The 228,261-nt window shown below is 62.7% G+C and carries 224 protein-coding genes, 2 tRNA genes, 1 other RNA gene and 1 riboswitch (1 of these 228 cut by a window edge); of the genes, 114 read left to right on the plus strand and 113 right to left on the minus strand.

Annotated features, from left to right (window positions below):
• From AC4CS3_RS01100 to AC4CS3_RS01120, 5 genes are all read left to right on the plus strand, one after another.
• On the plus strand, positions 1 to 594 hold the 3' portion of the coding sequence (locus tag AC4CS3_RS01100; protein WP_490781838.1) for a CocE/NonD family hydrolase. The gene continues 1,158 nt to the left of window position 1, outside the view; 594 of the gene's 1,752 nt are visible here — the last part of the coding sequence; the start codon falls outside the window, past its left edge; it ends in the stop codon at positions 592 to 594.
• The gene (locus tag AC4CS3_RS01105; protein WP_490781839.1) at positions 591 to 1,064 is read left to right on the plus strand and encodes a DUF3237 domain-containing protein; all 474 of its coding nucleotides are present in this window, start codon (positions 591 to 593) and stop codon (positions 1,062 to 1,064) included. The genes AC4CS3_RS01100 and AC4CS3_RS01105 overlap by 4 nt, the downstream gene beginning before the upstream one ends.
• An 893-nt stretch (positions 1,065 to 1,957) precedes the next feature.
• Positions 1,958 to 3,016: a permease gene (locus tag AC4CS3_RS01110; RefSeq protein ID WP_490781840.1), complete on the plus strand. Its 1,059-nt coding sequence runs from the start codon at positions 1,958 to 1,960 to the stop codon at positions 3,014 to 3,016.
• Positions 3,006 to 3,761, plus strand: coding sequence for a TIGR03943 family putative permease subunit (locus AC4CS3_RS01115; RefSeq protein ID WP_490781841.1), 756 nt, complete (start codon positions 3,006 to 3,008; stop codon positions 3,759 to 3,761). Before AC4CS3_RS01110 ends, AC4CS3_RS01115 begins: the two co-directional genes overlap by 11 nt.
• Positions 3,751 to 5,004, plus strand: coding sequence for a hypothetical protein (locus AC4CS3_RS01120; RefSeq protein ID WP_490781842.1), 1,254 nt, complete (start codon positions 3,751 to 3,753; stop codon positions 5,002 to 5,004). The genes AC4CS3_RS01115 and AC4CS3_RS01120 overlap by 11 nt, the downstream gene beginning before the upstream one ends.
• A gap of 425 nt (positions 5,005 to 5,429) precedes the next feature.
• Here AC4CS3_RS01120 and AC4CS3_RS01125 read toward each other — a convergent pair whose 3' ends face one another.
• A complete protein-coding gene (locus AC4CS3_RS01125; RefSeq protein ID WP_490781843.1) occupies positions 5,430 to 5,837 on the minus strand; it encodes a hypothetical protein in 408 nt (135 codons plus the stop codon).
• Positions 5,838 to 6,299: 462 nt separating this feature from the next.
• Positions 6,300 to 6,542, minus strand: a complete 243-nt coding sequence (locus AC4CS3_RS01130) for a helix-turn-helix domain-containing protein (protein ID WP_490781844.1) — start codon at positions 6,540 to 6,542, stop codon at positions 6,300 to 6,302.
• Between the two features lie 139 nt (positions 6,543 to 6,681).
• On the opposite strand from AC4CS3_RS01130, the gene AC4CS3_RS01135 reads away from it, so the two are divergent.
• From AC4CS3_RS01135 to AC4CS3_RS01190, 12 genes are all read left to right on the plus strand, one after another.
• Positions 6,682 to 6,936 carry a helix-turn-helix domain-containing protein gene (locus AC4CS3_RS01135; RefSeq protein WP_490781845.1) on the plus strand — a complete coding sequence of 85 codons (255 nt, stop codon included), beginning with the start codon at positions 6,682 to 6,684 and terminating at the stop codon, positions 6,934 to 6,936.
• Positions 6,937 to 6,986: 50 nt separating this feature from the next.
• On the plus strand, positions 6,987 to 7,163 hold the full coding sequence (locus tag AC4CS3_RS01140; RefSeq protein WP_490781846.1) for a hypothetical protein: 177 nt from the start codon (positions 6,987 to 6,989) through the stop codon (positions 7,161 to 7,163).
• Between the two features lie 97 nt (positions 7,164 to 7,260).
• The gene (locus AC4CS3_RS01145; RefSeq protein ID WP_490781847.1) at positions 7,261 to 7,512 is read left to right on the plus strand and encodes a hypothetical protein; all 252 of its coding nucleotides are present in this window, start codon (positions 7,261 to 7,263) and stop codon (positions 7,510 to 7,512) included.
• A gap of 61 nt (positions 7,513 to 7,573) precedes the next feature.
• On the plus strand, positions 7,574 to 7,993 hold the full coding sequence (locus tag AC4CS3_RS01150; protein ID WP_490781848.1) for a DUF6884 domain-containing protein: 420 nt from the start codon (positions 7,574 to 7,576) through the stop codon (positions 7,991 to 7,993).
• Positions 7,994 to 8,165: 172 nt separating this feature from the next.
• Complete coding sequence (locus AC4CS3_RS01155) at positions 8,166 to 8,441, plus strand: hypothetical protein (RefSeq protein ID WP_490781849.1); 276 nt, start codon at positions 8,166 to 8,168, stop codon at positions 8,439 to 8,441.
• Positions 8,438 to 8,626: a hypothetical protein gene (locus AC4CS3_RS01160; protein WP_284763420.1), complete on the plus strand. Its 189-nt coding sequence runs from the start codon at positions 8,438 to 8,440 to the stop codon at positions 8,624 to 8,626. The genes AC4CS3_RS01155 and AC4CS3_RS01160 overlap by 4 nt, the downstream gene beginning before the upstream one ends.
• A 106-nt stretch (positions 8,627 to 8,732) precedes the next feature.
• Complete coding sequence (locus tag AC4CS3_RS01165; protein WP_490781850.1) at positions 8,733 to 9,026, plus strand: hypothetical protein; 294 nt, start codon at positions 8,733 to 8,735, stop codon at positions 9,024 to 9,026.
• Positions 9,027 to 9,690: 664 nt separating this feature from the next.
• A complete protein-coding gene (locus AC4CS3_RS01170) occupies positions 9,691 to 10,293 on the plus strand; it encodes a hypothetical protein (protein ID WP_490781851.1) in 603 nt (200 codons plus the stop codon).
• Between the two features lie 67 nt (positions 10,294 to 10,360).
• Entirely contained in the window at positions 10,361 to 11,170 is an 810-nt protein-coding gene (locus tag AC4CS3_RS01175) for a PD-(D/E)XK nuclease-like domain-containing protein (protein ID WP_490781852.1), read from the plus strand.
• Positions 11,163 to 11,993, plus strand: coding sequence for a phage recombination protein Bet (gene bet / locus AC4CS3_RS01180; RefSeq protein WP_490781853.1), 831 nt, complete (start codon positions 11,163 to 11,165; stop codon positions 11,991 to 11,993). Before AC4CS3_RS01175 ends, bet begins: the two co-directional genes overlap by 8 nt.
• A 3-nt stretch (positions 11,994 to 11,996) precedes the next feature.
• A complete protein-coding gene (locus tag AC4CS3_RS01185; protein ID WP_490781854.1) occupies positions 11,997 to 13,214 on the plus strand; it encodes an AAA family ATPase in 1,218 nt (405 codons plus the stop codon).
• 102 nt (positions 13,215 to 13,316) lie between these two features.
• A complete protein-coding gene (locus tag AC4CS3_RS01190; protein WP_490781855.1) occupies positions 13,317 to 13,610 on the plus strand; it encodes a glutaredoxin family protein in 294 nt (97 codons plus the stop codon).
• A gap of 12 nt (positions 13,611 to 13,622) precedes the next feature.
• Here AC4CS3_RS01190 and AC4CS3_RS01195 read toward each other — a convergent pair whose 3' ends face one another.
• A complete protein-coding gene (locus tag AC4CS3_RS01195) occupies positions 13,623 to 14,096 on the minus strand; it encodes a hypothetical protein (protein WP_490781856.1) in 474 nt (157 codons plus the stop codon).
• A 295-nt stretch (positions 14,097 to 14,391) separates the two neighbouring features.
• Between AC4CS3_RS01195 and dnaN the strand changes: the two genes are divergently transcribed.
• The 3 genes from dnaN (at position 14,392) to AC4CS3_RS01210 (ending at position 17,688) form a co-directional block, all read left to right on the plus strand.
• Positions 14,392 to 15,525, plus strand: coding sequence for a DNA polymerase III subunit beta (gene dnaN, locus AC4CS3_RS01200; protein ID WP_490781857.1), 1,134 nt, complete (start codon positions 14,392 to 14,394; stop codon positions 15,523 to 15,525).
• Entirely contained in the window at positions 15,522 to 15,815 is a 294-nt protein-coding gene (locus AC4CS3_RS01205) for a hypothetical protein (RefSeq protein ID WP_490781858.1), read from the plus strand. The genes dnaN and AC4CS3_RS01205 overlap by 4 nt, the downstream gene beginning before the upstream one ends.
• Positions 15,816 to 15,939: 124 nt before the next feature.
• On the plus strand, positions 15,940 to 17,688 hold the full coding sequence (locus tag AC4CS3_RS01210; protein ID WP_490781859.1) for a DNA cytosine methyltransferase: 1,749 nt from the start codon (positions 15,940 to 15,942) through the stop codon (positions 17,686 to 17,688).
• A gap of 5 nt (positions 17,689 to 17,693) precedes the next feature.
• Here AC4CS3_RS01210 and AC4CS3_RS01215 read toward each other — a convergent pair whose 3' ends face one another.
• Complete coding sequence (locus AC4CS3_RS01215; protein WP_490781860.1) at positions 17,694 to 18,029, minus strand: hypothetical protein; 336 nt, start codon at positions 18,027 to 18,029, stop codon at positions 17,694 to 17,696.
• A 112-nt stretch (positions 18,030 to 18,141) separates the two neighbouring features.
• Positions 18,142 to 18,507: a hypothetical protein gene (locus AC4CS3_RS01220; protein ID WP_490781861.1), complete on the minus strand. Its 366-nt coding sequence runs from the start codon at positions 18,505 to 18,507 to the stop codon at positions 18,142 to 18,144.
• Positions 18,508 to 18,779: 272 nt separating this feature from the next.
• Between AC4CS3_RS01220 and AC4CS3_RS01225 the strand changes: the two genes are divergently transcribed.
• The 39 genes from AC4CS3_RS01225 (at position 18,780) to AC4CS3_RS01415 (ending at position 45,071) form a co-directional block, all read left to right on the plus strand.
• A complete protein-coding gene (locus AC4CS3_RS01225; protein ID WP_490781862.1) occupies positions 18,780 to 19,103 on the plus strand; it encodes an HNH endonuclease in 324 nt (107 codons plus the stop codon).
• Positions 19,104 to 19,448, plus strand: a complete 345-nt coding sequence (locus tag AC4CS3_RS01230; protein WP_490781863.1) for a hypothetical protein — start codon at positions 19,104 to 19,106, stop codon at positions 19,446 to 19,448.
• A gap of 211 nt (positions 19,449 to 19,659) precedes the next feature.
• The gene (locus AC4CS3_RS01235; protein WP_490781864.1) at positions 19,660 to 20,052 is read left to right on the plus strand and encodes a hypothetical protein; all 393 of its coding nucleotides are present in this window, start codon (positions 19,660 to 19,662) and stop codon (positions 20,050 to 20,052) included.
• A complete protein-coding gene (locus AC4CS3_RS01240) occupies positions 20,049 to 20,330 on the plus strand; it encodes a hypothetical protein (RefSeq protein WP_490781865.1) in 282 nt (93 codons plus the stop codon). Before AC4CS3_RS01235 ends, AC4CS3_RS01240 begins: the two co-directional genes overlap by 4 nt.
• Positions 20,327 to 20,707: a hypothetical protein gene (locus AC4CS3_RS01245; protein WP_490781866.1), complete on the plus strand. Its 381-nt coding sequence runs from the start codon at positions 20,327 to 20,329 to the stop codon at positions 20,705 to 20,707. Before AC4CS3_RS01240 ends, AC4CS3_RS01245 begins: the two co-directional genes overlap by 4 nt.
• Complete coding sequence (locus AC4CS3_RS01250; RefSeq protein WP_490781867.1) at positions 20,704 to 21,114, plus strand: RusA family crossover junction endodeoxyribonuclease; 411 nt, start codon at positions 20,704 to 20,706, stop codon at positions 21,112 to 21,114. The genes AC4CS3_RS01245 and AC4CS3_RS01250 overlap by 4 nt, the downstream gene beginning before the upstream one ends.
• Positions 21,111 to 21,290: a hypothetical protein gene (locus tag AC4CS3_RS01255; RefSeq protein WP_269997322.1), complete on the plus strand. Its 180-nt coding sequence runs from the start codon at positions 21,111 to 21,113 to the stop codon at positions 21,288 to 21,290. The genes AC4CS3_RS01250 and AC4CS3_RS01255 overlap by 4 nt, the downstream gene beginning before the upstream one ends.
• Complete coding sequence (locus AC4CS3_RS01260; RefSeq protein WP_490781868.1) at positions 21,287 to 21,517, plus strand: hypothetical protein; 231 nt, start codon at positions 21,287 to 21,289, stop codon at positions 21,515 to 21,517. Before AC4CS3_RS01255 ends, AC4CS3_RS01260 begins: the two co-directional genes overlap by 4 nt.
• Complete coding sequence (locus AC4CS3_RS01265) at positions 21,514 to 21,768, plus strand: hypothetical protein (RefSeq protein WP_269997324.1); 255 nt, start codon at positions 21,514 to 21,516, stop codon at positions 21,766 to 21,768. Before AC4CS3_RS01260 ends, AC4CS3_RS01265 begins: the two co-directional genes overlap by 4 nt.
• On the plus strand, positions 21,765 to 22,376 hold the full coding sequence (locus tag AC4CS3_RS01270) for a hypothetical protein (RefSeq protein WP_269997326.1): 612 nt from the start codon (positions 21,765 to 21,767) through the stop codon (positions 22,374 to 22,376). Before AC4CS3_RS01265 ends, AC4CS3_RS01270 begins: the two co-directional genes overlap by 4 nt.
• Positions 22,377 to 23,435: 1,059 nt before the next feature.
• Entirely contained in the window at positions 23,436 to 23,636 is a 201-nt protein-coding gene (locus AC4CS3_RS01275) for an HNH endonuclease (RefSeq protein WP_490781869.1), read from the plus strand.
• A gap of 414 nt (positions 23,637 to 24,050) precedes the next feature.
• On the plus strand, positions 24,051 to 24,440 hold the full coding sequence (locus AC4CS3_RS01280) for a hypothetical protein (protein ID WP_490781870.1): 390 nt from the start codon (positions 24,051 to 24,053) through the stop codon (positions 24,438 to 24,440).
• Between the two features lie 211 nt (positions 24,441 to 24,651).
• Positions 24,652 to 25,962 carry a hypothetical protein gene (locus AC4CS3_RS01285; protein ID WP_490781871.1) on the plus strand — a complete coding sequence of 437 codons (1,311 nt, stop codon included), beginning with the start codon at positions 24,652 to 24,654 and terminating at the stop codon, positions 25,960 to 25,962.
• Positions 25,963 to 25,973: 11 nt separating this feature from the next.
• Positions 25,974 to 27,572, plus strand: a complete 1,599-nt coding sequence (locus AC4CS3_RS01290; protein ID WP_490781872.1) for a hypothetical protein — start codon at positions 25,974 to 25,976, stop codon at positions 27,570 to 27,572.
• A gap of 2 nt (positions 27,573 to 27,574) precedes the next feature.
• On the plus strand, positions 27,575 to 28,306 hold the full coding sequence (locus AC4CS3_RS01295; protein ID WP_490781873.1) for a VG15 protein: 732 nt from the start codon (positions 27,575 to 27,577) through the stop codon (positions 28,304 to 28,306).
• A gap of 86 nt (positions 28,307 to 28,392) precedes the next feature.
• Positions 28,393 to 29,031 carry a hypothetical protein gene (locus AC4CS3_RS01300; RefSeq protein WP_490781874.1) on the plus strand — a complete coding sequence of 213 codons (639 nt, stop codon included), beginning with the start codon at positions 28,393 to 28,395 and terminating at the stop codon, positions 29,029 to 29,031.
• A 12-nt stretch (positions 29,032 to 29,043) separates the two neighbouring features.
• The gene (locus tag AC4CS3_RS01305; protein ID WP_490781875.1) at positions 29,044 to 29,430 is read left to right on the plus strand and encodes a hypothetical protein; all 387 of its coding nucleotides are present in this window, start codon (positions 29,044 to 29,046) and stop codon (positions 29,428 to 29,430) included.
• Positions 29,431 to 29,447: 17 nt separating this feature from the next.
• Entirely contained in the window at positions 29,448 to 30,464 is a 1,017-nt protein-coding gene (locus AC4CS3_RS01310; RefSeq protein ID WP_490781876.1) for a major capsid protein, read from the plus strand.
• A 115-nt stretch (positions 30,465 to 30,579) separates the two neighbouring features.
• Positions 30,580 to 30,885: a hypothetical protein gene (locus tag AC4CS3_RS01315; RefSeq protein ID WP_490781877.1), complete on the plus strand. Its 306-nt coding sequence runs from the start codon at positions 30,580 to 30,582 to the stop codon at positions 30,883 to 30,885.
• A gap of 2 nt (positions 30,886 to 30,887) precedes the next feature.
• A complete protein-coding gene (locus tag AC4CS3_RS01320; protein WP_490781878.1) occupies positions 30,888 to 31,280 on the plus strand; it encodes a hypothetical protein in 393 nt (130 codons plus the stop codon).
• 10 nt (positions 31,281 to 31,290) lie between these two features.
• Positions 31,291 to 31,611, plus strand: a complete 321-nt coding sequence (locus AC4CS3_RS01325; protein ID WP_490781879.1) for a hypothetical protein — start codon at positions 31,291 to 31,293, stop codon at positions 31,609 to 31,611.
• Positions 31,611 to 31,910, plus strand: coding sequence for a hypothetical protein (locus AC4CS3_RS01330; protein WP_490781880.1), 300 nt, complete (start codon positions 31,611 to 31,613; stop codon positions 31,908 to 31,910). The genes AC4CS3_RS01325 and AC4CS3_RS01330 overlap by 1 nt, the downstream gene beginning before the upstream one ends.
• A complete protein-coding gene (locus AC4CS3_RS01335) occupies positions 31,907 to 32,311 on the plus strand; it encodes a hypothetical protein (protein WP_490781881.1) in 405 nt (134 codons plus the stop codon). Before AC4CS3_RS01330 ends, AC4CS3_RS01335 begins: the two co-directional genes overlap by 4 nt.
• A 51-nt stretch (positions 32,312 to 32,362) precedes the next feature.
• Positions 32,363 to 33,028 carry a hypothetical protein gene (locus tag AC4CS3_RS01340; RefSeq protein WP_490781882.1) on the plus strand — a complete coding sequence of 222 codons (666 nt, stop codon included), beginning with the start codon at positions 32,363 to 32,365 and terminating at the stop codon, positions 33,026 to 33,028.
• Between the two features lie 91 nt (positions 33,029 to 33,119).
• Entirely contained in the window at positions 33,120 to 33,260 is a 141-nt protein-coding gene (locus tag AC4CS3_RS01345; RefSeq protein WP_490781883.1) for a hypothetical protein, read from the plus strand.
• Between the two features lie 29 nt (positions 33,261 to 33,289).
• Positions 33,290 to 33,634, plus strand: coding sequence for a hypothetical protein (locus AC4CS3_RS01350; RefSeq protein ID WP_490781884.1), 345 nt, complete (start codon positions 33,290 to 33,292; stop codon positions 33,632 to 33,634).
• A 50-nt stretch (positions 33,635 to 33,684) separates the two neighbouring features.
• Positions 33,685 to 34,083: a hypothetical protein gene (locus tag AC4CS3_RS01355; RefSeq protein WP_490781885.1), complete on the plus strand. Its 399-nt coding sequence runs from the start codon at positions 33,685 to 33,687 to the stop codon at positions 34,081 to 34,083.
• Positions 34,084 to 34,102: 19 nt separating this feature from the next.
• Positions 34,103 to 37,768, plus strand: a complete 3,666-nt coding sequence (locus AC4CS3_RS01360) for a peptidoglycan DD-metalloendopeptidase family protein (RefSeq protein ID WP_490781886.1) — start codon at positions 34,103 to 34,105, stop codon at positions 37,766 to 37,768.
• A gap of 11 nt (positions 37,769 to 37,779) precedes the next feature.
• Positions 37,780 to 38,757, plus strand: a complete 978-nt coding sequence (locus AC4CS3_RS01365) for a phage tail family protein (RefSeq protein WP_490781887.1) — start codon at positions 37,780 to 37,782, stop codon at positions 38,755 to 38,757.
• Complete coding sequence (locus AC4CS3_RS01370) at positions 38,757 to 39,863, plus strand: Gp37-like protein (protein WP_490781888.1); 1,107 nt, start codon at positions 38,757 to 38,759, stop codon at positions 39,861 to 39,863. The genes AC4CS3_RS01365 and AC4CS3_RS01370 overlap by 1 nt, the downstream gene beginning before the upstream one ends.
• Positions 39,863 to 40,774, plus strand: coding sequence for a hypothetical protein (locus AC4CS3_RS01375; RefSeq protein WP_490781889.1), 912 nt, complete (start codon positions 39,863 to 39,865; stop codon positions 40,772 to 40,774). Before AC4CS3_RS01370 ends, AC4CS3_RS01375 begins: the two co-directional genes overlap by 1 nt.
• 26 nt (positions 40,775 to 40,800) lie before the next feature.
• Positions 40,801 to 41,187: a hypothetical protein gene (locus AC4CS3_RS01380; protein WP_490781890.1), complete on the plus strand. Its 387-nt coding sequence runs from the start codon at positions 40,801 to 40,803 to the stop codon at positions 41,185 to 41,187.
• 11 nt (positions 41,188 to 41,198) lie between these two features.
• On the plus strand, positions 41,199 to 41,528 hold the full coding sequence (locus AC4CS3_RS01385; RefSeq protein ID WP_490781891.1) for a hypothetical protein: 330 nt from the start codon (positions 41,199 to 41,201) through the stop codon (positions 41,526 to 41,528).
• A gap of 62 nt (positions 41,529 to 41,590) precedes the next feature.
• The gene (locus AC4CS3_RS01390; RefSeq protein ID WP_490781892.1) at positions 41,591 to 42,544 is read left to right on the plus strand and encodes a LysM peptidoglycan-binding domain-containing protein; all 954 of its coding nucleotides are present in this window, start codon (positions 41,591 to 41,593) and stop codon (positions 42,542 to 42,544) included.
• 3 nt (positions 42,545 to 42,547) lie between these two features.
• Positions 42,548 to 42,673 carry a hypothetical protein gene (locus AC4CS3_RS01395; protein WP_490781893.1) on the plus strand — a complete coding sequence of 42 codons (126 nt, stop codon included), beginning with the start codon at positions 42,548 to 42,550 and terminating at the stop codon, positions 42,671 to 42,673.
• A complete protein-coding gene (locus AC4CS3_RS01400; RefSeq protein WP_490781894.1) occupies positions 42,673 to 42,999 on the plus strand; it encodes a hypothetical protein in 327 nt (108 codons plus the stop codon). Before AC4CS3_RS01395 ends, AC4CS3_RS01400 begins: the two co-directional genes overlap by 1 nt.
• Entirely contained in the window at positions 42,996 to 43,496 is a 501-nt protein-coding gene (locus AC4CS3_RS01405) for a hypothetical protein (RefSeq protein WP_490781895.1), read from the plus strand. Before AC4CS3_RS01400 ends, AC4CS3_RS01405 begins: the two co-directional genes overlap by 4 nt.
• A gap of 12 nt (positions 43,497 to 43,508) precedes the next feature.
• Positions 43,509 to 43,865: a hypothetical protein gene (locus tag AC4CS3_RS01410; RefSeq protein WP_490781896.1), complete on the plus strand. Its 357-nt coding sequence runs from the start codon at positions 43,509 to 43,511 to the stop codon at positions 43,863 to 43,865.
• Positions 43,866 to 45,071 (plus strand): SGNH/GDSL hydrolase family protein, encoded by a 1,206-nt coding sequence (locus tag AC4CS3_RS01415; RefSeq protein WP_490781897.1) that lies wholly within the window; start codon positions 43,866 to 43,868, stop codon positions 45,069 to 45,071.
• Between the two features lie 238 nt (positions 45,072 to 45,309).
• Here the strand turns inward: AC4CS3_RS01415 and AC4CS3_RS01420 are convergent, their stop codons facing one another.
• Positions 45,310 to 46,797: a hypothetical protein gene (locus tag AC4CS3_RS01420; protein ID WP_490781898.1), complete on the minus strand. Its 1,488-nt coding sequence runs from the start codon at positions 46,795 to 46,797 to the stop codon at positions 45,310 to 45,312.
• 128 nt (positions 46,798 to 46,925) lie between these two features.
• Here AC4CS3_RS01420 and AC4CS3_RS01425 point away from each other — a divergent pair, with 128 nt between their 5' ends.
• The gene (locus tag AC4CS3_RS01425; protein ID WP_490781899.1) at positions 46,926 to 47,189 is read left to right on the plus strand and encodes a hypothetical protein; all 264 of its coding nucleotides are present in this window, start codon (positions 46,926 to 46,928) and stop codon (positions 47,187 to 47,189) included.
• 599 nt (positions 47,190 to 47,788) lie between these two features.
• On the opposite strand, the gene AC4CS3_RS01430 is transcribed toward AC4CS3_RS01425, so the two are convergent.
• From AC4CS3_RS01430 to AC4CS3_RS01440, 3 genes are all read right to left on the minus strand, one after another.
• A complete protein-coding gene (locus AC4CS3_RS01430) occupies positions 47,789 to 48,088 on the minus strand; it encodes a hypothetical protein (protein ID WP_490781900.1) in 300 nt (99 codons plus the stop codon).
• A gap of 129 nt (positions 48,089 to 48,217) precedes the next feature.
• Complete coding sequence (locus AC4CS3_RS01435) at positions 48,218 to 48,691, minus strand: DUF805 domain-containing protein (RefSeq protein ID WP_490781901.1); 474 nt, start codon at positions 48,689 to 48,691, stop codon at positions 48,218 to 48,220.
• A 151-nt stretch (positions 48,692 to 48,842) separates the two neighbouring features.
• Positions 48,843 to 49,553, minus strand: coding sequence for an SOS response-associated peptidase (locus AC4CS3_RS01440; RefSeq protein WP_490781902.1), 711 nt, complete (start codon positions 49,551 to 49,553; stop codon positions 48,843 to 48,845).
• A gap of 109 nt (positions 49,554 to 49,662) precedes the next feature.
• Here AC4CS3_RS01440 and AC4CS3_RS01445 point away from each other — a divergent pair, with 109 nt between their 5' ends.
• The gene (locus tag AC4CS3_RS01445; RefSeq protein WP_490781903.1) at positions 49,663 to 51,270 is read left to right on the plus strand and encodes a hypothetical protein; all 1,608 of its coding nucleotides are present in this window, start codon (positions 49,663 to 49,665) and stop codon (positions 51,268 to 51,270) included.
• A 310-nt stretch (positions 51,271 to 51,580) separates the two neighbouring features.
• Here the strand turns inward: AC4CS3_RS01445 and AC4CS3_RS01450 are convergent, their stop codons facing one another.
• From AC4CS3_RS01450 to AC4CS3_RS01525, 16 genes are all read right to left on the minus strand, one after another.
• Positions 51,581 to 52,870 carry a tyrosine-type recombinase/integrase gene (locus tag AC4CS3_RS01450; RefSeq protein ID WP_490781904.1) on the minus strand — a complete coding sequence of 430 codons (1,290 nt, stop codon included), beginning with the start codon at positions 52,868 to 52,870 and terminating at the stop codon, positions 51,581 to 51,583.
• The gene (locus tag AC4CS3_RS01455; protein ID WP_490781905.1) at positions 52,863 to 53,060 is read right to left on the minus strand and encodes a hypothetical protein; all 198 of its coding nucleotides are present in this window, start codon (positions 53,058 to 53,060) and stop codon (positions 52,863 to 52,865) included. The genes AC4CS3_RS01450 and AC4CS3_RS01455 overlap by 8 nt, the downstream gene beginning before the upstream one ends.
• Before the next feature lie 100 nt (positions 53,061 to 53,160).
• Positions 53,161 to 53,529: a transfer-messenger RNA gene (gene ssrA / locus AC4CS3_RS01460) on the minus strand.
• Positions 53,530 to 53,681: 152 nt separating this feature from the next.
• A complete protein-coding gene (smpB, locus tag AC4CS3_RS01465) occupies positions 53,682 to 54,152 on the minus strand; it encodes an SsrA-binding protein SmpB (protein ID WP_028264808.1) in 471 nt (156 codons plus the stop codon).
• A gap of 64 nt (positions 54,153 to 54,216) precedes the next feature.
• Positions 54,217 to 55,608: a peptidoglycan DD-metalloendopeptidase family protein gene (locus AC4CS3_RS01470; RefSeq protein ID WP_490781906.1), complete on the minus strand. Its 1,392-nt coding sequence runs from the start codon at positions 55,606 to 55,608 to the stop codon at positions 54,217 to 54,219.
• A 38-nt stretch (positions 55,609 to 55,646) separates the two neighbouring features.
• Positions 55,647 to 56,561, minus strand: a complete 915-nt coding sequence (ftsX, locus tag AC4CS3_RS01475; RefSeq protein ID WP_236811828.1) for a permease-like cell division protein FtsX — start codon at positions 56,559 to 56,561, stop codon at positions 55,647 to 55,649.
• The gene (gene ftsE / locus AC4CS3_RS01480) at positions 56,558 to 57,322 is read right to left on the minus strand and encodes a cell division ATP-binding protein FtsE (RefSeq protein WP_059387583.1); all 765 of its coding nucleotides are present in this window, start codon (positions 57,320 to 57,322) and stop codon (positions 56,558 to 56,560) included. The genes ftsX and ftsE overlap by 4 nt, the downstream gene beginning before the upstream one ends.
• Before the next feature lie 177 nt (positions 57,323 to 57,499).
• Positions 57,500 to 59,611 (minus strand): acyltransferase family protein, encoded by a 2,112-nt coding sequence (locus tag AC4CS3_RS01485; protein ID WP_441411677.1) that lies wholly within the window; start codon positions 59,609 to 59,611, stop codon positions 57,500 to 57,502.
• 176 nt (positions 59,612 to 59,787) lie between these two features.
• On the minus strand, positions 59,788 to 60,903 hold the full coding sequence (gene prfB, locus AC4CS3_RS01490; protein WP_236811830.1) for a peptide chain release factor 2: 1,116 nt from the start codon (positions 60,901 to 60,903) through the stop codon (positions 59,788 to 59,790).
• A 67-nt stretch (positions 60,904 to 60,970) separates the two neighbouring features.
• Entirely contained in the window at positions 60,971 to 61,381 is a 411-nt protein-coding gene (locus AC4CS3_RS01495; RefSeq protein ID WP_490782096.1) for a pilus assembly protein TadG-related protein, read from the minus strand.
• Between the two features lie 65 nt (positions 61,382 to 61,446).
• On the minus strand, positions 61,447 to 61,965 hold the full coding sequence (locus tag AC4CS3_RS01500; protein ID WP_490781907.1) for a hypothetical protein: 519 nt from the start codon (positions 61,963 to 61,965) through the stop codon (positions 61,447 to 61,449).
• A complete protein-coding gene (locus AC4CS3_RS01505) occupies positions 61,946 to 62,368 on the minus strand; it encodes a TadE family protein (protein WP_490781908.1) in 423 nt (140 codons plus the stop codon). The genes AC4CS3_RS01500 and AC4CS3_RS01505 overlap by 20 nt, the downstream gene beginning before the upstream one ends.
• 4 nt (positions 62,369 to 62,372) lie before the next feature.
• Positions 62,373 to 62,636: a hypothetical protein gene (locus tag AC4CS3_RS01510; RefSeq protein ID WP_490781909.1), complete on the minus strand. Its 264-nt coding sequence runs from the start codon at positions 62,634 to 62,636 to the stop codon at positions 62,373 to 62,375.
• Positions 62,637 to 62,760: 124 nt separating this feature from the next.
• Entirely contained in the window at positions 62,761 to 63,699 is a 939-nt protein-coding gene (locus AC4CS3_RS01515; RefSeq protein WP_490781910.1) for a type II secretion system F family protein, read from the minus strand.
• Positions 63,696 to 64,550 carry a type II secretion system F family protein gene (locus AC4CS3_RS01520; RefSeq protein ID WP_490781911.1) on the minus strand — a complete coding sequence of 285 codons (855 nt, stop codon included), beginning with the start codon at positions 64,548 to 64,550 and terminating at the stop codon, positions 63,696 to 63,698. The genes AC4CS3_RS01515 and AC4CS3_RS01520 overlap by 4 nt, the downstream gene beginning before the upstream one ends.
• Positions 64,550 to 65,773: a TadA family conjugal transfer-associated ATPase gene (locus AC4CS3_RS01525; protein WP_490781912.1), complete on the minus strand. Its 1,224-nt coding sequence runs from the start codon at positions 65,771 to 65,773 to the stop codon at positions 64,550 to 64,552. The genes AC4CS3_RS01520 and AC4CS3_RS01525 overlap by 1 nt, the downstream gene beginning before the upstream one ends.
• 292 nt (positions 65,774 to 66,065) lie before the next feature.
• Here AC4CS3_RS01525 and AC4CS3_RS01530 point away from each other — a divergent pair, with 292 nt between their 5' ends.
• From AC4CS3_RS01530 to AC4CS3_RS01540, 3 genes are all read left to right on the plus strand, one after another.
• Complete coding sequence (locus tag AC4CS3_RS01530; protein ID WP_490781913.1) at positions 66,066 to 68,384, plus strand: GH25 family lysozyme; 2,319 nt, start codon at positions 66,066 to 66,068, stop codon at positions 68,382 to 68,384.
• A 74-nt stretch (positions 68,385 to 68,458) separates the two neighbouring features.
• Positions 68,459 to 69,469 carry a glycosyltransferase family 2 protein gene (locus AC4CS3_RS01535; RefSeq protein WP_490781914.1) on the plus strand — a complete coding sequence of 337 codons (1,011 nt, stop codon included), beginning with the start codon at positions 68,459 to 68,461 and terminating at the stop codon, positions 69,467 to 69,469.
• Position 69,470: 1 nt separating this feature from the next.
• Complete coding sequence (locus tag AC4CS3_RS01540) at positions 69,471 to 70,922, plus strand: lipopolysaccharide biosynthesis protein (protein WP_490781915.1); 1,452 nt, start codon at positions 69,471 to 69,473, stop codon at positions 70,920 to 70,922.
• 94 nt (positions 70,923 to 71,016) lie between these two features.
• Here AC4CS3_RS01540 and AC4CS3_RS01545 read toward each other — a convergent pair whose 3' ends face one another.
• Genes AC4CS3_RS01545 through AC4CS3_RS01555 form a run of 3 tightly spaced genes read right to left on the minus strand, consistent with a single transcriptional unit; the run spans position 71,017 to position 73,124 of the window.
• Positions 71,017 to 71,913 (minus strand): glycosyltransferase family 2 protein, encoded by an 897-nt coding sequence (locus tag AC4CS3_RS01545; RefSeq protein WP_441411666.1) that lies wholly within the window; start codon positions 71,911 to 71,913, stop codon positions 71,017 to 71,019.
• A 3-nt stretch (positions 71,914 to 71,916) separates the two neighbouring features.
• A complete protein-coding gene (locus AC4CS3_RS01550; protein WP_345453005.1) occupies positions 71,917 to 72,336 on the minus strand; it encodes a DUF2304 domain-containing protein in 420 nt (139 codons plus the stop codon).
• A complete protein-coding gene (locus AC4CS3_RS01555) occupies positions 72,333 to 73,124 on the minus strand; it encodes a glycosyltransferase family 2 protein (RefSeq protein ID WP_345453097.1) in 792 nt (263 codons plus the stop codon). Before AC4CS3_RS01555 ends, AC4CS3_RS01550 begins: the two co-directional genes overlap by 4 nt.
• 279 nt (positions 73,125 to 73,403) lie before the next feature.
• On the opposite strand from AC4CS3_RS01555, the gene AC4CS3_RS01560 reads away from it, so the two are divergent.
• Positions 73,404 to 75,452 (plus strand): DUF6541 family protein, encoded by a 2,049-nt coding sequence (locus tag AC4CS3_RS01560; RefSeq protein ID WP_490781916.1) that lies wholly within the window; start codon positions 73,404 to 73,406, stop codon positions 75,450 to 75,452.
• A gap of 179 nt (positions 75,453 to 75,631) precedes the next feature.
• Here the strand turns inward: AC4CS3_RS01560 and AC4CS3_RS01565 are convergent, their stop codons facing one another.
• The 5 genes from AC4CS3_RS01565 to glf all read right to left on the minus strand — a co-directional run bounded on the left by AC4CS3_RS01565 (position 75,632) and on the right by glf (position 81,585).
• Entirely contained in the window at positions 75,632 to 76,708 is a 1,077-nt protein-coding gene (locus tag AC4CS3_RS01565) for an ABC transporter substrate-binding protein (RefSeq protein WP_345452999.1), read from the minus strand.
• A gap of 94 nt (positions 76,709 to 76,802) precedes the next feature.
• Complete coding sequence (locus tag AC4CS3_RS01570; protein ID WP_490781917.1) at positions 76,803 to 77,555, minus strand: ABC transporter ATP-binding protein; 753 nt, start codon at positions 77,553 to 77,555, stop codon at positions 76,803 to 76,805.
• Between the two features lies 1 nt (position 77,556).
• Positions 77,557 to 78,444 carry an ABC transporter permease gene (locus AC4CS3_RS01575; protein ID WP_490781918.1) on the minus strand — a complete coding sequence of 296 codons (888 nt, stop codon included), beginning with the start codon at positions 78,442 to 78,444 and terminating at the stop codon, positions 77,557 to 77,559.
• Positions 78,431 to 80,401, minus strand: coding sequence for a glycosyltransferase (locus tag AC4CS3_RS01580; RefSeq protein ID WP_490781919.1), 1,971 nt, complete (start codon positions 80,399 to 80,401; stop codon positions 78,431 to 78,433). Before AC4CS3_RS01580 ends, AC4CS3_RS01575 begins: the two co-directional genes overlap by 14 nt.
• The gene (gene glf, locus AC4CS3_RS01585) at positions 80,398 to 81,585 is read right to left on the minus strand and encodes a UDP-galactopyranose mutase (protein ID WP_345452988.1); all 1,188 of its coding nucleotides are present in this window, start codon (positions 81,583 to 81,585) and stop codon (positions 80,398 to 80,400) included. The genes AC4CS3_RS01580 and glf overlap by 4 nt, the downstream gene beginning before the upstream one ends.
• A 211-nt stretch (positions 81,586 to 81,796) precedes the next feature.
• Between glf and AC4CS3_RS01590 the strand changes: the two genes are divergently transcribed.
• Entirely contained in the window at positions 81,797 to 85,912 is a 4,116-nt protein-coding gene (locus tag AC4CS3_RS01590) for a type VII secretion EssC family protein (RefSeq protein WP_490781920.1), read from the plus strand.
• Between the two features lie 24 nt (positions 85,913 to 85,936).
• Here AC4CS3_RS01590 and AC4CS3_RS01595 read toward each other — a convergent pair whose 3' ends face one another.
• On the minus strand, positions 85,937 to 86,434 hold the full coding sequence (locus tag AC4CS3_RS01595) for a hypothetical protein (RefSeq protein ID WP_490781921.1): 498 nt from the start codon (positions 86,432 to 86,434) through the stop codon (positions 85,937 to 85,939).
• A gap of 228 nt (positions 86,435 to 86,662) precedes the next feature.
• Here AC4CS3_RS01595 and AC4CS3_RS01600 point away from each other — a divergent pair, with 228 nt between their 5' ends.
• Positions 86,663 to 86,911, plus strand: a complete 249-nt coding sequence (locus tag AC4CS3_RS01600; protein WP_003804966.1) for a WhiB family transcriptional regulator — start codon at positions 86,663 to 86,665, stop codon at positions 86,909 to 86,911.
• Between the two features lie 124 nt (positions 86,912 to 87,035).
• Here AC4CS3_RS01600 and AC4CS3_RS01605 read toward each other — a convergent pair whose 3' ends face one another.
• The 4 genes from AC4CS3_RS01605 to AC4CS3_RS01620 are packed head-to-tail and all read right to left on the minus strand — an operon-like array spanning position 87,036 to position 95,401.
• The gene (locus AC4CS3_RS01605; protein WP_490781922.1) at positions 87,036 to 88,505 is read right to left on the minus strand and encodes a sensor histidine kinase; all 1,470 of its coding nucleotides are present in this window, start codon (positions 88,503 to 88,505) and stop codon (positions 87,036 to 87,038) included.
• Positions 88,506 to 88,535: 30 nt separating this feature from the next.
• On the minus strand, positions 88,536 to 93,389 hold the full coding sequence (locus tag AC4CS3_RS01610) for an NAD-glutamate dehydrogenase (RefSeq protein ID WP_490781923.1): 4,854 nt from the start codon (positions 93,387 to 93,389) through the stop codon (positions 88,536 to 88,538).
• Between the two features lie 57 nt (positions 93,390 to 93,446).
• Positions 93,447 to 94,760 carry a CpaE/TadZ family protein gene (locus AC4CS3_RS01615; RefSeq protein ID WP_490781924.1) on the minus strand — a complete coding sequence of 438 codons (1,314 nt, stop codon included), beginning with the start codon at positions 94,758 to 94,760 and terminating at the stop codon, positions 93,447 to 93,449.
• Positions 94,757 to 95,401, minus strand: a complete 645-nt coding sequence (locus AC4CS3_RS01620; RefSeq protein WP_490781925.1) for an SAF domain-containing protein — start codon at positions 95,399 to 95,401, stop codon at positions 94,757 to 94,759. Before AC4CS3_RS01620 ends, AC4CS3_RS01615 begins: the two co-directional genes overlap by 4 nt.
• Before the next feature lie 152 nt (positions 95,402 to 95,553).
• On the opposite strand from AC4CS3_RS01620, the gene AC4CS3_RS01625 reads away from it, so the two are divergent.
• Entirely contained in the window at positions 95,554 to 95,769 is a 216-nt protein-coding gene (locus tag AC4CS3_RS01625; RefSeq protein WP_059387549.1) for a helix-turn-helix domain-containing protein, read from the plus strand.
• Between the two features lie 46 nt (positions 95,770 to 95,815).
• Here AC4CS3_RS01625 and AC4CS3_RS01630 read toward each other — a convergent pair whose 3' ends face one another.
• Positions 95,816 to 96,388: a hypothetical protein gene (locus tag AC4CS3_RS01630; protein WP_490781926.1), complete on the minus strand. Its 573-nt coding sequence runs from the start codon at positions 96,386 to 96,388 to the stop codon at positions 95,816 to 95,818.
• 182 nt (positions 96,389 to 96,570) lie between these two features.
• Here AC4CS3_RS01630 and AC4CS3_RS01635 point away from each other — a divergent pair, with 182 nt between their 5' ends.
• On the plus strand, positions 96,571 to 97,317 hold the full coding sequence (locus AC4CS3_RS01635) for a LysM peptidoglycan-binding domain-containing protein (RefSeq protein WP_490781927.1): 747 nt from the start codon (positions 96,571 to 96,573) through the stop codon (positions 97,315 to 97,317).
• 69 nt (positions 97,318 to 97,386) lie between these two features.
• On the plus strand, positions 97,387 to 97,899 hold the full coding sequence (locus AC4CS3_RS01640) for an Rv3235 family protein (RefSeq protein ID WP_490781928.1): 513 nt from the start codon (positions 97,387 to 97,389) through the stop codon (positions 97,897 to 97,899).
• Between the two features lie 139 nt (positions 97,900 to 98,038).
• Here AC4CS3_RS01640 and secA read toward each other — a convergent pair whose 3' ends face one another.
• From secA to mtrA, 7 genes are all read right to left on the minus strand, one after another.
• Complete coding sequence (secA, locus tag AC4CS3_RS01645) at positions 98,039 to 100,783, minus strand: preprotein translocase subunit SecA (RefSeq protein WP_490781929.1); 2,745 nt, start codon at positions 100,781 to 100,783, stop codon at positions 98,039 to 98,041.
• Between the two features lie 134 nt (positions 100,784 to 100,917).
• Positions 100,918 to 102,159 carry a winged helix-turn-helix domain-containing protein gene (locus tag AC4CS3_RS01650; protein WP_490781930.1) on the minus strand — a complete coding sequence of 414 codons (1,242 nt, stop codon included), beginning with the start codon at positions 102,157 to 102,159 and terminating at the stop codon, positions 100,918 to 100,920.
• Positions 102,160 to 102,191: 32 nt separating this feature from the next.
• Positions 102,192 to 102,917 carry a ribosome hibernation-promoting factor, HPF/YfiA family gene (gene hpf, locus AC4CS3_RS01655; RefSeq protein WP_234748144.1) on the minus strand — a complete coding sequence of 242 codons (726 nt, stop codon included), beginning with the start codon at positions 102,915 to 102,917 and terminating at the stop codon, positions 102,192 to 102,194.
• A gap of 125 nt (positions 102,918 to 103,042) precedes the next feature.
• A complete protein-coding gene (locus tag AC4CS3_RS01660; protein WP_490781931.1) occupies positions 103,043 to 103,984 on the minus strand; it encodes a ComF family protein in 942 nt (313 codons plus the stop codon).
• A 96-nt stretch (positions 103,985 to 104,080) separates the two neighbouring features.
• Entirely contained in the window at positions 104,081 to 105,817 is a 1,737-nt protein-coding gene (locus tag AC4CS3_RS01665) for an LpqB family beta-propeller domain-containing protein (RefSeq protein ID WP_490781932.1), read from the minus strand.
• A complete protein-coding gene (gene mtrB, locus AC4CS3_RS01670) occupies positions 105,814 to 107,805 on the minus strand; it encodes an MtrAB system histidine kinase MtrB (RefSeq protein WP_490781933.1) in 1,992 nt (663 codons plus the stop codon). The genes AC4CS3_RS01665 and mtrB overlap by 4 nt, the downstream gene beginning before the upstream one ends.
• Positions 107,777 to 108,451, minus strand: a complete 675-nt coding sequence (mtrA, locus tag AC4CS3_RS01675; protein WP_490781934.1) for an MtrAB system response regulator MtrA — start codon at positions 108,449 to 108,451, stop codon at positions 107,777 to 107,779. Before mtrA ends, mtrB begins: the two co-directional genes overlap by 29 nt.
• A gap of 176 nt (positions 108,452 to 108,627) precedes the next feature.
• Here mtrA and AC4CS3_RS01680 point away from each other — a divergent pair, with 176 nt between their 5' ends.
• Genes AC4CS3_RS01680 through AC4CS3_RS01705 form a run of 6 tightly spaced genes read left to right on the plus strand, consistent with a single transcriptional unit; the run spans position 108,628 to position 114,954 of the window.
• The gene (locus AC4CS3_RS01680) at positions 108,628 to 109,911 is read left to right on the plus strand and encodes a DUF7847 domain-containing protein (protein ID WP_490781935.1); all 1,284 of its coding nucleotides are present in this window, start codon (positions 108,628 to 108,630) and stop codon (positions 109,909 to 109,911) included.
• Positions 109,872 to 110,594 carry a DUF4129 domain-containing protein gene (locus tag AC4CS3_RS01685; RefSeq protein WP_490781936.1) on the plus strand — a complete coding sequence of 241 codons (723 nt, stop codon included), beginning with the start codon at positions 109,872 to 109,874 and terminating at the stop codon, positions 110,592 to 110,594. The genes AC4CS3_RS01680 and AC4CS3_RS01685 overlap by 40 nt, the downstream gene beginning before the upstream one ends.
• A gap of 59 nt (positions 110,595 to 110,653) precedes the next feature.
• Positions 110,654 to 111,760 (plus strand): DUF4350 domain-containing protein, encoded by a 1,107-nt coding sequence (locus AC4CS3_RS01690; protein ID WP_490781937.1) that lies wholly within the window; start codon positions 110,654 to 110,656, stop codon positions 111,758 to 111,760.
• On the plus strand, positions 111,757 to 112,815 hold the full coding sequence (locus AC4CS3_RS01695) for an AAA family ATPase (protein ID WP_490781938.1): 1,059 nt from the start codon (positions 111,757 to 111,759) through the stop codon (positions 112,813 to 112,815). Before AC4CS3_RS01690 ends, AC4CS3_RS01695 begins: the two co-directional genes overlap by 4 nt.
• A gap of 55 nt (positions 112,816 to 112,870) precedes the next feature.
• Positions 112,871 to 114,163 carry a DUF58 domain-containing protein gene (locus tag AC4CS3_RS01700; RefSeq protein ID WP_490781939.1) on the plus strand — a complete coding sequence of 431 codons (1,293 nt, stop codon included), beginning with the start codon at positions 112,871 to 112,873 and terminating at the stop codon, positions 114,161 to 114,163.
• Between the two features lie 56 nt (positions 114,164 to 114,219).
• Positions 114,220 to 114,954 (plus strand): DUF4166 domain-containing protein, encoded by a 735-nt coding sequence (locus AC4CS3_RS01705; RefSeq protein WP_490781940.1) that lies wholly within the window; start codon positions 114,220 to 114,222, stop codon positions 114,952 to 114,954.
• A 15-nt stretch (positions 114,955 to 114,969) separates the two neighbouring features.
• Here the strand turns inward: AC4CS3_RS01705 and AC4CS3_RS01710 are convergent, their stop codons facing one another.
• Positions 114,970 to 116,007, minus strand: coding sequence for a uroporphyrinogen decarboxylase/cobalamine-independent methonine synthase family protein (locus tag AC4CS3_RS01710; protein ID WP_490781941.1), 1,038 nt, complete (start codon positions 116,005 to 116,007; stop codon positions 114,970 to 114,972).
• Positions 116,008 to 116,011: 4 nt separating this feature from the next.
• Positions 116,012 to 116,398, minus strand: coding sequence for a chorismate mutase (locus AC4CS3_RS01715; RefSeq protein WP_236811919.1), 387 nt, complete (start codon positions 116,396 to 116,398; stop codon positions 116,012 to 116,014).
• A gap of 78 nt (positions 116,399 to 116,476) precedes the next feature.
• On the opposite strand from AC4CS3_RS01715, the gene AC4CS3_RS01720 reads away from it, so the two are divergent.
• On the plus strand, positions 116,477 to 117,136 hold the full coding sequence (locus AC4CS3_RS01720; protein WP_490781942.1) for an NADPH-dependent F420 reductase: 660 nt from the start codon (positions 116,477 to 116,479) through the stop codon (positions 117,134 to 117,136).
• Positions 117,137 to 117,217: 81 nt separating this feature from the next.
• On the opposite strand, the gene AC4CS3_RS01725 is transcribed toward AC4CS3_RS01720, so the two are convergent.
• The 5 genes from AC4CS3_RS01725 to mnmA form a co-directional block, all read right to left on the minus strand.
• Positions 117,218 to 118,927, minus strand: coding sequence for an ABC transporter ATP-binding protein (locus AC4CS3_RS01725; RefSeq protein ID WP_490781943.1), 1,710 nt, complete (start codon positions 118,925 to 118,927; stop codon positions 117,218 to 117,220).
• Positions 118,924 to 119,973 carry an ABC transporter permease gene (locus tag AC4CS3_RS01730; protein WP_490781944.1) on the minus strand — a complete coding sequence of 350 codons (1,050 nt, stop codon included), beginning with the start codon at positions 119,971 to 119,973 and terminating at the stop codon, positions 118,924 to 118,926. Before AC4CS3_RS01730 ends, AC4CS3_RS01725 begins: the two co-directional genes overlap by 4 nt.
• Position 119,974: 1 nt before the next feature.
• Positions 119,975 to 121,063, minus strand: a complete 1,089-nt coding sequence (locus tag AC4CS3_RS01735; protein ID WP_437770850.1) for an ABC transporter permease — start codon at positions 121,061 to 121,063, stop codon at positions 119,975 to 119,977.
• Positions 121,064 to 121,178: 115 nt separating this feature from the next.
• Positions 121,179 to 122,807 (minus strand): ABC transporter substrate-binding protein, encoded by a 1,629-nt coding sequence (locus AC4CS3_RS01740; RefSeq protein WP_234748171.1) that lies wholly within the window; start codon positions 122,805 to 122,807, stop codon positions 121,179 to 121,181.
• A gap of 257 nt (positions 122,808 to 123,064) precedes the next feature.
• Positions 123,065 to 124,186 (minus strand): tRNA 2-thiouridine(34) synthase MnmA, encoded by a 1,122-nt coding sequence (gene mnmA / locus AC4CS3_RS01745; RefSeq protein ID WP_490782097.1) that lies wholly within the window; start codon positions 124,184 to 124,186, stop codon positions 123,065 to 123,067.
• Positions 124,187 to 124,423: 237 nt separating this feature from the next.
• Between mnmA and AC4CS3_RS01750 the strand changes: the two genes are divergently transcribed.
• The gene (locus AC4CS3_RS01750) at positions 124,424 to 125,662 is read left to right on the plus strand and encodes an NAD(P)/FAD-dependent oxidoreductase (RefSeq protein WP_490781945.1); all 1,239 of its coding nucleotides are present in this window, start codon (positions 124,424 to 124,426) and stop codon (positions 125,660 to 125,662) included.
• On the opposite strand, the gene AC4CS3_RS01755 is transcribed toward AC4CS3_RS01750, so the two are convergent.
• Both AC4CS3_RS01755 and AC4CS3_RS01760 read right to left on the minus strand, forming a co-directional pair.
• Complete coding sequence (locus tag AC4CS3_RS01755; RefSeq protein ID WP_490781946.1) at positions 125,641 to 126,909, minus strand: cysteine desulfurase family protein; 1,269 nt, start codon at positions 126,907 to 126,909, stop codon at positions 125,641 to 125,643. The two genes, AC4CS3_RS01750 and AC4CS3_RS01755, sit on opposite strands and share 22 nt — an antisense overlap.
• An 86-nt stretch (positions 126,910 to 126,995) precedes the next feature.
• On the minus strand, positions 126,996 to 127,661 hold the full coding sequence (locus AC4CS3_RS01760) for a helix-turn-helix transcriptional regulator (protein WP_490781947.1): 666 nt from the start codon (positions 127,659 to 127,661) through the stop codon (positions 126,996 to 126,998).
• A gap of 90 nt (positions 127,662 to 127,751) precedes the next feature.
• On the opposite strand from AC4CS3_RS01760, the gene AC4CS3_RS01765 reads away from it, so the two are divergent.
• On the plus strand, positions 127,752 to 128,171 hold the full coding sequence (locus tag AC4CS3_RS01765) for a hypothetical protein (protein WP_490781948.1): 420 nt from the start codon (positions 127,752 to 127,754) through the stop codon (positions 128,169 to 128,171).
• Positions 128,172 to 128,180: 9 nt separating this feature from the next.
• On the opposite strand, the gene AC4CS3_RS01770 is transcribed toward AC4CS3_RS01765, so the two are convergent.
• A complete protein-coding gene (locus AC4CS3_RS01770) occupies positions 128,181 to 129,146 on the minus strand; it encodes a diacylglycerol/lipid kinase family protein (RefSeq protein ID WP_490781949.1) in 966 nt (321 codons plus the stop codon).
• Positions 129,147 to 129,296: 150 nt separating this feature from the next.
• On the opposite strand from AC4CS3_RS01770, the gene AC4CS3_RS01775 reads away from it, so the two are divergent.
• The 5 genes from AC4CS3_RS01775 to AC4CS3_RS01795 all read left to right on the plus strand — a co-directional run bounded on the left by AC4CS3_RS01775 (position 129,297) and on the right by AC4CS3_RS01795 (position 133,308).
• On the plus strand, positions 129,297 to 130,247 hold the full coding sequence (locus tag AC4CS3_RS01775; RefSeq protein ID WP_490782098.1) for a J domain-containing protein: 951 nt from the start codon (positions 129,297 to 129,299) through the stop codon (positions 130,245 to 130,247).
• Positions 130,248 to 130,291: 44 nt separating this feature from the next.
• A complete protein-coding gene (locus AC4CS3_RS01780; protein ID WP_490781950.1) occupies positions 130,292 to 130,759 on the plus strand; it encodes a tRNA (cytidine(34)-2'-O)-methyltransferase in 468 nt (155 codons plus the stop codon).
• 231 nt (positions 130,760 to 130,990) lie between these two features.
• Positions 130,991 to 131,587: an ECF RNA polymerase sigma factor SigK gene (gene sigK, locus AC4CS3_RS01785; protein WP_490782099.1), complete on the plus strand. Its 597-nt coding sequence runs from the start codon at positions 130,991 to 130,993 to the stop codon at positions 131,585 to 131,587.
• Position 131,588: 1 nt separating this feature from the next.
• On the plus strand, positions 131,589 to 132,467 hold the full coding sequence (locus tag AC4CS3_RS01790; RefSeq protein WP_490781951.1) for an anti-sigma factor: 879 nt from the start codon (positions 131,589 to 131,591) through the stop codon (positions 132,465 to 132,467).
• A 79-nt stretch (positions 132,468 to 132,546) separates the two neighbouring features.
• Entirely contained in the window at positions 132,547 to 133,308 is a 762-nt protein-coding gene (locus tag AC4CS3_RS01795) for a MerR family transcriptional regulator (protein WP_490781952.1), read from the plus strand.
• A gap of 90 nt (positions 133,309 to 133,398) precedes the next feature.
• Here the strand turns inward: AC4CS3_RS01795 and AC4CS3_RS01800 are convergent, their stop codons facing one another.
• From AC4CS3_RS01800 to AC4CS3_RS01825, 6 genes are all read right to left on the minus strand, one after another.
• Positions 133,399 to 134,772, minus strand: coding sequence for a GntT/GntP/DsdX family permease (locus AC4CS3_RS01800; RefSeq protein WP_490781953.1), 1,374 nt, complete (start codon positions 134,770 to 134,772; stop codon positions 133,399 to 133,401).
• Entirely contained in the window at positions 134,769 to 135,314 is a 546-nt protein-coding gene (locus tag AC4CS3_RS01805; protein ID WP_490781954.1) for a gluconokinase, read from the minus strand. Before AC4CS3_RS01805 ends, AC4CS3_RS01800 begins: the two co-directional genes overlap by 4 nt.
• A gap of 74 nt (positions 135,315 to 135,388) precedes the next feature.
• On the minus strand, positions 135,389 to 136,168 hold the full coding sequence (locus AC4CS3_RS01810; protein WP_490781955.1) for a PIG-L deacetylase family protein: 780 nt from the start codon (positions 136,166 to 136,168) through the stop codon (positions 135,389 to 135,391).
• 5 nt (positions 136,169 to 136,173) lie between these two features.
• Positions 136,174 to 137,127: an electron transfer flavoprotein subunit alpha/FixB family protein gene (locus AC4CS3_RS01815; RefSeq protein ID WP_490781956.1), complete on the minus strand. Its 954-nt coding sequence runs from the start codon at positions 137,125 to 137,127 to the stop codon at positions 136,174 to 136,176.
• Between the two features lie 14 nt (positions 137,128 to 137,141).
• A complete protein-coding gene (locus AC4CS3_RS01820) occupies positions 137,142 to 137,942 on the minus strand; it encodes an electron transfer flavoprotein subunit beta/FixA family protein (RefSeq protein WP_490781957.1) in 801 nt (266 codons plus the stop codon).
• 276 nt (positions 137,943 to 138,218) lie between these two features.
• On the minus strand, positions 138,219 to 139,904 hold the full coding sequence (locus tag AC4CS3_RS01825; RefSeq protein WP_490781958.1) for a S1C family serine protease: 1,686 nt from the start codon (positions 139,902 to 139,904) through the stop codon (positions 138,219 to 138,221).
• A 331-nt stretch (positions 139,905 to 140,235) separates the two neighbouring features.
• Here AC4CS3_RS01825 and AC4CS3_RS01830 point away from each other — a divergent pair, with 331 nt between their 5' ends.
• Together AC4CS3_RS01830 and AC4CS3_RS01835 are read left to right on the plus strand one after the other, a co-directional pair.
• Positions 140,236 to 142,299, plus strand: coding sequence for a TPM domain-containing protein (locus AC4CS3_RS01830; RefSeq protein WP_490781959.1), 2,064 nt, complete (start codon positions 140,236 to 140,238; stop codon positions 142,297 to 142,299).
• Positions 142,300 to 142,400: 101 nt separating this feature from the next.
• Positions 142,401 to 143,189: a PspA/IM30 family protein gene (locus tag AC4CS3_RS01835; RefSeq protein ID WP_490781960.1), complete on the plus strand. Its 789-nt coding sequence runs from the start codon at positions 142,401 to 142,403 to the stop codon at positions 143,187 to 143,189.
• 59 nt (positions 143,190 to 143,248) lie between these two features.
• On the opposite strand, the gene AC4CS3_RS01840 is transcribed toward AC4CS3_RS01835, so the two are convergent.
• From AC4CS3_RS01840 to AC4CS3_RS01915, 16 genes are all read right to left on the minus strand, one after another.
• Positions 143,249 to 144,385: an acyl-CoA dehydrogenase family protein gene (locus AC4CS3_RS01840; RefSeq protein WP_441411623.1), complete on the minus strand. Its 1,137-nt coding sequence runs from the start codon at positions 144,383 to 144,385 to the stop codon at positions 143,249 to 143,251.
• A gap of 65 nt (positions 144,386 to 144,450) precedes the next feature.
• Positions 144,451 to 145,383 carry a cytochrome b/b6 domain-containing protein gene (locus AC4CS3_RS01845; protein WP_490781961.1) on the minus strand — a complete coding sequence of 311 codons (933 nt, stop codon included), beginning with the start codon at positions 145,381 to 145,383 and terminating at the stop codon, positions 144,451 to 144,453.
• An 89-nt stretch (positions 145,384 to 145,472) separates the two neighbouring features.
• A complete protein-coding gene (locus AC4CS3_RS01850) occupies positions 145,473 to 146,444 on the minus strand; it encodes an electron transfer flavoprotein subunit alpha/FixB family protein (protein WP_490781962.1) in 972 nt (323 codons plus the stop codon).
• A gap of 13 nt (positions 146,445 to 146,457) precedes the next feature.
• On the minus strand, positions 146,458 to 147,225 hold the full coding sequence (locus AC4CS3_RS01855; protein ID WP_490781963.1) for an electron transfer flavoprotein subunit beta/FixA family protein: 768 nt from the start codon (positions 147,223 to 147,225) through the stop codon (positions 146,458 to 146,460).
• Positions 147,226 to 147,409: 184 nt separating this feature from the next.
• The gene (locus tag AC4CS3_RS01860; protein ID WP_490781964.1) at positions 147,410 to 147,781 is read right to left on the minus strand and encodes a VOC family protein; all 372 of its coding nucleotides are present in this window, start codon (positions 147,779 to 147,781) and stop codon (positions 147,410 to 147,412) included.
• Between the two features lie 80 nt (positions 147,782 to 147,861).
• Positions 147,862 to 148,638 carry a hypothetical protein gene (locus AC4CS3_RS01865; RefSeq protein WP_490781965.1) on the minus strand — a complete coding sequence of 259 codons (777 nt, stop codon included), beginning with the start codon at positions 148,636 to 148,638 and terminating at the stop codon, positions 147,862 to 147,864.
• Positions 148,631 to 150,139 (minus strand): hypothetical protein, encoded by a 1,509-nt coding sequence (locus AC4CS3_RS01870; RefSeq protein WP_490781966.1) that lies wholly within the window; start codon positions 150,137 to 150,139, stop codon positions 148,631 to 148,633. Before AC4CS3_RS01870 ends, AC4CS3_RS01865 begins: the two co-directional genes overlap by 8 nt.
• Entirely contained in the window at positions 150,139 to 150,432 is a 294-nt protein-coding gene (locus tag AC4CS3_RS01875) for a hypothetical protein (RefSeq protein WP_490781967.1), read from the minus strand. The genes AC4CS3_RS01870 and AC4CS3_RS01875 overlap by 1 nt, the downstream gene beginning before the upstream one ends.
• On the minus strand, positions 150,429 to 151,217 hold the full coding sequence (locus AC4CS3_RS01880) for an ABC transporter ATP-binding protein (RefSeq protein ID WP_490782100.1): 789 nt from the start codon (positions 151,215 to 151,217) through the stop codon (positions 150,429 to 150,431). Before AC4CS3_RS01880 ends, AC4CS3_RS01875 begins: the two co-directional genes overlap by 4 nt.
• Before the next feature lie 33 nt (positions 151,218 to 151,250).
• Positions 151,251 to 151,493: a hypothetical protein gene (locus AC4CS3_RS01885; protein WP_490781968.1), complete on the minus strand. Its 243-nt coding sequence runs from the start codon at positions 151,491 to 151,493 to the stop codon at positions 151,251 to 151,253.
• 352 nt (positions 151,494 to 151,845) lie between these two features.
• Positions 151,846 to 151,922 (minus strand) — tRNA-Met (locus AC4CS3_RS01890).
• Between the two features lie 1,110 nt (positions 151,923 to 153,032).
• Entirely contained in the window at positions 153,033 to 153,398 is a 366-nt protein-coding gene (locus tag AC4CS3_RS01895) for a hypothetical protein (protein WP_490781969.1), read from the minus strand.
• Between the two features lie 129 nt (positions 153,399 to 153,527).
• Positions 153,528 to 153,713, minus strand: a complete 186-nt coding sequence (locus AC4CS3_RS01900) for an ATP-binding cassette domain-containing protein (RefSeq protein ID WP_490781970.1) — start codon at positions 153,711 to 153,713, stop codon at positions 153,528 to 153,530.
• A 594-nt stretch (positions 153,714 to 154,307) separates the two neighbouring features.
• Positions 154,308 to 154,381, minus strand: a tRNA-Met gene (locus AC4CS3_RS01905).
• 188 nt (positions 154,382 to 154,569) lie between these two features.
• Entirely contained in the window at positions 154,570 to 157,572 is a 3,003-nt protein-coding gene (locus AC4CS3_RS01910; protein ID WP_490781971.1) for a UPF0182 family membrane protein, read from the minus strand.
• Between the two features lie 133 nt (positions 157,573 to 157,705).
• Entirely contained in the window at positions 157,706 to 158,926 is a 1,221-nt protein-coding gene (locus tag AC4CS3_RS01915) for a YlbL family protein (RefSeq protein WP_490782101.1), read from the minus strand.
• Between the two features lie 226 nt (positions 158,927 to 159,152).
• On the opposite strand from AC4CS3_RS01915, the gene AC4CS3_RS01920 reads away from it, so the two are divergent.
• A complete protein-coding gene (locus AC4CS3_RS01920) occupies positions 159,153 to 160,598 on the plus strand; it encodes a zinc-dependent metalloprotease (protein ID WP_490781972.1) in 1,446 nt (481 codons plus the stop codon).
• Between the two features lie 15 nt (positions 160,599 to 160,613).
• Here AC4CS3_RS01920 and AC4CS3_RS01925 read toward each other — a convergent pair whose 3' ends face one another.
• From AC4CS3_RS01925 to nudC, 3 genes are read right to left on the minus strand one after another with little or no spacing between them, the layout of a single operon-like run.
• The gene (locus AC4CS3_RS01925; protein WP_490781973.1) at positions 160,614 to 161,243 is read right to left on the minus strand and encodes a M48 metallopeptidase family protein; all 630 of its coding nucleotides are present in this window, start codon (positions 161,241 to 161,243) and stop codon (positions 160,614 to 160,616) included.
• Positions 161,243 to 163,375, minus strand: coding sequence for an ATP-dependent DNA helicase UvrD2 (locus AC4CS3_RS01930; protein ID WP_490781974.1), 2,133 nt, complete (start codon positions 163,373 to 163,375; stop codon positions 161,243 to 161,245). The genes AC4CS3_RS01925 and AC4CS3_RS01930 overlap by 1 nt, the downstream gene beginning before the upstream one ends.
• Complete coding sequence (gene nudC, locus AC4CS3_RS01935; RefSeq protein ID WP_490781975.1) at positions 163,372 to 164,358, minus strand: NAD(+) diphosphatase; 987 nt, start codon at positions 164,356 to 164,358, stop codon at positions 163,372 to 163,374. The genes AC4CS3_RS01930 and nudC overlap by 4 nt, the downstream gene beginning before the upstream one ends.
• Before the next feature lie 143 nt (positions 164,359 to 164,501).
• Here nudC and AC4CS3_RS01940 point away from each other — a divergent pair, with 143 nt between their 5' ends.
• Positions 164,502 to 165,707: a macrolide 2'-phosphotransferase gene (locus AC4CS3_RS01940; protein WP_490781976.1), complete on the plus strand. Its 1,206-nt coding sequence runs from the start codon at positions 164,502 to 164,504 to the stop codon at positions 165,705 to 165,707.
• 46 nt (positions 165,708 to 165,753) lie between these two features.
• On the opposite strand, the gene AC4CS3_RS01945 is transcribed toward AC4CS3_RS01940, so the two are convergent.
• The 3 genes from AC4CS3_RS01945 to AC4CS3_RS01955 form a co-directional block, all read right to left on the minus strand.
• Positions 165,754 to 169,284, minus strand: a complete 3,531-nt coding sequence (locus AC4CS3_RS01945) for an ATP-dependent helicase (protein ID WP_490781977.1) — start codon at positions 169,282 to 169,284, stop codon at positions 165,754 to 165,756.
• Entirely contained in the window at positions 169,281 to 172,547 is a 3,267-nt protein-coding gene (locus tag AC4CS3_RS01950) for an ATP-dependent helicase (protein ID WP_490782102.1), read from the minus strand. The genes AC4CS3_RS01945 and AC4CS3_RS01950 overlap by 4 nt, the downstream gene beginning before the upstream one ends.
• 86 nt (positions 172,548 to 172,633) lie before the next feature.
• Complete coding sequence (locus AC4CS3_RS01955; protein WP_490781978.1) at positions 172,634 to 173,050, minus strand: MGMT family protein; 417 nt, start codon at positions 173,048 to 173,050, stop codon at positions 172,634 to 172,636.
• An 88-nt stretch (positions 173,051 to 173,138) separates the two neighbouring features.
• On the opposite strand from AC4CS3_RS01955, the gene AC4CS3_RS01960 reads away from it, so the two are divergent.
• The 4 genes from AC4CS3_RS01960 to AC4CS3_RS01975 all read left to right on the plus strand — a co-directional run bounded on the left by AC4CS3_RS01960 (position 173,139) and on the right by AC4CS3_RS01975 (position 176,679).
• Positions 173,139 to 173,849, plus strand: coding sequence for a 3'-5' exonuclease (locus AC4CS3_RS01960; protein ID WP_236811988.1), 711 nt, complete (start codon positions 173,139 to 173,141; stop codon positions 173,847 to 173,849).
• A 356-nt stretch (positions 173,850 to 174,205) separates the two neighbouring features.
• Complete coding sequence (locus tag AC4CS3_RS01965; protein ID WP_437770882.1) at positions 174,206 to 175,159, plus strand: ABC transporter substrate-binding protein; 954 nt, start codon at positions 174,206 to 174,208, stop codon at positions 175,157 to 175,159.
• A 12-nt stretch (positions 175,160 to 175,171) separates the two neighbouring features.
• Positions 175,172 to 175,945 carry an amino acid ABC transporter permease gene (locus AC4CS3_RS01970; protein ID WP_236811990.1) on the plus strand — a complete coding sequence of 258 codons (774 nt, stop codon included), beginning with the start codon at positions 175,172 to 175,174 and terminating at the stop codon, positions 175,943 to 175,945.
• A complete protein-coding gene (locus tag AC4CS3_RS01975) occupies positions 175,942 to 176,679 on the plus strand; it encodes an amino acid ABC transporter ATP-binding protein (RefSeq protein WP_490781979.1) in 738 nt (245 codons plus the stop codon). The genes AC4CS3_RS01970 and AC4CS3_RS01975 overlap by 4 nt, the downstream gene beginning before the upstream one ends.
• Before the next feature lie 102 nt (positions 176,680 to 176,781).
• On the opposite strand, the gene AC4CS3_RS01980 is transcribed toward AC4CS3_RS01975, so the two are convergent.
• From AC4CS3_RS01980 to hemE, 10 genes are all read right to left on the minus strand, one after another.
• A complete protein-coding gene (locus tag AC4CS3_RS01980; RefSeq protein WP_490781980.1) occupies positions 176,782 to 178,092 on the minus strand; it encodes a glycoside hydrolase family 3 N-terminal domain-containing protein in 1,311 nt (436 codons plus the stop codon).
• A 62-nt stretch (positions 178,093 to 178,154) separates the two neighbouring features.
• On the minus strand, positions 178,155 to 179,477 hold the full coding sequence (hemL, locus tag AC4CS3_RS01985) for a glutamate-1-semialdehyde 2,1-aminomutase (RefSeq protein WP_437770885.1): 1,323 nt from the start codon (positions 179,475 to 179,477) through the stop codon (positions 178,155 to 178,157).
• A 62-nt stretch (positions 179,478 to 179,539) separates the two neighbouring features.
• Positions 179,540 to 180,616, minus strand: a complete 1,077-nt coding sequence (locus tag AC4CS3_RS01990; RefSeq protein WP_490781981.1) for an LLM class flavin-dependent oxidoreductase — start codon at positions 180,614 to 180,616, stop codon at positions 179,540 to 179,542.
• Positions 180,616 to 181,596 carry a porphobilinogen synthase gene (hemB, locus tag AC4CS3_RS01995; protein WP_284751590.1) on the minus strand — a complete coding sequence of 327 codons (981 nt, stop codon included), beginning with the start codon at positions 181,594 to 181,596 and terminating at the stop codon, positions 180,616 to 180,618. Before hemB ends, AC4CS3_RS01990 begins: the two co-directional genes overlap by 1 nt.
• On the minus strand, positions 181,593 to 182,486 hold the full coding sequence (locus AC4CS3_RS02000) for a uroporphyrinogen-III synthase (protein ID WP_490781982.1): 894 nt from the start codon (positions 182,484 to 182,486) through the stop codon (positions 181,593 to 181,595). Before AC4CS3_RS02000 ends, hemB begins: the two co-directional genes overlap by 4 nt.
• Positions 182,487 to 182,505: 19 nt before the next feature.
• Entirely contained in the window at positions 182,506 to 183,492 is a 987-nt protein-coding gene (gene hemC / locus AC4CS3_RS02005) for a hydroxymethylbilane synthase (protein WP_490781983.1), read from the minus strand.
• The gene (locus tag AC4CS3_RS02010; protein WP_490782103.1) at positions 183,489 to 184,664 is read right to left on the minus strand and encodes a ferrochelatase; all 1,176 of its coding nucleotides are present in this window, start codon (positions 184,662 to 184,664) and stop codon (positions 183,489 to 183,491) included. The genes hemC and AC4CS3_RS02010 overlap by 4 nt, the downstream gene beginning before the upstream one ends.
• A gap of 65 nt (positions 184,665 to 184,729) precedes the next feature.
• Complete coding sequence (hemQ, locus tag AC4CS3_RS02015; RefSeq protein WP_490781984.1) at positions 184,730 to 185,431, minus strand: hydrogen peroxide-dependent heme synthase; 702 nt, start codon at positions 185,429 to 185,431, stop codon at positions 184,730 to 184,732.
• Between the two features lie 72 nt (positions 185,432 to 185,503).
• Positions 185,504 to 187,003: a protoporphyrinogen oxidase gene (hemG, locus tag AC4CS3_RS02020; RefSeq protein WP_490781985.1), complete on the minus strand. Its 1,500-nt coding sequence runs from the start codon at positions 187,001 to 187,003 to the stop codon at positions 185,504 to 185,506.
• 5 nt (positions 187,004 to 187,008) lie between these two features.
• Positions 187,009 to 188,136: a uroporphyrinogen decarboxylase gene (hemE, locus tag AC4CS3_RS02025; protein WP_490781986.1), complete on the minus strand. Its 1,128-nt coding sequence runs from the start codon at positions 188,134 to 188,136 to the stop codon at positions 187,009 to 187,011.
• Between the two features lie 148 nt (positions 188,137 to 188,284).
• On the opposite strand from hemE, the gene AC4CS3_RS02030 reads away from it, so the two are divergent.
• Complete coding sequence (locus tag AC4CS3_RS02030; protein WP_490781987.1) at positions 188,285 to 189,613, plus strand: glutamyl-tRNA reductase; 1,329 nt, start codon at positions 188,285 to 188,287, stop codon at positions 189,611 to 189,613.
• A gap of 174 nt (positions 189,614 to 189,787) precedes the next feature.
• On the opposite strand, the gene AC4CS3_RS02035 is transcribed toward AC4CS3_RS02030, so the two are convergent.
• Both AC4CS3_RS02035 and moeB read right to left on the minus strand, forming a co-directional pair.
• Positions 189,788 to 190,780, minus strand: a complete 993-nt coding sequence (locus tag AC4CS3_RS02035) for an SDR family NAD(P)-dependent oxidoreductase (protein ID WP_490781988.1) — start codon at positions 190,778 to 190,780, stop codon at positions 189,788 to 189,790.
• A 68-nt stretch (positions 190,781 to 190,848) separates the two neighbouring features.
• Positions 190,849 to 192,060, minus strand: a complete 1,212-nt coding sequence (gene moeB / locus AC4CS3_RS02040; protein ID WP_490781989.1) for a molybdopterin-synthase adenylyltransferase MoeB — start codon at positions 192,058 to 192,060, stop codon at positions 190,849 to 190,851.
• Positions 192,061 to 192,145: 85 nt separating this feature from the next.
• On the opposite strand from moeB, the gene AC4CS3_RS02045 reads away from it, so the two are divergent.
• The 3 genes from AC4CS3_RS02045 to AC4CS3_RS02055 are packed head-to-tail and all read left to right on the plus strand — an operon-like array spanning position 192,146 to position 193,416.
• Positions 192,146 to 192,802 carry a TetR/AcrR family transcriptional regulator gene (locus AC4CS3_RS02045; protein ID WP_415983880.1) on the plus strand — a complete coding sequence of 219 codons (657 nt, stop codon included), beginning with the start codon at positions 192,146 to 192,148 and terminating at the stop codon, positions 192,800 to 192,802.
• A 50-nt stretch (positions 192,803 to 192,852) separates the two neighbouring features.
• Entirely contained in the window at positions 192,853 to 193,077 is a 225-nt protein-coding gene (locus tag AC4CS3_RS02050; protein WP_059387503.1) for a DUF3107 domain-containing protein, read from the plus strand.
• A gap of 36 nt (positions 193,078 to 193,113) precedes the next feature.
• A complete protein-coding gene (locus tag AC4CS3_RS02055) occupies positions 193,114 to 193,416 on the plus strand; it encodes a hypothetical protein (protein ID WP_490781990.1) in 303 nt (100 codons plus the stop codon).
• A gap of 132 nt (positions 193,417 to 193,548) precedes the next feature.
• Here the strand turns inward: AC4CS3_RS02055 and AC4CS3_RS02060 are convergent, their stop codons facing one another.
• From AC4CS3_RS02060 to thiO, 4 genes are all read right to left on the minus strand, one after another.
• A complete protein-coding gene (locus tag AC4CS3_RS02060; RefSeq protein WP_490781991.1) occupies positions 193,549 to 193,887 on the minus strand; it encodes a 4a-hydroxytetrahydrobiopterin dehydratase in 339 nt (112 codons plus the stop codon).
• A 60-nt stretch (positions 193,888 to 193,947) separates the two neighbouring features.
• Positions 193,948 to 194,754 (minus strand): thiazole synthase, encoded by an 807-nt coding sequence (locus tag AC4CS3_RS02065; RefSeq protein WP_490781992.1) that lies wholly within the window; start codon positions 194,752 to 194,754, stop codon positions 193,948 to 193,950.
• 3 nt (positions 194,755 to 194,757) lie between these two features.
• Entirely contained in the window at positions 194,758 to 194,994 is a 237-nt protein-coding gene (thiS, locus tag AC4CS3_RS02070; protein WP_490781993.1) for a sulfur carrier protein ThiS, read from the minus strand.
• Positions 194,991 to 196,295, minus strand: coding sequence for a glycine oxidase ThiO (gene thiO, locus AC4CS3_RS02075; protein ID WP_490781994.1), 1,305 nt, complete (start codon positions 196,293 to 196,295; stop codon positions 194,991 to 194,993). The genes thiS and thiO overlap by 4 nt, the downstream gene beginning before the upstream one ends.
• Positions 196,287 to 196,406: riboswitch (TPP riboswitch) on the minus strand. Its footprint overlaps the gene before it by 9 nt.
• A 26-nt stretch (positions 196,407 to 196,432) precedes the next feature.
• Between thiO and thiE the strand changes: the two genes are divergently transcribed.
• The 4 genes from thiE to AC4CS3_RS02095 all read left to right on the plus strand — a co-directional run bounded on the left by thiE (position 196,433) and on the right by AC4CS3_RS02095 (position 201,556).
• On the plus strand, positions 196,433 to 197,122 hold the full coding sequence (gene thiE / locus AC4CS3_RS02080) for a thiamine phosphate synthase (protein WP_490781995.1): 690 nt from the start codon (positions 196,433 to 196,435) through the stop codon (positions 197,120 to 197,122).
• A 37-nt stretch (positions 197,123 to 197,159) separates the two neighbouring features.
• The gene (locus tag AC4CS3_RS02085; RefSeq protein WP_490781996.1) at positions 197,160 to 198,674 is read left to right on the plus strand and encodes an RNB domain-containing ribonuclease; all 1,515 of its coding nucleotides are present in this window, start codon (positions 197,160 to 197,162) and stop codon (positions 198,672 to 198,674) included.
• Between the two features lie 288 nt (positions 198,675 to 198,962).
• Positions 198,963 to 200,684, plus strand: a complete 1,722-nt coding sequence (locus AC4CS3_RS02090; protein ID WP_490781997.1) for a DEAD/DEAH box helicase — start codon at positions 198,963 to 198,965, stop codon at positions 200,682 to 200,684.
• A gap of 8 nt (positions 200,685 to 200,692) precedes the next feature.
• The gene (locus AC4CS3_RS02095; RefSeq protein ID WP_490781998.1) at positions 200,693 to 201,556 is read left to right on the plus strand and encodes a DNA-methyltransferase; all 864 of its coding nucleotides are present in this window, start codon (positions 200,693 to 200,695) and stop codon (positions 201,554 to 201,556) included.
• Here the strand turns inward: AC4CS3_RS02095 and AC4CS3_RS02100 are convergent.
• Positions 201,553 to 202,398 carry a PHP domain-containing protein gene (locus tag AC4CS3_RS02100; RefSeq protein WP_490781999.1) on the minus strand — a complete coding sequence of 282 codons (846 nt, stop codon included), beginning with the start codon at positions 202,396 to 202,398 and terminating at the stop codon, positions 201,553 to 201,555. The two genes, AC4CS3_RS02095 and AC4CS3_RS02100, sit on opposite strands and share 4 nt — an antisense overlap.
• 80 nt (positions 202,399 to 202,478) lie before the next feature.
• On the opposite strand from AC4CS3_RS02100, the gene AC4CS3_RS02105 reads away from it, so the two are divergent.
• The 3 genes from AC4CS3_RS02105 (at position 202,479) to AC4CS3_RS02115 (ending at position 207,771) form a co-directional block, all read left to right on the plus strand.
• Positions 202,479 to 204,062 carry an aminopeptidase P family protein gene (locus AC4CS3_RS02105; RefSeq protein WP_490782000.1) on the plus strand — a complete coding sequence of 528 codons (1,584 nt, stop codon included), beginning with the start codon at positions 202,479 to 202,481 and terminating at the stop codon, positions 204,060 to 204,062.
• 495 nt (positions 204,063 to 204,557) lie between these two features.
• Positions 204,558 to 205,331 (plus strand): ABC transporter ATP-binding protein, encoded by a 774-nt coding sequence (locus AC4CS3_RS02110; protein WP_490782001.1) that lies wholly within the window; start codon positions 204,558 to 204,560, stop codon positions 205,329 to 205,331.
• Positions 205,291 to 207,771: an FtsX-like permease family protein gene (locus tag AC4CS3_RS02115; protein WP_490782002.1), complete on the plus strand. Its 2,481-nt coding sequence runs from the start codon at positions 205,291 to 205,293 to the stop codon at positions 207,769 to 207,771. Before AC4CS3_RS02110 ends, AC4CS3_RS02115 begins: the two co-directional genes overlap by 41 nt.
• Before the next feature lie 50 nt (positions 207,772 to 207,821).
• Here the strand turns inward: AC4CS3_RS02115 and AC4CS3_RS02120 are convergent, their stop codons facing one another.
• Entirely contained in the window at positions 207,822 to 208,643 is an 822-nt protein-coding gene (locus AC4CS3_RS02120) for a YflT domain-containing protein (RefSeq protein ID WP_490782003.1), read from the minus strand.
• A gap of 76 nt (positions 208,644 to 208,719) precedes the next feature.
• On the opposite strand from AC4CS3_RS02120, the gene AC4CS3_RS02125 reads away from it, so the two are divergent.
• Genes AC4CS3_RS02125 through AC4CS3_RS02135 form a run of 3 tightly spaced genes read left to right on the plus strand, consistent with a single transcriptional unit; the run spans position 208,720 to position 211,836 of the window.
• Complete coding sequence (locus AC4CS3_RS02125; RefSeq protein ID WP_236812034.1) at positions 208,720 to 210,003, plus strand: magnesium transporter MgtE N-terminal domain-containing protein; 1,284 nt, start codon at positions 208,720 to 208,722, stop codon at positions 210,001 to 210,003.
• A gap of 49 nt (positions 210,004 to 210,052) precedes the next feature.
• Positions 210,053 to 210,697: a DUF1003 domain-containing protein gene (locus AC4CS3_RS02130; RefSeq protein ID WP_490782004.1), complete on the plus strand. Its 645-nt coding sequence runs from the start codon at positions 210,053 to 210,055 to the stop codon at positions 210,695 to 210,697.
• Between the two features lie 11 nt (positions 210,698 to 210,708).
• Complete coding sequence (locus AC4CS3_RS02135) at positions 210,709 to 211,836, plus strand: Mrp/NBP35 family ATP-binding protein (RefSeq protein ID WP_490782005.1); 1,128 nt, start codon at positions 210,709 to 210,711, stop codon at positions 211,834 to 211,836.
• Positions 211,837 to 211,841: 5 nt separating this feature from the next.
• On the opposite strand, the gene AC4CS3_RS02140 is transcribed toward AC4CS3_RS02135, so the two are convergent.
• Genes AC4CS3_RS02140 through sigE form a run of 3 tightly spaced genes read right to left on the minus strand, consistent with a single transcriptional unit; the run spans position 211,842 to position 213,810 of the window.
• Entirely contained in the window at positions 211,842 to 212,216 is a 375-nt protein-coding gene (locus AC4CS3_RS02140) for a twin-arginine translocase TatA/TatE family subunit (RefSeq protein WP_490782006.1), read from the minus strand.
• A 31-nt stretch (positions 212,217 to 212,247) separates the two neighbouring features.
• A complete protein-coding gene (locus AC4CS3_RS02145; RefSeq protein WP_490782007.1) occupies positions 212,248 to 213,129 on the minus strand; it encodes a hypothetical protein in 882 nt (293 codons plus the stop codon).
• A gap of 36 nt (positions 213,130 to 213,165) precedes the next feature.
• On the minus strand, positions 213,166 to 213,810 hold the full coding sequence (gene sigE, locus AC4CS3_RS02150) for an RNA polymerase sigma factor SigE (protein ID WP_490782008.1): 645 nt from the start codon (positions 213,808 to 213,810) through the stop codon (positions 213,166 to 213,168).
• 271 nt (positions 213,811 to 214,081) lie between these two features.
• Between sigE and AC4CS3_RS02155 the strand changes: the two genes are divergently transcribed.
• Positions 214,082 to 214,714, plus strand: a complete 633-nt coding sequence (locus AC4CS3_RS02155) for an O-methyltransferase (RefSeq protein WP_236812041.1) — start codon at positions 214,082 to 214,084, stop codon at positions 214,712 to 214,714.
• A 75-nt stretch (positions 214,715 to 214,789) separates the two neighbouring features.
• Here the strand turns inward: AC4CS3_RS02155 and AC4CS3_RS02160 are convergent, their stop codons facing one another.
• The 4 genes from AC4CS3_RS02160 to AC4CS3_RS02175 form a co-directional block, all read right to left on the minus strand.
• Positions 214,790 to 214,957: a DUF3117 domain-containing protein gene (locus AC4CS3_RS02160; RefSeq protein WP_009357720.1), complete on the minus strand. Its 168-nt coding sequence runs from the start codon at positions 214,955 to 214,957 to the stop codon at positions 214,790 to 214,792.
• A 230-nt stretch (positions 214,958 to 215,187) separates the two neighbouring features.
• The gene (locus AC4CS3_RS02165) at positions 215,188 to 216,465 is read right to left on the minus strand and encodes a hypothetical protein (RefSeq protein ID WP_490782009.1); all 1,278 of its coding nucleotides are present in this window, start codon (positions 216,463 to 216,465) and stop codon (positions 215,188 to 215,190) included.
• Positions 216,462 to 216,797, minus strand: coding sequence for a DivIVA domain-containing protein (locus AC4CS3_RS02170; RefSeq protein WP_437770913.1), 336 nt, complete (start codon positions 216,795 to 216,797; stop codon positions 216,462 to 216,464). The genes AC4CS3_RS02165 and AC4CS3_RS02170 overlap by 4 nt, the downstream gene beginning before the upstream one ends.
• 37 nt (positions 216,798 to 216,834) lie before the next feature.
• Positions 216,835 to 217,635, minus strand: coding sequence for an LOG family protein (locus AC4CS3_RS02175; protein WP_490782010.1), 801 nt, complete (start codon positions 217,633 to 217,635; stop codon positions 216,835 to 216,837).
• Positions 217,636 to 217,870: 235 nt separating this feature from the next.
• On the opposite strand from AC4CS3_RS02175, the gene AC4CS3_RS02180 reads away from it, so the two are divergent.
• From AC4CS3_RS02180 to AC4CS3_RS02195, 4 genes are all read left to right on the plus strand, one after another.
• Positions 217,871 to 218,626: an amino acid ABC transporter ATP-binding protein gene (locus AC4CS3_RS02180; RefSeq protein WP_059387486.1), complete on the plus strand. Its 756-nt coding sequence runs from the start codon at positions 217,871 to 217,873 to the stop codon at positions 218,624 to 218,626.
• Positions 218,627 to 218,676: 50 nt separating this feature from the next.
• A complete protein-coding gene (locus tag AC4CS3_RS02185; protein ID WP_437770915.1) occupies positions 218,677 to 219,576 on the plus strand; it encodes a glutamate ABC transporter substrate-binding protein in 900 nt (299 codons plus the stop codon).
• Positions 219,577 to 219,638: 62 nt separating this feature from the next.
• Positions 219,639 to 220,286 (plus strand): amino acid ABC transporter permease, encoded by a 648-nt coding sequence (locus AC4CS3_RS02190; protein WP_437770916.1) that lies wholly within the window; start codon positions 219,639 to 219,641, stop codon positions 220,284 to 220,286.
• Positions 220,283 to 221,137, plus strand: a complete 855-nt coding sequence (locus AC4CS3_RS02195; RefSeq protein WP_437770917.1) for an amino acid ABC transporter permease — start codon at positions 220,283 to 220,285, stop codon at positions 221,135 to 221,137. Before AC4CS3_RS02190 ends, AC4CS3_RS02195 begins: the two co-directional genes overlap by 4 nt.
• Positions 221,138 to 221,239: 102 nt before the next feature.
• Here the strand turns inward: AC4CS3_RS02195 and dapE are convergent, their stop codons facing one another.
• Positions 221,240 to 222,364 carry a succinyl-diaminopimelate desuccinylase gene (gene dapE / locus AC4CS3_RS02200; RefSeq protein WP_490782011.1) on the minus strand — a complete coding sequence of 375 codons (1,125 nt, stop codon included), beginning with the start codon at positions 222,362 to 222,364 and terminating at the stop codon, positions 221,240 to 221,242.
• 85 nt (positions 222,365 to 222,449) lie between these two features.
• On the opposite strand from dapE, the gene dapD reads away from it, so the two are divergent.
• Both dapD and AC4CS3_RS02210 read left to right on the plus strand, forming a co-directional pair.
• Positions 222,450 to 223,475, plus strand: coding sequence for a 2,3,4,5-tetrahydropyridine-2,6-dicarboxylate N-succinyltransferase (gene dapD / locus AC4CS3_RS02205; RefSeq protein ID WP_490782012.1), 1,026 nt, complete (start codon positions 222,450 to 222,452; stop codon positions 223,473 to 223,475).
• Positions 223,476 to 223,486: 11 nt separating this feature from the next.
• Positions 223,487 to 224,329, plus strand: a complete 843-nt coding sequence (locus AC4CS3_RS02210; RefSeq protein ID WP_490782013.1) for a transglycosylase SLT domain-containing protein — start codon at positions 223,487 to 223,489, stop codon at positions 224,327 to 224,329.
• A 56-nt stretch (positions 224,330 to 224,385) separates the two neighbouring features.
• Here AC4CS3_RS02210 and AC4CS3_RS02215 read toward each other — a convergent pair whose 3' ends face one another.
• Together AC4CS3_RS02215 and AC4CS3_RS02220 are read right to left on the minus strand one after the other, a co-directional pair.
• The gene (locus AC4CS3_RS02215) at positions 224,386 to 224,997 is read right to left on the minus strand and encodes a hypothetical protein (protein ID WP_490782014.1); all 612 of its coding nucleotides are present in this window, start codon (positions 224,995 to 224,997) and stop codon (positions 224,386 to 224,388) included.
• A gap of 63 nt (positions 224,998 to 225,060) precedes the next feature.
• Positions 225,061 to 225,687 carry a TetR/AcrR family transcriptional regulator gene (locus tag AC4CS3_RS02220; RefSeq protein WP_490782015.1) on the minus strand — a complete coding sequence of 209 codons (627 nt, stop codon included), beginning with the start codon at positions 225,685 to 225,687 and terminating at the stop codon, positions 225,061 to 225,063.
• Positions 225,688 to 225,802: 115 nt separating this feature from the next.
• Here AC4CS3_RS02220 and galE point away from each other — a divergent pair, with 115 nt between their 5' ends.
• Positions 225,803 to 226,816, plus strand: coding sequence for a UDP-glucose 4-epimerase GalE (gene galE / locus AC4CS3_RS02225; RefSeq protein WP_236812050.1), 1,014 nt, complete (start codon positions 225,803 to 225,805; stop codon positions 226,814 to 226,816).
• 68 nt (positions 226,817 to 226,884) lie between these two features.
• On the opposite strand, the gene AC4CS3_RS02230 is transcribed toward galE, so the two are convergent.
• Entirely contained in the window at positions 226,885 to 228,168 is a 1,284-nt protein-coding gene (locus AC4CS3_RS02230; RefSeq protein ID WP_234748347.1) for a citrate synthase, read from the minus strand.
• Positions 228,169 to 228,261 lie beyond the last annotated feature (93 nt).

Consider the following 228,261-nt stretch of genomic DNA (forward strand, 5'->3'; position numbering starts at 1 on the left):
GAAGCAGACGGCATCGCCGAATACGACTACGACCCTCTGGACCCTGTGCCCACGGCGGGAGGAGCCACGATGATCCACGGCACCTTCCCCGCGGGACCCGCCCGGCAGGAAACTGTCGAAGAGCGTGAAGATGTCCTCGTCTTCACCAGCGAAGCCTTCACCGAGCCCTTGACCCTGTTTGGCGAAGTACGGGCCAGCTTCTTCGCTTCCACCTCCGCCGTCGACACGGATTTCGTGGTGCGTCTTTGCCGAGTAGCGGCCGACGGAACATCCATTTCGCTGGCCGACGGGATCGTCCGGGCCTCCTGGCGGGACAGCTATGCGGGCACTGGACGCTACGCTCCTGGCCACGAGCCTTCCCTGGTCGAGCCCGGCAGCATCCATGAATACACGGTGAGCCTGTGGCAAACCGCGTACACCTTCGCACCCGGCGAACGCCTCACGGTTCAAGTCACCTCCAGCTGCCATCCGCGCTGGGACAGGAACCTGAACACCGGCAAGCGCGCCTACGACTCCGACCAGACCGTCGTTGCCCGGCAAAGCATCCACTTCGGTGAGCTGCACCCGAGCCGCCTGATCGCGGGCATACTGTGACCACCGACCGGACGGCGGCACCCGTGCTGTCCTTCTTCGCCGAAGTCTCTGCCGACGTCGGGCCGCCGGTCGAAATCGGGACCACGCCGGAGGGACACCGCCGGATCGTGCCGATCACCGGAGGAACTTTCGACGGCCCCCATGTCAGCGGCAAGGTCCTCCCCGGCGGTGCCGACTACCAGATACTGCGCAGCCGGGAACTCACAGAACTGGATGCCCGATATGCCCTGGAAACGGATGCGGGACAACGCATCTACGTCCACAACACGGCACTCCGCCACGGCACGGAAGAGGACATCGAGCGACTGAACCGCGGCGAACATGTCGCCCCGGACCGCATCTACTTTCGCTGCTGGCCGCGTCTGACCACTTCTGCGCCCGAACTCGCTTGGCTCAACAACCGTCTGGCTATCGGAACGGGCGAACGCCATCCCGACCAGGTGGTCGTGCGGATCTTTCTGATCGACTAACAGTACCGTCGACGGCGACCGTGAATGCCGCCGTCGTGCCCTGCTTTGAGCTGGTTAACAACCCCATTCGACGGACCGGAACAGCGGTCACGTAGGGATCCCCGAAAACAAGTAGGGACTACTCAAGACAGCAACCGCCCGCAGTCCTAGCGTGTCGGACAGCGTCCATGCCACAAGAGATGGGCGGATTGCAACGACTGGGCCCGGACTGGCGAGGGGCCGCAGCCAAAGAAGCAAGGGGGCTTGCTGAATGGACTACCGGCTTTTCAAGAACCGGGGTCGGTGCATCGCCTACGCAAACGATCAGGAGAAAGACCGACTCCTTAACAGGCCCGCCCTCCCAGCCCAGGCAGACGGGGCGAGGGCCTTTCGCAGCACAATGCCGGACCCAGCCGACGGGCTGAGATTGGGGAGAACGTGGACGGGCAACAATGGATATGGGTCGTAATGGTCCTTGTCGGAGCGGCATTGGTAGCCGTTGTGATGGTCTTTGGCCACCGGCGGCGCAGGCTGGTTGATATCAAACGCGTCGCAAAACATCGCGACCGGGAACCCGGGAGTCCCACGGACAACCTCGACAGCTCGGATGACGAGCCTGCAGCCCGGAGTCCGCACCACTAGGACGGCCCGGGTGCCCGCCACCCACACCCACAGGTGGTCGACCCTCACCAAAATACTGTCGTTCCCACCCAGCTGCTTGAGTGTCCGCTACCTGTCTTTTGGACCGTGCACTCGATTTCTTCCGGGTGTCCCGCTCAGCGAGCAGCGGAGGGATTCCCGGCGCGAAAACCGGTTGGGCTGAGAGGCTAGTCGCGAAGGTGACCGACGTGTACAGTCGGTTTTCGCGGCCCCTTCCGGCGTCCCCGACCGGGTCCGAGGAGTAAGGAGTGACTGTGACGCTACCTGCGGTCGACAAACGCGAACAGCCGGAAGGCGAGCGTGAAAGCCCGTCCCGCGCTTTCAGGTCGAAGTCTGCCGCCGGTCTCATCGTCGGGCTAGCCCTCGTTGCACTGTTCGCAGTTGTGCGGGTGCTGGCACCATCCACGCCGGAGGTCTTTGCGCTTCCCAACGCCGCCCGCGACTTTGCCACGCTGTCGATCAGCGTTGTCATCGAGTCCCTGCCGTTCGTTTTCCTCGGGATTGTCCTCTCTATCGCCGTCCAGGTCTGGCTGCCGGAGGGCCTGCTACTCCGCTGCCTGCCCCGGAGCCCGGTGTTGCGGAGGCTGGTCCTCTCGCTCCTAGGAATGCTGCTGCCTGTTTGCGAGTGCGGCAATGTTCCGCTGGCGCGTGGTCTGGTGGTCAACGGCCTCACGGTTGCGGAATCGATGACCTTCCTGTTCGCGGCACCCATCCTGAACCCCGTCACCATCGTCACCACCGCGCAGGCGTTTGGGTGGGACAACGGCATCCTGGCCTCCCGCGTCCTGGGCGGTTTCTTCATCGCCAACCTTGTCGGTTGGATCTACAGCCGGCATCCGCGGCCCGGGGAGCTGCTGACCGCACGGTTCCAGGAGACGTGTTCGCTGGCAGACCACCACGACGGCGCTGCCGGCCGGGTGAGGCGCAGCGTGCAGATGTTCTCGCAGGAGACGCGTGCAATGATGCCTGCCCTGTTTGTTGGTGCAGGCATGGCGGGGCTGATCCAGGTTGCGGTTTCCCGGGAAGTGCTGGTGGCCCTGGGCAGCAACCCGGTCTGGTCTGTCCTGGCGTTGATGTTGCTGGCCTTCGTCGTTGCGATCTGCTCAAACGTGGATGCCTTCTTTATCCTGTCGTTCGGAGCAACCTTCATGCCCGGAGGCATCGTGGCTTTCCTCGTCTTCGGGCCCATGATTGACGTGAAAATGCTCGCCCTGATGCGCACCACGTTCACTGCGAAGACCCTCCTTCAGCTCAGCTTGCTGGTGGCGCTTTGCGCCGCGGTCCTCGGATTGGCGGTCAACTATGGTCATTAGGCGGCTCGTGGGCCGCTGGCAGGGCGTGGTCCTCAGCCTGATCGGCCTCATCGCGACGGTCTGGCTGGGCTTGTCAGGGCAGCTTGCCTTGTATATCCATCCACGGTATTTCGTGTTCACGGTCATCATGGCCGTGATCGCAGGAGTGCTTGCCCTGGCGGCCTTCGCCTTTGCTCCCACTACCCACGACGGGCACGAGCACGGCGATGAGGCCGGTTCGCGATGGGGCTGGCTGTGGCCGTTCGGGAGTGTCCTGACCATCATCGCCGCCGTCGTCGCCTTGCTGATCCTGCCGCCGTCGACCCTTACTACTGCCACTGTCGCACAGCGGGACCTCAACGGCTCAGCATCCGCCCTCACCCTGAAAGCACCCGCGCTGCCGGGCAAGGGAGACTACTCCGCGTTCACGGTGAGGGACTGGGCATCATTGCTTCGGTCCGGCGCTGGGCAGGACTTTTTTGCCGACAAGACTGCCACCGTGACCGGGTTCATCAGTGCGGACAAGACAGATCCAAACGTCTTTTTCGTGACCCGTTTTGTGGTGACCTGCTGCGCCGTTGATGCCCAGCCGATTGGCGTTCCCGTTTATCACCCCGGGTGGCAAAACGAATACAAAGCCGACAGCTGGGTCACGGTCACCAGCAGCTTTCGCGCCAACCCCAACACGGCCAGTCGCGAGGCAATCGTCCTGATACCGGACTCCATCAAGCCCACCACACAGCCGGCACAGCCCTATGTCTACTAAGCGCCGTCCCGTCTCAGCCAAGCGGGCTGCGGCGATTGCGTCCGCGGCAGAGTTCCTGGCCGGACGCCGTTTTGCCCGGCGCCTCTACGGCACTATCGCGATCCTCGCCCTGCTCGCCGGCGCACTGACCGCTGCGAATCTTTCGAAGCTTCCGCACCCCAACACCTCGGTCTTGGCCAACTCCTCCGCACCCGCGGAATCCGGCCTCTACACGCTGCAGAGGGACACCGGCAAAGACAACACAGGGCGAAAGAAGCCGGACACCATCCTCGGCACAAGCCTCACCGCCAGTGACCAGGGCACGGTCATTGTCAGCGCTCCCCGCATCCAGGAATATGCCGCCCTTCCCTCCGCCCTTGCCGTTGTAACCCTCAACGATGACAACACCAGCTCGCTCGAGATCGTCCCCCTCACCGGTGGCCCGCCCACACTCGTTCCGTTGCCGGGCCTAGGGACAGTGGCGAACCTTCACGCGGCAGGATCCAAGCACCTCATTGGCTTCACTTTCACCGCTTCTTCGGGCACCGGCCAGTACTGGAAATCACTCTTCGTGTACGACGTCGACAATCCGTCCTCGGCCCCGCGGGCCATCCAGGGGATCAACGGTCCGGTCTCGGCCGCGGACTGGCGCTTTTTCCCGGGCGGGGCCACGTTGGTGGCGCAAACCGACGACCAGTCCATGTTCATCATTGATGCGCTGGAAACCGGCAAAGTGTCGCCGCTGGGCGCGCATGCCGGGATCCTCGGATTCGTCCCCGGCACCGACGAACTCGCCGTCGCCGACGCAGGGCTGAAAAAGGGCATAGACCCGCCACGGTACTCGACCATCAACCTCACCACCGGCACACTCACGACGCTGACCCTTACCCACACTTTCGCGCGCGATGCTGCCACCGGGGTCGGCACCTACGCGAGCCAGCCCGTGGTCCTCGACGCTTCCGGCCTGTATGCGCAGGTAGTGAGAAAGTACGACGCCGGAAATGAGGCCTCCGTCATCAACCTCGCCGACAAGAACGGCTCGCGTGTGCTCTACCAGCCGGCCGCCGAATGGTCCCGCATCCTGGACATGTGCGTATCTCCGTCCCGCGACTACCTCGCCGTTGAGACAGCGGCCCCGAAATACGTCGGGGACCAATACCCCGTCCTCCCCGAACCTTCCCCCATGCGGACCGACCTCGTGGACCTGAAATCGGGTACCGTCCTCAAAAGCGTTCCCGGCTTCCTCCCGAGCTGGTGCCGTTGAGCGAACCCGGGCAACGGCTGGCTCCGGAGGTCTGATGGTCCGCACCCGGACAAAGAAAAACACCCCGGTCCGAAGACCGGGGTGTTACCGATGACCCGACTCATCCATGAAGGATGTCTCGACTCATCACAAAAAGTGGAGATGGGGGGAATTGAAAACCCCATCTGACACATTTCTTAGAGTCAGTCGTGTCTAGGTTCCCCTAGATTCCGCTGTTTTTGCCTAGGTCGAATCTAGGTTGTTCTAGGTCATGTTGGCGACGCCAACAAGATTCGAAGGCGATCCGCCCAACAAATGAGCCCCACCCTCACCTTGAGCATGGGTTGCATGTCACGGCCGGCTTGAACGGTTCCCACCTCCCGATTCGCCGGGGCATATCCGCGGCTTGAATAGTGCCCACCTTCACCTTGGCCGGCGCGCCGCTCCTACCCTCGGCAGAGGTTCACGATCGTAGTCCCGCCCGCGCTATCGGCGTGGATGGTCCCGTACAGGTTCGGCTGCGAGCCTTGGCTCACCAGTTCATACCTGACGTCGAGCTCCTGATATGTGCTTCCGAAAGTGAAGGTCTCGGACTCATTGGCTACGTAATTTGTTCCCGACTCCGCAGTCCCCTTCAGGTGGACGGAAACGTGGGTGGTAAGGCTGCCGTCGGCACTTGTCTTGTCGACGACGTGCATCGTTCCCTCTAGATGAACCTGATCGCCGTTGCAGTCGTTGGTAGCGCCAGTGACGACGAAGTCCCGAGAGGGTTGCGCCGGTGCTGCACCGGCGGCAGTTGCCGAGAGCAGGAGAACTGCCGCAGCGATTGGGACAGCGGGAGCTAAAACACGCATGGTGACCTCCAGGTCTAAGTTTGGATCGACCGCGACTCAAACGCGCGGCTGGAGCCCGATCACTTTAGGACCTCTAGAACAGGCGCGTATCGAGTGGCCGCTACCCGTTTCCCTACAGGAGCTGCTAGCCGACTAGTGCCTTACTTGAGCCGGATCAGCTAATACAAGAGGGCCCTATTCCATGTCTGGCGACTACTCCGGCGGAGTCCTTGGGGGCAAGGCCCGCGGCCTTTGCGGCTGTGCTTCAAGCAGCCGAAGCGAAAGAGACCTCAGGGAACGTCCAGCAACGTTGTGTATGGGACTTTGTCAGGCGCTTCAGCTAAGGTCGTGACTAGAACATATATTCGAACAAATGGGGAACATCAATGACGGGTGAAGTGCTGCACGGAGTGACGTTTGCGATCCGAACGATCAGGGATCTTGGAGACGCTGCGGCTATAGCCGGCGTCGTGGCGTCGTCACTTATTGGGAGATTCGAGCCTCAGCGCGCTCCATCAGAACCCGAGCAGTAAGCCCCAGGGCCTCGGCAACTTTGAAGAAGGTTGGCATCGGCATACTGCGCTTGCCAGTCATATAGTGACTCATCGTCACCCGATTGATGCCAACCTTGTCGGCCAAGCCCTTTTGGTCCATCCCGCGCTCCACGAGCTCGACCTTGATCTGAGTTGAGAGCGCTGCCTCTAGACTCTCGCCGTAAGTTGTCATGTGAGCAATCTTAATTGCCCAGCAACAACCTTTGCAACCGTTTGACTAATCGAATATGCCGTTTGAGTACTCGAACGACACGCAGGCAACCACTTGGGCGATACTTGCAATTAGCCGTTTGACTACTTATGGTTGTCGTATGGCTACCGCAGAGAACGGCGCAAACGACGCCACAGACACCCAGATTGCCGAGCGGATCACCAACGCTCTGATCGTCAAGAACATGAACGTCCGGGCACTCAGTGAAGAGACCGGCATCAGCTATCCGACCCTACGCCGCAGCCTCAAAGGCGGCCGCAGCTTGACCTTCCTAGAGTTCAGCAAGATAGCCGCAGCTATCCACGTCGAGCCCTCAGCGCTCCTGCCGGAAGCGCTAATCGGGGCCGCAGCCTAATGACCACTCCAATTTTCCGGACACCGGAGGAAGTCGCCCCAGAGTTGGGGATGACGAAGACAGAACTGCGGCGCTACTGCCGCGAATCAGGCATCAACACCCGGCTCAGCAACCGCCGAATAATGCTCCACCAGGACGACGTCGTCCGCCTCATTGAATGGGTCCGCGAGCGCACCAAAGCCGCCGACGCCGCCACCGAAGAACAACAGCACGACCCCTTCGCCTAATTAGGCCACCGCTTCACCTTCGCCCACATCTGGGCACCACTCCCCCGCACTAAACCATCACTCTCGTGTTCTTTGCGAGAAGAAGGGTCTATTTGCTATGCCCAAAAACACCGATTACCTGTCCAAACTCGCCACCTACAACGCAAAGCACGGCATCACCGCCACATTTTCCGAGATGAAGAAGACTGCACGTCGCATGCAGAAGCTGCACGACGAGCGCGGCCCGGTCGATCTCGACGTCTTCTTCCTCCTGCACCAAGATCCCACCGGGGAAACCGCCGTCGAGAACGTCCTCGCCGAACGCGCCGCCCAGAACGAAGCCAACGCGGCACGGAGGTTGGCCGCATGAACGCCCACGACGAGTACACCGACATCCACACCGTCCTACGCGAAACGGCGGTGAGTTGCGCATGAGCGCACAGTACCGGGTCGGCCTAGTCGGTTGCGCAGCCACCAAGCTCGAACGGCCGGCGCCTGCTCGTGAAATGTATACATCCCAGTTGTTCCGCAAAGCCTCCGCATACGCCGAGGCTACTTGCGACCGCTGGTACATCCTGAGCGCCAAGCATTGCCTGCTCCACCCAAACGAGCTCATTGAGCCCTACGACATGACATTGGGTTCCAATGACCAACTGTGGGCCGACCGCGTGCGTACGCAGCTGGCCGCCGAACTAGCCGAAGTTCCCGGCGTAACGCTCGTCGCTCTCGCCGGCGCCCGGTATCAGGGGGTGCTGCGGCCCTGCCAGTGGCCGTTTGAAATCCCCATGAAGGGACTAGGTATCGGCCAGCAGCTCGGATACCTGACCAGTCGGCTAAATGAGGCGGCATGACGAAATGGTCTGTGCCACGCGGCGAGAAAGTGAAGCTCTGCGGAACGGTCGCCGGAAACGATCTGGAAGCGGCCCACGTGTGCATCTGTTCGGCTGCTGATTGGCATCTGGACGCCGGACTCAAGCACCACGGGTGCGATTGTGGCCGGTCGTGGAAAGACGAGCCCCGGCAATGAAGGCCGCAGCCCTCGAGGACAACAACTGGATTGACGACGCCGTCGCGACGATCGACGCGATCTCCCTCGCGCACGAAGTGTTCTCGGCCGACGACCTCCGCCGCGAAATGCGGCCCCCGGCGCACAAGAACTGGCCAGGCAAAGCTCTCATCGCTGCCCGCAAGGAAGGCCTTATCCAAGCCGTCGGCTACCAGACCTCGACCAGCAAGTCCCGCAAGCACGGCGTGACCCGAACATGGGCCCGCAAAACCAAGAGAGAAGGAACCCAATGAACGGTCTTCAGTTTCTCGTGTTCGCCGCCACCATCGTTGGCGCCGCAACCATGATCCCTGCCGCCATGCGCCATGACCGGCTGCTTGAGGAACCCGAGGACATCGACTACGACCTGCTCGACGCCGAGCGTGACACCCGCGCCGCTGATGATGCGGACGCTGCCCGAAAGGAATACGGATTCTAATGACCCCCACACCCCGCCGCGCCAACCGTTGGACGCTTGGCCGTCGACTCGCTGACCTCATCCCGCACGTTCTCCCCGGCCGCCACCACATCATTTGGGAAACGCGATGACCGCCGAGTTGATGGCCCGTAACCCGGTGACGAACCCGACGCCGACCGAAGTGTTCGAGAAAGCGCGCGAGCACAACATCACGGTCATGGAGGCTCGCCGCGTCATCATCGCCGCCAACAAGGTCGCTGCTGCCCGTGCCGTAATCATCCCGACAGCTACCCGGCCGATCGAATTACCGAACTACGGTCTCGACCCGGAGCGCAACTACAGGCCCATCGCGAAGTTCCGCGCCATGCCCCCGGCCCAGCTCCAAGACATCTTCAACCCTGAAAGGGGGTCCGGTGGGTAACCCGTACTGCCCGAAGTGCGGCCACCACCACACGGACCGGTGCAACGCCGTCAACCACGACGAGCAAACCGACGCCGCCAGCCGCTGCGGCTGCACCAGATGACCACGGCCCCCACGAGGGGCCTTTTTCATGCCCACGCTGAGCTTTCAGAGCGATGAACATTCCCCATCAGGAGAAGATGCCGGCCCACCTAGAAAGACTTGAACGGTGGGCCGGTCTTAATCACTTCTTAGTGAGGTGATCCATCAAGATCGGCAGGCCAACGCGAAAGAGCGTGATGGCCAACGATGCATAGTTAGGGGGCCTGCGGTACCTCCCGCATTCCCTACAACGGGCAGGTTCGTGTTTTCCGTGTGTCATGGTCGTATTCCGTTCCAGACCGGATCCGCCACGTTGGTATGCTGCGGCGTGGGGTATTGCACTCAGGCAACCCCCATGCATACAGTAAGCCCAACACGGCGGATCTCCGTCCATTGTTGATTCGTAGGCGCCTCGACTGTTTTCCTAGGACACGAGGCGCCTACAGCAGTTTGTTGGCTGCGTGGATATAACCTACGCCCGTCCTAAAACTTTTCCGGTGGACAGAAACGGCGATTCGCGTAGAAACCTGGTGAACTTCCCGTAAACGGCTGCGGAAGAATCCTCAGCACGTACAATCCACGAATGGCCCGAAAAAAATTAGCAGAGGAAAAGTTCACTACCTCGGAGGAAGCGATCGATGCTTTCCACTATTTGGCCCAAGACGTAATCAAGCATCCTTTGGTGACCGACCCCCGACCGGTGCGGCTAACGCTGTCGTTCACCAACATGTCCCTCACTGAGTACGAGTGGACTGGGCCTGAAGAAGCCTCATGGATGCAGCTCGCGATGTTCGTACGGAAGCTTGCGCTCCTTGATGGTGAGCCAGTGTTCATCTCTAGGATCCTAAATTCGATTTCCCGCCGCTATGGCCACGTACGTGAAGAGGTTGACTCCATCAGGGCGGGAATCAGTCAGTGGAAGTCGGGAGACGGCCACCAAGTTCTTACCAGCTCAGGTGGCGTCAACTCGCTGAGTCTTCGCTCGCACGCCGAGGCTGCAGAAATCGCCATCAATGGTTACTTGTTTCACGCAAACGCTCATCAACTGAAGGCGTGGAGGTCGCTCGACGAGTTTTCACGCGGCGCACTTCAGGCGTCGACCCAAATCCACATCATGGAGGTAGCCAGGTCCATCCGGCAAACCGCAGAACTCATTGACCGGATTCGACTCACAATCGCGTCATAGCGAAACACCCTCACCAATCAAAGGACCCCATGGGGTCCTTTTTTCATGCCCAAAACCAAGGAGAGCAATGACCTACGAACCCGGGATATACGCCGGAGTCAGTAACGAGGACTATCACGCCGATCCGGCGCTCGGAAGTACAAGCCTCAAGACGCTGGCACTCCGCACCCCGGCCCATTACAAGTGGGAAAAGGAACACCCTGTCCACAAGGATGCTTTCGATATTGGCACGGCGGCGCACAGCCTGATCCTCGAAGAGGACACGTCGAAGCTGGTCATCGTGGAGGCGAATGACTGGAAGCTGAAGGCCTCACAGGTTGCGAAAGCTGACGCACGGGCCGCGGGCAAGATCGCCCTTTTGCCTAAGGAGATGGCGCAAGTCAAGGCTATGCGTGACTCAGTAATGGCGCACCCGCTGGCCCGTAACGCGTTCACAGGCCATCGCGCCGAGGATTCCGTGTTCTGGAAAGAAGACGGGCAGATGCTCAAGTGCCGGCCGGACGCTTGGAAGCCCGGACTGGTGGCCGATCTGAAGACGACGGCCGACGCCGACCCCAACGAGTTCGGCAAGACCGCGTTCAACTTCGGCTACTTCATGAGCGCCCCGCACTACATCGACCTCATCAAGGCGGCCACGGGCGAGGACGTGAAGTTCGTCTTCGTCAACGTCGAGAAGTCCCCTCCCTACCTTGTGAGCATCACCGAGCTGACCGAGGCCGACATGGACCGCGGCCGCTACCAGCTCGACCGCGCCAAGCGGATCTACCGCGAATGCGTGGCCGCCGACCGATGGCCAGGCTACCCACAGTTCACAACCGCATCGCTGCCCCGCTGGGCGCAGTGCGAACTAGACGAAATGGAAATGATCAATGAGTAGCGAGATAGCAACCCGCGGCGGCAACAGCGTGCTTGCCGTTCAAGGCGAGCAGACATTCTGGACGCAGCAACAGATCACAGTGTTGAAGTCCCTCGGCCTCGACCAGGCAACCGAGTCAGACCTCGGCCTGTTCTTCCACCAATGCACTCGCACCGGCCTTGACCCTTTCGCCAAGCAGATCTACATGATCGGCCGGAAGGCCAAGGAGAACGGCCAGTTCGTCACCAAATACACGATCCAGACCGGCATCGATGGATACCGGCTCATTGCCCGTCGGGCCGCCGACCGTGCCGGCCACAAGTACGGCATCGAAGAAACGCTCTGGTGCGGCGAAGACGGCGCCTGGCGCGATGTGTGGCTGGGGCAGGCGCCGCCGGCCGCAGCGAAGGTAACCGTCAGCCGCGACGGCGACACCTTCACGGCAGTTGCCACCTACCGCGAATACGTACAGCTCGCCAAGGACTACGCCTCCGGCGAAATGGGTCCGAACAGTATGTGGAAGAAGATGGCCGCCAACCAGCTATCGAAATGCGCTGAGGCCGCGGCCCTCCGCAAAGCCTTCCCCCAGGACCTATCCGGAGTGTACGTGGATGCCGAGATGCACCAGGCAGACAACCCGGAGCGCACGCCCGAACCGTCAAGCACGTTGCGTCTGCTTCAGGAAGAGTCCGTGCAAGACCTTGACGAGAAGCGCGACTGGCGGTCCGAAGCTGACAAGGCCGCGGGCAATGAACCAGAGCTCCGGGCCATTTACTCGGAAGCCGAGCAAGGCGGCGCCGACCAAGACACTCTCACCTACATCCGATCCAAAGCAGGAGCATAGCCAATGAGCAAGATCATCCGCCTCGAGTCCACCAACTATAAAAGGCTGAAGGCAGTTGAGATCGTCCCGGATCCGGACGGCAACCTTGTCATCGTCGCCGGGAAGAATGGGCAGGGCAAGACGTCCATCCTCGACAGCATCACTGCGGCCCTGGGTGGCGTGAACGGGAAGACCACGCCGAAGCCGATCCGTGACGGCGAGGACCGTGCCGAGATCGTCCTCGAAACGGAAGACCTGATCGTTACCCGCAAATTCACTGCCTCCGGATCGACCCTCACGGTCAAGTCTCCTGACGGCGCCGTGCACCCCAAGGGCCAGGCGAAGCTTGATGACCTGCTCGGCAGGCTGTCACTCGACCCGCTGGCATTCACGCAGCTCTCCGACAAAGACCAGTTGGCCACGCTGCTGGATCTCGTTAGCCTTCCGTTCGACCCTGACCAGCTGGCCGCCGAGCGCAAGGAACTGTTCGAGCGCCGCACCGACGCCAACCGCAAGGTCAAGGAACTCACATCTCGCGCCGCCGACTACATCTCCCGGCCGGCCGACCTACCCGACGAGGAAGTGAGCGTCTCTCAGCTCCTGTTGCAGTACAACGCTGGCCAGGCCGACCACCTTGCAAAGGTCCGAATGCGGAACAACTTTGATGCCGCTGCCGAATACGTTCTCCGAGTCCGGGCCGAGCTGGAATCTGCGGAGCGGGCGCTGGCAGCCGCCAGCAAGGAATACGGCAAATGGGAGGGCATCGAACTGCCAGACCTCGAAGTCATCCAGGCACAAATCGACAATGCCGAGCACATCAACATCGAGGTACGCCACTACAAGGTAGGCGAGAAGGTGCGCGCTGATCTGACCATTGCAGAACAGGACGCCGCCGAGCTCACGGAAGCGATCGCCGAGATCGACAAGCAGAAGGCTGACGGGCTCGCCGCAGCGGTCTTCCCAATCGATGACCTCGGATTCGATGAGACGGGCGTGACCTACCGTGGCATGCCGTTCAAGCAAGCATCCGGTGCCGAACAACTCCGCGTCTCCCTAGCCATGGCAATCGCACTCAACCCGAAGCTGCGTGTCATTCGCATCGCCGACGGTTCCTTGCTCGACTCTGACAACCTGGCGCTGGTGGAATCCATCGCCCGCGAGCACGACTTCCAAGTGTGGATCGAAATGGTTGGCGACGGCGACGGCCGCGGGATTGTTATCGAAGACGGGCAAGTGGCATAACCGCACACCTGTACAACCAAAACCCAAGGCCCCACTGAGGGCCTTTTTTCATGCCCGCGGCGCCCGGACCCCCTGCCGGGCGCCGCACATCCGAAGGAACCCATGAACCACGCACAGAATATCCAGCAGCTCGAAGCGGCCGCGGTCGTTATTTACACCAAACCGAACTGCCAGCCCTGCCGCATGACAAAGCGCAAGCTAGACGCCGCCGACATCTACTACGACCAGGTAGACGTCACCAAAGACCCCGCCGCACTGCACTTCGTGAAGGAAACCCTCGGCTACTCAGGCGCACCCGTCGTCTACGTCTCCACCATCGAAGGGGACGTGCACTGGTACGGCTTGGACGTCCCCAAGATCGAGCAGCACATCACCAAACGAGCCGATGCCGCATGAGCGAGTACATCCTTAGCCCTGCTCCTCGAGCCAGCGTCGCCCAGTGGCGGTCGCGGTGCCAATGAAGCTGGAGCCGTGACCCAAATGCCCCTCTATATAACGGTGGCCGAGGAACGTCCGGACCATCGACCGCATTAGGACTTCAGGGACGCCGTCAAGCCTCGGCACAGATCCGTGCTCGACGATCTCGCGCAATAGGCGCTTCTGCTCTGCCCCGACGTCAATTCCTTTCGATTCGTACCTGGTCAACAGCTCGTGGTCCAACATCGCCGTAATTACCCAGTTGCCGCCGAAAAACAGGTCGCGCTTGATTTGACCGTTCTCGGTTAGGACCTGCACCGACTCCATGACCTTCTCGGCGCCGAGTCCGTCGACTTGCGCCATCAGACTGTCGCGATTAACCAACTCCGATCCGGTCTCATCCATCAGCCGAAAAATCAGGTCTAGAACCATCTTGTCGCGCTCAGATGCGCTCAATTCCGCCATGACTGTCCCCTCTCTTGTGGCGCGAAAACAGCCACAGCCTACGCCTGAAAGGACCCCGTTTGAAAGATCCCTGCTGTTGGTTATGCCGCACCCCATCTGGGGTGTGCGCAACCAACCACAACTGCGACCACCACAAAGCGGCTCATTCCGAAGAGGAGCGGGCCGCTTCCAATTTGACCTACCGCGACCCCACCGGCGGCCAAGCCGTCAACAACGTCATGCGCGAGACACGCGCACCGAACCCCAAAGCCGCTGCAAAGCGGCCTTTTTTGTACCCAAATTCGAGGAGCAAGTAATGAGCAGCAAGCAAGTAATCACCGCGCAGGCTAAGGACTGGATCGCAGCCCTCAACCGGCTCGCCCCGGCGATGTCCGGGAAGAAAGCTGTGCCTGTCTTATACAGCGTCCACATCGACCCCGCGACCGGGGCTCTGTCCGCGTACGACTTCGAGACGTCATGCATCACCACGGTGGCCGAGGCCGAGGGTGAAGGCACCCCGTTCCTCGTCATCTACCGGTGGTTGCTCGATGCCATCCGCACCACGACGGGCAAGACGAAAACTGCGCCCGTCGCCGTCGCCCTGGACGGCAAGAAGGTCACCGTCTCGGCATCCGGTTACGAGCTCCACGCCGAGGCGATGCCAGTCGCCGACTACCCGGAGATCCCCAGCATCTCGCCGTCCACCTTCACTGCGATCCCAGCAGGAGAGTTGCGGGCTGCGCTTCGCCGCGTATCCGTCGCCGCGTCAAAGGATGAGACCCTTCCGATCCTCGAAGCCGTCCGGATCGAAATCAACGATGGCGCCATGGAGCTGCTCGCAACCGACCGATACCGGCTGGCCTATGATCACGTCGACGGCCAGGGGGAGGGCAGCGCAGCGTTCCTGTTCAAAGTCCGCGCCATCAAAGCTCTGGACCGCTTCCTCACAGGAGTCGACGTCGTGATCGGACTGAGCGACAACCGCATCAGTATCGAGACCGAACACGCCACGTTCACGTCGATGAACGTTGACGGCGACTACCCCAAGATCAAGACCCTGTTCCCCGCTGACGTGACGGCTTCATTCGAGGGTGACCGCGCCGCTCTCCTCGAGGCGGCCAAGGTAGCCGAACGGATGGGAGAGCGGTTCTCGCCGTGCATCGTCCGCATGTTTGAAGGCGGCGCCGAAGTGACTTTCGACTACGGGCTCTTCGGCCCTTCCCGAGCCCCGGTGGCCGTCGGCGAATTTGTGGCCGGACTCAACGAGGAAATGAAGTGCGCCTTCAACCCCCGCTATCTCGTGGAGACGCTGCAGCAGCTGACCGGCGATAAGGTGCGGATCTCCTACACGACCGCGCCGAAGCCGTTCCTCTTCTCGCCCGCTGGCGTTGAGGCCAACGACCCGAGGTCGCCCAAACACCTCATCATGCCCGTACGGATGCCTCAATGAGCGCCCGCAAGAAGCCAGCGGCCGTGCCGACGCATACATTCCGTGGAATCTGGCCCGTTGTCGAGGGCACTGGCACCGCCACCACGGACGCGGAACTGATCCTGCAGGCGATCGGTGACCTGCCCAACGTCGCCCACCGCCACAACGCGACCATCGTCGGGCCGCCGCGGGCATGCATCGCGGACGGCCGGCGCGTCCCGGGATCCGGCGGCGCGCTCCACGTCATCGTCATCGAAGCACCCGCCGTGCGAGCTACTCGCCGCGGATACCGACACAGCTCCGGCGGCTGACATTGGACGAGATCTTGGAAGGCCAGACAGACATTTTCGAGCTGCTGGGCCCTCACGAACTCGAGACCAAGCAGCCACCAATCATCGAGAAGACCAAGCAAGCCTTGGCAGAGAAGGACCCATCATGAGCACAGCACTCCATGAGCGCCAAGACATCCTGGCCGACCTGCAAGACTTCATGCAGCAGGCCAACAACGAGCTGACCGCGACGGACATGTTCTGTGGCGCCGGCGGATCATCCACAGGTGCGCTCGAGGTTCCGGGCGTGACAATCAAGACGGCCATGAACCACTGGGCCCGTGCCATTGAGACGCACAACGCCAACCACCCCAAGACGGATCACGTCTGCGCTGACATTCAGATCACCGACCCCAGATACATCGCAACCTCTGACATTCTCTGGGCATCTCCGGAGTGCACCAACCACTCCGTAGCAAAGGGCAAAAAGCGGATAACCAACCAAGCTGACCTGTTTGGGGATTCCATCGCTGACGAAGCCGCCGACCGGTCCCGGGCCACCATGTGGGACGTGCCCCGGTTCGCCGAATGGCACAAGTACAAGCTCATCATCACCGAGAACGTGGTCGATGCCGCCAAATGGGTCATGTTCGATGCCTGGTTGCTCGCCATGAAGTCCCTTGGCTACGAGCACCACATCGTCTATATGAACAGCATGCACGCCCAGCTTGGCGGCCTCCCCGCGCCACAGTCGAGGGACCGGATGTACGTCATGTTCTGGCTCAAAGGCAACCCCCGACCGAACTTCGACCTGCTCATGCCACTGGCTCACTGCGCCACGTGCGACGAGATGGTGCGCTGCGTTCAGTCTTGGAAGAACCCGAACTACCGTTGGGGCCGCTACAAAGCGCAATACGTCTATCCGTGCCCGAACATCAAGTGCCGAAACGCCATCATCGAGCCGGGATGGCTGCCTGCCGCGTCCGCGATCGATTGGAAGCTCCGCGGGCAGCGCATCGGCGACCGCACCAAGCCGCTCGTGCCCAAGACAATGGCCAGGATCGCCGCCGGGCTCAAGCGCTACCACGGAAAGGCAGTCAGCATCGATGCCGTGCGCGGCGCCGAGATCATCAGCCCCGTCCACGCCGAGCCGTTCCAGACGCAGACGACCAGCTACACCCGGTCGCTGCTCGTGCCGGTCGAAGGTCGCGAAGGAAAGCAGGCCGCCCCTGTCGGCGACGTCCTGCGGACGCAGACCACCCGTAACGAAACAGGCCTCCTCGTGCCAGCTGGCGGGACTTGGAACGATGATGCCCGGCCATTGTCGGATCCCATGCGGGCTCTCACCACTCGGGACGCCAATGCCGTCGTTATGCCGCCGCTGATCGTCAACAATGTCAGCGGATCAGATGCGTCGCGAACTGCAACGGCATTCTCACCTCTGAGGACTCTCGTCGGCGGTGGAATGCACGAGTCGTTGCTCGCGGCGCCCGGAGCGCACCTTCTCATGGAGTACTACGGCAACGGACAGATGCACCCCGTATCCAAGGCAATCCCGACGATCAGCACGACTGACCGGTTCGCCATGGTCACCACCATGCGCGGGACATCGCCCGAGCACCTGGCCGCATCGAACGCACCCACCACGGATCCGTTCGGTACTTTCAGCGCAGGCGGCCAACACCACGCTGTTACTGAATGGACCGTCCCCGACATCGAGGACTGCGAATTCCGGATGCTCGAACCGTACGAGATCAGCGCGGGCATGGCGTTCCCCAAGACCTACATCATGACGGGCAACAAGCGCGAGCAAGTGAAGCAGGCCGGTAATGCTGTGACCCCGCCCGCTGCGCGCGACCTGTTCATCGTTGCGGCCCTCTCCCTGGCGGGCGCCGGAACGCTGGTGGCGGCGTGAACAGGTTACGTCGTCGCGTCCACCTGCGGTGTGACGGTCTCGTCCTCCCTGCCAAACATGCCGGCAAAGAGCAAGGCCAAGACAACCAGGAGGAACAACACGCTTGCGGCGATAAGGAGGGTGAAAACAAAGTTCTCAGCCTTCGTGACCACGATACCTAGGCACAAGCCCAGGGAAATGAGATTGGCCACGACGGCGAATTCCCGCCAACCCATGAGTCTCTTGCGCCACTTCTGGCCCGGAATAAGGGAAGGAGAAAGCCGATCCTCCAACGCAAGGAATACCAGGAGAGCCGGAATCACCTGGGCGAGCAAACCGGCCGCGTTCACATCAATAGTCATGGCCGGAGCATACACACAGGCACTGACACCCGCCGGCCGCCACCTCGGCATGATCGCGGCCGAATCGCTCGGCGTGGCCGCGTGAGAATGCTATTTCTCGACACACGCACTACTAAGGAGTCGGCATCCTGACGCCGTCGCGGATTTTCCAAACCCGCAGCGCGTAGTAGAGCGTTATCAAGAATAGAACGGCGATTGCCCCGAAGATCAGGATGCTAAGCGCGGGCGCGTCGAACCCGAAACCCCATACCCAAACGAAGGTCCCTGCGGCGAAACAATAAGCAAGGCCTGCTCCTACGGCGACGGTGATGCTGGCGCGGTCATTGATGATGTCAGCCAAACGGGTCAGAGACCTGCCACTCTGTTGTTGCTTTTCCTTGAAGTCTGATGCCCTAGTCATCATCTGCAGATAACTGCCCAAAAGAACCACTGCCGTTGCAATGAGAGTCGAAAGCGCATTCCAGTGATCTGAGTTCATAGTTCCCCCTCTAAGGGCTCCCGGCGGCGACGTTTGGCCACTTTTGCGGGAGTCCAAGACTTCTATCGACAGGGAGATCGGCCCGGTTAGCCAGAGGTTCTAATCAAGTCGCATCACCACGCCCTATCAACTTCATCCCGGGATTCTTTCGGGACATGACCAAGCAGCTACCGACCAGCAGAGAAAGGACGAATCAATGACCAGGCAATACGGGCGGATCAAGGCCCGTGGGAGGTGGACTGTTGGAAATCTTGCCACCCTATGACGGATCCATGCCCATCGACGTCTGGAAGGCAATTCGCGTCCGCGAATTGAAAGCCATGACCTCCCGTGAGTCTTCCCTCCTGAAGCTCAAGGGCCCTGACGGAAACAACCTCTACCGTATAACCGACGGCGGCAACATCGTGCGGACTAAGCCACTGTCGAAGGCGACGCGGAGGAAGGTCGTCGAGCGGGATAGGGCATGCATTCAGTGCGGGGCTGGCAGCCCGTTCGAGGTGGACCACATCATTCGCTATGCGGACGGAGGGAGCAACCTGCCAGAAAACCTGCGAACCCTCTGCCTTCGGTGCCATAAGAGCAAAGGTGGAAGGTAGATGGCTTGGTTCAACGCGGATGACAAAATGCACGGCCACCCGAAGTCACGGGCTGCTGGTCTGGAAGCGATGGGCCTATGGCTACTTGCCGGCACCTACTGCACGGACTACCTGACGGACGGGCTCGTGCCGGCCTGGTATGTGGAGTCATGGCCAAAGGGTAAGCAACTCGCACAGAAGCTCATCAAGGTGGGCCTCTGGGAATGCGCTGGCGATGACTACCAATTCCTGTCTTGGGAGGAATACCAGCGCACCAAGAGCCAAGTCGAAGCCGACAAGGCAAAGGCTCGGGAGCGCAAGGCGGAATGGCGGAGGAACAGAACCGGAACGGCAGTGGAACGCTGAATGTCCCGCGGGACAAAGGGCGAGACGGAACGCGTCCGGAACAATGCCCAAGACCAAGACCAAGACCAAGTACTTAATACTCACCTCGTGTGGGCTCTCTCGCCTTTGAGTTTGAGGTGCTTTTCAAAGAAGTGATGAAAAGAGTTTCCAACCAATCGTCACCTTAGGTGATGCGCGGGTTCGGGACTTTTGGCTTGAAAGGAATCCCAATTTGATCATCACAGACCAGCAAGGGCGGGCCGTCGCCTACTTGCTCCACGAGATCCGACCAGACTGGCCCGTCGCCTCGCTGGTGTCACTCATCGACAAGCACCGCGACGTCCCAAGCCTGGGCGCCCTGACCATCGCCGCAACCACCAAGGCAATGGAAGCCACATGCCAGACGCCCGCGCCGATCTTCCACCCCGGGCCGCACTGGCCGGAAGCCGCCCGTCGCCAGCTACCCAAGCCCCCGCCGTGCGAAGACCACATCGGCCAAGACGGCCACACATGCAGATCATGCTGGGCGGACGTCAAAGCCGGGATCCGCCCACAAACCCACATCGGAAAACACCACGAAGCCGTCTCAGAAGAGGCGGCTTCTGACGTTCAGGAGGACGAATGAAATTCAAACTGGGCGACACTGGCCGCGTCATCGCCACACCCTGCCGCCACTTCGACGCCGCTGGAACCATCACAGCCATCAACGAAGCCCAGCGATACCCATTCCGCGTCCAAGGAAACCCAGGCGATCGAGCATGGCCGCTCATCACAGGCGGCGCATGGTTCGGACCCCACGAACTGATCCTCGCCGAACCGGCACACCTCCACGAAATGCTCAACGACATCGAAGGCCAGCAACCCGTACGAAACATCCACGACCGCAAGGAGAAAACGCTGTGATCCGCAAAGAAGGCAAAGCCCGATGGACGTACACCTGCGGAGCATGCGAAGTCCGACTGACGCACCCCGACCAGTTCCGGGCCATCGAAGCATGCCATCGGCACGAACGAGGCTTCGGGCACTTCGCGGCATTGCTGGGCTCCGGCTTGACGGCTGCCTTCGCGCCAATCATTGCGGCATTCGGGTCCGGTTACGCCTCGAAGGCGGCTGTCGAACGAGAAAGCGCAGCCGTTGCGGCAAAATACGCGCAGCTCCCCGAGGCTAAGTCTGCACTTGATGCCTTAGAGGCAATGAGCTTCGCGCAGATCCCGCTGCCACCGAACATCCCACGCGACCCCACGCTGCGTCGGGACCGGCGAAAGTGGGGCGGCCGATGACTTCGCTGCGCGTCGTCGCCTACGGTCTGCCCGCCTCGCAGGGCAGCAAGAAAGCGTTCAAGCGTGGACGGAAGATCGTCTTGGTCGAGATGGATGAGAAGCTGCCCGCCTGGCGCGCCGCCGTCGAAGGGGCAGCCCGAGCCGCCGCCGGGATGCACTGGGCGACCATCGACGGGCCAGTGTCCGTAAGCGGCGAGATCCGGTTACCCAAACCCCGCACAACTAAGTACCCGGACGTACCCGCCGGCACGCCAGACCTCGACAAACTCCAAAGAGCGGTAGGCGACGCCCTCACCAAATCCAAAGTCATCAAAGACGACGCCCGAATCGTCCACTGGAACATCCGCAAAGTCTGGGCCGAAAACCTAAGCGGACTCGACATCACCATCACCCAGGAGCAGCCATGAGCAACATCAAGATCGAACACGCCGCCGACGACAAGAAGATCGGCATGACCGTCGGCGACGTCTTCGCATTCGCCCAAAACGCCCTCAACCACGACATCGACCCGCGCACACCCGTCAAAGTCACCACCGGATTCCGCATGCAAATCCAGAAACTCGAAGCCGGAGGCAGCCGGTGAGCAACTTCAAGAATGCCGAGGCGCTCTTCCAGGTCGCCTCAAAAGGTAACGAAATGCGCAGTGAGCACCAAGCGAACATGGCGGCACTCGCCCAAGTGCAAGCCACACTGGCTCTCGCGTCCGAGCATCGAACCGCCAACCTCATCGCTGCCGCTCCCCACGCGGCGACCATCGGAGATGCCAAAAAGATCTGGGATCAGATCGCGGAAGGGCTGGGCCTCGATTGAGCCTCTACGACAAGATCACCGCCGAGCCGGCGTCGCCACGCAAGCTGCGCCACTTCGCGTACCGGACCTACCCCGACGCCGGCGAGCAACAGATCAGCGCCCACGAAATCTACTTCTACGAAGCCGGACGCATCGGCTTCTGGAACTACACCACCGACTCCGACGACGGAGAACGGATCCTCATCCTCGCCACCAAGGCCTTCCAAGTCCGCCAGGTGACCCAACCCGAAGAAAGGCGAGATCAGGCTTGAGCAACGAATGCACCACGGAAGACTGCGCGAACTGGACAAGCACCTACCTCTGCACGCAATGCGTCCGGGACCTGAAAGCCTGGCTCGACAAAGTGCCCGTCCTCATCGCCGCCCTAAGCGTCACCATCGCGAAACTCGACAACGTGAGGCCCGCCGGTGGCGGATGGAACAGCGGAAGCAAGCCCGGCAGCGCGGCGCCAATCAACCTCGACGCGCTGCAACTCCAAGAGAACCTTCGGACAGTCAACAAGACTCTGGCATCAGAACACGCAAAGGACCCTCGCGCATCCGGCATCGCATGGATGATCCGAGACTGGGTCACCAAAGCCGAACTGCTCGTCAGTGGACCCGAGGAACCGCCCGTCAACCATGCTGCCAACCGCGAGCGCATCAAAGGCATCGCACCACCAATGCCAACCCGCAAACTCGTGCCCTGGCTACGAGAAAACGCCCACATCAGCCTCACTGGCAAGGACATTCGAAATTGGGTAGCCCGGGGCAAGTTCAAAGCGGTAGAAACCAAGCCTTCACCCACCTACAACCCCCATGAGGTCCTGGACGCTTGGTACGCGACACGCCGAGAGGCACTCGTGGACGCTAGTGATTGATGGTGAGTTGTGGTGAGTGTCGGTAGCTGTTGGTAATCGTTCGTGATGTGCGTTAAAGTGACTCACTGAGGGGTAAGTGACGTACCCAAAACCAAGCCGGATCGCCAAGCGACCGGCTTTTTTCATGCCCCTAGATAGGTACCAAACCCCCAAGGAGGCCCTATCTCCCGCGCAGGGACACGCGCACGCCGCTCGCCGCGAGGCGCCGGCCACACACTTCCCCGGGGAACCGGGAAGCAAGAGCACCGGCTGGTGACCGTTGCAACGCCGGACCCGGGCGAGGCGCGCCAAGCCCGGGCCTGGCACAAGAACCAACAACTGAATAGCCCGCAGAACATGAGCTGCGGGAGGGGTGAACGAGTTAGCTGGCCTTGACCGCTGGAACATGCGGCCGGTCGAAATAGCGTCAGGTTCGATTCCTGCCAGCCCACGGGAACCACAATGGCTCCCCGAATCGAGGCACAGCCGAGAGGCAGCGTCCGGCCCGCGCAAACCCCATGAGCGCGGGCCACAAGGGAATGTAACTCAGATGGTTAGAGGGACCGGCAAACATGCCGGGGGTCGCTGGTTCGAATCCAGGCATTCCCCCTTTCCGGTAGCGGCGGTCAAAGTCACGCCCCGCCTCACGAACGGCAAGCGAACCAAGGTAGGAGCCGGGTGTTTGCTCTCTCCACCTGCTAAGGCGCCTACCTGCCGCCGCACCGGAAACACCAAGGGGCTTAATTCAGGTACCACCTCTTCCGTTCCTCCGGGTCATACGGAGTCCCCTCAGGGGCGCAGGGGCCAACATGGTTGACCTCAGCCTGGCATTGGACAAAGCCCTTGCCGTCGGGCCCGTCGAGTACTGGAAAGGTTTCCGGGCATCTCACGAACGGTTTCGTTGCGCTGTCATCTGTAGTCATTGGCGCATCATCCCACCCCACCGACCGGCCCCGCAATTAACGGAGGCAAGTCATCGCTACCTCACGCACAGGCACGGCCACATGGAAGCGCATCTCACGCCAAGCCAAGAAGCTGGCCCGAGCCAATGGTCAGACGCGCTGCCCTCACTGCGGAGTTGTGCTCGACTACGACGTCGGGCTCACGCCATGCAGTGCCGAAGCAGACCACATCATCCCGCATGCCAAGGGCGGACGAGACGAACTATCAAACGTCATCGTCATATGTCGAAGGTGCAATCAGTCCAAAGGCAACCGCGCTGCACCCAAAGCAATAACGGTCATGGCAGCCAAACCGCTCAAAACCAGCCGCCGATGGTAATCAACAGCCTGTGGATAACCCGTGGATACGAAAAGTCGTATCCCGGAACCCCGTATCGGGGTATGGGGAGGGACCCCTCCCCGGGGGCCTCCCGTTCGCACCCCAGGCATTAGCGAAAATATCCCCCCGAGCCCTCGGCTAGGTCTGTCTAAGCTCTTGGACTGTGGCTAGGGTTGGGCCATGGCCGCCTGGAAAAAGGGGCCGATAACCACGCTGCAGTTGGTCTGGTTTTCCGTCCTGTATGCATTTATCGCGGGTTCCCAGCTAGTAAGTCTGGCTGACGGTAGCGCGCGATATCCGGTCGTGTCGTGGGTGTTGGTCGCGGTATCCGTGGTTCTCGTGGTGGCTATGGTTTTTGCTCGCATCTGGGCTGGAAAGCACCCGCCGACAGGCTGATCATCTAGGAGGCCTGCCATGGATGTTCCTGCTGGCCTTGGTGAGCGTGGGATTGCCTTGTGGGCAGCGATGTCCGGCAATGACGTCGCGCGCAACGCTCTCGTGCTTGAGTGCGCGCGCCTGGCCGATCGGTTGGACGAGCTGGACAACATCATTCAGGGCAAAGGCGTTCTGAACCTGATGCAATTTCGGGTGATCGATTCGATGGTCACTGACGACTCGCTCGATATCAATGTCGAGGTGAAGTTCCAGAACGTATTTTCGGAGGCCCGGCAGCATGCTACGGCCCTCGCGATGATCCTGGCCAAGCTCGCTGTGGGCGGTGATGCCGCTCAAAAGCCTGTGCCGGCCGCCGAGAACGTAACCCCGCTTGATCGAATCAAGGCTCGGGGTTTGAAGAAGGCCTGACTGGTGGTGGTGTCGGTTGAAGGGTTCGCAGACGCCACGGCTCCATATTGTCCCGGCGCCCCGTGGCTATTCTTGTGATCACGCTGAGGCTGCGATTGATTTGGCTGGCGCATATGGTCTGACTCTGGACGAGTGGCAGGAAACTGTTGTTCGAGCGTGGTTGCGGACGACGACTACGGGCCGCTGGTGTGCTGGCACCTGGGGTTTGTCCGTGCCTCGCCAGAATGGCAAGAACGGCAGCCTTGAGGCCGTCGAGCTGTACATGCTTGTTGTGCTCGGGCTAAAGATCCTGCACACCTCGCATTTGCTTGGGTCTGCGCGCAAGGCGTTCAAGCGCCTCATGAGTTTCTTCGGGACGAAGGTCAACGACCCGCATGCGAAGTTTCCTGAACTGAATGCGCTCGTCAAAGAGATCCGCAAGACGAACGGCCAAGAGGCAATCGAGCTACACAACGGCGGCCTGATTGAGCTTGGCGCCCGAACGGGTGGCGCAGGCCGCGGTAGCTCTTTCGATGTCCTCGTTGTTGACGAGGCTCAGGAGTATGAAGAGGACGAGCAGGAGGCTCTGAAGCCGACGATCTCGGCCGCTCCTTCTGGCGATCCGGTGACGATCTTCATGGGCACACCGCCTCGGGATTTGTCAGAGCGCGGCGAGCCGTTCGTGCGGGTCCGGAATAACGCCGTCTTGGGTAAGAACAAGCGCGCAGCGTGGATTGAGCATTCGCCTGAGGGTGACGTCGACCAGATGGATGAGGCAACGCTTATTGCGTTTGTCCAGGATCCGAAGAACTGGGCTGCCGCGAACCCGGCCCTCGGCATTCGTGTACTTGTTGAGACCGTCCAGGATGAACTTCATGAGTTCTCGCCTCGCTCTTTTGCGCGCGAGCGGCTGAACATGTGGCCTACGCCGACCGAGGCAGGCAAGCGCGCTTTCACTAAATGGGATGACCGCGCGATTGATGACCCGGATCCTGAGTGGCCTGTTGCCGCATACGGCGTGGACATGAATCCGGAGCGAACCAAGGTGAGCATCGGTGTTTCGACTTTCGCTGAAGGCGACGACATCCATCTTGAATTGGCCGCTGACGCTCCCTTCGATGAGCGGGGCACGACGGCGCTTGTTGAGTGGTTGTGGGAGCGCGCGAAGCGGCGTTTCCCGATCGTCATCGATTCGTTCTCGCCAGCCCGGGACTTGCTCGAAGCACCGTTGAAGGCCAAGAGGATGAAGGTGTTCATCCTTGGTGCCGCTGAGTACACGCAGGCGTGCGCCGGTTTGCATGAGGCTGTTGAGAAGTATCCGGCGGTCTCCCACTTTGGGCAGGAGCATCTTGATCTTTCCGCGAAGAACACGGTGCAGGACCAGATCAAGAACCGTCCGGGCTCATTCAAGTGGAACCGTCTGAGCCTTGATGTCGACCTGTCTCCGATCGTTTCCGTTACGTGCGCCCATTTCGGCGCCGTCAAGTTCGCCAGGCGGCCCCGTTCCGGGACCGTGAGGAAAAGGCACGCAATTGTTGGTTAGGGGTGACGCTGGTGGCTGTTCTTGACGTGGTTCGGAAGCTCTCTTTTGAGGAGTCGACGGCGTTCTATCGGATGCTGTCCACGATCCGGCGCAAGGCTTCCCGTAACAAGCTGCGGGAAGCGTACGTCGAGGATAAGAAGCGTCTGGACAAGATCGGCTTTTCGGTTCCGCCGCACATGATTGACTTTCAGACCCCGATTGGTTGGGCGTCGAAGGGGATCAAGGTTCCGGCGTCGCGGATCCGCCCCGACGGCTTCACCCTTCCGCGCCCGTCGACGCTGCTGGAAGAGGTCAACGCGACCTTCGAGGACAACTACCTTGGCGCTGTGGAGCGTATGGCGATTGAGTCGTCTTTGCAGCATTCTGTCGCGTTCGTCTTTGTGACCCCTGGCGATTCGGATCTTGCCGAGCCTGATGTGATCGTTGCAGCCCGCACGGCACTCGAGGCCACGGCGGAAGTTGACGCCAGGACGAACCGCGTGACATTGGCTCTCGAGATGGTTTCGGCCACTAAGGCGTTGTTGTACGTTCCGGGCAAGACGTTGCGCTTGGATTCTGGCCGGGACGGCTGGATGGTCACGCGCGAGATTAAGAACTTGTCTGGCCTCATTCCTTGCATCCCGTATATCTGGGGTTGGTCTCTGTCCCGCCAGTTTGGCCGGTCCAGGGTGACGCGCCCGTTGATGGGTTACATCGACAAGGGCGTCCGGACAATGCTCCGGCAGGAAGTTACTGCCGAGTTCTTCTCGGCCCCGCAGCGGGCATTGCTTGGCGCTGACGAGGCGCACTTCACTGGCCCGGACGGTAAGCGGATCTCGCCCCTTGAGGCCCTGATTGGCGGCATGTGGGCGCTGCCTGACGTGTTCGATGAGGACGAGCAGAAGCTTGTTCGCCCGGACATCAAGCAGCTCCAGCAAGCGTCGATGCAGCCGCATTCGGAGATGATGCGCACCATCGGGTTGATGGTGTCCAGTGAGCTGTCAATCCCGGTCGGCTATCTCGGCATCATTCACGACAATCCGTCGTCTGCTGATGCGATTCTCGCTTCGGAGTCGGACATGGTTGCCATGGTTGAGAACGAGCGGGATATCAGCTACAAGATTGCACACGAGTCGCTGGCCCGGACGATCTTGGCAGTGAAGCACGGCGGGATCACGCCGGGCATGGCTGCCGAGTTGCGGGGGCTGACGGCAAACTTTGCGAACGCTGGCACACCTACTCGTTCGGCACGCGCCGATGCGGCCCTGAAGTACACCACGGCGTTCCCCAACAGTGACCCTGAGGTTGCGATGGAGGAATACGGGCTGTCCAAGACGCAGATCGAGCGGAACCTCGCGTATGCGAAGCGCGCGCAAGCCGGGCAGCGTCTTGACGCTCTGGTGGCGGCGTCCAAGTCGTCCGCGACTCCAGTGTTCAGTGATGGCACTACGGCGCCGGCCGGGGCCGTTGATGACCAGCTCAAGCAAGCGCAGGTGCTCAAGGCTCAGGCTGACGCACTGGGCGTGCTTCGCCGCGCTGGTGTTGATGCTGGCGACGCGGCCGCACGTTCGGGCCTGACTGGCGTCAAGTTCATGCCGGGCTCACCGATCACCATTCGTGAGAATCCGTAGCAATGACCGATCCGATCATTGAACAGTTCCGGGCGGTTAACGCAGGGCTTTCGAAGCTTGTCCGCGATGAGTTGGCCGGATTTTTCGGCATACTCAATTTGGCCAAGCCGGAGGCTGTTCGGGACGCGCTGCTGGAGTTCGTGCCGCTTTTGGTGTCCGAGTATGGCTCAGCTGCCGAGGCGCTCGCCATGGACTACTACGACGAGCTCCGGGCAGCGTCGGGTGCTGCTGGCATATTCCGTGCGGCGGTTGTGGGAGCTGGCATTCCCGCGTCGGCGGTGGAGGCGAAAGTCCGCTACCTCGCCGGGCAGCTGTGGACCCCGGATCCTGCATCGATGCTGGGCGGGCTGCTGAGCGCGGCGGATAAGTACGTGAAGCAACCCGGTCGGGATGCGATCGCTCACAACGCTGAGCGTGAGGGAGCTCGCTGGGCCCGTGTGCCGACTGGCGCCAAGACGTGCGCCTGGTGCCTCGTGCTGGCATCGCGGGACGCCGTCTATCTGTCCAAAGAGTCTGCCGGCGGCGACGGGCATAAGTACCACGGACTGTGCGACTGCATCCCCACGCGCATAGCCAGCGCTAAGGACTATCCGCCTGGCTATTTGCCGGACGACTACTACGCGATGTATCAGGCCGCTCGCGAAGAAGCCGGCTCCGGCAATCTCAAGGACATCAGCGCGGCCTTCCGCAGGCTTCACCCGGACGTCGTCAATGACGGAGTCCACACCCACTAACCGCTCCGGCGGTTCACACTCTCCCTTCCGTGCGATGCGGGCAGGGTTATTCGCCGTGCGATGCGGCATCCAATAAGGAGTTCGAATTGAGCAAGAATTTTCCCCACGGTATCGACATCACTGCCCCGGGCGGCATTGAGAAACTGTTCGCCTTCAACCGGGCCCGTTTCGGCAATGCGGTCATGGAAATCACCCCGGAAGCAGCCGCGCAGGCAGCCGCCGACGCCGCAGCAAAAGCTACAGCTGACGCCGCGGCCGCAGAAGCTGCGAAGGCCGCCGGCGAGAAGCTTGGCGAAGGTGGGCTGAAGGCTTTGCAGGCTGAGCGCGATGCTCGTGCTGCTGCCGAGAAACGGGCTGCTGATGCTGAGGCGAAAATTCAGGCCGCGGAGGACGCCAAACTGTCCGAAATCGACCGTGCCAAGAAGGAACGAGACGACCAGGCAGCCGAGAACACGAAGCTCAAGGCCACCAACGCCCGTCTCGCCGCGCTGGCCAAGTATCCCGTCCCGGAAAATCGCCAGCACTTGGTGACCGGGACCGACCCGGCGACCTTTGAAGCTTCAGCCAAGGAGATCTCCGAGCTAATCGCCGCCGCCGAGGGCAAGGCTCCCAAGCCCGCCCCGGTGCACGAATCCGGCAACCGCTCCGGCGAAAACAACCCGACTGGCGGCTCGCTTGCCGCCGGCCGCGACGCGTACGCGGCCAAACACAACAAGAAGTCCTAGAAAGGATCCACCATGCCTCGTCTTCGCACTGAAACTTACGGCAGCGGAAATCTTGCCTGGCTCGGTTCCGGACATGCCATTGGCAATGCCCGCACCGAGACGGTCAGCGTCGCCGCCTTCACCAAGGCAACCCACTTCCCGGACGGCTACCTCCGTTCTGGCCAGCCCGTGGCCAAGGTAGGCGGCGTTCTCGTCCCCTACGACGCCACCGAGGCCACCGTGACGGGCGCCGGCATCCTCGCTGGCCACATCCTGTTCGACCTGCAGGTGGAAGGCCAGACCAACGTTGCCGCCCCGCTGCTGGACCACGGCCGCGTTGTGGCCTCCAAGGTCCCGGGTGTCTTCGTGAAGCCCGCTGCCGCCGCCAAGCTGTCCGCTACGACCATCGTCTACGTCTAAGAAAGGAGTGACTGATTATGCTTTGGACCGATCTCGTCACCCCCGCCGAGGCCACAGGGTACGCTCGCGCCGCCCTGTCCGACCTCGAAGTCAACAATGCCTCGCTGGCCCGCTGGATTCCGAATACTGAGGTCTCTGACCTCTCGGTTCGGTTCCGCAAGGGGCAGGCCGGTTTCGTGCAGGAAGCCGCGTTCCGCGCCTTTGACGCCGAGCCGGAACTGGCCGGTTCCACCTCGGGTCAGCGCGTCACCATTGACCTGCCCGCCCTCGGCCAGAACCGACCGGTCTCGGAATACGACCAGCTCCTGCTGCGCAACTCGCCGGATGAGGTGATCCGCGACTCGATCTTCAAGGAGATCTCGAACGCGGCCCGCGCCGTCGCCGACCGTATCGAGCGCCTGCGCGGTACCGTGCTGGCCACGGGCAAGGCCACCATCAACCAGACGAACTTCATCTCCGATGACGACTTTGGACGCTCCGGCACCCATAGCGTCACGGCGGCGTCGCTCTGGTCTGACCCGACGGTGTCGCGCCTGAGCGACCTGAATGCATGGTCGGACGTGTACTCGGCGACGAACAACGGCACGGTCCCTGGCTGCATGCTGATGTCCCGCCGCGTGTTCCGTGCGCTGGCCGCGGGCAAGGAATTCGCCACACTGCTGGCGAACGGCGCTACCCGCCCCGGTTTGGAAGCTGACGTGCGCGGCCTCCTGACCGCCGCCGGCCTGCCGGAACTATTCATCTACGACCGCTCCACTTCCGGTGGCCGCGTGATCGCTGACGACAAGCTCCTGTTCCTGCCGGCCCCGGTTGATCCGCAGTCCGGCCAGTCCGAGATGGGCGCAACCTTCTGGGGACAGACGCTGACCTCGATGGATTCCAACTACGCCATCGAGCCGTCCGAACAGCCCGGCGTCGTCGTTGGCGTCTACAAGAACGAGAAGCCCCCGATGATTGCCGAGGTTGTCTCGGATGCCATCGCCCTTCCCGTTCTGGCGAACGCGAACCTGTCCTTCGTGGCCAAGGTTCTCTAGTTGACCGCTGGGCGGCGCCTGGGCTTCGAGTCCGGGCGCCGTTCGGCCCCAATCTTTAGGAGTCAGTATGGCGACTTTTGCCGCACATGTTTTTGTTCATGGTGAGTCTGGGCCCGTGCATTTTGCTCCCGGTGACGAGCTGCCCGAGTGGGCGGAAGGTCTCGTCGGCAAACATTGCCTTGAACCTGAGGACCAGACCGACGCCCCTGACTTCACCGCTGGTGGTGCTGAAGGCGGCCGAAGCAACCCGGAAGGCACCGACAGCGATCCGGCCGACGACGCTGACAAGGGCGACGACGACGGCGAGGAAGAGGGCGAAAGCAAAGCTGACGAAAGCGACGACGTCGACCCCGCCGCGAAGACCGACGCCCCCGACTTCACCGCACCGGCTCCGCGCCGCGGCCGTCCCCGGAAGGCCTAAGCATGGCGGCCGACTACGCGACGCTGGAAGACCTCCAGGATCACTGGTCGGCTCTTCCCGCCGCGAAGGAATCCGAGGCTCAGCAGAAGCTTCATGAAGCGTCCGTTGAAGTCCGGGCACTGTACGCGGATCTCGACGGACGCATCGTCGCTGGACTCATTGACGCTGATGTGCCGCGCCTGGTTGTGTGCCGAATGGTCAAGCGCGCGCTTGAGCCGAAGGACGAGAACGCGCCGCCGTCGGGCATGGAGTCATTCCAGTTCGGGGCCGGTCCATTCTCGATGGGTGGCAAGATGGCCAACCCTGACGGCAGCCTCTACCTGACCGCTGCTGACAAGCGGCTCCTTGCCAAGTCGAAGCGGCGTCAAGCCTTCATGATTCACCCCGGAGGCTGACGTGGGCATTGTGAGCATGTTTCCAAAGTCGTGGCGCACCGATGTTGTGGTGCTTCGCGGCGGCGGCCGTGATGCGAAGGGCAATCCGTTGCCAGTGCAGGAGATCCCGTTGACTGACTGCATCGTCGGCCCGCGTGCCACGGCTGAGCCGCTGGACCGTTCCGACGTCGTTGACTCGAAAGCGGTCCTTTACCGGGATGCGGGCTTTGCGTTTCTGCCTGCTGACCGTGTCCGCGTCCCTGATGGCGCGCGCATGGCTGGCACGTGGTCTGTTGAGGGCCGCCCGGGCGAGTGGCCGTTCGGTTCCGAGGTTGGGTTGGTGATGGGCTGATGGGTCTGCACAAGGTGCCAGGTTCGAAGTCGTACCTTGCTGACGATTCGGGGCTCAAGGATCTGGGAACGTCGTCAGCAGTCGCTGCGGCTACGTTGTCCGCGGCGCAGCGCCTGGCCGGGAATGCGCAGGCTGTGGGGCGTGGCGCTTACGAGGCCGCCCCTTCGACGGTCACCGTTGGTTGGACGAACGATCGGCGCGCCGGGGCCGTGGTGCGCGAGTCCCGGGCCGACTGGCGTGATACGCGCGACGCGATCTTGCTGCGCGTCGCTGAGGCCATGAATGCGAGGGGCAGATGATTGATGCTCTGGTTTTCCCGGACACCCGTGAAGCGCTGTTCGATCTGATCGACGGTGAAACGCACCTCGGGAAGCCGGTCAAGGTCGTCTATCAGCTCCCCGCCGACAGCTACGGCGCGATCAAAGGGCCGTTCCCGGTCGCGCTGGTTTACGCGGGCGGCGGTACACGCGGCTTTGTTGACCAAGTCGACCGGGCCACGATCGAGGTCTACGCGCCTGGCCAGCAAGCCGTGAACACGCTGGTGTCCATCAGCGCTTCCATCATCGGTACGGACATTGAAACGCCCTCGGGGTTTATAGACAGCATTGAGGCGGACATAACGCCCGCTGATGTGCCCTACCAGTCGGACACTCTCAATAAGGCCGTCGCGACTTTCCTGGTCACTTCCCGGCCTATCTGACCCCGAACGGGGAACCAACAAATTCCAAGCCCTTGAAAGGGGTCTTTTGTCATGCCAACTTTTGCCACGATTCAGCAGGAAGCTGACGACCGAAATCTGATCCGCAAGATCCAGAAGGCCATCGCATTCCTGGCACCTCCATCGGTTGAACTGCCCACGAGCCTGTTTGGCGTCGGCGGGGCCCTGATCGACCTCAAGGCGCTCGGCTACCTCCCGTTTGGGATGGTCACCCCGGATGGTTTCGAGTTCGGCCGCGATATCAGCAAGTCTGACGTGTCCGCGCTTGGCTATGCCGGCCCGGTCCGCTCCGACATTGACACGGTGGCGCGTTCGGTGAAGATGACCGCGCTGGAAACCGGCCGGAAGCACATGCTCGAGCTGACCTACGGAACCGACCTTTCGGCGGTGACCCAGTCGGCGACAACCGGTGAGATCGTCTTCGACGAGCCGGACTTGCCCGTTGGTCAGGAGTACCGCCTTCTGATCCTGGGCAACGACGGTCCGGCCGCTGACAACTGGATCCTTGGCCGCGGCTACGGTTCTGTGAAGCTCGCCTCGACGGATTCCCAGAAGTGGGGCACCGGTGACCCGGTGCAGCAGGCATACACCTTCGACGTGTTCACGGATGCCGAGATCGGCGTCCCGGTGAAGCACTACATCGGCGGCACCGGTGCTCTGAAGCACAAGACGGCCCTCGGTTTCACCGCCGGGACCTAATCCATCCCCATAGGCACGGTGCGCGTCGCTCTCCGGGTGTGGCGACGCGCACCGTTTTCACCACGCACCCGAAGTTTCTTAGGAGTCGATCATGGCCCGCTTCATTTCAAAGGACGGCAAGCACGCCGTCGACACCGCGGTCGCTACCGAGGCCGCTGAGCTTCGCCGCGACGGCTACACCGAAGAGAAGGGCGAGGCCCCCAAGGCCGACGCCGCCAAGCCCACCAAGTAAATCCACCCCTCACACCCGGAGGTAACACCATGGCTGCAAACGACAAGCCGACCGTCCACCTTTCCCTCGCGAGCCTTCGCAAGGAGGTTGCCAAGCCCGAAGTGTTTCGCGTTGCGTTGTCCGCGTCCAAGATCATCACGTTCCCGGACCTTTACGCTGTCGAGTCGGTCGAGGCCGAGGAGATCTTCGGCGCCCTGAATCAGAGCTCGACCAACTGGGACGCTCTCGAAAAGTGGCTGACCAAGGCTGATGCTGCGGCTTTGAAGGCTGAGAAGCTGTCCGTCCGCGAGCTGGGCGCCGTCGTGCAGGCTGCAATCGCCTACTACGAGCAGACTGTCGGCACTGCGGGAAACGCCGCCGCCTCCGCGAGCTAGTAAGCCGCTACCGTCCCCAGATCCGCGCCGACCTCCTGCGGGAGTACGGCGTGGATCTGGCGGAATGGTACGCCGCGGGCAGGTGGGTTGGGTTGCTCGAACTGATCGACATGCTCCCCACTGCCTGCAGGCTCAACGAGGCGATCGCTAACGATCCCGAAATGGCCGCCATCTTGGCTGAGCAGAGGCTGTCACGCCGTGACGACGATGCCGATCCGTGGGCGCCGCCGCTTTCAGAGTTCAACCTGAACATCACTGTGCTGCGCGAGATCCTGCACGCCGTCAAAGGCTTGCGGCAGGTCAGTATCGCAGCGGCCGGCGGGAAGCCTGGCGAAGAGACGCCTTTCCCCGCCCCGTACACCGAGATTGACCGCGCTGTCGAGGCCGCGGAACGCAACTGGGCCGAGATGTTCGTCCAGCAGTTCGGATTCTCTCCGGAGGACATCTGACAACTTCATAGGAGGCCAAATGCCCACGATCGGTGTCGCCGACATCCTTGTGGTCCCGGTATTCAAGGACCTCCAGAAGAAGGTTGGTAAGGAGCTCGACGCTGCCGCCAGCACTGCTGGTGACAGCGCCGGTAAGAGCCTCGGCAGCAAACTGACTGGCGCTGTTGGCGGGTTCATGTCCGGGACCATGAAGGCCGCTGGAATCGCTGGCGGGCTGACCGTCGGCGCGGCCTTCGGTACGGCCCTCGCGAAGGGCTTTGGACGGCTCCAGGCAATCGAGGAGGCCAAGGCCAAGCTCAGCGGCCTGGGCCACTCAGCGGAGACCGTGCAGGGCATCATGAACGACGCGATGGCTGCCGTGAAGGGCACGGCTTTTGGCCTTGGTGATGCCGCGACAGTCGCTGCCGGTGCCGTCGCTGCTGGCGTGAAGCCGGGCAAGGATCTCGAGAGAACTCTGAAGCTGACTGGGGACGCGGCGACAATCGCCGGTGTCGGGATGGGCGAAATGGGCGCCATCTTCAACAAGGTGAGCGCGTCCAACAAAATCCAAGGCGACGTTATCGCCCAGCTGAACGACGCGGGTATCCCGATTATCCAGTTGCTTAGCAAGGAGCTCGGCAAGTCCGCCGAGGAAACCGTCAACCTGGCTTCCCAAGGAAAGATCAATTTCGAGACCTTCCAGAACGCCATGGAAAAGGGTCTCGGCGGGGCTGCGCTGAAGTCAGGCGAAACCCTGCGGGGCGCGTTCAAGAACACCATTGCCTCAGTTGGCCGCATCGGCGCCTCGCTGCTCTCCGGCGTGTACCCGAAGATCCAAGCCTTTTTCGCTGGCGCAATCAATTGGCTGAAGCCTCTTGAGGAAGGCGCAAAGATCGCCGGCGCGGCGATCGGGATCTTCCTTGATAAGGCCCTTTCCGGCGCGCAGGCAATCTGGGATTTGGTTGTTGGCGGGAATTTCACGTCCAAATTTCGCGAGATTTTCCATGTCGAGGAAGATTCTCAGTTGGTCGATTTCCTGCTGAAGGTCCGCGACGGCGCGAAGGGTCTTTATGACCTGATCGTCGGGGGCGACTACACGGGGAAGCTGCGGCAGGCGTTCGGCTGGGAAGAGGATTCCCGTTTCGTTGACTTCCTTCTGACCGTCCGCGACATGGTCCTAAAGATTCCTGACGCGCTCGGCAAGGTCATCTCGACGGGGTCCGACGTGGCCAAGTTCCTTTGGGACATGCGCGAGCCGATCGGCATCATCGCCGGTCTCATCGTCGTCTCCCTGATCCCGCACTGGGTAGCGCTCGGGGTGGAAGCAATGAAGTCCGCTATCCAGCAGAAAATCGCATGGGGGATCACGAAGGCCGAGGCCATCAAGGCGGCTTTCGCTCACTCGTGGGCCGTCACGACCATGATTGCCGGCTGGGTTCTCATGGGGACGCAGGCGACCATCCAAGCGGTGAAGATCGCTGCCGCATGGCTCATTTCCTTGGGCTGGGTCGGCCTGATCATCGCGATCGTTGCGGCCTTGGTTGCTGGCTTCATCTGGGCTTACAACAACCTCGATTGGTTCCGGGCCGGCGTCGATGCCGCCATGAAGTGGATCTCGGATGCCGTTTCGACGGCCTTCCAGTGGGTGCAAGGCGCCATTGCTGCGGTGGTCGACTGGTTTACTAGCACGGCTGTACCGGCCTGGCAGTCCGCGATCCAAGCCGTTGGCGACTTCTTCACCTACCTGTGGACGGACTGGATCAAACCAGCCATCGATGGAATCGCCGCGGTAATTACGTGGGTTTATGAGTCGGTCATCAAACCGATTTTCGACGGAATTTCTTTCGCAGTCGGCCTCGTCGGCGCGATTTTCAGCTGGCTGTATACGAACATTCTGAAGCCGGTTTTCGATAGCGCCGCCGTGGTGCTGGGCGGGTTCTACCTGCTGTTCCGGGGCATTTTTCAGGTGATCGTTTCGATCATTCAGAACATCCTGGCGCCGCTGTTCATGTGGTGGTGGAACAACGTCATGGTCCCGGTTTTCCAAGGGATCGGTTCGACCATCGCTGACTGGTGGAACTCGGCCGTCTCGATTTTCAATGGCGCCGTCGGTTTCGTCCGGGACGTCCTTGCGGCCGTGTTCACGTGGTTCCACGACGCGATCATCAAGCCGGTGTTCGATGCCATCGGTGCTGCCATTTCGTGGGTTTCTGACAACGTGATCAAGCCGGTTGTGGACGCTTGGAACCTGTGGTTCGGAACGATCCTCCCAGCGGCTTTCACGTGGCTCTACAACAACGTCATCAAGCCCGTTTTTGACGCGATCGGCAACGCCATCAATTGGGTGTGGCTAAACGTCATCAAGCCCACGATCGACACTTGGGTGTACTTCTTCCAGAACATCCTCGCGCCGGCCGTGAACTGGCTCTACCAGAACGTCATCAAGCCCGCCTTCGACGGCATCGGTTCGGCGATCAAGTGGGTTTGGGAAAACGTCATCAAGCCCGTCTTCGACACCCTTTCGGACTTCATCACTAAGACCATTCCGAAGGCCTTCGAGGACGGCGTCGGGTTCATCAAGAAATTCTGGGACGGACTACAGGAAATCGCGAAAGCACCGGTCCGCTTCGTCGTGGACACGGTCATCAACGATGGCCTGATCGGCGCGTTCAACACGATTGCCGGGATCCTGCCTGGCGTGGACAAGCTGCCGCGTGTGGCACTCCCCAAGGGCTTCATGAACGGCGGCTACACGGGCAACGGCGCCAAGGACGAGCCTGCGGGCATCGTTCACGGCGGCGAGTTCGTGTTCACCAAGGAGCAGACCCGCCGCGCTGGCGTGCGGAACCTGTACGCCTTGGCTGACTCGCTGGCCGGTTACATGAACGGCGGGTACGTGAATCCGTTGAAGCAGATGGTCGAAACGCAGGGCTACAACCGGGTCCACAAGGGCATCGACCTTGCGGCTTCGGTTGGCACTCCGGTGTTCGCGACGGAGAACGGCCGTGTCAGCTGGTCCGGTCCTGGCATTGCGGCGCCGGGTGTTTGGGGCGGCAACGAGATCCACGTCGACGGCGGCTCCGGCATCCAGACATGGTTCGCTCACTTGTCCTCGATGGCTGTGAGGGTCGGCGAGATGGTTCGTGCCGGGCAGCAGATTGCGCTGTCGGGTAATACGGGCATCACGTCCGGGCCTCACCTGCACTTCGGCACGTTCGCCGGCGGCTGGCCAAACGACATCGACCCGCACGGCTACCTTGGCGGGGCGGGGATTCCATCGGGGGGCGGCTTCAATCCGTTCGGCGGGATCATCGACGGGCTGCTTTCGCAGTTCAAGTCGGCGTTTCCGGCTGCGGGCATCATGGCTGACATTGCCATCGGCATCGGCAAGAAGCTGTTTAGCACTGTCGCGGACGTCATCACCGGCGGCGGCAAAGGCTCCGCAATCGGTGACCCTGCGCTGTATGACCTTGGGGGCATTCTGCCCCCGGGTGTCTCGCAGGTCGTCAACCGGACCGGCCAGCCTGAGGCGATACTCAACCCGCAGCAGTGGGCCGATATTCACCGGCTCGCGACTCTCCGGGCCGAGGGCGCCGGCGGCCGTGGGGACGTGATCTTCAAGGGCAACGTCGGATGGGATCCGGATGAGGTTGCCAACCGTATCGAAACGAAGCGGCGGGATACTTTCGCCGCCTTCGGAATCTAGGAGGTCACATAGTGGGTATCGTTTACGCCGCCCCGTACAGGCCGCCAGCACCTCCGGCGAATCCGTGGCGGGGCATTGGCCTGTCATGGACGGGCTGGGATGGCAGCGAGTGGGAGCTCACCAACCCGGCCGCAGGTTTGTTCCTGCGGCCGGGGGTGCGCGGGCTACAACTGCCGGCGTTTGAGCGGCAGTCCAGTTCGTCGCCCGCAGTGGCCGGGTCAAGGCATCTCGGCACATCCACCAAGGACCGGGATGCATTCTGGCCGCTCTACCTGTACTCGGATACGAGCTCTGCCGAGTTCATGGAGCGGGACCGCGCTTTCTGGCGCAGTCTCGACCCTGACTTCGAGGGCACCTGGACGGCGAAACTGCCGAACGGTGATCGGCGGACGCTCGGGCTCCGGCTGATCAGCGCTGATGACGAACTGACGCACGACACGATCCAGCGCGGCTGGGCCAAGTACGGCATCAACCTCTTGGCTGATAAGCCGTACTGGCTTGGCGAGAAAGTCACGAAGTCATGGGCGCAGGGCGACATGCGCAACTACTACATCACCGAGGCGGACCGGATTGCTTACGGTTATCCGGCGGATGCCATCCACTACCTATCGCCAGGCGGCGCGCTCGGGGAAGCGACGTTCACGAACGACGGCGACGTCGCGGCCTATCCGGTGTGGACGGTTGTCGGTCACACCACGGCCGTCTCATTCGGTATCGGCGGCAATGACATCATCGTCCCGTTCGAGATCCCCGCCGGCTACGCGGTGCAGCTGGACACTGACCCGGTCAACGGCCAGGTGCTCTGGTACGGCGAATGGGATGGGGCAACGAAATCGATCCTGTCACCCGTGGACCGTACATCGGACCTTGACCCGGGGTCGGCCTTCGTATCGATTCCTCGCGGTCAGGACCGCCCGCTCACCATTCAAATGACTGGCACCGGCAGTGTGATTGCCGAGGTGCAGAACCGGTATCGGAGGGCTTGGTAGTGACTTCCGAGATTCCCTACGAGATCGTTGTGTACAAAGGCTGGGAGTTCAAGGGGTGGGTTGGGCGGCCGCTCGATCTGAAGCCGGCCATCCGCCACAACGTGAAGTCCACCGCGACGTTCACGATCGACGCGAACCACCGGCGGGCTGCGGACCTCATGGAGCCTGGCGCCCGGGTGATGATCTACCGGCACAGCGAGTTTCAAATGTCCGGGCCCGTCAGGTTGGCCGGCGGCCAGTTCACGACGGCGGCCACGCTGAACTTCACGGTCGAGGACGATTTCCGGATCCTGAATAACTGGTTGGCTTGGCCGAAGCCGACGGCGCCGCTAACCGGGCAGGACGTCGAGTACCGGTCCATTACCGGCCCGGCTGAGACTGTCGTCAAGACGGTAATGGCCGAGGCCGCAACCCGGCTCGGTTACCCGCTGGCGGTGGCGCCGTCCCTTGGGCGCGGCACGTCAGGGAAGTACACGTTCCGCTTCCACCCGGCCTATGACCGGCTCTTTCCCGCAGTTGACCAAGCAGGGATCGGCGTGACCGTCCGGCAGCAAGGCAATGGCCTACTGCTGGACTGCTACGAACCCCGCGACTACGCGCACCATCTTTCCCCTGAGAACGGGACGGTCATCGGCGGGACATACTCGCTGGCTGCCCCGGCCGTGACCCGCGTGGTTGTCGGCGGCCAGGGTGAGGGCGTCGCGCGCGAGTTCAAAGGCTTCTCGGAGCCTGCGCGCGAGACAGCTTGGAACGACATCATCGAGGTCTTGCAAGACGCCCGAGACTCATCCTCCGGCGACGTCTACGCCGACCGCGCCAAGGAAGTCCTTGCGGAAGGTGCGCCGCTGGCCGGGCTGTCGCTCGAGCTGTCCGAGACGAAGCACTTCCGCTATGGCGGGGACGGGCTGCGCGTGGGCGACCGCGTGACGGCCATGATCCGCGGGCAAGCGTTCACCGACGTCCTCCGCGAGGCCCGGTTGTCCTGGGACAAGGACGGCGACACGGCCACACCCATTGTGGGAGAGCGCACCGACGATCCGGATACCGCCTTGGCCAAGAGAATCCGCGCCTTGCAGCGCGACAACGTAGACAGGAAGGCCCGCTAATGGCTTTGACCAGCGTCTTTTACGACGGTGTAGTGACCGAAACCGACCGGGCCAAGAACCGGGCCGGAGTGCCTGATTATGGGGTGTACGGTGCCGAAGACTTCAAAGTGAAGCCTCACCCGTCGATCCCGTATGCGGTCATCGTGACTAAGGGCAAGGCCCACGGCTGGGGCGTCACGGACGAGGCCGGGACGGATCAGGTCGTGCAGTGCGGGACAATCGTCTCGGGTGTCCGGTACGACCTAATCTCGGTGCGTAGGAACTGGCAGCCTGCAGCAGGCGGCCCGTCCACACTCGTGGCGACTCCGGGATCTGCGGATGCCGAGATCCCCGCAGCGCGCAAGACCGGCCCCGGCGTCGAGGATGACCAGCCCATCGCCTTTGTCAAGTGGAAGGCCGGGCTGAGCGCACCGGAGAAGATCATCGACTTGCGCTGCTGGGCTGGTAACGGTGGCATGATCGCCAAGGATGAGCTGGCACTCGGCTACCTCGCCAGTCTGGGCGCCTCAGTCAAGATCAATGGCAACCGATGGTCCTACGAGCTCTTGGCCAACGACATGCCCGGTTGGGTCAATGAGGACGGCGTGGGGCCTTGGATCCAGCTGCCGCTTGAGGCGGGATGGTTGAACAATGGCGGATCGAGGGCCAGTGCCCGCATCTTGTCCCGTGGCCAGCTTCTTCAGGTTTCAGCCGACGTCCGGTATTCGGGCGCTGCTGGTTCGGTTGTTGAGCGGTGGATTATCGCCAAGCTCCCACCGGGACTTCAGCCGGTGGATACAACTTTTGTTCCGGGCACGACGAACGGTTATCGTTCCGGCACGTTTTACGTCGTCAATGGTGTAGGAATTTCGGTCGGCCCTTACCCACAGGGGAACATCTGCCAGCTCAACGGAATCGCGGCCATGAAATGATCGCCGTCCTCAAGAACCTGTGGTTCATGATCCAAGAGCCTCGTTTCTTCTCCATCTGCTATTGCGGCGCATACCTGATGATGGCCATCGCTGGCACGGCCGTCCTGCTTGACCCTCCCCGGACGATGCAGAGCGGCCTTGGAGAGATCTTGGTCCATGTCTGGGCAGGGCTGCTGATCTTCGGCGGTGTTCTCGGTTCGCTGACGACTTTGCCGGGGATTTGGTGGCTCGAACGGCCCGCCACGATCGCATGCATGTTCGCGATCGCGATCTATGGCGCGGCGGTTCTTGCGCTCCCTCTGACGCAGCCGAGCGCCCGGATCGTCTCAATGTGCTTCATCGCGTTCGCCCTGCTCACGTTCGCTGTCCGACTAGTGAAGATCAAGCACTTCGCCTACGACCCCGAAAAGTAGAGGTCCAGCGAATGGACGGAACACAACAATTCGTGCTGGCAATGGTCAGCATTGGCGGCGGCATGGTCGCTTTGGAGCTGATCAAGGGTCTAGTGAAGTTCTTCACCGGGGCCGCAGGTCGGGAGCGCGCCCGGAACGTCACGCTGAAAGAGCAACGCAACGAGGCTTGGGCGGATGCCGAGCGGGAGCGTGACCGAGCCGACCGGGAAGCGCATAACCGGCGCATCACCGAAGAGTATGCCTCCCAGCTGCGCCGAGACTGCACCGAGCATGGCATGACGGATCAGGAGCTTCGGCCTTGGCCTGTCCTGAAAAGGCCGCCGCCTGACAGCACCACCTAAACAAACCCTCGAAAAGCCCTGGCAGTTGCCGGGGCCTTTTTCATGCCCGGAAAGGGGCCATCATGAAGCTCTCGAATCTTGCAAATGTCCTTCGCGCCGCAGGACTGACCGTCGTTGAGACTGCCGGCTGGGTTTCCCGCGGTTACGCGGGCCAGGATCTCGCTGACGTGCGCGGTGTCCTCTGGCACCACACCGCGACGAACCGTGGTGCGTTCGCTGGCTCCGACGCGCCGACTCTGAACATGTGCATCGGTGGGCGCTCCGACCTCGCCGGGCCCCTGTGCAACATCGTGTTCGGGCGCAACGGCACCGTCTACCTTGTCGCTGCGGGACTGGCGAACCATGCGGGCCGCGGTTCGGCCGCCGGGATTCCGACGGACGCCGGGAACTATTACCTCATCGGCATCGAAATGGAGTCCTCCGGGGTCGCGCCGTTCGACTGGACTGAGGACCAGCTCAGGGTTGCGCCGCACCTGGGCGCGGCACTGGAGCGGGCGTACCTCTTGAACCAGCCGGAGGAACTGCGCCTGCAGCTCGGCCACCTCGAATACTCCTCCGAGGGCAAGATCGACCCGGCTGGCTGGCCGGGCGGCATGGACGGCCTGCGGGAGTCTATCAACGCCGTCCTCGACGGCGGCGCTCCTGCACCTCTTGCGCCGGCTTCCACCCCAGCCCCGGCACCCGCGCCTCCTGCCCCCGGGCAGATCATCCGAGGTGACAACGAAATCCACTGGGTGGTTGAGCGCGGTGACACGCTCTCCAAAATTCAGGCCTACTACAACGGCCCGAGCGTCGACCAGATCGCGGCCTACAACCGCGTCGACAAGAACAAGCTGACCCCCGGCCAGAAGATCTGGATTCCCGGGCCGCTGGTGTGGATTATCGAGGCTCCCGACACGATCCGCTCGATCGCCGACTACTACGGCCTCGACGCCGGATACCTCGCCAGTCTCAACGGCCTTCCCGGGCCGGATGCCGAGATCTACATCGGCAACGTCCTCACCGTCAAGGCCTAGACCGTGCGCTCACTCCTTTGGGTGGTGGCCATCGCCCTCGCGGCGGCCACCACCTGCCTTGCGATCTACGCACTAACCGTTGTGGACGCCGTCGTTGTGGTCCTCGAACTCGTGAAAGGGGCTCTCTAATGGAGACGCTCACAACTATCATGGCCGCGGTCCTCACCGTTGTCTCACCGCTCGGCATCGCCTGGGCCAAGTCGGAATCATGGTCGAAAGTCATCAAGGTGGGTGTTCCGATCGTCGTTTCTCTGGTGATCGCTACCGGCTACCTGTGGGCGAGCGGCCAGCTTTACAGCCCGGCAGGTTGGGCCCAGACCATCCTTGCCGTGTATGGCGCCCAGCAACTCGCGTACACGACCATTCTTCGATGGTGGGCTTCGATCCTTGAACAAGCTGGACAGCAGCCCGACAGCGGGCCGGCGCACCGGGCAGACCACAAGGAGACCTCGTGACTACCTACCCTTTTGAGGCGGCGCTTTTCGTCGACGCTGTCACGTTCACACGGGCCCCAAACGCTCAGATCACTATTTTTGACGAGGCGGACACTGCGGGTGCGACGCCTCTTGTTTTGACTGACCCGAACGGCCTACCGCTGGCCAACCCCTTGACATCCTCGCCGGACGCGTTTGGGCCGAACTTCCGTGCCCCAAGCATGCGGGTGAAATGGTCTGGCGGCGGCCTGACAGGGTTCCTGTCCTCGCCCCAGGCGGTGTTGGACGAAGCTAAAGCGGCTCGGGAGGCCGCGAACACAGCGTCAGGCTCAGCCTCCGAATCTGCTGCCTCGGCCGCAGCCGCACAGGTTGCCGCCGAAGCTGCGTCCGCGACAGCAGCAGGCGGCGGATTCGCAGTGGACCCCTCAAATCCAAATGTGCTGCTCATCAGCACCAAGTCAGACGGGACTGTGGCCGTTGACCCGACCAATCCCAACGTCCTACTCATCACTGTATAAGGAGCCAGAATCATGGCAATAATCAAGACGGCAATCGTCGGCAACGATGGCCGAGTGAAGGACGAAAGCCTTCCGACCAGGCTCGGAGTCGGGCAGGTTCTTGGGCTTGTCCAGGCGGCAAAAAGCCCTGATCTCCTGATCGTTGGAGCGGTGACTCTCGACGGTTCGGACCAGGTTACGAGCGCTGCTGTGGCATGGCCCGACGGGACACCGGGCACGCTCACGATCACAAGCCGAGACGCTAGCGGGGCGGTACTCGCCTACAACATCACCTACGGCTCTCCGGCCACGAAGACATTCACGCAGCCGACCATCACCCGCAACGCCAATGGCGCGGCGACCAACGTACCCCAGATTGTGGTGAGCTAAATGGGTATTCTCGACGCTCCCTCCCGTCCCCCGTTCCTTCGCGGGTCTTCGATCGCCTACTTGGGTGATAGTCACGTCCAGGGACCCTTCGCCACGTACAACTACGGCGATGCGTTCCCGCTTCACGTGGGTTTGGCATCGCAGCAGAAATACACGTCGGCCGGATTTCATGGAATCGGCGGCGAGCGCTCCGATCAGATCTTTGCCCGGGTTCAGACCGCCTTGGCTAGGCGCCCTACCTACCTTCTGGTTCAGGCCGGAACCAATGACATCGGCCAGGGCATCTCGGGTGGGCAGTCCGACATCCAAATGGTGAACACCATCGCCACCAACCTCAAGGCGATCTATCGGTCAGCGAAAGCCGTGGGTTCGATCCCTGTGGCATGCACAATCCCACCCCAGAACACCGCGGGACAGCGGCAGAGGGTCATCCTCAAGGTCAACATCTGGATTCGTCGCTACGCCATCCAGAACGGCCTGCCGCTCGTGGACTTCTACACGCTTCTGGCCAAGGACGGGATAACAGCCACCCCGGCGGGAAACTGGAAAGATGCCTACGCCTCTGACGGTACGCATGGCAATGCCGCAGCCGCAGTAGCCATCGGCGCCCTCGTTGTGTCGACTCTGAACGCAGCCGGCCCTGCTGGCACCATGCCCGCCCTGTGCACAGACCTCGTGGATTCCGGTCAGGGAGTCTGGCTCATGCGCAACCCGCTGTTCCAGTCGACGTCAGGCGACCTCAAGAAGCCGGACAACTTCAGCCCCTTTGGTGCACCGACCACCGACGCGAACACCGTGTACAGTCTCGTGACCGACGCCCAGGTGCCCGGCAAGATGCAGCAGATCGCCCTGAATGCATCAGCTACTGCCTCAGGTGGTCTCCAGGGTGTCAGCACGGTTACAGTGGCAGCCGGTGACATCATCGCTATCGGGGGATACATCACGACCGATGGCGTCACGACTTCGCAGGTCCAGATTCAATGCGGCGGCGGGACCACGTACAAGCCGGTCAGCTTGGGGATAGGCGCAGCCGTAAACCGCGGCGTCTACTACATGGAATTCGCTGCCCCTTCCTCCGGGGCTGTCACGGTGAATCTTCTTACGGGCCTACGCGCCGGATTTGCGGCAACCGTGGCCTTCAGCTATCCGTCAGTGGTCAATCTGACCGCGGCCATCGGAGAGACCGCGGCCCAGAGTCCAAATTAGTCCTGCTTCGTGATGGCTACCGAGACGATGATCGACCTAACGAAGATCAAGTAAGCTAGACAGCCATCGAGCGGGGGTACTCTGCTCGGCATTCGTCAGAGCAGAGCGCAGGCTCCGCCCAAGATGCGGGGTTCTCGGAAACGCGGACCCCGCATTCCGCGCATCGACGCGGACGGTTGATCCAGATCAACAATCGGTCTATCGGCCTTGTCCCCATGCCAAAAGTATAGGGGTCAAGTCAAGCTTGGGGCGTTCGTTCCGCACGGGCGCCACTCAGGTCTCGTCCTCTCCGGATGCCTAAAGAAAGCGGCACTCTCTCATCAAGCTGTACCCCGGTGGCGAGCAGAACCTTTTCAGGTCTCCGTCTGATGAAGAAGTACGCCACCAGAATTACTGAAAGGTTCGCCATGGACTGCAGCAGAGATCCTCGAAGGACAAGGATTAGGTAGAACGGAACGATCGACCCAAGCACCCCCGGGATAGAACTGGTTCGCAACGTCATCTCGGTTTTGCGATCTAGGCGACGGATTAGAACACCTACCAAGAACATGCCAACTACCAAAGCAACCCAGCCGCCATTCACCATGAGCTCGCCCCACAGAGGTGCTGACAGGTTTCGAAAGTCGTAGAGCTTGAAATCCGCGAGCATCGCGCCAGTGTCGATCGGTTTGTCAGGCCAAATGCTCCTAGGCACCCAGAAGAATAGAACACCCAACATTTGACTGCCCCACGTGTGTCCGTAGGACGCCACATACTCGACGGCGTTGGTGATCTGCGACCAACTGTCGAAGTCTCCACTCAGCATGGCCTCGAGCGGGTTCTGTGACTTCGTGCTGGCAGGAGTCAATGAGGATCGGAACATGTCCGCGATCGGAAACAAGTAGACCATTCCGAAGATCGAACCCAGAGCGACAAAACGAAACCTGCCAAGGGTCGAGAAGGCGCCCGTCGATGCAAGAACGGCTAGAAGAACGGTTCCGAAAACGTAACGTGGGCTGTTGATCGGATTGACGCTAACAAATAGGCAGACGAAGACCACGAAGGGGAGGAATCGTCCGGCTCGCTCGCCGACTGCCTTCCTTGCCTTTCGAAAATGAAGATGGCCAACCATAGCAACTAGGAGCCCCATTTGTGTCCCACCGGTCACGAGCGATGCAGTTGTGCGATCGGACCAAACTACATTCCGAAGGTAGTCCAGATTCAACCGGCTAATGAAGAGGTTCGAGAATCCAATCTTTGATGTGTAGTAGGCAAATACTGCAATCGCGACGATTGAGAGGAGATTGAGTCTCCCGTTGCTGAGTTCGGGCAGGCCCTTAGCCTCCGAAGCATCTTTGGTTCGGAACAGCCAGGCGCACAAAAATGCCGCGCATCCGACTAGGACTACTGCAGTTGTCGTCCAGTCAAGAGTGTGATTGATGTTTCTGGCTGTATCAGTGTCTTGCCCCAAGCGAAGCTGAATCATTGGTGCGATTCCAAGGAAGACATAGACAAACAGCCAAAATGTCATAGAGAACAACCGGCGACTTCGTGATCCAAGGACCACCGAAAAAGCGCAACCTGAAACGATAGCAACGAGAAGCGGCCCAACGTAGCTGCCGCCCGAGGCCTCCCCTGGGGTACCGAACTCGATCAAGATTGGTGCGATCGCACAAAGGGCTAGTGCGACAAGGGTAGCCAGGGCCGGGTTCGGCATTGGCATCTTCACCGCAATGTTCTGAGCCACTTTGGACGCTTGCGACATGAATATCCCCCGGTCAGGCCAACGATTTTCCCATCGTACAGGCTCCAAACAACGGTTCAGTCGAACATCGCTCCGGTTGGCGATCATCGCGCATCTGCGATGATGTGGCCATGAGACTATCTTCCCGGGGTGCGATTGAGCGCGCCGTCACGTCGGTCGCCCTAGGTCTAGTTGGACTGGGCGTGCTTGTAATACCTTCCTCCGTGTCCGCTCCCATCGCCGCGGGCTTGTCGATTGTCGCAATCGGGATAGCTAGATCGGCGCGAGGGGGAACCGAGGAGGACAGCACGCCAAGGTCGGTCGCGAATGCTGGCGTCATCATCGGTGTCGTCGTGTTGGCTGACATATTCATCGGACTCGGCGTCATGTGGTAATTGAACAATGTGTGATCCACGCCGAACGGTGAAGAAACTTCAACTTCACGCGCGTCAGTGGACCTGCAGGTAGTCCCAGCGATCTTGGCACTCAGCCGAACAGAAATCCGTCTTCACTTTGCGGGGCATTGGTTTGTCGCAGAATCGACAGGATTTCTCGCCCCTGAATAGCCGTCGTAACCGCGTGAACACGTTCGGACCTCCCCGTTGGCCTGTGCAGTTTGCTACCCCAGACCATGAGCTGTCTTCATGCGGAGTGGTAACCAACGTAGCTTTGCTTCCGCGCGCTCGAGGCGATCTTTACGAATCCTTTACGCGTGGGCTTTGAAAATTACCTGTGAGGATCCTGATGTTTCACGTCAGGTTGCAACCGATGAAACCGAGGTCCGGAGAGAGGCTGTCGAGTCGTGGCAACCATCCTTGATGTTGCGGACGCCAATCGCCTATGCTGAACCGTCCGGCCCCTGACTGGATGCGCGCCGGAATGCGGCCCTGTGGGATTGGGGTAACCGGCAACCTAGCGGGCCCGTGTACCCGCGCCCACGACTACACATGTACAGCCCCTCACCGTCCCCCACGGTGAGGGGCTGTTTTGTCGTTTAACGCACTCTTGGGTCGATGGTCCGGCGCCGAACCCTGGACGCTTCCACCCAGACTTCTTTGCGGCCTTCGTAGTAATCCATCGGCCAGGGCACGGACACAAGCACGTGCACCTTCGTCCACCCGTATGCGAAGGCTGGCACCTCGTGGCTTTGCCCGTTGTTGTAATCCAGCATCACGAACACAGGCAGGGGCTCTTTGGCCCTTGTCGCGCCCTCCACGGCCGCGGGATCCACGGCCGGCACCACAGGCGTGGGCCTATGCGCGTGCGGCGGCTGCCAGAACTTCTTTTCCTCCACAGCCCGAGTCTGCCACCGCAGGCAGACAAAAAGTGCGGGGAAGAAAATGTGATTCGGCCGGATGAGGAAAACGCTGAAGGGCCACCGGCATCACGCCGGTGACCCTTGAGGTTGTCCTCTGATATGGACTTAGGCAGGAACGTCGAACCGCTGGCCTTCCGGCTTTGACGGCAGGATCGTGAAGATGAGCAGGGCCAGTCCACCGAGGAACGGGACGAGGCCGATCAGGATCATCCAGCCACTGAAGTTCACATCGTGGAGGCGGCGGACTGTGAGGGCCAGAGACGGGACGATGACTGCCAGGCCCCAAATGACCAGGAGAATGACGCCGACGATCATGCCAGGACCCGGAACCATAGCCCCGGAGTCACTGAGGGTGGCACCCGCGGAGCCGGCCACTGACATGATGATGTTCAGCACGATGCCGACGACAGCGGAGATGAGTGTCCACCACCAGTATTCGCTGCGGCTGGCCCTGCCGGTGAAGGTAGCGTACTTCTTGAAGAACCGGCGTGCTGCCTCACCGATGGGGGCACCGTAGTACGGGGCCCAAAGCGGGACGGTACTGCCGGCCGGGACGGTCTCTTGCTGCTGGTGCGACAATGGATCTCCTAAATAGACGAGTGATGACGACTCATCGTAGGGGTCCAAGCCAGCTGAGAAGTTGTCCTGCAGATGAAATTCCGGAGGCGTGTCGGAACTAGCGACCGCGATCGAGCGTTGAGGATCTTCGCCTACCCCGCAATTTACAGGCTCAGGCGGCCGGCTGGATGAGTTCGGGGCCGTTGTTCCGCACGTAGTTGACCTTGTCGCTGACCACTCGCGGCACGAGGTGCGGCTCGGGCATGGAGTCCAGCAGGGCCCGGACATCAGCCTCGGACGTCGTCTCGGGGTCAAGCCAGTCCGAGAACATTTCAGGCGGCACGATCAGCGGCGTGCGGTCATGGATGTGGCCGAGCGCGTCTGAGGCCGCCGTCGTGATGATCGTGGCCGTACGCAACCACTTCTCAGGGTGCCCGTCCGGCAAAGCAGGATCCGGCCAGTTCTCGAACAATGCCGCGAACGCCAAGATCTGATCATCGGCGTCGTGCAGGTAGGTCGGAATCTTGCCACCGCCCGGGGTCTTCTCCCACTCGTAATAGCCATCGCCAACAAGCAATCCGCGCCTGGCCGAGGCTGCCTTCCGGAAGGACGGCTTCTCTGTGACGGTTTCCATCCGGGCGTTGATGAGTCGCGCACCGCCTTTGGTGTCTTTCGCCCACGACGGCACGAGGCCCCAACGCGCCGTGACCAGCTTCCTCGTCACAGGATCGTCGTCCCCGGAACGCCGGTCCAGGATCAATGGCACGGTATCAGTTGGGGCGACATTGTAGGAAGGCTGCAGCTCATCGACGTAAGACTCATTGACACTGAAAGCAGCCATAAGGTCGGCAGCCGATTTCGAAACAACGTAGCGTCCACACATACCCCAATCATGCCTCCGAGGTTTGGCCCCTGCCAGTTGCGCAGTGCCCGCAGAGTCTGTTGGATGAGGGAGAGAACAGGACTGTTTTTGTGGTCGATAGGGGAAATAAATGGCGGAAGTTGCTGACCAAAGTACATGGGCCCAGGTGAAGTCTTATCTGGGAGAGAGTATGACACGGTATGTTCTAGCAGTCGCCGAAGGGGACACCAGCACGAATCTTTCGCCCAAGCAGAGCGAAGTTGCGAATACGCTGGTCCGGATGTTCGCCTCTTCTCAACTCGAGGCCTGGAACCCCCTGCTGCGCATGCACCATATTGCATCAGTTCTTTGCACCCATGACCCGAGCATTGGCCTAACGCGTGCTACACACCTGCACTATTACAGCGGGGGCCAACCATCGGCCCTGTATCAGGAGGATGACGAATTGGAGGCAGCGCTTTGTCGGCTGGCTCTCGACATTTACCCACTCTTCCTGATCGGGGGCAGGGGCGACGGATCCCAGTTCGACGTTACGACGTTGATGTGGTCCAATCCTCAACGTCAGACTGTGTTGAAAAAGATGTTTCAGGAAAAAGAGCCGCTCATGAAACTCTTCCCTGACGCGGACTTCTCCGACGATCCGACTGGGATAACCTTCGATCTGACCTCCTACGCCCGCTGGTCAAATGGTAACGGCGGAACCATCCAGATGACCGCAGTTCCACAGGCAATTCTGCTCAGGGCTCCCGGCGCATTCAAAGAGGGTCTGTCACCCCTGAACTCGTACCTTTGCTCGGTCAGAGAAACCCTGGCCTCTGCCCGAAATCTGGCGGAAGGCAAAGAGACAAAAATACCAGCGATAGTCGGATGCTACAGCGTATCTTTCGCCGATGGCCTTCTTGAGCTCCCTTTGGACGGAGCACGCTTTAGGCGCAAAACCGCCATTGACAACACTCTTCTCGCTGAATCGCCTCACGAAGCAATAATTTTGGAAGTTGAAGTGTCCCTGAAACTCGCTGGCCCGGCCGAATCAAATAGGGAGAAATGGCCGACTACCTTCGGGCCCGACAATGGCGAAGGCGAAAAGTTCCATGAGAACCTGCAGGACCGGATAGATCGTGCACGGTTGGCCGTCCTGCTCTCGTCAGGTGAGGACGAAGTTCTGGCTGTGGGGCAATCTTTCATCAGCGTGCCGAACCCGCTCTCACTCGGTGGATCATGGGGAAAGAGCCCACTTGCATGGCCGATTGCCCCTTTCCAATCGAGGCAGTTGGTCGCGGATGACGTCGAGGGTGTGACGGAATGGGATCAGATTCTGTCCCAATTACCAACAGGGATGCAAACCGGCGTCCAGCGACTCCTGTCAGCCGTGAGCGAGAGGTTTAGCCCTCACGACGGCTTCATTGACGCAGTCATCGTCTGGGAGAACTTATTTGGCGCAGCTGGGGAAACGAAACTGAGAGTAAGCGGAGCCCTTGCCTGGGTACTTCATCCTGACGACGCGGAAGCCCGCGCAACGTTCTTCCAAAAAGCTGGGAAGCTCTATGACGACAGAAGCAACCTTGTGCACGGCAACGACAAGAAGCGGTTCACGATGACGGAAGCTACGGAACGTCGGGACAACTCGGTTCATATCGCAATAGGTGCCATCCGCGCCGTAATGCGGTCGGATCAACTTAGAGGAGCCAAGGACTCAATTGAGCGCGGCAAGCTGGTTGTGATCAATGGCGTTCGATGAGTTGTCCCGCATTACCACCCGGACACATCTTTCTGAAGAAACTGCCACGTCCAGGACTTCCACAGCTGCAACGTCCAATGCCTTGGATAGCTTGAGCAAGAAGCTGCGTGCGCTCCCGTGCCGAAAAATGCCGGTGGAGCGCGTTTGAGTACACCCGCGGGTACGCCAAACCACAATCTGGGACATTTTGAGCACATGACCAAAGAACCATGGTTCCCTTTGTTTGCAAGGGAACCGTGGTTCTTTCTGTTCGAGCTTCCTATCAGAATCGAACCTATGACCTTTTCATTAGGGGTCAAACGCGAAGTGATTATGAGTTCAGCACGACCGACTTCTGGCCTTGGAACTCCTCCTCAGTCAAGATTCCCTTGTCGCGAAGCTCGGCCAGCCGCTCCAGCTGCGTGATGACGTCCTTGGCGGGCGGCGTGGGAGCCTCAACTGCTGGCACGGTCTGGGCGTCCGCCGCCGCAGCGTCAGATGCCTTGGAGAGGCGCGCGTAGACGCGCAACGTGGTTTGCGGATCCTCGTGCCCGAGCCGGGCCTGCACGACATGGACCGGGACGTTGGCGTCGAGCAGGTGCGTGGTGTGGGCGTGCCGGATCTCATGTATCCACGGCTTGCGGTCCAACTCCCCCGATTCGAGCAGTTTCACCATCAGCGGTTGCCAGACGTCTTTGTGGAAGCGGTTGTTTCGGACGTACTCACCGTCAGTCATTTGGAAAACGTATTCGTCCAGGCCCAGCGGCTTCATGTGTTCGGTCAGATCGGCGGACAGGGTCACGTTGCAGGTGACGTTGCGCCTTGCCTTCTTCGTCTTAGGAGGCCCAATCTCTTCGCCTTTGCCAACGGACTTCCATGCCCGAGTCACGTGCACAACGGCGCGCCCAGCCTTGAATGTAATGTCCCGCCGGCGAAGCGCGGTCGCTTCCGAGTACCTCAAGCCAGTTCCAGAAAGGAACCGGATGAATAGCGAGTAGTGCGGCTCGATGCGCTCGGAGAGCATGACGAGATCCTCAGGCGAGAGGTAGACGGCTTCGCGGGCCCCGTTGAGGTCGGCCTCGGCGACACCCTTCGCCGGGTTTCGGGTCATTATCTCCGCGTCCATCGCGGTCACGAAAGCGGCTGAGAGCAGCGCGTGGATGTTCTGTTTGGTCTTGCGTCCGAGAGGTTGGCCCGTGGTCTGGTTGGCGCCCTGCTGGACGGTGAGGTCGTCTAGCCAGTCGATCACCGCAGCCTTGTTCACCTTGTCCACTGGCGTCTTGCCAAGGTCGCTGGGGTCGATGTGAGCGGCGGCTATGCGGCGATACTTGGCGATGGTTCCGGGCTGCGGCTTCCGCAGCAGATCGATGTGGTGCTTCACTACCTCTGAGACCGTCGGCTTAGTGGAGTTCTTGCGGACCTTCGCCTTCTCCGCAAGTTTGTAGGTGTTGCCGTTGGCGTCGAGGAAGTCCTTGAGCTCTCGCGCCTTGTCTCGCGCATCTCCCGGCGCGTAGTCCTTCTCGGAATATGTGCGCGATTGTAGTGCGCCGCCCGGCTCGCGCCACGTCACTGTGTGCGAGGCGCCACCGTTCGTGAGTTCGCGGGTACGGATGCTAGCCACGGGCAGCCACCGCCTTTCGGCGTGCGCTGAGTTCGCGATACTCGTTGGCGAGCCACTCGGAGGGATGCTCGCCACGCTTGCGGAGTTCACGGAGTACGGTCCGGTCAGCCGCCCAGTTCAGTTCGTCGGTTCGGCTCCACGGCTCCCCCGCTCGTTCGGCCTGTACCGTTCTGCCTTCGTTCGCTTCCATATCTAACCCCAATCGCTACCGTTTCGCGCCAACAAAATCGGGGTTCTCGCCAACAGGCAAAAAGAAAACCCCTAGATCACAAGGATCTAGGGGCTATCTTAGGTGGAGATGGGGGGAATTGAACCCCCGTCCGATGTCGTGTTGTCAGGGCTTCTCCGGGCGCAGTTCGCGTCGGACTTTCTCGGCCCCAGCTATCGTGCGAACAAGTAGCTGATCCGGGCCCAGTCATCTAAGAGTCCCGCTTGCCTCGATGACGAAGGCAAACAGCAGTGGCTATCTAAATGACGCCAGGATCCGGGGCAATAGCAACCTCGGGCTGACGGACTGTCTTACTGCTTAGGCAGCAAGAGCGAAGTCAGTGCGCTTTGAATTGGCACTTATTGGTTTGCAGACAGCGTTTACGAGATAATTCTGCATCCTCGGCCCGCTTCACCTGTCGCGACTAACATCGTCGAAACCGATCATCCCCGTATTTTGTTATCAATCCCCGCAGCACGATGATCGCTCGAAACCTACCACCATGAAAACCTGCCAGGTTAATCAGCATAACGCATCGCGGCACCTGAACATTCCGGGACACGCTTTGGCTAGCGACGCACTTGGCAGCGTTTTGCGGGCAAGTCAGCGGCGGTTGCGCTCGCGCAGTTCACGCAGTGATTCACGCTTGTCCTGCTGCTCGCGCAAGGTCTGCCGCTTGTCGTAGTCCTTCTTGCCTCGAGCCAACGCAATCTCGACCTTGGCACGTCCATCCAGGAAGTACAGCTGGAGCGGCACGACCGTCAGCCCTGTCTCGCGGATCTTGCCGGAGATTTTGTTGAGTTCCTCGCGGTGAAGCAACAGCTTCCGACGGCGGCGCGCGGCGTGGTTGGTCCAGCTCCCCTGGTTGTACTCAGGGATATGGATGCCCTCCATCCACAACTCGTCATTGTAGAAAGTACAGAAGCCATCCACCATGGAGGCGTGGCCTTCACGCAGGGACTTTACTTCGGTTCCCATGAGGGCAATGCCGGCCTCATAGGTATCCAATATGTGGTAGTCATGCCGAGCCTTACGATTGGTGGCCACTACCTTACGGCCACTTTCCTTGGGCACGGTAGAACTCCTTGGTTGTCGAAGAATCACACTAGTCTACGCCAGCAAGACCTTGTCGTGTGGGCTACAAAAGGTTCATCGGGTCAACGGCCTGCCCGTTCACCCAGGTCTCAAAATGCACGTGGCAACCAGTGGAGTTACCCGTGGTCCCTGAATATGCAATGAGCTGACCTTGGCTCACCTGCTGACCGGAAGAAACCACCACGCTGGTGTTGTGGTAGTAAACCGTGGTCAGGGAATCACCATTGATGACTCCGTGCGATATCTTGACACGGTTGCCACCGCCGTCGTTACCCCAGCCCGCTGAAAATACCGTGCCGGCAGCGGCTGCGTATACCGGGGTTCCACAGGGGGCACCGAAGTCGATGCCCGTGTGCATGTAGCCACCCTGGCCGTAGAAATCGATGGTTCCAGGCGGCGTCGCACGCCAACCGAAGCCCGAGGTGATCGGGATGTTCGCAGGTACTGGGTGGATCAGGCCAAAGTTGGAGCGCGGGTTGCTCGCTGGCGGCACGAAAGCTTGCGGGGGTGCCTGGTTTTGCGCCTGGGCGGCTGCCGCAGCGGCTGCGGCCAGTCGCTGCTGTTCGGCCAACCATGCTTCGCGCAGTTTGCGGTCGCGTTCCGAGATTTCCGCAGCGACTGCGTCCTGATTCGCCTTCACTTGTTGGAGCTGGGCCTGGATCCCGGGCTTGGCCGCTTGAAGCTGGCTGTTAAGACGGGTGGTGTCGGAGATGAGCTTGTCCACCTCGGCCTTCTTGGCAGCGGCATCATCGCGGGCTGCCTTTTCGCGCTCAAGCGCCGCGTCCGCTTTCGCCTTGAGGTCGCGGATTTCCTGTTCGACGGCGGTGAGCCGGGCTTGGGAGTTAACGTTCGTGGCGCTCTGCTGCGTCAACTTCGTCATAGTGGCGTTCTGGCTGCGCATCGCCTGGTTGGCGAGGTCCATGGTGTCCGTAAGGTTGCCGCCGTCGTTCGCTCCGAACATCAACGCAACGTTCGTGGGAACGCCACCGGATTTATATGCCTGAGCCGCGATCTGGCCGATGAGCTTCTTGGTGTCGGTGATCTTTTGCTTGTCGTTTTCCAGCTGCTGGGTGATCTGGGCTTTGCTCTGCTGCGCCAGGTCCACGCGGGCCGCCAGGGCGTCCGCCTCCTTTACCGCAGTGGCAACCTTGCCCTGGGCTTCGAGAAGTGCCTGTTGAGCTCCTGGGAGCTGTCCCTGATAGACCACAAGGTCGCCGGCTGCCTTCGCAATGTTGGCATCAACGAATTCCAGGGACTGCTGGACGCGAGCAGATTCCGCGTTGAGGGCGGCCTGTTGGTCATCGAGGTTGTCAGCGTGTGCCATGGGGGCAGTGCCAAGGCTCGCCGCGAGTGCAATGGCCAGCACAGAGCCAGCAACCTTCGCACGGCCACTAACTTTTCGCAGCCGCAACGCAGCCTGGTACTTCCGTGTCATCGGCTGTCCTGTTCGCCCGGGATCAGTGCTCTTCATGGCTAGACCTTGAGATATCGACGGAGGGTCAGAAGTGAAGATATTCCAGCCAGGCCGCCGCCCAACGCTATCAGGACCGGAGCAATCACGAGTACCTGGGCCGAGGAAATAAACGGAGTGTTCAGGAACTGCCGCGACAAGTCACCATTAAGCCAGAACTGGGCAACCAGCCACAGTGTGCCGGAAGCCAGGACTGCACCCACGACCGCGGCGATCACGCCTTCAAGGATGAACGGCAGTTGGATAACGGTCTTCGACGCTCCAACGAGGCGCATGATGCCTGTCTCCCGCCGCCTGCTGAACGCGGACAACCTGATGGTGGTGGTGATGAGCAGGACTGCGCAGAAGATCATGACTCCCGCGACCACCATTGCCGCCACAGAGGCGCCGTTCATCCACTCAAAGATCCGTTCAAGGACCTGGCGCTGATCGCTGACGGTCTCCACCCCGGCCTGGGAGGAGAAGGTCTCGCTGATGATCTGGTACTTCTGGGGGTCCTTCATGTTGATTCGGAAAGACGAAGGAAGCTGGTCCTGTGTTACCGAGTCAACGATCGGAGAGTTGGAGAACTGTTCCTTGAAGTGCTTGAACGCATCGGCCTGTGATTCGAACTGGTAGTCGGTGATGTACTGCTTGACTGTCGGCGAATCGAGCATTTTGGCCAGGTTGGCCTGCTGCTCTTTGGTGACCGCGCCCGAAGCGCATCCCGTCGACGTCGAGGAGTCGTTGCAGAGGAAGATGGCAACCTGGACTTTGTCGTACCAGTAACCCTTCATCTGGTTGATCTGCATCTGCAGCATGCCGGCCGCGCCGACAAAGGTGAGGGAGACAAACGTCACCAGGACTACGGAAATCACCATGGACAGGTTCCGGCGCAGGCCACTGCCGATCTCGCCCAGGATAAAAGCGAGCCTCACTGCTGGACCCCCTGTGCGCGGTCGATTTCAGCATCGCTCGCGTCCTTCATTCGCCGGGACTCTCCCACCACCGGAATCATCGAGGTGTACAAGGCCCTTGCCTCATCACGGACCACCACTCCGTTCCGGAGCTCCACTACGCGTTTGCGCATCTCGTTCACAATGTCGTCGTCGTGCGTTGCCATGACCACAGTGGTGCCGTTCTGGTTGATCTTGTCGAGCACACCCATGATGCCCATCGAGGTGATGGGGTCCAGGTTTCCGGTGGGTTCGTCCGCCAACAGGATGCCGGGGCGGTTGACGACGGCGCGGGCGATGGCCACGCGCTGTTGCTCGCCACCGGACAGCTCATGGGGCATGCGGCGTTCCTTGCCTTCAAGGCCAACAGTCTTCAGCACTTCCGGAACAGTCTCGCGGATGATGCTGCGGCTTTTGCCGATCACCTGCATGGCGAAGGCCACGTTGGCGAAGACATTCTTCTGCGGCAACAAGCGGAAGTCCTGGAAAACGACGCCGATTCCGCGGCGAAGCTTGGGGACCCGCCAGCTTGAAATGTTGGCTACGTTCTGGCCTGCGACGTAGACCGAACCGGATGTTGCCCGGTCTTCCTTCAGAATGAGACGCAGGAACGTCGACTTGCCGGAGCCCGAGGCCCCGACGAGGAAGGTGAATTCTCCACGGTCAATCTCAAGGTTGACAGCATCCAGCGCCGGACGGGCATTGGGGTCGTAGACCTTGGTGACATTCTCAAATCGGATCATGACTCTTCAGAACCCCGCCGGACATGCCACGTTCGACCAGTCCAACCGCCAGCGCACGGGCTTTCGTTGGGGGAAGTTGAGCGCCGGCTCTTCGACTATACGCACGCTCCGCGGCGGAATCGCGGGCTTGGTGCGGTGTGTCGCCCAAACGGGCGGCAGGGACGGACGTTCCCGGTCCTAACCCAGGCCTCGTTTGGCCAGCATCTCCTTAAGCGCGGGTTGAATGTGGTAGCCGTAGTACATCGTCATGTGTGTGCCGTCCTGCTTAATTGGTATGTTGCCCACAAACTCAGGGCACATCCCGTCCTGCGTGCAATACAGCTCCCTTGTGTCCACGTAAACACCGCCGGGGACTGCCTCAACCGATTTGCGGTCGGCCGCCGAGATGTCGACCCAGAGCTGACTGACGCCACCCAAGCACGCCTGGGGTCCTTGTACAGGGCTGTAACACTGGCGCGGGTCTTTATCTATCGGCGGCGGGCTCAGCAGGACTTTCTTCTTCGCGTTCGGAATCTTGGACAGGATCGCCGTCATTCCAGCACCCCAGTCCTCGGCCGTAGCAACTTTGCCTGTCGTTGACATGCGCTCCGGGAAGTGTGTGTTGCCAATGAAAACAATGTCCGGAGACATCTCCTGGATGACTCGGACGGCCTCAGCCTTCCGGTCATCGCAAGCCTTCCCCTCTTCAGCGGGCTTGGCGATCGGATAAAGATTGAACGGGCATCCATAGCGTCCCAGAACCCGGATATTCCAACCGTTCTCGGAATAGAGTTTGATCAAAGGAGTCGCCCATCGCATGGAGATGGAGTCGCCGACAAGAACGGCGTGCTTTTTGGCGTCTTTGGGTCCCCAGGTGCATTGATCCGCCGGGTGTTCACCGGCATCGCCACAAGCGTGGACCCCATCCGGGTAGGGGTCCTTGGCGATGATCTCTTCCAGGGACGGCGAGAAGGTAGGCCATTCAGTGGCCCCCACCGCGGCCTGCAGTTCTGCTTGAATCTTCCTGGATTCGGGTCCGTCCACGGGAAAACCCTTCCCGGCACTGCTGGATTCGATCGTCGAACCGCCTGACGGCGAGGCCATCGGGAAGATTGCCAAGCGCGCCCCCGTAGCGCCGACCAGAACGGTTAGGCACATCGCCAATCCCAGAGCGGAACGGACAAAGGTCCGCGTTGATCGTCGCCGTTCCGTATGCGGCCGCTTCTCTGCCTTGGAAAGCCACCGGCTATTCCGGATGGGATCTTCCACAAGCCGGAACGAATAGTGCGCCAGAACCAGCATGAGCAAGCCAGCCAACACGTAATAGAACAGGTCGGCTTCAAGGAAGGCGCCCAGGAATATCACCACGGGGAAATGCCAGAGGTAGAGGCTAAACGAGATGTCGCCGAGATGTTGGCTCGCCCTGTTGGTCAAGGGCTTCAGGAACTTTTGCTCTCCACCGCATCCGGCTGCGATCACCAATGCCGTTGCCAGTACAGGTATCAATCCAACGGGCGCGGGAAATCCGGAATCGGGAGAAACCAGGAAAACGGACGCGACGATTCCTAGCAGGCCTAAGTTCGCGGCAACGGGACGCAGCCGATGCGGCAGCTTCTCCAGCCACGGGACAGCGAATGCGAGTATTGCCCCGATCCCGAGTTCCCATACGCGTGAAAAGGTGTCGTAGTAGGCGGCCCCCGGGTTGGTAGACGTTGCGAACAAAGCCCAGGCGAAAGATGCCACGGTGATGCCGGTGATGGTCAGGACTACCGGCTTCATCGACGTCGTTGCCTTCGCGGACAGCTTCCTGGTGAGCAGCAGGACTGCGAGCATTACCCAGGGCCAGATGAAGTAGTACTGTTCTTCCACGGCAAGCGACCAATAGTGGCGCAGGGGCGAAACCGGCCCGTCAGCCTGAAAATAGTCACTTCCAATGACCATGAACCGCCAGTTCGCCGAAAAAAGGGCCGAGAAGACAGCGTCCCAAACAGTTGCGTGCCACCGCTGGGCGGCAAAAAGGAACCGGGCCGCGATGACGGTCACCGCGATGACCAGCAGCGAAGCTGGGAGGATCCGCTTGACGCGACGCCTGTAGAAGTCCACAAACGAGATCCGCCCCGCGCGCCGCCATTCACGGATGAGGAGCCCTGTGATGAGGAATCCGGAGATTACGAAGAAGATATCGACCCCCACGAAGCCGCCGCTGGGCCAGTGGAGCAGGTGATCAAGTACTACCGCCGCTACGGCCACGGCCCTAAGACCCTGGATATCCTTGCGAAGTACGGTTTTGGTCGCCCTAGTTTTCTGCATTCCGCCTTGCCTGCCGTCGATGAGTGCCCCGTTAAAGGATGACGTATGCGGCGTCGTGAGTCGAACTGGCCGAATCAGCTTAGCCATGATTACCTGCCAGTGATGCGGCCCGGGCAATCCGATGCGATAGTGGCATGCCTCAGTTAAGAGGGCATGACCAATCGGGCCGGTGCCGCCTACCCTTCGGCGTTGCGGTTGCCAGTGCGCCAGCGAATGCCGGCGTCGATGAAGTCGTCGATGTCGCCGTCGAACACCGCTGACGTGTTGCCCACTTCGTGTTCAGTCCGCAGATCCTTGACCATCTGGTACGGATTGAGGACATACGAACGCATCTGGTCCCCCCACGATGCCTTGACGTCACCTGCGAATGCCTTCTTCTCAGCATCTTCCTGCTCCTTTTTCAGGAGGAGGAGCCGCGATTGGAGCACGCGCATTGCGGCTGCGCGGTTCTGCAGCTGGGACTTCTCGTTCTGCATGGAGACGACAATCCCTGAGGGGATATGGGTCAAACGCACTGCGGAGTCCGTCGTGTTGACGGACTGGCCGCCGGGGCCGGAAGAGCGGAAGACATCGACGCGGATCTCATTGTCGGGAATGTCGATCGAGTCGGTCTGCTCGATAAGCGGGATGACTTCGACGGCGGCAAAGGAGGTTTGCCGGCGGCCCTGGTTGTCGAAGGGGCTGATGCGGACAAGGCGGTGCGTCCCGGCTTCGACGCTGAGGGTACCGAACGCGTACGGCGCTTTGACCTCGAAAGTGGCTGATTTGAGGCCGGCCTCTTCGGCGTACGAAGTATCCATGACGGTAGTCGGGTAGCCGTGGCGTTCCGCCCAGCGAAGGTACATGCGCATGAGCATTTCGGCGAAGTCCGCCGCATCAACACCGCCGGCGCCCGCACGAATCGTGACGACGGCTTCGCGTTCGTCGTATTCGCCCGACAGCAGAGTTACCACCTCAAGTTCCTTGAGGGCCTTGCGAATTGAATCGAGTTCCGTGGCGGCTTCGACCATGGAAGCGTCGTCGTCCTCGTCCTGGCCGAGCTCGACAAGAACCTCAAGGTCGTCGATACGGCCCGTCAGCCTGTTCAACCGTTCAAGTTCGGACTGCCGGTGGGACAACTTCGACGTAATTACCTGCGCGGCAGCTGGATCGTCCCAGAGGTTCGGTTCACCCGCTCGCTCGCTCAATTCTGCGATCTCTTCCTTGAGCTTCTCGACATCGGAAACCTGTTCGATGGAGCGGTAGGTGGAGCGAAGCGCGCGGATTTCTGCGGGAAAGTCAATCTGAGCCATGGTTGTTCCAGAGTACGCCATCCATTGGTGGCCTTGGCACGGGCACTGGACGTATGACGCTTGGAACTCAGCGGGTCAGCCTGGAACGCGCAGTGGAACGGGCCTCGATCGGAACACCGTCGGGGAGCAGAAAGCTGACCACGGGCGGATGGGCAACCGCGCTCAGCACAACTTCGGCCGTGGTACTGTCCGGACTTCCAGTACCCGGCGCGACGGCAAGTTGATCGAACCGTGAATGGGCGCCGTTTTGCCTGAGGTATGACACGGTAACGCTCCGCACCCGCTCACTGTTGAGGACGGCCGAGGGCGTTTCAGCGCTATTTTCTACTTGGCCGAGGGTATAGCTGTCCGCAGCTGCCACCGAAGCTCCGTCCGCCACGGAGAGGAGCCTCTTATGTTCGATGTAGATGGCGGAGGCCGCAGCAACGACCGTTGCCAGCAACAACGCGATCACCACATAGCCGATGGTCAAGACCATCAAATGGCCGTCTTCCCCCTCCGATTCACGGGACTGGAGCCTATTCCTCCTCACGGTATGGTCCCTCACCTGAACCGCCCGACGATTTGCGTGGCCGACGCACTCAGATTCGCGGCGTCCAGATTCAGGGTGTCCCCAAAGGGCAGCATGGGCAACGGCACCGTGAGCTTGACTGTCACCGTGACCGCAGCACCCGCCGACAGGCAATCGCCGCGGTCGCACGCGACGTCGACAAATGCCCGCTCCGCGGAATGGCCATAGTCGGCAAGGGTCAGAAGGGCAGCCTGTTCAGCGGCGACGCGTCCCTGGGAGCTGTCCTTCTGCATGACATAGACCTTGGCGGCTTGATCCGCTGCCCCCACGACGGCGAAGGAACCGCCCTGGATCTGTCCAATAGTGACGATGAAATAGACCACGGGAACCATAAGCAGGAGGGATAGAAGGATGAACTCGAGCACTGCGCTTCCCCGCTCAGAGGCACACCGGGGGCCGGTCGATTCCCGGCCCTCGGCGAGTGGCAGGCAGGCCGCCTTCCGGAAGCGGGAAAGCGCTGCACGGCGAAGATCAGCCGGGAGTCGCAGCATGCCCCCTCACCTCCAGCGCCGCTCCGGGTCCGATCAGCCCGATAACCGGCAAGGGTGCCCGGACTGTCACTACCAAGGTGCGGATTCCCTGGAAGCTGGCCTCCGACGTCGAGATGTCCCGTGCAAAATCCGCGTTCAGCGCCATTCCGATCAGGTCTGCGGTGCGCTCACGGGCATCGGCCGGCGTGCGGTCGGCGAGAGCGCCGTAACGGGCACCGGACGAGGCCGCATCAATGAGGGTATTGCGCACGTGCAACACGAGGGTCAGTTGAACGACGGCGAGGAAGAACACCGTCAACAGACCCCCGACCAGCACAAAATCCACGACGGCGGAGCCCTGTTCATCGCTGCGGCTGGCACTGGCGCCGCCGCCACGTCCTGCTCCCCGGCTGCGGAACGGCACGGACTTACTTTCCGACCTTGCTCATGGCCTGGTTGAAGAGTCCCTCAAGAGCCGGGCCGGCCAGCGCCAGCAGGCCCGCGACGAGTGCCGCGGACATCAAGGTGATCATGACCCAACCGGGGACATCTCCCCGCTCGGGATGACCATCGTCCGGGACCGAACTTTCATTCGGGGTGGTTCTCAGCGATGGTCTGGACGGCGGGAGTGTCCACAACTGGCACAGCAAAAGTCCTGGAGCCGCCAGGCTTCGGCGTCCGGGCTTATTCATTCTTCCCCAGTTCATTTTTCCCCATTTCGCTGTGCAGGAATCGTTGTGATCCGTGCTGGTTTATGTTTGGCATTCAGGCGGACGCCCATGCGATGGAGGTGAAAAGGCTTGTCGGAGACGGCCATCAGAAACCAAGTTCCAGCGCGGCCAAGCCCGGATAGACGGCGAAGATCACGGTGAGGGGCAGGACGCCGAAAACCAGCGGCACCATCATGGCGATTTCCTTGCGGCCCGCCGCTTCCATCAGCTCCCGTTTGGCTGAATCGCGGACATCCGCAGCTTGGGCCCGCAAAACATCGGCCAAAGGGGTACCACGTTCAACGGCAACGACAATCCCATCCACGAACCGAATAAGCGGGCCGAGCTCGGTTCGTCCCGAAAACTCGTGCAGGGCGTCAACCAGCGGCGTGCCGGCCCGCGTGGCGGCCACTACCAGGGCAAACTCCTTCGCCAGCTCGCCGCGGGCCGTCCGACACACTCGATCGAGTGCACCGCTAGCGCTCTCCCCCGCACCCACCGCCAGGGCCATCAATTCTGCAAGGCTGGGGAATTCCGCCAGCATCCGCCTGTGCCTTCGTTTGATCCGCACCCCCCGCATGTAGTCGCGGAAAAGAAAGCCACCCAGTGCACAAACCAGAACCGAGGCAACCGCAAGCCCCGGATTGAACCGTCCACGGGTGGCACTCACGACCACCACAACAACCGCCGTGGCAAAGCCCGCCGCCGCCCATAGCAGCTGCTCCGCGCGGAAGTCCAGCGCGGACTTGCCGGAACCGGACTTTGCCAGCCTCTTGTTGAGAGACGTGGTACCAAGGTTGAACTTAGTCAGGTAGCGGAGGGCGTCCCGGATCGCCGGCCGCAGAATGCGCTCCAAAGGGCCGAACGGTGCGATGTCCGGGGTTGTGGACAGCAGGCGCGATTCGAGGTTCTGGGACCTGAGTTGCGGCTCGATGCGCTCCGCGAAGGGAGTGGCCCGCATGAATGGCATGCGAACAAAGATGAGCCACAACCCGGCTCCCAAAAGAAGTCCGCAGAACACGGCCAGGGCAGTCAACGCAGTCATCGAAGCACCCTTTCATCTTCAGGAAGGGCGGCAATGCGCAGCATCGCCCAGTAACAGAAGCCCGAGACCAACAATCCGCCTCCAAGAACGGTGACTCCCGCGGCCGAGTTGTACGCGGCGACGGCTTCCGGCCTGCTGGCCAGCAGCATCAGGACGATCCACGGGGCGGCAACGGCCAGGCGCGCCCCATTGATGGTCCATGATTGTCGTGCCTCGAGTTCACGGCGGGTCCTCGCGCTCTCGCGAAGGAACTCGGCGAGAGTTCCCAAAAGGCGACCTAGATCGGATCCGCCCACGTCGCGCGTCAGCCTGAGCGCCTCAATGATCCGGTCGGCAACGGGATCGGCCAAACGCTCCTTTAGCTTGCCCAACGCCGCATCGAAATGGCCGCCGGAACGGTAATCCGCAGCAAACTCGCGGAAGAGGACCCGCAACTCTTCGGGGCCCTTGTCGCCAAGTTGGATAAGCGCCTCGGGCAGCGAAAGTCCTGCGCGGATTGCCGAGCGCAAATGGTCGACGACATCGGGCCAGAGCTCCCGGAGCATGGCGGTCCGCTTGCGCGCCCGCCAGCTGACAACGGCCAAGGGAAGCCACGCGCCGAACAAGCCGAAACACGCTGCAATCGAAAAGGACGCTGTCATGACGTAGATCACCAGCGTGGTGAAAAGGCCCAATCCTAGGCACGATGCGATGAATCCCCCGCCGCTCACCTTTTCGATCCCGGCAGTGAGCAACAAAGACTCAAGGCGTTTCGGTTTGGGCTCCTTGGCGGCAAGGGGGTGCTGTTCCCATGCAGACCACCAGACAAGAAAGACACCCAGGCCGCAGAGAACGCCCAGCAGCGGCGCCATCAGTGCTGTTCCAGGAGCGCGGCGACGTCAAAACCTGCCCGGGCGAATTTCTCGACGGCCGGCATGGAATTCGAAATGGCTTGGAGCCTGCCGTCCTGCATCGCGAATACCTTGGACGACTCAATGATGCCGTTCTCCACGCGTCGCCCCAGCGAAAGGATCTCCGTGACTTGCCGGCGACCGTCCGCCTGGCGGCTGCAATGGACCACGAGATCGATGCAGGATGCCACGGTCGGTACGACGAACGCACTCGAGATGTTCCCACCGGCCAGCAGCGGCAGGGTGCAGATCTTGGTCACCGCGTCATGGGCGGAGTTGGCATGGACGGTACACATGCCCGGAAGGCCAGAATTCAACGCAATAAGCATGTCCAGGCTTTCGGCTTCCCGGACTTCGCCCACCACGAGGCGGTCCGGCCGCATGCGAAGAGCCTCTTTGACGAGCCGGCGCAAGGGAATTTCGCCTTGACCCTCAAGGTTTGGCTGGCGGCACTGGAGTCCAACGACGTCTCGCAGCGGGAAGTGGAGTTCAAAGATCTCTTCGACGGTGATGACCCGCTCCCGGGAGCCGATGTTGGCTGCCAGGCAGTTGAGCATTGTGGTCTTTCCTGCCTGGGTGGCTCCCGAGACGAGAATGTTCAGTCCACTGGCCACCGAGGCGCCCAGGAATCGGGCTGACTCGGGCGTCAAAGTACCCAGGTCCACTAGATGCTCGAGCCGGGTCGCCTTGACCACGAATTTGCGGATATTCACAGCCCAATGGCGGCGGGTGACGTCGGGAATGACGACGTGGAGCCGAGAGCCATCGGGCAGGGCCGCGTCCACGAAGGGTGAGGAGAGGTCCAGCCTGCGCCCGGAACTCTTAAGCATCCGTTCAACAAGGTCGCGAACCTGCTGCTCGGTGAGGCTGATCGAGGTAAGTTCGGACTCGCCATTTCGGGCAACGTAAACCTCATTGGGTGCGTTGAGCCAGACCTCTTCGATGGTGGGGTCATCCAAGAGTGGCTGGAGCGGCCCGAAGCCGGCAACGGCGTCGAACACGTACTTGCGGGCAGTGTCCAAGTGTCCCAAAGGAGGCAAGGGGCCCAGGAGCGCCCGCTCATCGTAGTCATTCACGGCGGCCTCGACGAGCCGGTGAACTTCGACTGCTTGACTCAAAGGATCCAGCCCACGCCGACGAATCAGCTCCCGGACTTCGTCCTCGACGATGCGCAAAGCCTCCATGTTCCCCCCAATGCAGCATGCGCCCAGGCGCTGCGGAAACCTTCAACAGGCTTAAGGCTAGGGGAGGTTGCACTCCAGGGCCAAGTCATTTTTGAGGAGGTTGTGGATAACTGTTCACCCACTAGTCACACAGGCATCACATGCAACTCTGTTCACTCCTGCCACCAAATGCTATGGTGTCCCGGTTAGGAGCTGGCTTAATGGTGCACTGCAGAGGCGTTCATTGTTGGAGCTGCAGTCGAAGCTATCACCATGTGCCCTCAGCAGAGCGGCACCCTGCCGGAATTGAATAATGAATCGAACCACGCCTGAAGAGGACCCCGGAGTGTCGATCGCGCGAGCTGGCGTCGTACTGACCGTTGTGCTCGCGCTGATGCTCTCTGTGGCCGGAGCCGCCCACTCTGAGAATGCCGTAGTGCCTACCAGCCCGGTGCAGGCCCCGGCCGGGGCAACGGCCCCCAAGGCCGCGCCGACACCAAGCGGGATCCCAGCCGTCCCTGCTAGTACAGCGCCGTCGGCTGCCCCTAGCCCCTCGCCCTCTCCGGCCATAGATCCTCAGGCGCAGGTCTCCACGCAGGCGATGCCCGGTGGCAATCCCCTTTCTGGCGACCTGATGAAACGCGCCATGCTCCAGGCAATTCCCGCCGGCGGAGCCGAAATGGGCCAGCGCTCGCCGCGAGTGCTGGCCAACAAAGTTTCAGTGGCCAGGGCCGCCCCGGCGAAGTCCCAGGCAGTTGCTGGCGCGCTCCCGATGGCACCGGACACCGGACACTGGACACCCTCGTTTGGAGTGGCCGGGCAAGACGTGTCCGCATATCAGGGCAACGTCGACTGGACGTCCCAGTGGAACCAAGGCTCACGGTTCGCCTATGTGAAGGCGTCCGAAGGCAACTACTACCAAAACGAGAACTTCTCCCAGCAATACAACGGCTCGCGCAATGCCGGCATGACCCGCGGGGCATATCACTTCGCCATTCCCAACTGGTCCTCGGGCGCCGACCAAGCGAGGTACTTCGTTGCGAACGGCGGATCTTGGGGCCCGGACGGCTATACGCTACCGCCTGTCCTGGATATCGAGTACAACCCCTACGAAGGCCAGACAATCGGCGGTTTCTATTTCGGCAATGTCTGCTACGGCATGTCGGCGTCGCAAATGGTTAGCTGGATTTCGGACTTCGGAAACACCGTCAAGGCTTTGGTCGGAAGATATCCAGTCATCTATTCGACCACTGACTGGTGGCGCACGTGCACCGGAAATTCGGCAAGTTTCAGCGCCTATCCGCTGTGGATCGCTTCCTATCCCTTGGCTGCAAGCGACTCGCCCGGGACGCTGCCCGCCAGTTGGGGCCAGTTCAGCCTGTGGCAGTACAGCAGCACCGGTCCATTCCAAGGTGATTCCAACATTTGGAATGGTGACTATGCGTCCCTCCAGAGGTTCGCCACGTACGGGGATTCCGATCCAAGTTATTCCTTCGGCGCGGCCTACTCCAGTTACGGTGGCAAGCTTGGCAACCAGACGAGCGGCATCGCTTGTGGTTTGAGCAACGGCGGCTGCTACCAGATGTTCCAGGGCGGAGCCATGAACTGGTCCCCCGGAACAGGCGCCCACACGTCCCTCTACGGTCCCATCCGCAACGCTTGGGCTTCAACCGGCTTCGAAAACGGGCCGCTCGGATACCCCACCAGCGAACAGATCTGCGGCCAAAAAGACGGCGGCTGCTACCAAATGTTCCAAGGCGGAGCCATCAACTGGTCCCCCGGAACAGGCGCCCACACCTCCCTCTACGGCCCCATCCGCGGCACCTGGGGATCCACCGGCTTCGAAAACGGACCACTCGGATACCCCACCAGCGAACAGATCTGCGGCCAAAAAGACGGCGGCTGCTACCAAATGTTCCAAGGCGGAGCCATCAACTGGTCCCCCGGAACAGGCGCCCACACCTCCCTCTACGGCCCCATCCGCGGCACCTGGGGATCCACCGGCTTCGAAAACGGACCACTCGGATACCCCACCAGCGAACAGATCTGCGGCCAGAAAGACGGCGGCTGCTACCAAATGTTCCAAGGCGGAGCCATCAACTGGTCCCCCGGAACAGGCCCCCACACCTCCTTCTTCGGCCCCATCCGCAACACCTGGGGATCAACCGGCTTCGAAAACGGGCGATTGGGATACCCCACCAGCGAACAGATCTGCGGCCAAAAAGACGGTGGCTGCTTCCAAATGTTCCAAGGCGGAGCCATCAACTGGTCCCCGGCGACTGGCGGCCAACTGAGTACATGGGGTGCCATCAGGAATTTGTGGGGCTCCCTAGGATACGAGAATGGACGGCTCGGTTATCCGACGTCGTCCGAAATCTGCGGTCAAAAAGACGGTGGCTGCTTCCAAATGTTCCAAGGCGGAGCCATCAACTGGTCTCCTGCCACCGGGGCACACACGAGCCTGTATGGAGGAATCCGTTCTATGTGGGGCTCCCTGGGCTTCGAACGAGGAGCCCTCGGGTATCCGACGTCCGAGGAGACATGTGCCACCAGCGCCTCGTGCTTCCAGGATTTCCAAGGGGGTCGGATTTCCTGGCGCTCAGATACCGGCGCGAGCGTTGCCTATCGCTGAGCGACGGTAGTCTGAGGGGTACCGGGCTTCGTTTCACGGGGCCAGGTTGTTGCGCAGATTACCCTGGAGAATGAATGCCCCCCTCACCCCTTAGCCCGCAAGTCAGCATCGTGGTGCCTCTTTACAATGGCGCAGACCGAATCGAGCGCGCCCTTGACAGTGTGCGGGCACAGACCCATGCCGCCTGGGAGCTGTTCGTCGTTGACGATTGCTCAAGCGACGCGGGCCCGGAGATCGTCCGAGACTACATCTCCCGCACGGCGGACCACCGGATCACTCTGGTCGTCCAGGCGGAAAACCGTGGACCCAGCGCCGTCCGGAATGACGGCGTCCGGATGGCCAGCGGACAATTCATCATGTTTCTTGATTGCGATGACGAACTGCTTCCGGGTGCGCTGACCCACCTCCTCGGACTAGCTGCCGGGGGGCCAGTCGACATTGTGGGAGGGGCCCACATTGCTCGCACAGACAGCGGCCGGCTCTCTCCCCGTCCTGACTCCCAAACCGGGTCGATGACGGGGGTGGAAGCTGTCCAAGGACTCTTGCAGGAACGGATCTGGAACTACACGCACGGTAAGATCTACAGCCGCCAGTTGCTTCAATCGGTCAGCTTCAGGGAAGACATCCGCCGCTACGAGGACATCATTTTCAATGCCTGCGCCTTCTCCTATAGCAAGCAGGTGGTCCTCAGCCCCGAACCGGTGCACGTCTATTCCATCAATGGACAGTCAACAACGTGGACTCAGCGGCTGACGGCCGATTTTGTACATGACACCGAGGCACACATTCGTGAGGGCCTGAATCCCGATGTTGCCCCGCAAGTCAGTGGAAAATCTTGGCGGACCATGAGGGCAACCTTGGCAGTCGTTGTCTTGTCGAATGCGATCGCCGGTGATGCAGAACCCGCCGTTCTGCGCGAGCTGCGAAGAGTCCTGCGCCGCAACGTCAAAATGACGGACCTGCCCGATGTAGTCCGAACGGCCCCCCTGATCGGTATTTCAGCCCTGGTGGCCCGCGTGGCGCCTCGGATTTACGCATGGCTATATCGGCGCTACGTCGCCCGTACCTATGAGCTGGGAGCCTAGGATGGCTGCACCCGTCTCCGTGGCCAGCAGCAGCTTGACTCCCCCGGGCCACCATCGGTTCCTCTATTTGTTGGCGGCCGTCGCACAGGCTGCCGGCCCTTTGCTTACCCAACCCTTCGTTCAACGAATTCTGAGTCCGGAGCAGTGGGGTCGGGTGTCGTTCGCGATATCTCTGATATCCGTAGGCCTCATCGTGATTCTTGCGGGATTACCGCTTATTATCACCCGGACCTATTTTGAGGCCGGGATCGGGCCCAAGCACGCGCGCTCTCTCGCGGGATTCGGCATCCTGCAGAGCGCTGGACTCGGTGTACTAGCCGTTGCATGTGCAGGCGCAGTCGCCCTTGTGTCGGGGCAGTTCACGGATCAACTGTCGGTCCTGCTCGCACTGCTATCCGTGGGACTGTTGGGGTGCATCCAGATGTGCCTCGCCGTTCTCCGGGCAGAACATCGCGCCTCGCTTTTCGTCGGAATTACCATCGGGGCGCAGACCCTCGGCCACCTCGCAGGGCTTGGTGCCGTCACATTTCTTTCTCCGACGGCGGCCAGCTATCTCGGGGCATTTTCCATCATTGTGCTGATCACGGCCCTATGGAGCGCGGTGGCGGTCCGACCAGGTGCTCCTTTCGAGTTCCCCCGTGTGATCAAAAGCGCGCTCAAGACCTCGATGCCGGTCCTGCCGCACAGTATCGCCCTGGTGCTCATGCTGCAGGGCGAATCGTTCCTTCTTACGACCATGCATGGACCGGCCCTCTACGGAAAATACGGCGCCGTCCTTCCGATGGCACTCGGGCCGCTTGCCGTTGTTCTCGCTCTATCAAATGTGTGGGACACGCAGGTTCTTTCACAACATGGCAAGGACCCGCATGGAATCGTCAAAAGAACGCAGCGGGAAGGTGCCGTGGTGGGTGTGGCTTTGGCCCTCGCCGGCAGCTCCGCGGCTGTCTTTGCGACGAACATCCTGGTCAAGTCACCAACCGTTGAACAGTTTCAGTTGGCCAGGCTTCTACCATCGATTGCCATGGGTTACGTGGTTTTCCTCATGTCCACAACCCAAATGGTGGCGGTCGGCAAGACGAGGCTACTGGCCGTGATCACGCCTCTCACCGCTGGAGTCGCACTTCTGGCCATGTCTTGGCCTGCGTCCTCCGAGTCCTTGTTCTTTGTCGGTCTGGTCAAAGTTTCCTGCTTCGCCGCCCTTGGTGCTATCTATCTGCTGGTAGCCCGCCGATATGGGAAAGGGCTGGTCCATGCTCGCCCCCTGCTCATAGGGCTTGCGGTGACTGCGGGCATTACGGCGATCATGCTTTCACTGCCCACTGACTTCGTGACGGGCCTTGTGACATTTGGCCTAGCGGCGCTTCTTATGGCCGGGGCGGCGGCTTTCCTGTTCCTCAAGCGTCGTCAATCTGCCCTTAGCGCGGAGGAGAAGCGACAGTCCGACGTTACCTAGGACGCCGATTCGCTTAAACAGTTGCGCCCGGCCGGATTAACCGGCCGGGCGCAACTGGGTTTCCGCGAACAGGCCCGTAGCGCTGTTCTGGCTACTACGGACGCACGGAATGAGCCAAGAGCTTCTTCAGCCCGGGCCACATCCGCTTCTGAACAACCTTGGGAGTCAATACGAGGGCGTTCAAGCGGGACGTGACGTGCAGACGGGCCGCACGGGCAGCTTTTGTCCACCCAAGCGCCGCGAAGTCACGGGCACACTCATCAAAAAATGCGCGTTCCTCGACGAAACGGCGACCATCCAGCGCACGCACGGACGAGTCCGATTCGCGATGGCGACGGTACTGGAAACAAACGGTGTCAGTGACGAGCATCTTGCCGCCGTCCATGATGATATCCATCGCAAGCGCGATGTCCTGGACTACGTTGTACTGCTCGCGGAAGTCGTGCTTGAGGATTGCCTTCGCCCGCCAAGCCACAGAAGGGAAATAGAGCCAGTCACCTGTGATCAAGCTTTCGGCAATCGGTTCACCCGACAAAATGGCCAGCTCAGAGCCACCGACCACCATGCGGCGCAGGCGATCCTTGACCTTGTCACCGAGTGGAAGGTAGACGGTCCCGTTTTCGTCGATGACCTCGACGCCGGGCTGGACAATTGACACTTCCGGATTATCAAACGCCTTGCGGATGGTACCGATGTAGTTAGGAAGCATGATGTCGTCGGCGCCCATGACCACGACGACGTCGTGCTCTACGAGCGAGAGGCACTTCTTGTAGTTGCCGTTCGCTCCGAGATTCGTGTCATTGCGGTAGTACCGCACCCGGTCGTCGCTATCGATAAGTCCCTGGAAGTACGCGGGAAGAGTTTCGTCGGGATATCCGTCATCCACGATGGTGAGGCGGAAATCCCGGTCCTCTTGCGCCAGAATGGACGAAACGGCGGCTTTCATCATGGCCACATCGCCGTAGTACGGGAACATTACGTCAATGGTCAAGGTCTACCTCTTCGGGGTTTTGAGGCCTTTGGCCTGATAGTCGTTCACATTTTCAGTTTGTTCAAAGGGCACGTTCTCTTGCCGCGAAGACTCAAGCCGCTCTACTGCGTTGCGCAGTATCGCCAGTTCTTCCGCCAACGTGCGTGTTTCATCCTCGAGGATGGTCAATTCGCGCGAGACGTGCAGGCCCACACCCACCAGCAACACGATGGACAAGGCAAAAAGCAGGTTGGCAGGAACACGTACGCCGGCTAGTCCGGCGGCCCAATCAAGCAGGCTCGGAAAGAACCCGAGGACGATCGTAAGTCCACCGACGACGAGCCAGAGGATGGCATACTTCTCGCGAAGCTTTCCCGCCCGCAGCATGATGAGCACGGCAAGGACCATGCCAATCGAGATGACAATCGAAAACGCCACGCTCATGTGGCCGTTCCTCTCTGCGCCGATCCCTCAGCGGCTTCCTGGAGGACTTCCGGTGCAGGGAATTCCTGACTCAGTTTGGTCCGAGGCCTGGCCAGCGCGAAGCACAGCACAAGGCCCGACCTAGCTAGGTAGATGGTTGCCTTCCAAGGACTGTGGCTCGGCGTTCCGGCTTGGCGGACCTTCATTTCCACTGGAACCTGAGTCACCTTGCAGCCGGACTTTATTGCTACGACCAGTGAGTCGATCGTGTCGCCGAGATACTCTGCCGGAAAATGTTCCATGTATTGGTGAAGGGCACGCAGATTGGCGGCACGGAATCCGCTGGTGACATCAGTCAGCGTGGTTTTAGCCACTCCGGAGATTACTTTGGCCAAGGCGTTCATCGCCCATCGACGCGGCCCCTTGGCACTGTAGTTCCCGCGTCCAGCGAACCGGGCACCGATCGAAATATCGGCATGCTCAAGGCCCGCCAGCACTCTGTCGATATCGTGCGGGTCGTGCTGTCCGTCGGCGTCAACCTGAATGGCGCGCGTGTATCCGTGACGCAGCGCATAGTTGAAGCCGGCCCGCATCGCGCCGCCAACCCCCAGATTAAAGGGCAGAATGACGACGGCGGCCCCGGCCTCTGCCGCGATACGTGCAGTTTCGTCCTTGGATCCATCGTCGACTACGAGGATGTCGTGATGGGGTACCGCCTCACGCACCTGCCGAATAGTCGCACCAATTGCTTCAGCTTCATTCCAGGAAGGCATGATAATCAGCGCGTCTGAGTGCGTTGTAGTTGCCATGATGGTCAAGTATACCTATCCCACATGGTCGGCACCTTCATCCTCCCGGCTTCTGACAGGCGCACAATCCCCGCGCGCCATGTTCGCGGCAGCCAGCGGTCGCCAAAGGGGGGAAGGTTTCGGGCTACAGGAGTACCTCCTCACCGAACCGGCTCGCCGCTTCCCGGATCCATGGATCTCGCCCGCGAGGACTTGCGTGCAGGCCGCTGCTGGACGCGCGTCCATTCCCCACCCTGCATAATTGTTAGGTTGGCTATACCCGATAAGGAGCTTTGATCGATGACTTGGTGGCAGACCATTCCGATTTTCGCCATGGCAGCATTGATCTACGTTCTTCCCGGGTTGTTGGTGCTCGGGGCTGCAGGAGTCCGGCGCCTGAACCTGGTGGCGCTTGCCGCGCCGGTATCCACGACGATCGCGTCGTGCACCGCCGTCGTCGCACCTTTCCTGCACCTTCCCTACACGCCGGCCGTCTACTTCACCGTTAGCGTGGTTCTCGCCCTCCTGGTTCTCGCCGCCCGGTATTGGTGGACCCGGCGGGGCAAAACCTGGGGGAATCTAGCCAACAACGGGCCCCTGAACGCCCACGACCTTGGTCGCTGGACCGCAATCCTCGCGGTGCCACTGGGCGTTGCGTTCGGGGCGGTTGTGATTGCAGGTCGGTTCATCACCGGCTTTGGAAGTCCCGAAAACTTCTCCCAGACCTTTGACAACGTCTATCACCTCAACGCCGTCCACCACATCGTTCAGACGCAAAACGGCTCGTCCCTTACCCTCGGCAACCTCACGGAAGCCTCACGGTACTTTTACCCCGCCGGCATGCATGACATGATGGCGCTCCTCCAGATGCTGACCGGCGCTTCTGTCCCCGCCAGTGTCAACGTCGGGACGATCGTCATCGGGGCCTTGGTTTGGCCGCTCGGCTGCATGTTCCTTGTGTCGCGGATCGTGGGCTACCGGCCCGTGCCGTTGATCGCCACGGGAGTCCTGGCCGCAGGATTCAGCGCCTTCCCCTACCTGCTGGTTGGATTCGGCGTGCTATATCCCAACAACGCAGCGATCGCACTGCTACCGGCGGTATTCGGGTTGGTGATCGAGTTGTTTGGTCTCTCGAGGATGCCGGCAACTTCAATCTGGCCTCCGCTGCTGGCTTTGTGCGCTACGTTTCCAGGCATGGTTCTGACCCATCCGAGTGCAATGGTCGCCCTTATTGGATTCACCGCTCCAGTAGTGCTGGGACGTCTTGTGAAACTCTTCCTTGAATGGCGGGAAGGCGCCGGATCCAGACGCGCGGTGATCGTCTGGGCTCTTCTGAGCGTCGCATACTTTGGAGCAGCCGTCGTGACGTGGATGATTCTGCGGCCGGGCCTTGGTGCAGCGCCCTGGACCCCCTTCCAGTCCAACTCCCGGGCACTTGGCGAAATCCTGAGTAGCGCGCCCATGGGCACCACGGCGGCCTGGATACTCGCCATATTGACCGTCATAGGCTTGTATGTCATCGCACGCAACCTCCGCCGGACGTGGTGGGTCCTGGGTGTCTATCTGGTGGCTGCTGTCCTCTACATGGTGGTCTCCAGCTGGCCACCCGGCACCTTCAGGACACTGCTCACGGGCGTGTGGTACAACGACAGCTTCCGCTTGGCCGCATTGCTCCCGGTGGCGAGCTTTCCGATTATTGTCTTTGGTGCGGAATGGCTGCTGTGGCGCTTCAGGGCCCTCCTGGAACTTGTCTCGAAACGCCGGATCCGCAAGGAACCATCCGTTGACGGGGAAATGGCCGACGCCGGTCGCAGCCGGGTCCAACTTGGTCGCCGCTATGTTGCAGTGATTTGGGTTGCCCTCGGAGTGCTGGGAGTTGCCTCCCAAGGCGGAACGTTGGCGCCTGTCCAGCAACGGCTTGGCGACGCGTTCCGGGTGTCGGCCACCTCTGATCTCGTGGATAGCGACAAATTGGCGTTGTTGAAGCAAGTCGATGCCCTAGTCCCCAAGGATGGAGTCGTCGTCGGCAACCCCCTCACCGGCGCTTCATTGGTTTACGCTTTGGCCGATCGACAGCCGCTCGCACCACACATTTTCGGCGAACGGACCGAGAAAGAGCAGCTGTTGCTGGATCATTGGGACGAGGCCGCCTTCAATAAGGACGTCTGTCCCGTCATCAAAGAACTCAACGCTTACTGGGCACTCGATTTCGGCACCAAGACGGTAATTCCTACCGAGGATCCGTTCCCCGGTCTTGCTGACCTGACGAGCGGATCGGCACCGGATATCCAGGTGCTCGCGACCTCCGGAAAGGTACGCCTGGTGCGTACAACAGCCTGCGACAAGTGACCGGGCCATCGGCTTCGTAGCAGGCTGGATGACCGCTCATTGACCCAACCCCTAGGATTTTGGTACCGAACCCGCAATCCGCCGCGCCCAACACATGAAACTGGCCTGCGCCCGGTTGTCCGGGCACAGGCCAGTTTCGACTCCTGTTGACCGCCGCGTTGGCCGAACAATGTCGAGTATCAGGAACCAGCAGCCCCGCTACCGTGCTTCGCTTGGTAGGCCGCCCTGGCCAGTTCGGGCATGACGGTCCAGAGAACCCACTTGACGCCCAGGGGCGAAGCTTCCAGGAGAGCCAATGCGTCGTCGGAATTCTGAACGACGGCCAGTGAATTCCGTTTGGCTGCCGGCAGGACGTCGAGCACCCCGTTCTTGGCGATGTCCGCCCGTTCGGACATGTTCACGGCGACTACGTCTATATCGGCTTGCAATTCGCCCCCGCGCCGGGATTCCCACAACAGCGGGCTCACACCGTAACGCACGATCTGCCGCTTTCCTTGGGCTTTGACTTTGTCCAGTGACGGTGAAGGAACAACTCCAAAGTCCTCAAGAATCCGAACTGGATTCGAGTTCTCGTCATAGACTTCAAAGTCCGCGCCGGGCACGGAGCTGGCACCAAGGTAAAGGAAGCTGCTGCCCGCAAGGTCCGAGTAGCTGGACTTGGCCTTCGCAATTTCCTTTTCAATATTCGCTACCAGTTCCTTGGCAGCCTGGGAGCGGCCGATGGCCTTGCCCACGGTGAGTGTCGTAGTCCGCCAGTCAGTTCCAAAGGGAGTCCCGGGGTAAGCGATAACCGGGGCGATTTTACTCAGAGTGTCATACTCGTCCCGTGTGATGCCCGAGTTGACGGCCAGGATAAGGTCAGGTTTCAGCGACTTGAGGGAGTCATAGGGCGGCCCATCCACTTCCCGATATTGAGTCGGCATGACCGCGTTCATTGAAGTAATCGCCTTGCCGAACCACAGACTGGTCCCGAAGCCACGCGCTTCATAGGCCGGAACGCCGACCGGCACGACTCCTAGTTCGACGCAGGCATCCTGGCTCGCGAAACCAAGCGTCGCAATTCTGGTCGGTACCTTGGTCACAGTAGTCTCGCCGAACAAATGCGGAATCGTGACGGGGAAATTGCCAGTGTCAGCCGATCCCTGCGACGCCGCTCCACCGAAACAACCTGAGAGCAGGAGCGGCGACACGGCGACGGCCGCCAGGAACCCACGACGACCCAGATGGTCGCCTGAGCCTCCATTTGGTTGCTTCATGTGGTCCCTTCCCGTTCGGCCTTGAGGCCCGTGCTTCAGCCCCAAGGGCAATTTGTCAATAGTCTCGTGCGAGCGGGGTCTCCGCTTCAATGACTCAAGCGGCCTTGGACCGCTGCCTGAGTTCAGCGACCACCTCATGGACTTCACCGTCCATGACGACGTGGCCGTGTTCCAAAAGGACGCCCCGTTCGCAAATGGTCGCCACAAGGTCAAGGTCGTGGCTGACCACAAAGAGGGTCTTTCCCTTGCCGGCCAACTCTTTGATCTTGGCGATGCACTTCCGCTGGAATGGTTCGTCTCCAACAGCGAGGATTTCGTCGATGAGGAACACTTCAGGATCTGTATGCACGGCAATAGAGAAAGCGAGCCGAAGATACATGCCCGACGAATAGAACTTCACCTCGGTGTCGATGAACTCGCCAATTTCGGAGAACTCCACGATCGAGGCGAACTTTTCGTCGATCTCTCGCTCGGTCATTCCAAGAATTGCGCCATTGAGATACACATTGTCGCGCCCGCTGAGATCGTGATGGAAGCCAGCCCCGACCTCAATCAGGCCGGCTACGCGCCCGCGGGTGAGGACAGTCCCGCCATCTGGTTGGAGGACTCCGGAGATCAGCTTGAGCAGCGTTGATTTTCCGGACCCATTGAGCCCGAGAAGAGCAACTGTCTCCCCATGACGAACGTCAAGGGAGACGTCCTTCAAGGCATCAAATTTTCTCGATAGGTCACCCTTGCGTCCACGAATGAACCAGACGAGGGCTTCCTTCAGGGAACGCGTGTGACGGAGCACGAATTGCTTACGGATACCTACACACGTAATTGCCAACTCGTCAATTTGAAACAATCTAGAGCTCCTGTGCGAAATGGATGGAGAGCTTGCGGAATACAGACTGGCCCAGGAACAGGATGGCAACGGAAATTGCAATTGCAACCGGCAGCCAGAATCCGAGGAGATCCGGCGGCAAAGGCGCAAGCCCAATCTGGTCCGCCGTCAAAGTCGGATACCAAAAGGCCCAGTGGAAGATCTCGACGCCGACAGTCAGTGGATTCATCTGGTAGATCCAGTACCAGGGCCCCATGACCCGTTGCACCATCGTCCAGATGTAGAGAACCGGCGAGGCCCACGTCACAACCATCAGGATCATGTCGACAATGTTCTCGGAATCACGGAAGTACACATTCGCCGCTCCGAAGAGGAGACCGAGTCCAGTTGCAAGAATTGCAACCATAATGAACGCAACAATCACCATCAGCAGCTGGATCAGGGATGGCTGCCAGCCTGCGAGCAAGCAGGCACCGACAAGGACTGCCAATTGAGGAAGGAAATGCGCTGCCGACACCAGGACCGTCGCTACGGGAAACAATTCCCTCGGCAGATATATCTTCCGAATCAAGTCCCTATTGTCAAGAATGGAACGGGTCGCATTTCCCAAAGACTCCGTGAAAAAGTTCACGAAGACAATTCCTGCAAACAGATAGATCGAATAGTTCGGTGTACCATGCTGGAGATTGAGGAAAATCCCCAACGCTACAAAGTAGATAAGAAACTGCATCAGTGGTTTGACATAAGACCAAAGCAGTCCCAATACCGAACCCCGGTATCGTACTTTGATCTCTTTTCGGACCAGCAGCTTCAATAGAAACCGGTTGGAATACACGTCAAATAGTCCACGGCCATGGCCTGGTTTTATGAGTTGAGTCGACACGCTATTGGGATTCCTACCCGCTGACATCGAAAGTGGCCTTCCAGGACTCCAAGGAAGTGATCTCCGGCAAGGCCGCCTTGTACTCGGCGGAGAGTTGATCCCATCGACGGTACAGTTCGCTCTGGAGCTTGGCCGCTTCCAGCATCTGGCTCCTCAACCGCTTGGGGTCCCGGCGGTACCAGGACACTCCGGTGCCTTCGGCATTGGAGACGAGGACGCTGTCGAATGAGGACAGCCTCCACCAACGATTTTCCCTGTGCGCCAAATGGGCCTGGGGCCGCTCCAGCGATGAAGGATCCGGCTTCTTGAATATCTGGCGAAGGACCGTCTTCGCTGCCCATTTCACGAGGTCCTTTTTGGGCGGCATCCCCGCGGCGCCTCCTCGGCCTCCCCCATTGAGGCCCACAGCCGGAAACTCGTCCACGTCGGATTTGATTTGCGCCTCTGTGTGGCGGGAACGCAGCTCATTAACTTCGGCCAACTTGCTTGCCAATTCAGCGTGGAGGCTCCCCGGTCCGCGCAGGACGTCCCGCATCGCCATGATGCGTGCTTCCTGAGCGAAGTACTGCATGGAGATCAGATGTTTGACGTTGTTCTGGAACGACTCCCGCAATACCCGCCCCCCTTTGGGGAAAGGGCTGTGAAGAAGGGCCGCGATCAATCGGTTGCGTTCATGGAAGTAGGCCTGCCATCCCAGAGAGTCATCCTTATCGATCCACGACACATGCCACAGGGCGGCGCCAGGCAGGGAGACGGTCGCGTACCCGGCCTGCTTCGCCCTCAAGCTATATTCGGCGTCATCCCATTTGATGAAGACAGGCAGGGAAAGGCCTATCTCCCGGATGATGTCAGTCGGTATCAGGCACATCCACCAGCCATTGAAATCAACATCGACACGACGGTGCATCCAAGGGGTTTGCCGCAAATTACGGTGTCTGAAGTCGTGGCGATACTCAAGGGCGTCATCCGGGCTTACCCAGCTCAGCCTGTAGGGGTCGACCACTTCACCGAAGGTGTGCAACGTCGTCCGACTGTAAAGATCGAACATGTGACCGCCAACGATTGTCGGCTTCTTGCTGAAGCGCGCAAAAGTGATGAGCCTTTCAATGCTGTCAGGTTCCACCACGACGTCGTCATCGAGAAGCACGACGAAGCTGCTGTCGTTCTGGACAGCCTCCGCCATCCCCCGCGAGAAGCCTCCCGCACCGCCAAGGTTGGCTTGCTCCACGATCCGTAGTTTGCGACCCAACACATCCTTGACGTCATTGAATCCTTCGGCTGCCGAGACCTTGTTCGTGCCCTGGTCCACAATCAACACTTCCTTGACGCTCTCGAGCGCCTTGGAGCTTCCGCCAAGAATACGGGCGTTCGCGATGCAGAAGTCCGGCTTGTTCATGGTGGTGATTTGGACTGTTGCGACTTCTCCCGCAGGAATCCGCGGAGACTCCCGCGTTGCCCATTCGGCGCCGAGCAAGGTCAATTCTGACGCGCCGGCAACCAACTCAAACCAGTACCAGCCGCCGTCGCCGAACGTCTCCAGGGACAGCTCGAGCTCGAGCTCGTTATACCCTTCGACGTGGATTGAGTTCAGACGCTGAGGCATCCCGCGCGCGTTCGAGCGGTAGACCAGCACCGTTCCTGAGCCCTCGGTGCGGACGTGCAGCCGAACCGAGCGGACAGCTGTCCATCGACGCCAGTAGCTGGCAGGAAATGCATTGAAATACGTACCGAATGAAACGTGCTGTCCGGCGCGTACCTTCGCGGAAGTGCGCGAGAGGAAGTCCTCATGATGAGCCTCCAGCGGGCTCGAACCAACTAGATGCAGCTTGTTTTCCGGAAGCTTGGGCTGTCGGTAGAGTCCGTCGTCCTCGACGAGTTGGGTGCCAACCGAACTTCCGGCGTCGACATAGAGTTCAACGGCGTCCAGCTCACCCGGGGACGGGAAGACGACCCTTTGAAGCTCGGCAGTCGTCGTGGGACTCACGCGTCCACTCCTCCGCTTTCAATTTCCGCGCCGTTTTCGAAATGCGGACGGACCTTGTTGTCAAACATGGAGAGAGCCGAACCGATGGCCATGTGCATATCGAGATACTTGTAGGTGCCTAGGCGTCCGCCGAACAGCACGTCTTTTTCAGCGGCTGCGAGATCGCGGTATTTCAGCAGCTTTTCGCGGTCATCCGGGGTGTTGATCGGATAGTACGGCTCATCGCCGCTTTCGGCGAACCGGGAAAACTCGCGCATGATGACGGTTTTCTCCGTCTGGTAGCCACGCTCCGGGTGGAAATGGCGCGGTTCGATGATCCTGGTGAACGGGACGTCGTCGTCGTTGTAATTGACAACGGACGTTCCCTGGAAGTCTCCCATGTCCAGGACTTCCTCTTCGAAGTCGATGGTGCGCCAGGACAGATCTCCGGCGACAAAGTCGAAGTAGCGGTCCACGGGTCCTGTGTAGACGACGGGAATCTTGCCGACAACCTTGTTTTTTGAATACTCGTGCGACTCGTCAAAGAAGTCCGTGTTCAGGCGTACCTCGATGTTCGGGTGCTCGGCCATCTTCTCAATCCACGCCGTATACCCGTTGGTCGGCAGGCCTTCGTACTTGTCGTTGAAGTATCGGTTGTCGTAGTTGTACCTGACAGGAAGGCGAGAAATGATTTCCGCTGGGAGGTCCTTGGGGTCGGTCTGCCACTGCTTGCCGGTGTAGTGCTTGATGAATGCCTCGTACAGGGGGCGACCGATCAGCTGGATGCCCTTGTCATTGAGATTCTGCGGATCGGTTCCCGCGAGTTCACCAGCTTGCTCCTTGATCAGGTCCTGCGCCTGGCTAGGAGTCAAGTTGGCCCGGAAGAACTGGTTGATCGTCGCCAGGTTGATGGGGAGGGAATACACCTCACCCTTGTGCACGCCGTACACCTTGTGCACGTAGTTCGTGAAGGTCGTGAACCGGTTGACGTACTCCCACACCCGCTCGTTCGAGGTGTGGAAAAGGTGTGCACCATAACGGTGCACCTCGATTCCGGTCTTCTCTTCCGTTTCGCTGTAGGCGTTGCCGCCGATGTGATGCCGGCGGTCAATGACAACAACCTTCAAGCCCAGCTCAGTGGCGGCCTGTTCTGCGATTGTCAGGCCAAAAAAGCCCGACCCGACGATGACGAGGTCAGCGGTCACAAATACTCCTGGTTCGAATGCGGGCAGCCCAATGATGTGCATTGGCTGCAGGTCAAGCCTACCCGAGATGGCGCGCCGATTTTCGGGCCGGTCCCTGCCAGCCCTGATAGGTGCAACGTTTTCCACATACGTCAACTGGCTTGGAACACGGGGTGATCATCACAAATATCGTGGACGAACAGAAGCCGCGCGAACCGAAGGAGCGGACACAGTGGCATTCCATTGCACCCTCGTCTGGGGCCCGTTGGCGTTACGGCAAGGCGGACCCATCGAACTGACCATAGCCGCGGGCAACGGCACCCCTGGCGCCGTCGTCGAGGCCGCCGTCGCGGCGGAGTTCGGATCTGGAAAACTTGCGGTCGAGGGACTGCCACTCGGCGGTCTCACCGTTGGCTCGGCGCCGCTCATGTCGGGGGCTGTGTTGGTGTGCGGGGCCGATTCGGAGGCGCAAGACACCCGTGATCGCTATCGCAGTCCCGCGGCGTTGTCGTTGCTGGTGCACGCCGGTCCGGCCGCGGGCCTGGTCATACCGCTGGAAAGGGGCAAATACAGGATCGGCCGGAGCAACTCCGATGTCTGCCTCCCGGATCCTGATGTTTCGCGGGATCACGCCGTTCTGACGATCTCCGAGACAGCGGTCACCATAAGCGACAACGGGAGCGCGAACGGAACGGTCGTGGATGGACGCAAAGTCCGCTCCGCCCCTGTCTCGACCGCCTCCAGGATCCGATGTGGCGGCTCTGTCATGTCAATTGTCTTCGGCGACGAAGAATACGGAGCGGAGTCGCTGGGGGCAGCCGGCCAGGGCGTCGCCGAGCCGATCCTGGTCCCGTGGCGCCACGATGCGGGCAGCCGCACGCAACTTCTCCTCACGGCCGGGCTCCCGTTCCTGCTGGGAGTTGGAATGGCTCTGGCCACTGGCATGTGGATGTTCCTCGGATTCACGGCAATTTCTGCGATCGCGGTCCTCGCACCCGCAATTTCGGGGAGACGCGAGCGCCGCTTTCTGGCTGCCGCGATCGCGGCGGCCGTCGAACAAGACCGGGCCCGACGACGGCGGTGTTCTCCGTCCGCCGCTGAGCTCGCCTTCGCCGTCAACTCGGCAGCTTTCCCCTCAAGGGAACACGGGCGAATGCGGCTGGCGCTGCCAAGAACCACCACAACGCAAGGATCCGGCACAGCTCAAGGAGCCAGCACGGTGCAAGCCTCGGGGGCAACCAAAGGGACGGCGGGTTGCCGCGATGTGTCGCTCCGGCTCGGCACCTGTCCGCAGAACGCCAGGGTTGCCCTCGATCCCGCGGACCCGGGCTTTCAGCCACCGCAGCTGGGCCCCGTTCCGGTAGTTCTGGATCCCTCTATCCAGGCCGTTTCCCTCACGGGACCCGAAGCCAAGGTGCAAGGAATGTTCAGATTTCTGCTCATGCAGCTGGCAGCTTTTCCGGGCGCAAGCGACGCTCCCGTCCTCATACACGGACCGCTAGCCCACTTGCCGTCAAGCGCCCGGTTCCTCCCCGGCATCACGTTGACCACGGACGCCTCTTCAGCCGCGGCTGCTTTTTCCGCGCTCGCGGATAAACCGGGAGCACTGTTTCTGGTGGGGCCCGAACGTGATCCCGCCGTCGACCCACTCCGGCTGGCGGCGATCGAATCCGGCTGGAGAATCTTCCAAGGCACCGCGAGGGGCGACGAAAGCGGTTCCGCCGTCGAGCTCTGGAACAAGCGCGCAATCCTTCATTCGTGCCATTCAGAAACGGAATTTGACCCTGACCTTGTGCCGCACCCGGTCTTCGACCGCTACTGCCGCTCATTGGCAAGATTGCCCCGTCTAGCGAAAGAAAGGGCGCCGCTTGTCCCCTCTACCTGCCAACTTGCCGAATTGCTTCCCGCTGAGCCCTCGAGCATCGCGGCCCGCTGGAGCGCTTCTTCAGCACGCGGAGGGCTATCCGCGGTTATCGGGCAAGGAGCCGACGGGCCCCGGTCGCTGGACCTGGTTTCGGACGGCCCGCACCTCCTCGTTGCCGGAACTACGGGATCGGGAAAGTCAGAGCTTCTGCGCACGATTGTGGCCGCGATCTCGCTGAAACACAGCCCGGACAGGGTCAACTTCCTGTTTGTTGATTTCAAGGGAGGTTCGGGCCTCGGGCCGTTGGCAGACCTTCCGCACTGCGTCGGGATGCTTACGGACCTCAGTGAACACGAGCTTGAACGTACCCTCTCCTCCCTCCGCGCCGAGGTTCGGATGCGGGAAGGGAGCCTTGCGAAGGCCGGTGTCCCTGATTTGCCCGCGTATTGGGCCAAAGCCCGAGGAACCGGGGGCGGGGCGGGTCGGAGAAGCCACCTTCCGGTACTGCCCCGTCTGGTGCTTGTAATCGACGAATTCAGGATGCTCATTGAAGACGCCCCGGATGCCTTGGCCGAATTGATGCGGATCGCCACCCTGGGCCGGTCTCTGGGCATCCACCTGATCATGGCGACACAACGTCCGCAAGGTGCACTGAGTGCGGACATCCGGGCCAACGTCACTACCAGCATTGCACTTCGCGTCCAATCAGAAATGGAATCCCGGGACGTCATCAACTCGCCGGCAGCGGCCTCGATTCCGGTGTCCCTGCCTGGCCGCGCCTTTATGGTTCGCGGAGTGGAAGATGCCGAGCCCTTTCAGTCAGCAACCCTCTCGGGCAGCGAAAAAGCCCGGGCGCACGCAAAGGCCATTTCGTTGCCGGCAGCGGGGTCGCTCCGCTTCAGCGGTTCGTCTGAAACCGCGTTGGCGGAGACTCAGGGTGCGATTGCAACGCCAGCAGAAGCCGCCCGCCCCATTATCAAGGCACTCAACCGGGTTTGGGACATCCAGGGGAGTACACCGCTTAGGAGACCTGTTGCGCATCCGCTTCCAGAGTCCGTCCCGCTTCCCGAATCCCTTGGCATCGCAGCAATGATGGGCAAGCACGCGGCAAGCCGTACGCTGGCAGGCCCGACCGCCTACCTTGGCTTGGCAGATTTGCCCTCGCAACAACGATGTGCCGGCCTGTGCTGGACTCCTTTCGTCCACGGGAATCTTGGACTCGTTGGCCCTCCTGGAAGCGGAACTGAAGATACGTGTCGGGCAGCGGCTGCGCAGCTTGTTGGAAGTGCCGAAGAACTCCATCTCTATGTCCTCGACGGTGACGGTTCATTGGCCGACGTGGCCGCCCAGGGACGCGTGGGGGCCGTTGCCTCCCCCAACGACATCAGAAGGGGCGTTCGCATCCTGGAGAGGCTCGCAGCTGAGATGTCGGCGCGGCAATCCCGGGGAACCGCCGCCGGGCAAGTCCCGCTTTTGCTGGTCATTTCGAACTGGGGTTCGTGGGTCTCTGAGTTACGCGCCGGACCGCTGGCCTGGGCCGAAGACGTTGTCCACGCCCTCGTCCGCGATGGACAGAAGGCAGGACTGGCTGTTCTTGTCACGGGCGACCGCGAACTGACCACCTCGCGCATGTTCGCATCAATCCCCAACCGCGCATACTTTCCCACCGGGACCACAGAAGAAGGGCGGTTGTCGTGGCCCCGTTTTGCGGCAATGAAGCCCCTGAAGGGTCGGGCGGTCGTAAGTGGCAACTTGCTCGGGGTTGACACTGCAGTTGCGCAGCTTGTCGAGCCGCCGCCAACCGCGGCTTGGCCGTACTGCGTGCCCCCCGAGCCTGCACGGCGCCCAATCCGGGTGGATCCCTTGCCGCAATTCATCCGGGCTTCGGATCTCATTGCGGATGGCCGAAGCGATGCTACTGCCCTGTCCCGTGCCCGGGTGCCCGGGTCGGTGCTCCTTGGGGTTGGAGGGGATGAACAAGAACCTGCTTGGATCACGCTGCCGCGCGGAGGCGTCCTCCTCGCCCTCGGCACCCCCGGTTCCGGCAAGTCGTCGCTTCTGGCCGCTTTGGCCATGCTCAATCCAGGCCATCAATGGTGGACATCACCCAAAGGGGCCGATCCTGACGCCTTTTGGGCCGAATTCCACCGGGAAGCAAGCCGCAGGCTCGTGGGAACAGAAGTCATCCCCCTCGTGGACGACATCGAACGCCTCACGAGCGAAACCGCCGTCCTCCTGGCCGAACTTCCCGGTATGGGTTTCTCCATGGTGGCAACCGCGGGCAGCCCTGCCCTACTGCAACGGACGCCCCTTGCTTCCCTGGCCCGAAACCACGGAAGCGGAATTCTCCTGGGCAATGGGCCTCCCACGGCCGGAGATTTCTTTGGCGTGCGCGTCGACGTCGATCAGGCGCCGCCTCCGGGTCGTGCTGTCCTCATCGAGAATGGACGAACACGCACTGTCCAGATCGCCGCTCCGGGCTAGGAAGCCGCACCCAAAGTGAAAGAGTCAGAGGGCGGCGCGGGATCCGCCCGCTCGGGAGGCAAAGGCAATGACCCGCTTGTCGAACAAAAAGACAATTCCGGCCAAAGCCGGCACCACCATGGCAAGGCCGGCCAGAACCAGACCTCCGGTCATGGTGGGAAAGCCGATCGTCAGGGCGAACAGCTGGGCAACCAACGCGGGTGCCCGGGTCCAACGGTAGCCACGGAACAGGAAGTGGCCCACGGCAAACAACAATGCAGAAAAGGCCAGCAAAAGGCCAAGGGTAAACACGGCTCCCCAGAATGAGGCCACCGGAGCCCCGGTCACCAGCTCGTATACATACAGGGCTCCGGCGGCCAACAGTGCGAGGGCTTCCAGCACAACCACGATGGAAATAACAACGATCCCTACAGGGCGCGGCCCTCCGCCGGATGCCTGGCCAATGTTGTCGCTGCCGGTCCCCTGGCCGTCGTCGCCGGGCGTTGCTGGGTCATGGTTAGGGTTCAGAGGGGGTCTTGACACATTGGCACAATACCGGACATAGTCGAGTACCTGTGAGTAGACCGGTGGCCAATGTGATGCATCGCTCACGGTTTCAAACGCTAAAACCCCTTGTTTACATGGCGTTAACATGACACGCTTGACTCAGACGACCAAGGGGGCCCAATGGGTCCCCTTTCCTATGAAGCCTCTCGTGAATATTTTCACAAAAGGCTTAACTAGTACTCACGAATGGAGTGACTGATCAGCATGGATTGGCGTAACCGCGCAGCCTGCCTCGACAAGGACCCGGAGCTTTTCTTCCCCGTAGGCAACACCGGCCCTGCGCTTCTCCAGATCGAGGAAGCAAAGAGTGTCTGCCGTCGCTGTCCCGTTGTGGACACATGCCTTCAGTGGGCCCTTGAATCGGGCCAGGACGCTGGCGTCTGGGGCGGCATGAGCGAGGACGAGCGACGCGCACTCAAGCGACGCGCCGCACGCGCCCGCCGCGCTTCCTAAGCGACTGGGCCCGCGAAGCACAGAGCCTAAGAGAACACACGAAGATGGCCCGGACCGATAGGTCCGGGCCATCTCCGCATTTCTGACCGCGGTCAGAGATAGAGCGCGCCGCCAGCGGCGGGCGTCAGCTCCTCACCAGGTTCAGGACGATCTCGACGGCGGTGCCACCGCCGTCGCGCGGCCGCCACTGGATGCTGCCACCCAACTCGCTCGTGACAAGAGTCCGCACAATCTGAAGGCCTAGACCCTCGGTATACGACCCCTCGGGCAGCCCGACGCCATCATCGGCGATTGTCACCGTGAGGAGTTCATCGCCGCTCTCCCCCGTGGAACGATCCGCCATTAGCCATACCGTTCCGGCCCGTCCTTCAAGGCCGTGTTCCACGGCATTTGTCACGAGCTCATTGATGACCAGCGCAAGGGGCGTGGCAAAGTCGCTCGGCAATTCGCCGAACAGGCCGGCGCGCTCAGTCCGGACGTGCTGCGAAGGGGACGCTACTTCTGCCGAGAGCCGGAACTGACGTCCAATGAGTTCATCGAAATCAACGCTCTGCGTGAGCCCTTGTGAAAGCGTCTCGTGTACCAACGCAATTGTCGCCACTCGCCGCATTGCCTGTTCCAGGCCTTGTTTCGCCTCGTCGCTGACCATCCGTCGCGACTGCATGCGCAGCAAAGCAGCCACCGTCTGCAGGTTGTTTTTGACGCGGTGGTGGATTTCACGAATCGTCGCGTCCTTGGTCACCAGCTCGAGCTCGCGGCGTCGCAGTTCTGACACGTCGCGGCACAGTACCAAGGCTCCGAAGCGATGCTTCTCGTCGCGCAATGGAATCGCGCGCAACGACAAGCTGACACCGCGGGACTCGATCTCGCTCCGCCACGGCATCCGACCAGTAACGACCAGCGGCAGCGTCTCGTCCACCATCCGCCGGTCCTTGAGGAGTCCTGCGGTTACTTCCGCGAGGGACCGTCCTTCCAAGGTTTCCACCTCGCCGAGGCGACGGAATGCGGAGACGCCGTTCGGACTCGCGTACTGCACGATGCCGTCGGCGTCGAGCCTGATCAGGCCGTCACCCACACGGGGAGCGCCACGGCGCGAACCCGTCGGTGAAGCGAAGTCCGGCCAGAGGCCCAGCGTTCCCATCCGGAGCAGATCGTAGGCGCATTGCCTGTACGTAAGCTCCAGGCGGGAAGGCATCCGTGAACTGGAAAGGTCCATATGCGACGTGACGACGGCAAGGGTCCGTCCGTTCCTGACCATGGGCACCGCTTCAACCCTCAGGGCCATCTCGCTGCTCCAGCTCGTTTCGCTGGAGCGTTCGATGGAACGGCTGGACCACGCTTTGTCGACTATCGGTCGCAGATCCGAGCGGATGCCTTCCCCGACGAAGTCCGCATGAAACACCGTGTGGCTCGTCGACGGCCTCACGTGAGCAAGCGCGATGTAACCGAACTCAGGATGCGGAAACCATAGGGCCAAGTCCGCGAACGCCAGGTCGGCGACCATCTGCCAGTCGCCGACCAGGAGGTGCAGCCATTCGGCATCTCCAGGCCCGAAATCAGCGTGCTCCCTGATGGGGTCTGTAAAGATTGCCACTGCACCTCCATATAACGCCCGGGCTTGTCCCTAGCGTCGAACGATTGACCTCAAGAGCCTCAATGCTACCGACAGAGAAGCCATGTCGTCGGCCTCCAGCGCGTTGACCTCGTCGAACATGCTCTTCGCGCGGCCCAATTGCTCGGCATTGATGCCTTCCCAGGCCCGCAAACGGGCCTCGGCGTCGAGGCCGGCGTCGGTCGATTCGAGCACCGACGTCGTCATGTCCGCTGCGGTCGAGTAGAGGTCGTCGCGCAGGGCCGCCCGGGCAAGCGCCTGCCAGCGGTCATCGCGCGGGAGTGCTGTGATCCGCTCCAGCAACGAATCGACGTGGAAGCGGTCGAATACCGTGTAGTAGACGTGGCTGACCTCTTCCACACGGGCGTCGCGGCTGTGCGTGATCTTGGCGATGTCCAAGAGCACGAAGCTCTCGAATAGCTCGGCCCAGCGATGGGCGAGCGTGTCGGGAAGGCCCCACGAGCGCGCCTTTTCGAGCCAGCCGGTAACGCGCTCTTTGTCGCTGCCGCGCAAGTAGTCGAGCACCCTGGCCCGCATCGGATCCATCATCGGCTTGAATTCCGCGACGATCTCCGAGATCGGCTTCGAGGCGTTGCCCTGGCTGAGCAACCAGCGGACCGCACGGTCAAGAAGCCTTCGGATGTCGAGGTGGACGGTGCTCCAGTGTTCCGTGGGGAACGAAGCGGGCAGGGCATTGAGCTCCCGCACCATCGAATCGAGTTCGTAGATCTCACGGAGGGCTACGAACGCCTTCGCGACGGCGACCTCGGTAGCCGAGGTCTCCTCCATGGTGCGGAAGGCGAAGGTGATGCCACCCAGGTTGATCATGTCGTTGGCCACCACGGTCGCGATGATCTCGCGACGCAAGGGATGGGTGTCCAGTTCGGCGTCGAACCGTTCTCGGAGCTGCTTCGGGAAGTAGGAGCGAATCGTCTTACGGAACCAAGGATCGTCAGCCAGATCGCTGTCCCGCAAGGCGGAGCCCAATTCGATCTTGGCGTAGGCGGCGAGGACGGACAGTTCCGGGGACGTCAGGCCCTGGCCCTGTTCCAGCCGCTCGCGAAGCGTCTCGGTGGTCGGCAGCGCTTCGAGGTCCCGTTTGAGGTCGGCGGACTTCTCGAGCCAGTCCATCAGGCGCTCGTAGCTCGGGCTCCATTCGGCGACACGCGTGCGGTCGTTGAGCAACAGGATGTTCTGATCGATATTGTCTTCGAGCACGAGGCGTCCGACCTCGTCGGTCATGTCGGCGAGGAAGGATGTGCGCTCGGAAGCATCCAGTTTTCCTGCGGCAACCATCCGGTCGACGAAGATCTTGATGTTGACTTCATGGTCGGAGCAATCGACGCCGGCAGAGTTGTCGATTGCATCGGTGTTGAGGATGACACCCTGCAGGGCAGCTTCGATGCGTCCGCGCTGCGTCATTCCGAGGTTTCCGCCTTCGCCAACGACCTTGACACGGAGCTCCCGTCCGTTCACGCGGATGACGTCGTTCGCCTTGTCTCCCACCTCGGCGTGGGACTCGGTGCTGGCCTTGACGTACGTTCCGATCCCGCCGTTGTAGAGGAGATCGGCCGGAGCCAGGAGTATTGCACGCAGGAGTTCAGGAGGACTCAGCTGAACGGTTCCGTCCGGCAGGCCGAGGGCACGGCGGACTTCCGGCGAGATCGGGATGACCTTGGCCTGGCGGGGGTAGACCCCGCCACCTGCGCTGATGAGCGAGCGGTCGTAGTCGTCCCAGGAGGAGCGGGGAAGCTCGAAGAGACGCTGCCGCTCGCCGAAGGACGAAGCCGCATCCGGCGTCGGGTCCAGGAAGATGTGGCGGTGATCGAAGGCGGCCAGCAGGCGGATGTGCCGGGAAAGCAGCATTCCGTTGCCGAACACGTCGCCGGACATGTCGCCGACGCCGACCACAGTGAATTCCTCAGTCTGGGTGTCAAGGTCCAGCTCACTGAAGTGGCGCTTGACCGACTCCCATGCACCGCGGGCCGTAATGGCCATGGCCTTGTGGTCGTATCCTACGGAGCCACCGGAAGCGAATGCGTCCCCCAGCCAGAATCCATACTCGGCGGCCAGGCCGTTCGCGGTGTCCGAGAAAGTTGCCGTGCCCTTGTCCGCTGCCACCACCAGGTACGAATCGTCGTCGTCCTGACGGACAACGTCCGACGGCGGCACAATCTTCTCGCCGTCTGCCGTGGTCACGAGGTTGTCAGTGAGGTCGAGCAGTCCGCGGATGAAGGTCTTGTAGCTTTCGATGCCTTCGGCCATCCAAGCGGCACGGTCAAGTGCCGGATCCGGAAGCTGCTTCGCGAAGAATCCGCCCTTTGCACCGGTCGGCACAATCACGGCGTTCTTCACCGTCTGTGCCTTGACGAGCCCGAGAATCTCGGTCCGGAAATCTTCGCGGCGGTCGGACCACCGCAAACCGCCACGGGCCACCTTGCCGAAGCGCAAGTGCACGCCTTCAACGCGAGGCGAGTACACCCAGATCTCGTACTTCGGCCGCGGGAACGGCAGGCCGTCGATCGTGGTCGGATCGAGTTTGAAGCTGACGTACGACTTGCCTTGGAAGTAGTTCGTTCGCAGCGTCGACTCAATGAGGTTAACGAAAGTCCGCAGTACCCGGTCGGCGTCGAGCGTGGCCACCTGGTCAATTGCTTCGGCCAGTGTGGCGCGCGCGCCCTCCTGGCGGGCCGGACGCGCGGCGTCAGGCGAAGAAGGATCGAAACGGGCCCCAAAGAGGTCAATCAGGCCGCGGGCAACCTCAGGGTTGGCGAGAAGAGTGTCCGCAATGAACTCGAAGGAGTTGGTGTTCCCCATCTGGCGCATGTACTTCGCATAGGCGCGGAGCATGACAACCTGCCGCCAGTGGATACCTTCCCGCAGCACGAGCCGGTCGAAACTGTCGGATTCCACCGCACCGGTCACCGCGGCGCTGAAGGAGTCCGCCAAGAGCTGGCCGGTAGCCACGGCATCGACACCGGTGGGGTATTTCAGGCCAAGGTCGTAGAGGAAGAAGTCCCGGTGGTCGGCAGTCTCAATTTCGAAAGGCCGCTCATCGAGAACCTCAAGGCCAAGATTGTGGAAGTAGGGCAGGATCTGGCTCAGGCTCTTCGGTTCCAAAAGGTAGAGCTTGACGCGGGCATCCTCCTCGAGCAGCTCACCGGCGCCGTTGGGCAGGTAGACATGCACTCCAGGGACCGTCTGGACTGCGACGGCGTCGCGGTCGGTTGTGGCGGCATACTTCTCGAAACGCTCAATGTCCTTGAGGGCGTCCTCGACTTCGTAGTCAACTCGGTAGCCGGCGGGGAACGCATCCGCCCACAGGGCTGACAATCGCTCGGCATCCAAACCGCTGGTGTTCTCGCGGAGCACCTCCGCAATACCTTCAGCCCAGGACCGCGAGGCCCGGACAAGCCGCTTTTCGAGTTCACCGGCGTCGACGTCGCGGAGCTCAGCCTCGCGCGGCAGCCGGATCCGGAAGAAAACCCTTGAGAGTGCGGACTCCGTGATCCGGGCCTCGTAGTCGATGCTCTCGGCTTCGAAGGTCTCGCGTAGTTCCTGTTCAATTCGTTGCCGGACGTTAGTGGTGTAGCGGTCACGGGGCAGGTAGACCAGTGCCGACATGAACCGCCCGTAGATATCCGGGCGCAGGAAGAGCTTCGTGCGGCGCCGCTCCTGCAGACGCTGGATGCCCAAAGCCGTCGCTGCCAGGTCCTCGGTCTCGATCTGGAAGAGTTCGTCACGGGGGTAGGTCTCGAGAATACCGACGAGGTCCTTGCCGGAGTGGGAGTCCTGCGGGAACCCGGCCGAGCGAAGCACGGCGTCGACCTTTTCCCGAACGATGGGGATGTTCCTTACGGAACCGGTGTACGCGCTCGTGGCGAACAGGCCGATGAAGCGGCGCTCACCGTTGACGTTGCCCGCAACATCGAAGCTCTTGACACCGATGTAGTCCAGGTACGCGGGGCGGTGCACGGTGGACCGCGAGTTGGCTTTGGTGATCACCAAGGCACGCTTCTCGCGAGCCTTACGGCGTCCGGCGTCGGTAAGGTGCTGGATTTGGTGCGGGTGGTCCCCCGCCCTCAAGAGTCCCAGACCGCTCGCTTCGCGCAACTCAAGGACGTCTTCACCGTTCTCGGTGATGAGGTCGTATTCCCTGTAACCCAGGAACGTGAAGTTGCCGTTGTCCAACCAGCGCAGGAGGTCCTGCGCTTGCTTGAGCTCCGCGATGTCTTCCGGGTGGGCCACCTTGTCCAGGGACGATGCCAGCTCGAGCGCCTTTGTGCGCATTTTGGGCCAGTCTTCGACGGCGGCCCGGACGTCGTTCAGGACGCGGTGGATTCCGTCAACGAGCTCCTTCTGGAAGTCGTCGGCCACCCTGTCAACTTCGACGGCGATCCACGACTCCATGTGGGAGACGTTGTCACCTTGCGAGATCAGATGAGCGATATTCGGCATCGCCGCGGTGTCACCGCTTGAGATGCCGATGTTCGACGGCACACGGGCAATGTCGGACAGATCGCCGGTGACGTGATCACGAGAAACCACGAAGAGTGGGTGCATGACGAGCCGGATAGCGCAGTTCTGGCGAACGAGTTCGGCGTTCACCGAGTCCACCAGGAACGGCATGTCATCCGTGACGATGTACAGAATGCTGCGATCACCCTCGTTGGCAATCCTGACATTGGCAGTGCCCGGCTTGCGGCTCTGCCCCGCCTCGCGGTGTGCCGCTGCCCTGGAGGTCAATTGCTCGGCAGCGTATCCGCGGGCGTCCTCCTCTGCGAGATGCTCGTAGTAGTCCCCGAAGAACCCTTCCCGGACTACTGCAGGTTTAGAACGATCCTCCACGCTGGATCCTGACGACATCGACAAACGCCTCCATCACATCTCAATTGCTGCGTCCTTGCAGCCCACATGGCGAGCCTAACGCTTTAGACGACGCCTTGCTCTGGAATAAACGACAGAGGATTTGCCATTTTGCTGGACGGGTGCACAGACCATTTTTGCGATTGCGAGCCGCAACGCAGATTCGGGCGCAGCTTCGAAGAGGACAGCGCCGGACAACAAGGCAACGTCGCAAGCTTCAGGATCGGATGGAAGGAATACCTCGATGCCATGACCGGGGCCGTACCGCTCCCATGCCTCGCGGAGTTCACGTTCGGGTGAGCGGCCAGCCGATGCTCCCCGGACCTTGTTCAATACCACGCGGGGAGCCGCATGCGGGACTGCCCGTTCAAGCTCAGCGAGGCCACGTACGAGTCGCGGAACCCCGACGGCATCGGCAGCGCCGACGGCGTAAACGGTGTCCGCCAGTTCGATGCTGCGGAGGGTTGCTGCATTGCGTCGAGGGGCCATGGTGTCGAAGCTGAGTTCCTCGTCCGCTTCAAGGCAGAAACCTGCATCGACCACGACGACGTCCGCGATCGCCTTGGAGAGTTCAAGTACCGACGAAAGCGCGGCGGCCCGGAGCTCCGGCCACCGGTCCGCGCGGGTAATGCCCGTAAGAACCCTGAAACTCGTGGCTTTGGCGAAGACCGGCGCGGCGATCCGCTTGAGGGATTCAGCATCCAGCAATCCCTGGTCCGCCAGTCGACAAGATTGCGCCAGTCCGGCGGATTCGTCCAGCAAGCCAAGCGATGCTGCGACACTGGCCCCGTAGCTGTCTGCATCGAGAAGGATCACTGATTTGCCTTCAGCCGCCAGTTCTGCGGCAATGTTGACAGCCACAAGAGTCCTGCCCGGTGCCCCGGTGGGCCCCCAGACTGCGATGATCCGGCCAGCCCCGGCCGGGGCCTGCTCCGGTTCTTCCGGCGCATCGGTGGGACGGAGTTCTGCGGCAGTGTCCGCGAACCCGGAATCCCGGGACTCCGAACGTCGCCGTCCATGTCCGGGCATCTGGCCTACTGCATCGGAGATTCTGGAAGCCAGCGTTGCCGAATCTACATCCAGCGACGCGGTCACGACGCCGATGCTCCACAGGCGGCCCGACTCCTCCGGGTCGTCGCTCAGTGCAACAACGGAGACTCCGACAGCCGCCAGCCGGTCGACCAGCGACGCCGTCAGTTCCTGAGCGCCTTCGGCGATGACCGCCGCGCGCGCGAGACCGCTTTGGCAAGCGGCCAGAAGTTCCGTGAGTTCGCCACACCGACGCACCACCGTCACCGGCCCGTGGAGCCGCTCGAGTCCCCCGACCAAATCCTCCCGGGACTGCCCGACTGTGACAACCGGGATACTCACTTGCCGGCACCGCCCGGGCTCCAAACCACGGCAATCTTCGCTTTGTTCGCCTGCGCTCCGAGAAGTTTCGGCATCTGCTCATCGGTCACCAGGACCAGAACCACTTTTTCCTTGGACGCTCCGAGGGTGGAGGCTCCCTCCGTGACCTGGGCGATCTCCGCACCCGGCAACAATAGCTGCGGCGTGCCGAAACCGTTGCGCGCGTCGGGGGGCGCTACCCAGACGTCAACGCGGGATCCTGCCACAGCCTGCGAAGGCAGTGATTCCTGGATCGCGATCGCCACCGGTTTGCGGTCCAGGGAATCGGCGGCCCCGAGGCTCTCCTGCGGGACGAGTTGGTTCTTGGCAATTCTCTGAACGGCGACTTTTCCTTCGGGCAGACCGTCAGCCAGAGTCACGTAACTGGACTCAACGTCGTCGAGCCGGACTTTGACGACCGCAAGATCGTCCTTGCTGACTCTCTGGCCCACGGCAATCGACTCGCGCGCCGCATAGACCTGAGTGGTACGGTCCGCGGTTCCAACGAGGGCGATGACTCCGGCCAGCGATGCCAAGACAAGGAGAATCCCCACCAATAGTCGCGGATCCCTCCATGACGGTTTCCTGAGCCGCGCTGCAGCGGCCGCGGTAGTTGCACCCATCCTTGCTCCCCCGTTTGCATAGTTTGTCCGCGTCGACGTTCGGTGGCCTTTATTCTGACCGGAGGGGCGTCCCTTCCGAAAGCTAAATGCCCCAAATTACGTCAAGCTGTGGATAATCCGGCAAGTGGGTCGAACAGTGGCAAAATGGATGCATGCCCCGATTCCTCACCCTCGCTGATGTCGCCGAACAGCTTCAGATCAACTCGCCGCAGGCATACGCTCTCGTGCGAAGCGGAGAGCTCAAGGCGATCCAAGTGGGTGGCAGGGGCCAGTGGCGCGTCGAAGAGAAGATGCTGGAGCAGTACATCGAGGAACGCTACGCCGAGGCGAGCAGGATCATCCAAGAGGCCAAATCCAAGTCCTCCTGATTTTTGCCCACCGCCCCAGGCTGCGCCGACGGGGAGGTTGGCCGGGCTAGAAGTCCTGGCCCCGCAATGAGCGCAGCGCTGCAAGGGCCTGGAACGGAATTGTCGCCACAGACACGACGTTTCGGGACCGGCGGACTTCGCCCGGCAACATGACGGCGAGATCAAAGTGGTCCTTGCCCACGCGATCAATGACGCCCCGCATGGTCCGTTCCTCCCGAGCCGACTCAAGCAGATGAACCGCCAGTTCTGCCCTGTCGCGGGCCAGCATTCGGAGAGCACTGGCCAAGCCAAGCCGCTGTGACGCCTTCGATTGGCCTGGCCGCACCTGCCGGCCCAGGCCCTGATACGACAATGCTGCAGTGACAGGCACCAACCACTGGTGGCGACCTTCGTCAAGGACCAACGATTCGCCGCCGACATGGCTGAGCGTCCCGGACACCTGCGTGCCGGACCGGAGCGTCACATCAATCTTCTGGCCGATTGCTCCACGCAGCCTGTCGGAGACCTCGATTCCGGCGAACTCCACCCGGGCTCGCTCTGAAATTTCGGATTCAAGTCCCAGCAATCGTTCAGAGGCCAGTTGTGCCTCCATGTCTTCAAACAGAGCATCCCAACGCATTGCGTCAGCGTAAGCGGGCACCCCTCGATGGTCAATCTTTCTTCATCAACACAGATCGCTAGACAAATGCCACTCTTTGTGGTCAAAATAGGTCAATCTTTATCAAAAAGCATCAAATAGCATCAACTGGGTAAGGGGAACCCATGGAACAGACGAACAGACCCGTTCGGAACGATGTTGCGATGGCGGCGACCATCCTTGTGCTCGCTCTCTTGCTCGCTGTCGCTGGACTGATCTTGGTCGACCGATGGCACTCCGCAGCAGGACGACTCCAGGAACCCACGTTCGAAGACCTCCTCGGATTCATCGCAACTGCCGCCGGTCTGGGGATCGGAGCCTGGTGGATCGCGACGTTCCTCCTGGCAATGGCGGCCGCGCTTCTCCGGCAAGCGGGAAAGGACCGCTGCGCGAGTGCCACCGCCAAACTCAGCCCTGCCTTCATGCGCCGGCTGGCCGTTGCGATTCTGGGCCTGAATCTCGTGGGAATCCCCCTGGCGAATGCGTCACCGGCACAGCTTGAACCAGCGTGGAGCCCGGCAAACGGCGCAGCATCGTCGAGCGACATATCTGTCCAATGGACACCCGCCTCGAGCCCTTCTCCCCATCTCCCAGTCATACCCTCGCTTGAGTCAGGTTCGTCGGAGATCTACCCCCACTGGCAACCCCGCGCATTTGTCGCCGAACCGGGGCTTCTGGGTACCGGGCCACAGCGCGCCCCCGAACAGCCTGCGTCGCCAAATCAAGGCGAAGTAGTGGTGAAGCGGGGAGATTCACTTTGGTCGATTGCCGCCCGGCAGCTAGGCCCTATGGCCAGCGACGTCGACGTCGCCCTCCACTGGCCGAAGTGGTATGCCGCAAACAGGCATGTGATCGGAAACGACCCGGGTTTCCTTGTCCCGGGTCAGATCCTGCAACCACCGCCCAGCTAGCACTCGAGCTGCCACCATCCGAACCACCACCACCCGCCGCCAACCAGCGATTCGTCACCGAGGAAGCACATGAGCGCATCACCAGCCGTCCACAGCCTGCCCAATGTAGTCGTCCAGGCGACTTCGTCGATTGCCTCCCGTTCAATCGTGGCGTCACCCCCGTCCAAATCCCGAACGGACGGGCCAACCGGAAGGGGGCCGTATTCTGCCCGCAAAGCGGCCCAGATCCGCAGCCTCGACGGCGAAATCCGCGCACTGGCCCGCAGCATCGCCCAAGCTGCGGTCGAAGTCCTTGCCGGCACCCGGCCGGCGCAACAGCTCTCACGGGCGCTGGAGCCCGGATGCCTCGGCGCGCTGCAACACCGGGCAGCACTGACGCGAGCCCATGCTGCCAACTCCCAAGGCGGGCAATCCCGCGTTCACCGAAGTCCGATGGTCCGCTCCGTGCGTGTCTGCGCTGTAAACGACGGAGTGTACGAGGCCAGCTTGGTTGTCTCGGAAGAACTCCGCTCCCGAGCAGTAGCCATGAGGCTTGAAGAGAGCAACGGCGCGTGGAAAGTCACCGCCCTCGAAATCGGCTGAGGGCGGGGTTCGAAAGCAGCAAAACGGAGAGGGACCAGAACGGGTGTTCTGGTCCCTCTCCGTTTTCGCTGCAGGCATCCGTTCGTTGGACACGTCCGGCGGTTGCGGCGTCAGCTACATGCGTCAGGCAATCGCGATGTCAGCGGCGCTTCTTCTTGTTGGATCCGCGCTGCTTGTCATCGGCGGCGGCCTTGGCGGGGTTGCCTGAGCGACCCGAGGCCCGACCCTCAACGCGGGTCTGGCTCGCTCCGTCTTCACCCGGCGCCGTGTACTGCAGCTGAACAGGCTTTTCCGGGGCTTCGAGCCCGGCCGCGCGGATCTGTGGATCGTGGTGTTCCACGTGACCGCCTTCAGGGCTGCCGTCCACCACCACCACGTCTTCGGCGGGCGTTACTTCCACTTCCAGGTTGTAGAGGAAGCCAACGCTCTCCTCGCGGATGGCTTCCATCATGCTCTGGAACATCGTGAATCCTTCACGCTGGTACTCGACCAGGGGATCCCTTTGGGCCATGGCGCGCAGGCCAATGCCCTCTTTGAGGTAGTCCATCTCATAGAGGTGTTCCTGCCACTTGCGGCCAAGGACCGAGAGGACAACCCTGCGCTCAAGCTCGCGCATGTTCTCGGCGCCAATGGCTTCTTCCCGCTCCTTATATACGAGCTGCGCGTCCGAAAGGATCTCGTTTTTGAGGAATTCAACGGACACGCGGGCCTTGCCGCCGGCTTCGTCAATGATGTCCTGGGCCGTGACGGTTACCGGGTACAGCGTCTTGAGGTTGGTCCACAGTTGGTGGAAGTCCCAATCATCGCCGGTTCCCTCCGCCGTCGCGGCGTCGATCAGGGCGTTGATGGTGTCTTCCAGGAAGAACTGGACCTTTTCGTGCAGATCGTCGCCTTCAAGGATCCTGCGACGGTCGCCATAGATGGCTTCACGCTGGCGGTTCAGGACGTCGTCGTACTTGAGGACGTTCTTGCGCTGCTCAGCGTTCCGCCCTTCGACCTGGCCCTGGGCCGAAGCGATAGCACGGGACACGAGCTTGGATTCGAGGGCAATGTCGTCCGGCACGGAGCTGTTCATCAGGCGCTCGGCGGCCCCGGAGTTGAAGAGCCTCATGAGGTCATCGGTCAGCGAGAGGTAGAAGCGGGACTCGCCCGGGTCGCCCTGGCGGCCCGAGCGGCCACGGAGCTGGTTGTCGATTCGACGGGATTCGTGGCGTTCCGTGCCTAGTACATACAGACCGCCAAGTTCAAGCACTTCCTCATGCTCGTCCTTGACTGCCTGCTTGGCCGCTTCGAGTGCTTCCGGCCATGCGGCCTCGTACTCCTCGGAGTTTTCTTCAGGGTCCAGACTCCGTTTTGCCAGATCGGCGATGGCCGTGAACTCGGCGTTTCCGCCCAACATGATGTCAGTACCACGGCCGGCCATGTTGGTAGCAACCGTGACGGCGCCCTTGCGTCCGGCTTGCGCGACAATGGCGGCCTCCCGTGCGTGGTTCTTTGCGTTCAGGACCTCGTGCCGAATGCCTTCCTTGGCAAGCAGCTTGGCCAGATATTCGCTCTTCTCCACGCTGGTGGTACCGACGAGCACGGGTTGCCCTTTTTCGTGCCGTTCGGCGATGTCTTTCACGACGGCTTCGAACTTCACGATTTCGTTTTTGTACACGAGGTCCGACTGGTCGATGCGCTGCATGTCCCGGTTGGTGGGAATGGGCACCACGCCAAGCTTGTAGGTGCTCATGAACTCAGCTGCTTCAGTTTCGGCGGTACCGGTCATGCCCGAGAGCTTGGAGTACATGCGGAAGTAGTTCTGCAGGGTGACAGTGGCGAGAGTCTGGTTCTCAGCCTTGATCTCGACGTTTTCCTTGGCCTCGATCGCCTGGTGCATGCCTTCGTTGTAACGCCGTCCGGCAAGGATACGGCCGGTGTGTTCGTCAACAATGAGGACTTCGCCGTCGAGGATGACGTAGTCCTTGTCCCGCTTGAAGAGCTCTTTGGCTTTGATGGCGTTGTTCAAGAAGCCGATGAGCGGGGTGTTGGCGGATTCGTACAGGTTCTGGATGCCGAGGTAGTCCTCGACCTTCTCGATACCGGCTTCGAGAACACCGACCGTCCGCTTCTTTTCGTCGACTTCGTAGTCGATTTCAGTCTGGAGACGCTGCACGACCTTGGCGAATTCGCTGTACCAGCGGTTGGTGTCGCCCTGGGCCGGACCGGAAATAATGAGCGGGGTACGGGCTTCGTCGATGAGGATGGAGTCCACTTCGTCGACAATCGCGTAGTTGTGGCCGCGCTGCACGAGCTCGGATTTGTCCCACGCCATGTTGTCGCGCAAGTAATCGAAGCCGAATTCGTTGTTGGTGCCATAGGTGATGTCTGCCGCGTACATCTGACGGCGCACTTCGGGATCCTGGTTCGAAAGGATGCAACCGCTGCTCAGGCCAAGGAAGCGATAGACACGGCCCATGAGTTCGGACTGGTATTCGGCGAGGTAGTCGTTGACTGTAACGACGTGCACGCCTTTGCCGGTCAGGGCATTGAGGAAGGCCGGAGCGGTGGCCACAAGGGTCTTTCCTTCACCGGTCTTCATTTCGGCGATATTGCCGAGGTGAAGAGCGGCCCCGCCCATGAGCTGGACATCGAAGTGGCGCATCCCCAGGGTGCGGGAGGAAGCTTCACGCACGGCTGCGAAAGCCTCCGGCAAGAGATCGTCCAGCTTCTCGCCGTCCTCGTGACGGGCGCGCAGCCTGTCCGTCTCCTCGCGCAATTCTGCGTCGGAGAAGGTCTTGAAGGAGTCTTCGAGGGCGTTGATGGAATCGGCGTAGGTCCGCAGTTGCCTCAGGGTTTTTTTGTCACCCGTGCGGAGAAGTTTTTCGATAAGTGATGCCACGTAAAGTTGCTCCCAGTCTCAAGCTGCCGAATTCTGGCGGTTTCAGTCTACGGGAGAGACCAACGCCACGCGGCCCCGTTTCCCTGAGAGCGGAGCGCCGGCGCCTGCGGGCCGCCGCCGGAGACCCCTGGACCTCAGCTGCGGGCCACTGCTGCGGCAAGCGCCGACGAGAGATCGCCGATCGGTGACACGACGACGTCGTCGAGCCCCAGCCACTCGGCCATAAGCCGCAGCTCTGCGGAAAGCTCGACGGCGGTGTCGGCCGGGGCGTCCGGCTCGGCGTGGGCGGCACGCACCAGAAGCTGCTTGGCCGAGCGGTCGGCCTTGAGATCCACGCGCGCGACCACGGCGTCCCGGAGGAGGAAAGGCAGCACGTAATAGCCGAACTTGCGCTTCTCCGAGGGCGTGTAGATTTCGATCCGGTAATGGAAGCCGAACAACTCCTCAAGCCTTCTACGCTCGAAGACCAGTGAATCAAACGGGCTGAGCAGCGCGCGGCCCGTGGTGGACCGGGGAAGCCGGGCGTCCGCATGCCGGTACAAAGCCCGGTCCCATCCACGCACCGTGACCGGCTCCAGGCGGCCGGCGGCAACGAGCCTGTCGATCGATGCCGCAGCGGCCTTCACTGGAGTCCGAAAGTAATCGGCGAAGCATCGGATTGTTCCGATGCCATGAGCCTGGGCTGCCGCGTCGATCAGCCGGTCCATGGCCGCGGTCGACTCACCGGAGCCGCCATCCGGAAGTGCTCCTGAGCGAGCGATCACGGCAGGCGATCCCGGCGGTAGAACCCGAGATGTCAGCGTGTACCGGCGCTCGAACTGCTCTGTCCGCGACGCGGCCGTCACTAGCCCCTCTTCAAACAAGTGCTCCAAAACCCTTTTGACCAGGTTCCAGTTCCAGCCCCAGTTATCGTGCTGCCGGTCCTCCTGGTGCCCCAGGTGCGCCGTCAATTGCGCGGCAGTCATGGGCCGCCCGGTTGCGAGGGCGTCGAGGATCCGGTTAGCCATGTCCTCCCGGATTCCGCGTTCCAAGTGGGCCGCGCCTACCCACGCTCGGTTTTGCCACAGCAGCAGATCCTGGAAGTGTTCCGGGCGGATGAAGCTCGCCTCGTGCGCCCAGTATTCCATCATGCGCCGCGGGCTTCGCCCGGCCATCGCATGAAGGATGCTTCGGTCGTAGTTGCCAAGCCTTGAGAAGAATGGAAGGTAATGACTGCGTGAGAGGACATTGACGGAGTCGATCTGCACCACCTGTAGGCGGGCAAAGGTACGGCCCACCGTCCGTGAAGTCACGGGGCCGGTGGGCCGTTCCTTGTCCAGTCCTTGGGCTGCCAATGCAATCCGCCGTGCCTGCAACAGGCTCAGCGAAGCGGCCATGCCAGTCCTTTCATGGGAAATACGAATGCGGCCTAGGCTGTGGCTGCCTGGTCATTCGAACGGTAAGCGTGGATCTTCTCCTCCACGGGTTCGTCTCCTGGTTCGCATGTGGAGTCGAGAGTGATTACCCCATATGTCCAGCCACGGCGGCGGTAGACGACCGACGGCGTGTTGGTTTCCTTGTCCACGAACAGGTAGAAATTGTGGCCCACCAATTCCATGTTGTCCACCGCGTCATCAAGGGTGAGCGAAGCGGCGGGGAAAACCTTGCGACGAATCAGGACCGGGGAATCACCGGCCGGAATGTCGTTGTCGACATCGTAGGGCGAGGTCTCCACCGGTGGCGTCGTTGGCTCCTGGTGGTTGCTGGCCTCTACGTAAATGGGTTCGCTCGCGCTGGCAGGCTCAAGCGTCGCAGTAGCCTCACGAACGGCTTTGGGGGTGTGGCGGCCGTGGTGGACCTTCTTGCGGTCCTTGGCCCTGCGGAGCCGCTCCAGCAGCTTGCTATAGGCGAGATCAAAGGCGGCAAACTTGTCAGCGGCGCTCGCTTCGGCCCGGATCACAGGGCCCCGGCCCAGAACTGTCACTTCCACCGTGAGCTGGCCCGGTGTCTGGCGCGGGTTGGTTTCCTTTGAAACCTTCGCGTCAACCCTCTGGACCTTGTCCCCAAGCGATTCAATCTTTGATATCTTCTCGCCGGCATACTCGCGGAAGCGATCCGAAACGGTCAGATTACGGCCGCTGATCATGAACTCCATGGTGCCCTCCAAACAACTCAGGTGACACGATAAGGGCGCTTCTCGGGGCTGGTCTGACGGACAGTCGAGCCCCTTTCCGAGCCGCTATCGACAGGTACATCTGTTCTTGGTACCCATAACCGACGTTAGTTCATCGCCACTGGTAATTCATCCTTTCGTAACTTATTTTTTGTTTGAGTCGGTGCTGGCTGCGCGTCCGGCCTGTCCGTAGGAAGATCTCTACCGGCCGGCGGCCGGGTGGCTGCAAGGACCACCGCGCCACACACCACGCCTCCGGCCGCCGCTACTGCCCGGGCGGCTTCGGCGAGGGTTGCACCCGTAGTGAGGACGTCGTCGACGATGACGCATGCTTTACCCTCCAAAGAACCTTTGTGTAAGAGGCGGACGGTCATAGAGTCGCGGACACGGCGCGCACGCTCTCCGCGGCCCAAGCCCTTTTGCCCGTTTCCCGGACCCCGGTTTCCGGAGCCTCGGATTCCAACCCCGGGCGCATTCTTCAACGCATCCGTCATGTGCAGACCAGGCAAGGCGTCCAGGCGCCGCAGGCGGCCGAGCAAGAGATGGACCGGACTGAAGCCGCGGCGCCGGAAGGCCGCGTTGCTGCTGGGAACGGGTACGAGGCAGATGTCTGCCCTGTCTCCTACGGCAGACCGGATGGCCTTGCCCAGTGCAGGCGCGAGCACCGAGGCCAGCCGTCCCTGGCCTAGGTGCTTGAAAGAAAGCAGGGCCTGGGCCAGCTCGTCCCGATAGTGTCCTCCCGCGACGACGGGCAGCATCACGGCGCCTTCCACCGTGAGCAAGGCAGGCACCTGTCCTTCAGCACGGAATGGACTGGTGCACAGCAGGCGTAGGCGCCGTGCACAGGTGCCGCAGAGCGCCGAATCCTCGAAACCACAGCAGACACATTCCACCGGGGCCAGAACGGCCAGCAACTCGACGAAGGCCTCGCCAGCGCCCTGCGCGAGCCTCGCCAGTCGGGCAGGATGGACTCCCCGATGGCGCGCGCCCTCACCGGGGAGGACAGCGAGGTCAGGGTCACGCACGCGGCGACGGCTCTCAGTACCCATATTTCAAGCATCCGGCTCCTCGCCTACGGCCGACACTCCCGAAACGCGCCATGTGGAAAACCGCGCGTCGCGGAGAGCGCGCTTCACGAAGAAGGCCTAGCCCGGGAAGGAAGGGTCCACCGGGCCCTTGAGTTGCAATTCCCAGCCGTTGCCCACTCGTTGGAACACGCCTGCGCCCGACTGTCCGAAAATCTGCTCCGGCCCATTGCCCGCGCTGATAGTCGTCAGGTTCGGCCATGCAGGCAACAGCTGCGGCTGGCTTGAGGTCAAGGACAACAGCTCGGGAACCACGTTCTCGGTTGACGAGGCTTTCATCACCGCGACTGTCGTGGAATTGACCCAAACCCCTTGATCAACAGGAGCGGAAGCGAACAAGGTTATCGGTGCAGTCAGATCCTTGGGGGTGCCGTCAGGATTGCGGACAATACCGGTCACCTGCACCGATGACTTGCCGTTCATCTCGGAAATCACCAGCGCGCGCGTCCCTTCACGGGATATCCGGAAGTCCCTGACCACCCGCCCTGCCAACCACGGCGGCGTCATCGTCACCGTGGGGACGGGCTGGCCTTGAGGAACGTTGGACGGTTTGAACGCCGCGACCTCGGTGGCGCCGTTGGCTCCCGGACCTGCCGTCCAGACCCAGTCCTGCGGGCTGAAGGAGGGATGGCTCAGCGTGGTCCGGGTTGTCAGTTGGCGGGCGGGTTGGCCCGGAATCATCGAATACAGGGTGGTTCCGGCGCTGTTGAGAAAAGCCACGGCCTGGGACGTCGGGGACTCCGCGGGAGCGCTCGGGTTCAGTCCGGCTACCGGCTGCATGTCCGGGAGGGCCGAGACCCTGTTGTTCTCGTAGCGCACGAGTTCTTCGTTGCTGACGGCGATTTGGCGCGCAGGAGCATTCTTTTCAAGCACGGGCGGCAGGACCGAACCGTTGTCCTCCACCCGGACAAGATCCTGGTCAGCCCGCAACTGGACGTTCACCACGTCCGGCTGGCTACGGAAGGTCAGGGTCAGTTGGTTTTGCATGCGCTGCCGGTCCTCGGCAGAAGCATCCACGAGCTCCTTCGCGGAAAGGTCCACTTGGGCTGCTCCCGACACTACCGGCACCGACTCCCGGGCCAGCTTCATGCCCGAAGGAAAAGCACTGACGACCGCACCCTGGAGGTAGGGCGCAGGACCGTCAAGCAACGCGCTGGTCATCGCCTTGACAGTGTTCTTCTTGATGAACCACCGGACATCCGGAACCGCATACGTGAACGAGGGGTCGTAGAAATAGATGGGCTGGGCCGCGTAAATGACTTTGAACGTCTCTTCCGGGATCGCGGTGCCGTCCGGGACGGCCGAGATCCGCCATTCGCCGTCAACCTGTTCCAGGGTCACCGGAATTGTCTCGGTGGTTCCTTCCGGGAACTGCGTCGCAACGCCGTCGGCGTCGACCGAGTAGGCGAGGTCCAGCTGGTACTTGAACTCGTTTTCCACACCGGTCTTGACGACGGTCGCCTTCCGGAAAACGAGCGTGCGTTTGTCGGACTTCCAGCTGACGGACAGCGCCTGAGTGAGGTACTGCCGGGCCACGGCGTAGTCGCCTTCGTAACCGCTGCCTGCACCATAGAAGTCTTCGATGATGGACTCCGGGGTGGCGCCGGAGTGTGGCGGCGGAGGGAAGAAGACGGGAGCGTTCGGGTTGCCCGCGCTTTCGTCCTTGCTCTTTCCCACCGGACCGGACCGCGGGATCTGCGCGCAGGAACTCAGGACCACCATGAGGACGGCAAGAACGGCAATCACGGCCCTTAACAAGTACGGGCGCCGTGACAGGAAAGAGCGTCGGGAACTCAAGGTGCCGTCCCCCCTTGGGTTTTGTCGGCGTCGTCGTTGCCCGCCGGAGGCAGTGCAGGCGGGTGTGTCGGAGGCAGTGCCGGAGCGCCTTCAGGCCTCGGGTCCTCAGCGGAATCGCGCTCGAGTTGCGGCTCGCCCGCATCCAAAACGAGCATCTGGCGCTCAGGAGCTGCGCCCGGTAGATGGATGTCTGCGGGTTCAAGCTGCAAAGGCGACTTCACGATGGTGCCCCCCTTCTTGAGAGGCAGCGTCAGCCGGAAGTTGGAACCGGATCCCTTGCGCCCCCAAGCCTGCAACCAACCGTTGTGGAGCTTGGTGTCCTCCGCGGCGATGGAAAGTCCCAGTCCGCTGCCGCCCGTGGTCCGCGCACGCGCGGGATCGGCGCGCCAGAAACGATCAAAGACCCGCGCGGTTTCTGCCGCGGTCATCCCTATGCCGAAGTCACGCACAGAGATGGCGACTGCCTCCTGGTTGGCAGCAACGGAAACGTGGACAGGTTTCCCCTCGCCGTGTTCGACGGCGTTGAGCAGCAGGTTCCGCAGGATGCGGTCGATCCTGCGGGCGTCCATTTCCACGATGATGCGCTTGTGGCGTGATGCAAGGCGCACTTCGGAGCCATACTCGGCTGCAACTGGCGAGGCGCCGTCGATGACATGCGAAACCACCTGGAAGATGTCCGTCGGTTCGGAGTCCAACATTGCGGCCCCGGCGTCGAAGCGCGAAATCTCCAGCAGGTCCGAAAGCAACGACTGGAAACGTTCCACCTGGTTGTAAAGCAGTTCGGCGGAACGCTTGTTGATGGGGTCGAAGTCATCGCGGGCATCGAACAACACTTCGGCTGCCATCCGAACGGTCGTGAGCGGTGTCCGCAGTTCATGGGACACATCGGAGACGAACCGCTGCTGCATCTGGGACAACGTGGCGAGCTGGGTAATCTGTTCCTGCAGGCTCGCGGCCATGTGGTTGAAGGAGGCGCCCAGCCTGGCCACCTCGTCTTCGCCCTTGACCACCATCCGCTCCTGCAACTGGCCTGCGGCCAGCTTTTCGGAGACGACGGCGGCGTGGCTCACCGGACTCACGACGTTCCTGGTCACATACCAGGCGATACCGCCGATCATCAGGATGAGAGCGGCACCGCCCGCCCACAGCACGTTCTGGATTTCGTCCAGGGTTTGTTGGGCGGTATCCAGGTCATAGAGGAGATAGAGCTCGTAGACCGTGCCGTTGAACGTGACCTTGTTTCCGACGGCGATGCCGGGGTGGTCCTGGTTGCCGACGGGGAACTCAGTGGAAGCCCAGTACTGGTCCTTGCCGGATTCCTGCACCGACTTACGGAGTGCCGGAGGAATGACGCGGACCGTCAACTGATCCGAGGCCCGCGATTCCACCCAGCGGTTGCGCGGCTTGGTTTGTTCGGGCATCGCTTCGAAGACGTATCGCCGCTGGATGACCGAGCCGTTGCCCTCCACCGCTTTGAGCGTGTCGTAGACGAGCGTGATGACGCTTGACTGGTCGTTGGCCTGTGAACCGTCGAAGGTGTCCTGGACTTGCTTGACGTAGTAGCGGCTCTCGGATTCGGCTTGCTTCAAACGCTCCTGGAACAGGTTGTTCGCTATTTGGTTCGAGAGGTACGCGCCGACCACCGCAAATGACACCATCGACAGCACAATCGTCACCGCGACGGTCCTGAATTCGAGCGAGCGGCGCCAACGGCGCAGCAGTGCGCGCCACAAGTACCGGATTCCCGGCCGGATGTGGCGAAGTCCGGTCACCACAAGGCGGGAGACACGCAGTGCCAGGATCAGGGCGCGGCGCGTCCAGATGCGGGCGCGCTCCAGGATCCACGGGAGGTTCAGTGCCCGGGCGTCCGTGTGTTCCGGGACAGGATGTCCCGAAACGGGGTGTTTGACCTTGGCCGCCGGGGCCTCTTGGTCAGTGCCGGGCTCGCCGGTGGAAGACTCAGGTGCCTGCTTTATATCCGACACCACGAACCGTCAATACAACTTCGGGGGCTTCCGGGTCACGCTCGATCTTGGACCGCAGGCGCTGGACATGGACATTGACCAGCCGGGTGTCGGCAGCGTGGCGGTAGCCCCATACCTGCTCAAGGAGCAGTTCGCGGGTGAAGACCTGCCAGGGCTTTCGCGCCAGCGCGACCAAGAGATCGAATTCCAGGGGCGTCAATGAAATCCGCTCTCCGCCACGGGTCACCAAGTGGCCCGCCACGTCGATGGTGACGTCGGCGATCCGCAGGGTCTCGGGCGCCTTCTGGTCTCCCGGGCGCAGCCGGGCGCGGACCCGCGCAACGAGCTCGGCCGGCTTGAAAGGCTTGGGCACGTAGTCGTCAGCACCGGATTCAAGGCCGCGTACGACGTCGGAGGTATCGGATTTGGCGGTGAGCATGACGATGGGGACGTCCGACTCCCCGCGGATCTGGCGGCACACTTCGATGCCGTCCGATCCGGGCAGCATCACGTCAAGCAGTACCAGATCTGGCTTTGAGGAACGGAAGACCTCCAGCGCTTGCCCGCCGTCCGCGCAAAAAACCGGGTCGAAGCCGTCGTTCCGCAGCACGATGCCGATCATTTCGGCCAGCGCTTCGTCGTCGTCTACCACCAGGATGCGTGCCTTCATAGTTATATATTCCCTTATCACCAAGCCTTTGTCCCGTTGAGCCCGATCACGGCATGGCGCGCTGCAGCCCGCAAGCGATTGGGCTATGAGGCGCGACGGCGGAACTATAGGCTGGTGCGAACGGACCCTTTCGGGATCCATGCCTTGCCGCGGACGCATTCTTTGGGGAGGAAAACGTGTCACAGCCAGATCCGGGGAACCGGCCTGAAGAGGGACCGCGGCCACCGTGGGGCACCCAGCCACAGTGGGGGCAGCCGCAGCCGGGCGCCCAGCCACAATGGGGCGCCCAGCCACAATGGGGCGCCCAGCCGCAATGGGGCGCGCCACCGTATCCGGGGCAATCGTGGGGCGCGCCGGTCGATCCGCGCTGGCCGGCCGGTGGTCTGCCGCCCTATGGCCAGCCCCGCTATGTGGCTCCCCCGAAACCCGGAATCGTGCCGCTCCGGCCGCTCTTCTTCGGTGAGATCATGGACGGCGCATTCCAGACCATCCGCCGGAACGCCAAAACCATGTTCGGCTCCGCTCTTATTGTCCAGGCCATCACCAGCGCATTGAGCGAGGTGGCCGCGCTGGGTATGCTCGGGATGGTCCAACCTCCCGTAGGAGGATTCACTAGCCAAGACGAGGCGATGCGGTATCTTGGCCCGGTCTTTGGCGCCACTGCCGGGATTATGGGAATTTCCTTGCTCACCATGGTGCTCGCAGCCATCCTTCAGGGCGTCATGGCCATCCCCGTCGCCAGGTCCGCGTTGAACCGGCCCACAGGGTTCAAGCAAATGTGGTCCCTGGCCCGCTCGCGTATCTGGCCCTTGGTAGGCCTTGCCTCCCTCCTCCTTGCTGGATCATTGCTTTTCTTCCTGGTCCTGTTCTTGCTGGCCGTCCTCATTTTGACCGGATTGGGACCGCTCGGCGTGCTTTTGCTTCTCCCGTTGGGATTCGGCGCCGCCGTCGCATACGCCTGGATCTACGTCAAGCTTCTGGTGTCCCCGGCCGCCATCACCATAGAAGAGCTCGGCGTCTTCGCCGGACTCCGGCGCTCGTGGACCCTGACGAGCCGGAATTGGTGGCGGATCTTCGGAATCACGCTGCTGGTGGCCTTCATGGTGGGTATCATCGGGTCGGTCATCCAGATTCCCCTGGGCTTGGCCTCCGGCGGAATAACTTCCGTGTTCGCACCCCATGCCGGCGCCTCACAAGTGACGACGACGGCGATTGTCCTGCTGGTGGTTTCGCTGGTCGTCGGGGTCCTCATAAGTGCAGTCGGTTTCGCTTTCCAGACCTCCGTAGCAGCCCTGATCTACATGGACCTGAGGATGCGGCGTGACGGACTGGACGTGGAGCTCCTGCGGCTTCTGGAGACCGGAGAAGATCCCGACGGCGTTCCGGGCCGGCGCCGGGCACGTCAAGCCGGTGCGCACCCATGGCCGCCGACAACGGGTCAGGGTTCCCCGACAGGATGATTCCGGCCTCCGCGTCCTTCGCCCTTCTTTTCGCCGCTTCCGAGCCTCCCGTCGATCCGGACCGCGGGGAGGCCCAGCGGTGGGCGGTTGAGGAACTGTCCAAGCCGCAGTACGCATCGGCCAAACCCAGTTGGATCGATCAGATGTGGAACCAGTTCATCGACTGGCTCCGCTCCCTGAACGGCGGATCCATCAGCGGGCCGAATATCGGCGTGCCGCTGATCGCTGCCCTGGCCGTGGTTCTCATTGTGGTTGCCGTGATAGTTGTCAGGCCGAGGCTCAACGCGCGGAAGAAGACGTCGGCGAAGATCTTCGACGGCGAGCCGATAGTTGATGCCGACACGTTCCGCGCCCGCGCATCTGCCGCGGCAAGCCGTGCGGACTGGCAAACGGCCGTCGTCGAACAGTTCCGCGCTGTGGTTCGCTCAGCGGAGGACCGGGCGGTCATTGATATCCAGGCTGGCCGGACGGCGGACGAGGCGGCTGCTCAATTGGGGCGCGCGTTCGGGGCAGCCAGTTCGCGGCTTGAGGAAGCGGCCAGGATTTTCGATGGCGTGAAATACGGGAAGGCAACCGCCACCGCTTCCGACCATGCTGCCGTGTTGGCATTGGACAATGGACTATTGGCCATGAGACCTGATTTCGCCGGGCAGGCCGCCACCGGTTTGGCGGTGCCGCGATGACTGCGGACACTCAAACACTCCGGTGGTCCGCGCAGTTGCGGAGCTGGTCGCGCCGCCATATGGCCTGGATTATCATCGGGGCCATCGTGGGGGTACTGGTCGCTGTCACCGTGGTCCAGTCCCCCGCGAACACGGACACGGCACCCCTCTCTGCCCGCAACGCCGCTCCGGATGGCGCCATGGCCGTAGCCGAAATCCTCCGGCGGCACGGAGTCACCGTCACGGAATCCGATTCGTTCGCAACGACAACCTCGCTGCTGGCCGGGAAACCACGCGCCACCGTCTTGTTGTATGACCGCAATGGCTATCTCGATTCCGCCCAGTTGCACAGCCTGCTGCAATCGGCCGCCCGCGTGGTGGTCGTCGCTCCCGGCTTCCGAACCCTGACCGGGCTGGGCCGCGGGATCCATAACGCTGGAGTGGTTCCCAACGGGACATCGACGTTGGAAGCGGGCTGCGGGCAAGCGGATTCCCTTGTTGCGGGGCGTGTCTCCGGCAAGGGCGCATTCCTTTACACGGGAGCCGAGGTGACCTGCTACCGGCCTGGCAGCAACGACGGCGGCATGTACGCTGCCAGTGCGGACGGTCAGCTGGTGGTTCTCGGCAGCACAGCCCTTCTCAGCAACGATCTCCTGCAGGTGGAGGGCAACGCCGCATTGGCTCTCCGGACCCTCGGGCCAACATCGGATCTCGTCTGGTATCTCCCTGGCCTCGGTGACGTACCGAATGCTGGCACACCGCCCACGCTGGACGAATTGGCGCCACCGTGGGTTGGCTTCCTGGGATTGTGGCTGGCTGTGGTCGCATTGCTCGCTGTGCTGTGGCGGGGCAGGCGGCTTGGGCCGCTCGTGTTCGAGCCACTGCCAGTAGTGGTCAAGGCGGTAGAGACAGCCGAAGGCCGCGCCCGTCTCTACCAGGATTCCCGCGCTGTCGGCCAGGCGGCCGACAATCTCCGGGCCGGCACTTTGACCAGGCTTGCCAAGCATTTCCGGCTCGGCCCCGAGGCCGGCGCAGATGCCATCCTCGATGCCGTGTCCCGAAAGATGAAACGGCCGGCACAGGAGCTGCGGACACTACTGCTGGACCATCGGCCACGCACCGAACCAGAACTTGTCCAATGGGCACAAAGCATCGAAAAACTCGAGCAGGAGGCAACAGCCCCATGACCAATCAAGCACAGAGCAATCAAGCAGACAGCTACACCGACGGCAGCTATGGCTACTCGGGGGGCCCGGCGTCGCAGGGGCAGCCAGCGCAGGCAGCCACAAGATCCGACCCTGCCCGCAAAGCCTTGTTGGACGTCCGTCACGAAGTGGGCAAGGCCGTCGTCGGGCAGGATGCAACGGTGACCGGCATGCTCATCGCGCTGCTCTGCGGGGGCCATGTCCTGCTTGAGGGTGTACCGGGCGTCGCGAAAACCCTGCTGGTACGTGCCTTGTCCACTGCGTTGAGCCTGGATACGAAGCGCGTCCAGTTCACTCCGGACCTCATGCCGGGTGACGTCACCGGCTCGCTGGTCTACGACTCGCACACCTCGGAATTCACCTTCCGCGAAGGACCGGTGTTCACCAACATCATGCTGGCGGACGAGATCAACCGAACGCCGCCCAAGACCCAGGCGTCGTTGCTGGAAGCCATGGAGGAGCGCCAGGTATCGGTGGACGGAGTCTCCCGGCCGTTGCCGTCGCCGTTCATTGTTGCCGCCACGCAGAACCCTGTCGAGTATGAGGGCACCTATCCCCTGCCCGAGGCGCAGCTGGACCGCTTCCTGCTCAAGCTCTCCATGCCGCTGCCCGGACGTGCCGAAGAGATCGAAGTGGTCCGCAGGCATTCGGAAGGTTTTGATCCGCGGAATTTGCTGGCTGCGGGAGTCCGGCCAGTAGCGGGCGTCGCCGAACTCCAGAATGCCCGTGACGCGGTGGCCGAAGTGACAGTGGCCCCCGAGATCCTCGGCTACATTGTGGACGTCGTGCGGGCGACGCGGGCGGCGCCGTCGTTCCAACTGGGAGTCTCCCCGCGTGGCGCCACGGCGCTGCTCAACACCTCGCGTGCGTGGGCATGGTTGTCCGGACGCAACTTCGTCACCCCCGACGACGTCAAAGCACTCTCCCTGCCGTGTTTGAGGCACCGTGTAGGTCTTCGACCCGAAGCCCAAATGGACGGTGTGAACGTCGATGATGTCCTTGGCAGCATCCTGGCCTCTGTTCCCGTGCCGCGCTGATTGGCCTCGCCTCATGACTTTCCACCTCAGGACTCTCTATTTCAGGCGGTACTGAATGGCGATCACAGGCCGCTTTGTGCTGTTGGTTTTCGCCGCGTTGGCCCCCTTGCTGCTGTTTCCCGCGTGGGCGACAGTCCTTCTCACCAGCGCCGTGCTGCTGGCCCTGGTGTTGTCCGACCTCCTGCTGGCCGCATCCCCGGCCAAAATCGCCTTGCAGCGGAAGGATCCCGGGAATGTCACCCTGCACGCGGAAACGGAATCCGTTCTGACGCTGGAAAACGGCAACCGGCGGACCTTCCGCGGAATGGTGCGTGACGCCTGGCAGCCCTCCGCGGGGACCGTCGCCCTCGTCCAGCGCATTGAGATCCCGGCTGGTGAGCGGCGGCGGATGGCAGTGCAGCTGAGGCCCACTCGGCGCGGCGACCTGACGGCACCACACGTAACGCTGCGGTCCTTCGGCCCGCTTGGCCTGGCCGCGAGGCAACGCACCGTGGCCCTCCCCGGCCGTCTTCGCGTCCTGCCGCCGTTCCATTCCAAGCGGCATTTGCCGTCCAAGCTGCGGAAACTGCGGGAGCTGGACGGCAAAGCGGCCGTGCAGATCCGCGGGGCCGGCACGGAATTCGATTCCCTCCGCGACTACGTGCGGGGCGACGACGTGCGCTCCATCGACTGGCGGGCAACCGCCCGGCGCACCGCCGTCGTCGTCCGGACCTGGCGACCCGAACGGGACCGCCGCGTCGTCATCATGCTCGACACATCGCGCACGGCGGCAGCCCGAATCGACGACGAGCCCCGCCTGGACACCGGGATCGAAGCGGCTCTCCTGCTGGCAGTGCTGGCGGAGCGAGGCGGAGACCGCGTGGACTTCTTCGCCTTCGACAGGCGCGTCCGTGGGCGTGTCGATTCCGCGGCCAGAGGCAATCTCCTTGGCTCCTTGGTCCAGGCCATGGCTCCGCTTGAGGCGGAACTGATCGAGATGGACTGGGCCCAGGTCCCGGCCCAGGTACGGGCCATTTCGGCCCACCGTTCCCTCGTGGTCCTGTTGACCTCGCTTGACAGCGGCGCCCCCGGAGAAGGACTCATTCCTTTGGTGGCGCAACTGGTGCGGCAGCACGTGGTGCTACTTGGATCGGTCCGGGACCCTTTGCTGGGCCGAATGAAGGAAGAACGCACGACGGCGAGCCAGGTCTTCCGTGCCTCGGCCGCCGAACGTGCCCTGCTGGACCGTGAGGCCGTCAGCGCCCAATTGCGCCAGCTTGGCGCGGAGGTAGTCGACGCCGAGCCGTTGGAACTGCCGCCGCTCCTGGCGGATGCGTACATTCGACTGAAGGCAGCGGGCCGCTTGTAGCAGGCTGGCCAGGCGCCGAGTCCAGATATCAACAACCCCGAATCCGAGGAAAGCACATGAGCACACCCATTTACGAGTTGGCGCTGGGCAGCAAGTTCCGGCAGTTGCAGCCTGAACTCCAGGACTATTTCTCCCTTGCCCCAGGCTCCGGATCCTACGGAATCGGCGAGGGCGTCTTCGACGTGGTCGGTTGCCGGCAGAAATGGCTCCGCCCCCTCCTTGCCACGGTTGCCGGGGAAGAGGCCTTCTTCCCCGAGTACGGCGAGCGCGTCCCGTTCCGCATCGAAAACCATGCGCACCTTGATCCGTTCGGACGGTCCAGCCTCACGGCCCGGCGTGAAATTTTCTTTCCCGGGCACACCCGGCTGTTCCATGACACCACTGTTGCGGAGACCGCCAACGACGGCGGTACCCGCCTGGTCGACTATGTGGGCCGGTACCGCAGGCTGGCCACGGCATTGGATTTGGATGTCACAGCGGAGGGGCGTCTTCGCGGCGTCTCGGGAGCCTCGCGTTTGTTCTTTGGTCCGCTGAGGCTCAGCTTGCCGGCTTCCCTTGATGCGAAGGCCTACGCGGAGCAGTGGTGGGATCCGGCAGAAGGCAAGCATCGGATCCAGGTGAAGGTGCTTCAGCCACACGTCGGCTTGGTCCTGGTCTACGCCGGTTCCTTCGACTATCGTTTGGCACCTTCACTGCCCGCGACGGATCGTGCCGCGCCCGCGCGGACCGCCACTGCCGCCGTCGGGCTCCCCCGCTATGCCGAGCCGGACCGTTGGGAACCGCGCGTCTAGACGGCCCGCAGAAGGCTAGCCGAGCGCGAGCTGGTTCAGCCCGTCCGCAACCTGGGTCAAGCGGTTCAGAACCTCTTTGGCTCCCGACGGCGAGAATCCGGCCAGCCCGTCCGAGGGCGTGACACGCACAGCCCCGAGGCTCGATGCTGGTAGGCCGAGTTGGCGCCAAGGCCGACAGACGGTGTCCACAAGCTCAGCGGTACGTGGCAGGGTTGCCTGCGGAATGTCTACCGGCAAAGCGCCGGCCCACAGGCGTTTGCCGGCTTCCACGGCGGTGGCAATCTGTTCCCATTGGCGCGTGGTGAGCGCTTTGAGCGGCAGGGCGACGCCGTCGGCTCCGGCGGAGAGGATCTGCTGGATCGGGGCTTCGATTTCCGGAACGGAAACCACGGTCTCCGCCACTCCTGCGGCCCGCAGCGCGTCGATCACCAACCGCCAGGCTCCCGTGACTTCCTCGCCCGGGATGGAGCGCAGGGTGCGGTAGCCGCTCGCCGTGGGAATGGTGCCGGCCAACACGGAGGAGATGTCCGGTTCGTCAAGCTGGACCACTATCCCGGCGCCCGGCACCGCAGCACGGACGCGGGATATGTGCTCAGCGACGCCGGCGGCCAAAGACTCCGCAATGTCCCTCCGGGCACCGTAGTCAAGGAGGGCACGTTCCCCGTTGTGCAAGTAGAGGCCAGCCGCGAGGCTCAGCGGGCCCCGCAACTGGATCTTCAGTTCCTCGGCGGAGGATTCTTCCGAGCCGGCAATGTCGGCCAGGACGTTGATGTCCGTAGCAAGGGCGGACTTCGCCCGCCTGAGGTCTTTGCCCGGGCGGTCAACCAGGCGCCAGCCGTGCGGCTGCACATCGATGGCCAACTCAACCAGAAGGGATGCCGTCCGGCCGAGGGCGTCCGAGCCGACCCCACGGTCCGGAAGCTCGGCCAGGAACGGCAGATGCGGGCTGCCCAGCTCGCCGCGGATGATCCGGGCTGCCTCAGCAGGATCCGTTCCGGGCCAGGGACCCAATGCCGTGGCAGTGACCTGGTTCTGCGCGGTTTCGGCGGCCACGTGTTCAGGCCTGCGCGATGGAAGCCTGGTGGCCTTCGGCGATTGCCTCGTGGTGCCGGATGACCTCACTGATGATGAAATTCAGGAACTTCTCGGCGAAGGCAGGATCGAGGTTCGCCTCTTCGGCGAGCCGGCGGAGCCGCGCAATCTGGGCGGACTCGCGTCCCGGGTCCCCTGCGGGAAGCTTGTGCGTTGCCTTGAGGACGCCCACTTTCTGGGTGGCCTTGAATCGTTCCGCGAGGAGGAAGACGAGGGTGGCATCGATGTTGTCGATGCTCGAGCGGATGGAGAGCAACTCGTCCATGACGGCCTGGTCCACGCGGCCGGCGAGGGAGCTGGCGGAAGGATCGAAGGAGTCGGCGTCGGGGAGGGCGTGGTTCTGCTCGGTCATTCCTCCAGTCTAGGGTGTGCCGGCCGGGCCTTGAGGGGCAGAATGGGCATGTCCGCGCCGATGATAAGGAGAGCACGCATGAAAATCGCAGTTCTTGGCACCGGAATGGTGGGGCACACGCTGGCCGGCAAATTGGTGGCAATAGGCCACGAGGTCATGATGGGTTCCCGGGAGGCCGGCAATCCCAAGGGGACGGAGTGGGCGGCGCAGGCAGGTCCGGGAGCAAGCTCCGGTTCCTTCGCGCAGGCCGCAGCCATGGCCGAGATCGTGGTCAACGCAACCCCCGGCATGGTCTCGCTCGCCGCGTTGAGTGAAGCCGGGGCGGCGAATCTGGCGGGCAAGGTCCTGGTGGATGTGTCCAATCCGCTGGACTTTTCTGCCGGATTCCCGCCGTCGCTCTCCGTCTGCAATACCGACAGCATTGCCGAAACCATCCAGCGTGCCTTCCCCAAGGCCCGCGTGGTCAAGGCCCTCAACACGTTGGAGGCTCCGCTGATGGTTGACCCGCTCAGGCTCGCCGATGGCGCCCACGACGTCTTCGTGGCCGGTAATGACGACGACGCGAAAGCCACCGTCGTCGCGCTCCTGCAGGAGTTCGGCTGGCTCCCGGAACACATCCACGACCTGGGCGGGCTCGACGTCGCCCGCGGCCTCGAAATGTGGATGCCGCTGTGGCTCCGGATTTTCATGCGCCAGCCGAAGGACAAGCTCTTCAACATCAGCATCGTGTCCGAATAGCCGCAGCCAAAGGGACATGCCCGCCCTTCGCGGAGAAGGGCGGGCATGTCCGTTCTTGCGGATCGTTGCTTGGATGGCGGGCTAGATGCCCAGCAGCGCGCGGTTCTCTTCCCGGCGTCGGGCCTGTTCGTCAGGATCCGGCACCGGCAGCGAGGCGATGAGCTTGCGGGTGTAGTCGTGCTGGGGATCGCCCATGATCTGGCTGCCGATCCCCTGCTCGACGAGCTGGCCCTTGTACAACACGCCCACCCAGTGGGAGAGAATGTCCACGACGGCGAGGTCGTGGCTGATGAACAGCGCGGCGAAACCGAACTCTTCCTGGATGTCCTTGAACAGTTCCAGGACCTTTGCCTGCACGGATACGTCGAGGGCCGAGGTCGGCTCGTCGGCGATCAGGAGGCGCGGGTTGAGCGCGAGCGAACGCGCCAGCGAAGCGCGCTGGCGCTGCCCGCCGGAGAGCTCGTGCGGGAAGCGTTCAGCGTACGACGCCGGCAGCTGCACCGATTCGAGCAACTGCGCCACGCGCAGGCGTGCTTGAGCCGGGCTCGGGTGGGTATGGATGAGCAGCGGTTCCGCCACGCACTCACCGATGGTCAGGTGAGGGTTGAACGAAGCAGCCGGGTCCTGGAACACGAAGCCGATGTCCTTGCGCAGCGGCTTGAACGTGTGCTCCTTGAAGCCCAGCATTTCGTAGCCAAGGACCTTGAGGCTGCCGCCGGTTGCCCTGTTGAGGCCTGCGATGGCGCGACCGATGGTGGACTTGCCCGAACCGGACTCGCCAACCAGGCCAAAGACCTCGTTCTCGGAGACCGTGAAGCTGACGTTGTCCACGGCTTTGAACCCTGGCTTGCCGAGGCGGCCCGGATACTCGATGGTGAGGTTCTTTGCCTCAACCAGGATCTTTCCGGTTTGGTGCAACCGTTCGGTGGCCCCTTCGGACGCTGAGTTGCGGCCGAGGTGCGGCACGGCGGCCAGCAGCTTCTTGGTGTAGTCCTGCTTCGGCTCGGCGAAAAGGACCCTGGCGGTGGCCTCTTCGACGACGTCGCCTTGGTACATGACCACGACGCGGTCGGCCAGGTCGGCCACGACACCCATATTGTGCGTAATGAGCACAATCGAGGTGCCGTACTTGTCCCGCAAGTCCCGGAGCAACTGAAGGATCTCGGCTTGGACAGTGACGTCCAGGGCCGTCGTCGGCTCGTCCGCCACGATCAAACCCGGGTTCAGGGCGAGCGCAGCCGCAATGACGACGCGTTGCTTCTGGCCACCGGAAAGCTGGTGGGGATAGTAGTTGACGCGGGTTTCCGGATCGGGGATGCCGACCTTCCGCAGGGCTTCGGTGGCTCGCTTCTTGGCCTCCTTGGCCGAGATGCGGTGTCCGTCCGAGGCGTGGGCTCGGATCCCTTCGGCGATCTGCCAGCCGACCGTGAACACCGGGTTCAGGGCCGTTGACGGTTCCTGGAAGACCATGGCCACGTCGCGGCCGCGGATCTTGCGCAGTTTGGCCGCACTGACGCTGATGACGTTGTTGCCGTTGATCAGCACGGCTCCCGAGCTGATGGCCGTTTCAGGGAGCAGGCCGAGGATAGTCTTGGCCGTGACGGTCTTGCCGGAACCTGACTCCCCGACGATCGCCAGCACTTCGCCGGCTTTGACCTCGAGGCTGACGTCCTTGACCGCGTAGACGTCGCCACTGTCGGTGGCAAACGTGACTTTGAGCCGTTCGATGTCCAGGACGGGCTGCCCGGATGGCAGCGGCTGGTCCGAAATGTTTCCGATATTGGTGGTCATGCCTTACCTGCTTCTGGGCTGCCTGTTTCCGGTTTGGGAGAGGTAGGGGCCCCTGTGTTCGTGCCGTCGGTTCCTGCCGCGGCCTTGGAGCGGGAGGCCTTGCCTCCAGCACGCTTGCGGCCGCGAAGTCGGGGATCGTTGAGATCGTTGATGCTTTCGCCGACCAAGGTCAGCCCCAGCACTGTGAGGACGATCGCGATACCGGGGAAGACGCCGGTCCACCAAATGCCGGAGGAAGCGTCCGCCATGGCCTTGTTGAGGTCGAAGCCCCACTCTGCGGCCGAGGACGGTTCAATGCCGAAGCCCAGGAAACCGAGGCCGGCAAGGGTCAGGATCGCTTCGGAGGCGTTCAGGGTGAACATCAGCGGAAGCGTCCTAGTGGCGTTCTTGAAGATGTGCCGGGTGATGATCCGAAGGCTGGACGCGCCCAGGACCATGGCCGATTCCACGAACGGTTCAGCCTTGAGCCTGATGGTTTCGGCCCGGATCACGCGGAAATACTGCGGAACGAACACCACGGTGATCGAGAAGGAGCAGGCGAGGATGCCGCCCCAGAAGCTCGATTGGCCACGGCTGATGACGATCGACATGACGATCGCCAACAGCAGGGAAGGAAAGGCATAAATGGCATCCGCGATGACTACCAGCACCCGGTCCAGCCAGCCACCGAAGTAGCCGCTGAGCAGGCCCAGCGCCACGCCGAGGAAGATGGACATCACCACGGCGACGACGATCACGGTCACTGCGGTCTGTGAACCCCACAGGACGCGCGAGAGAACGTCATAGCCGCCGACTGTGGTGCCGAGCAGGTGCTTGCTGCCGGGGGCTTCCTGGGTGGGGAACGAACCGGAAGCATCACTCAGTTGGGAATAGCCGTATGGCGCGATGAACGGTGCGAGAACGGTCGAGAGAAGGAAGATCCCGGTCAGCACAAGCCCGGTGATGAGCATGCCCCGCTGGAGGCCAACGCTCTTGTTGACGTGGGAAATGACAGGAAGACCGGAAAGGAAGGACTTCTTCCGTCCTGAAATTGTTGCAGTGCTCATGTCAGTACCTCACTCGCGGGTCGATCAGCGCGGCGACGACGTCCACGACGAAGTTGGTAAATGCGACGATGACGGCCAGCAGCACCACGATGCCTTGGACCGCCACGAAGTCCCTGGCGTTCAGGTATTGGACCAGCTGGTAGCCAAGGCCCTTCCATTCGAAGGTGGTCTCGGTGAGCACGGCTCCGCCGAGCATCAGGGCGATCTGCAAGCCCATGACGGTGATGATGGGGATGAGCGCCGGCTTGTAGGCGTGCTTCGTCACGAGACGGAACTCGCTGACGCCGCGGGAACGGCCGGCCTCGACGTAATCCTTGCCCAGCGTTCCGATGACGTTGGTCCGGACGAGTCGCAGGAAGACACCGGCGGTCAGGAGACCCAGGGCGATAGCGGGCAGCACTGCGTGGGACACGACGTCGCCGAGTGCGGTGAGATTGCCGCTGCGCAGCGCGTCGAGCCAGTAAATGCCGGTGGGAGCGGCAAGTTGGCCCATGGTCAGCTCAGTGCGGGTGGACACTCGACCGGCCACTGGGAGCCAGCCGAGCCAAACGGAGAACGTCAGCTTGAGCAGGAGCCCGGAGAAGAAGACCGGAGTGGCGTAGCAGAGGATGGCAAAGCAGCGAAGGAAGGCGTCAGTGGCCTTGTCGCGCCGTTGCGCGGCGATCATGCCCAGCGGGATGCCGACCGCGAGCGCCACGATCAGTGCGTTGATCGTCAGCTCAAGGGTGGCCGCACCGAACGTCGACAGCATTTCGACGACGGGGCGCCGGTCCGTAATGGTGGTGCCGAAGTTCCCGGTGACCAACTGGCCCAGGTATTCGAAGTACTGGATGATGATCGGCCGGTCGTAACCGGCGTCGTGGATTCGCTGCGCGAGGACATCCGGGGGAAGCCGGCCGCCCTGCGCTGCGGTGATGGGGTCTCCGATGACCCGCATGAGGAAGAAAACAAGCGTCACGAGGATGAAGATCGTGGGAATGATCAGGAAGAACCTGACCACGATGTACCTGCCGAGACCCCCGCCCGCTGATTTACTCTTGGGAGCGACCGCGTCCGGTTCGACGTCGGGCACCTCTATAAGTGTTGTCATTGCTACCTAAAGTTCATTGCCCGCGGATCGCGCGGGGTTTTGCTCAAAATGTGAGGCAATCAGCAATAAGGGGAGGCAAAGCACCTGTTGGCACCCGCCTCCCCCTACCGGCTGCTTACTTTGAAATAGTTCCCAATCGGAACTTGAAGGAAGCGTCAAGCGTCTTGTCGACGCCGTTCACGCCCTTCGCCGAGATGGCAACCTGGGCACCCTGGAGCAGCGGCAAAGTGGAAATGTCCTTTGCCAGAGCGTTCTGGGCGTCCTTGATGGTGGATTCGCGAGCCGACTTGTCCGTGGTGGTCAGCTGCTTGTTGATCAGGTCGGTCACGGCCTGGTCGTTGAAGTGGTTCTTCAGGAAGCCACCGTTCGGGAAGAACGGGGTCAGGTAGTTGTCGGGGTCGCTGAAGTCAGGGAACCAGCCGAACTGGAACAGCGGGTACTCGTCGGCGCGGCTGGCCTTGCTGTAGGTCACCCATTCGGTGGACTGCAGGTTCACCTTGAAGAGGCCCGACTTCTCAAGCTGGTCCTTGATCATGGCGTACTCGTCGCCCGAGGACTTGCCGTAGTGGTCCGGGTTGTACTGGAGGTTCAGCGTGACGACGTCCTTGACACCGGCATCGGAAAGAACCTTCTTGGCTTTGTCCAGGCTCGGCTTTCCGTTGTCGCCATAGGCATCCTTGAACGACTCGTTGGCGCCCAGGAAGCCGCTGGGGACGTTGGAGTACAGCGGCAGGTATGTGCCCTTGTAGACCTGGTCCGCGATTGCCTGGCGGTCAACGAGGTTGGCGATCGCCTGGCGGACGGCAAGTGCCTTGGCCGGGTCGGCTCCGGCTGCCTTGGCTCCGAACGGCATGGTGTTGAAGTTGAACGTGATGTAGCGGATCTCGCCGCCGGGACCAACGTTGACCTTGACCTTGGAATCCTTCTTGAGGTCGTCGACGTCAGTGGCGCTGAGGCTTCGGTTCGCAACGTCGATGTTGCCCTGCTGGATGTCCAGCTTCATGTTGGTCGGCTCGGCGTAGTACTTGATCGTGGCGGCGTCGTTGGCCGGCTTGCCCAGGACACCCTGGTAGTCAGGGTAGGCCTTGAGGCTGATGAGCTCGTTCTTCTTGTAGCTGTCGATCGTGTACTGGCCATAGAACGCCTTGGCCTTGATGATGTCGTCATCCGAAAGAAGTTTGTCGGCCGGGAAGACCTGGTGGTCCACAATCGGCGCGGCCGGGCTGCTGAGGATCTGCGGGAACGTCTGGTCGTTCGCGAGCTTCAGCTTGAAAACGGCCGTGTTGGCGTCCGGGGTGGTGACGCTGTCCAGGTTTTCGAGCAGGCTTGCGGGACCAGCGGGGTCGTTGATCTTGAGCTGCCGGTCAAACGAAAACTTGACGTCGGTGGAGTCCAGTGTGTGACCGTTGGCCCACTTGAGTCCGGGCTTCAGCTTGACGGTGTACTCGGTAGGCGACGTGAACGACGCCGACGCTGCCAGGTCCGGAACGGGGTCGGCGCTTCCTGGCTTCGAGTTGAGGAGGAAGGAATAGACCTGGTTCATCACCATGAAGGAACCGTTGTCGTACGAGCCTGCGGGATCGAGTGCGGTCACCTTATCGGTGGTGCCATAAGCGATCGGACCGCTGGCAGCTGAGGAAGCTGAACCGCCGCCGCCTGCCGGGCCCGTGCAGGCCGTCAAAGCGAATACGGAGATGCCCGCGAACGCGATAGCGCTTCGCAAGGCTTTTTTGTTCAATGCCATCAGTGAACTTTCTGTTCGATGGATACGGCGAACCGCCGTCGGTAATTTCTTAGGAGCGCATACTCCTGACTCCACGATTCAATCAGAAGCTTTTCTGGTGAAACGTTTGATTTTGTGAGTTGAGACACAAAATTTACTTTCTTTTGGCGCGAAGTCGGCTAGGCGGATCGCCACATGCCGCTCCTGATGTTGGAAGGGCCCGTGGTTAGCGCTCACAATTTTGCCGGCGCCTTTCCCACTGCAGTGCGTTACGAGGTCTAGAGCTCCGCGCGCTGAAGGGACCGGGCGGCGTCGATGGTTGCCTGGCCCAGGACGCGGGTGCCTTGGTACAGCACGATGGTCTGCCCGGGGGCCACCCCTCGGAGGGGATCGATGAGAGTCACCACGAGGCCTTCGCGCTCTACCCCGGCGTCGTCGACGTGCCGCTCGACAGATGCCTTGGCCGGAACGGGATCTCCATGGGCGCGGACCTGGGCATAGCAGTCGAACTCGGCTCCGGTAGCCACCTCGGCGATAGGCAGGCCGGCCCAGGACACCTTGATTCCACGGATCTCATCGATGGCCAGGAGCGCTTCGGGCCCGACGACCACCTTGTTTTCCTTGGGCCGGATTTCCAGCACGAAGCGCGGCTTGCCGTCGGCGGCAGGGGTGCCCAGCTTGAGGCCACGGCGCTGGCCTACGGTGAATGCGTTCGCTCCCGGGTGCTCCCCTACCTTGGTTCCCGCCTCGTCCACGATGTCGCCCGTGGTCATGTCGATCTTCTCGGCGAGCCAGCCGGCGGTATCGCCGTCCGGAATGAAGCAGATGTCATGGCTGTCCGGCTTGTTCGCGACAGACAGGCCGCGGCGCTCCGCCTCTGCGCGGACCTCGGCCTTGGAGGGAGTCTCTGCCAGCGGGAACATGGAGTGCTTGAGCTGTTCGTGGGTCAGGACGCCGAGTACGTAGCTTTGGTCCTTGGCCCAATCGGCGGCACGGTGGAGTTCGGGATTGCCGTCGACGTCTTGGATGACCTTGGCGTAGTGTCCAGTGCAGACCGCGTCGAAGCCCAGGGCGATGGCCTTCTCCAGCAAGGCGGCGAACTTGATCCGCTCGTTGCAGCGCATGCAGGGATTAGGAGTTCGGCCCGCGGCGTATTCATCGATGAAGTCCTGGACAACGTCTTCCTTGAAGCGTTCCGAGAAATCCCAAACATAATAGGGAATCCCCAGTACGTCGCAGGCGCGCCAGGCGTCGCGGGAGTCTTCAATGGTGCAGCAGCCGCGGCTGCCCGTGCGCAGTGTTCCGGGCATGCGGGACAGCGCCAAGTGGACGCCGACGACGTCGTGCCCCGCCTCGACGGCGCGGGCGGCGGCAACGGCGGAGTCGACTCCGCCACTCATGGCTGCAAGAACTCGCATGCTGGCTTTCTGTTGATGTGTGGGGAGAAGAATTGCGCAGAAGAGAGGAGGCGCGCCCAACTATTCTAGCGCCCGCGGGAATCCGCCCCAAAAATGCCTTGACCACCGTCGCGGACGATTCTAAAGTCAAAACTAGCAGTTTTAGATGAGGCTGTTCGCGCGTTCACGCGCACCCGGACTGCCCGCGCGAACCGCCCACGCCCCGCGAATCGAGTCACCATGGACACTGAACACATCGTTATTGCAGGCGGCGGGCTGGCCGGCGCCACGGCGGCCAAGACCCTCCGGTCCGAAGGCTTCGAGGGCCGCATCACCGTGGCCTGCGCCGAGAATGAACAGCCCTACTTGCGGCCTCCCCTCTCCAAGGAGTTCCTCCTGGGCAAAGCCGGCGAGGATGCCGTCCCGGTGCTGGCAGCCGGCTGGTACGGGGAGAACGACGTCGAACTCCTCCTTGGCGACCCTGTTGCGGCTGCCGATCCTGCCGCCCACACGGTACAACTGGAATCAGGAACCGAGCTTCGGTTCAGCAAGCTCCTGATCGCCACAGGGGCGCAGCCGCGCCGGATTCCGCTCCCCGGTTCCGATCTTGCCGGTGTCATGACGTTCCGGACGTTCAATGATTCGCGCCGACTCAAGGAAGAGCTGGCCGGCGGAGGCCGGAATGTGGTGATGATCGGCTCCGGTTGGATCGGCATGGAGCTTGCCGCCGCGGCGAGCAGCTACGGGAACACAGTGACCCTGCTGGGACTGGAGGACGTGCCGCTCAGCATGGCCATCGGCCCGGAACTGGGCGGTTTCTTCCGCAGCCTCCACGAAAAGCACGGCGTACAGTTCCGGCTCCCCGCGAGCGCGGCGGAAATCACGGGCACCGGGGGCAAGGCGAGCGCCGTTGTCACCAACTCCGCCGAAGTCCTTCCCGCTGACCTCGTGGTGGTGGCCGTCGGCGTCGTTCCGGACACGGGCCTGGCCGAAGCCGCAGGGCTGGATATCCGCAACGGGATCCTGGTGGATTCTTCGCTCCGGTCCAGCAGTCCGGACGTGTTCGCGGCCGGAGACGTTGCCAATGCCCTCCACCCTTTCACCGGCGATTATCACCGCAGCGAGCACTGGTCCAACGCCCTCAACGGCGGGAAGGTCGCGGCCAAAGCGATGCTGGGACAGGACTCGATGCTGGACGTGGTCCCGTATTTCTATACGGACCAGTTCGACGTCTCGATGGAGTACTGGGGATATCCCACGCTCGCGGCGGGTTCCGCACCTGTCATCCGCGGCGCGTTTGAGGACAACAGCTTCCTCGCCTTCTGGCTAAAGGGTGGCGCCGTCGTGGCGGCCATGAGTGTCAACCAGCAACGGGTACAGAAGCCGGTCAAGGCACTCATTTCGGGGCGCATTCCGGTAGACGTGGACCGCCTGACCGATCCGGCCGTTCCGCTGGATCAGTTGTTGCCCGGAACCTGATGGGCCGCCGAACCGCCGGCAGAGCCGCTGTCGTAGCCCCGGGCCACAGTGGCTGCAGTCTGGATGCTGGACTCGTGCCCTGCCATTCCGGCAAGCTTCGCCCTGGCATACGCGTCCGGAAGGGCCTTGAGCAGGGCGTCGACGTCGGCGTCGTTTGAAGAGTGGCCCAGACTGAACCGTTGCGCCCCGCGGGCGGTGTCCTCGTCCAAACCCATGGCAAGCAAGACGTGCGAGGGCCTGGGGACTCCCGCGGTGCAGGCGGATCCGGTGGATGATTCGATGCCCGCGAGGTCCAGGAGGAACAGCAAGGAATCGCCTTCACAGCCAGGGAACGTGAAATGCGCGTTGCCGGGGAGCCGGGCGTCTCCGGGCGCTCCACGCAACACCGCCTCGGGAATTGCAGCCCGGACACCGTCGATGATCCGGTCCCGCAAGGCGCTGATCCGCTCGCGCTCTGCCGCCAGGTTTTGAGCCACCGATTCCGCCGCGGCGGCGAATGCCGCGATCGACGCCGTGTCCAGGGTTCCCGAGCGGACGTCGCGTTCCTGCCCTCCCCCGTGCTGGACTGGAGTGACCTTGGTGGACCGCCCCAGGAAGAGGGCACCCACGCCCACGGGCCCTCCGATTTTGTGGCTGGAGACCGACATTGCGGCAAGCCCTGAGTCGCGGAAGCTCAGGGGAATCGAGCCGAAAGCCTGAACTGCGTCCGAGTGCACGGGGATGCCGTGGGCGGCAGCGATTTCCATGATCTCCTTGACCGGCTGGATGCTGCCCACCTCGTTATTTGCCCACATGACGGTGACGAGGGCCACCGATCCCGGATCACGTTCGATTTCCGCCCGTACAGCGTCCAGCCGCACGACGCCCTGGGAATCGACGGGGAGCCACACTGCTTCGGCCCCTTCGTGCCGTTCTAGCCATTCGACGGTGTCCTGCACAGCATGGTGCTCGACGGCGGAGCAAAGGATCCGCTTGCGCCGGCTGTCTTCGTCGTGGCGGGCCCAGTAGATCCCCTTAACGGCAAGGTTGTCCGCTTCGGTTCCCCCGGACGTGAAGATGAGCTCGGAAGGATGCGCCCCGGCCGCTGCCGCAATCGCCTCCCGAGCCTCTTCCACGGATCGCCGGGCACGCCGTCCGGAAGCGTGCAACGATGACGGGTTGCCGGTCCGCGCCAGCTCGCGGGTCATGGCCGTGAGGGCGACGGCGGCAAGGGGCGTGGTGGCGGCATGGTCCAGGTAAACAGGCACTACCCAAGTCTATCGAGGCCGGCGGATCCGGGCTTCGACGGCGGAAGCCGCTTTCCCGGGCCGCTCCCCCAAGCCCGCGGGACGGATCACGATGTCGGACGGATTCTGGCGCAGCAATGGCCTTCGCGGTTGTCATCGGCGATCCGGTCCTCGGCAATTCCGCACGCGGCCGCCGCTCCGCTCAGGAAGGCGCCGTTCATGGCGCAGACTACGCTCGTGTGGCTTTCGGCGAGCCGGTGGAACGGGCAATTGACCAGGGAATACCCGCCGTCCTCGTCAGCTTCCGGCCTGTAACCGTAGCTCGCCAGGACATCCTCGAAATGCAGCTCCGCGCTGCCCGCCTCGCGACCGCGCGCATAAGCGGTTTCGAGGAGCGCTTCGCGGGGGGAACCGCCGTTCGCCATCAAGTCCTGCATGGCAGACGCCATCACTTCCCCGGCGAGGTCATAGTGGCGCTCCGGAACCGAGGCACCGATCTCTTCAATGACGGGCGCGTACAGTTTCGCGGGGCGCCCGGAGCCCGGTCCCACCTTGCCACCGAGCTTGCGGAACTCAACACTCAGGAGCCCGTCACGGACCAGCCGGTCCAGGTGGAAGGAGGCCGTGCTGCGGGGAAGCCCGAGGGCCATCGCGGCGTCGTCGCGGCTGACTGCATCGCTTGCACCGCAGACGTGCTCGTACAAGCGGCGACGGTTGCCGTCGTCGAGGGATGCAAGTGCCGAAAGTCGGCGGAGCCAGGGAAGTCCGGTCATGCATCCAGCTTAACTCTAAAAACAACACCAGTTGCTTAATCCCCTCGAACTTTCTAAAATCAAACTATCCATTTTTAGAAAGAAGGCATCATGAACACTGCATCATCCCCAGCCCGAGCGAAAACCGGACCACTAATGTCCATGGATCCCCAGCGGCAGGCATTCCTGCTCCTCCGGACCGTGTTCACCGTGGCGCCGATCATCTTCGGCCTGGACAAGTTCACCAACCTGCTCACCCACTGGACCATCTACCTCGCCCCCGTTGCCACCTCTGTGATTCCCGTCCCGGCCCAGACCTTCATGTACATCGTGGGCGTCGTGGAGATTGTGGCCGGAATTGCCGTGGCGGTCCGCCCGCGCTTTGGCTCGCTTCTGGTGGCCGCGTGGCTCCTGGGCATCATCGTGAACCTGCTGGTGCTCGGCAACTTCTTCGACGTCGCCCTCCGCGACTTCGGACTGCTCGTGGGCGCACTCGCGCTCAACCGCTTGGCCGTCGCCTCGCGTCGCTGAGCGGCCTGGTTAGGCCAATACCCGCAGGGCGCCCGGAACCACCTCGATGTCCAGTGGAAGGAGACCGATCCGCTCGCCGTCGGCGTAGGCCACCAAGTTCTCGGCGGCAAGGCGCACTGAGCGCACCCGGCGGATTTCCACGGCCGGGTGCGAGGCGTGGCGTCCGGAGAAGACCTTCGGGAAGACCGCAAGCAGGGCTAGCCGGGACAGGGGCTTGACGATAAACAGATCCAGCAACCCGTCGTCGGGCGCGGCATCCGGGACGATGCGCAGGCCGCCGCCGATCGACTGGGCGTTGGCCACGGAGATCAGCATGGCACCCTCGTGCGATGCCACGCCGTCGGCAGTCACGGTGTAGTTGATGGCCCGGAACGATCCGAGCTCCCGGAGCATCGCAAGGGTGTAGCGGAGGGCGCCGCGGGGCCATCTCCAGGAGTTGGCCCGTTCATTGACAGCGGCGTCGAACCCCGCAGATACGGCTCCAGTAAACCAAATGGTCCGCCCGCCAGTGGTGATGCGGCCTGCATCGACCACCCGGCCACCGTCGGCGAGCGCCGAAATCACGCGGGCACAGGAGCCCTCCACATCCTGCAAAGGCAGCCCAAGCATCCGGGCAACGTCGTTTCCCGTACCCACGGGAACAATCCCGAGCGGCAACCCGGTCCCGCTCAGTGAGTTGACGCCCAAATGGACCATGCCGTCACCGCCCACCACCACCAAGGCTTCGGCGCCGGCGCGAAGCGCTTCGTCTACAGCTTCCCGCAGGGCGTCCATGCTGTCGCGCCGAAGCACGACGACGTCGAGACCCGCCGCGCGGAGGCAGCGGGCGGCGTCGTCCCCGGCACGGGAATGCCGTCCAAACGCTGCCGTTGGATTGACCGCCAGCACGATCCTTCGGCGGGCAGACCGGTTCAGCCCATCCGTGCCGGCACTTGGTTGGTCAATGGGATGATCGGGGCCGGCCGGGGAGTTCACAGCATGAATCATGCCAGCGGCAGGGGCGTGATCCGGGGAACTAAAGCCCGGGCCGCCGTCGTTCTCATGGTGGGCTGGCTAGACTTGCCAAGATCGCCGCTCCGCACCGGGACGGCGGGAACCTTCAGAATCCCAGAGAAAGGCCCGTGGTTGGCACAGGGCAGCAGTTCCCACTATCAGATCCTCCGGGTTCCCGTCACCGCGACGGACAAGGAGATCAAAGTGGCCTACCGGAAGGCCGCGAGGAACGCCCACCCGGACCATGGCGGGGACCCTGAGGTTTTTCGACAGGTCACGCTCGCCTACGAGACCCTGATTGACCCCAAACGACGCGCGGAGTACGACCGCCGCTACGCGAGCGGCGGTTCCGGCAGGGCGAACCCCTTCCCGGCGCAAAGACCGGACTACGGCGCTCCCGGACCGGAACCCCGCACCACCGCCGGTGTCCACCGGCCGAATGCCCCGCGCAACACGGCCGGCGACGCCCCCGTCTATGTGCCGCCCTTCGATGATCCCCGAGAGGTCCCCTTGCTCTCCAAGGGCGAGGCCGCCTTGCAGATCCACGGGCTTCCCCGGAAGCGTGGAATTTTCGGCGCCGAAGCCCGCATTCAGCGCGAAATGCGGACAGTCCAGCTCATCAGCCGCCAGATCCTGCCTGCCATCCCCTCAGCGCGGCTCCTCAACGGGCTCCGCTCCCCCTCGGACGACAGCCATATCGATCACGCCCTGCTTGCCGGCTACCGCCTGGCGCTCATAGGTTCCATGCTGCTGCCCAAGGGCGCCTATGCCTGGGACGGGGTGGCGCTCAAGCACGGCGGCCGTTCGGTGCCTCCGCCGCAGCTCGAGCTGATCGTTCGCCACATGCAGGAGATCTTTCCGGAGCTGAATGTGACGGGTTGGGTGGTAGTCCACAGCCCGGATGGCAACCCGCACGAGCCCGTCATCGACCACTACCGGCGCACGGACGGAGACTTCGGTTCGGTGCAAATCGTCAACGCCTCCGGGCTGGCCCGCGGCCTCAAGCAGTTCCTGAGTTCAGGCCCGGTGCCCAACACTGTGGTTGTCCCGGTCTTGGCCCGGCTTCTGCGCGGCATGCACTGAGCCGGCAGGATCAACCCTGTATTTTCGCTGGCTAGGATTGATACGTGTTCCGCATCCTCTTCCACACCCCTGAAATCCCGGGCAACACGGGAAACGCCATCCGGCTCGCCGCCATAACCGGCGCGGAGCTCCACCTCGTGGAGCCGCTGGGCTTCGACTTCTCCGACGCGAAGCTGCGCCGCGCGGGACTCGACTACCACGACCTCGCGGTGGTCACGGTGCACAAGGACATCGAGGCTGCATGGGCGGCTTTGCAGCCCGAGCGCGTCTTCGCCTTCACGTCCGACGGCGAATCCTCCTATGCTGACATTGCCTACGAGGAGGGCGATGTATTGCTGTTCGGCCCCGAGTCCGTCGGGCTTCCGGACTGGCTGAAACAGGACCCCCATGTCACGGCCCGCGTCCGGCTCCCCATGCTGCCATCCCTCCGCTCGCTGAACCTTGCCAATGCCGCCTCCATCGCGGTGTACGAGGCCTGGCGCCAACACGGTTTTGCCGGGGCGAAGCTCTAGCAGGCCGGTTAGCAGCCCGGACTTCCGCATGGTCACCTCGGCGGATCACCCATCCAAAGCTCTCCCTGCGCCGAATACCCTGTGCAGGCACCAACAGCCTGGGCAGGCAGCTGGCCTGCGAAGCAAGGGGCCGGTGAAGCGGCGGCCGCGGAAGGGGCGCAGGTGACTACTCTCAAGGCTCGCAGTACTTCCGGTTCTGCCGGGGTCACCAACAACCTATGCTGGACGGTGATGGATACACCGAATGCGCGAGGCCCCGAGGCCCCCGGCCTGATAGCCGGTTCCAATGCGCAGCTTGCGGAATTGCTGGGATTGATGGCCGATGGCGACCGGGCCGCCTTCAGCGAGTTTTACCGGCTCACCGCGCGGAGGGTCTTCGGCATGGCCAAGCGCGTCTTGGTGGATGCGGGCCTGAGCGAAGATACCACCCAGGAAGTCTTCATCCAGGTCTGGCAGAACGCGGCCAAATTCAATCCCGAGGCAGGCAGCCCGCTCGCGTGGCTCATGACCATCACCCACCGGCGCGCGATCGACCGTGTCCGCTCGGCCCAGTCCGCCACGGACCGCGAAGCGAAATATGGTGCGGCGAGCCAACTCCTTGACCACGATTCAGTGGAAGAAGAAGCCAACAGCCGGCTTGAGGCCGAGGCCGTCACCCGTTGCCTCGGCACCCTGACGGAAACGCAATTGGAATCCGTGCGGCTCGCCTACTATGGCGGGCTCACCTACCGGGAGGTCGCCGAACAACTCGGTGCAGCGATTCCGACCATCAAGTCCCGCATCCGCGATGGACTTCTCCGACTCAAGACTTGCCTGGGGGTGAGCTGACATGACCGAACACGATGACAACAAGCAGAATGCCGGGAAGGAAGGCCTCCGCAGGATGTTCGCCAGCGATATAGCCACTGATCTTGCCGAAGGCCGCGTCCTGGAGCTTGCCGAGATCTATGCCCTCGACGCCTTGAGCGACGCCGAGCGAGCGGAAATCGACAACTACATTGCCACGGCGCCTGAACGCTCAGCGTTCCTTGAGCGGGTCAGGCAGTCACGCGAAACCCTCGCCGCCTCTTTCGCCGACGAGGCCGAACCGCGGCCGGGGCTGCTGGGGGACATTCTGCGGCAGCTCCCGCAACAATCGCGCACTGCACAAACCGGGACAGCGTCCGCGCCGTCGTCGGTTCCCGAAGTGCCGGCTGGCCCCGCAGCGCACGTTTCCCCCGACGTCGATGACCTCGCCGCGGCCCGGAACCGGCGTGATCGCCGACGCTTCGGCGGCGTCCGTGCTTGGGTGGCAGCCGCTGCGGCGGCCGCGGTTATTGCGCTTGGCGGTATCGGCGTTGGCGTCTACGTGGCCGGGCAGAACGATCCCGTGAACCAAGTACTGCAGGCCGGCGATGTCCGTCAAGCCACGGTCGACGTCAACGGCGGCGGCACGGCCACCGTGTCCATCTCCAGCTCGAAGAACGCCGTGGTGGTCCGGATGAACGGAGTTCCCGCTCCCCCGGCCGGCAAGGTTTATCAGATGTGGCTTATTCCCAAGGATGGCTCCGCCCCTGTCTCCCAGGGACTCATGGACGCCCAGGCCTTGAGCCATCCGGCGGTTGTCTCGGGCATTGCCAGCGCGGCGTCCATCGGCATCACGGTTGAGCCCGTGGGCGGCTCCAAGAAGCCGACACTCCCGACGGTCGCAGCAGCGCCCCTCACCTAAAGCGAGGGGCCCTGCCCCGCCGTGGGCTTCTAACGGCGGGGCTTGACCTTGACGTAGCGTCAACTTCTACGCTGGACACATGAAGCAGGACAAGGCAGGTACCTGGACCATTTCCGAACTGGCCAAGGCCAGCAAGGTTTCCTCGCGGACCTTGCGCCACTATGACCAACTCGGACTATTGGAACCTGCCCACACTGGACACAACGGCTACCGGTACTACGGCCAGCCTGAGCTGCTGCGACTGCAGCGGATCCTCCTGCTTCGTGAACTTGGCCTTGGGCTCGAGACCATCGGCGAAGTTCTGGATGGCCAGGCCGATCCCGTGGAGGCACTCGCCGTGCACAGGAACTGGCTGCTGGCCGAGCGCGACCGGCTGGACCGGATGTCCCGGACGGTCGACGCCACTATCGCAGCACTACGTCAAGGAGAAACCATGACCGCGGAGAACATCTTCAAGGATTTCGACAACAACCCCTACGAAGCCGAGGCGCGCGAGCGCTGGGGCGATCGCGCCGTCGATGCGAGCAAGGCCCGGCACTCGGCAATGACAACGGCCCAGAAACAGGCCTTCATGGAGGAGTACGCGGCGCTGAACCAGGATCTCGCCCGCTGCTTCGACGCCGCCCTTCCGGCGGATCACCCGGACGTCCAGGCAGCTGTCGGCCGGCACTACAAGTGGATCTGCGAGAGTTGGACCCCCAACGCGGAATCCTATGTAGGCCTGGGACAGATGTATGTGGACGACCCCCGGTTCACCGCCAATTACGACAAGGTCCGGGTCGGCCTGGCGCCCTACCTACTGGAAGGCATCAGGGTCTACGCGGCAGCAATGCTCAGTTAGGGCATTCCTCAAGAAAAGCACGACGGCGGCCCGTCCCCCATGGAACACAGGGGACGGGCCGCCGTCGTACCGGCTGCCAAGCAGCCGACGCTAAATGACCAGCGAGAGCACCATGATGAAGCCGAAGCCGACCACCGAGATGAGCGTCTCCATCACCGACCACGTCTTGAACGTCTGCCCGACCGTCAGGCCGAAGAGTTCCTTCACGAGCCAGAACCCTGCGTCGTTGACGTGGGACAGGAAGAGCGAGCCTGCACCGATGGCCAAGGCAAGGAGCGCGGCATGCGTCGGACTCAGGCTGCTTGCCAACGGAGCCACGATCCCTGCAGCCGTCACGGTGGCAACTGTCGCCGAGCCCGTGGCCAGCCGAAGCGCCACAGCCACAAGGAAGCCCAGGACCAGCACGGACATGTTGGCGCCTTCGGCCCATTTCTTGACCGCGTCACCGACGCCGGCACCGATGAGGGTCTGCTTGAAACCGCCGCCCGCGCCCACGATCAGCAGGATCGCGGCAATCGGCCCGAGGCTGTTGCCGAGCTTCGCAGTGATCTTGCTTCCGGTGAAGCCGACGGCGTAGCCGAAGGTCACCATGGCGGCGAGCACAGCCAAAGTCATCGCAACGAGGGGCTGGCCAATGAAGTCCAGGACGGTCCGGATCATCGGGGCATGGGCGGCGTCAGGCCAGACAATGTCCGCAACGGCCTTCAGGAGCATGAGCACCACCGGGAAAATGATCGTCAGCAAAGTGACAAGGAAGGTCGGTTGGCGCTTGACGTCGCTGAGATCGACGGCGTGCTTGGTGTCGATACCGCCCGCCACCGCGGGGGCATCCACGGGAACCCAACGCGCGGCCAAACGGGAAAACAACGGTCCACAAATGATCACTGTGGGGACGGCCACCAGGAGCCCAAGAGCCAGGGTGGTTCCTAGTTCAGCCTTCACGGCGCTGATGGCGATGAGTGGGCCGGGGTGCGGCGGGACCAGGCCGTGCAACACGGACAAACCCGCGAGCGCCGGAATGGCAATGCGCATGAGCTTCATCTGCGAGCGCTGGGTGACCAGGACGATCACCGGAAGGAGCAGGACGAGGCCAATCTCGAAGAACATTGGGAGGCCGATGATGACAGCAACCAAGGTGATCATCCAGACCACCTTGTTGCCGCTGGCTTTCTCAAGCAAGGTGTCCACCACCCGGTTTGCGCCGCCGGAGTCCGCCAGGAGCTTGCCCAGCATGGCGCCGAGGGCAATCAGAAGCCCGACCTCTTTGAGGACGCCGCCCACGCCGTCTTCGAAGTTGCTGACCACCTTGTCGAGGCCGACTCCCGATGCCAGGCCGACGAAGGCCGAACCAAGCACGAGGGACAAGAACGGGTGGACCTTGAATTTGGCGATCAGCAGGACGATCAGCGCAATGCCGATGGCCGCGACCACAAGGAGTTGGGTATCGTGCCCGGTCCAGTTCACGCTGCATCTCCGGTTGTGTGTGCGGTCTGTGCCGCAAGGCCGAGCCGTTCGATGATTTCGTCTGCTTCTTCAGCCGGGGAAGCGGAGACGCACAGCGAGATGTGGTTCTCTTCCTCGGTGGGTGCCTCAAGTGCATCGAACTGGGATTCCAGCAGGGAGGCAGGCATGAAGTGCCCGTGGCGCGAAGCCAGCCTGTCGGAAATCTTGTCCTTGCTCCCTTGGAGGAAAACGAACACGACGCCCTCGCCGCGCAGGACATCCCGGTACTGCTTCTTCAAGGCCGAGCACGTGATGATGCCCGGCTTTCCTGCTGCCGTACGTTCCTTGATCCAATCGGCAATGATGTCCAGCCAGGGCCAACGGTCCTCATCGCTGAGTGCGTGCCCCGCCTGCATCTTTGCCACGTTCGCTTCCGGGTGCAGGTCGTCGCCTTCGGCGAGGTCCCACCCCAGCCGGCCGGCCAATACGCCGGCCACTGTCGATTTACCGGAACCGGAGACACCCATGATCACCAATACCGGTTGTTGTGCAGTCTTCGCCATCAAAGTCTGCCTCTCTCAATTAAATATGATTTAAACGAGACTAAGCATATGACACAGGTTACACATCAGCAATTTCAGAAACCGGCGATCGTTTGGGACCCGTTGACTTCCACGACATGGAACGCCTCGGCGCTGCGCCCGCCGGGCATTCCGGCGCGCGAGGCATTGTGCCGGAGCATGCCCCGGACACCCCGTTCCATGCCCTCCAGATCGGGGTGCTGGCTCGCGTGGATCCGGATCGCCGCTAGTTTCGCGTCGATGTGGTCGGTGACATCCACGAAATAGTTCTCACGGGATTCGGGACCGGCAAAGAGCCACAGCCATGGCAGTTTGAAGGCCTCGAGGCCGGCTTCCGCCAGTTCCGGGTAGGCGAAGGGGTTCTCCACCGCGGGGTACACCGCCCGGGTCACGATCTCCCCCGCAGCGAGGTGGTCGGGATGGCTCTTCTGGATCCTGTCCCAATTGCGTTCCGGGTGCATGGCAAGGACGATGTCGGGGCGGATTTCGCGGATGAGCTTCACCACTTGCTTGATGACCCCATGCGTCGGTTCCAGGTATCCATCGCGCTCATGGAGGTAGTGCACATCCGTCACGCCGACGAGGGCAGCGGCTTGTCTCTGTTCCTCTGCGCGCATGGAAATGATCTCTTCGCGGTGCGCAGGATCGAAACCCCCGGCGTCGCCGTCGGTCATGACGCAGTAGCTGACCTCGACGCCGGCAGCGGTCCAGGCAGCGATGGTGCCGGCCGCGCCGAAGTCAATGTCGTCCGGATGGGCGGTAAAACAAAGCACCCGCTCGACGCGCTCTGCGGAGGCGTTGAACGGGCTCTTTGCTGACGTGGCGTCAGAAGACAAAGGGATCAGCCTTTCCGCTTTTTGATCTCTTCGGTGGCCTGCGGAACAACCTTGAAGAGGTCACCGATGATGCCGAAGTCCGCGATTTCGAAGATCGGCGATTCAGCATCCTTGTTGATCGCGACGATGACCTTGGAGGTCTGCATCCCGGCCTTCTGCTGGATCGCTCCGGAGATGCCCGCCGAAATGTAGAGCTGCGGGGACACGGTCTTGCCCGTCTGGCCAACCTGGTAGTCATGACCGATCCAGCCTGCATCCGTGGCGGCGCGGGAAGCCCCGAGTGCTCCGCCCAGCGCGTCGGCCAGTTCTTCCAAAGGACCGAAGTCGCCGTCGACCCCGCGTCCGCCGGCAACCACGATCCGGGCTTCGGTGAGCTCGGGACGGCCGCTGACCGGCTTTTCTGCACGCCCGGTGACCCGTGCGGCATTCGCGGTGGCATCGGCCGGGACGTCGATAGTGACGGTTTCGGGCGTGCTTGCCGCGGCCGGGGCCCCGACGTCGACGCTGTTCGGCTTGACTGTGAGCACGGCGACGGCAGTGCGCGCCTTGGCCGTGGTGGTGTACGAGCCTGCCAGGACCGACTTGTGGGCCGTGCCGTCGGCGTCGACGCCCACGACATCGGTGATGACCCCGGCGTTGAGCTTCACACCAAGACGGGCCGCGATTTCCTTGCCGTCGGCGGTGTTCTCCAGCAGGACGGTCCCGGCCCCGGAGGCCGCAACGACTGCGGCAAGATATGCGGCTTTCGGCGCAACCAGGTAATCGTCCAGGTCCGTCGCGGACGGGCGGTAAAGAGCCGAAACTCCTTGAGCACCCAGGGCGGCCGCGACGTCGTCGTGCAGTTCGCCGTTGAAGGCAACCACTGCTTCCCCGAGGGAACGTGCGATCGTCAGGAGTTCCAGGCTGCTCTTCTTGAGCGCCGCGCCGGGGTTGTCAATGAATACAAGTGCTTTTGCCATGTGTCGGAATCCTCTTAGAGCAGCTTCTGGGCGGCCAGGAACTCAACCAGCTTGATGCCGGCGTCGCCTTCGTCGGTGATGATGGTGCCGGCAGTGCGCGGCGGCCGCGCCTCAGCGGTTTCGACGGCGGTCAGCGAACCCACTGCGCCCACCTGCGCGGCATCGACGCCGATATCGGCCAGCGTGAGTGTGGTGATTTTCTTCTTCTTGGCTGCAAGGATGCCCTTGAAGTTGGGGTATCGCGGCTCGTTGATCTGGTCCGTCACGGACACCAGTGCGGGCAAGCTCGCCTCCACGGTGTCCGCGTGGGCGTCACCGTCACGGCGCGCTACGATGCGTTCGCCGTTGACCTCCAGGGAGGAAGCGAAAGTGACTTGCGGGAGTCCGAGCCGCTCAGCGAGCTGGGCCGGAACCAAGGACGTTTCGCCGTCGGTCGAGGCCATGCCCGTCAGGACGAGGTCCACGGGCGAATCGGCCCCAAGATACCGGATCGCCGCGGCGAGAGCCAGCGAGGTGGCGGCGGCATCGGAACCGGCCAACGCGTCATCGCTCAAATGCGCTCCCGAGGAGGCACCGATCTGCAAGGACTTCTTGACGGCGTTCACGGCACCGGCGGGACCCATGCTCAAGGCGATCACCTCGTTGCCGGCCTTGGCACCTCCGCGCGCTTCGCTCAGCTGCAGCGCGGCTTCAAGCGCATATTCGTCCAGTTCGGACAGAATGCTCTCGTCGCGGTCCGTGGTGTTGCCTGGGCCGGTGAGGTGTCGGTCGAACTGCGCGTCCGGGACGTGCTTGACCAGAACAACAATCTTCAATGTATCTCCCACTGTGTTCGAGGCAGCCTTCCATACTCGGGGATGGCCAGCAACTAGGCGCATGGCCAAGAGTGCCCGGCGTACGGGCTCGTCCTAGCTAAGCATATTGCGGAACAAGTCGGACAACGGCGCCGCGTTAACTCCTGTTTCGTGGATCGCCCCGCTTACGGCGGCAAGCGCACACAACGACGGCGGGCCGCACCGCTTGTGGTGCCGCCCGCCGTCGTCGACTGATTGTTGGTTTCCGTGCTGGAATCCGCTGCTACAGCGCAGCTGTTACGGCGCAGCATCCAGTGTCACGTCGAGCTCCTGCGACTGGCCGCTGCGCTGGACGGTCACCTTGACCGTTGCGCCTGCCGGCTGCTCCCGGACGGCCGCAGTGAGCTGCTCTGGATCGGTGATGTCTATACCGGCGAACTTTGTCACGACGTCGCCCACCTTGAGTCCGGCCTTCTCAGCTGCCGAGCCCTTGGTAACAGCCGCAACCTGCGCGCCCACCGAGAACCCGGAGCTGCTGCCTGTTGCCGACTTAGGCTGCACGCTGACGCCGAACTGACCGTGGGTGGCTTTGCCGTTCTTGATGAGTTCCTGCGCAATACGCTTCGCGTTGTTGATCGGGATGCTGAAGCCCACACCGATGTTGCCGCTCGAGGAAGAGGAGGAACTGCTGCTGCCGGCAGAAGCGATTGCCACGTTGACGCCGATGATCTCGCCCTTGGTGTTGACGAGCGCTCCACCGGAGTTGCCCGGGTTGATCGGCGCGTCGGTCTGGATCACGTTGAGCGAAACGGTGCCCTGGCCCGCACTGCTCTGGCTCTGGCCACCGCCTGGAGGGGCGAATTGGAACCCCTGGCCGCCGTTTTGCGAATTGTCCGAGCCACCGTTGGGAACAGCCGAGGACGCCACGCTGATGGTGCGGTTGAGCGTGGACACGATGCCGTCGGTGACCGTGCCGGGCAGGCCGAGCGGAGCGCCGATGGCGATGGCGTTGTCCCCGACGTTGATCTTGCTGGAATCACCCAGGGTGGCCGGCACGAGGCCGGAGGCGTTGTCCACCTTGATGATGGCGAGGTCCGAAAGCGGGTCCGTACCCACTACCGTCGCCTTCAGCACGCGTCCATCGCTCAGCCGCACTTCAATGGCGGCGTTGGCGCTGGCACCGTCAAGGGTCACCACGTGGGTGTTCGTCAGGATGTGGCCCTGGTCGTCGAGGATGATGCCCGAACCGGTGCCGCCCGTGCTTCCGCTCGAAGCCATGATGGTCACGACGCTCGGTGAAGCCTTGGCCGCCGCCGCGGTGATGGCGTTGACGTTGTCCGTGTTGTTGACAATCACGGTTCCCGTCTGGCCGCTAGTGGCCGCCGCCGGGGTCCGGCTGCTTAGCAATTGATCACTGGCGGCCACCACGCCTCCGCCCACGAGACCGGCTGCCAGGATGCAGGCCACCAAGGTCCCGACGCCGAAGACCGGCTTGCGTTTCGGGCTAGCCGCCGGACCGCCGGGGTGGGCCGGGAACTGCTGCGTGGGATAGTGCGGCGCAGGGTTCGGTCCGCCATAGAAAGGCTGGTGCTGCGGGTACGGGTGCTGTGGTCCCGCGCTGTGCTGTGGCGCTTCGTGTTGGGGCGCGCCGTGTTGAGGCGCGCCGTTCTCCGGAGCGCTGTGCTGTGCCTGGATCTGCTCGGTGGCGTTTTCGGCCGGACCCTGGGCCCAGGGTGCCGGAGCTGCCGGGCCCTGCGCTGTGTGAGCCGGCTGCGCCGTGTGATCCGGCTGGGCAGTGTATTCGGGCTTCGCAGTGTATTCGGGCTTCGCAGTGAAATCCTGACCCGGCTGGTATGCCGGCAGCGGGGCCGTAGGCTGGGAATTGGCTTGCTTGTCCGCCTCCGCCTGGCCGGCGCCCTCAGGACCATGGTTCTCGGGGCCATTGTTCTCAGGCGCGGCGCCCTGTGCTGGGTTCTCCGTCATGGGACTTCCTTTCTTCCTCGTCCCCTTAACTATCGTCGCTCTTACTGGATCAAGAGTCGACGTTCGCTGGGAGCTTGCTGAACGCCGTCATCGGAATGGCCCTGTGCCCTCGAATGGCGCCGACTAGCCCCTCAACGCTGGAGAAGGGAGGATCTCTCCCCGTTTCGCTGGCGGCATATTTACCGCTGTGGACGCTCCAAAAGGTGCACCATAGTATCAAGTGGAATTGCCACAGCGACCTGCCGCTTGACAACCATGCGTGGGGGCGCTGACGCATTCTGTTTCGATTGTTCCGGCCCGGACCAATCGCAGACGTGCTGAAGGGTTGCACATGCGGTCAATGTTGAAACGTGTACTCGCCGTCATCGGCCTGGCCGGAATGCTGGTCCTCCCGGCAACCGCAGCCTGGGCCGCGGACCCCGTGACCATCCCGTCCGGCCAGAACATCGTGGACAACGCGAATGTTCTGGGCAACCGCAAGGGCGAGGTCCAGGATGCCATCCAGAAGCTCCTGAAGGACCACAAATACAACTTGTATGTGGTCACGGTGGATTCCTTCGACAACCCCTCATCGCCCGCAGCCTGGGCCACGGCAGTGGCCAACAAGAAGGGTATGGGCAAGGCTGACGTCATTCTGGCCATCTCCACGGCCGGTCAGTACTATTTCGCACCCAACTCTGCAAGCGCGATCTATTCCAAGAGGTCAACCATTTCGTCCAATGCCATCGCGGCCAACCTGGGCGCAGGCAAGCGGGACTTTGCCCAGGCAGCCATCGACACTGCGGCCGCCGTCGGCGACGCCGCCGGTGGGGGCAGCGGCACGGTTCCGAGCGGCAACTCGGGTGCAGCCGTTTTGATCGGCGCGGGTGTTGTTGCGGCGGGCGGTGTGGGCACGTACTTGTACTTCCGTAACCGCCGCAAGAAGGTCCAGGCATCCGGAACGAGCTACGGCCCGCAGGGAGAACAGCTCGATCCCCTGGCCTCGTTGAGCATCCCGGACTTGCGGCGAAAAGCCGGTTCCCTGCTCATCGAAGCGGATGACACCATCAAATCCAGCGAACAGGAACTCGGCTTCGCCCAGGCGCAATACGGCGATGCCGCCGTCGGGAACTTCACCAAGGCATTGCTGGAAGCCAAGAACCACATGACCGAATCCTTCAAGCTGCAGCAACAGCTCGATGATCACATCCCGGACACCGAAGAGCAGCAGCGCAGTTGGCTCGGCGAAATCATCCGACGCTCGGAGGCAGCGCTCGAGTCGCTGCGCGAGCAGAAGGCCGATTTCGATTCCCTGCGCGAACTCGAGAAGAACGCGCCGCAGGCTTTGGCCACTGTTGCCGCCGGCGCCAACGAAGCCGAGGCAAAGATCAGCAGCGCGGAGCAATCGCTCAACGGATTGCGCGAGAAGTACGCAGACAGCGCACTTGGCCACGTGAGCGACAACATCACCCAGGCCAAGGACCGGCTCGCGTTCGTCCACAACGCGACAACGACGGCCCAGGAAAAGCTCGCCGCCGGTGAGAGCAGCCTTGCCGCAGTAGCAGTCCGCGCTGCGGAGGAGGGCCTGCACCAGACCAACGTTCTGATCGACGCGATCTCCAAGGTGGCGGGCAGCCTCGACGAAGCCCGGAATTCGCTGGAGGGCGCCGTGGTGGAGACCAGCCAGGACCTGGCACAAGCCAAAGCGATGATCCAGTCCGGCGAACACCCGGAGCTGGTTGGCCCGGTTGCAGGAGTCGAAGCCGCACTGGCGCAGGTCAAAATTGAAATCCAGGGCGAAAAAATCGATCCCATTGCCACCTTGGACCGCGTGGAGAAGGCGCACCAGGCCTTGGACCAGTCCCTCTCGGGCATCCGTGACCAGCAGGAACAGGCAAGGCGTGCGCAGGCCGCGCTCCAGCAGACCATCATGGCTGCCCAGTCCCAGATCAGCGCCACCTCGGACTATATAGCGGCGCGACGCGGCGGCGTGGGCACCGAGGCGCGTACCCGGCTGGCCGAAGCCCAACGGAATCTCGACTACGCCCTGTCCATTTCCCGCAACGACCCGGTCACCGCGCTGACGTACGCCCAGCAGGCCCAGTCGCTCGCTGCACAAGCCGCGCAACTGGCCCAGTCCGACGTCGATCAATTCGGCGGCTTCGCCAACCAAGGCTACGGCCGCGGCGGCATGTTCGGCGGTGGCGGCAACGGTGGTGGCCTCGGCGGAGCGATCCTCGGCGGCATCCTCATCAATTCCATCCTCCACGGCGGCGGAGGCGGCTGGGGCGGTGGAAACAACGACGGCGGAGGCGGTGGCTTCTTCGGTGGCGACGGCGGTGGGGGCGGAGGCTTCTTCGGCGGCGACGGCGGCGGCGGAGGAGACTTCGGCGGCGGCGACTCCGGCAGCTTCTAGCTCACGAAGACTAGGTGAGGGGCCTCTCCCCCACGTAGAAGGATACAAAAACTGATCACTGGATTCAGTGGGCACCACTGAGCAGGACGAAAGGCAACACCATGGTTAAGCAGTCCATTTTCGGGCGGATCGCACAGCTCGCCAAGGCGAATATCAATGCCTTGCTCGACCAGGCTGAGGACCCGCAGAAGATGCTGGACCAGATGGTCCGCGACTACTCGAACAACATCGCCGAGGCCGAGTCCGCCGTGGCGCAGACCATCGGCAACCTCCGCATGCTGCAGGCCGACTACAACGAGGACATCAAGAACGCCCAGGACTGGGGCAACAAGGCCCTCGCAGCCTCCCGCAAGGCCGACGAGTACCGCGCGGCCGGCAACGCCTCCGACGCCGTGAAGTTCGACAACCTTGCCAAGGTGGCCATCCAGCGCCAGATGTCGGCCGAGAACGAGGCCAAGGCCGCCGAGCCCAACATCTCGTCCCAGTCGGAGGTCGTGGACAAGCTCAAGAGCGGTCTCGACCAGATGAAAGGCAAGCTCAACGAGCTCACCAGCAAGCGCAATGAGCTGGTTGCCCGCTCCAAGACGGTTGCTGCCCAGACCCAGGTGCACGACGCCCTCAAGAGCATCGACATCATGGACCCCACCAGCGAGGTGGGCCGCTTCGAAGAGAAGATCCGCCGCGAAGAGGCCAAAGTCCTCGGCCAGCAGGAACTTGCGGCCTCCAGCCTGGACGCACAGTTCAACCAACTTGAGGACCTCGGAGAGCAGACGGAAATCGAGGCCCGCCTGGCTGCGTTGAAGTCGGGCGGTTCGAAGGCTGCGATCGGAGCCGGCGCCACCGCTCCGGCAGATGACACTGTGGACGAAGCCGACTTCGACAAGCTCTAGTCCCACCAAACGAAGGGCCGGACCTCATGGGGTCCGGCCCTTCGTGCTTGCTGCGTGCTTTATGCGCCTACAGCGAGTCGTCCAATGATGAGCCGCATGATTTCGTTGCTGCCTTCCAGGATCTGGTGGACGCGCAGGTCCCTGGCAATCTTCTCGAGGCCGTATTCCGACAGGTATCCGTAGCCGCCATGGAGTTGGATGGCCTTGTTTGCGACATTGAACCCGGCGTCCGTGGCGACGCGCTTCGCCATTGCGCACAACCTCACGGTGTCCGGGGCGCCGCGGTCCAAGGCGTCTGCGGCACGGAGGATCAAGGTCCTGGCAGTTTCGAGTTCCGTATCCATGTCGGCGATTTCAAACAGCAAGGACTGCTGGTTGATGAGCGGGCCACCGAAAGCCGAACGTGACTTGAGGTAGGCGATGGACTTCTCCAGGGCCGCCTGGCCGCCTCCCAAGGAACAAGCGCCCATATTGACCCGGCCTCCGTTGAGGCCCTTCATGGCGATGCCGAATCCGCTGCCTTCCTCGCCAAGCCGGTTCGCCACCGGGACCCGTACGTCCTCGAAGATGACCTGACGCGTGGGCTGGGCATTCCATCCCATCTTCTTTTCATTCGGGCCGAAGGACAGGCCCGGCGCGTCCGAGGGCACAACGATCGCGGTGATGCCCTGGCTCCCCGTGTCGGCAGTCCGTGCCATGACCACATAGACGCTGGAAACTCCTGCGCCCGAAATGAACTGTTTGGTGCCGTTAAGAACGTAACTGTCGCCGTCGAGCACTGCTTTGGTGCTCAGGGCAGCGGCGTCCGAGCCTGCTCCCGGCTCCGTGAGGCAATAGCTGCCCAGTGCTTCCATGGACGCAAGCTGCGGCACCCATTGGGCCCGCTGCTCATCGTTGCCGAAAGCATCGATCATCCACACCACCATGTTGTGGATCGAGATATAGGCCGCGATGGTGGGGTCTGCCTTGGAAAGCTCCTCAAAGATCAGCGCAGCATCCGTGCGGGAAAGCCCCGAGCCGCCGAACTCTTCCCGGACATAGATGCCTCCCATGCCGAGGGTGCCCGCTTCGCGCAGGACATCCACAGGGAAATGCTTGGTCTCGTCCCATTCCGCGGCGTGCGGCGCAATGGCCGTTGTGGCGAAGTCGCGCACCATCTCCACCACCGCTTGCTGGTCCTCCGTGAGCTCAAACATTGGCACTCCTTTGCAGTTCTTCCCAGTTCTCCGGGTTGTCCGGTATTTCTGGCTATTCGGTGCGTTTACTTGCTGACTTTGCCCATCAGCGAAGCGACAGGGCGAAGGAACAGCGGCCTCGCGAGGAACCACGCGCCCACAATCACCAGGAGGGATACGGCGAAAATGCCGAAACCAACCCAGTTGATATCGTCGCTGCCGCCATACATGTGGTTCAGGTTGCGCAGCGCCCCGGTGGCGAGCACCAGGGTGACGTGCACGATGGTGAAGAGCACGAAGTACACCATCACCGGGAAATGCACCGCCCGGGCCAGTTCGATGGGATAGATCTTGTTCACCGTGCCGGCCTTCTTCGGCCATGCAGAGGACGTTCGCAGGCCGGTGATGATGGCAAGCGGGGCGGCGATGAAGACCGTGACGAAGTAGGTCAGCAATTGAAGGGCGTTGTAGTTCACCCAGCCGTCCTCAGTGGGCCAGTTCAACGATGCGTACTGGAGGGCGGCCGAAAGGGCGTTCGGGAATACATCCCAGCTGGTGGGAATGATCCGCATCCATTGCCCGGTGGCAAAGATCACGATGATGAAGATGATGCCGTTCAACACCCACAGGGCATCCAGGGTCAGGTGGAACCACAGGTCCAGGCTGATCTTGGTTGGCGCGTTCTTGGTCCGGATGAATCCTTTGTTGTTTCGGGTCCATTGGGCCGGAGGCCTCTTGGCTGTGCGGACCTGCCAACCGGATCGAACGATGAGCACCATGAAGAAGACGTTCAGGAAATGCTGCCACCCCAGCCATGCCGGGAAACCTACAGGGGCGTTCGCCGGGAGGCTGGATGCGCCTGGGAACTCGTGCAAGAACGACTGCACACCCGACAGGCCCGTCAACCATTTGGCAAACAAGACGATGAGCAAAAGTACGAGCAGCACGCCTGGAACCACCCAAAGGGGTTGGGACCATTTGCTTTTGGCTGCTGTCGACTTTTTGGCGGGGGTGGACATCTTCTCAGGCACCTCTCGGAAGAACTTTGCAACAGGGACGCATCAAGCTAACAGGCTTTGGACCGAAGCGGCCAAAGCCTGTTACGCCGTCAGTTTGAACGGGCCTTGACGGCCTCGATGAGTTTCGGGACCACCGTGAAAATATCGCCCACGATTCCGAAGTCGGCCACCTCGAAAATGGGCGCGTCCTCGTCTTTGTTGATGGCCACAATGGTCTTGGCGGTCTGCATGCCTGCGCGGTGCTGGATGGCTCCGGATATTCCCAATGCGATGTACAGCTGCGGGGACACGCTCACACCGGTCTGGCCCACCTGGGCCGTCTGGGCAATGTACCCGGCGTCGACGGCTGCGCGTGACGCACCGATCGCCGCGCCCAAGGTGTCGGCGAGCTGTTCCACCAGCACGAAGTTCTCGGGCGAGCCCAAACCCCGTCCCCCGGAAACCACCGTCGACGCAGTCCGAAGCTCGGGCCGGGCCGAGACGGCGGCATCGTCGTTGAACCGGTCAATGATGGCGGCGCCTTCTTCTCTGGCATCGAGGGACACCGTCTGCAGGTCTGCCGTTGCTGCAGGAGCCTGGCCTTCGATCGCCCCCTGCCGGATGGTGAGGATGGGCAGCCCGCCTTCCACCACGGACTCGACGGTGTAGGCCCCGCCAAACACCGAATGCTGGGCAACAACGGTTCCGTTGTCGCTGCGCACCTGCACGACGTCGGCGAGCATGCTCCCGCCGACCCGGACAGCAAGCCGGGCGGCAGCTTCGCGGCCGTCCACCGAATTCGCGGTGAGGACGGCAGCCGGCCCGTAGGCTTCGACGGCCCCGCTCAGGGCATCCACGGCGGGTGCCACCAAAACAGTGCCGGCGGCAGCTGTCACAACCGAGTAGATCCTTGCCGCGCCCAGCTCACCCAGGCGCGCGACGTCGTCGTCCGCCAGCGGTGCCGAGGACACGACGACGGCGGCCGGTGAGCCCAGCGTGGCTGCGGCAGCCAGCAGCCCGCGGGCGGATGCGGCAATCTCGCCGCGGTGGGAAATTTCAATGAGCACCAAGACGTTCGACATTTCTTTTCCTCCCTCAGACCAGGCGGTTCGCAACGAGGAACTCGGCGAGCTCGTCGGCCGCGGTCCCGTCATCGATGAGTTTTCGTCCGGCCGCGCGCGGCGGCCGCTCAACGGTGGAGACCACTACAGTGCGGCTGGCGCCCGTCGGGACGCCAAGCTCGGCGGTGGACAACGTGGTGACGGGTTTGCGCTTGGCCGTCAAGATGCCCTTGAAGTTGGGAAACCGGGCCTCCGGGAAACGCTCGGTCACAGTGATGATGGCGGGCAGTCCGGCACGGACATTGAGGGTTCCGCCCTCGCCCTGGCGAACGCCGCTCACGCCGTCGTCGGCGATTTCCGCGGAGATCAATGAACCCAACAGTGGCAACTGGAGATGTTCGGCAACCATGGCGGGCACGACGCCGGCGCGGCCATCCGTCGATTCGTTGCCGGCCATCACCACGTCGAACCCGGTCGACCTCAGTGCAGCCGCCAGCGTTGCGGCCGTTCGGCCGGTGTCGGCGCCGGCCAGGGAATCATCCACAATGTGAACCCCGGAATCGGCTCCCATGGATAGGGCCTTGCGCAAGGACTGGGTGGCGTCATCAGGACCCATGGTCATTGCCACTACTTCGGTGCCTTTGTTGGCATCCTTGATGCGCAACGCGGCTTCGAGGGCGCGCTCGTTGATTTCATCGACCACGGAGTCGGCGGCCTCACGGTCGAGCCGGCCCGTTGCCAGGTCGAGCTTCCGTTCCTCGGCCGTATCCGGCACTTGTTTGACGAGCACGACGATCTTCATTCAACAGCTCCCTCGATGCAAATGGCTGACGCTTGGAATCGAGAATACTAGGAACTCCTAGTATTTACCATGGAGCGAGGGAAGGAATGCTTGGAACTCCTATTGATTCTGCCGGGATTTTTCGCGCCGGGCATGGGGATTCGGCCCGGCGGCATATTGCATGGCTTCTTTCGAAGCGATCGATCTAGCCCTGGCGAATGCCGAGGGTGTTCCCGTCGGGATCACGGAACCATGCGCCACGGGCGGGGCCGAGCTGGGCGATGTGCCCTGTTGTGGCAAGGGGACCCTCGGTGTAGTCGAGGAACTCCACGCCCTTGGCGGCCAAGTCTTGGACGACCGCCTCGATGTCGTCCACTTCGAAGTGGGCAAGGGTGTGCTCCGTAGTGGTAGGCGGACGCTTGAAGACCGAGATCTCACTGACGGGGCCGCACCGGTACCGTACGCCTACCGGAGTCTCCCAGAGGAAGGTCAGCCCCAGGATGCCGCCGTAGAACTCTTTCGCCCGTTCCAGATCCGTGACCGGAATTGTCGCCACGACCATCGTTGCATTGATCATCAGGACCTCCTCAGGCCGGCCCGTTCGGTCAGGATGAACGGGCCATTCGGCCCAAGTGTCGTCCTCCAGGAGCTGGACTGTCAACGCTTCAAGCGTTCGGATCGGCGTGGGTCACGCGGCCGGACTTGTCTCAGCGCCACGCGGAGCATGCGCCCGTCGCCGTCATCGCGAAGCAGCAAGACAAGATGCGCTCCTGCGACTACCGCTGAGGTCCAGGCCAGGACGGGCAACGATGCATAGAAGAGCCACAGAACCACCGGGAGAAGGAGCGGTGCAGCGGGACCGGCAATAGTGACGGCAAGGTCCTGATGTTTTGGCAGGCAGCAACGAACTAGCCGGAACCTCCCTGAACGGACACTGAACAAAGCCGGCGCGGATGGGGCAAAGATCCTGAAGACGGCCACGTGTCCCAGTTCGTGGAGAATCAACGACACCAGGACGAGGAAGACCATCGCGCTGAGAAGGCCAAGGATAAGCAGGCCAGTGGATTCCGTCCCCCACCAAGCTCCAGCGACGAGCGCCAAGGGCCACCCCAGCCTTCTGAACATCATCGTCAAGGCTTGGGCTTGGGCACGCGCCCTGCCCGGTAGCAGAGCTGCCGATTCAGTGGCAGGCAAGGGAGCAGCGCACTGCAGTTTGTTGAGGAAACTTCGGTGCCCGACGTGCCGGGCTGAAGCCAGCCCGGCATCGAGGGCCTCGCGCGCACGCACAAAGTCTTCGGGGCCGTCGTCTGGTCTGATAATCGGCGGCGGAGCCACGATGGATATCCCCAGCGGAGCGTAGGCCCATCTCCCGTTCTGCTGGACAATACCCTCAACCGGAAAAAGTTCGGCTCCTCTGGCCGCTTCGTCAACCATCTTTCGACACCCGGAGTACAAGGAGACCAAGTGCCGATGCAAGGAAGATAGCCAAGACTGCGGTGGAGAGCATCTCCCCGAGATACGAAGCATCGCCGAAAAGCTTCCCGAGCTCGGTTCCGGTCCAGCGCGCCGCCGAAGAGGAGGCGCCATAGATCAGGAAGACCGTGAAGCCAGTGGCACCGCTGGCCAATGGCTGCTCGCGGCTGAACGGCACGAGCACTCCACCAATCATGCCTGCAACCCAGGCCAGGACGGCATCCGGAATAAGTCGGGCCCAATGATCCGCGGTGAGGAGACCCGCAGCGACCATCGATGCGACGAAAACAGCACCAATCACCAACGAGATCATGGCGCAGGCGATGAGTTTGGGTGCAACCCAGGCAGTGGCGCGTCCAGTGAGGTGACGCTGGACCCAGTGGCTCCTGCTTGTCAGCCCGTAGGATTGCATACCGACGATACAAGGTGCCACAGCCAAGCTGGGTGCTATGGCCGCTGCGAGGAACCCGAACTCAGGATGACTCGACAAGGCAACGACACCGCCAAGCCCTATCGCCAACAGGAAGACCAACACGGTGAACTGATGGCTACGCAAGAGTTGCATCCCATCGATGTACGCAGCAGCAAGCAGCCGGTTCCGGGGAAGCGGGGCGTTGGCGAAGAGCCGGAGCGTCACGTCCTCCTGGTTGTCGATGTCCACGCGGGCCACAAGGAACATCAGGCCAATCGGAATCGCCAGCCAGATCACACTCGTCACGAGGTCCTGCCACGGAGTAGGGGCGCCAGTCCACAACGGCGCCAGTGCACGCCCCCAGACACGGTGCATGGCGACGTTGCGTGGCCCCTCGACCGTATCGGCCATGCTCTCCGGCAGCGGCAGGATATCCGTCCAGACGAGCAGCGTGCTGATGATGAAGCAAGAAACCCCGGCGAAGGTCAAAGCGTAGTAGCGCGGTAGCCTCAGCCAACGCCGGTACGCGTAACCGAGGGTTTGGAACAGGGCCAAGACCAGCAACTGGGCGGAGGCAAGGAAAACCATAAGCAGAATCGACGAAACCGCGGCAGCCCAACAATCGACACTGGTGCGCCAAAGGGCGGCGAGTGAAGGGATACAGAGGCTGAAGGCCAAAATGTAAGACAATGCCAGTACGGGCATCTGCAGCCCTGCGAAGACCGCCCTCCGGGAAACCGGGAGCATCTCCAGCACAGTCGCGAGGGAGTTACGGGACGGGCCCAGTATCGAGAACAAAGCGGTAAGAAACGCGATCGTCAGGAACGAGCCGCCCAACATGAAGGAAAGCAATCCGGGCGTCAGCGTGATCTGTTGTGTCGTTTCCGTGCCCCCGACCAACAAAGCCAGGATCGTACCGAAGGCCATGGCGGTGACAACAGCGGTCAACGTAAAAGCCCTGATCGCGGTTACAGAGAGCCGGAGCTGTCCCGCCGTCTCTCGCGTCCAAGCTGTGAGGGCGGTGCGGGCGACCGTCGCTGCGGCGCCCACTAGTTCTGTCCTGAGGGTCCCGGGGATGCGTTGCTGCTTCGCACTGCCATCACCACGCTGACAAGCACCGACAACGCTATGACCACGACGATTCCGGCGAAGTTCGGCTGGAATTCCAAGGCCAGCGCTCCGTTTTCGGTTCCGGCAGTCGCCGTGAACAGACCTGGCAGGGTCGCAGGGGAGCCCGTCGAAATGGCGATCACGCTCGTGGCCACGCACAGAATGAACACCAGGGCCAATCCCCCGACCACGCCGCCGAGGGCTGCGCCAACTATTTTCGACATCGTGTTCATTGAGGTCCCTCCTCGAGCCGGCCAACGCGGAGCGCCGCCTGTAGTTGTTCCCGGCGCTCCGCCTGGAACTCGTCAAGTTTCGTTGCCTGAAGGAACACCGCTTCGAGCGACGCGAGCCCTCCGTAGTCTTCGCGGAGTCCGGCGGGGCTGCCCATTGCCGCCTGTTCCCCGTTGTTGAGAATCATCACCCGATCACAGTCGAGCTCGGCCCGAAGCATGTCATGTGTGGCTATCAGCACCGAACCGCCAGCCCCGGCGAACATCGCCAGCAAATCCCGAAGCACGGCCGCAGCTTCCGGATCGAGCCCGCGAAACGGTTCGTCGAGTACGAGGAGTTCCGGGGAATGCATGACGGCGACGACCAGCTGCAGCTTCCGCTTCATGCCATGGGAGTACCCACCGATGGATCGTCCCAAGGCTGTCCTCAAACCAAGCACGTCGGCCAACTGGGCGGCAACGTCCCGGTCGTCACGCTTCCGGAGCCGGTGATGGAGATCAAGGTATTCAGTGCCCGTCAAGGACAAAGGCAACGGCAAGTCATCGGGCGCGAACCCGATCCATTGCCTCGACTCCTTGTGGCCAACAGGAACGCCGTTGACTTCAACACTCCCCCGGCTCGCCTCAAGCAAACCAGTCAGGATATGAAGGGTGGTTGATTTTCCGGACCCGTTCGGGCCGAGGAGTCCGAAGACTTCTCCGGGTACCAGCTCGAACGAGATATCCCGCACCGCTTGTACCGTTCCATAGTCTTTTCCGAGCTCCTCGACCCTGCAGGTGAAATGCACAGATTTCAATGGTTCATTCACCGTTGCGTTGATCTAGCTTCGGCAGTACAACTTCCACGTTCCCCCGGATTCCCAGCTCGGCATATCCATTGCCGGCCAGGCGCCACGCTGCCGGCAATACCAGAACCAGGCGGCAACGAAGCCCATGAAGATGATGGCTGCAATCGGGATCACGATCAGAAATCCGACGTCGTTCTGACGACGGGCCATCGCGTCAGCGGCCAGTTGCGGGATCAGTGTGGGAGCCGTGAGCAATAGCGTTGAGCGTTTTTGCATCGATTTCCTCCTATTTTCTTGAACTGGCTGAGGGGAAATTCAGCTTTGTTCCCCCGCCCAAGAAACTAGCGCGATATTTCGCCTCTCAGTGGTCGAAGTGGTCAAACTCCGTGCAGATTTGCCAAAAATCAGTGTGTTTTTCGGCAATCTCAGTGTGGATCTCGGCTGCTCTACGTGTTAATGGACGTTTCACACTGAGGGGCCGGAGCAGCCGCCTGAGACCGTGTCCAGGATCTCCCTCGGGAAGTAGGAGCGGATGTCTCCGCTGCGCGTACCTCACGATCGAGAAGGGGTAGCGGAAATAGGGTTAAACGAAAGAGTCCGCCCAGACGGGCGGACTCTTTCGTTTATTTGGTTGCGGGGACAGGATTTGAACCTGTGACCTCTGGGTTATGAGCCCAGCGAGCTACCGAACTGCTCCACCCCGCGTCGCAGAATCAACTCTACCGCACATTCAGGGGCGCCCCTGACCATTCCGGTGTGCGCTGCGGCACGATGGGGAACTCAGGATCCAAAGGGAACCTTCGGGCCGGCGCAACAGCACCTCAGAGGAGGGCCTATTCTCGCCGGGACCTGGCGCCGTCTTGACCTTCTTTGATTTGGGAAAGCGCTTGCGACACGACGAGTCGCGTCATTTGGGTGTCGAGACGGCTCAAAGAAGGTCAGGAGGTAGCGAACACGGCCGCACCGGGCACACGTCTAACCCTTGCCCGCTCCCCCACCCCAAACCGGTGGCAAAATCGAGTAGGTGGGTCGGGTTTCCCGCCCCACCTCTCACACCACCGTACGTGCGGGCCTCGCATACGGCGGTTCGCTAGGTCGTTTGAAAGCGATCCCATGCAGGGCGTAAGTGGATGAGGCCTTGACCTTCCCAGTACTCAGTTGGGCGGGCCTCTTGACGGGGCTGCTTGAAGCGAATCAGGCAGTAACTACTATGGCACACGATGCCGGAATCGATCCGGAAAACTTCGCCAAACTTGCCTAGGCGCACGACACCCACCTCATCGGCTAATCCGCGAGGACGCGTGCCGTAAAGCAGCCGCAGGGGCAACCCACGTAACCGCTGCCGGATCTCCCGAGAATTCAACTGAATCGATCGGACGAAAGCGTCCTTTGGCAGGGTGGCCTGCGGCATTTTCGAGGAAGAGAAAGCCAAACGGACGCCGGGGCTGACGCCACCCTGAGCTATCGCCCAGGCGGGCCATCGTCCAGTTTCATGTGCTCCATGGCCGTGTCGTTCCCAGAGCCTCGCCCTTCATGTGCCGCTCTAGGTCTTAGTCCAGCCAAGTAGCCGAGATACCGCCGGTGAGTGCGACCAGTGCTACAGCTATCAGAACCCCCCAACGCCCCCCCAATTGCCCAGCAGAATTTGCGTAGGGGTTGTGGTCGTTCGGCATTCCCTGATGCTATGCCCTTTCATTTGGGTCTGAACCAGGGGGCGAGCCCAACTTGTCGCTGCAGACATCAGACAGCCGGCAAGTCTTGACCCGGTCGAAGCCGCCCTTCGCAAAAGATTGAGGTTAGGCGATCAGCTTCAGGCTATTTGACGGGAACCCTGCGGTCTACGTAGTAGGCGGAGAACACAAGGGCCACCAGTCCAAGGAGAGCTGCACCGTAGTAGAACAGGAGGCCAGGAATGCCCAAGTGAACGCTAAACATGCCGCTAAGGAGCAGCTGAACGCCAATGCAAAGCACCAAAAACACGGCGGCGACGCACCCGATCCGTATGCCCCTGGAGATGCTGGTCCCGCGTGGGGTACTAGCCACAAAATCGGCAACGCTGAATCGATCAACTGCTGTCCGGCGTTGTTCCATCGCTTCGTCGAGGAGGCGCGGTATCTCGGTTTCTGCTACGCCCTTTTTCCTGAGGGCGTACACAATATCCTGCTTGAGGTTTGAGTCCATTGTTTCACTCCGTTGTCAAGATCATGCGATTAAACTACATCCCGCGTTCGATTGCGCCAGACACCGATGACGCACGGCACGATGATCCAAATCGCTGCTGAGGAAATCGCTGCGATGGCATTTCCTCCTTCAGTCAGAACGTTTGAAAGAGTGAAGGGTGGTTGATTTTCCGGACCCGTTCGGGCCGAGGAGTCCGAAGACTTCTCCGGGTACCAGCTCGAACGAGATGTCCCGCACCGCTTGTACCGTTCCATAGTCCTTTCCGAGCTCCACGACCCTGCAGGTGAAATCCACAGATTTCAATGGTTCATTCACTGTTGGGCAATAGCGTTGAGAGTTTTTGCATCGGTTTCCTCCTATTTTCTTGAACTGGCTGAGGGGAAATCCAGTGATGAGTGTCTGTTCCCCCGCCCACGAAACTAGCGCGATATTTCGCCTCTCAGTGGTCGAAGTGGCCAAACTCCGTGCAGATTTGCCAAAAATCAGTGTGTTTTTCGGCAATCTCAGTGTGGATCTCGGCGCTTCTGCGTGTGAAAAAACGTTTCACCCGGATCGGCCCAGATAGCCGTCTAAGACCGTGTCCAAGACCGCCCTGGGGAAGTGGGGGCGGCCGTCTCCGCTGCGCCTACCTCAGGATCGAGAGCGCGGCGAAAATGGGGGTTAAACGAAGGCACCGTCGGATTCTGCTGGATCATTCTCTTCGCCGAAGTTGCCGGTCCCATGATTCCGCGGGCCCGGAATGCGCCCATTCGAATGATTGAGCAGAATCCGACATCCGAGCGAAGACGATCCCGGGACGGACGTACCGGGGACACGTTCTACCCATCCAGCACTCCCCCACCCGCAAATCGGCGGAAAACGAAAAAAGATCCGGCACAGTGTTTCCACTGTGCCGGATCTTTTCTCCAGTTGCGGGGACAGGATTTGAACCTGTGACCTCTGGGTTATGAGCCCAGCGAGCTACCGAACTGCTCCACCCCGCGTCGCAAGAACTACTTTACCTGCAGGTGAATGTCAGGCCAAATCGAAACGACGTGACCTCGGTCTCCCCCGCCGGGCGGCCACCATGCACGGGCCGCCAGATCAAAAGGAAGACCGGGCCAGCCCTGGTGAGGGCTGGCCCGGTCTTGCAAAACCCCCAGCTAAGCCGGAATCGGCCAGCTGGGGTCAGCTATTTGCTTGGCGACGGCGAAGGCGACGACGAGGCCGACGGGCTCGCCGAGGGGCTGGCACTTGCCGACGGAGCCGGGGTGACACCAAGCCGGGACTCGGCGTCGAGCGCCTTCTGTATCGCCGCTGACAGGAGGCTCTGCTGGGCGCCGTATCCGGCGAAATCGCCCTTGGCCAGCGCGGCCTGGCCATCCTGGATGGCCTTGTTGGCCTGATCCAGTGCAGCCTTCAGCTGGGCCTGCGCATCCGCTGCGGCGGGTGGCGTCGTTGTCCCCGGCGGAGTGGGGGTCTGGCCGTTATTTGCCGAGTCTCCCGCCGAGGCCCCTGAGTCACCGCCGAAGAGGATCTTCAACGCACCGTCAAGCGTGGGGGCAAAGCCGACCTTGTCGCCAAAGGCCACGAGCACACGCTGAAGGGTCGGATAAGACGTCTCACCGGTGGACTTCAGATATACCGGTTGGACATAGAGCAGGCCTCCGCCCACCGGCAATGTCAAAAGGTTGCCGTTGAGCACATCGGATGCACCCTGCCTGAGCAGGTTGAGTTCCCGCGACACTTCAGGATCGGAGTTGAACTTGTTCTGGGCCTGGCCGGGACCTGGAACTTGGGTGTCCGTTGGCAATTGGAGTAATCGCAACTGGCCGTACGTGTCCGCCTTCACCCCCTTCTGGCTACCGGCGTCGGAATCGGCTGCGAGGAAGCCGTACAGGATGTTCCGGGCGGCGCCGTTGACCACCTGTGGAATGAAGGAAGACGTCAGCTGGAAGGCCGGCTTGGTCTGGTCAGGCATCTGCAGGGACATGTAGAACGGAGGCTGCCGGACGGGATCCGTGACCGTGGGGTCGTTCGGAACGCTCCACGCGTCGTTGTTCTGGTAGAAGCTGTCCGCGTTGGTCACGTGGTAGCGCCCAAGCAACTCGCGCTGGACCTTGAACAGGTCCTCCGGGTAGCGGACGTGGCTCATCAGTTGTCCCGACATCTCCGAGTATGGCTTGACGGTGGTCGGGAAGATCTTCTCCCACGCTTTCAGGATGGGGTCCTGGTCATCCCAGGCGTACAGCGTGACCGAGCCGTCGTAGGCGTCAACAGTGGCCTTCACCGAGTTCCTGATGTAGTTGACAGCGCTGTTCGGCAGAGCCGCTGTGCGCCCGGAGGTCGTCTGCGAATCGGCCGTAGCGTTTCCCAGTTGCTGCTGCTGCGAGTAGGGGAAGTACTGGCTGGTGGTGTAACCGTCCACGATCCACTTCACCCGGCCGTCGACCACTGCGGGATATGCGCTTCCGTCCACCGTCAGGTAGGGAGCAACCTTTTGCACGCGCTCACGCGGAGTGCGGTCGTAAAGGATCTGGGACTTCTCGTTGACACCGTCGGACAGCAGCAAGTCCGAGGACTGGAACTTGATCGAGTACAAGAGGCGGTTGAACCAGTTGCCCACGTTGGGGCCGCCGTTGCCGGTAAAGGTGTACTGCGTTTCGGTGGAAGTGTCCTTGCCGGCGGGACGGTCCTGCTCGCGGTGCGCGGCGCCGTCCGGGGCGCCGACCACCGAGTAGTCCGGCGAATCTTCACCGAAGTAGATGCGGGGTTGGTAGCTCGCGTCGCTGCCAAGGGTACCCATGGATGGAATTCCGGACAGCAGGAAGTCCGGCTTGCCATCAACCGTGAAGGTATTGCCCTTGGCGGCCACGACGCCGTAACCGTGGGTGTAGACGATATGCCGGTTGACCCAGGTCTGCTGGCTGGCGTTCAGGCCGTCCTGGTTCAACTCCCGGACAGCGATCACGGTGTCCTGGGTCTTGCCGTTCACGGTGTAACGGTCGACGTTCAGAGCCTTGGGGAACTGGTAATACGGACGGTACTGCTCCAGTTGGGAGAACGCCGAGGAAACCAGGTTCGGGTCCAGCAGCCGGATGTTGGCGGCAGTCTGGGCATCCTTGGCAAGCGCCCCGGTCTTGGCGTCCGTGGTGGCGTTGTAGGGAGAAACCTTGATCTTGTCCAAACCATAGGCGGACCGGGTCATGGCAATGTTGCGGTCAATGTACTTATTTTCCAGCGTCTGCTCCGAGGGGCGGACTTGGAACTGCTGGATGACCCAGGGATAGACACCGCCCGCGAGGATGGACGTGATGATCAGCATGGCCGTGCCGATGACGGGCAAACGCCAACGGCCAATCACGGCGGCCACAATGAAGAGGATGGCCACCAGACCTGCGGCAACGGCCAGGATGGTCTTCGTCGGGATCACGGCGTTGACGTCCGTGTAGAGGGCACCTGCCCAGTGGCCGCCGTTGTTCTGGACGGTGCTGTAGACGTCAAGCCAGAAGTTGGCTCCGAGCAGCAGCAGGAAAACGGCCCCGGTCACGGCCAGGTGGATTTGGGCGGCACGGCTGGTGAAGATGCCGCGTTCCATGAGCCGGATGCTGCCATAGAGGTAGTGGGTGAGGATTCCCGCGATTCCGGCAATCACCACAACGCTCATGAGGAAGCCCGTGACAAAACCGAGGAACGGCAAGGTCATGAGATAGAAGCTGATGTCCAGGCCAAACTGCGGATCGGCCTGCCCGAAGGGTACCTGGTTGAAGAACAAAAGCACCGATTGCCACTGGCTCGCGGCCGCGCTGCCTGCAAAGAGGCCGAACAGCACGGGGATGCCGATCATGACCACGCGTCGCACGGGTTCGAGTTGGGCCTGGTACCGGTTCAGATTGTCCCTGACCTCGGAGTCCGGAGCGTAAACGGGCCGTGCGTGGTAGGCAACGCGGATTGCGTAGAAGACCGGCACGAACATCAGGACGAAGCCGGCGAGGAAGATCAGGATCCGGGCCAGGTTCTCCCTGAAATACACTTCGAAGAAGCCCAACTGCTGATACCAGAGGACGTCTGTCCACACATTGGCGAAGAAAATGAATCCCACCACGGCGACGGCGACGATGATCAGAGTTGGAGTGAGTGCACCCCGTCTCCGCTGCGGTCTTCCGGGCGGGCTGGTGCTGGCTGGACGGGACAAACTCGATACCTCATCGCTGGTCTTCAGTTAACGGTCATCAGTGCGTGTGTTCGTCGGCCCCGGTGCCGGGTGCTAATGGCGGAGGCCGTCATTAGTGCCACGAGTGGCAGTGGAGCTAAGTTCCATCATCAGTCTAGTTGTTGGAGCATGTCGGGAGGCGGGACACATTCTGGCCCGAGGCGAGTCGCTCGACGGCTGATTTTGCGTCCGCCAGAGTGTCCACTTTGACTACCTGCAGCCCGTCCGGAACGTGCCCAACGACCTCGTCGCAATTGGCGGCAGGCGCGAGGAAAAGCGTGGCGCCGCCGTTGCGGGCTCCGCGCATTTTCTGGGCGATTCCACCAATGGGTCCCACGGTGCCGTCCGGCGAAATGGTGCCGGTGCCGGCCACATGTTTGCCCCCCGTGAGGTCGCCCGGGGTGATGCTGTCGATGATGCCAAGTGCGAACATCATGCCGGCGCTCGGTCCGCCCACCTGGTCCAGGGAGATCTTGACGTCGAACGGGAAGGTGAACTTGTACTGAAGCAGTACGCCCAGGATGTACTTGCCGTTCGAGCCCTTGCCCGGGGTGATGCTCACCGTCACAGGCTTGCCGTTCCGATCGACGACGACGGCAGCAGGCGCGCCCGCGCCGTCGGCGAGTGCGGTTTGGACGACGTTCAGGGACGTGACCGCCCTGCCGTTGATCGACGTGAAGACATCCCCTGTTTGGAGTTTGCCCGCCGAGGCCGAGCCATCGGACAACCCTGCGACTGCAAGCTTCTGCCCGTACGGAATGTTCTCTTCCTTAAGGGCAGAAGCAACTGCGTTCTCTTGGGAGGTAGTCATGGCGAGCGCGCTTTCCTGTTCGGATTGCTGCTTGGTGACGCCCTTGGGATAGAGAAGTTCTTCGGGGTATACGGCCTTGGAACCATCCAGCCAGGCTTGGAAGGCCTCGAAAATATTGACGGGTCCGTTGGGGCCGCCGTTGATGTAGACGGTGGTCAGGTCCAGATTTCCTTTGGCAGGATACGTCGCGTGCCCGGAGATGCTAATGACCGGCTTGTCGTGGTCCGTGCCCAAGGTGTTGAACGTCGGTCCGGGAGATTCCACGACGTAAGGAACAGGGAGGACAGCCGCGGCGATTCCCAACACAATGGTCAGGGCGCCGGAGACGAGCATCGCGACGTACCGGCCGTCACGGCGCTGCGCCGCTTGGGGTGCGTGGGGCGGTTCCTCCCCCGGGTCCTGGCCTGGTTCCTGCGTTTGTGCGGTGTCCCGCTCCGGGAAATGGCCGTCCGACGTCGGGACGTCCTGGGAGTTGGAGGGGCCGAGAGGCTGTCCGGGTTCCCCGGCAGCTCCGGGGCTCGGCAAACTAGTCAATGGAAGACCTCTCCGCGCCGGGAACCGTGTGCCCAGCACTACCGTTTCGACCCCCTCATGGTGGAGGCCAGTAAACATACCAACGATCCACCCTACTTTGCTGTGCCCGCCTGAGGTGCTTTGCCTAGAGCGAACGACGCGTTCCTGAGGCAGACAGCCCCGGGGCATCGCGGTACCTTGAAAGTGATCACCAGTCACACCGACGATCGGCGGCACCATGACCTCCAACCCCAATACCCCTCCCAACGGAGACGATTCACCCGTGGATCCCTTGGCAGAAATGCTGAAGAACCTGATGGGCGGGCAAGGCATGGGCAATATCGACCCCGCCGAACTGGCAAAGGCCGCAGGGCTACCGAACGACCCCAATATGCTGCAGCAAATGTTCGCCCAAGTGCAGGCCATGATGAGCTCCACTTCAGAGGGTCCCGTCAATTGGCAGCTCGCCCACGAGAATGCACGCCGTGTTGCCGCTGCCGGCACGGATCCGTCCGTGAATGCCGTGCAGGCCCGCGAAGTCGACGAGGCGCTCCGGCTCGCGGAACTCTGGTTGGATCCGGTCACCGATCTTCAGGCAACGGGCCTCATCGGCCGCGCGTGGTCCCGCGCTGAATGGGTGGAAGCCACCCTCGCTACGTGGAAACGGCTCACGGAGCCGGTGGCCAACAGCATCGCCAACGCCCTGTCGGACGCCCTGACCCAGCAAATGCCGGAAGAAATGAAGGCCATGATGGGTGGCACCTCGTCCATGTTGCAGAACATGGGCGGAGCAATCTTCGGCATGCAGCTGGGCCAGGCGATCGGCGCCCTGTCAGCCGAGGTGGTCAGCTCTACCGACATCGGCGTTCCGCTCGCTGATCTCGAGATGGCATTGCTACCGGCCAATGTGGCGAAATTCGGCGAAGGCCTGAGCGTCCCTGAGAATGACGTCCGGTTGTTCCTCGCCGTCCGCGAAGCCGCGCATGCCCGCCTCTTTGTGCAGGTTCCATGGCTGCGCGGCCATCTCCTCGGAGCGATCGAAGCTTATGCCCGAGGCATCCACATCGACCTGTCCCGCGTCGAGGACCTCGCCCGGGACCTGGATCCCGGCAACCCCGAGGGCATTCAAGAAGCCCTCTCCCAAGGGGTGTTCACGCCTGAGCGCACTCCCGAACAATCGGCTGCATTGGAGAAACTCGAAACCGCACTGGCGCTGGTTGAGGGCTGGGTGGACGAACTCACGGCTGCGGCCACCGGGAACGTGCTGCCATCCGCCGTCGCACTCCGCGAGACGGTGCGGAGGCGCCGCGCCACGGGAGGACCCGCTGAACACGCGTTCTCGTCGCTGGTGGGACTCGAGCTGCGTCCGCGACGCCTGCGCGAAGCCGCCACGCTGTGGGCTGCGCTGAAGGACGAGCGGGGAATCGCCGGCCGCGATGCCATCTGGCAGCACCCCGATTTGCTCCCCACGGCGAATGACCTCGACGACCCGGCGGGCTTCACCGAACGGCGCCGCCTGGCTGAAGCCAGCGACACCGAGGTGGACGATGCGCTGCAGAAGCTCCTTGAAGGTGGCTACGACGCTCCGAAGGATGAGGAGAACACAGAGGGGAGCCCGGAGGCTCCGAAGCCTGAAGACGGAGACTCCCCTGACAACACGGAGCCCGGCGAGCCGAAGGCTTAGCCGCTCCGTGAACGCCTAGTCGGCGTCGGCGTCCCAGCTTCCGGCTGGAGCGCCGGCGCCTTCTTCATCCGGTCCAAGCCCACGGGACGTCGCAAAGGCGACGCCCTCCAGGAAGGCCTTCGCCCGCTGTGTTTCGGGGTACGCCTCCAGCAAGCGCCAAAACGCGGCGTTGTGCCCGGCCACCAGCAAATGCGCGAGTTCGTGGAGCAACACGTAGTCGATCACCCATTGCGGCATCGACTGGAGCTGGTCGGAAAGCCGGATGGTCCCGTCCGCCGGAGTTGCCGAGCCCCACCGTGACTTCTGGTTGCTGACCCAGCGGACCGACGTCGGGATGGCTCGCCCGCCCAGATACTTTGAAGACAATTCCGCGGCATGACCGGCAAGGGCTGCATCGCTCGCGGGTTTCCGCCTGCCGGCGCCCTGGGCGCCTCTCTGCCCTTGGCGCTTGAGCTTGTCCAGCATCCGCCGGACCCATTCGCCTTCTTGCGCCTTCGTGAAGTGGGCAGGGATCGCAACAACGGCGTTCCCGTCCTCCCAGAAAGCCGCCACGGTACGACGCCGGCGGGCAGAGCGGCGAACGACGACGGGTATGCCGTCATCGGTGGTCAGCGGCAGATCGGGCTGGCCTGCTACCCGGGGCACTAGGCAGACCCGTTCTCGACCAGAACTGCCAGCACGGCTTCGCCGTACTTTTCCAGTTTGGAAGGTCCGACGCCGGCGAGTTTCGCCAGTTCCTCAAGGGACTCCGGCCGGGCCTCGGCGATGGCCGTCAATGTCGCGTCCGTGAAGACCACATACGCGGGAACTTCGTTGCTCAGGGCCTCCTCCTTGCGCCATTGCCGCAAGGCCTCGAAGGTCTGGTCCTCGTAGGTGGGCGGGCACTGGCTGCAGCGACCCACTTTGCGTTCGGCGCCAGTGGCGAGCATCGTGCCACAGACCCTGCACGACGCCGGTGCTGCCGCCTTGCGCCGTGGCGTGGGGCGGCTGCGCGCGCTGGCTCCGAGCACCGAGTCGGGGCGGAGCCCGTCGAGGAAGCGCGAAGGCTTGCGGTTGGCACGGCCACCAGGCGTGCGGGCCGTGGACCAGGACAAGTTCAAGTGCTCGCGTGCCCGCGTGATCCCGACGTAGAGGAGGCGGCGTTCCTCGTCCACGCTCTCGGGAGTGTCGGCGAAGGAAATGGGCATAAGTCCCTCGCTCAAGCCCACCAGGAACACGGCGTCCCATTCCAGGCCCTTCGCTGCGTGCAGCGATGCGAGGGTCACGCCCTGGACTGTCGGGGCGTGCTGCGCCACCGAACGTTCCTGGAGTTCGTTGACGAATTCCATCAAAGTGAATTCCGGCCCACGGCTAATGGCGAGTTCGTCCGCGAGGGCCACGAGCGCGGCCAGCGACTCCCAGCGTTCGCGGAGTGCGCCGCCGCTATGCGGGGCGGCATCCGTGTAACCGAGCGAGGCCACGATGTCCCGGACCAGTTGGCCGAGCGCCTCCTTGGCGGAATCCTCGGCTACCGCCCGCGTGGCGGCGCGCAACTGCAGGATGGCGTCCCGGACTTCCTTGCGCGCGAAGAACCGCTCACCGCCCCGCAGCTGGTAGCCGATACCCGCCGAAGCAAGGGCTTGTTCGTACGCTTCCGATTGGCCGTTGGTGCGGAACAGCACGGCAATCTCGCTCGCCTTGGTGCCGGCGTCGATCAATTCCCGGATCCTGCCTGCGACCACCGCCGCCTCGGCCTCGTCGTCGGGGCATTCCATGAACCGCGGCTCCGGTCCGGCCGGGCGCTGGGCTACCAACTGCAGGGGTTTGGCCCAGGCTGCGTCGGCAACCGTTCCACCACTGCGGCGGGATCCGAGGAGATCGTTGGCGAGCTTCACCACTTGAGGCGTGGAACGGTAGTCGCGAACGAGTTTGACCACCGTCGCCGAAGGGTAATTGCCCTTGAATCCAAGGAGGTGCTTGGGGGAGGCTCCCGTGAAGGAGTAGATGGTCTGGCTGGAGTCGCCCACCACGCAGAGTTCATCGCGGCCGCCAAGCCACAGCTCAAGAAGCCGCTGCTGTAGCGGGGAAACGTCCTGGTACTCGTCCACCACAAAGTGCCGGTACTGCTCGCGGACCGTCGCTGCGACTTTCGGGTCCTCCTGAAGGATGCCCACCGTGATCAACAAGACGTCCTCGAAATCGATCACGTTGCGGTCCGTCTTCACGTCCTCGTAAGACTGGAAAACCCGCGCGACGGCGGTGAGGTCGAAACCTCCTGGAGTGCCCCGTCCGTGCGCGTTCTCAAGGTAGTTGGCTGGCGTCAGCATGGAAACCTTGGCCCACTCGATCTCCGCCGCAAGGTCACGGATGGAAGCGCGATCGGTACTCAGCCGGAGCCGCCGCGCGGCTTCGGCGATCATGTTCGCCTTGTGGTCCAGCAAGTTTGGCAGGACGCCACCGACCGCCTGCGGCCAGAAGAACTGCAATTGCCTTAGCGCGGCGGCGTGGAAGGTGCGGGCTTGGACGTTGCCGACGCCGAGATCCCGCAGCCGGCTGCGCATCTCGGCGGCGGCCCGGGAGGTGAAGGTGACGGCCAAGAGGCGCTGAGGGCTGTAAACGCCGGAGTGGACACCATAGGCGATGCGGTGCGTAATGGCCCGGGTTTTTCCCGTACCCGCTCCCGCGAGGACGCACATGGGACCAGTGAGGTTGCTGGCGACTTCCCGTTGCTCGGCATCAAGTCCGCCGAGAATCCGGTCCTCGAGTGAAGCGGTGTCGCTGAAAATACCCTCTGTCACTGCTGGAGATCCTCGATGACGCCGCCGTACCAGTGCTCGATCAGGGAACGGGCAATCGAAAGCCTTGTGGAGATCGTGATCTCGCCGCTGAGTACTGCTGCCTGGAGTTCCGCACGGCTGAACCAGCGTGCCCGGGTGACCTCTACGCCGTCGGGCCGGGCCTCGACGTCGTCCGTCGTTGCGGTGAACCCGAGCATAAGCGAGGCCGGAAACGGCCACGACTGCGAGCCAAGGTACTGGCAAGCGGTGACCCGCACACCCACTTCTTCCCCGATTTCGCGAACCACGGCCTGTTCGAGCGATTCCCCGGGCTCAACGAAGCCGGCGAGCGTGGAGTAGTTCTTGGCGTCAAGCGGCCCTCCCCCGCCCAGGAGCAGCCTGCCGTCGGAACCGACCACGGTGACGATGATGGCCGGATCGGTCCTCGGATAGTGTTCCGATTTGTCCCGCGGGCACCTGCGAACCCAGCCGCCGGCTTCGATTTCCGTTGGAGTTCCACACTGCGGGCAGTGGGTATGGGTGGCATGCCAATTGGAAATGGCGCTGGCCTCAACAAACAAGGCTGTGTCCATGGCACCGAGGCGCGCGGCGACCTCCCGGAATCCCGCCCAGGAGCCGTCGGCCGGAAGGCCCGCGGCCCCAGGCGAAACCGGCTCGGTGGGCACAAAGAGGACGATTGGTGTTTGCTCCGGGACAGAGGAAGCAGCGAGCGTCCGGCCGAGATAAATGGCAGTGAGCGGTCCGCCGGCGGCTTTAAGGTTTTCGAAGAGCGGCGCGGCGTCGCCCAGCCACAGCTTGTCACCCACCACGAGGGCCTGACGCTGCGACACCACCATGGCCTTGGCCGATCCTGAGGAGATCACTTCGTCAAGCATGCCTGGCTTCAGGCGCTCGGCAGATCCGCGGTCAACCATGGCAGGGCGCACTGGAAGAACGGTATCGATAAGGTGGTTTGCCGGCGCCTGGAACTCGGTGAAACTCATGTACCTACCGTACTGACTCGCACCGACAATTGACATTTGGATCTTTCAGCGATCCACGCCCCTGGATGCTGTTTTCCAGCGGATCTCAAGACTCGCCGCACTGCATCGCTGCCAGAAGCCCTTGTCAATCTACCGTGGAAGGCGTGAGAAGAACACCGTTCGAACTGGCCGCTGTAGCTACTGCCGCGGTGCCCGGCCTGACGCCGATGGCTGCCGCCACCGCCCCGGATGATGCTGCCGATTTCGATTCGGCGCTTCTTCTGGATTCCGAGGGCAAACGGTGGCGTGTCCGTTCGCCGCGCCATCCGGAAGCCAGCACCCGGCTGGAAACCGAATTCATGATTCTGCGGGCTTTCGCTCCGGCGATCCGGGCCGAGCTGCCTTTTCTGATGCCCACTGTGGCCGGAACCGTTCGCCAAGGTGCGCTGAGCACATTTGTGTACGCCCACTTGGCTGGTGCCACGCGCAGCATCGAAGAGTTGTCGACCTGCAGTGATGCCTTGGCCAAGGAGATCGGTGTGGCACTGGCCGCCGTCCACGATCTCCCCCAATCGCTCGTCAACAACGCCGATCTTCCCAGCTACACGGCCAACGAATTCCGCCAGCGTAAGTTGAACGAGCTGGACCAGGCCGCCACCACGGGCAAGATTCCGCCCGCGCTGTTGCGTCGCTGGGAGCACGCACTCGAGGACGTGGCGCTGTGGCGCTTCAACCCGTGCGTCGTGCACGGCGATCTCCATGAAGACAATCTGCTGGTCGACGGCGACAGCGTGACGGCCGTGACGGGGTGGACCGATCTGCGCATTGGCGATCCCGCCGATGACTTCGCCTGGCTCGTGGCGTCAAACGAACAGAAGTTTGTTGAGTCCGTCCTCCGGCACTACACGGAAGCCCGGCGGGACACGCCCGATGTCCACCTGCTGCGACGCTCGGCACTTCTCGCCGAATTCGCCCTGGCCCAGTATCTCGTCAAGGCCCTGGCGGCCGGTCACAGCGAGATGACGGCAGAAGCCGAGGCGATGCTCAAATCCCTCGCCGACGACATCGAGGAGCAGAACGCGTTGGCAGCCGAGGAGGCCGAGGCCGCCGCTGCAGAGCTTTCCGCTTCAGAGCTTTCCGCCGCGGAAGGGCCGGCAGCACCGGCAGTCGTTATGGCTTCGGAAGAGAAGGCCCCGGAGGGCGACTCCGCGAAGCCCACGGTGAGCGTTACAGCTATCCCGGAGCCTTCGGGAGATTCAGCAGACGGGATCGACCCGACGCCGGAGGCGCCGTCCGAAGCTGACGACACCTCGACGACGGCCCTCCAGATAGTGGAGCCCGCGCCCCTCCAAGACGCCAAGGACCACTAGTCCTTCCCGGCTTGGCTGCCGTGGTTTCGGCTGCCTATCGGTTCGGCTACCTATCGGTTCGGCTACCCAGCGCGGAAGCGATGATCTTCTCCAGTTCTTCAGCCGTGCCCAGGTCATGGGGCCTCACGACAGCGTCATCGGCAACGTAGTAGAACGCTGCACTGACGTGATCCAACGGCACACCCTTGAGGCGCGCCCATGCCAGCCGGTAGACGGCCAGTTGCACCGCACGCGTCTTGAGTTGACTGCCGGCCGGGCGCTTGCCCGTTTTCCAGTCCACCAGTTCCCATATGCCGTCCGCGCCGCGGAAAACTGCGTCAATCCGTCCGCGAACCACGACGTCCCCGATCCTTGTTTCCACGGGAACTTCAACGAAGGCCGGGGACCGGTGTGCCCATTCTGAATTGCTGAACGTCGCCACCATGTCGTCAAGTCCATAGGCTTCGTCAATGTGGGAGTCAGAGCCGGGGGCTTCGTCGATATCCAGCATGCCGGTGGTTCCGTAGTATTCCTCCACCCAGGAATGGAAAGCGGTGCCTTTGCGTGCCGAGATCCCGGGTTGCCGGGGCACCGGGCGCCGGAGCTGGGCCAGGACCGCGCTGGGGTCGTCTCCCAGGTCAACGAACATCGATGCCGAGATGTGTCCGGGCAAATGGACGTCCTGGACGGGCTTCCGCCGCAACTGCCGTTCCAACAACAACTCCGCTTCGGCGGCCCAGCCCGCTGCGGCACCGCGGAGGGAGGTCCGCGAGGCATCGACGACCAGCGGCGAATCCGTCCGCAGTCCCTCGATGGCCCCCCTGACCCGGGTTGCTGCCGCCTCCATGGCGGCCCGCCGCCCCGGTACCAAGCGGAGCCGTTCCCCTGTGCGAGGGTCGCTTGGACCTTCGAGCGGATCATAGGGGAAGATCGCCACCTCGGTGCCGACTGTCAAGGGACTCTCAGTGGGCAGCGCGTCTTCGCTGAGGGACTGCGGGTGAATGGCAGCGGATGCTCCGCCCGCGCTGTCTCCTGCCTCACGGGCAAGGCCGGCCAGCTCTGCAAGGAAAGGTGACGTCTCGGCAATGCCTGCCCGGGAACCATTCCACGCGGCGCTCGATGCCCACAGGACGAACTTTGCGCGGGTATAGGCAACGTAGGCGAGTCGCCGCTCTTCGGCTTCGCCGTGGTGCTGGACTTCCGATTTGAAGTCCTTTTCGGCGTCCAGCCAGCCCTTTTGGTCCGGCTGGTCCAGATCCCATTGAGGGAGATCCGCCCGGTCGCCACGAAGGGGCCATGGCAAGGCAGCGGTACCGCTGCTCCACCGGGAGTCCCGGTTGCTCGGAAAGGCTCCGGCGTTGAGACCGGGGACGAAAACAACGTCCCATTCCAATCCTTTGGAGGCGTGGACTGTCAGCAATTGCACGGCTTCGTGGTTCACCTCGGCGTCGGCCATGTCCAGTCCGCCTTCTTCCGATGCGGCCGCTTCAAGCCAGCCCAGGAAAGCCAGAAGGTCCACGCGCTGCGAAGTCTGCAGGAAACCCGCCGCGGCATCGTGGAATGCGTCCAGGTTCCGGCGGGCCTGGTGGATACTCGTGCCGGGCTTCGCAGCGACCTCAATGTCCAGCAGCATGGCACGTTCCACCTCGCCGATCAGCGTGGTCAGATCGTCTCCGATGAACCCCCGCAGGTTCCGAAGTTCCGCAGACAGCCGGCCAAGACGGTCCAAAGCCTCCGCGCTGAGCGAGCGTCCGTGGCCGGAAGTCCACCCCGGGCGTGGCAGGAAGTCCAGCGCTTCCACGAGACTGGCCGCATCAGTAATGTCGCTCTCCACGACCGTCTCCATCGGGCTTTCGTCCGCGATTGACGCATCGTTTGCGGCGCCGCGATCCCCCGCGCCGCCGTGGGATCGCCGCCTTGCGAGGAACTGGGACCAGTCGCGGAATGCCATCAGATCAGCCGTTCCGATCCTCCACCGGGCGCCTGCCAGCAAACGCATCAGGGCATCGGAACGGCCGGGATCGGCGAGGACCCGGAGCGCGGCAACGAGGTCCACTACTTCAGGGGTGTCGAGGAGCCCGCCGAGGCCGACTATTTCGTAGGGGATCCCCTGGACCTCGAATTCCCGCCGCAAGCACTCCATCTGCGCCCGGCGGCGGCATAGCACCGCCATGGTGGGAGAAACCGGCGTACCGTCGGCCGCGGTTTCAAAGACTGTGCGCCGGTAGCGCCGGACGTCCCGCCCAATCGCTGCGGCTTCGTCTTCGTCGGTGGCAAATCGTCCGAGAACGACGTTGCCGTCCACGGCTGCCGGGCTCGGCTGCAGCGGAGGCACTGCGACGGAACCGTCGTCCGCCCTGGAGCCCGGGGCTCCGTCATTCGCGGCGGCCTTGTTCAGAGGGGCGGAAATGACGTTGGCGGCGGCCAGGATGTTGCGCCCGTTCCGCCACGCAGTGGTCAGGTACGAGGTGGGTGCAGTTGTCAGGGATGCCGTTCCAAAACCGTCTTCCACCCGGACGGGAAATTCCTGGACAAAGTGGAACAGTTGGCCGGCGGAAGCACCCCTGAACCCATAGATGGACTGGTTCGGGTCCCCCACCGCCGTCACAGCGTGCCCTCCCCCGAACAGGCGGGAGAACAGGACCAGTTGCGCGTGCGAGGTGTCCTGGAATTCATCCAACAGCACCACCTTGTAGCGGGCCCGTTCGGTGGCAGCGGCCAAGGGTATGTCCTGGGCGATCTTCGCGGCGAGCGCAACGAGGTCGCCGAAGTCGAGGACGCCGCGATTCCTCTTGGCCTCTTGGTATCGCCCCACCATGTCCGCGACGCTGGCCCTGGTACGCAACATGGCGCCGAGATCACCGGCAGCTTGGCTCGGGTTCTTTTTCGCCGCGGACACATAGGGCAATTGCGCGAATTCGGACACCCGGTCCATCAACCAGCGCTGGACCTCGGCTGGTTCTCGCAAGTGTTCGGCGCACTCGCCGGCCAACTGCATCACGGCGTTGACCAATGTGGACTTGGCAGCAGTGAAGTGCTCGTAGTCGCCGTCGTACGCTTCGACCACTTCACTCGCGAGCTGCCAGGCCTGGGCGCCGCCGAGCAGCACCACATCGCGCTCGATGCCCAGGCGCAGGCCGTAGTCGGATACGATCCCGCTGGCGTAGGAATGGTACGTAGACACTTTGGGTTCAAGCTCATCGGAGCCTGCAACGCCCTCCGGGAAGCCGTACTGCCCGTTGTCCGAGGCCGCGATGCGCTGCAGGGTGGCCAATTTCGCGCGGATACGGCTGGAAAGCTCCCCTGCGGCTTTACGGGTGAAGGTGACGCCAAGGACCTCTTCGGGGCGAACCCATCCGTTCGCGACGAGCCACACCACACGGTCCGCCATGGTTGCGGTCTTCCCCGATCCGGCGCCGGCGATGACCAGCCGGGGGGTCAACGATGACGCAATAATCGCGGATTGTTCGTCCGTGGGACGGTTCCGCTCGCCGAGGATATCGGCCAATTCGCCGGGCGAAAATCGAGGTTCCGGCAGGATCGCCGCATCTTCGGCGGCGTCTCCGGCCTCAATTCCCGCGAGTGTCTGGACGGTCATTCCGTGACCTGCTTTCCCCTGGCGCACAACGGGCAAATATCGGGCAGTCGGCAGCCGTGGCCTCCATGGCTGCCTTTCGAGGGATCGTGACGTGCTTCGAAGCTTGCTCCGGCCATGAGCACGGCGGCCTCGCTGACAAGGTCCTGTGCCCAGTTATCTCCCGGGTCCAGGGGCTCCTGCACTTGGACCGCAGGCGTTTTTGTCTTGGTCCCCAGCTGTGCCAGCACGGCACCGCCGGGAACAAGCCCCGGAACAGGCAGATCCTGGAACGCCCCGTGCAGTACCGCCGCCTGATACGCACCGAGCTGGGGGTGCCTGGCGAGTTCGGCTTTGCCCGGCTGGCGTTTGCCCGTCTTGAGGTCGACAATCACTAGCCTGCCCTCTGCATCTATTTCCAAACGATCCACTTGTCCCCGAAGGACGGCGTTCCGGACAACATCGGAATCCTCGGCAACGTGGCCCAGACGCACCTCCGGAAGAGGAACCTCGAAGTCCACTTCCACCCCGGCCAGGCTTCGGCCTTCGCCCCGCACGACAAGGACGTATTGGGCGAGTTTCCGGACCATCTGCTCTGCCCGTTGGAAGTCCAGCTTGCCCTCCCAGTTGTCCTTCATGCCCAGGGTCGGCCAGCGACGCACGAGCTCCGCGACATATTCCGCGCCGGAACCATCGGGCAACTCCTGGGCAATCGCATGAACCAAGGTGCCCAGGCTGCGGGCAAAGTCGGTAGCGGCTTCGCCCCCGGCCGCCTGGACAAACCAATCCAACGGCGATCCGTGCACAGTTTCCACCTTCGAAGGAGAAACGAACACCGTGCCTTCCGCCGGGACCACCGGTGCCTCGCTGCTAAGCGGTGCCAGACCCCACCAGGAATCCGGATGCGCGCCCGGCACTGCGGGCTCTGCGGTGGCAAGGTGTGCCAGCACGCGCGCAGCTTCAGCCGCATCCTCGGCGACGCCCGGGCGGGCAAGCGCGGCGTCGTCCGGCTGAACGCGCTGCCTCAGCTCTGCCACCAAGGCACGCAGCGTCATGGGCCGGCCAACCGGTGTGTACTCACGTTGGTACTGTCCCGGTTCCAACGGGGCCACGTAGTCGAGAAAGGCAGACTGCTGCTCGTCTTCGGAAGAAACCGCGGTGCAGATGAGGACTTCCCGGGCCCGCGAAACTGCTGTGGAGAAGCTGCGCAGTTCGTCGTAGCGGATATCGCGCAGCCTGCTGAGGGGCCCGCGTTGCAGGGCATGTTCGACTCCATGCTCCACGGCATCGGCGAACAAAGTACTCCCGAGGAGTTCACCACGGAGCCTCGTATTGGGCCAGACGCCCTCCTGTAGACCCGCCACGATGACCACGGCCCACTCCCGCCCGGCCGCGCTGGCCGGCGTCATGAGCTCCACTGCTTCCTCCAACTGTGCCCTGGCGGCAAGGGTGTCCATGGGGAGTTCCTGGCTGAGCAGATACTCGAGGAACTGTTCGGGACCGGAGCCGGGGAGTTGGTCGACATAGCGCTCGGCGGTGTGGAACAGTGCCATCATGGCGTCAAGGTGCCGGTCCGCCCGGGCGCCGGCCGCGCCGCCGTCGAGCGCCATTTCCGTCCAGCGCGAAGCCAAGCCGGTGGCTTGCCACAACGCCCACAACACCGTCTCCGCGTTAGCTCCGGGTTCGGCGGCCGCCGAACGTCCCGCCGCGATCATGCGGGCCAAACGGCGGGCCGAATTACCCTCGATGCCCAAAGAACCCAGTGCCCCAGGCTCCAGCAACGCTTCAACCAGCAACGCATCGCTGGACCGTCCACCACCGCCCAACAGTTCCTCACGGCGCAGGGATTGCCGCAGGCGGCGCAACTCGATGGCGGTAGCCCCGCCGATCCTCGACGTGAGAAGCGAGACGGCAGACTCAGGCGTCAGCTTGGCAGCATCCAGCACCACGCCGTACACCTCAAGCAGGGGACGGACAGCCACTTCGTCGCGGACAGCCGAGTCCGCGACGGGGACGCGGACCGGGATTCCCTGACCGCTCAGATAGCGCTGGAGCTGCGCCAATTGCCCACCGTTGCGCACAATCACTGCGATGTCGCCGAACTCGTGGTTTTCGCGCAGCTGTGCTTCAAGGATGCGTTGTGCCACGTAGCGCAATTCGTGGACTGTAGACGGAAGGATATGTGCTTCCACCCGACCCATGGCCTGGCTACCTCCGGAACGAGTCTCCTCTGCCGATGCAGGAAGTGGGTCCAGACGCCGGGCCAACTGGCCTCCCGCACGCTGCGAGATGCGCGCAGCCACGCCCGTCCACGCTTTTGCGACGTCGGGGAGGTGCCGGTGTGTGTGCCATAGCGGAAGCTCCCGCACGGTACCCGCAAGGCCTCCGAGAAGCCGCGGCAGTTCTGCGACAAGGTCCGGTCGTGCGCCGCGGAACCCCTGGACGACGGTGTCCGGGGAGGACGCCACCAAAACGTCCTTTCCTTCCGCGATGTCCGCGAGCAGTTCAAACACGGCGGGGTTTGCCTCTTGGACGTCGTCCACCAAGATCAACTGCAGCCGCTCGCGCTCTGCCGCCAGGAATCCGGGCGAGTCCTGGAAGATTTGGCGCGCGGCGGTAATGATTCCTGCCGGGTCAAAGGCCTCCGGCATGCGCAGGTCCAGGACATCCCGGTACTCCGAATAGAGGTCTGCGGCAGCGATCCAGTCCGGTCTGCCGCATTCATAGGCAAGCGACGTGAGATCGTCCGCAGTGCGGCCGGATTCGATGATCCGGTCGAAGAGTTGCCGGATCTCCTGCCGGAAACCCCGAGTTGGCAACGCGGCCGACAAGTCCTGCGGCCAGGGAAGTTCGAAGCCCGGCCGGGCGTGCCCCTCCAGCAGTTCCTTGATGATGAGGTCCTGTTCCGGCCCCGAGAGCAATTTGGGCGGCCGCTGCAGCGGCAGCACGCCCTCGGCCTTGGCTCGCCGGATCAGATCGAAAGCGTATGACGCCCAGGTGCGCGCCGGCGTCGTACTCAAGCTGCGGTCCAGCCGCCCTGTAAAGGTGTCCCGCAACGCCGACGCCGCATGCCGGCCGGGTGCGAGAATCAGGATCCGTTCCGGATCCACGCCGTCACGCTGAACCCGGCGGACGGCGGTTTCCACCAGCACAGTGGATTTTCCGGTGCCCGGCGCCCCCGGTATCAGGACCGGCCCGGATCCGTGCGGGAGCCCGACGACGGCGGCCTGGTCGGCTGACAACTCCGGCGCTGCGTAGTGGACCTCGCGCGGGGGAAGCAGGCGCAACCGGGCGGGCGCTTGCCGCGACTGTGCCTGCCGCGGTTGTGCCTGTGTTGCTTCCTGTGTTGTTGCTTGAGGTGTTGGTGTTGGACTCACACGGTCATTTCATCATCGGGTACCGACAATTTATGGAGCTGACGCTCGAGTTGGCCTGAGATCACGTCGATACTGTCGAAATCGCGGTCCGTCGGAGCCCACCGGGCCAGGGACAGGTCAACCCGCCAGCGGCCCTCGCCGGTCCGCAGATACTCCGCGTAGGCGCCGTGCAGCGGCGTTCCCTCATCCAAGTAGTGATGTAGCGCTTCCGACTCAAGTCCTGGGGGCGCTTCCCCGCTTGCACGCAGTACGCGCCACCAAGCCACTGTGCTCCCATGGTGGCTCATGACCGATCCGATCTGCCGGGGACCGCCTGAGCCCAGAAGCTCGGCAACATCCCCATACGACACGGCAACGCCGGGCGGCATGAGATCCACGACGGCCAGTACCGCCGTCACAAACTCCATCCGCATGCCACCAGCCTATCGGCATGCGCCGCCGGATCGGCGCAGAAGGAGTGTCGCTCCGGTTCTTGTCGGAGGGCGCCGGTAGCGTTGAAGCATGAGCTCCTGGAACACCCTCCCCCGCGCCGCGTTCGACCTTGAGACCACGGGACGGAACTCCCGTTCCGCGAGGATCGTCACCGCTTCCGTCACGGTAGTGGACGACGACGGCGGCATCGTCAAGGAACTCGAATGGTTGGCGGACCCTGGAGTGGAGATCCCCCTGGAGGCCAGCGAGATCCACGGCATCACCACGGAAAAGGCGAGGGCCGAGGGCCGTCCCGCGGCAGAAGTGACGCGCGAACTCGCGGCAGCGCTCCAGGAACTTTTCGACGACGGCGTGCCGGTCATTGCATTCAACGCCAGCTATGACTTCACGGTCCTGGCGGCCGAATCCGCCCGCTACGGTGTGCCGCAACTTAGCCGTTTCCCCGTGCTTGACCCCTACGTCATGAACAAGCAGGTCGACCGGTACCGCAAGGGCAAGCGGACCCTGACTGCTTTGTGCGAGGAGTACGGTGTGAACCTCGATAACGCCCACACCTCCGCTGCAGACGCCCTCGCCACGCTGCGCGTCCTCGATGCCATGGCCGGCAAGTTCCCGAAACTGCAAATGCCCGCTTCCAAGCTGCACCACCTCCAGGTCGATTGGGCGGCTGCACAGGCCGCCGATTTCCAGAGCTACCTGCGCAAGACCAAACCGACAGCCGTCATCGAAGGCAATTGGCCGGTCCTTCCCCCGGAAGATGCCAGCCGGGGAGACTTCTAAAGCGGCCGGACTTTCATAGCGCCCGTCCACGTACCGGACGCTTTTCCAGAGTCCGCATGATGGGACGCACGTCACATGGCGCTTATTGCCTGAAAGCCAGCTGGACGTCAGTCACGAATTCCCCTCGACGCCTAAGGGGCGCGGCACTTCAAGCGCAATTTCCATTCGATCTTGAATTTAATTCGGAGTTTCCGGGAATCCCACGTCTTATCGCCGTCAATTTATCGCTGAATGGGCGGATGACATAATTAAGTTTGGCGGGTCGAGTCCTGATATTGCGGCCCAAACCTGCTTTGGCTGCGTTCCCCGCCCGTCTCGATACGAACGCGTGTTCCCCGATGAAAGTGATTTGCTTGATGAAAATCAAAGCCCTGAAGTGGTTCTCTGCTGTCCCCGTGGCTGCAATCCTGGCCGTCTCCCTGGCCGCGTGTGGTGGCGGAGCGGGCAGCACCAGCAGCGCCTCGCCGACCGATGCCCTCCAAGGCAGCGACCAGAAGACTCTGGACAAGTACACCACCAAGGACGTCACCCCGCTGGACAAGATCGACAAGTCCAAGCTGGGCCTCATCACCGACGGCACCCTGCGCGTCGGCACCCTCTCGGACGCCCCGCCGAACATCTTCATCGATCCCTCGGGCAAGTTCACCGGCTATGACAATGAGCTGCTGCGCGCGGTTGGAGCCAAGCTGGGCCTCAAGGTCGAGTTCGCCTCCACTGACTTCTCCGCACTGCTCTCCCAGGTCAAGAACAAGCAGTTCGACGTCGGATCCTCCTCGATCTCCACCACGGACAAGCGCCGCGAGTCGGTCGGGTTCACGAATGGCTACGACTTTGGCTACATGGCTGTCGTGACCAAGTCCGACTCCAAGATCAAGGGCTTCGCGGACCTCAAGTCCGACGTCCGCATCGGCGTCGTTCAGGGCACCGTCCAGGACGACTACGTCACCAACACGCTCAAGCTTGAGCCCGTCCGCTTCCCGGACTACAACACGGTTTACGCCAACGTGAAGAGCGGCCAGGTTGACGCCTGGGTCGCCCCGTCGCAGCAGGCAACCGGCCAGGTCAAGGACGGCGATAACACCAAGATCGCCGAAAAGGTCGTCAACACCCAGAACTTCACCGCCTGGGCCGTGAACAAGGACAACCAGCCTCTGCTCGATGCCCTCAACTCCGGCCTTGACGCCGTGATCGCGGACGGTACCTGGACCAAGCTGACTGCCGAGTGGTACAAGGACCGCCCGACGACGGCAGAGCAGACCCCGCAGGGCTGGAAGCCGGGCAGCAAGGCCGTCCAGATCCCGGCCAAGTAACCCAGGCATTCCATGGATCTCCAGGAAATCCTCAAACAGCTCGGCGAGACCTTCCTCGACTGGAAGGCGATGGGCGAAGTCATCCCCAAGATGTTCGCGGTCGGCTTGCCGAACACGCTCGTCCTCGCCGTCACCTCCGGCATCATAGGAACGCTGCTCGGGATGTTGCTCGCCCTCATGGGGATCTCCCGGAATCCTGTCGCCCGGTGGATTGCCAGGATCTACACGGATGTCCTCCGCGGGCTCCCGGCAGTGCTCACGATCCTCGTGATCGGCCTCGGTTTCGGACCCATCATCCGGCATTTGACGGGCTCAACAAGCCCGTACCCGTTGGCTGTCGCGGCTCTGTCCCTGATGTCGGCGGCGTACATCGGCGAGATCTTCCGCTCGGGCATCCAGAGCGTCGACAAGGGGCAGCTCGAGGCAACACGAGCACTGGGGTTCGGCTACGGCCCTGCCATGCGGCTTGTGGTGGTTCCCCAGGGTGTACGCCGAGTGCTGCCCGCGCTCGTGAACCAGTTCATTGCGCTGATCAAGGAGTCCTCCCTCGTGTTCGTCCTGGGTCTCCTCGCCTCTGAACGGGAAGTCTTCCAGATCGGCAAGGACTTTGCGTCTACGAGCGGCAATCTGTCCCCCTACGTGGCGGCGGGCCTGTTCTACCTGGTCATGACGATTCCGCTCACGCATTTCGTGAACTGGCTGGACCGCCGCCTGCGTTCGGGGCGACCGGAAAAGAAAGAACCGGACGAGGCGGCCGCCGTCGTCGGGAAGGGAGCCCAGGCATGAGCGAGTTCGCTTCAGGAACACTGACGGCTAAAAACATCCATTTGTCCTTCGGGTCCAACCATGTCCTGCGCGGCATCGACCTGCACGTCGAGAAGGGCACCACGGCTTCCGTGATCGGTCCTTCCGGCTCGGGGAAATCCACGCTCCTGCGGGTCATGAACCGGCTCATCGAACCCGAGCAGGGTGACATTTTGCTCGATGGCCGTTCGGTGCTCAAGGACAACCCGGATGAACTGCGCCGGCGGATCGGCATGGTTTTCCAACAGTTCAACCTCTTCCCGCACAAGACCGTAGCGGAAAATGTCTCCCTCGCACTGCGGAAGCTCCGTGGCATGTCCAAGGAGCAGGCACGGGAGGATGCCCTGGCCCAACTGGACCTCGTAGGACTCAAGCACAAGGCCGACGCCCGGCCAGCCAACCTCTCCGGCGGGCAACAGCAGCGAGTGGCCATTGCCCGAGCGCTCGCCATGAAGCCCGAGGTGATGTTCTTCGACGAAGCAACATCGGCCCTGGACCCTGAACTGGTCAAGGGCGTTCTAGCACTCATGACCGATCTGGCCAAGGGCGGCATGACCATGGTGGTGGTAACCCACGAAATGGGCTTCTCAAGGAACGTGTCCGACACCGTGACGTTCATGGACGCAGGCGTCGTCGTAGAGACCGGATCGCCGGAACAACTCTTCACCGAGCCGCGGACCGATCGCCTGAAGGGCTTCCTTTCGGACGTGCGCTAGGCCTTCACAACGAAGATCCCCGGTTTCCAGACGAACCACCCACAGTGGTGAATCGTCCGGAAACCGGGGATTTTTCACGTCCGCCCCGGCCCGTAACCGGGGCTACTGCCCTGCCTTCACTTGAAGAACAGTCAAAGCAGCGGCATCGACTGATTTGCGGAATTCAGGATCGGCCTGCGCACGTTGCAGGACCTGGGCGTACATCGCCGGAACTGAAGCGGTGTCTGCGCACAGAACCATGGTGCCGCCTGCCCCGATGAAGTTCGTTGCCCTGTCCCCCATGCTCCAGGGCGACAGCTGCACGGCGTTGCAAAGGTCATCAGACACGATGATGCCGGTGAACCCCGTGTCCGTCCGCAACATGGTGCGCATGATCACCGACGAAAACGGGGCCACATGGTCGGGATCGATCTTGTCGTAGTAGGCGTTCGAAATCATGACCCACCGAAGTCCGCTGTCGATCGCGGCTTTGAACGGCATCAGGTACGGATCCGTCCGGGTGGTTTCGGCGTCGTGGACGTTCGCGCTGACGTCAGTGTTCAGGCTGACGCGCCCCATTCCTGGGAAATGCTTGACCACGGGCGCCACCCCCGCGTCCCGCAGTCCGGCCGCCATCGCGTTCCCGTGCTCGGACACCGAGGCCGGGGTGAAGCCGTATTCACGCTTGAACGCCCCAATGGGCTTGTTCGAGGGCGCAAATTCGGGGCTGGGAACCGTATCCAGTACCGGCGCCAGGTCAACATTCACCCCGGCCTGCAAGAGTTCGGCACCCCAGTTCCGGGCGTCGGCGCGTAGTTGTTCAGGGCTTGAGTTGCCTTGGTCCAAGGCTGCGGGAATAGGCAGGAATCCAGGTCCCCGGAGGACTTGGACGGAGCCGCCCTCCTGGTCCGTCGCGACGGACAGAGGCAAGCCACGGCTTGAGGCCGGCGAAATCGCCGCCCTCAGCTTTTCCACAACCGATGCCGTCGCCGCGACGCCGGCCTGGCTGCGTCCGGCCAAATAGATATTGCCGACGTGGTTGTTCAGGAGATCGGCCACTGCGCCCGAATCGCTTCCGTCGGCCTTGGCCGCCACCATGAACAATTGCCCTACCCTTTGTTCCAGACTCAGGCCCGCAAGCCGCTGTTCCGGCGTCGGGTGCGGTGGCGGCGGCAGCTCAGTAGGACCGGCCGGCGTTGCAGAAGCACTCGGCGATCCCGCGGACGGAGAGTTGGAAAACCGAGGCGTTGGGGCGGCCCGGGGCGTGCCTGGCGCCGGGGGCGGGTCTCCGACGGCCGGGAACCCCCGGTCAGGGGCGTCGGCATGCGCAATGCCGGCAAATGCCCCGGCCATCAGGGCGAAGAGGATGAGCACTGAAATTCTGGACGGCTTGAGCAGATGAATCATCGCCTTGTAGATTCGATCGTTGCCCACAGCCTGCTCCCGGCCCGGCGGGGCGTGCAAGGAGCAGGCTGCGCAGCATCGGGAAAGTGGCGTTACAGGGCGGTGGCCTCCGCGGCCGCTTTGGCTGCTGCAGGGAGCGCGTCAAAAATCCGGTTCATGGCGACGTCGTCGTGGGCAGCGGACAGGAACCATGCCTCGAAGACCGAGGGCGGCAGGTAGACGCCGGAGTCCAGCATGGAGTGGAAGAACGGTGCGTAGCGGAAGACGTCCTGGGCCTGGGCGTCGGCGTAGTTGTGGACGCCGTTGGCCGAAGTGCCGAACGCCACGGAGAAGAGGTTCCCTGCGCGCTGGATCGAGTGGTCCACGCCGGCAGTGTCCAGCGCCGACGAGAGTGCCGCCGAAAGTTCCAGCGAGCGGGCATCCACGAAGCTGTAGACCTCCGGGGTCGCGAGCGTCAGGGTGGCGACGCCTGCGGCCATTGCCACCGGGTTCCCGGACAAGGTTCCTGCCTGGTACACCGGACCAAGGGGCGCAAGGTAATCCATGACGTCAGCACGCCCGCCGAGGGCCGCCGTCGGCATGCCGCCGCCGATGACCTTGCCGAAGGTCAGCAGGTCCGGCATCCAGCCTTCCTGGCGGCCAGTGAGGCCCCAGTAGCCCGCATAGCCCGTGCGGAAGCCGGTGAGCACCTCGTCCAGGATCAACAGCGCGCCGTGTTCGCGGGTGATGCGGGACAGCCCTGCGTTGAAGCCTTCGTCCGGGGTGACGACGCCCATGTTGGCGGGAGCGGCTTCGGTGATGACGGCAGCGATGTTGTTGCCGTGCGCAGCGAAAGCGGCTTCCACCGCACCGAGGTCGTTGTACGGCAGGACGAGGGTTTCAGCGGCGGCAGCTTCAGTGACACCGGCCGAACCGGGCAGTGCCATGGTCGCAAGGCCCGAGCCAGCGGCGGCGAGCAGTCCATCGAGGTGGCCGTGGTAGCAGCCCGCGAACTTCACAATCAGGTTGCGGCCAGTGAACCCGCGAGCCAGGCGTACGGCGGTCATGGTGGCCTCGGTGCCCGTGGACACCATGCGGATGCGTTCGACGGCGGAGACGCGTTCCTTGACGATCGCGGCGAGGTTTGCCTCATCGGGCGTAGAGGCGCCGAAGGACAAGCCGCGGTCGACGGCGGCGTGGACGGCTTCGAGGACGGCCGGGTGCGCGTGACCCAGCAGCGCCGGACCCCATGAGCAGACGAGGTCTACGTATTCGCGGCCATCCGCGTCGGTCAGGTACGGACCCTGCGCCGAAACCATGAACTTCGGGGTCCCGCCAACGGAACCGAAGGCGCGCACCGGAGAGTTGACGCCGCCAGGCATCAGGGAACGGGCGCGGTCGAACAGCTGGTCGGAGACAGGGGTGTTTGAAGTCATGGTGTCCATTCTTTCAGGGATTCGGGACGGTTCAGGCGTCGGCAAAGGCGGTTCAGGCGCGTTCAGGCGTCGGCAAGCTTCTTGGCCACCAGTGGGGCCACCACGGTGCCGAAGAGTTCTATGCAGCGCATCATGGATTCGTGCGGCAGGGTTCCATTGCTGTATTTGAGGTCGAAACGGTCAACGCCGAGGTTCCGCTTCAGCAAAACGATCTTCCGGGCGACCGTTTCCGGGGAACCCACGTAAAGTGCTCCCTCAGGTCCGCACATGGCGTCGAACTCGCCCCTGCTCGCCGGTCCCCAGCCGCGTTCCGCGCCGATGCGGTTGCGCTGGGCCAGCCAATGCGGGAACAGTTCCTCCCGGGCCTGCTCGTCGGTGGGAGCGACGTAGCCGGGCGAGTGGGTGGCAATCTGCTGCATGTTGTGTCCGTATTTCCCCATTGCCTCGCGGTACAGGTCGACCAAGGGGGCAAAACGGCGCGGCTCCCCGCCGATGATTGCGAAGATAATCGGATAGCCGTATTGGGCGCAGCGCAGCACCGACTCGGGGGTTCCACCCACACCGATCCACGTTGGCAGCAAGTGGTGTTCCAGCGGCGGAAAAACGCTCATTCCGTTCACGTTCGGCCGGGTACGGCCTTCCCAATGCACGGGCTTCTGCGCCCGGACCTTGTCGAAGAGTTCCAGCTTCTCCTCGAACAGGACTTCGTAGTCTGCCAGATCCAGGCCGAACAGGGGGAATGATTCCACGAAGGAGCCGCGGCCCAGCATCACTTCCGCACGACCGTTGGAGATCGCGTCAACGGTCGAGAAGCGCTGGAAGACCCTGATGGGGTCGTCGGAGCTGAGCACGGTGACCGCCGAACCGAGTTTGATCTGCGATGTCCGGGCGGCGGCGGCCGCCAGGAACACTTCGGGCGCCGAGACAGCGAAGTCGCGGCGGTGGTGCTCCCCCACCCCAAAGGCATGAAGCCCGACGGCGTCCGCCAGTTCCGCTTCCGCCAGCAGCTCCCGCAAAACCTGTGCATGCGGTTTCGGGTTGCCGCCGGCGTCCACCCCGGCGTCACCGAAAGTATTCAGTCCGAGGAGGATCTCCGTAGCTCCGACAGGGGCCGTGGGAGTGGAAGCGGTATCTGTCATCAGGACTCCTTAAGCCAGCCGGCAAGCTCGGAGGCCCAGTACGTCAGCACCATGTCGGCGCCGGCCCGCTTGATGCCGAGCACGGATTCTGTGATGGCGCCGCGGCGATCGATCCAGCCGTTCGCGGCAGCCGCTTCGATCATGGCGTATTCGCCGGAGATTTGGTAGGCCGCCACGGGAACCGGGCTCATGGCGGCGACGTCGGCGAGGATGTCGAGGTAGCTCATGGCCGGCTTGACCATCACCATGTCGGCGCCCTCTTCGAGGTCGAGTTCCACCTCGATGATGGCTTCGCGGCGGTTGGCGGCATCCATCTGGTACGTCCGGCGGTCACCCTTGAGCTGCGAGTCCACGGCTTCGCGGAAAGGGCCGTAGAAGGCGGAGGCGTACTTCGCCGCGTAGGCCAGGAGAGCGGTATTCTGGTGTCCGGCCTCTTCAAGGGCCTGACGAATCACGGCGATCTGGCCATCCATCATCCCGGACGGCCCCAGGACGTGGGCACCGGCGTCGGCCTGGGCTACGGCCATTTGAGCGTAGATTTCGAGGGTGGCGTCGTTGTCCACGTAGCCGTTGGCGTCCAGGACGCCGCAGTGGCCGTGGTCGGTGAATTCGTCGAGGCACACGTCGCCCATGACAACCAGGTCATCGCCAACTTCCGCCCTGACGTCGCGGATGGCTTTGTTCAGCACGCCGTCCGGATCCAGGGAGGCGGTTCCTCGGGCATCGCGGACGGCCGGGACACCGAACAGCATGATGCCGCTGACACCGAGTTCCACGGCTTCCGCAGCGGCGCGCTTGAGCGAGTCGGTGGTGTGCTGCACAACACCGGGCATCGAGCTGATCGGAGCCGGTTCGCTGAGTCCTTCGCGAATAAAGGCGGGCAGGATGAGATCCGCGGGAGCCAACCGGTGTTCGGCGGTCATCCGGCGCATGGCGGGGGTGGTGCGGAGCCGGCGGGGCCGGTGGTTTGGAAAGCTCAACTTTCGTTCCCTTCGGTGGCGAATACGGTGCGTAGGGCGGTCACGATGCCGTCGGGCGTGGGTTCTTTGGCGGTTGCCGCGACCGGGATGCCGAGAGCGGCAGCCTCTGCCGCCGTCGAGCGCCCGATCGCAATAAAGCGGCAATCCTGCAGCGGCCCCAGCGAGGCGTGGATGCGGCGTGCCGCACTGGGTGAAGCGGCGACGACGGCGTGGAGCCGGCCGCCGGAAAGTTCGGCCTTGGCGGCTTCGGGGGTGAGCTCCGGCGCCCCGGATCCCGCCCCTGTCTTCCAGCCGTTCGCCGCTACCAAGGCAGCAGTCAGCCTGCGTTCGGGGGCGGCGGGGTAGTCCACGGTGTGGTAGGCCGTCACTGGCTGGACCGCGGCTCCCTTGGCTTCGATCCCCTCCGCCAACACGGCGTCGGCAATGTCCGCTTGCGGCAACAGCACATTGGCCGGGCCAGTCGGCCAGACGGCCACGAGTCCCGCGGCCGACTGGACGTCTTCCGGCGCGAGGTCCACGGGAATGCCCTCCGCTGCGAGGACCCGCCGGCTCGACGGGCCGATCGTTGCGATCCGGACGGAATCCGGAATCAGGTCCTTCAACTCCAAACGACGCTCGGCCGCTTTCTCCTTCAGGGCGCGCACCGTCGTGATACTGCTGACCACCAGCCAGCCGTAGGCTCCCGCGAGGAGGGCGTCCAAGGCGACCTCGAGGGAATGCTGGTCGCGGGCACGCTCAAAGTCGATCAAGGGCAACAAGAGCGGCTCCGCGCCGGCTTCCCGCAGGGCGCTGACGAGCGGGGCGGCACGATCAGGGCTACGCGTCACAAGAACCCGGGCGCCTTCAAGGACCCGGGCCTCCCCCGACTTCACCGCGCTGTGCCGTCCCATAGTCTCCTGTTGGCTCCGGTTATCGGGAAGCTGCAAGATCCGCGATGTCCGCAGCACCCGCGGCAAGCAGGAGCTCGGCGACTTCGATGCCCAGCAGCGTGGCGCCCACCTCAGTGAGCCCGTCCGTGGCCTTCTTCTCGCGTACAGACTTGCTCCCGTCCACGGCGCAGACAACGGCTTCCAGGTACAGCATGCTGCCCTTGCGGTAAGCGTAGGCGCCCACGGGCGCTGCACAGCCGGCTTCGAGGCGGGCCAGGACGGCCCGCTCCGCGGTCACGGCCAGCCTGGTGTCGTCATCATTGAGCGCGGCCAGGGCCTGGGCTAGAGCGCCCTGGGAACCTTCGGCCGAGCCGGACTGTCCGGGAGCGTCAACCGTGCGGCACTCGATCGCAAGTGAGCCCTGACCGGGGGCAGGAAGCATGACGTCGGTCTCGAAGAACTCCGTCACGACGTCGAGCCTGCTGATGCGTTCCAGTCCCGCCGCGGCGAGGACGACGGCGTCGAGGTCGCCGGGTGAATCTTCTGCGTTGCCGGCGAGCCTGGGAACGCGGCCCAGCCGGGTGTCCACGTTGCCGCGGATGTCCACGACGTCGAGATCCCGGCGGGCGGCGCGCAGCTGGGCAGCGCGGCGCGGCGATCCGGTACCGACCTTTGCGCCTGCCGGAAGGTCCGCGAGCTTGAGCCCGTCACGGGCGCACAAGGCGTCCCGGACGTCGACGCGTTTGGGCGTTGCGGCAATGGTGAGCCCCGGTGCCGCACCCGTGGGGAGATCCTTCAGAGAGTGCACCGCGACGTCGCACGCGTTCTCCAACAGCGCGTCGCGAAGCGCGGCGACGAACACTCCGGTGCCGCCCATCTGGGACAGCGAACCCGTCCGGACATCGCCTTCGGTCTTGATGCGCACCAGTTCAACGGGAAAGCCACCGACGGCGGCCAGCTGGTCCGCGGCCTGCTGGCTCTGGGTGAGCGCGAGCTTGCTCGCGCGGGTGCCGATCCGTACGGTCATTTCGCGCTTTCTCCTACGGGGTAGGCATCATGTCCGGTGCCTACTGTGGTGTCCGCGCCCGCAATCGTGGGCTTCTCTCCACGGAAGTTGGCGCAGCAGCCGGGACGGCAGATGTCGTACCACGGTCCCAGCCCGGTCATCGCGGGGCGATCGGCGATGTTGTTGGCTGCGGTCCGCTCGCAAATGAGGTCCACCAAACCGGAAACGAACTTGCGGTGGGTTCCCGGCGTGGGGACGCGGGTCGCGCTGAGCCCGAGGTTCTTGCACGTTTCCAAGGCCTCGGTGTCCAGGTCCCAGGCCACTTCCATGTGGTCGGAGACGAAGCCGAGCGGAACGATCACGACGCCCTTGATCCCTTGGCCGGCCAGTTCCTCGATGGCATCGTTGATGTCCGGCTCAAGCCATGGAACACTTGGTGCGCCCGAACGGGACTGGTACACCAAGGACCATGGCGCGGTGAGTCCGGATTCGGCTTCAACCCGCCGAACAACCTCGGCGCCGGCGGCCAGGTGTTGGGCCACGTAAGCCGAGTCCTGCTCGAACTCGCGGGGCTCGGCGTCCGAACGCCCGGCGGCCTCAGCGTCGCGGGTAGGAATGGAGTGCGTTGCAAACAGGATGTGGACCGGAGCGTCCTGGAGACCGGCCGCGGCCAGTTTCTCCTTGACCTCCGCAAGTCCCGCAGCCGTTCCTTCCACGAATGGTTCGACGAAGCCGGGGTGGTCGAAGTACTGGCGGACCTTGTCCACCTCGAGTTTGCCGTCAAGGCCGGTCTCCGTCAGCGCAATGCCGATGTCCTCGCGGTATTGGCGGCAGCTGGAGTAACAGGAGTAAGCACTGGTGGTGACCATCAGCAGCTTGCGGTGGCCGGCGTCGTAGGCTTCCTGGAGCGTTTGCGGGATGTAGGGATCCCAGTTGCGGTTGCCCCACAGCACAGGCAGGCTGATGCCGCGTGCCGCAAGCTCTGCCTCGAGGGCGGCCTTGAGGTTCCTGTTTTGCTGGTTGATGGGGCTGATCCCGCCAAAGGCGCGGTAGTGGTGGGACACCTCTTCAAGACGCTCATCCGGGATGCCGCGGCCACGGGTCACATTGCGCAGGAAGGGAATGACGTCGTCCTGGCCTTCGGGTCCGCCGAACGAGGCGAGGAGGACGGCGTCGTACTCTTTGGGGGCCATGCGTCCGGCCTCGGTGACGTCATTGACCTCGGTGAGGCTGGCCGGACCGGCGGAGTGGCGGCCGCTCACGCGAGGACCTCGGCGATCTCCGCGGCGGTGATGCGGCGGCCGGTGTAGAACGGGATTTCCTCGCGGACGTGGTTGCGGGCGTCCGTGGCCCGCAGGTGGCGCATGAGGTCGACCAGGTCAACGAGTTCGGGTGCTTCCAGGCCAAGGATCCACTCCCAGTCGCCCAAGGCGAACGAGGACACGGTGTTGGAGATGACCTGGGGGAAGTCGCGGCCCAGCATGCCGTGGTCGCGCAGCATCTTTCCACGCTCTTCGGCCGGCAGGATGTACCACTCGTAGGAGCGCACGAACGGGTAGACGCAGAGCCAGGTGCTGGGCTCGACGCCGCGGGCGTAGGCCGGAACGTGGTTCTTGGCGAATTCGGCTTCGCGGTGGACGCCCATGGCGGACCAGACGAGCTCCGTGCCGGCGAACAGCGCGCTGCGGCGGATGTCACGGACGGCCTGTTGCAGGGCCTCGGGCTTGGCTCCGTGGAGCCACACCATGATGTCGGCGTCGGAACGCATGGCGGAGACGTCGTAGCTTCCGCGGAGGACAACGCCGTCCTCGGCGAGCTTGGCAGCCAGCTGCTCGAAATCCTGGACAGCATCGGCGCTGCGCATGACATCGCCCGACCGCTTGAAGACGGTCCACAGCGTAAAGAACTGCTCTTCGGATTCGGCAGTTTTAGTGACAGATTCGGCAGAAGTGTGGCTCATGGTACAAGTCTGCCCCGTGGATGCCGCTAAGTCGAAATGCACCACTTCTACAATGTGTAGAAGTGGTGCATTTCACAAAATTGTGGCGATTTGCGCAGGGGTGTCGGCTACCACGGCAGCCAGGCCGTTTCCGGCAAGCCAGCCGCCCACAACCGACAGACCCTCTGCTTCGGCACAGATGCGCCGCACCTCGGCAGCGCGCTGTTTATGACCGACGGCGGCGAACGGCAAGGCACCGGCCCAGCGGACAACGTCCCAATCGAGCACGTCGTCGCGGACAATGGGCACCGTCAGCAAGGTCGAGGCGTCGCGGAGCGCAGCCTCAAACAGGGCATCGTTATCCAGCGCGGCCGCCGATTCAGGGGCGTCCGCTCCCTCGCCCCGCCCATAGGACAGGCGCAGCACGTGCGTGCCAGGGCCGGCTTCTTCCGCCAGCCAGTCCCACTTTGCCGTGGCATGCGTGAGCGCTTTCGCCTCGATCCCCTCGGTCTGCGGAGCGACGAGAATCCCGGTGCCACGGGGACGGCGGTCCAGTTCAGGCACGTCGACCACCAAGGTCACGAGGCTCACCAAGGGGCCTGCGGCGGGACGCAGCGCGGACAGCTCCGGAAGCGCCTCCTCCAGCAGCCCGACGGCGGCCGGACCATCGAGCGCCACCACGAGCCGCCCGGCGTCGTACGTTGTGCCCGCCGCGGTGGCCTGCCAACCGCTTTCAGTGCGGGTGATCGAATCCACCCGGGCGCCGGAGACGAGGGCGACTCCCTCCGAACGCAGCTCCGCCACGAGGGCGGAAACCAAGGTGTTCATTCCGCCTTTCAAGCCGCCGACGGCGGATCCGGCCTTCGCCGCTCCGCTCCCGGCTTGGCCCGAAGCGGCCGACCCCGAGGCGGCCTTGCGCTGGCTGGCCACCGCGGCGGCCAACGAACCGTGCTTCCGCAGTGCTGCGCGTAGTCCCGGGGCCACCATGTCGACGTCGAGCAGTCCGGGATCGGCAGAGTGCACTCCCCCGACGACGGGTGCCACGAGCCGTTCGAGCACCCGCTTGCCCATCCGTGCCCGGACCAGCGAGGAGACACTCGTGACCTCGGCGGAGGTGCCCACCGATGCGGGCAAATAGCGGTCAAGCGAAGCCCGCAAGGAGCCTGCGAAGCCCAAGGACCGGCGGACCTCGGGGTCCCAGGGATTCGCCGGAATTCCGAGCACTCCGGTCTTGGGCAGTTCCTGCGGACCGTCGGGCAACTGCACCCAGGCTCCTCCAGGATGGGGCGCCACGATGTTGTCGCCAAGCCCGAGATCGCGGGCGAGATCGGCCACGGCAGTGGAGCGCGTGGCGAAGGACTCCGCTCCACTGTCCAGCTCAAGGCCGCCAACCTCGTGGCTTCCCACGCAACCGCCCCATGAGTCGCCCGCTTCGAGCACGGTGACAGCGATGCCCGCTTTGGCCAGTCCACGGGCGGCGAGCAAGCCGGAAATGCCGCCGCCCACGACGACGGCCGTCAAGCCAGCTGCTGAATCACCGGGAAGTGCGTGTTTGGGCTTGGTGTGTTCGGGATGCGGGTGACCGCCGCGCATGCCGGCTACCCTGCCGGGATCGAGTGGATGAGTTCCACTACCCGGGTCAGGACCGCGGGGTCCGTCTCCGGAGGCACGCCGTGGCCGAGGTTGAGGACGTGGCCTGGGGCTGCGGAACCGGCGGCGATTACCTCGCGGACATGGGCTTCCAGGACCTCCCACGGCGCCGAAAGCAGCGCGGGGTCAATGTTGCCCTGCAGGGGCACGGTTCCACCTAGGCGCCGGTTTGCCTCGTCAAGCGGCAGCCGGTAGTCCACCCCTACGACGTCCACGCCGACGTCGCGCATCGCGACGAGCAACTCGGACGTTCCCGTACCGAAGTGGACAAGCGGCGCACCGAGGTGGCGGACGTGGTCGAGGGCGCGGCTCGAGGCCGGGGCAACGTACTTGGCGTAGTCGGCCAGGCCAAGGGAACCGGCCCAAGAGTCGAACAGTTGCCCTGCAGAGGCGCCCGCTTCCAGTTGCGCCCGCAGGAACATGCCGGAAGCGTCGGCTGCCCAGTTGGCCAGGGCGGTCCAGGTTTCCGGATCGGCGTGCATCATGGTGCGCGGACCAAGGTGGTCGCGGGAAGGCTTGCCTTCCACCATGTACGCGGCGAGCGTGAACGGCGCGCCCGCGAAACCGATCAGGGGTGTGGTGCCGAGCTCCGCCACCGTCAGGCGCACGGCCTCGCGGATCGGCTCGAGGGCTTCCCATGTCAGTTGCGGCAAGGCGGCCACGTCAGCGGCCGTGCGGACGGGCTTGTCCAGGACAGGACCGACGCCGGGAACGATGTCCACGCCGACGCCCGCCAGCTTGAGGGGAATGACGATATCCGAGAAGAAGATGGCTGCATCAACGTCGTGGCGGCGGACCGGCTGCAAAGTGATCTCGGAGGCGAGCTCGGGACGCAGGCAGGAGTCCAGCATCGCCACGCCTTCACGGACTTTGAGGTACTCCGGCAACGAGCGGCCGGCCTGGCGCATGAACCACACGGGACGGCGGGACGGCTTGCCTCCACGGTACGCCTGGATCAGCGGGGAGTCTGCGGTGCGGCCATCCATGAGCGGGTGGCTTGCATCAAGGCTCGAGGCGGCGGTGCCGGAAACGCCGTTGGCCGACACAGAATGAGGCAGTGCGGAACTGGAAGTCATGCCTTCGATTGTGCCGAAGATCGGGATCAAAAGATAACGACAGCCTGTCCCGCACATTGCGAGGTGACGGGCGTCACTCCGGACAGTGCGGAGAACCACTGACGCGCGTTGTTCTACGTGGCGCCGAAAAAGCTATGATTGCTTTGCTGTGGTTCTTTTCTCATTGGTGGCTACACACGCCGACATCGATCTTGAAACCGTCGCTCAGTTGAGCAACGGTTCATCCGAGGTTGCCTCGTCCGCTTTGGCCGATTCCCAACTTGTCTCCGGCGCCGTGGTCCTGGCCACCTGCAACCGCTACGAAATCTACGGCGAAACGCCGCATGCCGAGAACCTTGAAGCTGCCCGCTCGGCGCTCGTCACGCAGATCAGTGGCTTGAGCGGACTCAACGAACAACTCGTCTCGCGCGCCTTCAGCACCCGCACCGGCCCTGAGGTCAGCAGGCACCTCTTCGCCGTCAGCGCCGGACTGGACTCCGCCGTCGTCGGCGAACGCGAAATCGCCGGCCAAGTGCGCCGTGCCCTCATCACTGCCCAGCACGAAGGAACCGCGAGTTCCGGGCTGGTCCGCTTGTTCCAGGCTGCCTCCAAGACGGCAAAGGACGTCGGGGCCCAGACCGCGCTCGGTTCGCGGGGCCTGTCCATAGTTTCAGTTGCCCTGGACCTCGCCACGGACCTCTCAGAGAACGCCGACTGGAGCACCAAGAAGGTAGTTGTCTTCGGGACCGGGGCCTACGCCGGGGCCACTATGTCGCTGCTTCGCGATCGCGGCTGCACCGACGTCTCCGTTTACTCGTCTTCCGGCCGGGCCGAGGCTTTCGTGGCGACCCGCGGCGGAACCGCGCTCGACGCCGAAACCCTTCCTGCCGCCGTCGCTGCCGCCGATGTCATGATCGGTTGCAGCGGATCGGACACCCGCGTTGAGGCCGAAGAGCTCGCCAAGGTCCGTGCACTGTCCACCCAGACGCTCATTGCGATCGACCTCGCGCTCACCCACGACTTCGACCCCGCGGTGGGCGAGCTCGACGGCGTCGAGCTCCTGACGCTCGAATCCGTGCGGCTCGCGGCGCCCCAGGAACAAGCGGAGTCGCTGGCGCAAGCGAGCACCATTGTTTCCGGTGCGGCAGACGCCTTCGAGCAGGAGCGCGAAGCGCGGTCAGTCGACTCGGCCATTGTGGCACTGCGCCGCCACACCATGAACGTGCTCGACGCCGAGATGGAAAAAGTCCGGGCCCGGCACGGCTGCACCGCTGCGGCTGAAGAAGTCGAGTTCGCGCTCCGCCGCATGGTCAAGCAATTGCTCCACATCCCCACGGTCCGCGCGCGCGAACTTGCCGCCAACGGCCAGCAAGACGATTATGTGGCAGCCCTCGAGGCCTTATATGGCATCCAGGTGGAGCCGCCGGTTGCCGCGGCTCCAGCAGCTGAATGCCCTGTGGACCACCAACAGGCATCCCAGCAGGCTGAAAGCGCCTAGCCCACGCGACCGTGACTGCTAGGTCCATCCTGCAACTCCCCTCAGAGCATGCCCTCCCTTGGTCACCGGGACCGGACATAACAGGACTATGTCCAGCAGCAATGACCAAGAATGAGCATGTCCCTTGTAGTGGCGGTTTGAGAATCGCTGTGCCGGTTCGAGAATCGCGGATTCCTATGCGAAGGCGTTGACGCCCGTCATTTCTGCAGACACCGCCCACAGCCTTGTTGCGGCTTCCGGATCGATTGCGTGCGCATCCACTCCCTGGTATCGCGCGAGCGGCGAGGCCGGGTCCGTGGGCTTGGCGATGTCGCAGTCTTCGCAATACACCCCGCCCATGCCCGCCAGAGCCGAGGACGTGGCTGCCCACGTGGACGTGGCAGCCCCCTGCTCCGGAGTCTTGAAACCCTCCCGGACGTTGCCTGCGTCGTCCATCCAACCCGCCGCGACCATCTCTTCACGCGGAAGGTAGCGCTGGAGCTCGGTCATGATGCCTCCGGGGTGGACCGCGAAGGCCCGCACCCCAGCGGATTTACCCAGGCGGTCCAGTTCGACCGCGAACAACGCGTTGGCCGTCTTGGCCTGGCCGTAAGCCTTCCATTTGTCGTAACCGGTCTCGAAATTGATGTCCTCGAAACGGATCGGCGAGAGTTTGTGTCCCGTAGAGGACAAGGACACGACGCGTGCCGAACCGGCGGCGGCCAGCGCAGGCCACAGAGTGTTGAGAAGCGTGAAGTGGCCCAGATGGTTGGTGGCGAACTGGGATTCCCACCCCGGGCCCACGCGTTGTTCCGGGCTCGCCATGATGGCGGCGTTGTTGATCAGGATGTCCAGGGTTGGGTTCGACGCCAGGAAGCGTGCCGCGAAATCCTTCACAGCCTGCTGGTCGGCCAGATCCAAGGCTTCCACGGTCACTTGCTCCGGGGCCAGGCCGGCCGCGGCGAGGACTTCCCTAGCGTGTTCCGGACGGCGGGCGGGAACCGTGACCGCGGCACCAGCGAAGGACAAGGCCCGCACCGTTTCCAGGCCGAGCCCGGAATAGCCTCCCGTGACGATTGCCGTCTTGCCGCGGAGGTCCACTCCCGCCACAACCTCCGATGCCTTGGAGCCGTGGCCGAATCCCGATCCGATGGGGTGTTGCGGTGTGGTCATGGATTCCTCACTCATATCGGGACCTTTCGTGTTCAACGGCACCGCGTGTTCAACGGCACGGCGTGTTCAACAGCACAGTGGGTTCAGTAAACCGGTTTGCCCGGCTCGACGTCATGCACCCAGGCCAGGATCCCGCCGTCGAGGTGGCTCACGCGCGTGTAGCCAGCGCGCTGTGCGGCCGCGAGCACCGCAGCGGAACGGGTACCGCCCTTGCAGTGGAACACGATCTCTTTGTCTTGCGGCAGTTCCGTCCAGGCCTCCCCCGCGAGGATACGTCCCTGCGGGATGAGCACCGATCCGTCGATGCTCACAATCTCGTGTTCACCGATCTCGCGGACATCCACCAGTTCAAAGTCGCGTTGCCCCGCCGCGCGGGCCTCGAGCATCCCGGAAAGTTCGGTGGCCGTGACGGTCGGAACCGAGTCGCCTGCGGGGGCCGGGGTGATGCCGCAGAAGGCTTCGTAGTCGGTCAATTCAGTGATCGGCTCGGCCTGCGGGTCTTTCGAAACTTTGATTTCGCGCCAGCTGCCGCCGAGCGCGTCGAAGAGCGCCACACGTCCCAGCATGGAGCGCCCGACGCCGGTGATCAGCTTGACTGCCTCCGTCACCATGAGCGAGCCGACAGCAGCGCACAGCATGCCGAACACGCCGCCTTCGCCGCAGGACGGGACGGAGCCTGCAGGAGGGGCCTCTGGATAGAGATCGCGGTAGCTGGGTCCATGCTTCTCCCAGAACACGCTGACCTGGCCGTCGAAGCGGAAAATGGATCCCCAGACGTACGGTTTGCCGAGGATCGCGGCAGCATCGTTGACCAGGTATCGGGTGGCGAAATTGTCTGCGCCATCCAGGATGAGGTCGTAGCCGGAGAAAATCTCCAAAGCGTTGGAGGAGTCCAGGCGCACGTTGTGCAGCTGCACGTTGACCAGCGGATTGAGTTCCTTGATGGCGTCACGTGCCGATTCGATCTTCGGCCGTCCCACATCGCCCACGCCGTGGATGATCTGGCGTTGCAGGTTGCTGAGGTCGACGTCGTCGTCGTCCACAATTCCGAGCGTCCCCACGCCGGCGGCGGCCAGGTACAGCAACGCCGGAGAGCCCAGTCCGCCCGCACCGATCACGAGGACTTTTGCGTTCTTGAGCCGGCGCTGACCGGCCGCTCCGATTTCGGGAATAATGAGGTGGCGCGAGTACCGTTCGACCTCTTCGGTGGTCAGCTCCGCGGCCGGTTCCACAAGTGGCGGCAGTGTTGAAGAAGGAGAAGGCGGCAACGTTTGGGCAGCAAAAATAGTGGCCATACTCCAAAGTATGCCTGCCGCTGCCGCCCGGTCATATTACTGCGCAGTATTGTGGTCATAACTGCAAAGGAAAGGCGGCAGACAAGTGGCTGAGAGTGCACGTATCAAACAGGAGGCACAGGTCAGGCAAGATCGGACCGGTTCCCCACGCTCGGCGAGGCTGCCACGAGATGAGCGCCGGGCCCAGCTCCTGAACGCCGCATTGGAAGTCTTCGTTGCCAACGGCTTCCACGGTGCAGCGATGGACGAAATCGCCGAGACCGCCCATGTCAGCAAGCCGGTGCTGTACCAGCACTTCCCGTCCAAGCGGGAGCTTTACATGGCCCTCCTCGACAGCCACCTGGCCATGCTCACGGACCAGATGCTCACGGCGCTGAATTCGACGTCGGACAACAAGGAACGCGTCCAGGCCGTCATGCGCGCCTACTACCGTTTCATCGCGGGCGATGACCAAGCCCACCGGCTCGTCTTCGAATCCGATCTCATCAATGACCCGGATGTCAGCTCGCGACTGGAGACTTTCAACCGCACCTTCGCCGACGCCGTCGCCAAGGTCATCGCCGAAGACACCAAGCTGCCCCCGCTGGAGGCCCAGCTGCTCGGCCGGGGCCTGGCCGGAATGGCGCAGGTCAGCGCCCGGTATTGGCTCGAAACCGACGGCGATCTGGACCTCGATGTCGCCAGCGATCTGATCTACCGTTTAGCTTGGCGCGGAATCAGTCGCTTCCCGAAAGAGTCCTAGACTACAAATAGAGGACTGAGTAATTTCTTGATTGGCTGGGAGGCCCCGCTGTGGAAGTAAAGATCGGCATTCAGAACGTTGGCCGTGAGATCGCGCTTGAGTCCGCTCTCGATGCCGAGGCTGTTGCCAAGATCGTAAGCGAGGCCATTGCCAACGGCACGGACCTGCGCCTGACCGACGAAAAGGGCCGCCAGGTCATCGTTCCCGGCAATGTCCTCGGATACGTGGAGATCGGCGCCGAGGAAGTGCGCCGGGTCGGCTTCGGCGCCCTCTAAGCGATACGCAAGAACACCAGCGAGCCAGGAGTCCGCATGCTCTCACTTGTCATCGTGGCGCTAGCCACCATCGCCTCAGGCTTCATCGTCTGGGGAACTGACAAACACCGTGGCACGTACGGAATCGCCCTGCCCGCTGGTGTTTCCGTCGCCGTCGCCATGCTGAGTTGGATGATCTTCATCCAACTTGGCTTTGGCTACCAGCCTGGCGTGACGTGGATCCCGTGGGTCCTGCCGATCATTCTGGGAACCGTGGCGGCCGCGGCGGCCTCCTACTTCTTGGGCCGTCATCGGACCCGGCACGACACCGCCCAGCTGACCGCGGCGCTGCGACTCTAGCTGGCGCTGCGCGAACGGGCCGGCGACACTCATATCCGGGCGTCGCCTAGCTGTTTGCGTGTCACGGACAAACCTGGGTGTCGCATCCAGACTTCCGAGATCTCTTCCGGATCCGGGGCGTCGATTCCGACTTCAACTGTCCGGTAGGGCTTCCGGTTTGGCCACTGCCCCCACTTCCGCGGCTGCTTCGCTGGCGCTCGTGGCCGCCCGGATGTCGCGTCGGGTCACCTCGCTCCCGGCGTCATGGGAGGTGTAGCGGATGAACACCCGGTTGTACCGCCAGTCCAGGTCCGGATGATGGTTCTGCTGTTCGGCGATGCGCCCGACGGCGGCAATCAGCTCCAGTGCGGCAGCCGACGTCGGGCATTTGTAGACGGTGGCGAGTCCGCCCAGGCGGTACCGCCAGTCCGGCAGCTCCGCCAGGGCGTCGTCGATCGCGGACTTGGTGAGGATGTCATCTTTGCCGGCCATCCGGGGCTCCTTCGCTGACGTGGTATTCGCAGGAATCCCCGGAGCGGCCCGCGTAGGCCACTAGAGGAACTCTGCCCGGCCTTCCATCGCCGAAGAGGCCAGGGCGTGTTCCCGGCGCGGGATGCGGCCGGCCTGCTTCGCCAGCCTACCGGCGATGACAGCGTGTTTGAAGGCTTCACCCATCTGCACCGGGTTCTGGGCCCGGGTCACCGCGGTTGCCAGCAGCACTGCGTCGCAACCGAGCTCCATGGCGAGTGCGGCGTCGGACGCGGTTCCGATGCCGGCGTCGAGTACTACCGGCACAGAAGCCCGGGACACAATGAGTTCGATGTTGTGGGGATTCAGGATGCCCAGGCCGGTGCCGATAGGCGCGCCCAAGGGCATCACCGCTGCGGCTCCAAGGTTTTCCAATCGAAGCGCCAGCACGGGGTCGTCGTTGGTGTAGGCGAAGACCTTGAAGCCGCGGTCCACCAGCTTCTCCGTTGCGTCCACGAGCTCCACTGCGTCAGGCAGCAGCGTCTGTTCGTCGGCGATGACCTCGAGCTTCACCCAATCCGTTTCCAGCGCCTCCCGGGCAAGCTCGGCTGTCATGACAGCGTCCTTGGCGGTAAAACAGCCGGCCGTGTTGGGCAAGACACGGATGCCATGGTCCACGAGCAACTGGAAGAGCGAACCTGTTTCGGTCGGCGAGTACCTCCGCATGGCAACGGTGGTGAGTTCGGTGCCGGAGGCCAGCAACGCCGCCCCCAGTCCGTCCAGGCTCGGGGCTCCGCCGGTGCCCATGATGAGGCGCGAGCCGAATTCGACACCATCGATCACCAGGGCGTCGGTTCGGGTGCTTGCTTCGTGTGTGCTTGCTGTGGTCATGGTTCAGCCTCCCTGTACTGCGGTAACGATTTCGAGTTCGTCGCCCTCTGCGAGCGCGGTGGCAGCCCACTGGCTGCGCGGGACCACTTCGGAATTGCGTGCGACGGCGACGCCGATCTTGCGTCCGTCAGCCGTCTGGCCGCTGGAGTCCACAACACGTCCGGTGACGTGGCTGACGAGGGTGGTGACAGACGCGTCGTCGCTCAGTGTGTGGTCTGCGCCGTTCAATTTGATGTTCATGCGTGGTCCTTCGGAAGGGGATATGAGGTACCGGCCAATGGGCCGTCTGTTGAGGCCCGTGCCGCTGAGAGCTGGTGGGAGAAGCGGTCCGGGCGGAATTTGTTCCACCGGGGATCCGCGGTGCCGTCCATGAGTCCGACGCAGATCTTCGCCGCTGCCGGAGTGAGGAGTACGCCGTGGCGGAAGAAGCCGCTGGCCACGATGAGGCCGGGCACGGTTCTTTCGCGCCCTTCCACGCGGCCCAGCAGCGGTGCATTGTCCGGAGTGCCCGGGCGCGCTCGGGCAGTTGCTTCCAGAAGTTCCAGTTCGGCCACAGCCGGGACAAGTACCTGGGCGTCGCGGAGCAATTGGTACACGCCACCGGCTGACACCGGGTTGGCCGATCCCCCGGACGCCGACAAGCCGTCTTCACGTTGCGTCGCGCCGATCACCACCGTCCCGTCGTCGCGGGGCACGATATAGACGGGCACTCCGCGCACCATTCCCCGGACCGTGGCGGTGACCAGGGGTTGCAGGTGCGCCGGGACGCGCAACCGCAGTATGTCGCCATACACCGGACGCAACGGGAGTGACAATCCATCCGGCAGGCCGCTCAAGCGGGCGGCATCCAGTCCGTTGGCTACCACTGTTTCCGTGGCGAGCACTTCGATTCCTGAGCCGAGCACGGCCCCGACGACGCGCCCGTCCTCCCACAGGAGGCCCGCTGCAGTGTCGTGGACCGCAAAACCGTCATCGGCCCCCGGAATCCAGCTGGAATTGCCGGACTGGTGGTCTGCCAGCGCACCCAGAATCGCGGCCGAAAGCCGGCGTGGATCCACTTGGTGGTCGCCCGGGATGTCGAAGGCGCAGGAAATCTGCGGGCTCAGAAGCGGCTCACGCTCCCGCGCCTCGCGCAACCGCACGGATTCCACCACCAGGCCGTTGGCCAGCTGGACATCCCGGAGATCGGCGAGCGCCCGGCGGTCCGCAGCGTCCGCGCCGACGGCGAGCGTCGGCGTCGTACGGTAACCCGTGCTGCGGCCGATGCTCGAGCCGGTCACATTGCGTTCGAAGTCCGGCCACAACGCCGACGATTCGAGCATTAGCTCCAGGAGGTCCTCTTCCTGGTAGTGCAATTCGCTGACCGGCGCCAGCATTCCCGCCGCCGCGAACGTAGCGCCGCTGGCTGGTGCGGGATCGATGAGGGCAACCGAACGGCCGGATCTGCGGGCTTCCCACGCGATGCCGAGGCCAATGACACCGCCCCCGATCACCGCGACATCCGCGCGCAGGGGTTCGTGCTGGGCGTTTACTTCGTTCATGGAGTCCTTCCCTACGCCGGTACTAGCCGGATCAGGTCAAGCGGTCGGCGCTGAAGCCCTCTCAGCCGCGCGGCGATTGTGACTGCCGCCGCGGCTCCCGCGGTACCAGCCCAGTTTAGAGGAACTACTCTGTTTCCATGACCCAGCACGATGTCCACACCACCGCCCGCCTTTACCTTTGCACCGACGCCCGCAAGGAACAGGGTGATTTTGAGCAGTTTGTCGATGCCGCATTCGAGGGCGGCGTGGACATCATCCAGCTGCGTGACAAGTCGATTGAAGCGGCGGAAGAACTCGAACTCCTGGAGATCCTGCAATCCGTGGCCCATCGTCACGGCCGTCTCTGGGCAGTCAACGACCGCGCGGACGTAGCATCCCTCTCCGGCGCACCGGTGTTCCATATCGGCCAAAAGGACATTCCGCTGCGCTCTGCCCGGAAATTGCTCCACGACCCCACCATCATCGGCCTCTCCACGCACACGCCGGAACAGATTGACGCCGCCATCGCCGCGTCGCCTGGCCGCAGCGGCCTGGACTACTTCTGCGTCGGGCCGGTGTGGGCCACCCCCACGAAGCCGGGACGCTCCGCCGTCGGGCTCGATCTGGTGAAGTACGCTGCCAACGCGGTGAAGCAGGCAGACGAAGAGACCGTCGGGGGCGTCGTGCTCCCCTGGTTTGCGATCGGCGGGATCGATCTCGGCAACGTGGAAGAGGTAGTTAGGGCCGGCGCCAGCCGCATCGTGGTGGTGCGCGCAATCACCGAAGCGCAGGATCCGACGGCAGCTGCCCAGGCGCTCCTGGCTGCCCTGGACGCAGCGGCGGCCTAGCGAGACGCCGGAAGATTTTGGAGTTACCCTGATTTTCGTGTCACATCAGCGGTTAGCCCCGAATGTCAGTGAAACGTCGAACCACCTCGCGGAAGCGCTGGCGGCGCTTCGGACTGAACTCGAGCTGCCCGCAGGTTATCCCATTGAAGCGCTGCGCGACGCTGAAACCGCGGTTTCCGGACACACGCTGCCGGCGCAGGATCTCACGGACGTTCCTTTCATCACGATCGACCCGGCCTCCTCCACGGATCTCGACCAGGCTCTCTTCATTGACAGGTCCGGGGATGGTTACAGGGTTCTCTACGCCATCTCCGATGTGCCCTCCTTTGTGCCCCCGGGAGGAGCGCTCGACGCCGAGACCCGCCACCGCGGGCAAACGTACTATGCCCCGGATGGCCGCATCCCGCTGCACCCCGAGATCATCAGCGAGCATGCCGGAAGCCTGCTGGCCGGCCAGACGTGCGGCGCGTTCGTGTGGGACTTCGAACTCGATGCCGAGGCGGACTTCCGCACCGTCTCCGTCCGTCGGGCAAGCGTACGGAGCCGCGCCAAGCTCAGCTACAAGGGCGTGCAGGCGGAGATCGATTCCGGAACGGCTGATCCCGTCCTGCAGCTGCTCAAGGAGGTCGGGCTCAAGCGGGTGGAACTCGAACGCCGCCGCGGCGGAGCAAGCCTGAACATGCCTGAGCAGGAAATCGTCCAACTGCCCGACGGCGGGGGGTACAGGATCGTCGCAGCTCCCTCGCTGCCGGTTGAGGACTGGAACGCCCAGATTTCGCTCATGACCGGGATGGCCGCCGCCCAGCTGATGCTCGACGGCAAAGTGGGGATTTTGCGCACCATGCCGGCCCCCGATGAGCGCTCGCTGCTCCATTTCAAACGGCAAACGGGGGCGCTCGGCAAGCCCTGGACCGAGGGGACGAACTATGGAGCGTACCTGCGGACCCTCGACGCCAAGGACCCCCGGCAACTGGCCATCCTCCATTCAGCGGGGCTGCTTTTCCGTGGTGCCGGCTACACGCCCTTCGACGGCGAGGTACCGGGCAGCGTCATGCAGTCAGCCATCGGGGCACCCTATGCCCACACCACCGCGCCGTTGCGCCGGCTTGTCGATCGTTTTGTGCTGGTCATCTGCGAAGCACTGAGTAATGGAACAGAGATCCCTGCATGGGCCCGGAATGCTTTGCCGACCCTGCCGGTGATCATGGCGTCTTCCGACCAGCTTGCCGCCAAAATGGAACGCCTGGCCTTGGACACGGTGGAGGCAGCGCTCCTGGTGAACCACATCGGACAGGAATTCGACGCCGTAGTGATTTCCGGATCGAAGCCCGCCAAGAACAACGGAAACGGCAACGGGAACAGCGCCAATGGCAACAACGGTAATGGCAATGGGAACGGAGCCCCGCACGGCCCCTACGGCATCGTCCAGATCGCCGAGCCGGCGGTCACCGCTCGTTGCGACGGCGAAATGGAGTCGGGCACGAAGGTCCGCGTGAAACTGCTTGACGCGGACATTGCCACCCGCCAGATCACCTTCGAACTGATCCCGTAGCGCCATCCGTTCGCAGGCCCGGGACCGGGATCCGGGGATTATCGCGCCCAGACGCTAGACTGGGTGAGTAGTAATGGATGCCCGGTCGTTGATTCAGTTAATTTTTTGACATCAACAAGCCCGCCCCTACGCGATCTTGAGATACACCAACTGGTCCCCAGTGCCAGTATTTAGATAGCCCGCGATCGGCTTCCACTGGATTTGCTTGCGCCCATCCGTGCTCCGGAACGGCCCTGCCACAACCGTTGAGCACGCAGCGCAGCCCAAATGAATAAGGAAAACTCCACTGTGAGTGAATTGCACACCCATGAAGTTCTGACCGACGGAACCGAAACGATCGAACCCGAGGAAACCATTTCCTCGGACGAAACACCCCACGAGATCGCAGAAAAGACCTTCGCCGACTACAACGTCCGCGCCGACATCGTTGAATCCCTCGCCGACGCCGGAATCACCCACCCGTTCCCCATCCAGTCCATGACGCTCCCGGTCGCCCTAGGCGGTCACGACATCATCGGCCAGGCCAAGACCGGTACCGGCAAGACTCTCGGATTCGGCATTCCGGCACTGCAGCGCGTCGTCGGACCGGACGACGCCGGGCACGACAAGCTCGCTGTCCCGGGTGCACCCCAGGCCCTCGTGATTGTTCCTACCCGCGAACTCGCCGTTCAGGTGGCCAACGATCTCCAGACGGCGTCCCGGAAGCGCAACGCCCGCATCGCCACCATCTATGGCGGCCGCGCATACGAGCCCCAGATCGAAGCCCTGCAAAAGGGCGTCGAGGTTGTTGTCGGCACTCCCGGCCGTCTGATCGACCTCTACAAGCAGAAGCACCTGAACCTCAAGAACGTTCGCATGGTGATTCTCGACGAAGCAGACGAGATGCTTGACCTCGGCTTCCTTCCGGACGTCGAGACCCTGATTGCCGGCACACCCGCCGTCCGCCAGACCCTGCTCTTCTCGGCCACCATGCCTGGCCCGGTCATCGCCATGGCGCGCCGCTACATGACGCAGCCCACGCACATCCGTGCCGCCGACCCGGACGACGAAGGCCTGACCAAGCGCGACATCCGCCAGCTCATCTACCGTGCCCACAGCATGGACAAGGTCGAGGTCGTCGCCCGCATTCTGCAGGCCCGCGGCCGCGGCCGGACCATCATCTTCACCAAGACCAAGCGCACCGCAGCCAAGGTTGCCGAGGAACTCGTGGACCGCGGCTTCGCAGCCGCCGCCATCCACGGTGACTTGGGCCAGGGCGCCCGCGAGCAGGCTCTCCGCGCCTTCCGCAACAACAAGGTGGACGTCCTCGTGGCCACCGACGTCGCCGCCCGCGGCATCGACGTCGATGACGTCACGCACGTGATCAACTACCAGTGCGTCGAAGACGAAAAGATCTACTTGCACCGCGTTGGCCGCACCGGCCGCGCAGGCAACAAGGGCACGGCCGTGACGTTCGTCGATTGGGACGACATGCCGCGCTGGGGCCTGATCAACAAGGCGCTGGGCCTGAGCTACCCGGAGCCCGTGGAAACCTACTCCTCGTCGCCGCACCTTTTCGAGGAACTGGACATCCCCGCGGGCACCAAGGGCCGCCTGCCCCGCGACAAGCGCACCCTCGCCGGCGTCGACGCTGAGGTCCTGGAAGATCTGGGCGAGACCGGCAAGAAGAACTCCCGTTCAGGCGGCGATTCCGGGCGTGGACGCACGGGACGCGACGCCGGGCGTGAAGGTGGCCGTGAAGGTGCACGCCGCGGTACAAAGTCCAGCGATGCTCCGTCCCGCGAAGGAGACGGTGAGGGCGGACGCAACCGCACCCGCCGCCGTCGTACGTCCGAAGGCGAAGCAGCCCCCGTTGGAGGTTCAGTTCAGTCTGCCGAGCCCCAATCCGGGCAGGCACAGTCCGGCGAAGGCGCGGACAAGCCTTCCCGCGCACGCCGTTCCCGCACCCGCCGCCGCAACGGCGAAGTGGTCTCGGCTTCCGGTGCGTCCGGCGAGAACACCGAGGCTTAACGGCCTCAATGAGTGACATTGTTTGGGCGCCGGACGGCAGCAATTTGGTGGTTCACGCGGACAACGCGGATTTCCTCCCGACGCTGCCGGACGGCGCCTTCACACTGATTTACGTGGACCCGCCCTTCAATACGGGCCGGGTCCAGAGCCGCCAGGAAACGCGCATGGTCCGCAACGCCGACGGCGACGGCGACCGCGTCGGCTTCAAGGGACGCTCCTATGACACCATCAAGGGCGCCCTGCACAAGTACGACGACGCCTTCAGCGACTACTGGTCCTTCCTGGAACCCCGGCTCGTGGAGGCCTGGCGCCTGCTCGCCGACGACGGCACCCTGTACCTGCATCTGGACTACCGCGAAGTGCACTACGCCAAGGTCATGCTGGACTCGATCTTCGGCCGCGAGTGCTTCCTGAACGAAATCATCTGGGCCTACGACTACGGCGCACGCGCCAAGAACCGCTGGCCCACCAAACACGACAACATCCTCGTGTACGTCAAGAACCCTGCCAAGTACCACTTCGACAACGCCGAGGTCGACCGTGAGCCGTACATGGCGCCGGGCCTTGTAACGCCGGCCAAACGCGAACTCGGGAAGCTTCCCACGGACGTCTGGTGGCACACCATCGTTTCCCCGACAGGCAAGGAAAAGACCGGCTACCCGACGCAGAAGCCGGAAGGCCTGGTCCGGCGCATCGTCACGGCATCGAGCCGGCCAGGAGACTGGTGCCTGGACTTCTTCGCGGGCTCAGGAACCCTTGGTTCGGTCGCGGCGAAGCTCGAGCGAAGGTTCGTGTGCGTGGACCAGAACGCCCCGGCCATCGACGTGATGCGCAAGCGCCTGGACGGCAAGGCCACCTTCTACCCCAACTAGCGAACCACTGAACTTCCCGTGCCCAGCTCCTCGATGCGGGCCAGGACATCGGGTGACGTCAGGTTCTCCCCGAGCAGATTGGGCTTGCCGGTCCCGTGGTAGTCGGACGATCCGGTCATGAACAACCCGTGCTCGGCAGCCATGCGCCGCAGGAACACGCGGCCTTCCTCGGGATTGTCGCGGTGGTCCACTTCCAGCCCCAGAAGGCCGGCGTCGATCATTTCCCGGTAAGTCCGCTCCCCGACCACCCGGCCGCGGGCCGAGGCCACCGGGTGCGCGAAGACGGGGACACCGCCCGCCGACCGGACGAGCTCGACGGCGAGCGCCGGGTCCGGTGCGTAGTGCTGCACGAAATAGCGCGAGTGCGAAGTCAGGATCGCCGTGAACGCCTCGGAGCGGCTCGCCACCGCACCGGCCGCCACGAGGGCGTCGGCGATGTGGGGCCGGCCCACAGTGGCACCCGGAGCCACATGATGGATGACATCGTCCCAGCTCAAGGGGTAGTCCTCGGCCAGGAGCGTGACCATCCTTTTAGCGCGGGTGAGCCTCGCGTCTTTCGCCTTGGTGATTTCCTCGAGCAGGCCGGGATGTGCGGGATCGTGGAGATAGCTGAGCAGATGGACGCTGATCCCCTCCCGGGTGCGGCACGAGATCTCTATCCCTGGCACGAAAGCCACTCCGAATTCGCGGGCTGCGACCGAGGCCTGCTCCCATCCGTCAGTGGAATCGTGGTCGGTCAAGGCCACCACATCCAGACCCGCAGCTGATGCGGAAGCGATCACTCCCGCGGGAGCCTCGGTCCCGTCGGAAACATTGGAGTGCGCGTGCAGGTCGATCTTCACTTTCCAAGCGTATTTGATTGGGGACGGCTTGGACCGTTTCGGCGTTGGCCTAGTGTCGGCCTTGATGGGACTATTGGACGGTGAACGATGCAGATAACACCCAAAACGGTGAAACCACAGCCTCCCAGCCCCTGGAGGAGCGCGTCAACAACCGCTCCCAGCGGCCCACATCCGATGCCTTCAAGGCGTTCATGGCCAGCAATTGGGCGCCTGCGCCGCAGGTGACCCCTGCGCGCGACGCCGTCGCAGACCATGCCGCGACGCGTCGTCGGGCCATCTCCGACAAGTTCGCGGGCCTGCGCCTCGTTGTACCTGCCGGTCCGCCCAAGGTCCGCTCGAACGATACCGACTACCGCTTCCGGCCCCATTCCGGCTTCGCCCACCTCACGGGCTTGGGCCTGGACCACGAGCCCGATGCCGTGCTGGTCCTGGAACCTGTCGAGGAGGGAACCGGCGACGACGGCGGCAACCACCTCGCGACGCTCTACTTCCGTCCGCTCGCCGGCCGGGACACTGAACAGTTCTACGCCGACTCGCGTTCTGGTGAGTTCTGGATCGGCGCGCGTCCGACGCTCGCCGAATTCGAAGCGCGCCTCGGACTCAGGACGGCGCATCTCGACGAACTCGAGATGGCCATCACCAAGAACGTGGGTGCCCCGGAAATCGGCGGCATCTCCATCCGACTGGTCCGCAAAGTCGACGAGAACATCGATGCCCTCGTGGACACCGCCCGCTACAACACAGCGAAGGATCCGGAGAACCTGGACCTCGGCGAGCTCGATGCCTTGGACGAACTGCTCAGCGAGGCGCTCTCCGAGTTGCGCTTGCTCAAGGACGACTGGGAAGTCGAGCAGATGAAGACCGCTGTAGCGGCCACCGTGGAGGGTTTCGCAGAGGTGGTCCTCGCCCTCCCCCGCGCCATGACCCACCACCGCGGCGAACGCGTCATCGAAGGCGCCTTCTTCGCACGTGCCCGTGAGGAAGGCAACGAGCTCGGCTACGACACCATCGCGGCCGCAGGAAACAATGCCACGGTGCTGCACTGGACCCGGAACACCGGCAAGGTCAACGCCGGGGAACTCGTGCTGCTCGACGCCGGTGTGGAGGCAGATTCCCTCTACACAGCCGACGTAACGCGTACCATTCCCGCCAACGGAAAGTTCTCGGACGTCCAGCGCAAGGTCTATGAAGCCGTCCTTGACGCCGCCGACGCCGGATTCGCCGCAGCCCAGCCGGGCGTGAAGTTCCGCGACATCCACACCGCCGCCACCACGGTCCTCGCAGAGCGCCTTGCCGAGTGGGGACTGCTGCCGGTCTCCGTGGAGGAAGCCATCAGCACCGAAGGCCAGCAGCACCGCCGCTGGATGCCACACGGCACCAGCCACCACCTTGGGCTGGACGTCCACGACTGTGCTCAGGCCAAGCGTGATCTCTACCTGGACGGCGTACTCACCGAGGGCATGGTGTTCACCATCGAACCCGGGCTCTACTTCAAGGACGAGGACCTCGCCATTCCGGAGGAATACCGCGGAATCGGAGTCCGGATCGAGGACGACATCCTGATGACGGCAGACGGTCCCGTCAACCTCAGCGCCGCCCTCCCCCGCAAGGCCGACGACGTCGAGTCCTGGATGGCGGGCATCTACCAGGACGCCGAAGCGTAACCACTGAGGCAAAAAACACGAGGAGGGCTACCGGATCTTGAAGATCCGGTAGCCCTCCTCTTTTGCTTTGCGCCGTCCTAGTAGTGGTGGCCGGCTGCGATGATGACGAGCTCCTATGCCACGTCCTGCAGGAGTTCAAGCACGTAGACGCCGGCTTCCGTCCACTGAATTTCGGCTTTTTTACACTGAGATTTGCCGTTTTGACCACTGAGATTGGCGAAATCCACACGGAGACGCCCTTCGGCACTTGTACCCTCCTCCTAGGCGCAGCACCGATAGTCGATCCCCCGTTTGGTGCTGTTGCCACGCTCGGTTCGTTGGTGGCGGGGCTTGTGTATCGCCACCAACGAACCAAGTGAGATAGCAAGAACGTCACCGATCCGTCGTGGCCGATCGGGATGTCATTGAGTCTGAGTTTCTCACCAGCGACGTCGGAGAATGGGAAATGTGGTTCGAATTTGAGTGGATGCTCCCCCAAGTCGGGGCAGTCGAAACATGACCAACAACTTTCCCGCCATTTCCCTCAAAAGCGTTCGTCGCCACTATGACGACGGTGCCGGAAACGAGAAGGCTGCACTAGATATTGCTGAACTGGAGATCCAGCCGGGTGAACTTGTTGCCGTCATTGGCCCATCTGGATCCGGCAAGTCAACCCTGCTCCAGTTGGTCGGAGGAATCGATTCGCCGACTGCAGGACGTATCGATGTAGCAGGACTCCGTGTCTCCGGAATGGACGAAAAACAGAAGACAATCTTCCGGCGGGAGAATGTCGGATTCATTTTCCAGGCATTTCATCTTGTTCCAAGCATGACGGTAGTGGAGAACACTGCGTTGTCATCGATTGTTTCCGGCCAAAAAGGCTTGCGTTGGCGAGCAGATGCACTGGTGCTGCTCGAACAGCTGGGACTGTTTGAATATGCCGATAGATTCCCCGACCAGTTGTCAGGCGGACAACGTCAGCGGGTCGCCGTAGCTCGAGCGCTATTCGGGGCTCCTAGCATCGTCCTCGCCGATGAGTCGACAGGAAGCCTCGACTCGAGGAGCAGAGATATTGTTCTCCGTCTGATTCGCGACGCGATTGGCGGCGATCGTCGTACCAGCGGGCTGATGGTCACCCATGATCCATATGCTGCGAGTTATGCCGACCGGATCATTGCGCTGAGGGACGGGACGATCATTGATCAACTTGACCTCAACGCACCACATCAGGAGGGAGATGCTCACCATAATGAACGCGTTCGCTCGTGGTTTTCGGCAACTTCGCTTTGATTTTCCGCGATATGGAGTCGCAGCGGTTGCGCTGGTGTTCGGCGTAGCGCTCATTTTCGGCACTCTCCTCACATCGAAAAGCATCAACGACCAGCTCTCGCAAGGAGTTGGCTCGCTATCAGGCATTGGCGACGTCGCCGTGGTCCCTGCTACTCCCGGGACGACGGCCCCCGAGAGCGCAGTGAGGGCAATTGCGGATCTCCCTGGGGTTGCGACGCCGATCCCGACTCTGGCTCGGAATTCGAGCGTCCGGCCCTCGGGAACCTCTGGCACCGGCCACCCCCTGACGGTTACCGGTTACCCCACCACGCTCAACACAGAGCTTCAACTTAGGAGGCTCGAGCTTAGGGGCGGGCTCCCTGCCGTAAACAAGCCCGAGGCCCTGGTTCCGGCTGACGTCGCTTCGCGCTTAGGTGTGGATTTAGGCGATTCGCTGGTGGTCGCGTCGAGCGATGGGACCACGCAATTGCGCGTCGTCGGCGTGTTCAATGGCAAGGTTCTTGGGCCGTTGGCATACGACAACATCTTTGTCGATTTGTCCTACGCCCAGATGATATTCAACCAACAGGGCCAAGTATCAAGAGTTGACATCCAGCTGACGGCCGGACACTCCGCGGAACGCTGGCAGAGCGAATATTCGTCCAGCCTGCCTTCTCAGTTCAAAGTGCAGGACACTTCTGCCCTCAATTCGACCCTCGGTCCCCTCATCACCGTTGTTTCACTCATCTTGATGATCGCCTCCTGCACCGTTCTCGGCATTTCGATCCTCCTATCAGCGACGGCCTTCCAAGCCGTCGTGAACGCCCGCCGGCTGACTTACGGAGTCATGAGAGCCGTCGGCGCCCGCGGTTCCTGGCTGGCAGGCGCCGTCTTATGTGAGGCACTGATGCTCGCGTTCGCGTGCTCGGTGGCCGGGTTGGGGCTTGGGTTTGGCGTCAGCTGGATCCTCAACCAAGGGCTATCGTCGATCGGCAACATACCTGCAGCAACCGTGGCGGCCGAACTTTGGCAAGTTCTGCTTGCCATCCTGAGCGGGGTCGCCGCGGGTTGCGCCGGGGCCGCTCGGGCCATAGTGAAAGTGCTACGCCAGGCCCCTCTTACGGCCATCTCGCCTGAAGGTGCGGAGCGCAGGTCTGGGCAGAGACTCCGCGTCGCCGTCGGCATCATGCTCCTCGCATTCGGAGTCGCCAGCTACTGGCTTGGCTCCGTTGTCGTGAAGCTCGTTGGCTTCGTCCTGTCGCTGGCCGCCGCGGGTTTCCTTGCTCCGTTTATTCTCGCAGCCGCCACCAGGCTACAGATCTTCAAGGGGTGGACAGGCAAGGCCGCGGCCCAGCGCCTCCGCAAACACGCATCGCTCGACTCTACGACGGCCATCATGGGCGTTGTCGTCTGCCTGGGTGCAGCCCTCGTGATCGGGGTCGGATCTGTGAAGAGCGCCATGACGGAGCAGATTGTTCGCCAATTCGGGGCCGACATTCAAATATCCTCCACGACGCCTATCACCGAGAAACTGGACAAACGCTTGGGGTCCATTGAAATGATCAACAGGGTTTCAGACACTGTTTGGGACCGCGGAGCATTGCAGTTCCAGGGGACCTCGAGCCAGATTGCAATCCTTGCTGTCGATCCAAACAGCTATTTCGCCACAGCCCAGCTTCCATGGCGCCGGGGAAATGACGGGACAGCGCCCCTTGCCCTGGAAAAGGGAGGCGCGGTCATCATTCCTGAAGCTCTCGCCGTGAGCCGCGATATTTCCTTGGGCGACACCGTCAGATTAGATCGGGCAGGCAAAACCCTCTCGCTTCGGCTGGTCGGGACGTTTGCGTCCTTGGCAACAGGGAACCAAGTGGTGATGAGTCGTGACGCGGCTGCCGAGCTCGGAATCACTGGATCCAACGGCTGGAATGTAGAAGCGAAGCCGGGCGTCGACGTCACAGCGCTACGGGACCAGATCGCTGATTCTGTTGCCGACATCCCTGGGGTCTCGGTGATCACGGCCGCCAAAATGAAGGATCGCGCAGAATCAGAACTCGGTTCATATGCCGGAGCTGCCTTCGGCATCGTGGTGCTTGCACTCAGTCTCGGCGCGGTCGGCGCCGCCGGCCTGCTCTCAGTCGGCGTCGCTCGTCGGGAGAAAGAGTTCGGGATGCTGCGCGCGATTGGCGCCACCCGGGGCGACATAACGAGGCTAGTTGCCGTTGATGCGATTTTGCTCGGAATTGCAGCCTTGGCAGGGGGTCTTCTCGTTGGTCAGCTGGCTGGGGGGGTGCTGACCCAGCTTGTCGCCGGGGCACTCGGAGTGACGCTGAGCCCGACTGTTTCCGTCCTGGCATTCAGTGGAATCGCAATTGTCACCCTGACGGCGTTATGCCTTGCGGCGATAGGACCGAGCCGCAGGGCGGCTCGAATAAAGCCGGTAGCTGCCTTGAGGGCTGAGTAGCGGCGAATCCGGCAGCGTGGGAGGCCCTGCGGATCGTGGCCCAGCGATAGCTACTGCTTCGCCGGATCCTCACCGTTGGCGGCCTGCTCGCCGCTTCCGGGTTCGTTCACCCGCACACCGTACTGCGGACGGCCGTCGGGAAGATCCGGGTAGCGGACGCCGGCGGTCGGGGCCGGGGCTGGGGCCGGGGCATCCGCAACAGGCTGGGCGGGCTCGGCGGCCGTGCCCTGTCCGGCTTCGGGTCCACGCTGGCCATAGGGGTCCTGCCAGGACGCTGGACGTTCCGGAGCCGGGCCCTGTGGCGCACCCGGATGGACCGGCGGGTTCCGGTAGTCCTGCGGCGTGTATGCCTGCGGCGGTCGGCCGAAGGCTGCTTCGGAGGGATTCATCGGCAACTGGTGAAGGAGACGGCGGGCTTCCTGCGATGCTTCCAACGCCACAATGACGTCATAGTTCGTCGCTACTACCTGGCTGGTGGAGGTGAAGTCCCGCTTCCCGCGCTGAGCAGCGTAGGTGACGATCCCGAAGAGCATGAAGAATGCCGCGCCCATCAGGACCGACGTCACAATCGAGAAGGGTCCCCCGGCAGGGGTAAAGAACGAAAGCATGACGCCCACGAACAGGCCGAACCACATACCGCTCAGGGCGCCGGACAAAGCGACCCGCGGGTAGCTGAGCCGTCCCGTTACCCGCTCCACCATTTTGAGGTCGTTTCCGACAATGGAGACATGCTGGACGGGGAACTGCTGGTCGGCAAGATAATCCACCGCCTTCTGGGCATCGAGATAGGAAGTATAAGAGCCCACGGTGTCGCCCTTGGGGACGCTGCGGGATTCCTCCGTGGCCTTAGGGGCACCGAAAATGTTCGCCATACCCCCATTCTGTCCCATACACATGTGAACCGGCTGAAATTCAGCTAAAAGAGAGCAGACTCGGTAGCCTGTAAGGGTGAGCACAAATCCTTCACGCATCTTTGTTGCGCGCTTGCTCGGCCTCGACGTTTTCGACCCCCTCGGCGATCGCCTGGGCCGGCTGCGCGACGTCGTGGTGCTCTCGCGGGGCCTGCGCGGGGCCCCGCACGCAGTGGGTATCGTCGTCGAAGTTCCGGGCAAGAAGCGCGTCTTCGTTCCCATGACCAGGCTGACGTCCATGGACCAGAGCCAGATCATCTGCACCGGACTGGTCAATCTGCGCCGCTTCCAGCAACGCGGTGCCGAACAGCTGGTGGTCGGCGAGCTCTTTGATCGCAAGGTGACCCTCAAGGACGGCAGCGGCGATGCCATCATCGAAGACATCGCCATGGACCAGCAGCGCAACGGTGACTGGCTGGTCTCCAAGCTTTTCATTCGACGCGGCACGTCTACCTCCAGGCTGCGAGGGCTGCGCCGCGGTCACACCCTCCTGGTGGACTGGGCGGACACGCTGCAGGGCTCCGAGAACGACCCCCAAGGCGCCAGTCACTTCGTTGCCACCCACGAGGACCTCAAACCGGCCGACTTTGCCGACGCACTCCAGGAGATGTCGGACAAGCGACGGATCGAAGTGGCCAGCGAGCTCCAGGACGAACGCCTCGCCGACGTGCTCCAGGAATTGCCGGAAGAGGACCAGGTAACCCTCCTGTCCGCCTTGGACAACGAACGCGCAGCCGACGTACTGGAAGAGATGGACCCGGACGACGCCGCAGACCTGTTGGCAGACCTGCCTTCCGCAAAGGCCGAGGAACTGCTGCTCCTGATGGAGCCCGACGAGGCTGACGACGTCCGCAGGCTCCTGCAGTATGACGAAGACACCGCCGGCGGGCTCATGACCCCGGTTCCCGTCATCCTGCCCCCGGAAGCCACGGTCGCTGAAGCGCTTGCCCATGTGCGCAGCGAGGAGCTCTCCCCTGCCCTGGCCTCGGCCATCTTTATCTGCCGCCCGCCGCTGGAGACCCCCACGGGACGATTCCTCGGCGTCGTGCATATCCAGCAATTGCTCCGCAGCGCCCCGCCCGAACAGCTGGGCAGCATCGTGGACAAGAACCTGGAGCCGGTTTCCGATCACGCCAGCGTCAGCGAGGTCAGCCATACCATGGCCTCCTACAACCTCAACTCCCTCCCGGTCGTGAATAGCGCCGGTCGCCTCGTAGGGGCGGTGACTGTTGACGACCTCTTGGACCATTTGCTCCCGGACGACTGGCGAACCCACGAAGACGGAGCCCCGATCAGGAAACTAGGAGGCCGAATTGGCTGAGAAGCCCACCAGCGGAGGACTGGACACCCCGCTCGAGCTACGTTCCCGCATGCTGCCGAACTTCGGCAGCGATCCCGATGCCTTCGGCCGATTTGCCGAGCGCTTCGCCCGCTACATGGGTACGGCGAATTTCCTGTTCTACATGACGATCTTCGTGATCGTCTGGATTGCGTTCAACGTTATTGGCTTGTTCGGCTTCCAGTGGGATCCGTACCCGTTCATCCTCCTGAATCTTTTCTTCTCCACGCAGGCCTCCTACGCCGCACCCCTGATCCTGTTGGCCCAGAACCGCCAGGACGACAGGGACCGCGTGACAATCGAGCAGGACCGCGCCCGTGACGAGCGCAATCTGGCTGACACCGAATACCTGACCCGTGAGGTCGCGGCTCTTCGCATCGCCTTGCGTGAGGTCGCTACCAGGGACTACGTACGTGCAGAACTCCGCTCGCTGCTGTCGGATCTGCTCGAAGCGCAGGAGGAGTTGGGTCCGAACAATTCCGGCGGCTCAAACAACGGCGAGAAAGCCAAGGACAAAATCAAGGACAAGCGCAATAAACAGCGCAATCCCCCCACACAACAGATTCCCAAGGTCCATCCGGCGCATTCGAACGCGGAGCAGCCTGCCCCCGACCTCTCGGCAGTCGGCACTTCGCCGGCGCGTCACTCAAGTCCTCCCGCCCAGCCCGAAAGCTGAACATCCACCCCATGAGCACACCATCTGTCGAGGCCCTCAACGCTGCCTTGGCAACCGTTATCGATCCCGAACTCCGCCGTCCCATCACTGAGTTGGGGATGCTGGATTCAGTAGAGGCCAGTCCGGACGGAACCGTCCGGGTTGTGGTGCTGCTGACCATCGCCGGCTGCCCCCTGCGTGAGACGATCACGGCCGACGCCACGGCTGCCCTGACGAGGGTTCCGGGCGTGACGGGCGTCGAGGTCGAGCTCAAGGTCATGACACAAGCGCAGCGCGACGCACTCAAGGAACAGTTGAGAGGCGCAGGGGGGCAACGTGGAATCCCCTTCAACGAGCCGGGCTCCCTAACGAAAGTCTTCGCCGTGGCCAGCGGCAAGGGCGGTGTGGGAAAGTCCTCGGTGACGGTCAACCTTGCGTGCGCACTTGCGGCGCAGGGGCTGCGCGTGGGAATCGTCGACGCCGACGTCCACGGCTTCTCCGTCCCGGCGCTCATGGGAATCACGCAGCAGCCCACACGGGTGGACGACATGATCCTTCCGCCCGTGGCCTTCGGCGTAAAGGTGATCTCCATTGGCATGTTTGTTTCCGGGAACAAGGCGGTGGCCTGGCGGGGACCCATGCTGCACCGTGCGCTGGAGCAATTCCTCACGGATGTCTATTTCGGCGATCTGGATGCCCTGTTCCTGGATCTTCCGCCAGGCACGGGCGATATCGCCATCTCGGTGGCGCAGTTGCTTCCCAACGCGGAAATCCTCGTGGTGACCACCCCGCAGGCCGCAGCGGCGGATGTTGCCGAGAGAGCCGGAACCATCGCAACGCAGACCGGCCAGAAGCTTGCCGGAGTCGTCGAGAACATGTCCTTCCTCGAAATGCCCGACGGCGGCAGGATGGAATTGTTCGGAAGCGGCGGCGGGCGGGTGCTGGCTGAGCGGTTGAGCGCCGCCGTCGGCGCCGACGTTCCGCTGTTGGGACAGATCCCCTTGGACATCCGTCTGCGCGAAGGCGGAGACGCGGGCCGTCCCTTGGTGTTGACGGCTCCGGAGACGGCCGCCGCACAGGCACTTCAGGGCATCGCTGGAAAGCTCAACGCCAAGCCGCGCGGCCTCGCCGGAATGTCCCTCGGGATCCAGCCGAAATAGCTTTTTTAGGTGGCCTCGGCGTCGAAGGGCGCCTTTTCACCAATGGAAAGCCGTTCAACAACGCGCTCGGGAACCTTCGTGGGGGTGTCCACGGCGACAGGCGCACCGTCGCTGACAGGCTTCGTGTCGTCGTCGAGCAGTGCTTCCTTGATGATCCGGCGCGGATCGTACTGGCGCGGGTCATACTTCTTCCAGTCGACTTCATCGATGTCGATGCCGACTTCTTCCTTGATCTGCTCGCGGGCACCGGACGCCATGCGCCGCAGCTCCTTGACCAGGTTCGTCAGCTTCCGCGTGTATTCAGGCAAACGGCTGGGGCCGATCACGATGACGCCGATGATCAGCAGGATGAGAAACTCCGAGCCATTGATTCCAAACACGTATCGAAGATTACCTTGTCCGTTGGTCCGCTCAGAAACCCGCGAGGCCCGCCAGGGCATGGAGTCCCCGTTGCAGCCGTTCGTTCCAGGTCTCGGCGCTGTTTTCGGCGGGCCGGGCCACCACCAGCGAATCGCCCGCCTTCACGAGCTCAGGAACGGCTCCCGCAGCCTGATTGGCAGGCATGTCGGAGGAATATCGCAGCACGGCCACCGGCGAGGAATAGACGGCCTGCCACGGGGCCCCTTGGGTGATGGACAGTTGGGTTCCTGAAGTGCCGCTGCCCTCCAAGTGCTGCTCCACCAGGGTGGCGTGGTGGTCACCGTCGCTGAGGTGCAGCTCAACGGCGGGATGCCCGTCCTGTATCAAGGCCCGGGCGGAAACCACGTGGTATCCCATGCTCGCCATTTCGGGACATGCCCAGCCGTCTCGCCGCAGTTCGGACAACTGCTGCTCGCTCAGGCTCACCGTCCCGGCCACGCTCGCGGGCAGACTCAACTGCGCACCAGTCACGGGGAGCTGCTCTCCGACGTTTGCGGGCACGGTTGAACTGACCAGCGTCCGGACTTCCTGCTCTCCGCGGTTGGAGGCCTGCGGCGTAACTTCACCGCCGACCGCGTAGGCTGCAACCGCCAGGATTCCGGCGCTCACGGCGAGTCCGCCGGCCGCGGCGCTGGCAAGCCGGATACCGTGCCACACGCTTCGCTGGGGCACAGGGCGCTCAGGAAAATCGGATTGCGCCAACCGCTGGGTGTGTTCGATCAGCCTGTTGGTGAAATCCTGGCTCGCCTCCGGAACCGCGGCACGGCGAAGCCGTTCCAGGTACTGGCGCTCCCACAGGACCGCGGCGTGGCATTCAGAGCATTCCTGCAGGTGGCCCGGGGCGCGGCTGTGCCGGATACTTCCCCGGGTCAAACCACCGCGTCGTCCTTTCAGCAGACCCATCGGCGACTAAAGGAGACCGGCGATGCGCGGCATCTTTAGCCGCGGCTTGCGGGCTTGGACGGGACGCGGATCCCTGTGCGCCAGCTTTTCACGAAGCATTGTCCGTCCGCGGTGGATGCGGGACCTGACGGTCCCCAGCTTCACGTCAAGTGCTTCGGCGACTTCGTCGTACGAAAGGCCTTCCAGATCGCAAAGCACGACGGCGGCGCGGAAGTCCGGGGGGAGTTCTTCCAGGGCGCGCTGGACGTCGAGATCGAGGTTGTTCAGCTCGAAGCTCTGCTCGGGCCCGGGTTCATGCCCCGGCAACCGGGATTCGGCGTCTTCGGCCAAGGCATCGAAGCGTATGCGGCTCTTCCGACGCGCCGTATCAAGGAAGAGGTTGGTGGTGATGCGGTGCAGCCAGCCGTCGAGTGTGCCTGGCTTGAAGTTTTCGAGCGAACGGAAGACCCTGACGAAGACTTCCTGGGTGAGGTCTTCGGCGTCGAACTTGTTTCCAGTGAGCCGGTAGGCAAGGCGGAAGACCTTGGCGGAGTGGTTCTCCACCACTTCTTCCCAGCTTGGCCTGACCCACTCTTCGGCCGTAGGGGCCGTGTCGGTGGAACCCAGGACTGCTGCCGTTGTCTGGACTGGCGCAGCACTTGATGCCCGCATCGTCCGCTCCCCTCAAACTGTTTGTCATCCTGCCGGTCACTCAGGAGTTCGTTGCCGGCCCTCGCTTGGATGGCTGGATATACATCATCCCAGTCTTGCCTGAGATTTTGCTGATCACAGGCAGGCTTTTCCCGCAGAGCGAACATTGTCCGGAGGACACGCGGGAAGACACCCGGAAAGACACAGAATTGCGGGCCGCGGGCGTCCGGGCCGGACGCCCCGTAGCCAGTAGTCTGGAAGCAATACCCCTCTGCCTGGAAAGCGAACCCCCATGAGTGCCGACAAGTCAACCAGCTGGTCCTACGCAGAAGATCTGCCTGCCGAGGACGACGTGTTGCTTCGCGCCCGTGAACGCTCTTTCGAGCTGGGCGTTACTCCCGTGAGCCCCGGCGTTGGAGCTGTCCTGACAGTCCTCGCCGCGGCATCGAAGGCCCAGACGGTTGTGGAGGTCGGATCCGGAGCTGGCGTCTCCGGCGTGTGCCTGCTGCGCGGCCTCAGCCCGCAGGCTGTGCTGACCACTATCGACGTCGACGTCGAGCACCTCAAGGCCGCCCGTGAGGCCTTCCTGGAATCCGGCAGCCCCGCGAACCGGACCCGGACCATCTCCGGCCGTGCAGCCGACGTCTTGCCGCGGCTCACCGACTCCGCTTACGACCTCGTCTTCATCGACGCAGACAAGCCCAACTTCCCCCGTTATGTCGAGCAGGCCATCAGGCTGCTCAAGTCGGGCGGAACACTGGTCATCAATGACGCCCTGGACAAGGACAAGGTTTCCAACCCGGCTGCCAGGGACAGCACCACCGTGGTGTTGCGCCAGATCGGCAAAGCCATCCGCGACGACGAGCGACTCTCTTCGGCGATGCTTCCTACCGGCGACGGCTTGCTGGTAGCGGTCAAGAAGTAACCGGCCAGCCTTCGCTTTCAGCCTTAAACATGAAAGCAGGGCGCCGGCTCTTCTGCCGGGCCCTGCCCAGTGAATCTATTCGGTAACGCCAACAAGGCATTCCTTGAGGTTCGCCGCCTCTGCTGCGTTGAGCTCGACCACCAGCCGTCCTCCGCCTTCGAGCGGCACACGCATGATCAGGCTGCGGCCCTCTTTGGTTACTTCCATAGGGCCGTCGCCAGTACGTGGTTTCATAGCCGCCATTAGGAAAATCCCCTCCAGTTGTCCCAAATCCCGCCAACCCGGCCGGGTTGGCTCCGCGTGGAATATACGGCGTCGACAGTCATGGCAGTTCAGTCGTCGTCGCCGGGCACCCGAGAGTGCCTTTGTCCTTGCTTGTGTCCATTATCTCGTAATTACCCGCCCGTAGCTAATTGATGGACTTTTCCCGGCGGGCCGTGATCGCGCTTGAACAGCCGAAACGACGCGCAGCGTCACGGAGGGTAGTCGCCGCCGCCCGGCAACTGCGCCCACGCCCACAGCCAGACTATCCATACGATCTGGAGGAGGAAGAACATGACCACCACGGTGCCGCGGTAGGCCTTCGAGCGGGACAACCAGGCTGCACTGAGCGCCAAGGGGAACAAGGGCAGGAGCATCCGGAACGTGCTCGTCTGGGGGTGCAGGAAGACCAGGAGGTAGCCCATGTAGCACGCGCACCACAGCCTCATTTCGGTGCCCAGTGCCCGGACAGGTTTGCTCATCATCAGCAGGGCAAAGAGCGCCACGAAGACAAACGGCGCCAGAATACCGAGTACCGGTCCGAAGAGCATTTGACCGGTCTCGAACCACGGCTTGAACGGAACGAGGTCAGCGCCGCGCCAAACAGTTTCGGTCTTGGTGTAGGCCAGCGGATCCCCCGTGACCGCCCAGGCAATGGCCGGCCAGGCGAAAGCCCCTGCCACGCTGACGACCACGAGCGCGGCCAACGATATGAGTTCCCGGAGCGTCGGTACGGCGGCTGTTGGCACGGAGTCCGGAATGGATCCGGCGCCGGAGCGGCGTCCGAACCTCTTCCACAGGTGGTGGAGCAGCAACAGGCCCGCCATGGCCGCGAAGGGCACTCCGGTGGGCCGTGATAGGCACATGAGCAAGACCACGGGCATCGCGCCAAGATACTTACGTCGCACCACAAGTAGAAGCGAACCGGCCAAGAGAAGGGTATTGAGGGATTCCGCATAGGGGACCTGCAGGATGGCCGAGACGGGGAACATCGAGAAGAAGGTCAGTGCCCACAGCGCAGTTGTTCGCCCGGCGAATTCCCGGAACAGTTTGTAGACCACCAGGGCCGCCCCAAGCCCGGCAACCATGGCGACGACCGTCAGGGCCGGCAGCGTCGCCAATCCGGTGAGTGCACCGACGGCGCGGGCAAGGTACGGAAACAGTGGATAGAACGCCCAGGAATTTTCCGCGACGCCGCCGTCCGCATTGACCGGCAAAACAGACGGGTAACCGTTGTTTGCGGCTTCGGAGTACCAGCGCCCATCCCAGATCGTGATGAAGTTCCAGTAGTCGGGTGCTGGCGGAAACCACGGATTGACGCCTTGCTGCAATGCGGCAGCCATGAAAATACAAGCGCTGACGAGCCTCGAGGCGATGTAGATGAGGGCGACCTGGATCCACCACGGCCAGCTCGCTGCGTGGGCTCCGGCGCGGCTCAGTCTTCGGGCCAGGAATCCCGTCGAGGACCGCGATTCGACTGACGGGGTCACTCTTTTGGTGCTTCCTGGGTCCCGGCTGCTTCAAGGGCCAGTTTCAGCCGTTCGATTTCCCTCTCCTGCCAGGTGAGCTGGTCCCTCAGCTCATCGAGGACCTCATCCACTTGGTCCATCCGGTAGCCCCGCAGCCCGAGGGCAAAGCGCACGCGGTCGACGTCGGACGCCTTGGCTCCGGCCGGTAACAGAACGGGCGGCAGGTTCGGAACGGGTTCATCCAACCCGGCGCCGGGGTCGCGGCTGGATTTCGCCATTCCGGCGCCGAGGAACAACACGGCACCGATAATGACAATGGCGAGAAAGACCAGAAAAAAGCTCACAACAACCATCGTGCCAGACTCAGCTGAGAGCTCAGTTCCGGCAAGGCTACTCCGGGCGCTGGTCTCCGTTGGTCGAGGGTGGCCGCGGGATTCCGTGCAGGACGCGGTGAACGGCGTCCGCAGGATCGTCCACAAGCTGGATAAGGTCCAGGTCCTTGGCGGAGACCATTCCTTCGGCCACGAGGGTCCCCTTGATCCATTCGATCATCGGGCTCCAGAAGTCGACCCCCAGAAGAACGATGGGGAACGATGTCACCTTGCGGGTCTGCACCAGGACCATGGCTTCAAACAGTTCGTCAAGGGTTCCCAGGCCGCCCGGAAGGACGATGAACCCTTGCGCGTACTTGACGAACATGGTCTTGCGGGCGAAGAAGTACCTGAAGTTGATGCCAAGGTCCACCCAGCGGTTGAGGCCTTGTTCGAAGGGCAGCTCGATTCCCAGTCCCACGGAAACACCGTTGCCTTCAACGGCCCCCCGGTTGGCGGCTTCCATGGATCCCGGGCCACCGCCGGTGATGACGGCGACGCCGGCTTCGGCGAGGTGGCGGCCGACCTGAACGCCCATGTCGTAATAGCCTGTGCCCGGCTTGGTGCGGGCGGAGCCAAAGACACTGACGGCAGGGCCGAGCTCAGCGAGCGCACCGAAGCCTTCAACGAATTCACTCTGGATCCGCAGGACCCGCCACGGGTCGGTGTGAATGAAGTGCTCGGCTCCCCTGGTGTCCAGGAGCCGCTGGTCCGACATCGGCATGGCGGCCTGTTTGCGCCGAAGCTCCAAGGGTCCTTTGTGCTTGGCTGGCGGCTCCGCGGCTACGGCCGGAGCTGACGCTGCCGATCCGTTGCTCATCGCCTTTCCATTGGCGTCTGGACTTGGAACTTGGGGCTGGCTGGTACTCATTGACCTAGGCTAGCGCGGATGGGCGCTGCAGCCGTTCCGGCGTGTCCCTGTTGTTTGCGGTGTTGAGTTCCCTGCCCACCAATTGCTGTCAGATAGCTGCAAAGCAGGTATCTGTTGAATCACGATCCGCGGAAGTAACTGTGACCTGGCTCAACTTGAATCATTTGTTCGCTAGATTCGTCTCATGACTATTCAAGCCGCCAGCGATGCACTCGTCTCCCTGAATGGCGTCAATAAGCACTTTGGTCAACTGCATGTCCTGAAGGACATCAACCTCCAGGTGAAAAAAGGTGAGGTTGTGGTTGTCATCGGGCCCTCGGGCTCGGGCAAGTCCACGCTGTGCCGGGCCATCAACCGCTTGGAAACCATCGACACGGGCGAGATTTCGATCGATGGCAAGAAACTGCCCGAGGAAGGCAAGGAACTTGCACTCCTCCGGGCCGACGTCGGTATGGTCTTCCAATCCTTCAACCTGTTCGCCCACAAGACGATCCTCGAAAACGTCACGCTGGGACCGATCAAGGTGAAGAAACAGGACAAAGCAACCGCGGACAAGGACGCCATGGCGTTGTTGGAGCGGGTCGGCGTCGGGCAACAGGCACCCAAGATGCCTGCACAGCTGTCCGGTGGCCAACAACAGCGTGTGGCAATTGCCCGGGCGCTCGCGATGAAGCCGAAGGTCATGCTGTTCGATGAGCCGACCTCGGCACTTGATCCGGAAATGATCAACGAGGTCCTGGATGTCATGGTTCAGCTGGCCAAGGAAGGCATGACCATGATCGTGGTCACCCACGAGATGGGCTTTGCGCGCAAAGCTGCCGACCGCGTTGTCTTCATGGCCGACGGCCAGATCGTGGAAGACGCCAAGCCGGAGGAATTCTTCACCAACCCCCAGAGCAACCGCGCCAAGGATTTCCTCTCCAAACTCCTGACTCACTGACACTGACCGCACCCAGGCCGCGGGGGTGGCCGCACAATGAAAGGAATATCATGAAGACTTTTATCACCCGGAGGAAATCACTCCTGGTCGCTGCAAGCGCGGCGCTCGCCCTTTCGCTGAGCGCATGCGGTGGCGGCGGGGGTTCCACCACCGCGCCAAGCACCGAGTCGGCGCCGTTCACGGTGGCCCAGAACGTGTCCATTACGGGCAGCCCCACGTTCGACACGATCAAATCGAATGGAAAGATCAGGATCGGCGTCAAGCAGGACCAGCCTGGCCTGGGCTTCAAGGACGCCGCGACCGGCGAGTACAGCGGTTTCGACATCCAGGTTGCCCAGTGGATTGCGGCTTCCCTCGGTTACTCCAAGGACAAGATCGAGTACAAGCCCATTCCTTCGGCCAACCGCGAGTCTGCCATTACCAACGGCGACATCGACTATTACGTCGGGACCTACTCCATTACCGACAAGCGCAAGCAGCTGATTGATTTCGCCGGCCCCTACTTCGTGACGGGTCAAGGCCTGCTGGTCAAGAAGGACAACAAGACCATCAACAGCGAGAAGGACCTGAGCGGGAAGAACGTCTGTTCAGCCACGGGTTCAACCCCCATCCAGAACATCAAGGCAAACTTCCCCGGCACCAAGACCACTGAGTTCGACACGTACTCACAGTGTGTCGAGGCCCTCAAGAGCGGCCAGGTCGATGCAGTGACTACCGACCAGGCAATCCTGATCGGCTACGCGTCCCAGGACACCGACAACCTCAAGGTGGTCGGCCAGCCGTTTACCACTGAGAAGTACGGTGTGGGCTTGAAGAAGGGCGACACCGCCTTCCGCAAGTTCGTGAACAAGATGTTCACCGACGGCGGCTCCGTGTGGCAGAAGATCTACGACTCCACGCTGGGACAGTCCGGCACCAAGGTCACCCAGCCCGCAGTGGACAACTACTAAACCCATGTTGAGGGGGCGGCCATTGGCCGCCCCCTCGGATATCGGCTGAAAGCGACCATTCTGTGAATACGCTGCTGAATAATTCGGACCTGTTCATCACAGGGTTCCGGAACACCCTCATACTTTTCGTTGTTGCCGGCATCTTTGCGCTGATCCTGGGCACCATCGTGGCGACACTGCGTGTCTCCCCGATCCCTGCGATGCGCGCCGCCGCGACGTTGTATATCAACGTTGTCCGCAACACCCCGTTGACGTTGGTCCTGTTCTTTTTTGCTTTGGGCTACCCGAAGCTCGGCCTCGTGGAAATTGATTTCATGACCGCCGCAACCGTCGGCCTCAGCCTGTACACCGCTACTTACGTGGCGGAAGCCGTGCGCTCCGGCATCAACACGGTGCCTGTCGGTCAGGCCGAGGCCGCGCGGGCCATCGGGCTGCCGTTCACGCAAACCCTGACGCTGGTGATCCTCCCCCAGGCATTCCGCGCCGTCATCCCGCCCATGTTCAGCGTGTTCATTGCATTGCTCAAGAACACCACAGTGGCTGCAGGCTTCTCGGTCGCCGAAGCGGGAGCGATCAGATCGAATCTTTCCGAGCGCGGCGAGCCGGCCATGGCCGGGCTGCTCTGGATCGCACTGATCTTCGTTCTGCTCGTTTTCATTCTTTCCTTTGTCCAGCGGAAGCTTGAAAAGAAATGGAAGGTGGCCCGATGAGCTCGGTCCTTTTTGACGCTGCGGGCCCGAAGGCCCGCGCGCGCTACCGGATTCTCGGCGTCGTGACCGCCCTGGTCATTATCGCCATCGTCGGATTCATCGTCCTTCGCTTCGCCCAAAGCGGGCAGTTCGATGAGAAGAAGTGGCACTTGTTCACGTTCCCGCTGGTCCAGCAGACCATCGTCCAATCGGTGGGTGCCACGCTTTCAGCTTTTGCGACGGCAGCCGTGTTCAGCCTCGTGCTGGGTGTCTTCCTGGCCTTCGGCAGGCTCTCCGACCGTAAGTGGATCAGCTTGCCCTGCTATGGATTCACGGAACTCTTCCGTGCCATTCCTTTGCTGATCCTCATGATGATCTTCTACTACGGGCTTCCTCCGCTCGGCGTCCAGGGGATCACGCCCTTCACGGCAGTCGTTGCGGGCCTGGTGCTCTACAACGGATCCGTGCTCGCGGAAGTCTTCCGTGCCGGCATCGAATCGCTTCCCCGTGGCCAGAGCGAGGCCGGTTATGCCATCGGTTTGCCGAAGAGTGCGGTCATGACGAACATCCTGCTTCCGCAGGCGGTCCGCTCGATGCTCCCGGTGATCATCTCCCAGCTCGTGGTCATCCTCAAGGACACGGCGTTGGGCTTCATCGTGACCTACAACGAGATCCTCTTCCAGGCGAAGTACTTCGGAAGCCAGGCCCAGTACGGTTCGCCCATCATTCCTTCCGCGATCATCGCCGGTGTCCTGTACGTCGGAATGTGCCTGATCCTGGCTGGAATCGCCAAATGGCTTGAAAGCCGGATGCGCCGCAGCGTCAAAGTGGCAAAGGTGGTCAAGTCGGAAATTGTGGCAATCGAGGGCTAGTCGCAAGAACGCCGGAAACATGGGTGTGGCCCGTGGGCTTGGTTCTGGAACCAAGCCCACGGGCCACACCCACGTTCTCAAGCAAAAATAAGGTCACTCCACCTAGTCAGCCAGCCACGACCGCAGCGCGCGGAGGCATTCACGGATGGCGTCGGCGTCGACGTGTTCGTTGTCTTTGTGCGCCAGAAGCGGATCGCCCGGCCCGAAGTTGACCGCGGGAACGCCCAGCTCGCTGAAGCGCGCGACGTCGGTCCAACCGTATTTGGGTTTGGGCTCAGCACCGACGGCGGCAACGAACGACGCCGCAGCCGGGTGATTGAGGCCTGGCCGCGCTCCAGCGGCAGCATCGGTGCGGACGACGTCGAAGCCGTCCAACAGTTCGCGGACATGGGCTTCGGCCTGGTCCGGGGTCTTGTCCGGCGCGAAGCGGTAGTTGATCTCCACGACGCAGCGGTCCGGGATCACGTTGCCCGCGGTGCCGCCGTTGATCTTCACGGCATTGAGGCTTTCCCTGTAGTCCAGCCCGTCCACGTTGACTGTGCGCGGTTCGTAGGCTGCCAAGCGACCCAGGATGGGTGCGGCTGCGTGAATGGCGTTGCTGCCCATCCATGCCCGGGCGGAGTGCGCAGCTTCACCGGTGGTTGTGGCCTCGAAGCGGCTGGTGCCGTTGCACCCGCCTTCCACCGTACCGTCGGTGGGTTCGAGCAGGATCGCGAAGTCCCCCTCCAGGAGATGGCCATGGTTCCGGACCAATCGGCCGAGGCCGCTCTTGACCGCTTCAACTTCCTCATGGTCGTAGAAGACGAAGGTGACGTCTTTGCCCGGCTCGGCGCCGCCGTCGAACATTGTCGCGGCGAGCGCAAGCTGAACCGCGACCCCACCCTTCATGTCCGTGGCTCCGCGGCCATAGAGGTTTCCCGTCCCGGGGACGCCGGACTCCCATGTGGACGGCACGGTGCCGAGTGAACCTTCCACAGTGGGCAACGGCACGGTGTCGAGGTGGCCGGCCAGGATCACCCGCTCAGGGCGTCCGAGCTCGGTCCGGGCAATGATGGCGTCGCCGTCCCGCACAAGCTGCAGGCCCGGGATGGTGCGAAGGGCGGATTCAACGGCGTCTGCAAGCGCGGCTTCGTTGCCGGACACGCTGTTGATGTCCATCAGCGCGGCGGTCAGCAGCGCAACGTCTTGCCTGATGTCAAGAAGGATTGGAGTAGTTTCAACGGTCACCTCTCCACTGTATCCCGAGCGAATTGCGACTCCTCGGTCCACGCACGGTTTCAAGGGAAGCAGTGGCTCTCGATAGACTTGCGCCATGACTGAAACCGCTGCCTCTGCCGCTCTCGATAGCGCTTCTGACAACGATCGCTCCGCCCATGGCTTTGGCCTGGCCACCATCGCCACCTCCGACGCCGGCGAAGCGACAGTGCTGGACGTATGGTTTCCGGCACCGGCGCTGGGCGAAGCTGCCGCATCCGTGCGGACGGTGGAGCACGCCGACGAGTCGCTGACCGCTCTCGCGGCTGAAAGCCACGACCCCGACCGCCGGACCGAACAGAAGGTGGTCTTTGCCCAGATCAACCTGGACGAGGCCCCCGCGGACACGGTTGACGCCTACCTGCGCCTGCATTTGCTTTCGCACCGGCTGGTCAAGCCCAACAGCATCAACCTTGACGGCATCTTCGGCAAGCTCCCCAACGTTGTGTGGACGAACTTCGGCCCCGCCGCAGTGGACGGCTTCGAACTGACCCGTGCACGTCTGCGCAAGCGCGGCGCCGTCACGGTCTACGGAGTAGACAAGTTCCCGCGCATGGTGGACTACGTCGTCCCCACCGGCGTCAGGATCGCCGACGCCGACCGGGTCCGCTTGGGCGCCTACCTCTCCGAAGGCACCACGGTCATGCACGAGGGCTTCGTGAACTTCAACGCCGGCACGCTCGGCACGTCCATGGTGGAAGGCCGCATCTCGGCGGGCGTCGTTGCCGGTGACGGCACCGACGTCGGTGGCGGCGCGTCCATCATGGGCACCCTCTCCGGCGGCGGCAAGGAAAAGATCGCCCTGGGTGAGCGCGTGCTCCTGGGCGCCAACTCCGGCGTCGGCATTAGCATCGGCGACGACTCCGTGGTTGAAGCAGGCCTCTATGTCACGGCTGGAACCCGCGTGCGCATCCCGGGCCCGAAGGACGACAACGGTGAGGACACCAGCAGCATCATCAAGGCTGTTGAACTCTCCGGCGTGCCGAACCTGCTGTTCCGCCGCAACTCCACCACTGGTGAAGTCGAGGTCCTCCCCCGCAAGGGCCAGACGGTGGAACTCAACGAAGCCCTCCACGCCAACTAGCTGATACCTGGATGCGCCGTCTCCGACGCACCATCATCTTGTTGCTGGCGCTTGCCTTGGTGGCCGGCGCAATCTACGCCGTGGTGACCGTACTGCAGCGCTCCGAAACCTTGGTTACGGAGCGCTGCGTCGCCGTCGTCGGCTCCGACTCCTACGAGCTGGCGACGGACCAGGCCACGAACGCCGCCCTCATCACCGCCATTGCGGTACAGCGGGGGCTGCCTCCGCGCGCAGCCACGATCGCTGTGGCCACCGCCATGCAGGAATCCAAGCTTCGCAATATCGGCCACGGTGACGAAGTCGGCCCCGATTCGAGGGGACTGTTCCAGCAGCGCCCCTCCCAGGGCTGGGGCACCGAAGCCGAGGTCATGGATCCCGTCTACGCGACAAACGCTTTCTATGACCACCTTGTGAAAATACCCGGCTACGAAACCATGGCGATCACTGATGCCGCGCAAGCGGTCCAGCATTCCGCATACCCGCAGGCATACGCGCAGCAGGAACCCATGGGCCGGGCGTATGCCTCGGCGCTGACTGGACATTCCGAACGGGCACTCGACTGCACGCTCCGGGCCGCGGACACTGCCGGTGACCCGAACGCCGTTGTAGCGGCCATGACGACGACGTTCGGGTCCCTGCCGGCCGCGGCGCAGGGACGCGCGGTCCAGTTGAACGCGACGGGTGCGCAGGCGTGGGCTGTAGCCCAGTGGGCCGTGGCGAATGCCAAGGACCTCTCCGTGACGCAGGTCGACGCGGCCGGCGCCACCTGGAACCGGCAGGACCACAAGGGCTGGCAGGATTCAGCGGCGGCATCGGGAACCGTGACCATTACTGTTTCGGCTCCGAAGACGTAGTCCCTGGCTGGGGTTCGGACCTGCGGCGTCAGCCTGCGGGCCGCATACCGCGTGCGTCAGACCAGTAGTTCAACCACCGGCTGGACGTAGCTGCGGAATATCTCCGGCTCGGACAAGAGCCTGTGGCTCATGATCATCTTGTCCGGCTCGAGGTACCAGGCTCGTGGCTCGTTGAGCGGCAGTTCTATGATGCTCAGCTGGAAGTCCCGGGAGCTCCGTCCGACTTCCAGCAGCCGGTCCTCCACCATGTCCCCCAGAAGCAATGTGGCGCCGCTCGCTTCGCGTTCAGCCTCCAGTTTTTCGTACTCTTCGAGGCGTTCACGGGCCCACGTGAGGGCGGACCCGAAGTGGGCCTGGAGTACCCGCCGGAGGGCAGGCGAGTTGCCGAAGGCATTGAATCCCGGGGGTGAAAGCTCCGGAGCGGAATCCGGATATGCCCTCAACAGCTGCTCCCACCATGCCTCCCACTCTGTCTTGAGTGCCGGCACCCCGCCTACCTCGGCGGTGAGATGCGTGTGGTCCGCCTGTCTGACTTTGGGTGTGGCGTGGGACAACGTCGGCGTACCGGCTCCGTCCAATCCAGCAACGTCTCTCAGATACAAGGCAATGAGCATCGGTCCGGAGGTGTCCATTGTGATCCGCCACCCCTGACCGCCTGTGTCATGCATCCGATTGCCTCCCTTGGCAGGTGCCCACTCAGAGTTCCAGTCTATTCCCGATGAGCCTTGACGTTAACGGTTGGACGGGAGCGCAACAAGAGTATTCAGATGCGCCGTCAGTACGTCGCGGCAGACCTCCACCGTCATCCACTCGGGCTGCAGGAGGGCATGCATGCACAGCCCGTCGAGGGTCGCCAGGAGGCGCTCGGCTTCGGTCACCAGACGCTCCTGGCCGGATCCGCCGTCGGGGATCAGCCGCATCACCAGGCGGCCGACGACGGCGGCCACGGCTCGGTGGCTGCGCGCGGCCTCGTGTTCGAGTACCGGCCGGATCCGGGCCGCGTGCCGGAATGCCATCCACACGCAGGCGTCGACGGCCAGTTCCTCGTCGAGCGGCAGGAATTGGCCCAGCAGGGTTAACACGGCGGCATCGTGTTCCGCGGAGCCCGGATCCAAGCATTCGACGACGGCGAACGCTTCCTCAAGCCGCCCGGCGATCCTGTCGATGACCACCGCAAAGGAATGGACCAGCAGTTCGTCGCTGCTGGCAAAGTAGTGGCGGACCGAGCCAACGGCGAGAGCGGCTTCGTCGGCCACCTCCCGCAAGGAGGCGCGTTCCAGGCCATCCGAGGCGATGATCCTGAAGACGGCTTCGACTACTTCCTGGCGCCGGGCTTCGGCATCAACAATCTTGGGCACAAGTCTTTTTAGCACAAACGTGCTTGAACCGTTCCGTCCGGCGCACGGGAACCACGTGACTGTGGCGTACGCAACACTGAGCGGGCAGGGACCAAGTTCGGATAGCGTTGCTTGCATGAGAATTCTTGTCACGGGTGGCACCGGCTACATCGGATCGCACACCGTCCTGTCCCTGTTGGAAACCGGACACGAAGTGGTCGTGGTGGACAACCTCGTGAATTCAAGCGAAGAATCCCTGCGCCGCGTTGGTGAATTGGCGGGAAAGACCGCAGCGTTCCATCAGGTGGACCTGGTGGACGAGGCCGCGCTTGAGGCCGTGTTCGACCAGCACAGCATCGACGCCGTCATCCATTTCGCCGGGCTCAAGGCGGTTGGGGAATCCGTCCAGGAACCCCTGAACTACTACTACAACAACATCGTGGGCACGTTGAACCTGCTGCGGGCCATGGACAAGCACGGAGTCCGCTCGATCGTTTTCAGTTCCTCCGCAACGGTATACGGCGAGCACAATCCCATCCCGTACATCGAGAAGATGGAGATCGGGGCGAACAACCCCTACGGCCGCACCAAGGAGCAGATCGAGGACATCCTCACGGACCTGGGAGCCGCCGACGAGCGCTGGCACATCGCCTTGTTGCGCTACTTCAACCCGGTGGGCGCACACCCCTCCGGCAGGATCGGCGAGGACCCGCAGGGCATCCCCAACAACCTGGTTCCGTACATCGCCCAGGTTGCCGTCGGCCGCCGCGAAAAGCTCATGGTCTTCGGTGGAGACTACGACACCCCGGACGGCACCTGCCTGCGGGACTACATCCACGTCGTCGACCTCGCCGATGGCCACGTCGCCGCCCTGGACTACGTTGCCGAACGCCCCGGCGTGCACCGCTGGAACCTTGGCTCCGGAAAGGGCACGTCCGTGCTGGAGATGCTCCACGCCTTCGAACAAGCCGTGGGCCACCCGCTGCCGTACGAGATCACGGGACGCCGCGCCGGAGACCTGCCCGCGTTCTGGGCCGATGCCTCCTCCGCCCTCGCTGACCTGAGCTGGTCCACCACGAAGACCGTGGACCAGATGTGTGAAGACCACTGGCGCTGGCAGAAAAACAACCCGCTCGGCTACAGCTCTTAAAAGCAACGCGGGGTCACTTACGGCCCATGATGTCCCTTGGGACGGACCGTAAGTGACCCCGCGTTGGCTTAGATCGCCGGGTAGTCGCGCTCCGGCTCTCCTGTGTAAAGCTGCCGCGGACGGCCGATCTTCGTCTGGGGATCGTTGATCATTTCGCGCCATTGGGCGATCCAGCCGGGGAGTCGGCCGATCGCGAACAGCACGGTGAACATCTTCTCCGGGAAGCCCATGGCCTTGTAGATCAGGCCGGTGTAGAAGTCGACGTTCGGGTAGAGCTTGCGCTGGATGAAGTAGTCGTCAGCGAGGGCCTTCTCTTCGAGGCGCATCGCGATGTCCAGGAGCTCGTCGTTGCCGCCGAGCTTGCCGAGGATCTCGTGTGCCGTCGCCTTGATGATCTTCGCGCGGGGGTCGTAGTTCTTGTAGACCCGGTGTCCGAAGCCCATGAGGCGGACGCCGTCCTCCTTGTTCTTGACCTTCTCCATGTATTCCTCGGGCTTGATGCCGTCGGCCTGGATCTGGCGCAGCATCTTCAGCACGGCCTCGTTGGCGCCACCGTGGGCAGGACCGAAGAGGGCGTTGATGCCTGCGGAAACGGAAGCGAACAGGTTCGCGTTCGAGGAGCCCACAAGGCGGACGGTCGACGTCGAGCAGTTCTGCTCGTGGTCGGCGTGCAGGATGAGCAGGAGGTCCAACGCCTTGACGACGACGGGGTCCAGCTCGTACTGCTCTGCCGGCAGACCGAAGCTCAGGCGCAGGAAATTCTCCACGAGGTTCATTGAGTTGTCCGGGTACAGCATGGGCTGACCGATGGACTTCTTGTGGGCGTAGGCCGCGATGACCGGGAGCTTCGCCATGAGGCGGATAGTGGAAACTTCCACGTGCTCCGGGTTGAAGGGGTCCAAGGAGTCCTGATAGAACGTGGACAGCGCGGAGACAGCCGAGGAAAGCACCGGCATGGGGTGCGCGTCGCGCGGGAAACCGCCGAAGAAGCCCTTGAGCTCTTCGTGGAGCAACGTGTGGTGGCGGATCCGCTGGTCAAACGCGTCCAGCTCGGTGGGCGTGGGAAGGTTGCCGTAGATCAGCAGGTAGGAAACTTCCAGGAAGCTTGAGTGCTGGGCAAGCTGCTCGATCGGGTAGCCGCGGTACCGCAGGATACCGGCGTCGCCATCGATGTAAGTGATCGCCGATGTAGTGGCGGCGGTGTTCATGAAGCCGGGGTCATAGGCGACGGCGCCCGTCTGCTTCAGCAGCTTCGAAACGTCGTATCCTTCGTTCCCTTCTACAACCTTTATCCGCGGGAGCTCGAGCTCTCCGCCGGCATGGCGCAGGGTAGCACTGGTGGTCTCAGTCATGGAGTCCCCTTCATGAGGCTCTTGGCCTCGGTCGAAAGCTTGATCCAACCAACATCTGGTGACTCCAGCCAGGAGTCTGCAGGTGCAGACACC

This window comes from Arthrobacter sp. SE2, assembly GCF_058244265.1.

Coding starts and splice junctions, on each gene's coding strand:
- AC4CS3_RS01115 (WP_490781841.1), top strand. CDS start 3,006: ATGGTCATTAGGCGGCTCGTGGGCCGCTGGCAGGGCGTGGTCCTCAGC.
- AC4CS3_RS01120 (WP_490781842.1), top strand. CDS start 3,751: ATGTCTACTAAGCGCCGTCCCGTCTCAGCCAAGCGGGCTGCGGCGATT.
- AC4CS3_RS01125 (WP_490781843.1), bottom strand. CDS start 5,837: ATGCGTGTTTTAGCTCCCGCTGTCCCAATCGCTGCGGCAGTTCTCCTG.
- AC4CS3_RS01130 (WP_490781844.1), bottom strand. CDS start 6,542: ATGACAACTTACGGCGAGAGTCTAGAGGCAGCGCTCTCAACTCAGATC.
- AC4CS3_RS01135 (WP_490781845.1), top strand. CDS start 6,682: ATGGCTACCGCAGAGAACGGCGCAAACGACGCCACAGACACCCAGATT.
- AC4CS3_RS01140 (WP_490781846.1), top strand. CDS start 6,987: ATGACGAAGACAGAACTGCGGCGCTACTGCCGCGAATCAGGCATCAAC.
- AC4CS3_RS01145 (WP_490781847.1), top strand. CDS start 7,261: ATGCCCAAAAACACCGATTACCTGTCCAAACTCGCCACCTACAACGCA.
- AC4CS3_RS01150 (WP_490781848.1), top strand. CDS start 7,574: ATGAGCGCACAGTACCGGGTCGGCCTAGTCGGTTGCGCAGCCACCAAG.
- AC4CS3_RS01155 (WP_490781849.1), top strand. CDS start 8,166: ATGAAGGCCGCAGCCCTCGAGGACAACAACTGGATTGACGACGCCGTC.
- AC4CS3_RS01160 (WP_284763420.1), top strand. CDS start 8,438: ATGAACGGTCTTCAGTTTCTCGTGTTCGCCGCCACCATCGTTGGCGCC.
- AC4CS3_RS01165 (WP_490781850.1), top strand. CDS start 8,733: ATGACCGCCGAGTTGATGGCCCGTAACCCGGTGACGAACCCGACGCCG.
- AC4CS3_RS01170 (WP_490781851.1), top strand. CDS start 9,691: ATGGCCCGAAAAAAATTAGCAGAGGAAAAGTTCACTACCTCGGAGGAA.
- AC4CS3_RS01175 (WP_490781852.1), top strand. CDS start 10,361: ATGACCTACGAACCCGGGATATACGCCGGAGTCAGTAACGAGGACTAT.
- bet (WP_490781853.1), top strand. CDS start 11,163: ATGAGTAGCGAGATAGCAACCCGCGGCGGCAACAGCGTGCTTGCCGTT.
- AC4CS3_RS01185 (WP_490781854.1), top strand. CDS start 11,997: ATGAGCAAGATCATCCGCCTCGAGTCCACCAACTATAAAAGGCTGAAG.
- AC4CS3_RS01190 (WP_490781855.1), top strand. CDS start 13,317: ATGAACCACGCACAGAATATCCAGCAGCTCGAAGCGGCCGCGGTCGTT.
- AC4CS3_RS01195 (WP_490781856.1), bottom strand. CDS start 14,096: ATGGCGGAATTGAGCGCATCTGAGCGCGACAAGATGGTTCTAGACCTG.
- dnaN (WP_490781857.1), top strand. CDS start 14,392: ATGAGCAGCAAGCAAGTAATCACCGCGCAGGCTAAGGACTGGATCGCA.
- AC4CS3_RS01205 (WP_490781858.1), top strand. CDS start 15,522: ATGAGCGCCCGCAAGAAGCCAGCGGCCGTGCCGACGCATACATTCCGT.
- AC4CS3_RS01210 (WP_490781859.1), top strand. CDS start 15,940: ATGAGCACAGCACTCCATGAGCGCCAAGACATCCTGGCCGACCTGCAA.
- AC4CS3_RS01215 (WP_490781860.1), bottom strand. CDS start 18,029: ATGACTATTGATGTGAACGCGGCCGGTTTGCTCGCCCAGGTGATTCCG.
- AC4CS3_RS01220 (WP_490781861.1), bottom strand. CDS start 18,507: ATGAACTCAGATCACTGGAATGCGCTTTCGACTCTCATTGCAACGGCA.
- AC4CS3_RS01225 (WP_490781862.1), top strand. CDS start 18,780: ATGCCCATCGACGTCTGGAAGGCAATTCGCGTCCGCGAATTGAAAGCC.
- AC4CS3_RS01230 (WP_490781863.1), top strand. CDS start 19,104: ATGGCTTGGTTCAACGCGGATGACAAAATGCACGGCCACCCGAAGTCA.
- AC4CS3_RS01240 (WP_490781865.1), top strand. CDS start 20,049: ATGAAATTCAAACTGGGCGACACTGGCCGCGTCATCGCCACACCCTGC.
- AC4CS3_RS01250 (WP_490781867.1), top strand. CDS start 20,704: ATGACTTCGCTGCGCGTCGTCGCCTACGGTCTGCCCGCCTCGCAGGGC.
- AC4CS3_RS01255 (WP_269997322.1), top strand. CDS start 21,111: ATGAGCAACATCAAGATCGAACACGCCGCCGACGACAAGAAGATCGGC.
- AC4CS3_RS01280 (WP_490781870.1), top strand. CDS start 24,051: ATGGATGTTCCTGCTGGCCTTGGTGAGCGTGGGATTGCCTTGTGGGCA.
- AC4CS3_RS01295 (WP_490781873.1), top strand. CDS start 27,575: ATGACCGATCCGATCATTGAACAGTTCCGGGCGGTTAACGCAGGGCTT.
- AC4CS3_RS01305 (WP_490781875.1), top strand. CDS start 29,044: ATGCCTCGTCTTCGCACTGAAACTTACGGCAGCGGAAATCTTGCCTGG.
- AC4CS3_RS01310 (WP_490781876.1), top strand. CDS start 29,448: ATGCTTTGGACCGATCTCGTCACCCCCGCCGAGGCCACAGGGTACGCT.
- AC4CS3_RS01320 (WP_490781878.1), top strand. CDS start 30,888: ATGGCGGCCGACTACGCGACGCTGGAAGACCTCCAGGATCACTGGTCG.
- AC4CS3_RS01330 (WP_490781880.1), top strand. CDS start 31,611: ATGGGTCTGCACAAGGTGCCAGGTTCGAAGTCGTACCTTGCTGACGAT.
- AC4CS3_RS01335 (WP_490781881.1), top strand. CDS start 31,907: ATGATTGATGCTCTGGTTTTCCCGGACACCCGTGAAGCGCTGTTCGAT.
- AC4CS3_RS01340 (WP_490781882.1), top strand. CDS start 32,363: ATGCCAACTTTTGCCACGATTCAGCAGGAAGCTGACGACCGAAATCTG.
- AC4CS3_RS01345 (WP_490781883.1), top strand. CDS start 33,120: ATGGCCCGCTTCATTTCAAAGGACGGCAAGCACGCCGTCGACACCGCG.
- AC4CS3_RS01350 (WP_490781884.1), top strand. CDS start 33,290: ATGGCTGCAAACGACAAGCCGACCGTCCACCTTTCCCTCGCGAGCCTT.
- AC4CS3_RS01360 (WP_490781886.1), top strand. CDS start 34,103: ATGCCCACGATCGGTGTCGCCGACATCCTTGTGGTCCCGGTATTCAAG.
- AC4CS3_RS01375 (WP_490781889.1), top strand. CDS start 39,863: ATGGCTTTGACCAGCGTCTTTTACGACGGTGTAGTGACCGAAACCGAC.
- AC4CS3_RS01380 (WP_490781890.1), top strand. CDS start 40,801: ATGATCCAAGAGCCTCGTTTCTTCTCCATCTGCTATTGCGGCGCATAC.
- AC4CS3_RS01385 (WP_490781891.1), top strand. CDS start 41,199: ATGGACGGAACACAACAATTCGTGCTGGCAATGGTCAGCATTGGCGGC.
- AC4CS3_RS01390 (WP_490781892.1), top strand. CDS start 41,591: ATGAAGCTCTCGAATCTTGCAAATGTCCTTCGCGCCGCAGGACTGACC.
- AC4CS3_RS01400 (WP_490781894.1), top strand. CDS start 42,673: ATGGAGACGCTCACAACTATCATGGCCGCGGTCCTCACCGTTGTCTCA.
- AC4CS3_RS01410 (WP_490781896.1), top strand. CDS start 43,509: ATGGCAATAATCAAGACGGCAATCGTCGGCAACGATGGCCGAGTGAAG.
- AC4CS3_RS01415 (WP_490781897.1), top strand. CDS start 43,866: ATGGGTATTCTCGACGCTCCCTCCCGTCCCCCGTTCCTTCGCGGGTCT.
- AC4CS3_RS01425 (WP_490781899.1), top strand. CDS start 46,926: ATGAGACTATCTTCCCGGGGTGCGATTGAGCGCGCCGTCACGTCGGTC.
- AC4CS3_RS01440 (WP_490781902.1), bottom strand. CDS start 49,553: ATGTGTGGACGCTACGTTGTTTCGAAATCGGCTGCCGACCTTATGGCT.
- AC4CS3_RS01445 (WP_490781903.1), top strand. CDS start 49,663: ATGGCGGAAGTTGCTGACCAAAGTACATGGGCCCAGGTGAAGTCTTAT.
- AC4CS3_RS01455 (WP_490781905.1), bottom strand. CDS start 53,060: ATGGAAGCGAACGAAGGCAGAACGGTACAGGCCGAACGAGCGGGGGAG.
- AC4CS3_RS01470 (WP_490781906.1), bottom strand. CDS start 55,608: ATGACACGGAAGTACCAGGCTGCGTTGCGGCTGCGAAAAGTTAGTGGC.
- ftsE (WP_059387583.1), bottom strand. CDS start 57,322: ATGATCCGATTTGAGAATGTCACCAAGGTCTACGACCCCAATGCCCGT.
- AC4CS3_RS01485 (WP_441411677.1), bottom strand. CDS start 59,611: ATGCAGAAAACTAGGGCGACCAAAACCGTACTTCGCAAGGATATCCAG.
- prfB (WP_236811830.1), bottom strand. CDS start 60,903: ATGGCTCAGATTGACTTTCCCGCAGAAATCCGCGCGCTTCGCTCCACC.
- AC4CS3_RS01495 (WP_490782096.1), bottom strand. CDS start 61,381: ATGGTCTTGACCATCGGCTATGTGGTGATCGCGTTGTTGCTGGCAACG.
- AC4CS3_RS01500 (WP_490781907.1), bottom strand. CDS start 61,965: ATGCTGCGACTCCCGGCTGATCTTCGCCGTGCAGCGCTTTCCCGCTTC.
- AC4CS3_RS01510 (WP_490781909.1), bottom strand. CDS start 62,636: ATGAATAAGCCCGGACGCCGAAGCCTGGCGGCTCCAGGACTTTTGCTG.
- AC4CS3_RS01515 (WP_490781910.1), bottom strand. CDS start 63,699: ATGACTGCGTTGACTGCCCTGGCCGTGTTCTGCGGACTTCTTTTGGGA.
- AC4CS3_RS01520 (WP_490781911.1), bottom strand. CDS start 64,550: ATGGCGCCGCTGCTGGGCGTTCTCTGCGGCCTGGGTGTCTTTCTTGTC.
- AC4CS3_RS01525 (WP_490781912.1), bottom strand. CDS start 65,773: ATGGAGGCTTTGCGCATCGTCGAGGACGAAGTCCGGGAGCTGATTCGT.
- AC4CS3_RS01530 (WP_490781913.1), top strand. CDS start 66,066: ATGAATCGAACCACGCCTGAAGAGGACCCCGGAGTGTCGATCGCGCGA.
- AC4CS3_RS01535 (WP_490781914.1), top strand. CDS start 68,459: ATGCCCCCCTCACCCCTTAGCCCGCAAGTCAGCATCGTGGTGCCTCTT.
- AC4CS3_RS01540 (WP_490781915.1), top strand. CDS start 69,471: ATGGCTGCACCCGTCTCCGTGGCCAGCAGCAGCTTGACTCCCCCGGGC.
- AC4CS3_RS01550 (WP_345453005.1), bottom strand. CDS start 72,336: ATGAGCGTGGCGTTTTCGATTGTCATCTCGATTGGCATGGTCCTTGCC.
- AC4CS3_RS01555 (WP_345453097.1), bottom strand. CDS start 73,124: ATGGCAACTACAACGCACTCAGACGCGCTGATTATCATGCCTTCCTGG.
- AC4CS3_RS01560 (WP_490781916.1), top strand. CDS start 73,404: ATGACTTGGTGGCAGACCATTCCGATTTTCGCCATGGCAGCATTGATC.
- AC4CS3_RS01565 (WP_345452999.1), bottom strand. CDS start 76,708: ATGAAGCAACCAAATGGAGGCTCAGGCGACCATCTGGGTCGTCGTGGG.
- AC4CS3_RS01575 (WP_490781918.1), bottom strand. CDS start 78,444: ATGTCAGCGGGTAGGAATCCCAATAGCGTGTCGACTCAACTCATAAAA.
- AC4CS3_RS01600 (WP_003804966.1), top strand. CDS start 86,663: ATGGATTGGCGTAACCGCGCAGCCTGCCTCGACAAGGACCCGGAGCTT.
- AC4CS3_RS01610 (WP_490781923.1), bottom strand. CDS start 93,389: ATGTCGTCAGGATCCAGCGTGGAGGATCGTTCTAAACCTGCAGTAGTC.
- AC4CS3_RS01620 (WP_490781925.1), bottom strand. CDS start 95,401: ATGGGTGCAACTACCGCGGCCGCTGCAGCGCGGCTCAGGAAACCGTCA.
- AC4CS3_RS01625 (WP_059387549.1), top strand. CDS start 95,554: ATGCCCCGATTCCTCACCCTCGCTGATGTCGCCGAACAGCTTCAGATC.
- AC4CS3_RS01630 (WP_490781926.1), bottom strand. CDS start 96,388: ATGCGTTGGGATGCTCTGTTTGAAGACATGGAGGCACAACTGGCCTCT.
- AC4CS3_RS01635 (WP_490781927.1), top strand. CDS start 96,571: ATGGCGGCGACCATCCTTGTGCTCGCTCTCTTGCTCGCTGTCGCTGGA.
- AC4CS3_RS01640 (WP_490781928.1), top strand. CDS start 97,387: ATGAGCGCATCACCAGCCGTCCACAGCCTGCCCAATGTAGTCGTCCAG.
- AC4CS3_RS01650 (WP_490781930.1), bottom strand. CDS start 102,159: ATGGCCGCTTCGCTGAGCCTGTTGCAGGCACGGCGGATTGCATTGGCA.
- hpf (WP_234748144.1), bottom strand. CDS start 102,917: ATGGAGTTCATGATCAGCGGCCGTAATCTGACCGTTTCGGATCGCTTC.
- AC4CS3_RS01660 (WP_490781931.1), bottom strand. CDS start 103,984: ATGGGTACTGAGAGCCGTCGCCGCGTGCGTGACCCTGACCTCGCTGTC.
- mtrA (WP_490781934.1), bottom strand. CDS start 108,451: ATGAAGGCACGCATCCTGGTGGTAGACGACGACGAAGCGCTGGCCGAA.
- AC4CS3_RS01685 (WP_490781936.1), top strand. CDS start 109,872: ATGGCCGCCGACAACGGGTCAGGGTTCCCCGACAGGATGATTCCGGCC.
- AC4CS3_RS01690 (WP_490781937.1), top strand. CDS start 110,654: ATGGCCTGGATTATCATCGGGGCCATCGTGGGGGTACTGGTCGCTGTC.
- AC4CS3_RS01695 (WP_490781938.1), top strand. CDS start 111,757: ATGACCAATCAAGCACAGAGCAATCAAGCAGACAGCTACACCGACGGC.
- AC4CS3_RS01700 (WP_490781939.1), top strand. CDS start 112,871: ATGGCGATCACAGGCCGCTTTGTGCTGTTGGTTTTCGCCGCGTTGGCC.
- AC4CS3_RS01705 (WP_490781940.1), top strand. CDS start 114,220: ATGAGCACACCCATTTACGAGTTGGCGCTGGGCAGCAAGTTCCGGCAG.
- AC4CS3_RS01715 (WP_236811919.1), bottom strand. CDS start 116,398: ATGACCGAGCAGAACCACGCCCTCCCCGACGCCGACTCCTTCGATCCT.
- AC4CS3_RS01720 (WP_490781942.1), top strand. CDS start 116,477: ATGAAAATCGCAGTTCTTGGCACCGGAATGGTGGGGCACACGCTGGCC.
- AC4CS3_RS01725 (WP_490781943.1), bottom strand. CDS start 118,927: ATGACCACCAATATCGGAAACATTTCGGACCAGCCGCTGCCATCCGGG.
- AC4CS3_RS01730 (WP_490781944.1), bottom strand. CDS start 119,973: ATGAGCACTGCAACAATTTCAGGACGGAAGAAGTCCTTCCTTTCCGGT.
- AC4CS3_RS01735 (WP_437770850.1), bottom strand. CDS start 121,063: ATGACAACACTTATAGAGGTGCCCGACGTCGAACCGGACGCGGTCGCT.
- AC4CS3_RS01740 (WP_234748171.1), bottom strand. CDS start 122,807: ATGGCATTGAACAAAAAAGCCTTGCGAAGCGCTATCGCGTTCGCGGGC.
- mnmA (WP_490782097.1), bottom strand. CDS start 124,186: ATGAGTGGCGGAGTCGACTCCGCCGTTGCCGCCGCCCGCGCCGTCGAG.
- AC4CS3_RS01750 (WP_490781945.1), top strand. CDS start 124,424: ATGGACACTGAACACATCGTTATTGCAGGCGGCGGGCTGGCCGGCGCC.
- AC4CS3_RS01760 (WP_490781947.1), bottom strand. CDS start 127,661: ATGACCGGACTTCCCTGGCTCCGCCGACTTTCGGCACTTGCATCCCTC.
- AC4CS3_RS01765 (WP_490781948.1), top strand. CDS start 127,752: ATGAACACTGCATCATCCCCAGCCCGAGCGAAAACCGGACCACTAATG.
- sigK (WP_490782099.1), top strand. CDS start 130,991: ATGGATACACCGAATGCGCGAGGCCCCGAGGCCCCCGGCCTGATAGCC.
- AC4CS3_RS01790 (WP_490781951.1), top strand. CDS start 131,589: ATGACCGAACACGATGACAACAAGCAGAATGCCGGGAAGGAAGGCCTC.
- AC4CS3_RS01795 (WP_490781952.1), top strand. CDS start 132,547: ATGAAGCAGGACAAGGCAGGTACCTGGACCATTTCCGAACTGGCCAAG.
- AC4CS3_RS01805 (WP_490781954.1), bottom strand. CDS start 135,314: ATGGCGAAGACTGCACAACAACCGGTATTGGTGATCATGGGTGTCTCC.
- AC4CS3_RS01815 (WP_490781956.1), bottom strand. CDS start 137,127: ATGGCAAAAGCACTTGTATTCATTGACAACCCCGGCGCGGCGCTCAAG.
- AC4CS3_RS01825 (WP_490781958.1), bottom strand. CDS start 139,904: ATGACGGAGAACCCAGCACAGGGCGCCGCGCCTGAGAACAATGGCCCC.
- AC4CS3_RS01830 (WP_490781959.1), top strand. CDS start 140,236: ATGCGGTCAATGTTGAAACGTGTACTCGCCGTCATCGGCCTGGCCGGA.
- AC4CS3_RS01835 (WP_490781960.1), top strand. CDS start 142,401: ATGGTTAAGCAGTCCATTTTCGGGCGGATCGCACAGCTCGCCAAGGCG.
- AC4CS3_RS01840 (WP_441411623.1), bottom strand. CDS start 144,385: ATGTTTGAGCTCACGGAGGACCAGCAAGCGGTGGTGGAGATGGTGCGC.
- AC4CS3_RS01845 (WP_490781961.1), bottom strand. CDS start 145,383: ATGTCCACCCCCGCCAAAAAGTCGACAGCAGCCAAAAGCAAATGGTCC.
- AC4CS3_RS01850 (WP_490781962.1), bottom strand. CDS start 146,444: ATGTCGAACGTCTTGGTGCTCATTGAAATTTCCCACCGCGGCGAGATT.
- AC4CS3_RS01855 (WP_490781963.1), bottom strand. CDS start 147,225: ATGAAGATCGTCGTGCTCGTCAAACAAGTGCCGGATACGGCCGAGGAA.
- AC4CS3_RS01860 (WP_490781964.1), bottom strand. CDS start 147,781: ATGATCAATGCAACGATGGTCGTGGCGACAATTCCGGTCACGGATCTG.
- AC4CS3_RS01865 (WP_490781965.1), bottom strand. CDS start 148,638: ATGGTTGACGAAGCGGCCAGAGGAGCCGAACTTTTTCCGGTTGAGGGT.
- AC4CS3_RS01875 (WP_490781967.1), bottom strand. CDS start 150,432: ATGAACACGATGTCGAAAATAGTTGGCGCAGCCCTCGGCGGCGTGGTC.
- AC4CS3_RS01885 (WP_490781968.1), bottom strand. CDS start 151,493: ATGCAAAAACGCTCAACGCTATTGCTCACGGCTCCCACACTGATCCCG.
- AC4CS3_RS01895 (WP_490781969.1), bottom strand. CDS start 153,398: ATGGACTCAAACCTCAAGCAGGATATTGTGTACGCCCTCAGGAAAAAG.
- AC4CS3_RS01920 (WP_490781972.1), top strand. CDS start 159,153: ATGACCTCCAACCCCAATACCCCTCCCAACGGAGACGATTCACCCGTG.
- nudC (WP_490781975.1), bottom strand. CDS start 164,358: ATGAGTTTCACCGAGTTCCAGGCGCCGGCAAACCACCTTATCGATACC.
- AC4CS3_RS01945 (WP_490781977.1), bottom strand. CDS start 169,284: ATGACCGTCCAGACACTCGCGGGAATTGAGGCCGGAGACGCCGCCGAA.
- AC4CS3_RS01955 (WP_490781978.1), bottom strand. CDS start 173,050: ATGCGGATGGAGTTTGTGACGGCGGTACTGGCCGTCGTGGATCTCATG.
- AC4CS3_RS01960 (WP_236811988.1), top strand. CDS start 173,139: ATGAGCTCCTGGAACACCCTCCCCCGCGCCGCGTTCGACCTTGAGACC.
- AC4CS3_RS01965 (WP_437770882.1), top strand. CDS start 174,206: ATGAAAATCAAAGCCCTGAAGTGGTTCTCTGCTGTCCCCGTGGCTGCA.
- AC4CS3_RS01970 (WP_236811990.1), top strand. CDS start 175,172: ATGGATCTCCAGGAAATCCTCAAACAGCTCGGCGAGACCTTCCTCGAC.
- AC4CS3_RS01975 (WP_490781979.1), top strand. CDS start 175,942: ATGAGCGAGTTCGCTTCAGGAACACTGACGGCTAAAAACATCCATTTG.
- hemL (WP_437770885.1), bottom strand. CDS start 179,477: ATGACTTCAAACACCCCTGTCTCCGACCAGCTGTTCGACCGCGCCCGT.
- AC4CS3_RS01990 (WP_490781981.1), bottom strand. CDS start 180,616: ATGACAGATACCGCTTCCACTCCCACGGCCCCTGTCGGAGCTACGGAG.
- AC4CS3_RS02000 (WP_490781982.1), bottom strand. CDS start 182,486: ATGGGACGGCACAGCGCGGTGAAGTCGGGGGAGGCCCGGGTCCTTGAA.
- hemC (WP_490781983.1), bottom strand. CDS start 183,492: ATGACCGTACGGATCGGCACCCGCGCGAGCAAGCTCGCGCTCACCCAG.
- AC4CS3_RS02010 (WP_490782103.1), bottom strand. CDS start 184,664: ATGGCCCCCAAAGAGTACGACGCCGTCCTCCTCGCCTCGTTCGGCGGA.
- hemQ (WP_490781984.1), bottom strand. CDS start 185,431: ATGAGCCACACTTCTGCCGAATCTGTCACTAAAACTGCCGAATCCGAA.
- hemG (WP_490781985.1), bottom strand. CDS start 187,003: ATGCGCGGCGGTCACCCGCATCCCGAACACACCAAGCCCAAACACGCA.
- hemE (WP_490781986.1), bottom strand. CDS start 188,136: ATGACTTCCAGTTCCGCACTGCCTCATTCTGTGTCGGCCAACGGCGTT.
- AC4CS3_RS02035 (WP_490781988.1), bottom strand. CDS start 190,780: ATGAGTGAGGAATCCATGACCACACCGCAACACCCCATCGGATCGGGA.
- moeB (WP_490781989.1), bottom strand. CDS start 192,060: ATGGCCACTATTTTTGCTGCCCAAACGTTGCCGCCTTCTCCTTCTTCA.
- AC4CS3_RS02055 (WP_490781990.1), top strand. CDS start 193,114: ATGCTCTCACTTGTCATCGTGGCGCTAGCCACCATCGCCTCAGGCTTC.
- AC4CS3_RS02060 (WP_490781991.1), bottom strand. CDS start 193,887: ATGGCCGGCAAAGATGACATCCTCACCAAGTCCGCGATCGACGACGCC.
- AC4CS3_RS02065 (WP_490781992.1), bottom strand. CDS start 194,754: ATGACCACAGCAAGCACACACGAAGCAAGCACCCGAACCGACGCCCTG.
- thiS (WP_490781993.1), bottom strand. CDS start 194,994: ATGAACATCAAATTGAACGGCGCAGACCACACACTGAGCGACGACGCG.
- thiO (WP_490781994.1), bottom strand. CDS start 196,295: ATGAACGAAGTAAACGCCCAGCACGAACCCCTGCGCGCGGATGTCGCG.
- thiE (WP_490781995.1), top strand. CDS start 196,433: ATGACCCAGCACGATGTCCACACCACCGCCCGCCTTTACCTTTGCACC.
- AC4CS3_RS02095 (WP_490781998.1), top strand. CDS start 200,693: ATGAGTGACATTGTTTGGGCGCCGGACGGCAGCAATTTGGTGGTTCAC.
- AC4CS3_RS02110 (WP_490782001.1), top strand. CDS start 204,558: ATGACCAACAACTTTCCCGCCATTTCCCTCAAAAGCGTTCGTCGCCAC.
- AC4CS3_RS02115 (WP_490782002.1), top strand. CDS start 205,291: ATGAACGCGTTCGCTCGTGGTTTTCGGCAACTTCGCTTTGATTTTCCG.
- AC4CS3_RS02120 (WP_490782003.1), bottom strand. CDS start 208,643: ATGGCGAACATTTTCGGTGCCCCTAAGGCCACGGAGGAATCCCGCAGC.
- AC4CS3_RS02130 (WP_490782004.1), top strand. CDS start 210,053: ATGCTGCCGAACTTCGGCAGCGATCCCGATGCCTTCGGCCGATTTGCC.
- AC4CS3_RS02135 (WP_490782005.1), top strand. CDS start 210,709: ATGAGCACACCATCTGTCGAGGCCCTCAACGCTGCCTTGGCAACCGTT.
- sigE (WP_490782008.1), bottom strand. CDS start 213,810: ATGCGGGCATCAAGTGCTGCGCCAGTCCAGACAACGGCAGCAGTCCTG.
- AC4CS3_RS02155 (WP_236812041.1), top strand. CDS start 214,082: ATGAGTGCCGACAAGTCAACCAGCTGGTCCTACGCAGAAGATCTGCCT.
- AC4CS3_RS02160 (WP_009357720.1), bottom strand. CDS start 214,957: ATGGCGGCTATGAAACCACGTACTGGCGACGGCCCTATGGAAGTAACC.
- AC4CS3_RS02170 (WP_437770913.1), bottom strand. CDS start 216,797: ATGGTTGTTGTGAGCTTTTTTCTGGTCTTTCTCGCCATTGTCATTATC.
- AC4CS3_RS02175 (WP_490782010.1), bottom strand. CDS start 217,635: ATGAGCAACGGATCGGCAGCGTCAGCTCCGGCCGTAGCCGCGGAGCCG.
- AC4CS3_RS02180 (WP_059387486.1), top strand. CDS start 217,871: ATGACTATTCAAGCCGCCAGCGATGCACTCGTCTCCCTGAATGGCGTC.
- AC4CS3_RS02185 (WP_437770915.1), top strand. CDS start 218,677: ATGAAGACTTTTATCACCCGGAGGAAATCACTCCTGGTCGCTGCAAGC.
- AC4CS3_RS02195 (WP_437770917.1), top strand. CDS start 220,283: ATGAGCTCGGTCCTTTTTGACGCTGCGGGCCCGAAGGCCCGCGCGCGC.
- dapD (WP_490782012.1), top strand. CDS start 222,450: ATGACTGAAACCGCTGCCTCTGCCGCTCTCGATAGCGCTTCTGACAAC.
- AC4CS3_RS02210 (WP_490782013.1), top strand. CDS start 223,487: ATGCGCCGTCTCCGACGCACCATCATCTTGTTGCTGGCGCTTGCCTTG.
- AC4CS3_RS02215 (WP_490782014.1), bottom strand. CDS start 224,997: ATGCATGACACAGGCGGTCAGGGGTGGCGGATCACAATGGACACCTCC.
- galE (WP_236812050.1), top strand. CDS start 225,803: ATGAGAATTCTTGTCACGGGTGGCACCGGCTACATCGGATCGCACACC.
- AC4CS3_RS02230 (WP_234748347.1), bottom strand. CDS start 228,168: ATGACTGAGACCACCAGTGCTACCCTGCGCCATGCCGGCGGAGAGCTC.